At 39.9% G+C, this 230686-nt stretch carries 208 protein-coding genes and 7 tRNA genes (1 of these 215 running past the window's edge); 95 read left to right on the top strand and 120 right to left on the bottom strand.

Annotated elements, in window-relative coordinates; translation table 11 throughout:
• Positions 1 to 56: 56 nt before the first annotated feature.
• The 17 genes from rplJ to rpsU all read right to left on the bottom strand — a co-directional run bounded on the left by rplJ (position 57) and on the right by rpsU (position 8919).
• Positions 57 to 578: a 50S ribosomal protein L10 gene (gene rplJ, locus AC570I_RS01795; protein WP_497403892.1), complete on the bottom strand. Its 522-nt coding sequence runs from the start codon at positions 576 to 578 to the stop codon at positions 57 to 59.
• Between the two features lie 2 nt (positions 579 to 580).
• The gene (rplA, locus tag AC570I_RS01790; RefSeq protein ID WP_025143259.1) at positions 581 to 1279 is read right to left on the bottom strand and encodes a 50S ribosomal protein L1; all 699 of its coding nucleotides are present in this window, start codon (positions 1277 to 1279) and stop codon (positions 581 to 583) included.
• 20 nt (positions 1280 to 1299) lie between these two features.
• Complete coding sequence (gene rplK / locus AC570I_RS01785; RefSeq protein WP_010601094.1) at positions 1300 to 1743, bottom strand: 50S ribosomal protein L11; 444 nt, start codon at positions 1741 to 1743, stop codon at positions 1300 to 1302.
• 324 nt (positions 1744 to 2067) lie between these two features.
• Positions 2068 to 2637, bottom strand: coding sequence for a hypothetical protein (locus AC570I_RS01780; RefSeq protein ID WP_497403888.1), 570 nt, complete (start codon positions 2635 to 2637; stop codon positions 2068 to 2070).
• Between the two features lie 9 nt (positions 2638 to 2646).
• Positions 2647 to 3429, bottom strand: coding sequence for a hypothetical protein (locus AC570I_RS01775; protein ID WP_497403884.1), 783 nt, complete (start codon positions 3427 to 3429; stop codon positions 2647 to 2649).
• Positions 3368 to 3763 (bottom strand): hypothetical protein, encoded by a 396-nt coding sequence (locus AC570I_RS01770; protein WP_497403882.1) that lies wholly within the window; start codon positions 3761 to 3763, stop codon positions 3368 to 3370. The genes AC570I_RS01775 and AC570I_RS01770 overlap by 62 nt, the downstream gene beginning before the upstream one ends.
• 545 nt (positions 3764 to 4308) lie before the next feature.
• The gene (gene nusG / locus AC570I_RS01765; protein WP_010601093.1) at positions 4309 to 4848 is read right to left on the bottom strand and encodes a transcription termination/antitermination protein NusG; all 540 of its coding nucleotides are present in this window, start codon (positions 4846 to 4848) and stop codon (positions 4309 to 4311) included.
• A gap of 9 nt (positions 4849 to 4857) precedes the next feature.
• The gene (gene secE / locus AC570I_RS01760) at positions 4858 to 5055 is read right to left on the bottom strand and encodes a preprotein translocase subunit SecE (RefSeq protein WP_029279332.1); all 198 of its coding nucleotides are present in this window, start codon (positions 5053 to 5055) and stop codon (positions 4858 to 4860) included.
• Positions 5056 to 5146: 91 nt separating this feature from the next.
• Positions 5147 to 5220, bottom strand: a tRNA-Trp gene (locus tag AC570I_RS01755).
• 56 nt (positions 5221 to 5276) lie between these two features.
• Positions 5277 to 6464 (bottom strand): elongation factor Tu, encoded by a 1188-nt coding sequence (tuf, locus tag AC570I_RS01750; RefSeq protein ID WP_047798116.1) that lies wholly within the window; start codon positions 6462 to 6464, stop codon positions 5277 to 5279.
• 118 nt (positions 6465 to 6582) lie between these two features.
• Positions 6583 to 6654, bottom strand: a tRNA-Thr gene (locus tag AC570I_RS01745).
• An 85-nt stretch (positions 6655 to 6739) separates the two neighbouring features.
• Positions 6740 to 6812, bottom strand: a tRNA-Gly gene (locus AC570I_RS01740).
• Positions 6813 to 6900: 88 nt separating this feature from the next.
• A tRNA-Tyr gene (locus AC570I_RS01735) sits at positions 6901 to 6983 on the bottom strand.
• 38 nt (positions 6984 to 7021) lie between these two features.
• Positions 7022 to 7094: transfer RNA gene (locus tag AC570I_RS01730), tRNA-Thr, on the bottom strand.
• Positions 7095 to 7324: 230 nt separating this feature from the next.
• Positions 7325 to 7672: a ribosome hibernation-promoting factor, HPF/YfiA family gene (hpf, locus tag AC570I_RS01725; protein WP_047798117.1), complete on the bottom strand. Its 348-nt coding sequence runs from the start codon at positions 7670 to 7672 to the stop codon at positions 7325 to 7327.
• A gap of 14 nt (positions 7673 to 7686) precedes the next feature.
• Positions 7687 to 8571, bottom strand: coding sequence for a phage lytic cycle repressor MrpR family protein (locus AC570I_RS01720; RefSeq protein WP_497403878.1), 885 nt, complete (start codon positions 8569 to 8571; stop codon positions 7687 to 7689).
• Between the two features lie 153 nt (positions 8572 to 8724).
• Positions 8725 to 8919 carry a 30S ribosomal protein S21 gene (rpsU, locus tag AC570I_RS01715; RefSeq protein ID WP_039481995.1) on the bottom strand — a complete coding sequence of 65 codons (195 nt, stop codon included), beginning with the start codon at positions 8917 to 8919 and terminating at the stop codon, positions 8725 to 8727.
• A 169-nt stretch (positions 8920 to 9088) separates the two neighbouring features.
• Here rpsU and AC570I_RS01710 point away from each other — a divergent pair, with 169 nt between their 5' ends.
• On the top strand, positions 9089 to 9466 hold the full coding sequence (locus AC570I_RS01710) for a hypothetical protein (protein ID WP_497403869.1): 378 nt from the start codon (positions 9089 to 9091) through the stop codon (positions 9464 to 9466).
• A 127-nt stretch (positions 9467 to 9593) separates the two neighbouring features.
• On the opposite strand, the gene AC570I_RS01705 is transcribed toward AC570I_RS01710, so the two are convergent.
• Complete coding sequence (locus AC570I_RS01705; protein ID WP_497403864.1) at positions 9594 to 10745, bottom strand: acyl-CoA dehydrogenase family protein; 1152 nt, start codon at positions 10743 to 10745, stop codon at positions 9594 to 9596.
• A 359-nt stretch (positions 10746 to 11104) separates the two neighbouring features.
• Positions 11105 to 12001: a ComEA family DNA-binding protein gene (locus tag AC570I_RS01700; RefSeq protein WP_497403858.1), complete on the bottom strand. Its 897-nt coding sequence runs from the start codon at positions 11999 to 12001 to the stop codon at positions 11105 to 11107.
• 93 nt (positions 12002 to 12094) lie between these two features.
• On the opposite strand from AC570I_RS01700, the gene AC570I_RS01695 reads away from it, so the two are divergent.
• From AC570I_RS01695 to AC570I_RS01685, 3 genes are all read left to right on the top strand, one after another.
• Positions 12095 to 13846, top strand: coding sequence for a bifunctional lysophospholipid acyltransferase family protein/GNAT family N-acetyltransferase (locus AC570I_RS01695; RefSeq protein ID WP_497403853.1), 1752 nt, complete (start codon positions 12095 to 12097; stop codon positions 13844 to 13846).
• 491 nt (positions 13847 to 14337) lie between these two features.
• Positions 14338 to 15522: a hypothetical protein gene (locus AC570I_RS01690; protein WP_497403850.1), complete on the top strand. Its 1185-nt coding sequence runs from the start codon at positions 14338 to 14340 to the stop codon at positions 15520 to 15522.
• A gap of 106 nt (positions 15523 to 15628) precedes the next feature.
• Positions 15629 to 15904 (top strand): hypothetical protein, encoded by a 276-nt coding sequence (locus AC570I_RS01685; protein WP_497403847.1) that lies wholly within the window; start codon positions 15629 to 15631, stop codon positions 15902 to 15904.
• Here the strand turns inward: AC570I_RS01685 and AC570I_RS01680 are convergent.
• Positions 15901 to 16053, bottom strand: coding sequence for a hypothetical protein (locus AC570I_RS01680; RefSeq protein WP_497403844.1), 153 nt, complete (start codon positions 16051 to 16053; stop codon positions 15901 to 15903). The two genes, AC570I_RS01685 and AC570I_RS01680, sit on opposite strands and share 4 nt — an antisense overlap.
• A 142-nt stretch (positions 16054 to 16195) precedes the next feature.
• Here AC570I_RS01680 and AC570I_RS01675 point away from each other — a divergent pair, with 142 nt between their 5' ends.
• Complete coding sequence (locus AC570I_RS01675; protein WP_497403842.1) at positions 16196 to 16510, top strand: hypothetical protein; 315 nt, start codon at positions 16196 to 16198, stop codon at positions 16508 to 16510.
• 98 nt (positions 16511 to 16608) lie between these two features.
• On the opposite strand, the gene AC570I_RS01670 is transcribed toward AC570I_RS01675, so the two are convergent.
• The 9 genes from AC570I_RS01670 to pheT form a co-directional block, all read right to left on the bottom strand.
• Positions 16609 to 17574 (bottom strand): DUF5977 domain-containing protein, encoded by a 966-nt coding sequence (locus tag AC570I_RS01670; protein ID WP_497403839.1) that lies wholly within the window; start codon positions 17572 to 17574, stop codon positions 16609 to 16611.
• A 3-nt stretch (positions 17575 to 17577) separates the two neighbouring features.
• Positions 17578 to 17859 carry a hypothetical protein gene (locus AC570I_RS01665; RefSeq protein ID WP_497403836.1) on the bottom strand — a complete coding sequence of 94 codons (282 nt, stop codon included), beginning with the start codon at positions 17857 to 17859 and terminating at the stop codon, positions 17578 to 17580.
• 142 nt (positions 17860 to 18001) lie between these two features.
• Positions 18002 to 19426 carry a beta-helix domain-containing protein gene (locus AC570I_RS01660; protein WP_497403833.1) on the bottom strand — a complete coding sequence of 475 codons (1425 nt, stop codon included), beginning with the start codon at positions 19424 to 19426 and terminating at the stop codon, positions 18002 to 18004.
• Positions 19427 to 19534: 108 nt separating this feature from the next.
• Entirely contained in the window at positions 19535 to 22336 is a 2802-nt protein-coding gene (locus AC570I_RS01655) for a TonB-dependent receptor (RefSeq protein WP_497403830.1), read from the bottom strand.
• 111 nt (positions 22337 to 22447) lie between these two features.
• Positions 22448 to 22963, bottom strand: a complete 516-nt coding sequence (locus tag AC570I_RS01650) for an Mpo1 family 2-hydroxy fatty acid dioxygenase (protein WP_497403828.1) — start codon at positions 22961 to 22963, stop codon at positions 22448 to 22450.
• Positions 22964 to 23078: 115 nt separating this feature from the next.
• Positions 23079 to 24650, bottom strand: a complete 1572-nt coding sequence (gene rny, locus AC570I_RS01645) for a ribonuclease Y (RefSeq protein ID WP_497403826.1) — start codon at positions 24648 to 24650, stop codon at positions 23079 to 23081.
• 267 nt (positions 24651 to 24917) lie between these two features.
• Positions 24918 to 25208 (bottom strand): cell division protein ZapA, encoded by a 291-nt coding sequence (locus AC570I_RS01640; RefSeq protein WP_047798145.1) that lies wholly within the window; start codon positions 25206 to 25208, stop codon positions 24918 to 24920.
• Positions 25209 to 25242: 34 nt separating this feature from the next.
• Positions 25243 to 25533: a hypothetical protein gene (locus AC570I_RS01635; protein WP_497403823.1), complete on the bottom strand. Its 291-nt coding sequence runs from the start codon at positions 25531 to 25533 to the stop codon at positions 25243 to 25245.
• Between the two features lie 32 nt (positions 25534 to 25565).
• Positions 25566 to 27965 carry a phenylalanine--tRNA ligase subunit beta gene (gene pheT / locus AC570I_RS01630; RefSeq protein WP_497403821.1) on the bottom strand — a complete coding sequence of 800 codons (2400 nt, stop codon included), beginning with the start codon at positions 27963 to 27965 and terminating at the stop codon, positions 25566 to 25568.
• A 268-nt stretch (positions 27966 to 28233) separates the two neighbouring features.
• On the opposite strand from pheT, the gene AC570I_RS01625 reads away from it, so the two are divergent.
• Positions 28234 to 29070 (top strand): endonuclease/exonuclease/phosphatase family protein, encoded by an 837-nt coding sequence (locus AC570I_RS01625; RefSeq protein WP_497403819.1) that lies wholly within the window; start codon positions 28234 to 28236, stop codon positions 29068 to 29070.
• Positions 29071 to 29111: 41 nt separating this feature from the next.
• Here the strand turns inward: AC570I_RS01625 and radC are convergent, their stop codons facing one another.
• Both radC and rpsT read right to left on the bottom strand, forming a co-directional pair.
• Positions 29112 to 29810: a RadC family protein gene (gene radC, locus AC570I_RS01620; RefSeq protein ID WP_047798149.1), complete on the bottom strand. Its 699-nt coding sequence runs from the start codon at positions 29808 to 29810 to the stop codon at positions 29112 to 29114.
• 135 nt (positions 29811 to 29945) lie between these two features.
• Positions 29946 to 30200: a 30S ribosomal protein S20 gene (gene rpsT, locus AC570I_RS01615; protein WP_047798150.1), complete on the bottom strand. Its 255-nt coding sequence runs from the start codon at positions 30198 to 30200 to the stop codon at positions 29946 to 29948.
• Positions 30201 to 30523: 323 nt separating this feature from the next.
• Between rpsT and purN the strand changes: the two genes are divergently transcribed.
• The 7 genes from purN (at position 30524) to rodA (ending at position 38634) form a co-directional block, all read left to right on the top strand.
• Positions 30524 to 31102 (top strand): phosphoribosylglycinamide formyltransferase, encoded by a 579-nt coding sequence (gene purN, locus AC570I_RS01610; protein ID WP_497403816.1) that lies wholly within the window; start codon positions 30524 to 30526, stop codon positions 31100 to 31102.
• A 122-nt stretch (positions 31103 to 31224) separates the two neighbouring features.
• A complete protein-coding gene (gene purH / locus AC570I_RS01605; RefSeq protein ID WP_497403814.1) occupies positions 31225 to 32751 on the top strand; it encodes a bifunctional phosphoribosylaminoimidazolecarboxamide formyltransferase/IMP cyclohydrolase in 1527 nt (508 codons plus the stop codon).
• Between the two features lie 175 nt (positions 32752 to 32926).
• Entirely contained in the window at positions 32927 to 33949 is a 1023-nt protein-coding gene (locus tag AC570I_RS01600) for a rod shape-determining protein (RefSeq protein ID WP_010601761.1), read from the top strand.
• Positions 33950 to 34033: 84 nt separating this feature from the next.
• A complete protein-coding gene (mreC, locus tag AC570I_RS01595) occupies positions 34034 to 34873 on the top strand; it encodes a rod shape-determining protein MreC (protein ID WP_047798152.1) in 840 nt (279 codons plus the stop codon).
• The gene (locus tag AC570I_RS01590) at positions 34866 to 35381 is read left to right on the top strand and encodes a hypothetical protein (protein ID WP_047798153.1); all 516 of its coding nucleotides are present in this window, start codon (positions 34866 to 34868) and stop codon (positions 35379 to 35381) included. Before mreC ends, AC570I_RS01590 begins: the two co-directional genes overlap by 8 nt.
• On the top strand, positions 35381 to 37369 hold the full coding sequence (mrdA, locus tag AC570I_RS01585) for a penicillin-binding protein 2 (protein ID WP_497403811.1): 1989 nt from the start codon (positions 35381 to 35383) through the stop codon (positions 37367 to 37369). The genes AC570I_RS01590 and mrdA overlap by 1 nt, the downstream gene beginning before the upstream one ends.
• Positions 37369 to 38634: a rod shape-determining protein RodA gene (gene rodA, locus AC570I_RS01580; RefSeq protein WP_497403809.1), complete on the top strand. Its 1266-nt coding sequence runs from the start codon at positions 37369 to 37371 to the stop codon at positions 38632 to 38634. Before mrdA ends, rodA begins: the two co-directional genes overlap by 1 nt.
• 9 nt (positions 38635 to 38643) lie before the next feature.
• Here rodA and AC570I_RS01575 read toward each other — a convergent pair whose 3' ends face one another.
• Positions 38644 to 39873, bottom strand: coding sequence for a DUF8457 domain-containing protein (locus tag AC570I_RS01575; RefSeq protein ID WP_497403807.1), 1230 nt, complete (start codon positions 39871 to 39873; stop codon positions 38644 to 38646).
• 113 nt (positions 39874 to 39986) lie between these two features.
• Here AC570I_RS01575 and AC570I_RS01570 point away from each other — a divergent pair, with 113 nt between their 5' ends.
• Both AC570I_RS01570 and AC570I_RS01565 read left to right on the top strand, forming a co-directional pair.
• Positions 39987 to 40568 (top strand): thymidine kinase, encoded by a 582-nt coding sequence (locus AC570I_RS01570; protein WP_497403805.1) that lies wholly within the window; start codon positions 39987 to 39989, stop codon positions 40566 to 40568.
• 19 nt (positions 40569 to 40587) lie between these two features.
• Positions 40588 to 41391 carry an SDR family oxidoreductase gene (locus AC570I_RS01565; protein WP_497403803.1) on the top strand — a complete coding sequence of 268 codons (804 nt, stop codon included), beginning with the start codon at positions 40588 to 40590 and terminating at the stop codon, positions 41389 to 41391.
• Here the strand turns inward: AC570I_RS01565 and AC570I_RS01560 are convergent.
• The 9 genes from AC570I_RS01560 to AC570I_RS01520 form a co-directional block, all read right to left on the bottom strand.
• Positions 41388 to 44765 (bottom strand): DEAD/DEAH box helicase, encoded by a 3378-nt coding sequence (locus AC570I_RS01560; RefSeq protein WP_497403801.1) that lies wholly within the window; start codon positions 44763 to 44765, stop codon positions 41388 to 41390. The genes AC570I_RS01565 and AC570I_RS01560 overlap by 4 nt on opposite strands.
• A gap of 198 nt (positions 44766 to 44963) precedes the next feature.
• Positions 44964 to 45995 carry a GntR family transcriptional regulator gene (locus AC570I_RS01555; RefSeq protein WP_316797945.1) on the bottom strand — a complete coding sequence of 344 codons (1032 nt, stop codon included), beginning with the start codon at positions 45993 to 45995 and terminating at the stop codon, positions 44964 to 44966.
• Between the two features lie 45 nt (positions 45996 to 46040).
• A complete protein-coding gene (locus AC570I_RS01550; protein WP_497403799.1) occupies positions 46041 to 47426 on the bottom strand; it encodes an FGGY-family carbohydrate kinase in 1386 nt (461 codons plus the stop codon).
• 17 nt (positions 47427 to 47443) lie between these two features.
• Entirely contained in the window at positions 47444 to 48724 is a 1281-nt protein-coding gene (locus AC570I_RS01545) for a sugar isomerase (RefSeq protein WP_497403797.1), read from the bottom strand.
• 152 nt (positions 48725 to 48876) lie between these two features.
• Positions 48877 to 50997 (bottom strand): bifunctional aldolase/short-chain dehydrogenase, encoded by a 2121-nt coding sequence (locus AC570I_RS01540; RefSeq protein WP_497403795.1) that lies wholly within the window; start codon positions 50995 to 50997, stop codon positions 48877 to 48879.
• A gap of 25 nt (positions 50998 to 51022) precedes the next feature.
• Positions 51023 to 52117: an L-rhamnose/proton symporter RhaT gene (gene rhaT, locus AC570I_RS01535; protein ID WP_497403793.1), complete on the bottom strand. Its 1095-nt coding sequence runs from the start codon at positions 52115 to 52117 to the stop codon at positions 51023 to 51025.
• 283 nt (positions 52118 to 52400) lie between these two features.
• On the bottom strand, positions 52401 to 52868 hold the full coding sequence (locus AC570I_RS01530; protein ID WP_497403791.1) for a pyrophosphohydrolase domain-containing protein: 468 nt from the start codon (positions 52866 to 52868) through the stop codon (positions 52401 to 52403).
• Between the two features lie 100 nt (positions 52869 to 52968).
• Positions 52969 to 53688: a LytR/AlgR family response regulator transcription factor gene (locus AC570I_RS01525; RefSeq protein ID WP_497403789.1), complete on the bottom strand. Its 720-nt coding sequence runs from the start codon at positions 53686 to 53688 to the stop codon at positions 52969 to 52971.
• A gap of 24 nt (positions 53689 to 53712) precedes the next feature.
• Complete coding sequence (locus AC570I_RS01520) at positions 53713 to 54720, bottom strand: sensor histidine kinase (protein ID WP_497403786.1); 1008 nt, start codon at positions 54718 to 54720, stop codon at positions 53713 to 53715.
• A gap of 204 nt (positions 54721 to 54924) precedes the next feature.
• On the opposite strand from AC570I_RS01520, the gene AC570I_RS01515 reads away from it, so the two are divergent.
• Positions 54925 to 57336 carry an outer membrane beta-barrel family protein gene (locus tag AC570I_RS01515; protein WP_497403784.1) on the top strand — a complete coding sequence of 804 codons (2412 nt, stop codon included), beginning with the start codon at positions 54925 to 54927 and terminating at the stop codon, positions 57334 to 57336.
• 23 nt (positions 57337 to 57359) lie between these two features.
• On the opposite strand, the gene AC570I_RS01510 is transcribed toward AC570I_RS01515, so the two are convergent.
• Complete coding sequence (locus AC570I_RS01510; protein WP_497403782.1) at positions 57360 to 57842, bottom strand: GNAT family N-acetyltransferase; 483 nt, start codon at positions 57840 to 57842, stop codon at positions 57360 to 57362.
• Positions 57843 to 58275: 433 nt separating this feature from the next.
• On the opposite strand from AC570I_RS01510, the gene AC570I_RS01505 reads away from it, so the two are divergent.
• Together AC570I_RS01505 and AC570I_RS01500 are read left to right on the top strand one after the other, a co-directional pair.
• Positions 58276 to 58572 (top strand): type II toxin-antitoxin system HigB family toxin, encoded by a 297-nt coding sequence (locus tag AC570I_RS01505; RefSeq protein ID WP_497403780.1) that lies wholly within the window; start codon positions 58276 to 58278, stop codon positions 58570 to 58572.
• Between the two features lie 29 nt (positions 58573 to 58601).
• Positions 58602 to 58976, top strand: a complete 375-nt coding sequence (locus AC570I_RS01500) for a helix-turn-helix domain-containing protein (protein WP_497403778.1) — start codon at positions 58602 to 58604, stop codon at positions 58974 to 58976.
• Here AC570I_RS01500 and AC570I_RS01495 read toward each other — a convergent pair.
• The 3 genes from AC570I_RS01495 to AC570I_RS01485 are packed head-to-tail and all read right to left on the bottom strand — an operon-like array spanning position 58939 to position 61625.
• On the bottom strand, positions 58939 to 59814 hold the full coding sequence (locus AC570I_RS01495) for a HEPN domain-containing protein (RefSeq protein WP_497403776.1): 876 nt from the start codon (positions 59812 to 59814) through the stop codon (positions 58939 to 58941). The two genes, AC570I_RS01500 and AC570I_RS01495, sit on opposite strands and share 38 nt — an antisense overlap.
• Positions 59807 to 60451, bottom strand: a complete 645-nt coding sequence (locus tag AC570I_RS01490) for a hypothetical protein (RefSeq protein ID WP_497403774.1) — start codon at positions 60449 to 60451, stop codon at positions 59807 to 59809. Before AC570I_RS01490 ends, AC570I_RS01495 begins: the two co-directional genes overlap by 8 nt.
• Positions 60441 to 61625 (bottom strand): hypothetical protein, encoded by a 1185-nt coding sequence (locus tag AC570I_RS01485; RefSeq protein WP_497403771.1) that lies wholly within the window; start codon positions 61623 to 61625, stop codon positions 60441 to 60443. Before AC570I_RS01485 ends, AC570I_RS01490 begins: the two co-directional genes overlap by 11 nt.
• A 141-nt stretch (positions 61626 to 61766) precedes the next feature.
• Between AC570I_RS01485 and AC570I_RS01480 the strand changes: the two genes are divergently transcribed.
• From AC570I_RS01480 to AC570I_RS01470, 3 genes are all read left to right on the top strand, one after another.
• Positions 61767 to 62384, top strand: a complete 618-nt coding sequence (locus tag AC570I_RS01480; RefSeq protein ID WP_497403768.1) for a LexA family transcriptional regulator — start codon at positions 61767 to 61769, stop codon at positions 62382 to 62384.
• A 218-nt stretch (positions 62385 to 62602) separates the two neighbouring features.
• Positions 62603 to 62944, top strand: a complete 342-nt coding sequence (locus AC570I_RS01475; RefSeq protein ID WP_497403766.1) for a hypothetical protein — start codon at positions 62603 to 62605, stop codon at positions 62942 to 62944.
• Positions 62945 to 63009: 65 nt separating this feature from the next.
• Positions 63010 to 63612 (top strand): Rossmann-fold NAD(P)-binding domain-containing protein, encoded by a 603-nt coding sequence (locus AC570I_RS01470; protein WP_047798173.1) that lies wholly within the window; start codon positions 63010 to 63012, stop codon positions 63610 to 63612.
• 39 nt (positions 63613 to 63651) lie between these two features.
• On the opposite strand, the gene AC570I_RS01465 is transcribed toward AC570I_RS01470, so the two are convergent.
• The 3 genes from AC570I_RS01465 to AC570I_RS01455 all read right to left on the bottom strand — a co-directional run bounded on the left by AC570I_RS01465 (position 63652) and on the right by AC570I_RS01455 (position 65770).
• Complete coding sequence (locus AC570I_RS01465; protein WP_497403764.1) at positions 63652 to 65259, bottom strand: S41 family peptidase; 1608 nt, start codon at positions 65257 to 65259, stop codon at positions 63652 to 63654.
• Between the two features lie 238 nt (positions 65260 to 65497).
• Positions 65498 to 65570: transfer RNA gene (locus tag AC570I_RS01460), tRNA-Phe, on the bottom strand.
• Positions 65571 to 65697: 127 nt separating this feature from the next.
• Positions 65698 to 65770: transfer RNA gene (locus AC570I_RS01455), tRNA-Phe, on the bottom strand.
• A 219-nt stretch (positions 65771 to 65989) separates the two neighbouring features.
• Between AC570I_RS01455 and AC570I_RS01450 the strand changes: the two genes are divergently transcribed.
• Together AC570I_RS01450 and AC570I_RS01445 are read left to right on the top strand one after the other, a co-directional pair.
• Positions 65990 to 67285, top strand: coding sequence for a 4Fe-4S dicluster domain-containing protein (locus AC570I_RS01450; protein ID WP_497403762.1), 1296 nt, complete (start codon positions 65990 to 65992; stop codon positions 67283 to 67285).
• Between the two features lie 36 nt (positions 67286 to 67321).
• Positions 67322 to 68110 (top strand): (Fe-S)-binding protein, encoded by a 789-nt coding sequence (locus AC570I_RS01445; protein ID WP_047798175.1) that lies wholly within the window; start codon positions 67322 to 67324, stop codon positions 68108 to 68110.
• A 61-nt stretch (positions 68111 to 68171) separates the two neighbouring features.
• Here the strand turns inward: AC570I_RS01445 and AC570I_RS01440 are convergent, their stop codons facing one another.
• Entirely contained in the window at positions 68172 to 68648 is a 477-nt protein-coding gene (locus AC570I_RS01440) for a hypothetical protein (protein WP_497403760.1), read from the bottom strand.
• Positions 68649 to 68698: 50 nt separating this feature from the next.
• Between AC570I_RS01440 and AC570I_RS01435 the strand changes: the two genes are divergently transcribed.
• Entirely contained in the window at positions 68699 to 69178 is a 480-nt protein-coding gene (locus AC570I_RS01435) for an ABC transporter ATPase (protein ID WP_497403758.1), read from the top strand.
• A gap of 103 nt (positions 69179 to 69281) precedes the next feature.
• Complete coding sequence (locus tag AC570I_RS01430) at positions 69282 to 71708, top strand: AsmA family protein (protein ID WP_497403756.1); 2427 nt, start codon at positions 69282 to 69284, stop codon at positions 71706 to 71708.
• Positions 71709 to 71714: 6 nt separating this feature from the next.
• Here the strand turns inward: AC570I_RS01430 and mtgA are convergent, their stop codons facing one another.
• Positions 71715 to 72437 carry a monofunctional biosynthetic peptidoglycan transglycosylase gene (gene mtgA / locus AC570I_RS01425; protein WP_497403754.1) on the bottom strand — a complete coding sequence of 241 codons (723 nt, stop codon included), beginning with the start codon at positions 72435 to 72437 and terminating at the stop codon, positions 71715 to 71717.
• A gap of 126 nt (positions 72438 to 72563) precedes the next feature.
• Between mtgA and AC570I_RS01420 the strand changes: the two genes are divergently transcribed.
• Complete coding sequence (locus tag AC570I_RS01420; RefSeq protein WP_047798180.1) at positions 72564 to 73268, top strand: SDR family oxidoreductase; 705 nt, start codon at positions 72564 to 72566, stop codon at positions 73266 to 73268.
• A gap of 89 nt (positions 73269 to 73357) precedes the next feature.
• Here AC570I_RS01420 and rplI read toward each other — a convergent pair whose 3' ends face one another.
• The 4 genes from rplI to AC570I_RS01400 all read right to left on the bottom strand — a co-directional run bounded on the left by rplI (position 73358) and on the right by AC570I_RS01400 (position 75259).
• Entirely contained in the window at positions 73358 to 73801 is a 444-nt protein-coding gene (gene rplI, locus AC570I_RS01415; protein ID WP_047798181.1) for a 50S ribosomal protein L9, read from the bottom strand.
• 13 nt (positions 73802 to 73814) lie between these two features.
• Positions 73815 to 74078, bottom strand: coding sequence for a 30S ribosomal protein S18 (gene rpsR, locus AC570I_RS01410; protein WP_010599582.1), 264 nt, complete (start codon positions 74076 to 74078; stop codon positions 73815 to 73817).
• Positions 74078 to 74434, bottom strand: coding sequence for a 30S ribosomal protein S6 (gene rpsF / locus AC570I_RS01405; RefSeq protein ID WP_316797922.1), 357 nt, complete (start codon positions 74432 to 74434; stop codon positions 74078 to 74080). The genes rpsR and rpsF overlap by 1 nt, the downstream gene beginning before the upstream one ends.
• 228 nt (positions 74435 to 74662) lie before the next feature.
• On the bottom strand, positions 74663 to 75259 hold the full coding sequence (locus AC570I_RS01400; RefSeq protein ID WP_497403745.1) for a T9SS type A sorting domain-containing protein: 597 nt from the start codon (positions 75257 to 75259) through the stop codon (positions 74663 to 74665).
• Positions 75260 to 75431: 172 nt separating this feature from the next.
• Here AC570I_RS01400 and AC570I_RS01395 point away from each other — a divergent pair, with 172 nt between their 5' ends.
• Together AC570I_RS01395 and AC570I_RS01390 are read left to right on the top strand one after the other, a co-directional pair.
• Positions 75432 to 76304 carry an AraC family transcriptional regulator gene (locus AC570I_RS01395; RefSeq protein ID WP_497403740.1) on the top strand — a complete coding sequence of 291 codons (873 nt, stop codon included), beginning with the start codon at positions 75432 to 75434 and terminating at the stop codon, positions 76302 to 76304.
• 92 nt (positions 76305 to 76396) lie between these two features.
• Positions 76397 to 78205: a DNA polymerase III subunit gamma/tau gene (locus AC570I_RS01390; protein WP_497403737.1), complete on the top strand. Its 1809-nt coding sequence runs from the start codon at positions 76397 to 76399 to the stop codon at positions 78203 to 78205.
• Between the two features lie 133 nt (positions 78206 to 78338).
• Here AC570I_RS01390 and AC570I_RS01385 read toward each other — a convergent pair whose 3' ends face one another.
• Together AC570I_RS01385 and AC570I_RS01380 are read right to left on the bottom strand one after the other, a co-directional pair.
• Positions 78339 to 78746, bottom strand: a complete 408-nt coding sequence (locus AC570I_RS01385) for a hypothetical protein (protein ID WP_497403735.1) — start codon at positions 78744 to 78746, stop codon at positions 78339 to 78341.
• Between the two features lie 84 nt (positions 78747 to 78830).
• Positions 78831 to 79823 (bottom strand): helix-turn-helix domain-containing protein, encoded by a 993-nt coding sequence (locus AC570I_RS01380; protein WP_497403733.1) that lies wholly within the window; start codon positions 79821 to 79823, stop codon positions 78831 to 78833.
• An 80-nt stretch (positions 79824 to 79903) separates the two neighbouring features.
• On the opposite strand from AC570I_RS01380, the gene AC570I_RS01375 reads away from it, so the two are divergent.
• Positions 79904 to 82348 carry a TonB-dependent receptor gene (locus tag AC570I_RS01375; protein ID WP_497403728.1) on the top strand — a complete coding sequence of 815 codons (2445 nt, stop codon included), beginning with the start codon at positions 79904 to 79906 and terminating at the stop codon, positions 82346 to 82348.
• A gap of 6 nt (positions 82349 to 82354) precedes the next feature.
• Entirely contained in the window at positions 82355 to 83773 is a 1419-nt protein-coding gene (locus AC570I_RS01370; RefSeq protein ID WP_497403726.1) for a DUF4374 domain-containing protein, read from the top strand.
• A gap of 137 nt (positions 83774 to 83910) precedes the next feature.
• Here AC570I_RS01370 and AC570I_RS01365 read toward each other — a convergent pair whose 3' ends face one another.
• A complete protein-coding gene (locus AC570I_RS01365; protein WP_497403724.1) occupies positions 83911 to 86130 on the bottom strand; it encodes an NADP-dependent isocitrate dehydrogenase in 2220 nt (739 codons plus the stop codon).
• A gap of 312 nt (positions 86131 to 86442) precedes the next feature.
• Between AC570I_RS01365 and AC570I_RS01360 the strand changes: the two genes are divergently transcribed.
• The 5 genes from AC570I_RS01360 (at position 86443) to AC570I_RS01340 (ending at position 93237) form a co-directional block, all read left to right on the top strand.
• Positions 86443 to 87645 carry an ankyrin repeat domain-containing protein gene (locus AC570I_RS01360; protein ID WP_497403722.1) on the top strand — a complete coding sequence of 401 codons (1203 nt, stop codon included), beginning with the start codon at positions 86443 to 86445 and terminating at the stop codon, positions 87643 to 87645.
• Positions 87646 to 87653: 8 nt separating this feature from the next.
• Positions 87654 to 88991, top strand: coding sequence for an ankyrin repeat domain-containing protein (locus AC570I_RS01355; RefSeq protein ID WP_497403720.1), 1338 nt, complete (start codon positions 87654 to 87656; stop codon positions 88989 to 88991).
• Positions 88992 to 89100: 109 nt separating this feature from the next.
• On the top strand, positions 89101 to 89670 hold the full coding sequence (locus AC570I_RS01350; protein ID WP_497403718.1) for a hypothetical protein: 570 nt from the start codon (positions 89101 to 89103) through the stop codon (positions 89668 to 89670).
• Between the two features lie 119 nt (positions 89671 to 89789).
• Entirely contained in the window at positions 89790 to 91109 is a 1320-nt protein-coding gene (locus tag AC570I_RS01345) for a PQQ-dependent sugar dehydrogenase (protein WP_497403716.1), read from the top strand.
• A 73-nt stretch (positions 91110 to 91182) separates the two neighbouring features.
• Positions 91183 to 93237, top strand: coding sequence for a TonB-dependent receptor (locus tag AC570I_RS01340; protein WP_497403714.1), 2055 nt, complete (start codon positions 91183 to 91185; stop codon positions 93235 to 93237).
• 148 nt (positions 93238 to 93385) lie between these two features.
• Here the strand turns inward: AC570I_RS01340 and AC570I_RS01335 are convergent, their stop codons facing one another.
• Together AC570I_RS01335 and AC570I_RS01330 are read right to left on the bottom strand one after the other, a co-directional pair.
• Positions 93386 to 93730, bottom strand: a complete 345-nt coding sequence (locus AC570I_RS01335) for a single-stranded DNA-binding protein (RefSeq protein ID WP_497403712.1) — start codon at positions 93728 to 93730, stop codon at positions 93386 to 93388.
• Positions 93731 to 93912: 182 nt separating this feature from the next.
• Positions 93913 to 94554, bottom strand: coding sequence for a DUF6266 family protein (locus AC570I_RS01330; protein WP_497403710.1), 642 nt, complete (start codon positions 94552 to 94554; stop codon positions 93913 to 93915).
• Positions 94555 to 94866: 312 nt separating this feature from the next.
• Here AC570I_RS01330 and AC570I_RS01325 point away from each other — a divergent pair, with 312 nt between their 5' ends.
• The 8 genes from AC570I_RS01325 to AC570I_RS01290 all read left to right on the top strand — a co-directional run bounded on the left by AC570I_RS01325 (position 94867) and on the right by AC570I_RS01290 (position 102261).
• The gene (locus tag AC570I_RS01325) at positions 94867 to 95238 is read left to right on the top strand and encodes a hypothetical protein (RefSeq protein WP_316797905.1); all 372 of its coding nucleotides are present in this window, start codon (positions 94867 to 94869) and stop codon (positions 95236 to 95238) included.
• 204 nt (positions 95239 to 95442) lie between these two features.
• Positions 95443 to 95967: a GNAT family N-acetyltransferase gene (locus AC570I_RS01320; RefSeq protein WP_497403706.1), complete on the top strand. Its 525-nt coding sequence runs from the start codon at positions 95443 to 95445 to the stop codon at positions 95965 to 95967.
• A 79-nt stretch (positions 95968 to 96046) separates the two neighbouring features.
• Complete coding sequence (locus AC570I_RS01315) at positions 96047 to 96802, top strand: helix-turn-helix domain-containing protein (protein WP_497403704.1); 756 nt, start codon at positions 96047 to 96049, stop codon at positions 96800 to 96802.
• Positions 96803 to 96830: 28 nt separating this feature from the next.
• Positions 96831 to 97991, top strand: coding sequence for an FAD-dependent oxidoreductase (locus AC570I_RS01310; protein ID WP_497403702.1), 1161 nt, complete (start codon positions 96831 to 96833; stop codon positions 97989 to 97991).
• Positions 97992 to 98108: 117 nt separating this feature from the next.
• Positions 98109 to 99695: an ABC-F family ATP-binding cassette domain-containing protein gene (locus AC570I_RS01305; RefSeq protein WP_497403700.1), complete on the top strand. Its 1587-nt coding sequence runs from the start codon at positions 98109 to 98111 to the stop codon at positions 99693 to 99695.
• Positions 99696 to 99794: 99 nt separating this feature from the next.
• The gene (locus tag AC570I_RS01300; RefSeq protein WP_497403698.1) at positions 99795 to 100346 is read left to right on the top strand and encodes a DUF4256 domain-containing protein; all 552 of its coding nucleotides are present in this window, start codon (positions 99795 to 99797) and stop codon (positions 100344 to 100346) included.
• Positions 100347 to 100421: 75 nt separating this feature from the next.
• Positions 100422 to 101603: a hypothetical protein gene (locus AC570I_RS01295; RefSeq protein ID WP_497403695.1), complete on the top strand. Its 1182-nt coding sequence runs from the start codon at positions 100422 to 100424 to the stop codon at positions 101601 to 101603.
• Positions 101604 to 101652: 49 nt separating this feature from the next.
• Positions 101653 to 102261: an alpha-ketoglutarate-dependent dioxygenase AlkB family protein gene (locus tag AC570I_RS01290; protein ID WP_497403693.1), complete on the top strand. Its 609-nt coding sequence runs from the start codon at positions 101653 to 101655 to the stop codon at positions 102259 to 102261.
• Positions 102262 to 102322: 61 nt separating this feature from the next.
• On the opposite strand, the gene AC570I_RS01285 is transcribed toward AC570I_RS01290, so the two are convergent.
• Positions 102323 to 103114, bottom strand: a complete 792-nt coding sequence (locus AC570I_RS01285) for a hypothetical protein (protein ID WP_497403691.1) — start codon at positions 103112 to 103114, stop codon at positions 102323 to 102325.
• Between the two features lie 198 nt (positions 103115 to 103312).
• Between AC570I_RS01285 and AC570I_RS01280 the strand changes: the two genes are divergently transcribed.
• Together AC570I_RS01280 and AC570I_RS01275 are read left to right on the top strand one after the other, a co-directional pair.
• Positions 103313 to 103711 carry an META domain-containing protein gene (locus AC570I_RS01280; protein ID WP_497403689.1) on the top strand — a complete coding sequence of 133 codons (399 nt, stop codon included), beginning with the start codon at positions 103313 to 103315 and terminating at the stop codon, positions 103709 to 103711.
• A 77-nt stretch (positions 103712 to 103788) separates the two neighbouring features.
• The gene (locus AC570I_RS01275; RefSeq protein WP_497403687.1) at positions 103789 to 104709 is read left to right on the top strand and encodes a YihY/virulence factor BrkB family protein; all 921 of its coding nucleotides are present in this window, start codon (positions 103789 to 103791) and stop codon (positions 104707 to 104709) included.
• Positions 104710 to 104795: 86 nt separating this feature from the next.
• Here the strand turns inward: AC570I_RS01275 and AC570I_RS01270 are convergent, their stop codons facing one another.
• On the bottom strand, positions 104796 to 105386 hold the full coding sequence (locus AC570I_RS01270) for a porin family protein (RefSeq protein WP_497403684.1): 591 nt from the start codon (positions 105384 to 105386) through the stop codon (positions 104796 to 104798).
• 23 nt (positions 105387 to 105409) lie between these two features.
• The gene (locus AC570I_RS01265) at positions 105410 to 105706 is read right to left on the bottom strand and encodes a hypothetical protein (RefSeq protein ID WP_121282359.1); all 297 of its coding nucleotides are present in this window, start codon (positions 105704 to 105706) and stop codon (positions 105410 to 105412) included.
• Positions 105707 to 105839: 133 nt separating this feature from the next.
• On the opposite strand from AC570I_RS01265, the gene AC570I_RS01260 reads away from it, so the two are divergent.
• The gene (locus AC570I_RS01260; RefSeq protein WP_497403680.1) at positions 105840 to 106994 is read left to right on the top strand and encodes a tetratricopeptide repeat protein; all 1155 of its coding nucleotides are present in this window, start codon (positions 105840 to 105842) and stop codon (positions 106992 to 106994) included.
• Here the strand turns inward: AC570I_RS01260 and AC570I_RS01255 are convergent.
• From AC570I_RS01255 to AC570I_RS01235, 5 genes are all read right to left on the bottom strand, one after another.
• Entirely contained in the window at positions 106991 to 107452 is a 462-nt protein-coding gene (locus AC570I_RS01255; RefSeq protein ID WP_497403678.1) for a DUF4268 domain-containing protein, read from the bottom strand. The two genes, AC570I_RS01260 and AC570I_RS01255, sit on opposite strands and share 4 nt — an antisense overlap.
• Positions 107453 to 107619: 167 nt before the next feature.
• Positions 107620 to 110262 carry a family 78 glycoside hydrolase catalytic domain gene (locus tag AC570I_RS01250; RefSeq protein WP_497403674.1) on the bottom strand — a complete coding sequence of 881 codons (2643 nt, stop codon included), beginning with the start codon at positions 110260 to 110262 and terminating at the stop codon, positions 107620 to 107622.
• 113 nt (positions 110263 to 110375) lie between these two features.
• Complete coding sequence (locus tag AC570I_RS01245) at positions 110376 to 110960, bottom strand: riboflavin synthase (RefSeq protein ID WP_497403672.1); 585 nt, start codon at positions 110958 to 110960, stop codon at positions 110376 to 110378.
• A 13-nt stretch (positions 110961 to 110973) separates the two neighbouring features.
• Positions 110974 to 112473 carry an acetyl-CoA carboxylase biotin carboxylase subunit gene (accC, locus tag AC570I_RS01240; protein ID WP_497403667.1) on the bottom strand — a complete coding sequence of 500 codons (1500 nt, stop codon included), beginning with the start codon at positions 112471 to 112473 and terminating at the stop codon, positions 110974 to 110976.
• A 34-nt stretch (positions 112474 to 112507) separates the two neighbouring features.
• Positions 112508 to 113530 carry a threonine aldolase family protein gene (locus AC570I_RS01235; protein ID WP_497403665.1) on the bottom strand — a complete coding sequence of 341 codons (1023 nt, stop codon included), beginning with the start codon at positions 113528 to 113530 and terminating at the stop codon, positions 112508 to 112510.
• Between the two features lie 217 nt (positions 113531 to 113747).
• Here AC570I_RS01235 and AC570I_RS01230 point away from each other — a divergent pair, with 217 nt between their 5' ends.
• A complete protein-coding gene (locus tag AC570I_RS01230; protein WP_047798220.1) occupies positions 113748 to 114605 on the top strand; it encodes an N-acetylglucosamine kinase in 858 nt (285 codons plus the stop codon).
• Between the two features lie 119 nt (positions 114606 to 114724).
• Here AC570I_RS01230 and AC570I_RS01225 read toward each other — a convergent pair whose 3' ends face one another.
• On the bottom strand, positions 114725 to 115414 hold the full coding sequence (locus AC570I_RS01225; RefSeq protein WP_047798221.1) for an NUDIX hydrolase: 690 nt from the start codon (positions 115412 to 115414) through the stop codon (positions 114725 to 114727).
• A 111-nt stretch (positions 115415 to 115525) separates the two neighbouring features.
• Here AC570I_RS01225 and pfkA point away from each other — a divergent pair, with 111 nt between their 5' ends.
• The 3 genes from pfkA to gap (AC570I_RS01210) are packed head-to-tail and all read left to right on the top strand — an operon-like array spanning position 115526 to position 118362.
• Positions 115526 to 116512 (top strand): 6-phosphofructokinase, encoded by a 987-nt coding sequence (gene pfkA, locus AC570I_RS01220; protein ID WP_047798222.1) that lies wholly within the window; start codon positions 115526 to 115528, stop codon positions 116510 to 116512.
• The gene (locus tag AC570I_RS01215; protein WP_047798223.1) at positions 116512 to 117354 is read left to right on the top strand and encodes a hypothetical protein; all 843 of its coding nucleotides are present in this window, start codon (positions 116512 to 116514) and stop codon (positions 117352 to 117354) included. Before pfkA ends, AC570I_RS01215 begins: the two co-directional genes overlap by 1 nt.
• Before the next feature lie 9 nt (positions 117355 to 117363).
• Positions 117364 to 118362, top strand: a complete 999-nt coding sequence (gene gap, locus AC570I_RS01210; RefSeq protein ID WP_047798224.1) for a type I glyceraldehyde-3-phosphate dehydrogenase — start codon at positions 117364 to 117366, stop codon at positions 118360 to 118362.
• A 711-nt stretch (positions 118363 to 119073) separates the two neighbouring features.
• Here the strand turns inward: gap (AC570I_RS01210) and AC570I_RS01205 are convergent.
• The 7 genes from AC570I_RS01205 to AC570I_RS01175 all read right to left on the bottom strand — a co-directional run bounded on the left by AC570I_RS01205 (position 119074) and on the right by AC570I_RS01175 (position 127587).
• Positions 119074 to 119682: a Crp/Fnr family transcriptional regulator gene (locus tag AC570I_RS01205; RefSeq protein WP_497403660.1), complete on the bottom strand. Its 609-nt coding sequence runs from the start codon at positions 119680 to 119682 to the stop codon at positions 119074 to 119076.
• Positions 119683 to 119876: 194 nt separating this feature from the next.
• Entirely contained in the window at positions 119877 to 120857 is a 981-nt protein-coding gene (locus AC570I_RS01200; protein ID WP_497403657.1) for a PorP/SprF family type IX secretion system membrane protein, read from the bottom strand.
• A gap of 13 nt (positions 120858 to 120870) precedes the next feature.
• A complete protein-coding gene (locus AC570I_RS01195; RefSeq protein WP_497403655.1) occupies positions 120871 to 121815 on the bottom strand; it encodes a T9SS type B sorting domain-containing protein in 945 nt (314 codons plus the stop codon).
• Positions 121816 to 121848: 33 nt separating this feature from the next.
• Entirely contained in the window at positions 121849 to 122541 is a 693-nt protein-coding gene (locus tag AC570I_RS01190; protein ID WP_497403653.1) for a hypothetical protein, read from the bottom strand.
• Between the two features lie 26 nt (positions 122542 to 122567).
• Complete coding sequence (locus AC570I_RS01185) at positions 122568 to 124718, bottom strand: Ig-like domain-containing protein (RefSeq protein ID WP_497403651.1); 2151 nt, start codon at positions 124716 to 124718, stop codon at positions 122568 to 122570.
• 158 nt (positions 124719 to 124876) lie between these two features.
• Positions 124877 to 125491, bottom strand: coding sequence for a PorP/SprF family type IX secretion system membrane protein (locus tag AC570I_RS01180; protein WP_497403649.1), 615 nt, complete (start codon positions 125489 to 125491; stop codon positions 124877 to 124879).
• A 32-nt stretch (positions 125492 to 125523) separates the two neighbouring features.
• Positions 125524 to 127587: an Ig-like domain-containing protein gene (locus tag AC570I_RS01175; protein ID WP_497403647.1), complete on the bottom strand. Its 2064-nt coding sequence runs from the start codon at positions 127585 to 127587 to the stop codon at positions 125524 to 125526.
• A gap of 172 nt (positions 127588 to 127759) precedes the next feature.
• Here AC570I_RS01175 and AC570I_RS01170 point away from each other — a divergent pair, with 172 nt between their 5' ends.
• Together AC570I_RS01170 and AC570I_RS01165 are read left to right on the top strand one after the other, a co-directional pair.
• Positions 127760 to 128119, top strand: coding sequence for a DUF6660 family protein (locus AC570I_RS01170; RefSeq protein ID WP_497403646.1), 360 nt, complete (start codon positions 127760 to 127762; stop codon positions 128117 to 128119).
• Positions 128120 to 128177: 58 nt separating this feature from the next.
• Complete coding sequence (locus AC570I_RS01165) at positions 128178 to 130367, top strand: TonB-dependent receptor (RefSeq protein WP_497403644.1); 2190 nt, start codon at positions 128178 to 128180, stop codon at positions 130365 to 130367.
• 134 nt (positions 130368 to 130501) lie between these two features.
• On the opposite strand, the gene glgB is transcribed toward AC570I_RS01165, so the two are convergent.
• The 3 genes from glgB to AC570I_RS01150 form a co-directional block, all read right to left on the bottom strand.
• Positions 130502 to 132463 carry a 1,4-alpha-glucan branching protein GlgB gene (gene glgB, locus AC570I_RS01160; protein ID WP_497403642.1) on the bottom strand — a complete coding sequence of 654 codons (1962 nt, stop codon included), beginning with the start codon at positions 132461 to 132463 and terminating at the stop codon, positions 130502 to 130504.
• Between the two features lie 60 nt (positions 132464 to 132523).
• On the bottom strand, positions 132524 to 134986 hold the full coding sequence (locus AC570I_RS01155) for a glycoside hydrolase family 31 protein (protein WP_497403640.1): 2463 nt from the start codon (positions 134984 to 134986) through the stop codon (positions 132524 to 132526).
• Between the two features lie 314 nt (positions 134987 to 135300).
• The gene (locus tag AC570I_RS01150; protein WP_497403638.1) at positions 135301 to 138189 is read right to left on the bottom strand and encodes a TonB-dependent receptor domain-containing protein; all 2889 of its coding nucleotides are present in this window, start codon (positions 138187 to 138189) and stop codon (positions 135301 to 135303) included.
• A 199-nt stretch (positions 138190 to 138388) separates the two neighbouring features.
• Here AC570I_RS01150 and AC570I_RS01145 point away from each other — a divergent pair, with 199 nt between their 5' ends.
• Genes AC570I_RS01145 through AC570I_RS01135 form a run of 3 tightly spaced genes read left to right on the top strand, consistent with a single transcriptional unit; the run spans position 138389 to position 142186 of the window.
• Positions 138389 to 140818: a penicillin acylase family protein gene (locus tag AC570I_RS01145; protein WP_497403637.1), complete on the top strand. Its 2430-nt coding sequence runs from the start codon at positions 138389 to 138391 to the stop codon at positions 140816 to 140818.
• A 5-nt stretch (positions 140819 to 140823) separates the two neighbouring features.
• Complete coding sequence (locus tag AC570I_RS01140; RefSeq protein ID WP_497403635.1) at positions 140824 to 141183, top strand: hypothetical protein; 360 nt, start codon at positions 140824 to 140826, stop codon at positions 141181 to 141183.
• A gap of 19 nt (positions 141184 to 141202) precedes the next feature.
• Positions 141203 to 142186, top strand: a complete 984-nt coding sequence (locus AC570I_RS01135) for a LuxE/PaaK family acyltransferase (protein WP_497403633.1) — start codon at positions 141203 to 141205, stop codon at positions 142184 to 142186.
• Positions 142187 to 142192: 6 nt separating this feature from the next.
• Here AC570I_RS01135 and AC570I_RS01130 read toward each other — a convergent pair whose 3' ends face one another.
• The 8 genes from AC570I_RS01130 to tyrS form a co-directional block, all read right to left on the bottom strand.
• Positions 142193 to 142630 (bottom strand): Fur family transcriptional regulator, encoded by a 438-nt coding sequence (locus AC570I_RS01130; RefSeq protein ID WP_497403631.1) that lies wholly within the window; start codon positions 142628 to 142630, stop codon positions 142193 to 142195.
• A gap of 20 nt (positions 142631 to 142650) precedes the next feature.
• On the bottom strand, positions 142651 to 143094 hold the full coding sequence (locus AC570I_RS01125) for a hypothetical protein (protein WP_497403629.1): 444 nt from the start codon (positions 143092 to 143094) through the stop codon (positions 142651 to 142653).
• On the bottom strand, positions 143091 to 143528 hold the full coding sequence (locus AC570I_RS01120; protein ID WP_497403627.1) for a hypothetical protein: 438 nt from the start codon (positions 143526 to 143528) through the stop codon (positions 143091 to 143093). Before AC570I_RS01120 ends, AC570I_RS01125 begins: the two co-directional genes overlap by 4 nt.
• The gene (locus AC570I_RS01115; protein ID WP_497403625.1) at positions 143528 to 144748 is read right to left on the bottom strand and encodes an ABC transporter permease; all 1221 of its coding nucleotides are present in this window, start codon (positions 144746 to 144748) and stop codon (positions 143528 to 143530) included. The genes AC570I_RS01120 and AC570I_RS01115 overlap by 1 nt, the downstream gene beginning before the upstream one ends.
• Positions 144745 to 145371, bottom strand: a complete 627-nt coding sequence (locus AC570I_RS01110; RefSeq protein WP_497403623.1) for an ABC transporter ATP-binding protein — start codon at positions 145369 to 145371, stop codon at positions 144745 to 144747. Before AC570I_RS01110 ends, AC570I_RS01115 begins: the two co-directional genes overlap by 4 nt.
• On the bottom strand, positions 145368 to 145526 hold the full coding sequence (locus AC570I_RS01105) for a hypothetical protein (protein ID WP_497403621.1): 159 nt from the start codon (positions 145524 to 145526) through the stop codon (positions 145368 to 145370). The genes AC570I_RS01110 and AC570I_RS01105 overlap by 4 nt, the downstream gene beginning before the upstream one ends.
• A gap of 8 nt (positions 145527 to 145534) precedes the next feature.
• Positions 145535 to 145933, bottom strand: a complete 399-nt coding sequence (locus AC570I_RS01100; protein ID WP_497403619.1) for a MerC domain-containing protein — start codon at positions 145931 to 145933, stop codon at positions 145535 to 145537.
• A gap of 193 nt (positions 145934 to 146126) precedes the next feature.
• Positions 146127 to 147413, bottom strand: coding sequence for a tyrosine--tRNA ligase (tyrS, locus tag AC570I_RS01095; protein ID WP_497403617.1), 1287 nt, complete (start codon positions 147411 to 147413; stop codon positions 146127 to 146129).
• Between the two features lie 158 nt (positions 147414 to 147571).
• Between tyrS and AC570I_RS01090 the strand changes: the two genes are divergently transcribed.
• The 3 genes from AC570I_RS01090 to dapA all read left to right on the top strand — a co-directional run bounded on the left by AC570I_RS01090 (position 147572) and on the right by dapA (position 151318).
• The gene (locus AC570I_RS01090) at positions 147572 to 148252 is read left to right on the top strand and encodes an ACP phosphodiesterase (protein WP_497403615.1); all 681 of its coding nucleotides are present in this window, start codon (positions 147572 to 147574) and stop codon (positions 148250 to 148252) included.
• A gap of 89 nt (positions 148253 to 148341) precedes the next feature.
• Complete coding sequence (ligA, locus tag AC570I_RS01085) at positions 148342 to 150354, top strand: NAD-dependent DNA ligase LigA (RefSeq protein ID WP_497403612.1); 2013 nt, start codon at positions 148342 to 148344, stop codon at positions 150352 to 150354.
• Between the two features lie 76 nt (positions 150355 to 150430).
• Positions 150431 to 151318, top strand: coding sequence for a 4-hydroxy-tetrahydrodipicolinate synthase (dapA, locus tag AC570I_RS01080; protein WP_497403610.1), 888 nt, complete (start codon positions 150431 to 150433; stop codon positions 151316 to 151318).
• Between the two features lie 111 nt (positions 151319 to 151429).
• Here dapA and AC570I_RS01075 read toward each other — a convergent pair whose 3' ends face one another.
• From AC570I_RS01075 to AC570I_RS00995, 17 genes are all read right to left on the bottom strand, one after another.
• Entirely contained in the window at positions 151430 to 151606 is a 177-nt protein-coding gene (locus AC570I_RS01075) for a BF3379 family histone-like protein (protein ID WP_047798251.1), read from the bottom strand.
• A gap of 260 nt (positions 151607 to 151866) precedes the next feature.
• Positions 151867 to 153108, bottom strand: a complete 1242-nt coding sequence (locus AC570I_RS01070) for an aminotransferase class I/II-fold pyridoxal phosphate-dependent enzyme (RefSeq protein WP_047798252.1) — start codon at positions 153106 to 153108, stop codon at positions 151867 to 151869.
• Positions 153109 to 153275: 167 nt separating this feature from the next.
• Complete coding sequence (ftsZ, locus tag AC570I_RS01065) at positions 153276 to 154910, bottom strand: cell division protein FtsZ (RefSeq protein ID WP_497404635.1); 1635 nt, start codon at positions 154908 to 154910, stop codon at positions 153276 to 153278.
• A 132-nt stretch (positions 154911 to 155042) separates the two neighbouring features.
• A complete protein-coding gene (ftsA, locus tag AC570I_RS01060) occupies positions 155043 to 156401 on the bottom strand; it encodes a cell division protein FtsA (RefSeq protein WP_047798253.1) in 1359 nt (452 codons plus the stop codon).
• A gap of 5 nt (positions 156402 to 156406) precedes the next feature.
• Complete coding sequence (locus tag AC570I_RS01055) at positions 156407 to 157636, bottom strand: cell division protein FtsQ/DivIB (RefSeq protein ID WP_497403607.1); 1230 nt, start codon at positions 157634 to 157636, stop codon at positions 156407 to 156409.
• Complete coding sequence (gene murC, locus AC570I_RS01050; protein ID WP_497403605.1) at positions 157629 to 158984, bottom strand: UDP-N-acetylmuramate--L-alanine ligase; 1356 nt, start codon at positions 158982 to 158984, stop codon at positions 157629 to 157631. The genes AC570I_RS01055 and murC overlap by 8 nt, the downstream gene beginning before the upstream one ends.
• A 91-nt stretch (positions 158985 to 159075) precedes the next feature.
• Entirely contained in the window at positions 159076 to 160179 is a 1104-nt protein-coding gene (gene murG / locus AC570I_RS01045; protein ID WP_497403603.1) for an undecaprenyldiphospho-muramoylpentapeptide beta-N-acetylglucosaminyltransferase, read from the bottom strand.
• Positions 160180 to 160200: 21 nt separating this feature from the next.
• The gene (locus AC570I_RS01040; protein ID WP_047798257.1) at positions 160201 to 161394 is read right to left on the bottom strand and encodes an FtsW/RodA/SpoVE family cell cycle protein; all 1194 of its coding nucleotides are present in this window, start codon (positions 161392 to 161394) and stop codon (positions 160201 to 160203) included.
• Positions 161395 to 161412: 18 nt separating this feature from the next.
• Positions 161413 to 162804 carry a UDP-N-acetylmuramoyl-L-alanine--D-glutamate ligase gene (murD, locus tag AC570I_RS01035; protein ID WP_497403601.1) on the bottom strand — a complete coding sequence of 464 codons (1392 nt, stop codon included), beginning with the start codon at positions 162802 to 162804 and terminating at the stop codon, positions 161413 to 161415.
• A 17-nt stretch (positions 162805 to 162821) separates the two neighbouring features.
• On the bottom strand, positions 162822 to 164069 hold the full coding sequence (mraY, locus tag AC570I_RS01030) for a phospho-N-acetylmuramoyl-pentapeptide-transferase (protein WP_047798259.1): 1248 nt from the start codon (positions 164067 to 164069) through the stop codon (positions 162822 to 162824).
• A complete protein-coding gene (locus AC570I_RS01025; protein ID WP_497403598.1) occupies positions 164069 to 165526 on the bottom strand; it encodes a UDP-N-acetylmuramoyl-L-alanyl-D-glutamate--2,6-diaminopimelate ligase in 1458 nt (485 codons plus the stop codon). The genes mraY and AC570I_RS01025 overlap by 1 nt, the downstream gene beginning before the upstream one ends.
• A 2-nt stretch (positions 165527 to 165528) precedes the next feature.
• Complete coding sequence (locus tag AC570I_RS01020) at positions 165529 to 167625, bottom strand: penicillin-binding protein (protein WP_497403596.1); 2097 nt, start codon at positions 167623 to 167625, stop codon at positions 165529 to 165531.
• Positions 167615 to 168043, bottom strand: coding sequence for an FtsL-like putative cell division protein (locus tag AC570I_RS01015; protein WP_047798262.1), 429 nt, complete (start codon positions 168041 to 168043; stop codon positions 167615 to 167617). The genes AC570I_RS01020 and AC570I_RS01015 overlap by 11 nt, the downstream gene beginning before the upstream one ends.
• Entirely contained in the window at positions 168040 to 168945 is a 906-nt protein-coding gene (gene rsmH, locus AC570I_RS01010) for a 16S rRNA (cytosine(1402)-N(4))-methyltransferase RsmH (RefSeq protein ID WP_047798263.1), read from the bottom strand. The genes AC570I_RS01015 and rsmH overlap by 4 nt, the downstream gene beginning before the upstream one ends.
• Positions 168935 to 169402, bottom strand: a complete 468-nt coding sequence (mraZ, locus tag AC570I_RS01005) for a division/cell wall cluster transcriptional repressor MraZ (RefSeq protein ID WP_047798264.1) — start codon at positions 169400 to 169402, stop codon at positions 168935 to 168937. Before mraZ ends, rsmH begins: the two co-directional genes overlap by 11 nt.
• Before the next feature lie 418 nt (positions 169403 to 169820).
• Positions 169821 to 171014, bottom strand: coding sequence for a phosphoglycerate kinase (locus tag AC570I_RS01000; RefSeq protein WP_497403593.1), 1194 nt, complete (start codon positions 171012 to 171014; stop codon positions 169821 to 169823).
• A gap of 3 nt (positions 171015 to 171017) precedes the next feature.
• Positions 171018 to 171458: a GNAT family N-acetyltransferase gene (locus tag AC570I_RS00995; RefSeq protein ID WP_497403591.1), complete on the bottom strand. Its 441-nt coding sequence runs from the start codon at positions 171456 to 171458 to the stop codon at positions 171018 to 171020.
• 406 nt (positions 171459 to 171864) lie between these two features.
• Here AC570I_RS00995 and AC570I_RS00990 point away from each other — a divergent pair, with 406 nt between their 5' ends.
• Positions 171865 to 172011, top strand: coding sequence for a hypothetical protein (locus AC570I_RS00990; protein WP_497403589.1), 147 nt, complete (start codon positions 171865 to 171867; stop codon positions 172009 to 172011).
• A gap of 281 nt (positions 172012 to 172292) precedes the next feature.
• A complete protein-coding gene (locus tag AC570I_RS00985; RefSeq protein ID WP_497403587.1) occupies positions 172293 to 173354 on the top strand; it encodes a cyclic nucleotide-binding domain-containing protein in 1062 nt (353 codons plus the stop codon).
• Between the two features lie 19 nt (positions 173355 to 173373).
• Here the strand turns inward: AC570I_RS00985 and AC570I_RS00980 are convergent, their stop codons facing one another.
• The 9 genes from AC570I_RS00980 to AC570I_RS00940 form a co-directional block, all read right to left on the bottom strand.
• The gene (locus tag AC570I_RS00980) at positions 173374 to 173949 is read right to left on the bottom strand and encodes a hypothetical protein (RefSeq protein WP_497403585.1); all 576 of its coding nucleotides are present in this window, start codon (positions 173947 to 173949) and stop codon (positions 173374 to 173376) included.
• Positions 173950 to 174112: 163 nt separating this feature from the next.
• Positions 174113 to 175117 (bottom strand): type I glyceraldehyde-3-phosphate dehydrogenase, encoded by a 1005-nt coding sequence (gap, locus tag AC570I_RS00975; protein ID WP_497403583.1) that lies wholly within the window; start codon positions 175115 to 175117, stop codon positions 174113 to 174115.
• 142 nt (positions 175118 to 175259) lie between these two features.
• Positions 175260 to 176336 carry an MraY family glycosyltransferase gene (locus AC570I_RS00970; protein ID WP_497403580.1) on the bottom strand — a complete coding sequence of 359 codons (1077 nt, stop codon included), beginning with the start codon at positions 176334 to 176336 and terminating at the stop codon, positions 175260 to 175262.
• A 386-nt stretch (positions 176337 to 176722) separates the two neighbouring features.
• On the bottom strand, positions 176723 to 177463 hold the full coding sequence (locus AC570I_RS00965; protein ID WP_497403578.1) for a glycosyltransferase family 2 protein: 741 nt from the start codon (positions 177461 to 177463) through the stop codon (positions 176723 to 176725).
• Entirely contained in the window at positions 177460 to 177864 is a 405-nt protein-coding gene (locus AC570I_RS00960; protein WP_497403576.1) for a hypothetical protein, read from the bottom strand. The genes AC570I_RS00965 and AC570I_RS00960 overlap by 4 nt, the downstream gene beginning before the upstream one ends.
• Positions 177865 to 178440: 576 nt before the next feature.
• Positions 178441 to 178866: a hypothetical protein gene (locus AC570I_RS00955; protein ID WP_497403574.1), complete on the bottom strand. Its 426-nt coding sequence runs from the start codon at positions 178864 to 178866 to the stop codon at positions 178441 to 178443.
• Between the two features lie 188 nt (positions 178867 to 179054).
• Positions 179055 to 179606: a hypothetical protein gene (locus AC570I_RS00950; RefSeq protein WP_497403572.1), complete on the bottom strand. Its 552-nt coding sequence runs from the start codon at positions 179604 to 179606 to the stop codon at positions 179055 to 179057.
• Positions 179607 to 179939: 333 nt separating this feature from the next.
• Positions 179940 to 180389 (bottom strand): hypothetical protein, encoded by a 450-nt coding sequence (locus AC570I_RS00945; protein WP_497403570.1) that lies wholly within the window; start codon positions 180387 to 180389, stop codon positions 179940 to 179942.
• 207 nt (positions 180390 to 180596) lie between these two features.
• Entirely contained in the window at positions 180597 to 181031 is a 435-nt protein-coding gene (locus AC570I_RS00940; protein ID WP_497403565.1) for a hypothetical protein, read from the bottom strand.
• Between the two features lie 1448 nt (positions 181032 to 182479).
• Here AC570I_RS00940 and AC570I_RS00935 point away from each other — a divergent pair.
• The 33 genes from AC570I_RS00935 (at position 182480) to AC570I_RS00775 (ending at position 216905) form a co-directional block, all read left to right on the top strand.
• Entirely contained in the window at positions 182480 to 183310 is an 831-nt protein-coding gene (locus tag AC570I_RS00935) for a polysaccharide biosynthesis/export family protein (protein ID WP_497403562.1), read from the top strand.
• Positions 183310 to 185715, top strand: coding sequence for a GumC family protein (locus AC570I_RS00930; RefSeq protein WP_497403560.1), 2406 nt, complete (start codon positions 183310 to 183312; stop codon positions 185713 to 185715). Before AC570I_RS00935 ends, AC570I_RS00930 begins: the two co-directional genes overlap by 1 nt.
• Positions 185716 to 186215: 500 nt before the next feature.
• Positions 186216 to 186719 (top strand): UpxY family transcription antiterminator, encoded by a 504-nt coding sequence (locus tag AC570I_RS00925; protein WP_497403558.1) that lies wholly within the window; start codon positions 186216 to 186218, stop codon positions 186717 to 186719.
• Positions 186720 to 186985: 266 nt separating this feature from the next.
• The gene (gene asnB, locus AC570I_RS00920) at positions 186986 to 188800 is read left to right on the top strand and encodes an asparagine synthase (glutamine-hydrolyzing) (protein WP_497403556.1); all 1815 of its coding nucleotides are present in this window, start codon (positions 186986 to 186988) and stop codon (positions 188798 to 188800) included.
• 18 nt (positions 188801 to 188818) lie between these two features.
• Entirely contained in the window at positions 188819 to 189922 is a 1104-nt protein-coding gene (locus AC570I_RS00915) for a glycosyltransferase family 4 protein (protein ID WP_497403553.1), read from the top strand.
• Positions 189919 to 190776: an ABC transporter permease gene (locus AC570I_RS00910; protein WP_497403550.1), complete on the top strand. Its 858-nt coding sequence runs from the start codon at positions 189919 to 189921 to the stop codon at positions 190774 to 190776. The genes AC570I_RS00915 and AC570I_RS00910 overlap by 4 nt, the downstream gene beginning before the upstream one ends.
• Positions 190777 to 190865: 89 nt before the next feature.
• Positions 190866 to 192134, top strand: a complete 1269-nt coding sequence (locus AC570I_RS00905; RefSeq protein ID WP_497403548.1) for an ABC transporter ATP-binding protein — start codon at positions 190866 to 190868, stop codon at positions 192132 to 192134.
• Complete coding sequence (locus tag AC570I_RS00900) at positions 192124 to 193050, top strand: hypothetical protein (RefSeq protein WP_497403546.1); 927 nt, start codon at positions 192124 to 192126, stop codon at positions 193048 to 193050. Before AC570I_RS00905 ends, AC570I_RS00900 begins: the two co-directional genes overlap by 11 nt.
• A gap of 21 nt (positions 193051 to 193071) precedes the next feature.
• Complete coding sequence (locus AC570I_RS00895; RefSeq protein WP_497403543.1) at positions 193072 to 194082, top strand: glycosyltransferase family 10 domain-containing protein; 1011 nt, start codon at positions 193072 to 193074, stop codon at positions 194080 to 194082.
• Positions 194063 to 194737, top strand: a complete 675-nt coding sequence (locus AC570I_RS00890) for an FkbM family methyltransferase (protein WP_497403541.1) — start codon at positions 194063 to 194065, stop codon at positions 194735 to 194737. Before AC570I_RS00895 ends, AC570I_RS00890 begins: the two co-directional genes overlap by 20 nt.
• On the top strand, positions 194727 to 195773 hold the full coding sequence (locus AC570I_RS00885) for an acyltransferase family protein (protein ID WP_497403539.1): 1047 nt from the start codon (positions 194727 to 194729) through the stop codon (positions 195771 to 195773). Before AC570I_RS00890 ends, AC570I_RS00885 begins: the two co-directional genes overlap by 11 nt.
• The gene (locus AC570I_RS00880) at positions 195760 to 196617 is read left to right on the top strand and encodes an alpha-1,2-fucosyltransferase (RefSeq protein WP_497403537.1); all 858 of its coding nucleotides are present in this window, start codon (positions 195760 to 195762) and stop codon (positions 196615 to 196617) included. Before AC570I_RS00885 ends, AC570I_RS00880 begins: the two co-directional genes overlap by 14 nt.
• Positions 196602 to 197654, top strand: a complete 1053-nt coding sequence (locus AC570I_RS00875; protein WP_497403535.1) for a glycosyltransferase family 2 protein — start codon at positions 196602 to 196604, stop codon at positions 197652 to 197654. The genes AC570I_RS00880 and AC570I_RS00875 overlap by 16 nt, the downstream gene beginning before the upstream one ends.
• Positions 197654 to 198358 (top strand): glycosyltransferase family 25 protein, encoded by a 705-nt coding sequence (locus AC570I_RS00870; protein ID WP_497403533.1) that lies wholly within the window; start codon positions 197654 to 197656, stop codon positions 198356 to 198358. Before AC570I_RS00875 ends, AC570I_RS00870 begins: the two co-directional genes overlap by 1 nt.
• Before the next feature lie 15 nt (positions 198359 to 198373).
• A complete protein-coding gene (locus tag AC570I_RS00865) occupies positions 198374 to 199699 on the top strand; it encodes a glycosyltransferase family 4 protein (RefSeq protein ID WP_497403531.1) in 1326 nt (441 codons plus the stop codon).
• Positions 199696 to 200631, top strand: coding sequence for a glycosyltransferase family 2 protein (locus AC570I_RS00860; protein ID WP_497403529.1), 936 nt, complete (start codon positions 199696 to 199698; stop codon positions 200629 to 200631). The genes AC570I_RS00865 and AC570I_RS00860 overlap by 4 nt, the downstream gene beginning before the upstream one ends.
• Complete coding sequence (locus AC570I_RS00855; protein ID WP_497403524.1) at positions 200631 to 201389, top strand: class I SAM-dependent methyltransferase; 759 nt, start codon at positions 200631 to 200633, stop codon at positions 201387 to 201389. Before AC570I_RS00860 ends, AC570I_RS00855 begins: the two co-directional genes overlap by 1 nt.
• Positions 201382 to 202341, top strand: coding sequence for a glycosyltransferase family 2 protein (locus tag AC570I_RS00850; protein WP_497403521.1), 960 nt, complete (start codon positions 201382 to 201384; stop codon positions 202339 to 202341). The genes AC570I_RS00855 and AC570I_RS00850 overlap by 8 nt, the downstream gene beginning before the upstream one ends.
• Before the next feature lie 48 nt (positions 202342 to 202389).
• Positions 202390 to 203088 (top strand): hypothetical protein, encoded by a 699-nt coding sequence (locus tag AC570I_RS00845; protein WP_497403519.1) that lies wholly within the window; start codon positions 202390 to 202392, stop codon positions 203086 to 203088.
• Positions 203039 to 203989, top strand: coding sequence for an alpha-1,2-fucosyltransferase (locus AC570I_RS00840; protein ID WP_497403516.1), 951 nt, complete (start codon positions 203039 to 203041; stop codon positions 203987 to 203989). Before AC570I_RS00845 ends, AC570I_RS00840 begins: the two co-directional genes overlap by 50 nt.
• The gene (locus AC570I_RS00835; RefSeq protein WP_497403514.1) at positions 203976 to 204971 is read left to right on the top strand and encodes a hypothetical protein; all 996 of its coding nucleotides are present in this window, start codon (positions 203976 to 203978) and stop codon (positions 204969 to 204971) included. Before AC570I_RS00840 ends, AC570I_RS00835 begins: the two co-directional genes overlap by 14 nt.
• A complete protein-coding gene (locus tag AC570I_RS00830) occupies positions 204968 to 205993 on the top strand; it encodes a glycosyltransferase (protein ID WP_497403512.1) in 1026 nt (341 codons plus the stop codon). Before AC570I_RS00835 ends, AC570I_RS00830 begins: the two co-directional genes overlap by 4 nt.
• A complete protein-coding gene (locus tag AC570I_RS00825) occupies positions 205990 to 207213 on the top strand; it encodes a glycosyltransferase family protein (RefSeq protein WP_497403509.1) in 1224 nt (407 codons plus the stop codon). Before AC570I_RS00830 ends, AC570I_RS00825 begins: the two co-directional genes overlap by 4 nt.
• Positions 207203 to 208174: an acyltransferase family protein gene (locus AC570I_RS00820; protein WP_497403507.1), complete on the top strand. Its 972-nt coding sequence runs from the start codon at positions 207203 to 207205 to the stop codon at positions 208172 to 208174. Before AC570I_RS00825 ends, AC570I_RS00820 begins: the two co-directional genes overlap by 11 nt.
• Positions 208175 to 208177: 3 nt before the next feature.
• Positions 208178 to 209482, top strand: coding sequence for a glycosyltransferase (locus AC570I_RS00815; RefSeq protein WP_497403505.1), 1305 nt, complete (start codon positions 208178 to 208180; stop codon positions 209480 to 209482).
• Entirely contained in the window at positions 209460 to 210293 is an 834-nt protein-coding gene (locus tag AC570I_RS00810) for an FkbM family methyltransferase (RefSeq protein WP_497403500.1), read from the top strand. Before AC570I_RS00815 ends, AC570I_RS00810 begins: the two co-directional genes overlap by 23 nt.
• A gap of 53 nt (positions 210294 to 210346) precedes the next feature.
• Entirely contained in the window at positions 210347 to 211456 is a 1110-nt protein-coding gene (locus AC570I_RS00805; RefSeq protein ID WP_497403498.1) for a glycosyltransferase family 4 protein, read from the top strand.
• A 28-nt stretch (positions 211457 to 211484) separates the two neighbouring features.
• Positions 211485 to 212840, top strand: coding sequence for an exosortase Y-associated Wzy-like protein (locus tag AC570I_RS00800; RefSeq protein ID WP_497403496.1), 1356 nt, complete (start codon positions 211485 to 211487; stop codon positions 212838 to 212840).
• Positions 212841 to 212851: 11 nt separating this feature from the next.
• Positions 212852 to 214081 carry an XrtY-associated glycosyltransferase XYAG1 gene (locus AC570I_RS00795; protein ID WP_497403494.1) on the top strand — a complete coding sequence of 410 codons (1230 nt, stop codon included), beginning with the start codon at positions 212852 to 212854 and terminating at the stop codon, positions 214079 to 214081.
• Positions 214081 to 214932 carry a glycosyltransferase family 2 protein gene (locus AC570I_RS00790; RefSeq protein ID WP_497403491.1) on the top strand — a complete coding sequence of 284 codons (852 nt, stop codon included), beginning with the start codon at positions 214081 to 214083 and terminating at the stop codon, positions 214930 to 214932. Before AC570I_RS00795 ends, AC570I_RS00790 begins: the two co-directional genes overlap by 1 nt.
• A 56-nt stretch (positions 214933 to 214988) precedes the next feature.
• On the top strand, positions 214989 to 215606 hold the full coding sequence (xrtY, locus tag AC570I_RS00785) for an exosortase Y (RefSeq protein ID WP_497403489.1): 618 nt from the start codon (positions 214989 to 214991) through the stop codon (positions 215604 to 215606).
• A 10-nt stretch (positions 215607 to 215616) separates the two neighbouring features.
• Positions 215617 to 216168, top strand: a complete 552-nt coding sequence (locus tag AC570I_RS00780) for a WcaF family extracellular polysaccharide biosynthesis acetyltransferase (RefSeq protein WP_497403487.1) — start codon at positions 215617 to 215619, stop codon at positions 216166 to 216168.
• Positions 216165 to 216905: a polysaccharide deacetylase family protein gene (locus AC570I_RS00775; RefSeq protein WP_497403484.1), complete on the top strand. Its 741-nt coding sequence runs from the start codon at positions 216165 to 216167 to the stop codon at positions 216903 to 216905. The genes AC570I_RS00780 and AC570I_RS00775 overlap by 4 nt, the downstream gene beginning before the upstream one ends.
• Positions 216906 to 216908: 3 nt before the next feature.
• Here AC570I_RS00775 and AC570I_RS00770 read toward each other — a convergent pair whose 3' ends face one another.
• The 6 genes from AC570I_RS00770 to AC570I_RS00745 form a co-directional block, all read right to left on the bottom strand.
• Complete coding sequence (locus tag AC570I_RS00770; protein WP_497403482.1) at positions 216909 to 217556, bottom strand: class I SAM-dependent methyltransferase; 648 nt, start codon at positions 217554 to 217556, stop codon at positions 216909 to 216911.
• A gap of 117 nt (positions 217557 to 217673) precedes the next feature.
• Positions 217674 to 219590, bottom strand: a complete 1917-nt coding sequence (locus AC570I_RS00765) for a redoxin family protein (RefSeq protein ID WP_497403480.1) — start codon at positions 219588 to 219590, stop codon at positions 217674 to 217676.
• Between the two features lie 11 nt (positions 219591 to 219601).
• A complete protein-coding gene (locus AC570I_RS00760) occupies positions 219602 to 221050 on the bottom strand; it encodes a RagB/SusD family nutrient uptake outer membrane protein (protein WP_497403478.1) in 1449 nt (482 codons plus the stop codon).
• 17 nt (positions 221051 to 221067) lie between these two features.
• Positions 221068 to 224298, bottom strand: a complete 3231-nt coding sequence (locus AC570I_RS00755) for a TonB-dependent receptor (RefSeq protein ID WP_497403475.1) — start codon at positions 224296 to 224298, stop codon at positions 221068 to 221070.
• 236 nt (positions 224299 to 224534) lie between these two features.
• The gene (locus tag AC570I_RS00750; protein WP_497403473.1) at positions 224535 to 225509 is read right to left on the bottom strand and encodes a FecR family protein; all 975 of its coding nucleotides are present in this window, start codon (positions 225507 to 225509) and stop codon (positions 224535 to 224537) included.
• A 113-nt stretch (positions 225510 to 225622) separates the two neighbouring features.
• Positions 225623 to 226201: an RNA polymerase sigma factor gene (locus AC570I_RS00745; protein WP_497403470.1), complete on the bottom strand. Its 579-nt coding sequence runs from the start codon at positions 226199 to 226201 to the stop codon at positions 225623 to 225625.
• A gap of 179 nt (positions 226202 to 226380) precedes the next feature.
• Here AC570I_RS00745 and pepE point away from each other — a divergent pair, with 179 nt between their 5' ends.
• Together pepE and AC570I_RS00735 are read left to right on the top strand one after the other, a co-directional pair.
• On the top strand, positions 226381 to 227073 hold the full coding sequence (pepE, locus tag AC570I_RS00740) for a dipeptidase PepE (protein WP_497403468.1): 693 nt from the start codon (positions 226381 to 226383) through the stop codon (positions 227071 to 227073).
• 196 nt (positions 227074 to 227269) lie between these two features.
• The gene (locus tag AC570I_RS00735; RefSeq protein ID WP_497403466.1) at positions 227270 to 227974 is read left to right on the top strand and encodes a hypothetical protein; all 705 of its coding nucleotides are present in this window, start codon (positions 227270 to 227272) and stop codon (positions 227972 to 227974) included.
• Between the two features lie 175 nt (positions 227975 to 228149).
• Here AC570I_RS00735 and AC570I_RS00730 read toward each other — a convergent pair whose 3' ends face one another.
• Together AC570I_RS00730 and AC570I_RS00725 are read right to left on the bottom strand one after the other, a co-directional pair.
• Positions 228150 to 229724 carry a SusD/RagB family nutrient-binding outer membrane lipoprotein gene (locus tag AC570I_RS00730; RefSeq protein WP_497403463.1) on the bottom strand — a complete coding sequence of 525 codons (1575 nt, stop codon included), beginning with the start codon at positions 229722 to 229724 and terminating at the stop codon, positions 228150 to 228152.
• Between the two features lie 12 nt (positions 229725 to 229736).
• Positions 229737 to 230686, bottom strand: partial view of a SusC/RagA family TonB-linked outer membrane protein gene (locus AC570I_RS00725; RefSeq protein ID WP_497403461.1) — the end only. It continues 2176 nt past the right edge of the window; only the last 950 of its 3126 coding nucleotides appear in the window; the start codon falls outside the window, past its right edge — the gene reads right to left on this strand; the stop codon is at positions 229737 to 229739.

Raw genomic sequence — 230686 nt, 5'->3', positions numbered from 1 at the left:
ATTTTAAAAATTTACGTAAAAATAATTTTGTTTAATTTGCGAACTTAAGGTGTTCGTTAACCTTCTCTTTCTTGTAGAGTTTTAACAATTCCTGCAATTTTGTTACCGCCTGACTGAAGCGCTGATAGAACATTTTTAGCTGGTGACTGTAATAATCCAACGATATCTCCGATAAGCTCTTCTCTTGATTTCAAGCTTACTAAGGTATTTAATTGGTCGTCGCCAACATAAACTGATGAATCTATAAATGCTGCCTTAAGCACAGGTTTATCAGATGTTTTTCTCAAGGCTTTGATCAACTTTGCCGGAGCGTTAGCTGTTCTTGAGAATAATAATGATGATGAACCTTTTAATGCGTCATATATCTCTGAAGCGTCGCCATCTAAACCTTCAATCGCTTTGCGGATTAAAGAGTTTTTAGCCACTTTCATGATAATATCGCCTTCAAAACATTTGCGACGGATGTTATTAATCTGCTCAACAGAAAGGCTAGAAGTATCAGCGATATAGAAATTGCCATACTCTTGCATTTGTCCTTGTAGTTCTAAAACTACTTCGTTTTTTTCTTCTCTGTTCATGATTAGATCCCCGCTACTGATTTGGTTTCAATTGCAATCCCAGGACTCATTGTAGAAGACACGTGAATGCTTTTAAAATAAGTTCCTTTTGCAGCAGATGGTTTCAATTTAGAAATTACCTGAATGATTTCAAGTGCGTTTTCATAAATTTTATCTGCTGGGAATGATACTTTTCCTATCGAGGCGTGTATGATACCCGTTTTGTCTACTTTAAAATCAATCTTACCTGCTTTAACCTCTGTTACAGCTTTACCAACTTCGTTGGTTACTGTTCCAGATTTAGGGTTAGGCATTAAGTTTCTTGGACCTAAAACACGGCCCAATTTACCTACCTTAGCCATACAAGCTGGTGTTGTGATAATAATGTCTACATCGGTCCAACCACCTTCAATTTTAGCAACATACTCGTCTAAACCAACGAAGTCTGCGCCAGCTGCTTTCGCTTCTTCTTCCTTATCAGGAGTTACTAGAGCTAAAACACGTACAGTTTTACCTGTTCCGTGTGGTAAAGTAGCAATACCACGTACCATTTGATTGGCTTTACGTGGATCTACACCTAAAGATACATCAATATCAACTGAAGCATCGAATTTAGTAGTAGTGATTTCTTTTACCAAAGCAGCAGCATCCTTCAAAGTATAAGCTTTACCAGCTTCTATTTTAGCATGTGCCTTTTTTTGATTTTTAGTTAATTTCGCCACTGTTGTAAACTGTTTTTTAATTAATTGTTCCAGGGTGCGTCACCAGAAACGGTGATTCCCATACTGCGTGCTGTTCCAGCAACCATACTCATTGCAGATTCGATTGTAAATGCATTTAAATCAGGCATTTTATCTTCAGCAATAACTTTAATCTGGTCCCAGGTCACCGACCCAACTTTCTTACGGTTAGGCTCAGCAGAACCACTCTGTAATTTAGTAGCATCTTTTAACTGGATAGCTACCGGAGGGGTTTTGATGATGAAATCGAATGACTTATCAGCATAAACAGTAATTACAACTGGCAATACTTTACCTGCTTTATCTTGGGTACGAGCGTTGTACTGTTTGCAAAACTCCATAATGTTCACCCCTTTAGCACCTAATGCAGGTCCTACTGGTGGCGATGGATTTGCCGCTCCGCCTTTGATCTGTAATTTGATCATTGCACTGACTTCTTTTGCCATTTTGTGTTTTTATTTATTTAAAACTCAATGTTAAATATTGGAAGCATGTAACATTTAATTCCTTTATGTTCCTATAAAACTAAAAGGACTGCAAAGATATGGATAATATTACAGATACACAACATATTGAGAGAAATATATTTTAAAATAAACTAACAAAGAATAATGCTGTTTACTGACTCTTTTATTGTAAATACATTTTAAATAATTTTTCGATTTAATTTGTTCAAGAACATATTCAGCTGATTTACAAGTGATGTGACATCAAAAATTACTTAACTACTCTAGATGTATTGCCACTTCAATTGAGTATAATAAATGAATTTAATAACCACTGGCTCCCATTGTTAGTGGAGAAAGAATTACACATTCTAACATATTTAAGTACTTACCATTAGATTTCAAAATATCCATAACAGCATAATTCGCATTTCGTGCAGTATTATTTATTTTTCTATATTCTTGTGCTCTTTTTTCCTCAGAAATATTAATCTCTAACTCTCCATTCCCAATCTCACACCCCCTTCCGTAGAATAGCACAATAGGCAAGATAAATGTCTTTTTGGAAAAATATTCCAAATCAGTATTTGCATTACTCCAATGACCGTTAGAAGATTCTATAGCTTTTTTCAAACCTTTTTTAATCACATTTGGAGTCTTTTCAGAGAGTGCTAGCTCAACTATTTTGCCGTTCGCCGCAACTTTAAATTTCATAAATACCGTAGTGTACAAGCACAGGGTATCAAGTGTCTTTTCCTCTAGCTTATAATTTGCAGAAATATAATTACTGAGATCAGAAACATTTAAAGATGTTAATGTTGTTAAAGTACCCTGAGCTTTTGATCTAAAAGTAAGTAAACAAATTATACTAATGATAAAGATTATTTTTTTCATAAAATCCGATTATTGTGAACATGCCGTCTTAGTTCCTGAATTATGATTTTTATAATCGTCTCTTATATTTATGATTTGCGCAGTATCCAGTTCATATTTAGAAACTAAGGAATTCCAATAAGTCAAATCATTTTTGAATATATCACCAAAACCATTTAAAATTAATGCGTAGGCTGCTTTGTCATCTAAATTAGAATATATGGCTTGTACAGCGTTTTTCAAATCATCTATATAATTTTCTGCCATGTTTCTATGTTGCTGAAATTGTTGTGTATAATATGTTTTTTGTGAATCAAAATATGCATGCATAATTTCATGCACGATTGTAGTAGCAATAAATTCTTGTGAGGCTGATGGTAAGGTATTTTTATTAAGCGTTACTTTCACATCGAATACATGAATACCATCACTATTCACTCTATCCGTAACAACTTCTGTTTTCGCCGAGTAGCCACCATCAATATTACCATCAACAATTTTGAAATTTATTTTATCGTTGGTCCCAAAAGTATTTGTTAAAATATTTACAATTTTACTATCAAGATTTCCACTAATCTTTAGCCAAACTGAATCTAAACACTTATTTTTAATTTTATCTGTGATATCTGCACAACTTTGAATTCCTGTATTTCCTTGAATACAACCACAATTATCATCTATAATTGCACTACCATCTATATCACCGTTGCAATCAATAAAATATAATGGATAATTACTAGGATCAACTTCCTCATCTTTGTTGCTCGCCTCCACTATGCCCATAACCATAAGTACTTCCATCTCCTCCTTCATCTCCGCTATTTTCAAAACTTCCATAGCAAAAAGTCTCAGATCCTCTAAATGAGGGGGTAGACACCCCCCCAACCGTAATTGTGCTATAATGTGGTATTGTTACACAAGTTACTGAACGACTATAGCTAATTTTTTGTCGAGTCATAGATGAACTTAAAGACATTTTTTCATAATTGCCTAAACCATCAAATGCGAATGCCTTTTTAAAACTACCATTCCATTCCTCAATAACTGCTATCCCTGAAAAATGCTCATTGCGTTCTTTTTTAACATTTATATTTAAAAGAGTAACCCATTCAGCATGCATATTTTCTTTTTTATCTTTATAAATCATTAAGTAGCTTGTTCTGCTTAAAAGGCTTTTATATGTATTGCTTTTGTCTATTGTAAAAATATCCTCATCAAATACTATAGGTCAACAACAGCATCACCCAATGAAATCTTCCGGATAACAGATTTTGACCAAACTGGTTTCTTTATTATACTATGCCTAAAATTTGGATCATTGGGTATACGAAGACTCTTATTTAAGATTTCTTGTTCAAAATAACTTTTAGCATCGGCGATAATTTCTTTTGAATCTTGATTTATTGATGACTTCCTATCCTTCTTACAAGAATAAATACCAATAGTAGCAATAAATAATAGAGTTAAAGCCAGTAGACACTGCTTAAACAAAGCATAAATTTTCCTCATTTTGTTAACTTAGATTATTAGAATGAATGATTCTTTGAGAGATCAGTTAACCAAATATACAAATAATTTTTTTACGATAATTAATTTGTCATTAAATTACAATAACACAAAATATTACCAACGCAAAAAAGCTTTCCCTGTTCAGGAAAGCTTTTAATATCTTGATAAAAATGGTAATTCGGATTACTCTTTTTCTACCTGCATGTAGTTAAGCTCCAGAGGTGTTTTACGACCGAAGATTTTAACCATTACTTTCAGTTTTTTCTTCTCTTCGTTTACCTCTTCGATAATACCTGAGAAACCATTGAAAGGCCCATCCATTACTTTGATGTTCTCACCTACATAGTAAGGCACATTCATGGTTTCGCCTTGCTCACTCATTTCATCAACCACACCTAAAATGCGGTTAACCTCTGCCTGACGCATCGGGATTGGATTACCAGCTTTATCACCAAGGAAACCAATAACACTATTGATACCTTTGATAATGTGTTCTAATTCTCCATCTAATGTTGCTTCGATTAAAACATAACCAGGATAAAAGTTACGTTCTTTGGCAATTTTCTTACCATCTTTCATCTGGTAATATTTTTCCATTGGTATTAAAACCTGAGGAACCAGATGAGAGAAACCTAAACGACTGATTTCAGCATCAATGTACTGTTTTACTTTCTTTTCTTTACCGCTAACAGCTCTTACAACATACCACTTTAGATCGCTCATTAGTATATATTAATTAGAAAGTGATTTATAAAAAGTATCTAATACAAATGTAGAACCTTTATCCATTGCAAAAATAACCAATGCAATAATCAAAGAAGCTACCAACACAAGAATTGCCGAACTTTGTAATTCGCCCCAGGTTGGCCATGTAACCTTCTGGGTCATTTCATCGTACGATTCTTTTATAAACTCAACTACTTTAGCCATATTTATTATAATGATTAAATGATTGAGTTAGTGATAGAGAGAATGAAGATACATTCAATCGTTAAAACTTCACTAATTCAATCATTATACTTGGCACGGGAACAAGGATTCGAACCCTGATCAAAGGTTTTGGAGACCTCTATTCTACCGTTGAACTATTCCCGTGTGTATAAAAAAGAGCTAGCCTCGACTAGCTCTTTTTATATTATTGTTAGCTTAAATTAAGCTAAGATTTCAGTTACCTGACCAGCACCTACAGTTCTACCACCTTCACGGATAGCGAAACGCAGACCTTTTTCCATTGCAATCGCGTTAATTAATTTAACTGTGATTGTAACGTTATCACCTGGCATTACCATTTCAGTTCCTTCAGCTAGTGAGATCTCACCAGTTACGTCTGTGGTACGGAAATAGAATTGAGGACGATATTTGTTGAAGAATGGAGTGTGACGACCACCTTCAGCTTTTGATAATACATAGATCTCAGCTTTGAAATCAGTGTGAGGAGTTACTGAACCTGGTTTACAGATTACCATACCACGACGGATATCAGTTTTCTCAATACCACGTAACAATAAACCTACGTTATCACCAGCTTCACCGTAATCTAGGATTTTACGGAACATCTCAACACCAGTTACTGTAGATTTTAAGTTCTCAGCACCCATACCTAAGATTTCAACCGGATCTCCAGAGTTGATTACACCACGCTCGATACGGCCAGTTGCTACTGTACCACGACCAGTGATTGAGAATACGTCCTCAACTGGCATCAAGAATGGAAGATCAGTTAAACGTGGAGGAATTGGAATGTAGCTATCAACAGCATCCATTAATTCCATAATTTTACCAACCCATTTCGGATCAGCGTTTAATCCACCTAAAGCAGAACCTTGGATTACAGGAATATCATCACCTGGGAATTCATAGAATGATAATAATTCACGAACTTCCATTTCAACTAATTCTAATAATTCTGGATCATCAACCATATCCACTTTGTTCATGAATACAACTAATGAAGGCACACCAACCTGACGAGCCAATAAGATGTGCTCACGAGTTTGTGGCATTGGACCATCAGTAGCAGCAACAACGATAATTGCACCGTCCATTTGAGCAGCACCAGTAACCATGTTTTTCACGTAATCCGCGTGACCTGGACAGTCAACGTGTGCATAGTGACGGTTAGCTGTTGAATACTCAACGTGAGCTGTATTGATAGTAATACCTCTTTCTTTTTCCTCTGGAGCAGAGTCAATTGAATCGAATGAACGTGCTTCAGATAAACCTGCATCAGCTAAAACTTTTGTAATAGCTGCTGTTAAAGTTGTTTTACCGTGATCCACGTGACCGATTGTACCGATGTTTAAGTGCGGTTTACTGCGGTCAAATTTTTCTTTTGCCATTTTATTTATAACTAATTAGTAGGTTAACTTTTTATTATTTTATTTTTTGTTATTTCAACACAAAAAACTTTGTTTCTTCTGTATATGTAACAGATTTAACAAAGCTTTATTATACCTGAGCCAAAGATGGGACTTGAACCCACGACCTCTTCCTTACCAAGGAAGTGCTCTACCGCTGAGCTACTTCGGCTTTTGTTAAAGCTCATTAGTTCAGTTGTAATGCGTTCATCAGTTTACTAAAACCGATGAACAAATTCACTAATGAACCTACAATGAGCGGAAGACGAGGTTCGAACTCGCGACCTATAGCTTGGAAGGCTATCGCTCTACCAACTGAGCTACTTCCGCTTTTACCGATGAAGATTGATTGATTATTGAATGACGAATGCTAACACTCACTCATTTTCCTGCTCACTCATTCATTCATTAGATTTAGTGGGGAGAGAAGGATTCGAACCTTCGAAATCTTGCGATAACAGAGTTACAGTCTGTCCCATTTGGCCGCTCTGGAATCTCCCCAACTTTATCTTAAAATGTTAACACTTTAACATAAAAAGAGCCTCCTATCGGAATCGAACCAATGACCTACTGATTACAAGTCAGTTGCTCTACCAGCTGAGCTAAGGAGGCTTTTAATTTTCTGCAATTATACGAAAAATCTTCATTTCTCCTACAATTAACGTGTTTTTTTAAAAGTTTATCTTTTTAAAGAACTACCCTTTTTCTTCCTGGCTTAACGCCCTTTCCGAAAGGGAATGCAAATATACACACTTATATTTCACTTCAAAATTATTTTGAAAAAAAATAGCGAACTTTTTTAGTCCGCTATCTCTGTTTTTATCGATTATCTGAATATTCACTTAATAATCAGATGCTTCGCTTTCGCTTAAAATTGCTTTATGTTCACTTAATTTTGCGCGTGTTTTATCTTTATGTTTAGTAATCTGCTTTCTTAATGACTCGATTGCAAGATCGGTCGCCTCTTCGAATGACTTACATTGTTCTTTAGCAAACAGTGTTCCGCCCGGCACAATGAGTTTTATCTCACTAATTTTATTGGCCTCATCTTCTACGTTCTCTAATTTTAAATACACTTCCCCGCTAATGATCTGGTCGAAAAACTGATCAAGCTTGTTGGCTTTCTTCTGAATAAAGTCTAACAACTTACTGTCTGCACTGAAGTGGATTGATTGAACTCCGATTTTCATTTTTCCTCCTTTTTTTACGCCTTTGGATGGGCTTGTTTATAAATTGTTTTTAATCTTTCAATTGAGTTATGCGTATAAACCTGAGTAGCCGCCAGGCTTGCATGCCCCAAAAGTTCTTTTATTGCATTTAAATCTGCTCCTGCATTCAATAAGCTGGTAGCATAACTATGTCTTAATACATGCGGGCTTTTCTTATCATGGGTAGATATATGGTTTAGGTATGAGGTAACGATGCGGTATATTAACTTCGGATATGCCGCGGCACCTGTATTGGTAACGATTAAGTTAAGCAAATTGTTATTAAATTTCTGCAACTTTTTTAAATCGATGTAGCTATTTAACTGATTAATAAGCTGTTTACTTACCGGAATAATTCTTTCCTTATTTCTTTTGCCCAGCACTTTAATTGTTGCCGAATAACTATCAATATCCTGATCTTTCAACTGGATGAGTTCTGCCAGCCGCATTCCGGTTCCGAAAAGCAGTTCTAACACCAGGTGATCGCGCTGCGACTCAAAACCGTCATTGAAGTAAACTTCAGAATCCAGGAGCAGATCCATCTTCTGTGCCTCCAGAAAAACAGGCAAACGTTTAGGTATTTTAGGCGCTTTGATTAAAGCTGCAGGATTTTGCTCAAGCTTGCCTTCTCTTAAAAGAAATTTATAAAAACTTCTAAGGGCAGATATTTTTCTGTTAATGGTACTTTCAGAAGCTTCCTTCTCCATTAATTCCACCATATAGCTTCGCAGATGAGTATGTTTAACGTCAAGAAACTCCAATTCAAACTCAGACTCAATATATGCTTCGAACTGGCTCAAATCGGTTTGATAAGAGGCAACGGTATGTGCGGAGTATCGCTTTTCGTGAGTCAAATAGGTAACAAAGCTTTTTAATAACATTCAGTATCTCCTGCTAGGTGTAATATGAAGTTACAAATAGTTTTGACATAAAGAAATCATTAATTTATTGTTTACTGTAATTTAAAAAACAGCTTAAAACAAAAAAGTCCTTCCGGTTACCAGAAGGACTTTAATGTATATATCTTGAACAAACTATGAAGTTGTATCTTGATTCATGTTCTGAATGTAAACAGCATGTTTAATTTCAGTACGACGAGTAACGGATTTCTTCTCGTATGCCTGACGGCTACGTAGTTCTCTTAATACACCTGTTTTTTCAAATTTCTTTTTGAAACGTTTTAGGGCTTTATCCAATGATTCGCCGTCTTTAATGTTGATAATGATCATAACGCTGAAATACCTCCTCTCGTGTTTTTTTAAATTTCTACCGTGTTAACGGGCTGCAAATGTAAGCAAATAATTGAAAATGAGAAAGATTTTTAAAAAGAAAATTTAACCCGGGCTTAACGTATTTCCGATATTGTTTAATTACATTTATCGTTAGATTCAAATCTCTATGACAAAAGGAAAAAAAGCCATCACCATCATTGCTGTTCTGGTGATCATCATACTTGCCGCAGTTGTATATTATCGTTATTTCTTTGTTTTCGGCGAAGGTGTTAAAGCGGGCGAACTGAACTACGTGGTAAAAAAGGGTTACCTGTTTAAAACCTACGAGGGAAAACTGATTCAGAGCGGGGTCAGATCCAGGCAAACCGGAACGTTGCAGAATAACGAATTCGAATTTTCTATCTCCAGTGAAGCAATTGCTGAAAAGATGATGGCAAATAGTGGCAAATTTTATGAGCTACATTACAAAGAATATAAAAATTCTTTGCCATGGCGCGGTTTTAGCGTTTACGTAGTGGACAGTATTTTAACCGCAAAGGAATAAACTTTGGTTTATAGAAAAAAAAATCCGGAGGTAGTTAAACCATCCGGATTACTCATAATATATTTGGTTTGTTGTTTCTTAAATATCAGGCTAAAGGACTTTGCCTAACATAGCTCCGACTTTGAGCTTAACCCAGTATTTCCCGGGCAATTACGATCTTTTGAATTTCGGACGTACCCTCCCCTATTGTGCATAATTTACTGTCGCGGTAAAATTTCTCAACCGGAAAGTCTTTGGTATAGCCATAGCCTCCAAATATCTGAACGGCTTCTGTCGCCACCCTCACAGATACTTCCGAGGCAAAATATTTTGCCATTGCCGATTCTTTAGTCATAGGCAAGTGCCTGTTTTTCAAATCAGCAGCCTGCCTGATGAGCAGCTCAGCAGCTTCAATTTCGGTAGCCATATCAGCGAGTTTAAAGCTGATGGCCTGGAATTCAGATATGGGTTTCCCAAACTGGTGGCGTGCTTTCGAATAATCTACAGCAGCATCGAATGCACCTTTTGCTATTCCGAGTGCCAATGCTGCTATCGAAATTCTTCCACCATCCAGAACTTTCATCGCCTGTTTAAAACCTTCACCGGCGTTCCCCAGCAGATTGGCTTTAGGGACACGGCAATTATCGAAAATCATTTCCGTTGTTTCGGAGGCCCGCATCCCCAATTTATTCTCTTTCTTGCCTGCAGAAAAACCGGCAGTACCTCTTTCTACTACAATAGCCGAAATACCTTTAGAACTGCCCTGCTCTCCGGTCCTCACCATTACCACTGCGATATCACCGCTTTTACCATGGGTAATCCAGTTTTTAGAACCATTTATAATGTAATCATTACCGTCTTCTACGGCAGTGGTCATCATTCTTAAAGCATCCGAGCCGGTATTGGCTTCAGTTAATCCCCATGCCCCAATCCACTCCGCTGTCGCAAGTTTTGGTAACCATCGTTGCTTCTGCTCTTCATTTGCAAAAGCCAGAATGTGACCGGTACAAAGTGAGTTGTGGGCAGCAAGCGATAGGCCAATTGATCCACAAACCCTTGCTACTTCAACAATTACATCGACGTACTCCTGATAACCCAAACCCGAACCACCGTATTCTTCAGGCACCAAAACGCCCATTAAACCCAATTCTCCCAGCTGCTTAAATAATTCTACTGGAAAAAACTGCGCTTCATCCCATTCCATCAAATTCGGACGGATATTTTTCACAGCAAAATCGCGGACCATTGCCCTTACACTTTGCTGAGTTTCTGTAACAGAAAAATTAAAGCTCAGGCTCATCAGATTTATATTTATAAGTTAGTGACAGCAATTATAAACATTTATTTCATAGTTAATTACCATAAAATATTCGTGTTTTGGCAGAATGAAATGGTATTTGGTTCAATATATCGGAACCATCAACCTACAACGCTTAAATAAATAAAAATTTTAAGCGATTTTTTTTCGGTATTGTAAAGTATACTCTGAGATTCAGTAAAAGTGAAGCTGGGTACTATGGTGATCTACCCCCGGTCGTGACCTTAGCATTAGCGGACTATATGTATAGTGACATACAGGCATTGGTGGACAAAAAGTGGCAATAATGCGGGTAAAAGGCGGGGTTAATACGGAGTGTAATGAGATCTAATGGTGATCATTCAGAACGAAATGTAAGGCGATATCTGCTCAATTAGTTCCTGATTCAAAATTACAATTTTTTTCAAGTCTGCTATTGAAGCGTAAGCTCCATGTTGCTTACGATACTGTATAATGGCATTAATTTGCTTATAGCTAAGATACGGAATGCGCTTGATATCCTCAGCCTGTGCGATGTTGAGATTTACCGTTTTATAAACTGCCGGGCCTAATTTAACCTGATCTTTGATTTTATTATAACGGCTGGAATCAAGACCATATACCTCAAGTAGTTGCTCCTTTCTGTAAAAGCCTCCCAGCCGATCTCTATATTTGTAAATACGCCGTGCCAATGAGGAGCCTATTCCCTTTACTTCCTCCAGCTCAGCGGAATCAGCATGATTGATATCAATCACTACGGCTGGTTTCTTAACAAATTCCTTTTTGACGTAGGCAGATTGATAATGTGGTCCACTGCCGGATTGAGGTTCGATTACAACAAAGGGCAAAAGCCTTTGATACATCTCTGGCGAAATGGTATACATCTTCTGTAAATCTTCCGCCTTACGGAATTTTCCACCCTTGGATACGAAATTAACAACGGCTTGTGCCTGCTTTGGCGATAAACCCAGTAATTGCCATCCACCGGCATTCAGTTGGTTTGGATCAAACTTAAAAAGTTTACTTTTCTTTTTAAAGGTGGGCGTAAATCCTTTGACATTATTAACACTAATATCGTTGTCAGTGATTTCAATTTTGGCCAATTGAGATGATAATGCTTTACTATCATTTTCTTCTGTTTTGATAAGGCCGTAAAAAAATGGCGCGGCTTTTAATGCAACGATGATCAAAACAAGCAGTAACAAGCCGTTAAATTCACGCTTACTAAATCCAAAATATTTGTTCAGCCAAAGCCTCATATTTGATATGACATGTTTATTATAAATTTAAATCTTATTTTTGGGATTGCAAAACTGATTCGGTTCTGCAATATCAACTACTAAGAATTTTATATGAAGATCATTACGACGTCTGAGTTTGCCAAGGCAACTAAGATCGATAAGCTAGGTGTACCAGGTTTAGCAGGCTTATTAATGGAGATTATGAAGCTTAATGACATCAACGATGTTTTCGCTCAGAATCAACACTTTAAAGGATTGGAATTTGTAGATAAAATTTTAGAAACCATTGGCGTTTCTATAGAGTTTGATGAAGACGACCTTAACAGTATTCCTAAAACCGGTCCGTTTATCGCCATCGCAAATCACCCTTACGGAGGGGTTGAAGGGCTTGCTCTTGTTAAGCTGTTATGTACAGTGAGACCTGACGCAAAAGTGATGGTTAACTTCATCTTGAAAAAAATCCCCAACCTTGATGAATTTTTTGTGGCTGTTAATCCGTTTGAAAATGTTCAGCATTCCTCAAGCATCAGCGGACTAAAAACAACATTCGATTTACTCAGAAACGGTACGCCCATCGGAATTTTCCCCGCTGGTGAAGTTTCTACTTTTAAACTGGATGCCCAGCAGGTTACCGACAGGATGTGGCATCCTGTTGTAGGAAAATTAATTGCCAAGGCAAAGGTTCCTGTTGTACCTATTTATTTCCACGGAAATAACGGCGTACTGTTTAATATATTAAGTTTTATTCACCCTACTTTACGTACGGCGAAACTTCCTTCAGAATTTTTAAATAAACAAGGTCTCGCTATTAAAGTTAGAGTTGGAAAGCCCATCGCGCCTGCTGAGGTATCGCACATGAACAGCAGCAACAAGTTAATGGACTTTCTTCGTGCGCGTACTTATGCATTAGGTGTAGGCTTAGATCAGGAAAAAAAATTATTCAATCCGCTAAAGCTTTTCAAAATCAAGAAAAAACCAGTTGAAGTAATTGAAGAAACTTCAAGGGTTTTAATTAAACAAGAGGTAACCACACTCGAAGATTTCAGGGTATGGTCTGAAAAAAACTATGAGGTTTATATTGTCCCTACCTTAAAAATACCTAATATTTTAAGGGAAATAGGTCGCTTACGAGAAATTACTTTCCGGGAAGTTGGGGAAGGGACAAATAAAAAAATCGACCTTGATAACTACGACATTTATTATAATCACTTATTTATATGGGATAAAGATCTGGAAAATATTGTTGGCGCTTACCGCATCGGCAAAGGTGATGAGATTTTAGAAAGCATGGGCCGTCGTGGTTTCTATCTTTCCGAGCTCTTTAAAATGAAAGATCAATTTTATCCTATGCTTAAACAAGGGATTGAACTGGGCAGATCGTGGATCAGAAAAGAATATCAGGGAAAACCACTCCCACTTTTCCTTTTATGGAAAGGGATATTGAAATACCTGATTGATAATCCGCAATACCGTTTTATGTTTGGTCCAGTAAGCATTAGCAATAATTTTTCAAAATTCAGTAAGGCACTCATTGTTGATTATATTACTAAAAACCATTTCGATTATGAAATGGCGAAATATGTAAAACCCAGAAATAAGTTCAAAGCCGACCTTCTTCCAATTTCCACAGATACGCTGGTAGACAGCAGTGAATCATTTAAGGACCTGGATAGTATTATTGGAGATATTGAAAACTCGCATATAAAAATCCCCGTGTTGCTCAGACAGTACATGAATTTAAATGCCAAAATCATTTCTTTCAACATTGATCCGAAATTTTCTGATTGCCTTGATGGCTTTCTTGTGGTCGACACCCACAACATTCCACCAGAGATGCTGGAAAAACTTGGAAAAAACCTATAAGTTTAAAACGAAAATACCCGGACATCCATCCGGGTATTTTGTTATCAACTAACCTAAACTTTATAAATACTAACCAAGTAATTTATGGCACAAATATGAATCAATCGTATTAACAGCAAGTTAAGCCAGGATTATAAATATTATCTTTTTTGGATGTTTCTGAGCAATTGATTTCGCGCAAGTGACTAAATAAAAAAGGTTACAACAATCGCTGTTGTAACCTTTATCTAAATTAACGCTCTCAATCTTTATGATTGTGATGCAAGGCTCTCACCCCTTGCAGTGACAAAATTAGCACTTTCTTTTTAATTCACAATACTTTACTCATTAAAATTATTTTTTTTTAGTTGAAAGGATTTTTGATGTTAAATCAATATCAATAATGCCTGTCGTTGTTAACATAAAAAAATTGTTGATTTTAAGTTAAGTATATGTAAATTTAATATAACCAAATATAAAGGAAATTGAAAAATAGGTTAAACATATATTTTGTGAAATGTAGTCTATTCATCTGTCTGGTAATGATGTGTATGAATGTTCGCGCTCAGAAATATTCGTTTGATTTCTATGACGGAACTTTTAATTTTGACGTGCCTGCAGGGATAAACCTTGCTGTTAGTGACAATGCTTCAGAAAGCGGGGTGTTAAACTTTTACCGGAAAATATCAACGGTTGAATATCTGCCACTGGTCGATCAACTCAGAGGCTACCAAAAAGAGCACAAGCTAAATGACTGGATTTATTATCAGCTCATTAGAAAAACAGCAGAGGAAATCAGTCCTAAAGCAGAGAATTATTTTCGATATACGCTATACAAGTGGTTTCTGTTAAGTAAATGCGGCTATGACGCCAGGTTAGCTGTAGGAAATAATCAGGTGATTTTTTATGTCAGAAATAATGAAGATATACGTGATATCCCCTATTTCATCGTAAATGATCATAAGTATACCTGCTTAAACTATCATGATTACGGCAAATTATTCAAACAGGCTGATAGCTATAAGCCTATTGATATTGTGATTCCTGACGCAAAAGCAGCCTTTTCGTATAAGGTAACCCGCATGCCAGACTTTAAACCTGAAAGCTACGGAGAAAAAGAGCTTGCCTTTAACTTTAAACATAATACCTACCATTTCAAACTGAAAGTAAGCGATGACGTGGAGACCATTTTCAAAAACTACCCGGGTGTAGATTTTGAAAGTTATTTTAATATTCCTTTGAGCAGAGAAACCTATAGTTCACTTGTTCCAACACTGAAAAACAATATGAAGGGCATGGACCAAAAAAAGGGGGTGGATTATTTAATGCGATTTACCAGGTATGCCTTTTTATACGAGAACGATGATGAAAATTTTGGAAAAGAAAAGCGTTTATCACCGGAGCAAACTTTAGGAAATACTTACAGCGACTGCGATGATCGCGCCGCACTCTTCTTTTACCTGGTCAAAGAAATCTACAACCTGCCTATGATTGCGCTTCTCTATCCAACACACCTCACAATGGCAGTGCAGTTCGATAAGCCGATAGGTGATTTTGTTTTATACAATGGCAAAAAGTATTCTTATTGCGAACCTACCCCACAGAAGCAGGATTTAAAGATCGGACAGCTTTCATCCAGGCTTAAAAACATCAAGTTTGAGGTGGTGTATGCTTATGAACCCCTGACTAAAAATTAACGGGCGCTATATTAACTTATGGTTATCAATAAGTAACTATATCGTTAGGCAAAAAATCGCCGCCATATTTATGGTACTTTAGATGGCAATTTAAAATGTCAATCCTATGTCGGCGATAATTTATTCTATATTAAAAGAATTTTATGTTGAAATTCATGGCCATTCTGTTAAGGCGAGAATAATGTCACCCATTAATGATGCGGATACCTTTGTATTTCAAACGAGCCTTTTCTACAAAACCAATGCAGAAGCTGATGCATATGAGCCCGCTTCAACATTCAATTCTTATGCTAATGCTGAGCGTCACCTGTTGCAATATCTTGAAACCTTCCAGAATGCATTGGATTTAGGAGGGGAATTAGCGAGTGGAACCGGCTTTTAAAGTTTTTCTTTATCCTCATTCGCTGTTGGCGTTTCAGATTCAAGCACCTCTTCTTCAAAATCCTTTTTATCCTTCTCGTTCCTTTTAATCAGATAAATGATTAAGGTAGCTACCAGGATCAGTACAGCAATAATTACAGGATAGTTCATATTCCAGTATTCTATTAAAACGTGAGTTAGTAATTTACCACAAATATTGTAGATGTTAACACTGCTTCAGGCAGTTAACATAATCATAATATTAATTTAATCTTGCGATCATTTACCTTTGCGTAAATCCTAAAAGAGTTAAATGAAAAAGCACAAAACAAAGTCGAAGAATATTTCGGCGAATAAGAAAGCACGTAAAGAATTAGAATCAAGATTAGCAGTTGCATTTAACAAAGTTCTCGCCCCGTTTGGTAAAGCAAAAAAAACAGATAAAGTGATTGAGAAATTTGCAAAACAACTTTCTAAGAAAATTTCGTTAAAGCCAGTAGATGATTCAATTACTCCATTTGTAAAAGAAGACGAAGTGGAGGAGATTTTAGTAGTAGAGAGCCCGTTGGTGGTGGAAGCGCCTAAAGCTTCAGGAAAGAAAATTAAAACTGCCAAGACAGTTTCATAAATATCTTATTAAACACAAAACGCCAGAATTGCTTCTGGCGTTTTGTGTTTAATCGATAAGATTAACATAATGAATTCTTACTAAATGTAAGCACATGGCTAATCTACTTGCATATTAAATGGACCAAAAAAATCATAAATATTAGGATCAGAATCAGACACCATTTTTATTTTTATGTTATAATATGTATGTCCACTTATGTCAACAAGATTAGTAAAATCTATAGTCGTCGTTCCGCCACTATCATTATTGGAAACATTACTTTTAACAATTCCTTTAAAAATATCATTTTGATAAACGTGAAATGAAACTGTGGATGTATTAACTAATGTATTATTCCATATTATTCCACATGACCAATCAGAACCATATTTCATCGATGTGTCTAAATATGTAATCCAATTATCGTAGCTGATTAAGCAACTTCCATTAGAGTTAGCATAATTTTGTCCATTTGAATTGATTTCATTTTGAGCCTTTGAGTCTGCATCTGCTTGAGAAATAGTTGAAGAATATTTGTTGGCTGGCACTGTATAAGTTACAGAACTTCCGACATAATTTGTTGAACAATTATTGCGCTTAAAAAGCTGTGATTTACTCACACTATAATAGGTTACATTTTCGACTAAATAATTATATCGTTTCGAGCTATTCACAGGCAAAGATCCGTCACGCAACTGGACAAGATCTACTATACCACTACTCGAAAGTTTTGATTTCTCTATGTTTACTGTATAAGTTTTAGTTAAAAATGTATTACTGGCAGAAAATTCAGTCGAAGATGTTTGTTGCTCATTTGATAAGTACACAAGTTGTCCATTACCATTAATTGTTCCTAATACGGTAGTTAAATTGCCTGGTTTAGGATTACCTTGACTATCTCTTGCAGTACTAAACATGACTTCAAATTTGATTTGGGTCGTAGAAGTATTCTTAATTGAAATTTTTCCATCAATTAGATATTGATCTAAAACTTTGAACGATATTACATTGACCTGTGCACTACAAATTTGAATCGATAATATTGAAATAAGTACAAAGAGATATTGACGTATTGATTTCATGTATTAATTATTTTGTTGATAAACGTCTAATAAATCTTTCTTACTAATTTGATTCTTACCTCTCCAAATGAACTGTTCAGTTTCCAAATCATAACCGATAGAATCAACAGGTATATTACCCATTCTTGCCATAAACTCTTTCAATTCCTTAATACTTTTGACATCAACCTTTTGGATTGAAACAAGTTGATCCTCAAATTCATCTTTTTTACACCCATGTAAAGAAGATGACAACAAAATTCCAACCATGGCAATTTTGAGTGTGCTAATTTTTATTTTTTTCATATACAATAATAAAATCACCACTTTACTTGAAAATAAAATAATTATTATCAAATAGTAGTAAATCTTTGAATTGTATAATCTCCAAAAAAAAAGCCTATGTCTTTTGACATAGGCTTTTATATATAAAAAGATTGTAAAAGAACTATCTCACAACACCTGGAGTGGTGTATGCTAATGATTGAGGATCGAAATGAGCCCAGTTAGCAGTCCAGTCTGTTGTACCGAAAGCACCTTTAAATGCTACAGTTTTATCAAAATTAGCAGCTAGTTTGGCATTAGTAAATAAAGCACCTGTCGCAGCACTAGAACCAGTAGCTAAGGTAAAGTTTGGTCTTCCAATTTTCGTAGAAATATCAGATGAATATTTATATGCATCTACAAATGTTGCAGCAGTTATATCTGCTGTATTAAAAGTGTTAGCAGCAGTTAATAATGGAGTGATAATTGCAAGTGTAGCAGAATTTGTTGCTTTAACTTGGTTTGATTTACCATTTGAATTAAAAATCAAGTTATTAGCGAATACTGATGTATTGGCAACTAAATTACTTGAAGAATTAACTGTTGATGGGGCAGCCGGTCTCTCATCATCATAGAAAACACCTTCTGTGTAGTTAGCAAAAACTGAGTTGAAAATGCTAATCGCTGAATTACGACGAATTTGAGCACCATGTTGAAAGTTTGCATTCACTGTTCCTTGACCCACAGGACCTAAAATAGTCATGTTTGAGAAAACTGCTGAAGTCTGGGGAGTTGCATTACTTCCAGATGAGTTATTATCAGATTCGAAACCATTAGAACCAGATACATCGGCTGTCACAGATAAGCGTTGAGCTAATCCAAACTGTACTTTTCCTGAATATCCATTATCTGTATCAAAATCATCATCCCATGTATCAATTGCTAATAAATATGAACAATTAACTGATCCACCGAACCATTCGAAAGCATCATCACCTGAACGATACACTTCGATGTGGTCAATAGTTGTACCAGACCCAACTGATCCAAAAGTCAATCCGTTAATTTCATTATCAGGACTCAATGCAATTCCTGCATATTCAATACGTACGTATTGCATTACGCCTGAATTATCTGCATTATCAGTACCACCATGCTTACCTTTTTCAGTATCATCAGAAATACCTTCAATTGGCACTGATGTACCTACGTTATTTATGGCTTTTCCTAATAGAATTACACCACCCCAATCACCTTGCGCACGAGCTCCCGCTGCAATACTTGAAGTAAATACAATTGGTTTATCAGCAGTACCAGCTGCATTTATTTTAGCACCTCTGGTGATAACTAAGGCACCTTTAGTTGCCTTATCCCCTTTAATAATTGTACCTGGAGCAATATTTAAAGTTGCATTATTGGTTACAAATACATTTCCTTTTAAAAGATAGATTTTATCGGCAGTCCAAGAAGTGCTCGCAGTAATATCACCTTTTACCTCAACAGTATTACCGTCTACTGGTGGCGTGTAATCATCATCTTCAGTACTTTTAGAACAGCTTGCTAAAAAGACCATTACGCTCATTGCGCAAAGTAATAATTGTTTTTTCATTTTGTTTTTTTTACTTTCATCAAAAGTGTTATTATGGTATTACCCATGCATTAACACTGCTTTAATTAATTATTAAGAATTAACGTTTAAATGCGTTTGGATTTAACATTAGAAGTTATAAGAAAACGATAGGGAGTAATTACTTCCTGGTTTATAGCTACTAATTGTTTCATCTGTACCATTAGGGTTATACTTTTTATCTAAATCATTGTCATAATATTGCGTGATGCGGTTGTTTAAAATATCACCTGCATTAAATTTCAACTCGCCTTTGCTTTTTAATACTTTTAATGCCAATTGCAAATCCACTACATTTCGTGGTGCTTCCCACGTACCTGGATAAAGGGCTCCCCCGGCTACAGTTAATTTTCTACCCACCCGGTTATAAAGGGCGTTGAAATTCAACTTATTATCAAGGAAACTATGTTGAAGGCCGGCATTGATAATATACGGCGCTTGTCCAACCATCGGCCTAGATGTTTCGATCAAATTAATACCAGTATTATTCGTTTCTACTCTTGATTTAATAAACGAAAGGTTTGTGTAGAATGTAGTTTGCTTCAAGAATTCAGTATTTGCAATAAAGTCTAAGCTTTTACGCAACTCAAATTCAACTCCGTAAACATTAACATTATCCGAATTTATGAATGTGATAATTCTTGAAGATCCTGCATCACTATTAAATGATTCAATTGCATTATGGAATTTCTTATAAAAACCAGAAACTGAAATGATCTGACCTGCCTGTGGATAAAACTCAAAACGAATATCGGCATTATCAATCTTTGCTTCCTTTAATTTAGTATTACCTTGTTGCAAAGCTAATAACTCATAATCGTAGATAGATGATGCTGCTAATTCTCTGAATTCGGGTCTTGCAAGTGTACGATAGTATGATGCTCTTAAATTTATTTTTGGTGTTAGGCTATAAGTATAGTTTGCTGATGGCAATACATCCACATAGTTATCATCAACTGATGTTTCCGGAGTAGGAACTTTAGCATCTAACACAACATTGAATTGTTCCACCCTTACACCCCATACTAACCTTGATTTTTCACCAAATTTATTATCCAACATCAAGTAACCAGCATTAGTCATTGAATGAGCTGTATAACTATCACCATCCAATGAGATGTCATCTAGCAAATAAGCTCCACTGTTTATGGCGTCCCTTGCATATAATGTTGCTTTTGGTCTCCTGTTAATTTCATCTTTATTTGCAGCATTTTGATTAGCTCTTAGTCCAATAAACCTAGCGTCAAACGTACGATCACGATAAATCGAATTTAAGCCCGCTTTAAATGTCGCAACCTGGCTAAACATTTTTAGAGGACGAGTATAATTAACTCCGCCGCTATAATTATCTTCATTTAACTTTGAAAACAATCTTGAGTTTTCTTTATTTACCTGATCTGTCTGAGCAATGAAAACATAATTGTTTGTACCGATATCTGATGGGTTTCTTTGATAAATAATTTTCTTCTGGTCCGGTTGATCGTTTAATATGTTTGCATAACTCAAAGACCAATCAATTTTAGAATTATTTTCGCCTAGCTGATGAGTTCCTTCAACAGTTGATTTGAATAAAGATTTTTGCATCAAATCAAATGCATAGAATTGAATATCCCTATTTCTATCACTGTTGTAACCATTACGCTCCAGGTATTGGTCGTCATAAGTTCTGTTATATATATTTTTAAACGTGATTTTACTTTTACCGAAGGTATAGGCAAAATTTGCCAGGCCACCAATATTGGTAGAAAACTTATAAATATTGTCGCGATAATTTACGTTTACATAATCACGAATTACATCGCTGTAAATGTTTTGAGCATTTCTATAAGTTAAAGAAAATAATGCACCCAATCTGTTATTGCTTTCTTTAAAATCTTTTACCCTTCCCAAAGTAAATTGATAATTCTGAGTAGGTAAGGCAGTATTATTATATGTTTTCCAATCCTTTGGAAGATTATTCATAGCCCTAGTTCCGTCTTCAGTACTTAGGGTACCACTTAATATTCGGTTGCGAGAAGGAAAATTGGAAGGTAATGCTTTGTCACCGTTATCAAATCCAAGGTAATCCGTTGCAGTTCTTACACCACTCTTAAAGTTTTTAAAAGTTGATGCGGTGTTGTAACCTCCACCAATACCTAAACTGATGAAATTACTATCTGGAATGTCTTTTGTAGATATTTGAATGGCACCACCGGTAAAATCGGCAGGTAAGTCAGGTGTAGCCGTTTTGCTTATGATTAAATTATCTACGAGATTTGATGGAACAATATCAAATGAAAAAGCCTTACGATTAGGTTCTGTACTAGGTAAAGAAGATCCATCCAGGGTTGCTGTATTATATCGATCGCCTAAACCTCTAATGACAACGAATTTATTATCCTGAACGGTAGCACCACTAACTCGTTTTAAGATATCAGAAGTATTTCTATCAGGAGATTTTTTAATCTGATCACTAGCTATACCGTCAGAAATTACAGCACTGTTTTTTTGTTTAGCATATAGTGAATTTACAGATTCTTGTTTGAAGCTTGCTTTAACAACAACCTCACCAAGACTTTGACCACTTGCTTCACTTAGGTTTACGTTTAAAGAAGTGAGTGCGGGAGCTTTAACATCTATATCGGATATTTCCTTTGTTTGGTAACCAACGTATGAAAATTCTAGTACATACTTACCGGAAGCCATACCTTGCAGGTTGTACTTTCCATCAACATCTGTAGAAACGCCTTTCGTTGTTCCTTTAATTTTAACGGTAACACCAATCAGGGTTTCACCTGTTTTTTTATCTGATACTGTACCAGAGATTTTTCCGGTTTGAGCGTAAGCAGTGATGCTTAGAAATAAAACCAGCATTGTAAATGCCGATTTTTTTAAAATTGTGATTAATTCCAATTTGCCTGTGTTTTATTTTAGGCAAAGCTATTACCACAATGTTAGCTGTATGTTAGATGTTAATTAAGCTTTGTTTAGCTAAATGTTAATTTAATGTTAGCTGCTTCTGGTTTAGTATTTAATACCAGTCTTTTTGCAAATAAAGTGCAAAAGCCAGATCGGACCAATTAACAGGAACTTAACATCATCTAAAAACGATGGTTTTTTCCCTTCAATTTTATGACCTATGAACTGGCCAGCCCAGGCGGCAACGAATATTGCAGCATAAATGGCGTAAGCGGTTCCACTTCCCAAACCAACAGCCTGTTCTATTTTTACAATGATATAGCTCATCAAACCAACTACCCAGATCATGAAGAAGAACAGTACAGGTGATAAGGTATAATAGTAATACAGACTAAATGCTAAAAGAAAAGAGGCCCAGTTGAAGTACCCATTGTAGCTACCCAGGAATCCGATATGAGGAAAGGGAATTTGCCAAACCAGACCAAGTAAACTAAAAACTATAAGCGGAACGCAAATCCAGTGAACCAGTTTGTTTGTCGGATTCTGGTGGCTTTCGGCATACTTGTCAAAAAGTACATCTACCTGACGCTTTGGTTCAATCTGTATAGTTGATTTGCTCATGAAGCAAAATTATGAAAAAGCAAGCGAATCTGAGGCAAAAACCGCCTGAATCTTATTTCATAAAAAAGGCGTTGAGCAATGCTCAACGCCTGATATTATTTTGACTAAAATAATCTTATTTCGCAAACGCTACTGAACGGGTTTCCCTGATTACAGTCACTTTAATCTGACCTGGATAAGTCATTTCCGTTTGGATACGTGTTGAAATATCTGCCGCAAGTAGTTCAGCCTGTGCATCTGTAATTCTTTCACTCTCTACAATTACACGTAATTCTCTACCTGCCTGTATGGCAAATGTCTTTTCAACACCAGGGTAAGAAAGTGCCAGTTCTTCCAGATCTTTTAAACGCTTAATATAGCTTTCCACTACCTCTCTACGCGCACCAGGACGGGCGCCTGAGATGGCATCACAAGCTTGTACAATCGGAGAAATCATTGAAGTCATTTCGATTTCATCATGGTGGGCTCCAATGGCGTTGCAAATTTCCGGATGTTCCTTATATTTCTCAGCCAATTGCATTCCTAAAATTGCGTGAGGTAGTTCCGGATTATCATCAGGCACTTTACCTATATCGTGTAATAAACCGGCACGTTTAGCCATTTTAGCATTTAAGCCCAATTCTGCTGCCATTGTAGCACAGAAATTAGCCACCTCGCGCGAGTGGTGTAAAAGGTTCTGTCCGTAAGATGAACGGTAACGCATACGCCCTACCATGCGGATAAGCTCAGGGTGTAAACCATGGATACCTAAATCGATTACAGTACGTTCACCAATTTCAACGATCTCGTCTTCAATTTGCTTTTTGGTTTTTGCAACAATTTCTTCAATACGAGCGGGGTGGATACGGCCGTCTGTTACCAAACGGTGTAATGCCAAACGGGCAATTTCCCTTCTTACCGGATCAAAGCCAGATAATATAATGGCTTCAGGAGTATCATCCACAATGATTTCAATTCCGGTAGCAGCTTCTAAAGCACGAATATTTCTACCTTCTCTGCCAATTACACGACCTTTAATCTCGTCGCTCTCAATGTGGAATATAGAAACCGAATTTTCAATGGCTGCCTCAGTTGCTGTACGCTGAATCGTTTGGATAACCACTTTTTTAGCCTCTTTACTTGCTGTTAGTTTAGCTTCATCAACGATATCCTTCACCTGCATCATGGCCTGTGTACGGGCTTCCTGTTTCAGGTTTTCCACAAGCTGATCCTTAGCTTCTTCAGCCGATAGCCCTGCAATAGTCTCCAGCTGTTTAAGGTGTTGGTTTTTCAATACTTCAACTTCTTCCTGTTTTTTCACAGCCAGTTCAGTCTGCTTTTCCAGGTTGCCTTTTTGCTTATCAAGCTCCTGCTCTTTTTTGTTGAAGTTTTCCATGCGCTGGTTTACCGACTGCTCTTTCTGCTTAATGGTATTCTCACGCTGATTAATGGTATTGTTTTTTGCATTAACTTCCTGCTCATGCTCAGCTTTCAGTTGTAGAAACTTTTCCTTTGCTTCTAAAAGCTTGTTCTTTTTTAAGATTTCTGCATTGTTCTCTGCATCTTTCAAAATCTTTTTCACCTTGTTTTGAGCTGCAACCTCCTGCTGTTTAAGCAAGTTGCGCAATAAGTATCTACCTACTGCTATACCGATACCTAAGCCTGCTATAAGGGCAAATATGTATCCTAGAATTTCCGTTATCTCCATTTTGTTTTTTAAGTAAAAAAAAACCGCACCTAATTTTTTAAGTCCCAATAATTTTAAACCTCAACTAAGCATAATTGGGATTTAAGCCATTTTCAGGTGCCTAAGCAGATGAAATACGCCCTCTTAACCCCATAGATATTGAAGTGTTAAGTTTTATAAATTTTGAAACTCAAAAACTAGCTGCGGCTATATTTTTGTGCTAATATATATTAAAGAAGTCGCTCTGGCTTAAGCCTGAAAAACGATTACTTTAAAAGAACGAACCTTTTATTTTGCAAAGAAACCATTGAGTAAAACATCCAATTCTTCGACTTTATCGGCAACAGCAGTATCCTGGCTTTGTACTTTATTTTCAGTTCTTAATACCGCAGTAGCATAATGCAACACTGCCATAGAAAGAAGATCCTGCTTATCTCTAACCGCATAATTATCCTGATAATCCTTTATGCGCTCATTGATCATTTTGGCTGCCCGCCTCACAATTTCTTCCTCTTCTGTATTTACCTTTAAGGGATAAATACGGTCGGAAATGGTTATTTTAATCGAGATTTCTCCCATTTGTTAGCTTAGTTTCTGATTTCCGCGCATCATTTTATTTCTTTAATAATGCGATACTTTTATCAATCTCCCGCACAAAATCGTTAATTTTTTGTTTAATATCAAGCGATTTCTCACTTGTTCCCTCAATACTTTTGGCCAGTTTGGTAACCCTTAACTTTTCTTCAAGTTCTACGTTCTTAACCTTGGCCGTATCAAGTGCAACTTTTAACGATTGATTTTCAAGCCTTAATAAATCACTTTCTTCCTGCAAAGCACCACATAACTCAATCAACTGAGCTGTTTTTTGTAATACTTTATCTAATTGATCTGCAACAGAAGCCATGGATTTATTTTCTAAAAATACGAATTTATATTTTATTTCCTAATTTCTGCACCAGCTTGCTGCGTTAAATTCGCAATTAGCTTCTGCATGGTATTGTCAATCTGCTTATCTGTAAGGGTTTGCTCCTCATCCTGTAAAATGAAGTTTAAAGCGTAAGATTTTTTACCTTCAGGTAATTTATCGCCCACATACACGTCGAACACACCAACTTCTTTAATCAGTTTTTTATCAGTTTTGAAAGCGATGCCTTTCAACGTATCAAAGGTTACCGCCTGGTCTATCAGCAACGATAAATCCCTGCGCACCTGAGGGTATTTTGAAACCTCTTTATTAACGATTTTATTTTTCTTAACAATATCAAGAATGGCAGCCCAGTCAAAATCAGCATAGAAAACCTCAGCATTTACATCGGCAACTTTACGGTCTGCTTTAGTTGCAGCTCCAAAACTAACAATCGATTTATCTCCGCGGAAATATCTGATCCCATATGCAAAGTTTTCATCATTCAGTGTATCGGTTTGAAAGCTCGATATACCCAAACGTGATACAATGGCATCTACCGCCGACTTTAAATTATAAAAAGTAGCAGATTTTGAATTTTGATTCCATTGCTCACCTTGCTTAGCTCCTGAGATTAACAGAAATAAACGCGGACGCTCCACATACTTTTCATTAATCAGGTGGTAGGTTTTGCCAAACTCATAGAATTTAACATCTGCATTTTTACGGTTCTGGTTATATGCCACACTCTCCAGTACAGGCATCAATAAATTTTGACGCATTACATTCAAATCACTGCTTAGAGGATTTAAAATGAACACTGCCTCATCCAGATTCTTCGAGTAAGCTGACCTGGTTAGAGAGTTACACATAATTTCCGCGTAACCATTGGCAGTAAGCATATCAGCGATTACGTTATGTGTATTTTCCTTTTCTGGCTTTACGCTGTAAGAAAGCGATGCATTTACCTTTGAAGGGATCTCAATATTGTTATATCCATAAATTCGCAGCACTTCCTCAGTAATGTCACACTCACGGGTCACATCAACTTTAAACGAAGGCACCCTTAAAGCCAGGGTATCTTCAGATGTACTTGTTGCTGTAATTCCAAGGGCTGTGATGATATGTTTAATTTCCGTAGCCGGAATGTTCGCACCGATTAATTTATTGATATTGGTGTAACTCACTTCAAACTCAAACGGACGGATATGATTTGGATAAATATCCGATACTGATGATGAAATTTCACCGCCGGCAATTTCTTTAATTAAAAGTGCGGCATATTTCAGTGCCGTAACGGTAATTTCAGGGTCTGTTCCACGCTCAAAACGGAAAGAAGCGTCAGTTTTTAATCCATGTCTTTTTGCTGTTTTACGAACAGAAACCGAATTGAAATAGGCACTCTCCAGGAAAATATTGCTGGTATTCGCCTCCACACCCGAGGTCTTGCCTCCAAAAACACCTGCTATGCACATGGGTTCGTCGGCATTGCAAATCATTAAATCATCTGCACTCAGCTTGCGTTCTACATCATCTAAAGTAATAAAAGGTGTCCCTTCGGATACTTTTTTAACAAGAACCTTGCCGCCGGTGATTTTATCTGCATCGAAGGCATGCAGTGGCTGACCTAAGCCGTGTAGTACATAATTGGTCACATCCACAACATTATTAATCGGACGAAGACCAATTACTTTTAATTTATCTTTAAGCCACTCTGGCGATTCGCATACAGTTACGCCAGAAATGGTTAGGCTACTATAACGTGGACAAGCGGCTGAATCTTCCACTTCCACGGGGATAACCAAATTTTCATTATCTGTTTTAAAAGCTAAAAGATCCGGCATTTCATACTCGCTTCTGAAATAAGCAGCCAAGTCTCTGGCTACCCCCAGGTGTGAGGCTGCATCAGCACGGTTTGGTGTTAAACCAATCTCAAATATAAAATCATCCTCCATTTGAAAGTGATCTTTTGCCCTGATGCCAACTTCGGTATCCTCAGCCAGAATCATAATGCCATCGTGAGATTTACCTAAACCAATTTCATCCTCAGCACATATCATTCCCTGAGAAAGCTCTCCCCTGATTTTGGATTCTTTGATTTTGAACGGCTCGCCTTCCAATGGATAAACTGTAGTACCTACAGTTGCCACCACCACTTTTTGTCCGGCACCGACATTAGGTGCACCACAAACAATCTGGAGATTCTCTTTTCCGCCAACATTTACCGTAGTGATACGCAAACGATCAGCGTTAGGGTGCTGAACGCAGGTTAAAACCTCGCCAATAACCAGGCCTTCCAAACCACCCACTACAGGCTGAACCTGCTCTACGCTTTCTACCTCTAAACCTACGTTGGTTAAAATTAACGAAAGTTCCTGCGGCGTTTTATCTATTTGAACGAATTGCTTTAACCAGTTGTATGATATTTTCATCTATTTAGATTTGAGATTCCAGATGTCAGATTGGAGATCAAAAGCGCTGCTATCTGTTTCCGGAATTATAAAACGCAAAGATATTATTTAAAGGTCAAAGCAGAAAACCAAACGGGGAAACTGATGTAATAAAATGCAAACCACCAGCGAAATGCTCATTTAGCGATTTTTTGAACGTGTGCGATAAACCAGCGATGATTGTAGCAAAACTTAAAACTGTGTTAATATGAAATGGTTAATATTGCAGCACTATAAAACAGAATAACCAATGAAAATTTTAAAAACCATCTTATCGCTGATCCTGATTTCGACAGTTGTGCTGGCACAAAAAAAGGGTGCCCCAATCAATATCATTTCCTATAATATTCGTTTAAATGTACCATCTGATGGTGTAAACGCCTGGCCGAACCGTAAAGATGATGTAAAGGCCCTGGTTAAATTTCACGACGCAGATATCCTTTGTGTTCAGGAAGCCTTACCTGAGCAGTTCGACGCTTTGCTCGAAAAATCCAATTTTGATGTGGTAGGGGTTGGCCGTGAAGACGGTAAACGTAAAGGGGAATTTGCTGCTGTTTATTTCGACAAAGATCGCTTCACGAAAAAAGATGGTGGCACCTTCTGGCTTTCGGAAACCCCTGATGTACCTTCTAAAGGATGGGATGCTGCCCTGAACAGGGTTTGTAGCTGGGTGAGGTTGTTTGATAAAACTAATAAGAAAGAGTTTCTGGTGTTCAATACCCATTACGATCATATTGGCGTAAAAGCCAGAATTGAATCAGCTAAATTGTTAAAACAAAAGATCCAGCAGATTGCACCAACCCTACCTGTGGTATTTACAGGCGACTTAAACGTTACGCCCGACACTGAAGCGATAGCCACAATAAAATCTTTCCTGTCCGACGCGAAAGAGGTGAGTGAAGAACCTGCATACGGACCAACGGGAACATTTAATGCTTTTAATTTCAACAGCGATCTGAAAGATAAAATTGATTACATTTTCGTAAACAAAGGCTTTAAGGTTCAAAAATTCGCTGTGATTAGCGACAGCAAAAATAAACGATACCCATCAGACCATTTACCTGTTTTCGCAAGACTATGGTTTTAAACCGTTCCCTGCAAATATGAACCTGCCTAACTCATTCAACTTTATAGCAAGCCTTCATCCTTATAACTATAATAATGCTGATTGGCAAAGATGACATGATCAATTACATAAAGACCCAGCATCAGGCCGGAGGCAACCAAATCACGTGTGAGTTTGTTGTCTCTGTCGCTGGGTTTTAAATTGCCTGAAGGATGGTTATGGGCCAACACGATATTTGCAGCATTATTTTCAAGCGCAACTTTAAAAATGATTTTCGGATCTGCAACTGTGCCGGCCTGCCCCCCTTTGCTGATGAGGTGCTTACCAATAATATGGTTGGAACGATTGAGCAACAAAATCCAGAACTCTTCATGATTGAGATCTCTGAAGGTCTGGTAAAGAAACTTATGCACATCGCTGGATGCGGTAACCTGCGTGAGCTGTTCATCGTGACTTTCCCTTCTTCTTAAACCAAGCTCCAACCCTGCAACTATTGAAATGGCCTTCGCTTCACCAATTCCTTTAAATTTAGAAAGTTCAGGAACAGATGCCTTCCCCAACTTACTAAGATTGTTTTCATAGAAAGCGAGAATCCGTTTACTAAGATCCACAGCTGTTTCATGTTTATTACCTGATCCAATTAAAATTGCAATCAATTCCGCATCAGTTAAATGTCTCCTTCCGTTAAGCAGCAGTTTTTCACGCGGGCGGTCTTCCTCAGCCCACAGTTTTATCCCGAGTTTCTGATCGTAATATTCCATAAATTTTCAGACAAAAAAAAAGCATCCCAACTGTTGGCTGGGATGCTTTCACTAATATCGTAAAAATAAATTATTTAACATACAAAAAAACGGCACTGATTTTATCAGTGCCGTTCCTTATATCATAAAAGTAGACTATGCTAAACCGTTAACGAATTTCGTTAATTTCGATTTGTTGTTAGCTGCTTTGTTTTTGTGGATAATGTTCTTTTTAGCTAAACGATCTAACATAGAGATTACTTTAGGCAATAAATCTGTTGCAGATTTTTTATCTTCTGCAGCACGTAATCTTTTGATGAAAGTACGTGTAGTTTTTGCCTGATATCTGTTACGTAAACGTTTTGTTGCGTTTGCTCTAATTCTTTTTAATGAAGATTTATGATTTGCCATTTCTATTTAGCCTTTTATTTTTCTTTTTCGTTTCCTTTAATTCGGGTTGCAAATATAGAGTTAATCTTTTTAAAACACAAAACAATTTTGTTTTTTTATTAAATAAAATAACCCCCTCATTGCGAGGCACAAAAATACATTAAATTTCGCATTTATACCACTTTAGCCCGTTAATAAAAAAGAAAGTGCTAACATCAAAACCAAAGCCGAACCTTTTCAAATGATTACCCGCAAAATTCCATACAAACCCAAAGGCAATAAAAATCGGCTTCGATAACAAAAACATACCTAAAAATACTATTTTTGGAGAAAACGATTATCGAGTGAAAAAACGAATAGCCATCTTCGCTTCTGGTTCAGGGTCGAATGCCCAAAAACTGATGGAGCATTTTAAAAGAAGCAATGAAATAGAAATCGCATTGGTACTCACCAATAATCCCGACGCCTATGTGCTTCAGAGAGCCGATAATTTTGAAATCCCCAGTCACATTTTCGACAGGTATGAATTTACAAAAACTGATGAAGTAATCGACCTGCTCAAAAATCTTGATATTGATTTTATTGTATTAGCAGGTTTTCTATGGCTTATTCCGAAAAACCTGATTGCCGCATACCCTGGCAGAATTGTGAATATCCACCCCGCCATTTTACCAAAGTTTGGAGGCAAAGGCATGTATGGGGATTATGTACACAATGCAGTAATTGCAGCGGGCGAAAGTGAAGGTGGCATTACCATTCATTATGTTGATGAAAACTACGATGAAGGGGAATACATTTATCAGGCTAAATATAAAATCGATAAGGGCGACAACCTCGAGATGGTTAAATTTAAAGGCCAGCAGCTGGAACACCTTCACTACCCAAGGGTGATAGAAACGCTGGTAAAAAAAGTTAAAAAATAAATAAGTAACCGCGTAAAAAACATATCAGCGTAATACAATAAAACACACTCTTTTTTTACCGGCAAACATTATAAAAAAACAATACTGTTTTACTACCTTTGCGGCTCAAAATTTACAGTAGAATGAGTCAACCCATTAAAATCAAAAACGCTTTAATTTCAGTATATTATAAAGATGGTTTAGCACCATTGGTAAAATTATTGGCCGCCCAAGGTGTCCGGTTATTCTCTACCGGTGGAACAGAACAATTCATCAAAGATTTAAATTTACCAGTTACGGCTGTTGAAGATTTAACAGGTTATCCATCTATTTTAGGTGGCCGCGTTAAAACATTACACCCAAAAGTTTTTGGTGGCATCTTAAATCGCAGAGGTTTAGCGGGCGATCAGGAGCAAATTGCAGAATATGAAATCCCTGAGATTGATTTAGTAATTGTTGACCTGTACCCTTTCGAAGAAACCGTAAAAGCTGGTGGAACACCTAACGAAATCATCGAAAAAATCGATATTGGTGGTATCTCACTAATCCGTGCAGCTGCAAAAAACTTCAATGATGTTGTAATCCTTGCTTCAAAGAACGACTACCCTACTCTACAGGCTCAACTGGAAGAACAAAACGGCGAAACTACTTTGGCTCAGCGTAAAGCTTATGCAAAAAAAGCATTCCATACCTCGTCTCATTATGATACAGCCATCTTCAATTACTTTAACGAGGAAGAACCACTTGATGTTTTCAAACAAAGTGTGGCTGAAGCCAAAACCTTGCGTTATGGTGAAAACCCTCATCAAGGTGCAGTATTCTATGGTGATTTAGATGCCATGTTTACCAAATTAAACGGAAAAGAACTTTCATATAATAACCTGGTAGACGTAGATGCAGCAGTAGCATTAATTGATGAGTTTGAAGATCCTACCTTTGCCATCTTAAAACATACAAATGCCTGCGGTATCGCTTCACGCCCAACGGTTAAGCAAGCATGGATTGATGCATTAGCCTGCGATCCTGTTTCCGCTTTTGGTGGTGTATTGATTACCAACGTTGAGGTTGATCTGGCAACGGCAGAAGAAATCAACAACTTGTTTTTCGAAGTATTAATTGCTCCTTCCTATCAGCCAGAAGCTGTTGAGTTGTTCAGCAAAAAGAAAAACCGCGTTATTTTGCAACGTAATGATGTTGAGTTGAGCAAAAAACAATTCAAAACCTTACTAAACGGAGTGATTGAGCAGGATAAAGATTTAATTATCGAAGGACCTGAGCAAATGACTGCTGTAACTGAAAAAGCACCTACAGCGCAGGAATTAAAAGACTTACATTTCGCTAATAAAATTGTAAAACATACTAAATCGAACACCATTGTATTGGTTAAAGATGATGTACTGATTGCGAGTGGCGTTGGTCAAACTTCACGTGTTGATGCCTTGAGACAAGCCATCGAAAAAGCAGCTTCATTTGGCTTTAGCGTGAAAGGAAGTGCAATGGCATCCGATGCCTTCTTCCCTTTCCCTGATTGCGTAGAGATTGCTGCCGATGCAGGCATTACTGCAGTACTGCAGCCGGGTGGTTCCATCAAAGATGCTGATTCAGTAGCGAAAGCGGATGAAAAAGGCATTTCAATGGTAACAACCGGAGTAAGACACTTTAAGCACTAGTATCATGCTGATGCAGAAAGATTAAGGCATATAGCACATTGCTGTCACCTTTCGTCTTTCTGATTGTTCTTTTAGCTTATTCGCTAAAGAAAATAATACTTAAAGCAATAAAAAAGCTATTTTTACATTTAAGAATAGGTAGATATTTAACTATTTAAGAAATCATAACTCATACATGGGATTATTCAACTGGTTTACGCAAGAAGTGGCCATCGACTTAGGCACTGCGAATACCCTGATTATACATAACGACAAAGTAGTGGTGGATGAACCATCAATCGTTGCTTTCGATCGTACAACAAATAAAGTTATTGCTATTGGCCGTCAGGCTATGCAAATGGAGGGTAAAACCCACGATAATATTAAAACTGTTCGTCCGCTAAAGGATGGGGTTATTGCTGATTTCAACGCTGCAGAAGCAATGATTAAAGGGATGATCCGTATGCTTAATGGCGGTAAAGGATGGATGTTTCCATCTTTGCGAATGGTCATCTGTATTCCTTCGGGGATTACTGAAGTTGAGAAACGTGCTGTGCGCGACTCTGCTGAAATTGCAGGCGCTAAAGAGGTTTACCTGATTCACGAACCAATGGCTGCCGCTGTAGGTATTGGTATCGACGTAGAAGAGCCAATGGGTAATATGATTATCGATATCGGCGGTGGTACTACTGAAATTGCAGTTATCGCATTATCTGGTATTGTATGCGACCAGTCTATCCGCGTGGCGGGAGACAACTTTGACTCTGATATCGTAAACTATATCCGTCGTCAGCATAACATTATGATTGGTGACCGTACAGCTGAGAAAATCAAAATTGAAGTGGGTGCAGCATTACCTGAATTACAGGATGCGCCTGCAGATTTTGCTGTTCAGGGCCGCGATTTGATGACCGGTGTTCCAAAACAGATTACCGTATCTTATACCGAAATTGCACACTGTCTGGATAAATCAATTTCCAAAATTGAAGAGGCAATTTTGAAAGCATTAGAGATTACTCCTCCGGAACTTTCAGCAGATATTTACCAAACCGGTATTTACTTAACCGGTGGTGGTGCACTATTAAGAGGTTTAGATAAACGTGTTGCTGCTAAAACCAAACTACCCGTTCACGTAGCCGAAGATCCACTTCGTGCGGTTGTTCGTGGTACAGGTATCGCCCTTAAAAACATTGGCGGTTATAAATTCTTAATGCAGTAATCAGATGTGAAAAGTAAGATATGAGATTTGAGAAAAAATTCCGAATCTCATATCTCAAATCTCCTGTCTCAAATCTTAATCGCAATGCGTAACCTTTGGATTTTCATCAGTAGATACAACGCATTTTTCTTGTTTATCATCTTTTTTGTGATCGGGGTTTACCTGACCATCAAAAATAATGCATACCAGCGAAGTGTAACCCTGAATTCATCGAATGAGGTAGTAGGCAACGCTTATGAACGTTTAAATGTTTTTAAAAGATATTTAAACCTTGGGATGGTGAATGATAGTCTGGCGGCAGAAAATGCCCGGTTAAAAACCCAGCTACTGCGCATTACCACTGCTGATACGTCGAAAGACGTTAAAGTGATTGATACGATAACTCATCAGCAGTATACCTACCTGGCGGCTAAAGTGGTAAAGAATTCCATAACACTGCGAAACAACGTCATGACCATCAATAAAGGAAGCATTGATGGGATTAAGAATGGCATGGCGGTAATTGCTCCTCAAAGGGGTGTAGTGGGTTTCATACGCGACGTTTCAGAACATCTTGCCACGATACAATCTTTACTGCATAAAGATACCCGCATCAGTGTAACCTTAAAAAAGAATAATGCATTAGGATCACTGGTTTGGGGAGACGCCAATTTCGACATCAGAAAAGCCTTCATCAAAGAAGTACCTAACCACATCAAAATGAATGTTGGCGACAGCATTGTAACGTCGGGTTTTGGCTCCTTTCCCGCAGGCATTCTGGTAGGTAAAATTTTAAAACCAAATGTTGCAACCAACGATAATTTCCTGTCGGGAGAAGTAAATTTATTTACCGATTTTGCAACTTTACAGTATGTATATGTGGTGAAAGATAAACATGCAGACGAACAGAAAGCTTTAGAAAGTTTAGTTAAACCAAATGAATAGTAGAATTATCATTGTAAATGTAATCAGATGGGTCATCCTTCTTTTTGTGCAGATTTTCCTGCTCAAGAACATGGGTTTCTATGACCTGTCTACACCATTCATTTATGTGTTGTTTATCATGCTGCTGCCTTTCGAAATACCGAATATTTTATTGTATCTACTGGCGTTCGGAACCGGTTTAACCCTTGATGCTTTTTACGACACCATGGGCGTGCATGCTACCGCTTGTGTAGCGCTTGCATTTGTACGCATATCTTTTATTTCCATCAGTTTAAACCGTGATGCAATTGACGACCCTGAGCCATCGTTAAGTTATATGGGTTTTCAATGGTTTTCTCTTTACGCACTCCTTTGTGTAATTACGCATCATTTAGTGCTGTTCTTTTTAGAAACATTTAGGCTAACTGAAATTGGTTACACCTTAATGAGATGCGGCTTAAGTTGTATCTTTACATTGATTATTATTTATTTAGTAGAATCAATTTTCTATAAAAGATCATCCCGCTAATGGATCAACTATTCAACCGAAAATATATCGTTCAAGGATTATTCATCGTAATTGCACTTATCTTATTAGGTAAACTTTTCTACATACAGATTATCAGCGACAAAGCTTTCGTTTCTGCCGAAAGTAATGTGCTTAAAAAGAAATTTAAATATCCTGCCCGGGGTGCCATATTAGATCGTAACGGCAAGGTAATCGTACAAAATGAGCCAGTTTATGATTTAATGGTTATTCCTAACGAAGTCAAAGCTTTCGATACGCTGACCCTGGCCAATGCGCTGGAAATTACCATGGCCGATGCACGTAAGTTTATGCGTCGCGCCAAGGCAAAATCCAATTACCAGGCTACACCTTTTGTTAAACAGATCTCGGTACAAAGTTATGCCCGTTTACAGGAAATCATGTACCGTTTCCCTGGTTTCTCTACTCAGGACCGTACCATCAGGCACTATCCGGATAGTGTTGGCGGACAGCTTTTCGGGTATGTGAAAGAAGTTGACAGTGCAGACATTGCACGGTCGGAAGGGTTCTACAAGCCTGGTGATTATAAAGGGAAAAGTGGCCTGGAAAGATCATATGAGGAAACGTTAAGAGGTGAAAAAGGCGTGGTCAACACCATCTATGATGTACATAATACGCCTCAGGGCAGTTATGCCGACGGGAAATACGACATCAATGCGGTATCGGGTGAACGGTTGATTTCTGGTATCGATATCCGCATCCAGAAACTGGGTGAGCAACTGATGAACAACAAGGTTGGGGCTATCGTTGCCATCGAACCGGCAACAGGTGAAGTACTCGCTTTTGTAAGCAGCCCGGGCTACGATCCGAATTTATTAGTCGGCCGCAGTCAGGGAAATAACTACATGGGCCTGATCAGTAATCCATATAAGCCGTCGATCGTTCGTCCGATACAGGGTAAATACCCACCTGGTTCATCATTTAAGCCAATTGATGCCTTACTGGCCCTGCAAGAGGGCGTGGTAGATGAAAACATGACTTTTAATTGTCCAGGCTACTATATGGCCGGGAACCATAAAGTAAAGTGTGAGCACGTAGATGGCAACATCAGCATGCGCCGGGGTATTGCCCGCTCTTGCAATACCTATTTCTGTCATGTATTCCAGAAATTAATCACCAGAAACGGGATGAAAGCCCAACGCCAGACTTATCAGGACTGGCGCGACAAAATCGCTAAGTTTGGCTTCGGGCAAAAACTGGATATCGACCTGCCTTTCGAAAAAGAGGGTTATTTTTACAATGCCGACCACTACGATAAAATTTACGGTAAAAGATGGGGTTATACTACCGTAATTTCTCAGGCCATCGGGCAGGGTGAAATTACCGCCACGCCACTTCAAATTGCAAATGCCATGGCCATTATTGCCAACAGGGGTTACTATATTAAACCGCATTTGATTAAGGCCATGGGCGATAGGATAAAAAAGGAGTATGTAGAGAAAAACTATGTCGGTGTAGATGCCAAATACTTTAACCCTGTAATTGATGGAATGCAAGACTGCGTGAATAGTGGCTGGGGAACTGCCACGCTATCGCGTATTCCAGATGTCCTGTTATGTGGTAAAACCGGAACAGTACAAAATCCACATGGAAAAAACCACTCCGTATTTATTGGATTTGCGCCTCGTGATAATCCAAAAATTGCCATCGCAGTAATTGTCGAAAATGCAGGTTTTGGAAGTACCTATGCCGCACCCATTGCCAGTTACATGGTAGAAAAATACATTAAAGGCAATGTAACCGGAGCACGTGCAGCCCAGGTAGAATGGATGAAAAACCAGAATCTCCTGCCTGCCCTCATCGATAAGTCTAAAAAACCGAAACTGACAAAAACCGATAGCCTATCTATCAAAAAGGCAGACTCGGCAAAACGGACAAATGATAGCCTGAGAATTAAAGCGGCAACACAGAAACGTCCTTTAACAGTACAACTTACTGATAAACAAACACAAAACAGCGGTAAAAAATAATGCAACAGCAGCAACAGACAAACCGGTTTTTCTTTAACGTAGATTGGATTACGGTATTAATCTATATTGCACTTTGCGCCATTGGTTTTGTAAATATCTATGCGTCTATATACAATCCTGATAAAGTTGGTTTTGATTTTACCAGCAGTTATGGTAAACAGCTTATTTACATCATTAGCGGGCTGGTATTAGGTTTGTCGATCTTGCTGTTTGACGGGAGGTTGTTTAACGTTTTCTCGCCTTTTATATATGGCGGAACCCTGGTATTGTTACTGGCGGTTTTGGTGATCGGAAATAAGGTAGCGGGAAATCAGGCCTGGATTGCCATTGGTTCTTTCAAATTACAACCCGCTGAGTTTGCCAAGTTTGGTACAGCATTGCTACTTGCAAGATATGTAGGTGCTTTTAATCCGAAATTTAGGGATTTTAAATCGATTGCCATTGCTGCTCTAATTGTTGGAGCACCTTTATTATTAATCATGCTTCAGCCCGATACAGGCTCTGCACTGGTGTTCCTGGCCTTTATGTTCCCTCTTTACCGCGAAGGATTATCAGGCTACTTCCTCCTAATATTCCTGGGGATGATTGTGCTGTTTGTTGCCGATTTCCTGGTACCCACTTACATACTAATTGCCATCATTACCATCATTGCCGGACTATTTATCTACAACAACAGGCGGAAGCAGAAAATCATCTTTTCTACCATCATCGTTGCAGCCTTTGCAATCGGATACCTGTTCCTGATCAAGGTTGCCTATGAAAAAGTACTGGCACCCCACCAGAGAAGCCGCATTGAGCTGATGCTGGGCCTGAAAACAGATAATAAGGGGGCAGGATATAATGTGATTCAATCGCAGATTGCTATAGGCTCGGGCCAGGCAACCGGGCGCGGATTTCTTGAAGGCACACAAACCAAATATGGCTACGTTCCCGAACAAAGTACCGACTTCATCTTTTCTACTATTGGTGAAGAGTGGGGCTTTGCAGGTTGTTCAGTCGTGATTGGGTTATATATTTTTCTGCTGCTGAGATTAATCAATCTGGCAGAAAGGCAACGATCTACTTTTTCCCGGGTTTATGGTTACAGTGTGGCCTGTATCCTGTTTTTCCATATTTTCATCAATATCGGAATGACCATCGGAATTATACCGGTAATCGGGATACCACTACCGCTGATCAGTTATGGCGGCTCCTCCCTCTGGAGTTTCACCATTTTGTTATTTATTTTTCTTAAGCTCGATTCGAACCGGATGGGATTCTTTTAGGCCACTGGCTTAATGACTAAACCTTCTGTTTAATAATTCGTAAAACTGATCAACTGTAGTCTGTTTACTGGCCCAGTCATTTTTTACCGCATAATTGCTTTGCAGAAAGCTGTCGGCAGCCTCAAAAGAATTCATTTTATTAACGATATCGATTGCTTCAGAATAAGCCAGGTTATATCCTTTGAAAAGTTCTCTGATAAAAAGTAATTTTTCGTTAATGCTGATACCCTGTTTTAAATCCGCAATTGGAGATTTTACAGGTTCATTCTCTTTGGCATTGGTACGGGCAAGGAGGTCATTCAGGCTCGGTGCGGGTGCAGATGATATCGGTTGTGCTGCAGGTTTTACAGGAATGGCTTCGGGTGTGAAAATCGGCCGTTCTGCAACTGGCGGAGAAATAACAGGTTCGTCCATTTCAACATCACGCAAAGCTGCAATAGGTTCCGTTTTAACGGCAGCCGGTTCTTCCACAGGTAAAACCGGTGTTGGATTTTGTTGTGCTTGCGGCACTTTAATTTCTGGCAGTTCAACTTCCGGCTGAATCTCATCTTCATGCGAAATATCTTCATCATGCGAAATCAGGAAAGGCTCCGGACCAATCTCATCATCCTCGGTAATCTTTCCCTCATTAGCTGTATTTAAAGATGTTTCATATTGCTGATGAATTCTTTTCTTCTGCGCCAGAATTTCCTCTTCAGCTTTACTTAAGGGCCTGTCGAAAATTTCCTCCACAGATTTGGCTTCATAATCAAACTGGTCTTCTTCACTGTGGTTACCGAGAATAAATTCAAAGCTGTGGTCTTCCTGGTCAGGCTTAAAAAAGTCTTTTTCCAGCACCTGCTCTGTTACCTCTTCCTCTATGGCTTCGTCATCAAACAGCTCTTGTGCAGGCTTTACGTCAACACGTTCTTCCTGCTCTTCCGCTGTCGCAATTTCCTCCAGCTTTTCCAGTTCAACCGGAGTCGTTTCTGGCAAGGGCTGTACACTGCTTTGAGGAAGAACAATGGTGTTCTGTTCTTCAAGAAGTGCATGAGCCGGATGTGGTGCAGCGTGCTCAACCGCGGCGTTAAGTTTTTGTACTATGCGTACATGATCTGCCAGGAAATCAGCGTTGGCCAGGAATAATTCAAGTTCCAGATCATTTAACTGAGTTGGATTTTGAGCAAGAAACTGATATTGCTCGTTAAGTTCTCTTAAAATATTGCCGACTTTATTGAAGATATCCTGTTGGTTCATCATATACTTTAAACGAAAAATTTGCTGATTTATGTTGGTAACTATGTGTTCAAAAATAACACATAATTCTCATATTTGTTCGGTTTAAAATTAATAGGACATACATCAGGCAGGGCATGTTATTCAGCGAACAAAATTTTAGGAGAAGGGGTGAGTTTTCAGGAAGTATTGAAGTTGTATGTGGTTCAATGTTTTCCGGAAAAACCGAAGAGCTGATCCGCAGATTAAAACGCGCCCAGATTGCTAAGTTAAATGTCGAAATCTTTAAACCCCGTACCGATACCCGCTACCATGAAACTGCGGTAGTTTCGCACGATCTCAACTCCATTAGCTCAACACCGGTAGAAAGCGCTTCAGCGATTTTGTTACTGGGTGCGAATACGCAGGTGGTAGGTATAGATGAGGCACAGTTCTTCGATAATGAATTGCCTGAGGTGTGTAATAAACTGGCACTTAAAGGCATCCGTGTCATTGTTGCCGGATTGGATATGGACTTCACCGGTAAGCCTTTCGGCCCTATGCCCGCTTTAATGGCCATCGCCGAGCATGTTACCAAAGTAAATGCGGTTTGTGTTTGCTGTGGCAATCCTGCTCTTTATAGCTATCGCACTGTAGCAGATGAAAATACGGTACTTTTAGGTGAGAAAGAGAGTTACGAACCACGGTGCAGGGCCTGCTATAATGTGGATAAAGGGTAAGGATATTCATCCGTTCAACATGAGTATAAAAACTGTTTCTATTTTAGGTTGTGGCTGGTTTGGTTTAGCACTGGCCAAAGAGCTGATCCTGCTGGGCTACCAGGTCAAAGGATCAACCACAACGCCCGAAAAGCTCAGCACATTGCAAGAAGAAAGTATCGAAGCCTTTCTGGTTAACTTTACTGCAGATCAAGTCGATGCTGATCCTGCATTTTTTGATAGTGAGGTGTTGTTCATCTGCATTCCACCGAAACGAAATTCACCAGAACTTAGCGATTATCCGAAAAAGATTGAAGCCATACTAAATGGTGTTAGTAACCCCTCAACTCAAGTACTCCTCATCAGTTCTACGAGTGTTTATGGCGATGAAAACCGGACTGTAAATGAATTTAGTGAAACCATGCCCGACACTGATTCTGGAAAGATGGTATTGGCCGCTGAACAAATTATAAAGGAAAAGCGCCCGGATCATTCTACCGTGCTCCGCTTTTCGGGATTGATTGGCCCTAACCGAAATGCGGGAAGATTTTTTGCCGGCAAAAGCAATATCCCCAATGGTTTGGCTCCCGTGAATCTGATTCACCAGATTGACGCCGTAGGAATTGCAGTAAAGCTTTTACAAACCCAGGCATTCGGCCATATTTATAATGCATGTGCACCTGCACACCCGAGCAGGACTGATTTCTATACCCATTCCGCACAGGAAATGGGGCTAGCCATACCCGAATTCATTCAGGAAAAAAACGAATGGAAACTGGTGGAAAGCTTAAACGTTCCAGAGTATCTGGACTACAGGTTTCAAATAGATATCTCCGTTGCTTAACTCAGTAAACCAAGCAGCTCTGCTTTATTCAGCTTTTTAAACCATTCGCCATCCGTCTGTATCAGGTTGCGAGCCAGGTCTTTTTTGGTGGCCTGCAGTTTCATGATCTTCTCCTCAATTGTATCCGGACAAATCAGCCTTACAGCCATTACGTTTTTATGCTGACCAATGCGATAAGCCCTGTCTATGGCCTGGTTTTCGACCGCCGGATTCCACCATGGATCTACGAGGTAAACATAATCAGCGGCTGTTAAATTTAAACCTGTACCCCCTGCTTTTAAACTGATCAGGAAAACCGAAACCGATTCATCTTCCTGAAATGATTTTACCACCTCCGCCCTGTTTCGGGTTTGCCCGGTGAGGTAAGCATAACGGACTCCGGCAAGTTCCAAACGTTTTTTAATGAGGTCGAGCATACTTACAAACTGTGAGAATACCAGTATCTTATGTCTGCCTGCTTTACTTTCTATCTGCTCCATAAGCACTTCAATCTTGGCGGAAGCCTGGAGATAGCTTTTCCCGTCGGCAAGCAGTGCAGCAGAGTTACAGAGCTGTCTCAATTGCGTAATGCTTTTGAGCACATGCATGGCGCTTTTGGGAAGTTCATCTTCCGTTTTCTTCAAGATGAAATCCTGAATCTCTTTTTTGTTTGCTTCATATACCTCACGCTGCTCCTCTCCCATTTCACAATACAGCACAATCTCCGTTTTATCCGGAAGCTCTTCTGCTACCTGCTCCTTCGTTCTACGTAAAATAAATGGCTTTATCTTTCTTTGCAGTTCTTCTGCGCGTCTTTTATCTTTGAACTGGTCTATTGGGGTAGAATATAAATCGGCGAACTGCTGTTTGCTGCCAAATAAACCGGGGCAGGCGAAAGAAAGCTGTCCATACAAATCAAATGTGCTGTTCTCAATGGGCGTACCGGTCATTACAATCTTATTCCTCGATTTCAACATCCGCACGGCTTTGTAGCGCTGCGAATCAGGATTCTTGATATTTTGTGACTCATCCAGGCAGATGTAGTTGAAACGGTAGTCTTTCAGGAACCGGACATCAGACACTAATGTTCCGTACGAAGTTAAAATCACTTCATAATCATCGAAAGGATCCGTGGTTTTTATCCGGCTGTTGCCGTAAATTACCATTACTTTTAATGAGGGAGCGAACCGGGATATTTCTGTTTGCCAATTGAAAATCAATGACGCCGGAACCACTACCAGATTCGTATTATGCTGAACCTTATTTCGCTGCGACAGAAAGAAGGCGATGACCTGAATGGTTTTCCCCAGGCCCATGTCATCGGCCAGGCAGGCACCAAAATTAAAGTCATCAAGAAAATTCAACCAGTTCAATCCATCCTGTTGATAATGACGCAGTGTAGCGTTCAACCCTTCCGGTATAGCCACCTCGCTGATCTGGCTTGTGCCTTCGAATTTACGTTTATAGTTTTGAAGCTCGTTTTTTACCTCGCCATCCAACAAAGCATCTTCATAAAGATCGTTTAAAGTCGCAAATTTGATTTTAGGCGTTAGAATTGATTCATCTGTTACCTCGCCGGCATTAAAATACTCTGTAAATTTCTGCAGCCAGGTTTCGGGCAGAATGCCCTGCGTGCCATCATCAAGGGTTACAAACCTGCTTTTATTTCTGATCGATTTATGCAGGTGTTTCAATGCCACCTGCTGCTTGCCGAATTTTAGTTTTACTTTAGTTTCAAACCAATCGGTACCACTTAATACTTCAATATTAATTTCCGGCTTATAACCGCTCAGTTTGTTTTGCTTTAAAGTATTGAATCCCAGGATATGGTAACCATAGTTACGCCAGTTCTCAAAGGCCTCCAGAAACCAGGCTTCCTCTAAAAACCTCTTTCGGTGCAGGTAAAAAGAATCGTTGGCATCCTGTTCATAAAAGAAAGGATGCTGTTTAATAATCCGCCCGATGAATTGTAATTCGGCTTCTTCATCACGGTAAACGGTAAATACATTTCCAAGCTTATCCTGTGCCTGGATTTTTCTTTTCGATAAAACCGGTATCTCCTGATCGCCATAGCGCATTACCGGAGTGATGAGTATAAAGTCTTCAGATTCTGAAAGGTAAATGAGCTGTTCGTTCTCCAGATCGAAACCTTTTTCCTGTATCTGGCTTTTGCTTGCAGGCTTCAGGTAGGAATAATCAACCTGAATATTGCCTTCCAGTTGGATCAGTATTAACTTCTGAAATTCTGCATATTTGGAGCGGTGTAAGATTAACCGGTTGCTCTGCTTTTGAAAAAAACCAATCACCTGAAGCATATCCAGTCTGGAAATCAGAAACAACTGATTCTTAAGTTTAATGAAATACCGGTGAATTAAAACAAGCTGATCAAGTTCATAGCTTTTCCCGTCAATAATCAATCTACCGGTAATTTCATAGAAATCGTCTTTCTGGTTCACAGAAAGGCGTAGATCAATGTTGAGGAAACTTACCAATACCGGATTGATGGTGGTGGCTTGTATACCTCCAGATTGCTTTTGATCCTGAATGTAGAAAGTAAGTTTCAATGGGTTTTTAACCACAGCCTTTAAGGCTTCAATTTCCAGCTCAGCCTGGTCATTATTATAATTTTGCTGAAAGGTATTAACCCCCCCGTAAAATTTGATCTCATCAACATCAGTCGTTTTAAAAATCAAATCAGATGCGTTAATTTCCTTCAACGGGTTTTTGACTTTTCCGTTTCTGGTTACAGCTGCATGAAAGAGCGACAAAGTAAGGTGGCTATAATAACGGTGCTGGCCCAAAACCAGAATGAGATTTTCTTTTTGCCCGCCAGTATCAATTTTTGTTTTTGCCTTGGGCAACAAAACATTTCCGAGGTGCTGCCGTGCTTCTTTATTGAAAGGTTGTAACTGACCCATCTTAGGTTTTATCAACAGCTCATTCTCAACAAAGATTAAATTGAAGAATGAATCGAGGTGTGGCTCGTGCTCCAGCCCATAGTCGAATGCTACTTTGAGCAGTTTTTGCCTGCGCAGGTTTTCATCAAAGAAAATTAAAAGGTCGGGCCGCTGCAGAATATTATACAAAACCCTTGCCTGGTGAGCACACAGCTTTGTTTTTGGCGTATTGCAACGGCACATTAAACGCACCTGATGATCATCCTGCTTTACCTGTACAATCGGAAATAATTCGGTATCGTGGTGATAACTGAATATGGCAAAGTCAATTTCAATTTGCTCAGGATATAACTGATAAAATCCTTTTGCGCCCGTATCAATTTGTTGGTTTAAATGTTTAAGAATAACAATAGCACTGAGGTCCTTCAGGTTAAAATCCCTCAAAACATAATCATAAGGATTTATTTCCGGTTGGTTATCTGCTAGCTCTTCCCTCACTTAATTGAATTTTCCGTAAAAATAAGGTTTTAGTAGTGAGTATCAAGTAGTGGGTATCGGTATCAAGTAGAAAGCAAGCGATTAAATAAATCTGCGTCATCTGCGAAATCTGCGGGAAAAACTATCGTTTAAGGATTTGCAGGAAAACCTATCATCTGCGAAATCTGCGGGAGAAACCATCACCGGTCAATCTGCAACCTACAAAGACTTCCTTAAATTCAAATAAAACGGCACTTCTATTTTACCTGTTTTACCACTTAACACAAATTCAGCCGCCTGCGATCCGAGCGCAGTGAAATCTGTAGAAATGGTGGTAATACCATCCAGGATAATTCTCTTGAGCGGGGTTTCATTATAGGAAATCACCCCAACATCCTTACCTATAGTAAGCTTCTGAACAATTAACCGCTCAATCAGGGTAACCAGATCATCCTCCATCAAATTGATGTAAACTTCTCCAACACTTATCTCTTCCTCTTTTATATTGTGAATTACCTTATGATTAAAAGCATATTGCTGGCAAAATCGATAAAAACCTGTCAATATCTCATGAGGAAAGTAACTGTTTTTAGGGAAAATGATTTTAAGGGTATTGTAATTTGATAAACGTTCCAGGGCCTGCTCCAGTGCAGCGTAAATATCCTGTGCAAAGTTTTCATAAGCTGCAGCAAAATCACCGGTTATGCCCGGTAAAATTTTATCCAGCATCACCAGCTTTTCTTTCGGTATGGTATTGATGATTTCGTGTGCATTTTCACCACCCTCCAAAAAGTGTGGTATGATCACAAAGTGGGTATATTCCTCCAGCTTGGTGGTGATCATTTTTTTAAAAAGTACGTAATCGTTGTTATAGATATAAAAATCTATTGCGGCACGCTCACCAATCGATTTCGTGAAAGCATCGTAAATAATTTTTTTATGGGTGCTGAGTTTATTAAAAAGCAGACAAACCTTTAATTTCCTGGAGAAATCGGTATTGACAATGAAGTAACCTTTTCCGGGGACGGAATCTACCACGCCGATTTTTCTGAGATTCCTATAGCCTTTTTCAGCGGTATCTCTCGACATTTCCAAACTAAAGCTCAGCTCATTAATCGAGGGCAACAGACTGCCCTGTTTCAACTTGCCACTCTCAATAGCGCCAAGAATGGCATTGGTAAGCTGCTTATATTTTGGCGTCGATGAATATTCATCGATCTGGATGCAGGAAATTAAATCGTCGGGTTTCAAATCAATATCGCTTTTTCGAATATAGCAATAATCCTTTAAGGCTAATTAGAAATTTACAGTTCGTTCAATAGCAGAATAATATTTCAGGTTAATCATATCCGTTGGTGCGGGGTTTGAATTCCATGCATCGTTAATCGCCAGCGCAGTGCCAATGGCTGTTGCCTGCGAAACCGAAGAAGCATACACCTCAACGTCAGGAATTGAAGTTGCCAGCAGATGCATGTAAATTGCATTTTTACCGAAACCACCATCTACAAATACCCTTCGCACACCCTCGTTCAAAACCAGCTTCAAGGAATAGATCTGTTGTTTTACCAGATCGAATATCAGCTGATGGTAGGCCTCCTCAGCCGTTTGAAAAAGGTTCAGGTCCCGATCACCAAAAGCAGAAGTAGCGGAGAATTCCTGTTGTGGCTGCTGGTTTTCCGGAATCTTGTTGGCGAGCTTTAAAACCAAACCGGGGTTAAATTTCAAGTGTTTAAACAAATAAGCCGCACGGTTGAAATGTTCTGCAATGCGCTTCAGCTGTACCTCATGTTCGTACCCTGCAAAAATACGGGAAGCCTTAATGGGTTTCCCCTGGAAGTGCATATAACACAGGCAATCTTTTTTAAGTTCTTCTCTGGTTAAAGGGTTTTGGTTAAAGGGGTTTAAACTGATACACCAGGTGCCTGTAGAGATTAATACAAAAGGGGTATTAAAGTTTGCCAGGTAAGGGATCAGGGCAGCAGAGCTGTCGTGCAAGCCTACACCAACATTGAAGCTGACACCTTCAAAACTGGTTTTGGCGGTTGAATCGGCCGGTGTAAACACCCCGAATTTCTCTTCAATCTGTTCAGCGTTTACCCACTGGTGATAGGCACTTTTATTAAAATCCCAAAGCTGGGTATGGCAGCCTATACTGGTGATATCGGCTACAGCCTTCCCGGTAATTAAATAACTTAAATACTGCGGGAGGTGCAGCGCCCATTTTACCTTTGCAAAAATATCAGGCTGTTCATGTTTTAAACGGTAAATCTGCATACCCGAGTTCAAGCTGCCTAATATAGGCGAGGCCGTTTCTAAAGAAATCTGCTCCTCGCCACCATATTTTGCATAGAATTCCTTTTTCAGGTTTTCAGGGTATTCTTTCAGATAATTGTAAAGCGGTGTTAAAGGTTCTCCATTTTCATCCAGATAAACGAAACTGGCCCCATAGGTTGAAAAGTTAACCGCTTTGATGTCGAACTCTTTCATCTGTAAAACCTGATTCAGGGAATCGTAAACAGATGACTTAAGACTTTCGAGGTTTTCACAGGGTTCGCCGTCTTCATCGACGGTTTCAACAAACCGGGCCGATCTTTCAAAAACAATCTGATAATTTTCGTCGATGAGAAATAGTTTTTTGTTCGTTTTCCCAACGTCGAATATGGCAATAACAGGCTTTGGCATTTTTATTTCCTCTTCGATTATAAACCTGTAGCAACAGTATTTCCGCGTTGATCAACTAAATTCTTTCTTACAGCCAAATCACGGTATAAAGTAATTGGCGACAATGCTGCTCCGGCCCTTAACCGCGCTTCAGCAACCAATGCCCTTAAATCACTGCGGAAAGTATGTTGTAAAATTTCCTGTGCTTTGGCTACATCGTTATTATCCTGCGCGTCGTTTAGCGCTTTACGGTCTACCAGTAAAGCCTGTGCATAGGCAATCATAATGGCTTCTACAGATTGTAATAAATCTTCAAGAGGATCTTTCACATTGTGTGATGCATCGATCATCCATCCTAAATCTTTCGCATGGTTCATTCCTTTTGCATCCATACCCTCAACCAGCTCGTTAAAAATCAGAAACAACTGGTAAGGCTTAATGCTTCCTGCAGTTAAATCGTCATCACCATATTTTGAATCATTGAAGTGGAAACCGCCAAGTTTACCTTCCATCAGCAATAACGATACGATTTGTTCGATGTTGGCATTTGGTAAATGGTGGCCTAAATCAACCAGTGTATAGGCTTTTTTACCCAGCTTGCTTGCGTATAATAAAGATTGTCCCCAATCACCAACAGTAGTAGAGTAAAAATTAGGTTCGAAGGCTTTGTATTCAACAAAAATCTTCCAATGCTCAGGAAGGGCTGCATAAATTTCGTGTAAACTTTCCAGTGTATTTTCAAAAGCCTTGCGGAAATTCAGCTGACCAGGGAAACAAGATCCATCTGCCAGCCATACCGTTAGGGCATCAGAACCCAGATCGATACCGTGTTTAATGACTTCAATGTTATGTTCAATGGCTTGCTTGCGTACTGCCTTATTCACATTTTGCAGCGAACCGAATTTATAACTGTGTGCTGAACCGGCCTGGTCCTGAAAAGTATTCGAATTCATGGCATCGAATTTCAAACCATAACCCGCAGCCAGACTTTTTAAGCTTGTTGCATTTTGTGGAATATCCCATGGAATGTGAAGCGATATCGCGCCACTTGCACCATTAAGGGCATGCAACAAACCAACATCTTCAATTTTCTCCTCAATGGTGCGTGGTTCACCACCTGTAATGGCAAAGCGTCCGAAGCGTGTACCGCCGGTACCCAAAGCCCAGGAAGGAATAGCAATTTGAAAATCAACCAGTTTTTGGATTACGCTTTCCAGATCAACGTGCGACCAGTCTTCTTTTAAAAAGTTTAATTTGCGCTGATGTGAACTTACTAAAGAGTCGTTATGTTTTTCAATTTGGATCTGCTCGATATTCATGAGGATATTTGGTTTTATTTAGGTTAATATTTGTGGCGACAGGTCACCTTTCTAAACCATCGGCTGTGGATGGTATCTTAGAACAATAAAGCCATTTCCAGTCTGTGGCGAACCACAGACCAGGATAACAACTTACTAAAACTAATTTAAATTTATCGCACAAATGCCATGGCTACTCCGCCATCAACATTCAATACGTTTCCAGTCGACTTCTGCAATAAACCGCCTACGAAAGCGAAACATGCATTGGCAATGTCATCTGGTAAAATAATCTGATTTAACAAAGTACGCTTTGCATAATAAGCAGGCAGTTCAGCAACTGTAATGCCATACGCTTTTGCACGGCCTTCTGCCCATCCACCAGCCCAGATATTGCTATCACTGATTACAGCATCAGGGTTTACTACATTCACACGGATATCATCTGCACCAAGCTCGGCAGCGTTTAATCTGCTTAAATGCAATTGTGCCGCTTTTGCACTGCCATAACCGGCGTTATTTGGTCCGCTTACCAGCGAGTTCTTACTTACAATATTAATGATATCTCCACCAATATCCTGCTTTTGCATCGTTTTTGTTGCAGCCTGAGTGATAAAAAACTGACCTTTAACCAAAACATCATATAGCAGATCCCAGTCTTTCTCGGTATGATCGCCAATCGTTTTTGAAATAGACAAGCCAGCATTGTTAACAATGATATCTACACCGCCAAAGGCTAATGCCGCAGCATCGAAGGCGCCGTCGATATCTTCCTGACTGGTTACATTTAAAATGGCAGTACTATACGAATCTTTACCGAATTGTTTTGCAAACTCAGCGCCGGCTTCTTCTAAACGCTCTGCATTCATGTCGTTTAAAATCACCACCCCACCTTCAGCTACAAACTTCCTGGCAATTGCTTTACCAATACCACCGGCACTTCCGGTGATCAAGGCAATTTTACCCGTAAGGGGTTTTGGCTTTGGCATACGCTGTAATTTCGCTTCCTCCAATAACCAGTATTCAATGTTAAAGGCTTCCTGGTGAGGTAAAGACGTATATTCAGAAACCGCCTCAGCACCTTTCATTACATTGATGGCATTGATATAAAACTCTGCGGCAACCCTTGCAGTTTGTTTATCCTTCGAGAAAGTAAACATTCCGATACCAGGGTATAAAATCACCACCGGGTTAGTATCGCGGATGGCCGGACTATTTGGATGTTTACAGGTTTCATAATAATCGGTATACATGGCACGGTAAGCCTCGAACGCAGGCAATAAAGTTTCTTTAATTGCTTTTGTATCCGAAAGATCAGCATCTGCCTGAAGATCCAGTACCAGCGGGCTGATTTTAGTTCTCAGGAAGTGATCGGGACAACTGGTACCCATTGGTGCCAAACGGCCAAGATCATTTGAATTAATAAATTCGAGCACGCGGGAATCATCGGTAAAATGGCCGATCATATGCTGTTTTGATGAACACAAGCCACGTAAAACGGGAGCCAGTGTAGCCGCTTGTTTTTTACGTTTATCTGCTGCTGCACTTTCAATTTTCTGACCGCCGAAAACAGGTCCTTTTTTACCATAGTTTTGCTCCAGGTAATCTGAACAGATTTCGATAACTTCCAGCGTATTCAGGTAACTTTCGTATGCCGTATCACCCCAGGTAAATAAACCATGAGACCCCAGCATAATTCCACGGATACCCGGGTTTTCATCCAGACACTGTTTTAATTGCAGTCCCAGTTCAAAACCTGGTTTTTTCCATTCTACCCAGCCAATGGTTCCACCGAAAAGTTCCTGTGTAATTTTTTTGCCGTCTTTTGCAGCCGCAATTGCAATGGCTGCATCCGGATGCAGGTGATCGATATGCGCGAAGGGCAAAAAGCCATGTAATGGTGTATCAATTGACGGTGCTTTAGAACTTAAATCGAAGATACAGTGGTTAAACAATTCAACCATTTCATCTTCATGCTCCACGCCCCGGTAAATATTTTTTAAACTACGCAAACGATCTACGTAAAGTGCCGCTAAGCCACTTTTCTTTAAAGTACCTAAATCACCTCCTGAGCCTTTTACCCACATTACTTCGGTTTCTAAACCTGTAAGCGGATCTTTCTCTGTTAATTTACATGATGTATTTCCACCGCCATAATTGGTTAGACGCAAATCTGCACCCAATAAATTAGAGCGATAAATTAACAATGCAACTTCATCTCCAGCCAGTTTTGCGGCTTCTTCTTCGTTCCACAAATAGCTTACGTGCTTATAACTTTTTGTTTCGATTGACATTATATTCTGTTTATTTTTTTATGATTTAACCTTTAATTGAATTACCGTATCCCACAATCAATACCGATATGATGATGGTTATAATTCCTACGAGTACAGTGACTAATGTTTTCTTTGATACACCTTTCCATTCTTTCAAAACGAGCCCCCAAACGTTTGCAATGAGGATTATGAAAGCCATGTGCAATATCCAGCTACTAGCACCATTGCCCATTTTGCTTTCTCCCATTCCGTAGAAAAAGAATTGCAGAAACCAGGTAGTACCTGCCAGTGCAGAGAAAATATAATTTTTTAACAGTGGTGTTGTTTTATTAGTATAATCGCCAAATGTTTTGTTTCTCGCATTCAGGATCATGCACCAGATGAAATTGGTGGTTAACCCGCCCCAGAGTACAATAACATAAGTCACGTTATTGGAGAAAAGAAAATTCCCGGTTTCTGAAGGGTTTGCGGCTTTCCAGATCGCATTTGCGGCATCTGCCATTGGCTTGCCTGCCTCAATACCAAAATTGAAACATGCACTCAATACCCCTGAAACGATCCCAACGAATAAACCCAGACCGAATTTAAATTCCGTTTTAACGGTTAATCCATGCGGATCAGTAACATCTGTTTTAATTTCGCGCTCTTTGAGCATTCCTGCTCTTCCGCAGATAATGATCCCCAATATGCAGACCAGCAGGCCCAGCATCACCATGCGCCCCCAATCGGTATTTAAAAACATGGTAAACGTATCTTTACCTGCCTGAGGAAATACATCGAAATATATCGATGGCAGAATGGAGCCCAGCACCATACACAAACCCAGAATGATACTGCTTCCCAGTGATACACCGAGATAACGGACACCCAGCCCATAGGTTAATCCACCGATACCCCATAACACGCCAAAAAAATAGGCCAGGGCAAGGGTTTTCCCTTCCGCAGAAGCAATAATATCTGTGAAATTCGGAATGGTCAGGTAAGCGGCCAAAGGCGGAACAATGAGCCAGGAGAAAATCCCACCTACAATCCAGTAGCTTTCCCAGGCCCAACCTTTAACTTTTTTATAAGGAATGTAGAAACTACCCGACGCGAAACCGCCGATGAAATGGAAAAATACGCCTAAAATTGCTTGCATGCTCTCGTTTTGATATTTGGTTGGTCTAAAATATAAAATGAAGCAATGAGTACTGTTATGCACTGTTATGAGTGGGGAAAGCCGGGAGATGTGAGAGCTGAGCAATGAGATCTTAGATTCGTCAATCACGCTAAATATTTTCCCGCAAATTTCGCTGATTCCCGCAGATCTCTTAAACTCATGACCAAAAAAATAATCTGCGGCAATTCGCGTAATCTGCGGGAGATCACTCAACAAAAAAGCCGGCAATGTGCCGGCTTCTCCAATATTTTATCCTTATCTGCTACAATAAATGTGATTTCAAATCAGCTGGAGAATAATTGATAGATTTTAAAGTCTTATCATCTGCTTTTCTGAAAACCAAAAACAACCCATCAACTTCTTTGTAGTAAGATTCAGTCTGGTCTTTATCAAAATAATGTTTAATTGTCTGCTCCGCTTCCTCAACAGTTTTGCAGGCTTTACTCATATTGGAGCGGTGAACCTCATCAAATAAGGTTTTGAACTTTGCGCCCAGCCCAAACTCATGAATAGCCCCTGCAAGTACGTACTGCAAATCACATAAAGCATCGGCAACTTCTACCAGGTCATCATTTTCAACCGCTTCCTGCAACTCCTTTAATTCTTCTGCCAACAGGGCAATCCTCAGATTTGCACGCTGTTTAGAAGGAATAACCGGCGATTCCAGAATAGGGTGTTTGAAAGTAGTATGAAATTCAGCAACCTGATTTAAAGAATTTGTTTCCTGCATAATTTGTTCGATTTTTCGTAAAGCACAAAAATAAAAAATTATTCCATCTATCCCCCATCCCCAGTCTCATATCTCCAGTTACACATCTCATGTCTCGAACTTACTTCCGCTCCCTGATCACTTTAAAAAACTCCTCTTTATATGTGTCTCCAACCGGTATCGATTGATCGCCGATATAAAGGGTATTTCCATCAACCATTTTTATTTTATCCAGCGAGATGATGTAGGATTTATGCACACGGTAAAACGGAGGTTTGGGCAAATCAATCTCCAGTTCGCGCAAAGCCTGATAGGTAATAATCCGTTGTGATGGCGTATAAACTGAAACGTAGTTTTTCAAGCCTTCAATGTACATGATATCATCATAATTGACTTTGATAAATTTATTTTTCGTTTCACCTTTGATAAATATAAAATCACTGGCCGCAGCAGCCACAGGCGCATTCATCACTTCATATTGCGGCGGAGAAAGAATCTGTTGGGCTTTCAGTGCAGCCTTATAAAAACGTTCGTAAGAGATGGGTTTGAGCAGGTAATCAACCACATCCAGGTCGAAACCTTCCAGGGCATATTCAGGATAAGCTGTAGTTAAAATGACTTTGCACTTGCCACCACAGATTTTCAGAAACTGAATGCCCGTTAATTCGGGCATCTGTATATCCAGAAAAACGAGATCTACTTTTCCTTCCTGCACCATGTTTAAAGCCTCGAAGGCATTTGTGGTGGTGCCAGCGAGTTCCAGAAATGGTGTTTTACTGATAAAGGCAGCAATGATATCTGACGCGTAAGATTCATCATCAACAGCTAAGCAACGGATCATATATTTCGGATAAGGCGGGTAAAATTAAATATTTAGTATTAAAGTTGTTTTGTAGGTATTCCCATTGTTGGACACCAGTAACTCATGCTGGTCCGGATAAATCAGATTCAGCCTTTTTTGCAGGTTAACCAAACCTACCCCACTGGAATGATCTTTCTCAGCACGGCTAATTTTATTGCTGACTTCAAAACTTAAGCGCTTATTTACCACCCTTAATTTAATCCGGACAGGATATTTTTCATCGTTGACCACCCCATGTTTAAAAGCATTCTCCACAAAAGGAATCAGCATCAAAGCCGCTACTTTCTGGCCGGTTACACCCATGGTATTAAAATCAACAAAAAAATGAGGCTCAAAACGCATTTTGAACAATTCGATATAGCTTTCCAGATATTCAACTTCTTTATCTAACATTACTTTTCCATCAGGGCTCTCATGTAAAGTATAGCGCATCAGGTCTGATAACCTTAACACTGCATTTGCCAGCTTATCTGAAACCGGAATAGCCAGCGAGTAAACATAATTCAACGTATTATATAAAAAATGTGGGTTAATCTGCGATTTTAAAAACATCAGTTCAGCCTTAACCACTTCATCTTTAAGCTTAAGATTCATCCGCTCTGTTATAAAGCTCATTTGTATCCCATATACTGCAGCGGGAACAACCACGAAAGCAATACTCCAGTAAATATTATCTGATATGTAGGCCCATGCCGTGGTATCGTCGCTATAGTTGTGAATGCCGAACCATTTCAAATACAATACTTCCTCAATCGAATAGCGGATGGCAATGAAGGCGGCCATTGCACATAAAATTCCGGCTATCAGCTGCACAATCTTGTCTCTTTTTAAAAACTTTGGATACACCCATAGGTAACAGATATAAAACTGCACCAGCTGGGTAAAGTTCATGGATATATTGAAGGCGGCCCGGTTAAAGGTAATGCCATTCAGCAGGGCTCCACCATACAGGTAACCTAAAACCAGCAACCAGCAAATAATATGGATCAGAATCGTCTTGATTTTTTTCATGTTCTAAAACTATATAAAGCTTTTGAGCGGATAAATCTTCTTATTCCAAACCTAATAAAAATTATCCCAACACCGGGTTTTGAGGGATAAAACCAAAAAGTATTGAAAATGAGGGTTGGGATAATAATCTCAGGCTTTGGGATTATTTTATTTTCCTGAACAGGCAACGTTTGCACTTTTGAACTGTCAATTAAACACAACCATATGAATATGTTCTCTAAAACACTCAGCACGCTTTTAATTATCTTCACGTATTTTCAGGTAAGCGCACAAACTGTAAAAGTAAGCGGCATCATTACCGATCAAAATAAAAAACCCCTGGATTATGCCTCTGTTTCGCTGATCAGGCTACCCGATTCGGTTTCGATGGGCTTGCAGTCGACCAACAAAAACGGACTTTACGAGTTCAGTACTGTAAAACAAGGAAAATATATAATCAAGGCATTGATGATTGGCTATAAGAAAAACCATTCTGCCCCCTTCGAAATTAATAAAGAGCGTTTCACGGTTCCCACAATTGCTTTGCTGGATCAGTCGACGAACCTGGGAGATGTGAACATTGTTTCCAAAATGCCGGTAATTGACCAGAAGGCCGACCGCACCATTGTTAACGTGGAGCAAATGAATACTGCGGGCGACAATGCATTAGAAGTCATCAGCAGGGCGCCGGGCATTAAGCTTGACAAAGATGAAAACATCATCATGAAAGGAAAAAGCGGTGTGAATGTAATGATTGATGGAAAGTTAAGCTATATGAGCGGAGCAGAACTTACCACATACCTTAAATCGCTTCCCGGATCGGTGCTCAGTAAAATCGAACTGATTTCAAACCCACCGGCATCGTTCGATGCTGCAGGCACCGGTGGTTTCATTAATATTAAGCTTAAAAGAAATAGAATGGAAGGCACCAATGGCAACGCCAATCTTGGTGGTGGCTACGGAAAATATGAAAAAATTTATGGCGGAGTAAATCTGAACCACAACGATGGGAAGCTAAGCAGCTACGTGCGTTTAAATGCAGGACACTATAATTCCTTTAACCGGCTAACTTTGAATCGTACCATCGGTGCAGAAACTTTCAATCAGGTTAATTTCTGGCATCCCATTACCAATAGCTTAAACTATTCGGCCGGGGCAGATTATTTTCTGAATGAACGACATACCATCGGATTGATGTTTAAAGGCTACACCTCACCGGTTAAAACCAACGTTGACAGCAATTCGCCGAACTACGATGCACAAGGCGTTAAACAAGGCGTGGTGAACATGATTAATCCACAGGATAATGGATCAGATAACCACGCCTTAAATTTCAACTATCGCTTTAAGATTGATACCGCGGGCCGGGAACTGGGCTTTGATGCAGATTATGTAAATTATGCCACTGACAGGATTTCTTCCTTCACCAACACTTACCTGGATGGAAACGGAAATTTAACAGGCCCGCCTGTTCAGCTCCGCGACAATGGCATGGGCGAAGTTTACATATATGCACTGAAACTAGACTACACCCACCCTTTCAGCAAAAGCCTGAAACTGGAAGCAGGCCTGAAAAGCAGCTGGGTAAAATCGTTGAGCGATGTACAGTTTGATTCACTTAAAAGTGCAGGATGGATTAACGATCCCCGGAGAACCAATTTATTCAGCTACAACGAGAACATCAATGCAGGTTACGTTTCCCTTAACCAGAGCCTTAAAAACTTTGATTTTAAAATCGGCGCCCGTGTAGAGCAAACCCGCGGAAACGGTTTCTCTTCAGGATCAAATACCAGCATCAGGCGAAATTACTGGAAGCTATTCCCTAATGTATCGGCATTGGTTAAAATCAATAAAGACAATCAGCTTGCCGCATCCTACCGTAAGAGCATCAATCGTCCTTCATACAGCAGTTTAAATCCATTTGCCTTTTACTCCGATCCATATACTGCACTCCAGGGCAATCCCCTTTTACAGCCTTCCTATGCAGATAACTTTGAACTGAATTACAATCTTAAAAATTTCAGGGTATTAACTGTAAGCTACGCTACTGTGAACGGATCACAATCTAATGTGATTTATCAGAACGATGCCACCAAAGAGAGTTTAAGTCGCCCGGAAAACCTGAATAAAGAAACGAGTTTGTATTTTGCTACCGGGAGTCCTTTTGATGTGGTAAAATGGTGGAATAACAATACAGAACTGTCTGCATCGTACAACAAAATTACATCGCCGGTTCAGGGATCAGGCTATAATGTATCTAAATGGAGCTGGGGCGTAAGCAGCGACAATACTTTTACCTTACCAAAAAACTATTCCTTAACGCTATATGGTTATTATGAAGCCCCTTCGGTTTCAGGCTTGTACCGTACTTTAGAAAACTATGCCGTGAGTGTTGGGGCAAAGAAAACCTTCTGGAAAAAGAATGCAACAATTTCAGTGAGGATGAATGATGTGTTTGCTACCGGCAAATTCAGGGCAATCCTGGCTTATAACAACATCAATACCTACTGGCAAAACGAATGGGAAAACCGGAAAATCTCAGTAAACCTGAGCTATAAATTCGGTAATATGAAAATTAAAACTGCCCGCAGCAGGAGAACAGGCACTGGTGAAGAAGAGAACAGGGTTGGAGGATAAGGTAGGTAATCCGGCCCCTGTGGCTAAAGTACCAGCAGCATCCATACGTTACAGGCAAAATGCCCGGAATTGCCTAGTGCGGCAGACAACCTTTTAAACCCTGCTTTCTCATACATGGATATCGCTGTAGTAAGCTCCGGAAAAGATTCAAGGTAAACTTCATCATAGCCAAAGTGCTGGGCAGATTCGATGCTTTTTTGCATCAGGGTTTTGCCCACACCTTTACCCCTCGCCTGTGCGGCGGTATAAAGCTTTACCAGCTCCACACAGCCTTCCGGCAAACCTTCAGTAGGATATATGCCACAACCTCCGATGATCTCTCCGTCTTCTTCGGCGATCCAATACGCAGAAGCACTGGTTTCAAAAACACCTGATAAATGATCGGTCGTTGGATCGGTATAAACTGTTCCAGGCTTATCGATCTTAAATTCCCTGAGAATAGTCCTGATCAGTTCTGCGAGCTTGAAATTATCTTCTTCTTGTATTTCCCGGTAAATGATGGCCATGATTTTATTTTCCTCAAAAATAGAATTATCTTGCAGAGATTTAAACGAAACGATCCAAAAACGTTTGAAAAGAAAAAACGATAAATTGGTTTATTCAATTCAATTGACTTTCACCTTCCATTCGACCACAGTAGGAGGTTCGTAGTACCACGGCAGGTAACTCGCTTGCACTTTCCTTGGACATTCCTTGCACATTCCTTGGGTATTGTTTGGGTAAAAGCAAGGAAAACCCAGCCAAAACCCATTTAAACCCGCTTTTTGGCGCAAAAATCCCCGTAAACCCACCAGGAGGGCGGTTTTCTGATGATTAAATCTGCAGCTTGCAGATATTTTTCCCTCTAATTGTATCTGTTTTCTGCCTTGATAGATGATATTGATACGTATTATTTAGATTTTCTAAATTTTTATTAACTTTACTAAACAATTAATTGGTATGGTCGTTATTAGTTATGGGACGTTAAAGGAGTTTTATACTGCTCATTCTATGGCAAAAGACTCATTAAATAATTGGTATAGATTAGTAAATCAATCTGATTGGTCAGATTTTCATGATATGAAACAGTTTTTTGGTAGCGTAGATGCGATTGGCAATGACAGATTTGTTTTTAATATTAAAGGAAATCACTATAGGCTTATAGCCATGATCTTTTTCGACATCAGGACGGTATACATTCGTTTTGTTGGAACCCATGCTCACTATGATAAGCTAAAAGACTGTTCAGTAATTTAATTGAAAGACTTATTTAATAATTAAAGTTTATGGAAGGCAATAATAAAATAAAGAATAAAACAGATTACGAAGCAGTGATGGCTAAGATTGATGTTTTAATGGCAAAGGGAAGTGATACAGCAACTATGGATGAATTGGCAGAAATCCGTAAACTGGCGCTTTCTGCGCAAGCTTACGAGCAACAAATGTACACCATCGAGCAACCAGACAGCTTATCCGGCATGATTGAGATGCGAATGTTTGAAATGAAAATCAAACAGGCGGATATGGCTAAAAAACTTCATGTGAGTCCTGCTAAACTCTCGCTAATACTTAATGGCAAACAAAGGGTAGACGTAGACTTTTTGAAAGCTGTGCATAAAGAACTTAATATTGATGCTGACTTCCTGTTGTCGCATGTTTAGACTTAATTTCGCGTAAATCTAAATGGTTTAATAGCAAATCGTAATTCTCAACCCATTCCACTAATTTATCCCTCATATACACCACATCATTCAGCTCCACACTAAAATCATCTTCATACCGAAAACCCAGATAGGAACTTTGCAGCAGCGCCAGGTATTGGAGCTCCTTTCTTTCTTTCTCATGAAAAATTTGTCGAACCTCAGGAAAATAAAAACTTACCGTTTTACGCAGGTCCGGCAACTGGTGGCTCCGGATTTCTTTGCCCCAGAATACCAAACCAACTAAGCGGTACAGTTGCTCACAACTTTGATGGAGCATAAAAGCAGCCAGCGTCAGCTTATTGGATTTAATGAGCTCCGTCGCTGTTTCCATGAACTCGTTGATTCTGGCAAAAACCATATTCAGATAGGCCTCGGTATTAAGCATTGCTTCTTCAATCAACTCTTCCGGAGTTTCCGGTAGTTGATGCGCTTCGGCTTTCAGGTAAATGCATTGACTACTGCCGCATTCTCTGGAGTAAAATGCATGTCCCCGGGTTAAATGATCATTGAGCAATCCATAGGTCTGATAAAGGATTTCTACCTCAGGTTGGTCAAGAGTGATAAAAGATAAAATCCGTTTGGTTTCATCTATCACCTGATACTTGAACTTATCCAACACCACAATTAAGCGTATGGTCTGTCCCGCTGGCCTGCATCTGAATATACAGGAAACCGGGATAACCGTAACCAAAAGCTTTACAAACTTTTTAACAGCTGCTTCTTTCTGCCTGGCGGTAAGCGCTTTGGCAGGGACTGCTTTGGTTTTCGAAAGACCCTCTTCAACATCTTTAGTCATTTCCAGCCTCCGTTTCTTTTTTCAAATATTGAATCGCTTGCGGCACGACCAGGATAAAACTAAGTTCAAGTATTTTCTCGAGCTCTTTGAGCAGGGGAAACCCATATTTAGCGTCAATCATGGCCAGATTATCGTCTTTAACCAAGCCAAGATATAGCCATTCCGATAATCCATACCTCAGTTTGGTAATATTCTCAAGGGTAACGATTGGTGTGAGTGCTTTTAATGGATTCTTCATCTCTTTCTTTTTAAGCCTCAGGAGTTGGTATTCTTTATATCCCTTATCTTTTTCCTTAATGGCCCGCGCCCACACCCTCATAATCCAATCACCAAAAGTCGGTTCGCTATCGCTGTAACTCGCTTCGGGAACATAATGGAGCTGCTGCGTAGTGATTAAGTAACAGGCCTGTAGCAACTGACTGAGCTGCTGATGAAAGTAAACCAGCGGGCCTGCCTTTTTGATTTTAAGTCCGTTCGCCATACAGGCATTATGCCACTTACGCAGCTCAGTTCTGTATACATGCAAGCTTGCGCCGTGATAAAATTCCATAATCTGACGGTAGGGATTCATCTCCATATGTGGCTCCAGCAGTAAGGGGCAGGTATCTTCAAACCGGCTTTTACTTTTATTTTCCATTTTCCACCTCCTCTCTCTTCATTCCTTTAGTTTGAAGTACGACGAGCACAAAGCACAACTCAACCAGTTTTTCCAGCTTTTCAAAGAGCGGGAAACCAAAGGTATCATCGGCCAGTGCCAGCGGATCGCCGTCGGTTCCTGCATAATAAAGCCATTCCTTTAATCCATACCGCATCTCCTTTATACTTTCCAAATCTACCAAAGGGGCAAGCGCTTCAAGCGGATGCTGGATTTCCGCGGCAGTGAGTACGGTTAGCTCATATTCCTTAATCCCCGTATAATCTTCTTCCAATTGGCGTTCCCTCACCCCTTGAATCCAGTCGCCAAAAGTAAATTTGTTTGTACAATACTCCTTTTGCTGACGATAGGGAAGCTTATGTTCGACAATCAGATGTGCCGCCTGTATCAAAAGCGTTAGCCGCTCGAAACTATAATTCATGTCACCAGGCTTTAGGTGAACTCCATCCGTCATACAAGCCTTCAGCCATTCACGTAAGTCTCTCCGGGCGCCATGCAGGCTTGCGCCCTCGAAAAATTCAATGACCTGTAAGTATGGATTGTGAAGCATATCATCACTTAGCAGATAGGGGCAGGTATCTTTAAAAGTCAGCCGGTGGGGAGTCTGATAAGCAGTTTCTTTCAAACGTTCTTTCAGTAAAAAAGTAGCCTCAATTAGTTTGCGGATATTGGTGAGTAATGGAAAAAGAAGGTCACTAAGCTCATTACATTCAGTAGCCAGTAAGCTATATTTAAACCAGCGGGCCAGTTTCTCTTTAAGCAGTTTCAATTTCCCTTTGTCTTCAATAAAAGCCAGGCAAAGCGAGGGATTCAGTCTTTCTTTTTCATTGAGGTACCTGGTTCGATATGGGATACAATCATTTTCCAAAAAGAGCTCATATTGGCTTAGGGTTGATAATTTCACCAGATGCTGTCCGCCCTTTGCTACTGCTTTATTAAACCTATAAGCAGAATCAAACAGATCAACAAGGTCATCATAAAATAACATTGTTCTCGATAGTTGCTCCCCTTCAGGCAGATACTCAGGATCGATGAGCATTTGTAACCAATCATCCAGGAAGTCGATTTCGCAGGCTACCCCATCCCAACTGCTGAAGTTTGAAAAAGTCCACAAGAATGGATAATCATCCATTTTGATTTCATCATTGCGTTTCATAATCATTTGTTTATTTCACATTTTAATTATCTTGCGGGATGATAGTTTAAACATACAAAGAATAATTAGATTATCTAATAATAATTAGAAAAAGTTATTAACATACTTATGCTTTCTGAAAATCAGCGTCTTAAAATCCTTATGGATAAGCTCGGCTTTAAAACTCAAAAGGATTTTGCTTCCGGTTTAAATCTGGAACCTGGAACAATCTCTCCCATGATTAGCGGAAAAAGGCCTATTACGAACCCATTTAAAGAACGGCTTGATTTTAAGTTCAATGTGAACATTAACTGGCTCGAAACCGGAGAAGGTGAGCCTTTTCTGAAAAAAGGTCCCGTCGTATCCGAATCCAAAGAAGGCGTGCCTTACTTCAACGTAAGCCTCTCTGATAATGACATTCGCTCTTTTGGTGATGAACAAGCTGAATACTTTGTCAACTATAAACCTTTTAACGATTGTACCTGCTACCTGCCGGTGTATGGCGACAGCATGTATCCCAAATATGCCTCAGGCGAAATTATTGCCGTAAGGGAAATTACCAACTTCGAAATATTACAATGGGGCGAAGCTTATGTCATCATGACTGATGAAAAAGCAAATCACCTGAGGAGCATCAAACTGATACACCAACACAGCGATGAAAATAAGCTGATCCTTCGTTCATCGAACCCTAATTTTAAAGGAGACACTATTATCGCTAAGGAAAGTATCATGGCCTTGTATATTATTAAAGGAAAGATTACGCGCAATTTAATTTAGGCGCTCCGAAATAATTATAGCACCCGACATATATTAGGCCACTGGTTTTTTATCACCTCAGACACCTCAGCACATCCAAGACTAATCTCTAATAGTTAGGAACAGAATCTCAATTTCATCAGCCTGAAAAACAGTATGTTCGTTATTTATAATGCACATTCAGGAAAACGAAATCAAACAAAAACCTAGTTGATCGTATTTATATAGAAAAGTAAATTATGGAAAACGAGGAAAAAAATATCGATCAGAAAGATAATCAGCCAAAACCTACTGACGACGCGCAATTGGAAATAGAGACAGTTGTGCCATCCACACATGAGAAAAAAGTGAGTGAGGCTGCGGATCAGGTGCCGGATAGTTCCGGAACCACTCAAGACCAACCAAAGGAAGCGGAGTCAGCTGAAGAGCAGGAAACACCAGCTGAAGATACAGAACCAGCTGATAGTGCAAAACCGGCTGACAGTGCAGAAGCAACTCCCGATGACCATTCTGATGAGGGAGGAAATGACGATGCTGATGATGAACGGGATCAGATTGAAACCATCACGCCAAGTGCTTAAACCTTAAATTTTGTTAACGCACATTACAGCTGAAATAGTTTTACTAATTTGGCGTTATGATTAACATGAAAAACACATTATTAATTGGCTTTATTGCCCTAACCCTTTGGAGCTGTGGCATCAACAGGCAGGCGCAACAAATCAAAGCGCTCGAAGATTGTAAATACCGCATCACTGGTGTGCAACAGGTTAGTATTGCCGGTACAGATGTAAAAAAACTGCTTAACGAGCAAAGCTTTAATCTGACGAGCCTACCGGGAGTTGCATTGGGTTTATTGAGAAAAGACATTCCGCTGCGTGCAAATCTTAATCTTGAAATATCGAATCCTTCAGGCAACCTGGCAGCTATTAACCAGTTTGAATATAAAATACTTGTGAATAATACCGATCTGGCAGAAGGGATAGTGAACCAGAATGTGAGTATTGCACAAGGACAAACCGTTACCGTTCCGGTTCAGCTGACCAGTAATATTTACGGCTTAGTTTCAAATGGCAATGTGTTTAACGACATCATCAAGGCAGCACAAAAAGGCGCTTCATCTAAAGATGAAAAACTCGGACTGCTAACCATTAAAATTAAACCAACCTTTATGCTGGGCAATACACCAGTGAAGTATCCGGGTTACATCACCATTAATAAAGATATCAGCAGTAAAATATTGTTGTAAAACAAAGAATCCCGCCAGTAGCGGGATTCTTTGTTTTATTTAAAATTTCCTTTCAGGCCTGGCGAGCATTCCTTTAAAACCATTTTGATCCAGGCTTTCTGCTACGGCTTTAATCTCAGCACTTGATAATTGTGCCGGCATGGTGGTGGATGAAACCTTCAAACTTGCTGTTTTCGCTGCAGTGGTGACAAAGCTGCCGCTCTTCGCGTATAGTAAGGCATAATATAGCAGCGTTTCGCTCTCATCACCCCAGGCCTTTGTAAGGTCTTCATAAGCTTCCTTATCTGGCGTAAGTCCCGAATAATACCCACCCGTACCGGCCTGATTTTTTGTTTCAAACTCCGGGATGTACATATCAAAATTCTCAATCCTTACGGGAAAAAAGCCAACAGGTTTGCCATAGGTGGTGGTACCAATAATTTTTACGTCGAGCACCGGACGAAGGTTATTAATAGTAAGCTCACTTGCCGAGGCTGTAGATCCGGTAACCAGAAAGTAGATCCTGCTTAAATCAAGTGATCCCGATTTGGCAAACTTCTCAATGTTATCAGAGGCTGTAGGCAAATAATTAAGATCTGCGTAGGTAGCGTACTTACCGTTTACCCCGGTGGTAAAAGTCTGCAGTTTTCCGGCAGCATCAAGCAGTGGCTGATGTACCAGAATAGACGCCTTCCTGGCGGCCGTAGTAGTTAAACCCTGCAGGTAACTGTTATAATAATAAGTGAACATGGTTGTACCGGTTTTTCCTGCGGGTACAGCAAGGTTAGAGATTTGCGTAGCGGTTGAAACATAACCCCCGCCATTATATCTTAAATCAACCACCAGCTCGGTTACACCCTGACTTGCAAAATCAGAGAAAGTGGTACTCAACGCCGAAGTAACGTTATTGGTAAAACTATTAAATACAATATATCCCACTTTTTTGGTACCTACTGTATAAACATGGGTATATAAAATCGGATTAACGGTATAGTTAGCGCTGGTAACAACAACGCTTTTTGACACTTTGTTTAAATCGGTAAAAGTCAAACTTACACTTGCATTGGTACCAAAAATTGCGCTATTCAGAAACGGAATAAGTGCCGTGTCATAAGTCAGGTCGGTTCTACCGTTGATGCTGGTGATCTGACATCCCCTGGTCAACCCCTGGAGTGCAGCAGGAGAATTCGGATAAACATATTTCACACGCAAATCCGTCTTGGTATTATACATCACTGAAAAACCGTAGTCTGTAGAGGTACCATTTAAATCGGCCTTTAACACTCCGGTGCTTCCTGTGGTAGAGGTGTAATCAAAAAACGAATACTTAGGCTCACTGGAAGTGCTTACATATTCGTAAGGCTTTCCGGTAGTTGGGTCAAGCGAATACTGGGTCAAGGCATATAGCTCAGCATCTTTAGAGGCAAAAGCACGTGGCTTGAACACCTCGTAGGTAGGCAAAGAGCTATTCCAGTAGTAAAGCTCCTTCGCATACAAAAAGATAGAATCTTTTGTCAATTCCGCGCGGGTGCCCGAAACAGCGGTTGTAGTAGTGGTAGTCGTTGTGGTAGTAGCTTCGGGTGTAACTGAAGTTTTCTTGCACGACATTATAAAACCAATTCCGATAGTCGCCAGAATCAGTGTGCTCACTAGTTTATTATTCTTCATGTAGGTGGTGTATTTTTTTAAATACGTATTGATATCGAGTTTGGTTGTTTGCAAAAGTAAAAAACTCAAAACAACAACTCAATATACAAGTATTTATGATATGTAACCACCAATGTATCGGTGAATTAACTAAATCTGCCGATTAAATTGCTTTTGGATGTTGATATGCAATGATTATGAGTAAATAACGAGCGAGATAAAAATAAAAAAGCCTCTCATTTCTGAAAGGCTTTTAATGTGGTGCCACCTGGATTCGAACCAGGGACACAAGGATTTTCAGTCCTTTGCTCTACCGACTGAGCTATGGCACCGTTTGTTAAGGTCTGCAAATCTAAGATTCTTTTCTGCAAATGCAATAACTTTAAAAATTTATCTCTCCAATTCCATTGGAGGGCATTCCAAAAACAAAGCCTAACATTACTGAAAGGCTTTTGGAAGTGGTGCCACCTGGATTCGAACCAGGGACACAAGGATTTTCAGTCCTTTGCTCTACCGACTGAGCTATGGCACCTCCCGTTTGGGATTGCAAATGTAGTGTTCTTTTTCCAAAAGCAAAACTTTTTTTCGAATATTTCATTCATCCATTGATAATCAACAAATTAATTTTTGCCTGCATCATTAAATACTCCTTAGAATGAATACAAACAATAAATTTTCACTATTTTTTTATGCATGCATAGTATTTTATTAGGATTAATATCATAATTTAGCGTTAACAATCTAATTTTGCATGGTGGCTCAGATCCTTTTTCTAGTAATTACACTGGCAGCATCAGTGCTGTTTGCAGTGAATCTGCGTAAAATTATCCGCAACATCCGTTTAGGAAAACCGGCCGACCGTAAGGACCAGCCTCAGAAACGTTTAATGACCATGATTCGTGTGGCTTTTGGTCAGTCGAAAATGGTCGTTCGTCCAATCCCGGCATTTCTTCACTTTTTTGTATACATCGGTTTTGTCATCATCAACATCGAAGTACTGGAAATCATGATCGACGGTATATTTGGTACCCATCGCATTTTCCATGGTTTAGGTGGTTTATATAACTTCCTGATCGGATCTTTTGAAATCCTGGCACTTACCGTTTGGGTATCCTGTGCGATTTTCCTGATCCGCAGGAATGTATTAAAGCTCAAACGGTTCAGGGGAGTAGAGATGACCAGATGGCCGAAGTCTGACGCCAACTACATCCTTTTCACTGAAATCCTTTTGATGAGTGCCTTCTTACTGATGAATGCGGCTGACGCCAAATTACAGGTATTGGGTTCAGGGCATTACGTTGTTGCAGGTAATTTCCCGGTGAGTCAGTACCTGATGAACATGTTGCCTTCAACAGAAAATGCATTAGTGATTATTGAACGAGGTTGCTGGTGGTTTCACATCATTGGCATTCTAGCGTTTTTAAACTATCTCCCCTACTCAAAGCATTTCCATATTCTCTTTGCCTTTCCAAATACCTATTTTTCAAACCTGGAGCCTAAAGGTGGTTTCACCAATATGGAATCGGTAACGAATGAAGTAAAGGCAATGCTCGATCCTTCGTTTGTTCCTGCTGAAACCACTCCTGGTAAGTTCGGGGCTAAAGATGCCACTGACCTTTCCTGGGTAAACCTGATGAATGCCTATACCTGTACGGAATGTGGTCGCTGTACCTCCGTTTGTCCCGCGAACATTACAGGCAAGCTGCTTTCACCACGAAAGATTATGATGGATACCCGTGACAGGATTACCGAGATCGGCAAAAATATTGATAAAAATGGCGCGGAGCATCAGGATGGAAAATCATTGCTTGATGATTATATTACCAGAGAAGAAATATGGGCTTGTACCAGTTGCAATGCCTGCGTAGAAGCCTGCCCGGTAAATATCGACCCATTGCAAATCATTACGGAGTTACGCCGCTTTGCAGTGATGGAAGAATCGCAAGCCCCGTCAAGCATTAATGCGATGATGGGAAACATTGAGAACAATCAGGCACCCTGGAAGTACTCACCTGCCGATCGTTTTAACTGGGCAGAGGAGAAGTAGTCGGGCAATACTTAATACTAGATACTAAATAAAAAGATGGAATTTAAAGTACCCACAATGGCCGAACTAATGGCCGCAGGAGAAGAACCAGAAATATTATTTTGGGTGGGCTGTGCCGGAAGTTACGATGAGCGGGCACAAAAAATCACCCGTGATATCTGTAAGATTTTGCATCATGTAGGCATCAAATATGCGGTGCTCGGTACGGAAGAAAGCTGTACGGGTGATCCTGCAAAGCGCGCCGGAAACGAATTCCTTTTTCAAATGCAGGCAATGACCAACATCGAGGTACTCAATGCCTATAACATCAAAAAAATTGTTACCGGTTGTCCGCATTGCTTCAATACTATTAAAAATGAATACCCCGGACTAGGCGGCACCTACGAGGTAATCCACCACACGCAGCTCATCCAGGATCTGATTAATGAAGGCAAATTAAAAGCTGAAGGTGGCGAAAGCTTTAAGGGTAAAAAAATCACCTATCACGACCCTTGTTATCTGGGACGCGGAAACGGAATTTACGAAGCCCCGCGTAAAGCTTTAGAAGTACTGGATGCCCAACTGGTAGAAATGAAACGCTGCAAAAGCAATGGTCTGTGCTGTGGTGCGGGCGGTGCACAAATGTTTAAAGAACCTGAGAAAGGGAAAAAAGACATCAATGTGGAACGCGTAGAAGAAGCATTGGAAACTGCACCTGAATTTATTGCAGCAGGTTGTCCATTCTGCATGACCATGCTGAGCGACGGGGTTAAACTAAAAGATAAGGAGCAGGAAGTAAAAGTACTTGATATTGCAGAAATCACTGCAAGGGCAAACGGACTTTAGCGGTAATGATCGGGTGAGAGAATAGCCTAATAAGAGAATGAGTGATTGAGCGAATGGGTATCTAGGGGTTCAATGGTAACTTAGTAATCCGCTCCAGATTATCGCGGATGAGGTTCAGATCTTCTGCCTCCACATTCTTTAGAGGGATCATCAGTTGAGTTGTCATCGAATCCACATCCCCGCCTTTATCTTTATAGGTCTGCACGATGATATCATCACCTTTGGTTTGGAGGAATAACTTACCTGCACTCGCGTCCCCCAGATAGTTCATGTCTTTGAATTTAGATAATTTAAACGCGAAATATTCTGTTTTGCCGCTTTTGAAATAACGCTTGTACCGGCAGAAACCATTGTTAGTAACATTGAGTTCATAAGATTTAATCTGGCTGTTTTCCTGTGAAGCATCGTAATGATCAAGCAGTGTTTTTTGAAGAAACCCAGCATATTGCTCCATGGTTTCAGGATCAGAAAAAGCAAATAAACCTACGCAGAATACCGAACAAAGCGATATTTTCAAGCCAAGTGTAAACTTTTTCATAGTGACAACGTTTTAATGACAGCAAATTAATTAAAATACTAAATTTGTATATGAGTTTTTCTCCACAATCCAGAGTTTGGGTATACCAAAGTGATCGCAAATTTACTTCTACAGAAGAAAATCAGATTATTGATAAATTAGCTGTTTTTACCAATCAGTGGAAAGCCCACGGCAATGAATTACTGGCAACTGCAGAAATCCGTTATGGTTATTTCATCATTCTCGTGGTAGATGAAACTCAGGCAAATGTCACTGGCTGTTCTATCGACAGCTCAGTTCGACTCATTAAAGAAATTGAACAGGAATATCACGTGGATCTTTTCAATCGCTTCAACATGGCCTATAAGGTGAATGAGGATGTAAAGGTTACCAATAAAGAAGATTTTGAAACCCTTGTCAATATCAAACAGATTACCCCCGATACCATTGTATTCAATAACATGGTACTAACCCTTGAAGATCTTAATCAGAAATGGGAAGTTCCATTCAAAAATAGTTGGCATTCTACTGTTTTTGCGCACCTGCTTTAACAGCTGCATAGAATCATACAACTCTTACGTATGTTAATTTTGAGTATGCGTAAAACAAATGTGTCTCAAAAAGCATTATATTGTTTCAACCAAAATAATGTGTATGAAACGCTGGCTCAAAATTTCACTGAAAATTCTTTCCGCTTTAGTTATCCTGGTGATTTTGACCTGGCTTGCTGGCGCCTTTTACGTCAGCCGGAATAAGAAAGAAATATTAAGTACCATTCTTACCCAGCTGAACAAAAACCTTAATGGGGAAATCACGGCGACAAGTATGGAGCCTACATTATTAAAAAGTTTTCCAGGCGTCTCTGTCTCTTTGAATGGCGTGCTGCTTCGCGACAGTCTCTGGTCTACCCACAAACATGATTTATTAAAAGCTCAGGATATTGATGTATCCCTTAATGTCCTGTCACTAATTGTCGGAAATATAAATATTAACCAGATCGCTATTAACAATGCCAATATATACATCTATACCGATTCTACAGGCTACAGCAACACGAGTATTTTTAAAAGCAACAAAAAGGAACCAGCAACAGATAAATCTCCATCCAAAAATTCTGCTCTTGCCATCAAAAAGATCGATTTCAATAAAGTAAGCCTGATTCTGGACAATCAAAAAAGGTTTAAACTATTTAACTTCAATATCGATCAGATTCAGGGTAGGATGCAATATCCGGATAGCGGGTGGACAGGTAAAATTAAACTTAAAACACAGGTAAACAGCTTTGCATTTAATACAAGAAAGGGCAGCTTTCTTAAAGATAAATCCCTGGAAGGAACGTTATCGGCACACTATAGCCGGGAGCAGGATGCCGTAATCCTGAATCCTGAAATACTGAATATTGGTGACCATCCTTTTAAAATCGGCGCTAAAATAGATTTGGGCAAATCTGCCTTCGAAATCAGTATTGCTGTTGATGACATATTATTTAAAGACGTAGCGATGCTGCTTTCACCCAACATTTCTTCTAAGTTACTAAAATTCGGAATTGAAAAACCCATCAACATTCGTGGGAATATCGTAGATGATGGCTCAGGCAAATACGGAGATCCATTGATCAAAGTAGGTATAAAAGTTAGAGACAATATCATTTCTATTCCTGCAGGTAAACTCACCGCCGCAAACTTTGATGGGTCTTTTACCAATCAGGATACTAGTGGCGGCATTATTGGAGATGAAAATTCGGCCATTAAATTTCACAGACTTACAGCAAAATACTTTAACGCCCCGCTGAAAATTGACAGTTTTACGGTTACCAATCTCGCGCAACCGATAGCAACCGGCCTGGTGACTTCCCAGTTTCCGCTCACTAATCTAAACAATTCTCTAGGTACCCAAGACTTTGAATTTAAACAGGGCACAGCAGATTTAAGGTTATATTGTAAGGCTGATATTGACAACTTCCGTTTTACCAAACCCGTGGTTTCAGGCAGTATTAAAATTGCAGATGCTGATATTTTATATGTACCAAGGAAATTACACCTGGTGAAAAGTGCTTTGAATATGAATTTCAATCAGAATGACCTTTCTATCCAGAACGGACATTTTCAGCTTGGAAAAAGTGAGCTGAATGTAAGTTGCTTTATTGCCAATTTTGCGAACCTTTATTATACCGCCCCTGATAAAATTCAGGTGAATCTGAAGATGCATAGTCCGCAACTTTACCTGAATGAGTTTTTACCTTTTCTTGGTCCGAGAAGTACGGTCAAAAAAACTTCCTCATCCGGGAATTCGATGAAAGCGGCATCAAAAGAACTGAGCAATGTATTGGAGGTATCAAAAATGAATATCAACCTCACGGTGGGCAAGGCCATCTATGATAAATTCCTGGCAAAAAATCTGGTTGCAGACATTTCGCTGCGAGGCAAGGGCATTTATTTTGATAAAATTAGTGTAGCACATGCCAATGGAACGCTGGCATTGACAGGCAGTATTTTACAGGAGCCGGCTTCAAATGCCTTTAAGATCAACTCCAAAATCAGCCATGTAAGTGTTAAAGATTTCTTTTATGCTTTCGACAACTTCGGACAGAATAGCATTACCAATAAAAACCTGAAAGGCTACCTTTCTTCGCTGGTGAATATTTCAGGACGCATATCACATTCAGGCAAAATCCTCCCCCGTTCAATTGGTGGTAAAGTGGTTTTTAACCTTAATAATGCTGCACTGGTAAACTTCGAGCCTATGGTTAAAGTTGGAAAATTTGCGTTCGCCAATAGAAATATGTCGAATGTTGAAATTAAAAATCTGGATGGTACGTTAACCATTAAAGGGGATAAAGTAGAGATCAGTCCGATGCAGGTGAATTCAAGCGTACTGAATTTCAATGTTAAAGGCACCTATGCACTAGGTAATGGCACGGATGTGGCGATGGATATTCCCTTAAGAAATCCTAAAGGAGATGAAAACCTGACAAATCAAGAGCGTAGAGCTGCACGGATGAAAGGGATTGTGCTTCACCTAAAAGCTGTTGATGATGATAAAGGGGGAATCAAAATCAGGTGGAATAAGGACCATGATTAAGAGATTTTAAAAATCCAGCGGGCCAAGTCTGTTCATATTTCTCAAAATCAGATACTGGCGGTGCCTGATATAAGGCGTTGCATTTTTAGGCGTCCATCTCCGGGGATTTGGAAAGCATGAAGCAATTAAGGCCGCTTGCCTTTTCGTTAATTTGGTGCATGATTTACCATAATATTCCTGAGCAGCCGCGTCGGCACCATATATGCCGTCGCCCATTTCAATTACATTCAGGTAAACTTCAAGTATGCGCTCCTTACTCCAGAAAATTTCGATAAGCAAGGTAAAATAAGCCTCAAAACCTTTTCTAATCCACGATCGGCCCGGCCATAGAAACACATTTTTAGCGGTTTGTTGTGAAATGGTACTCCCCCCTTTAACTTTTTTACCCTTCGAATTACTGGCAAAAGCTTTTTCAATGGCTTTCATGTCAAAACCAATATGCTTTAAAAAGAGTTGATCTTCGGCAGAAACCGCAGCCCTTTTCATGTTGTCAGACATATTTTCAAATTCTACCCACTTTTTCTCCGTTTTAAAAGGCTTTCCGTCGGCCTTACGCTCTATATTCCGCAACACCATTAAAAGGGTAATGGGTGGATTTATAAAGCGGTAAGCAATTACCCAGATTACAGAAAGCATTAAAAAATAAAGAAATACTTTAGTTACGATATTGGTAATCTTCTTGAATAATGGATTTTTTGCTCTTGAGCGTGTTGAACGGGATTTAGCCATGAAGCAAAGGTAACAAAATCTTAAAACCTCTGTATAGTGTAAGTAGCAGTTGAAAACAATTACGATTATTACGAATTGAGTTAAACATATTTGCTTTATAATCGTTAATTCAAAAAAAGAAATATCATGAGTATTAAAGTAGCCCTGGTAACAGGAGGAAGTAAAGGAATAGGATATGGTGTCGCGGAAGCCCTTTTAAAAGCAGGTTATAAAGTAGCCATCACCTCAAGAAACATTGACAGCGCAAATGAAGCAGCGAAAATATTGGTCAATAATGGCGATATTTTAGCTATTGAAGCAGATGTTAAAGATTTTCAGTCGCAACAGAGCGCAGTAAACCTGATTATCGAAAAATGGGGACAATTGGATGTACTCATCGCAAATGCAGGTGTAGGTGCCTTTGCCGCGATTGATGAAATGGACATCGAATTATGGCACGACATCATCGACACCAATTTAACGGGGGTGTTTTATAGCATCAAGGCTTCGGTAGAAGAAATCAAAAAAACCAAGGGGAGCATCTTCACCATTTCAAGTTTAGCTGGCGCTAATTTCTTTGCTGGGGGATCAGCTTATAATGCAAGTAAATTCGGCTTAACGGGTTTTACCCAGGCGGTGATGCTGGACTTAAGAAAATATGGCGTAAAGGTGAGTACCATTATGCCGGGTTCTGTAACCAGCCATTTCAATGCACACAACCCGGATGCTGAAAACGATGCCTGGAAAATACAACCGGAAGATATGGGTAAACTTATTGTAGATCTCCTGGCAATGCCGGCGCGTACTTTGCCAAGTAAGGTAGAAATCAGACCCACTACGCCTAAGGGATAGTGGAGAATGGAGATGTGAGAATCGGCTATTCAAAAAAAAAGTCTCCTGATAAACATCAGAAGACTTTTTTTATTCCTTAACGAGATTGCTTATTCAGCGATTACTTCGAAAGGAACCTGAACTTTCACTTCTTTGTGTAAGTTTAAGTTAGCAACATACTCGCCAACAAATTTTGGTTCAGTTTCGAAAGTAATACGACGACGATCTACATCAAAACCTTGCGCTTTTAATGCTTCAGCGATCTGGATAGTGTTAACTGCTCCAAAGATTTTTCCGCTTTCGCCAGCTTTAGCACCGATAGAAAGTTTAACGCTAGTTAAACGCTCTGCGATACCTTCAGCATCTTTCTTAATTTTATCTTGTTTAAATGCAGCTTGCTTTAAGTTTTCAGCTAAAACTTTTTTAGCAGAAGAAGTAGCCAAAGCAGCAAATCCTTGAGGGATTAAATAGTTACGGCCATAACCTGGCTTTACTGTAACTAAATCATCTTTCTCGCCAAGGCCTTTAATATCTTGTTTTAAAATAATTTCCATATCTCTGAGCCTCCTATTTTAATTGATCTGCAACGAATGGTAACAAACCGATGTGACGAGCACGTTTAACAGCCTGAGCCACTTTACGTTGGAATTTCAACGAAGTACCAGTTAAACGGCGTGGTAATAATTTACCTTGATCGTTGATGAATTTCAACAAGAAGTTTGCATCCTTGTAATCGATGTATTTAATACCGTTTTTCTTGAAACGGCAATATTTTTTACGGTTATCCTCTACTTTAGGGGCAGTTACGTATTGAATTTGTTCTCTTGCCATTACGCTGCAACCTCCTTAGTTTTTTTGTTAAAAGCACCACTACGCTTTTTCTCATTGTAAGCAACAGCGTGTTTGTCTAAACGGATAGTTAAGAAACGTAACACACGCTCATCGCGTTTTAATTCAAGCTCTAATTTTGCGATCAAATCTCCTGAAGATTTATATTCAGTTAAGTTGAAGAATCCGTTTGATTTTTTCTCAATCGGATACGCTAATTTTCTCAAACCCCAATTATCTTCCTGGATAATTTCGGCACCGTTATCAGTAAGAACTGCTTTGAATTTAGCTAATGCCTCTTTCGCTGCCTCTTCTGATAACAATGGGGTTAGAACGATAACAGTTTCGTACTGATTCATTGTTGTAAATTATGTTTTTAATTTTTTAATCCCGAGGTATATTACGGGGTTGCAAAAGTAACAATATATTTCTTTAAATCAAAGTGTTGAAGAAAAAAGCTGAAATAAAGTATAAAGCCTTACACTATCTAAATCATTATACCCCTAAGGCCATCTAACTTTAGTAGAAATAAAACAAAAAAGGAGATGCCTTAACGGCATCTCCCTTTGTTTAGTTTATTATTAAAATTAGCGAGTTTCGATTGTTTTCACATAAGTCTGATTGTCATACTTCACAACAAATGTTAAAGCATTACCGTCGGCACGGCTGATGTTGAACTTTTTAGTCAGTTTAGCTTTGTTTTTGAATACCTGAGTATAAAGCTCGTCATTACTTTCGTTGAGTACTTGTACTTCAACCTCGCCAGCTTTAGGCTGCTCGAAGTTTAAAGTGATCACATCATCTTCACCTTTAGTAATTACCGGTTTGTAAAGCTCAGTGATTTTCGGTGCAGAAAACAAAGCCTGGTTGTTTGTGATGGTGATATCGTATTGTGCCAGTCTTGATCCCGACTCCACTTTCATGGTATAATTTCCATCTGGCAAAGCATTCAGGTCATAAGTTTTTGTAGAGCTCGCTTTAGCAAATAATTTTTGCTCAAATAACACTTCATTATTTGCACCGGTAATTGATAAGTTGAAATCATTAGCTTCATTAATTTGAAAACTGATGGTTTTTTCTTTCTCACTTTTAGATTTTAACGAAAAATCTCCATCATTTGCCTGAGCAATTGAAGATGTTAAAGAGATTGCTGCGATTATTACGAATTTGAATACGTTTTTCATGATAAAATAGATTAAAGCGTGTACAATTATTTTATGATGCTAAATTATGACAGTTTTTAAAGCCAAAAAGATTCAATATTGATCAATATATATGCTATTTTAACCCAATAACCACTCATTTGTCATAACCATATCAATTCAGCATATTTACAATTGAATTTTGTTTAAAATTATGAAAACATTAAGACCAGGCTTCGAAGTGGTAGAACCCTCATTTGGAAGTTCTTTCACCTATTCTAAATATGTGCAGAACGAGAATAATAAGGCACACCTCTGGCATTATCACCCCGAGATAGAAATGGTATTCGTAAATGGCGGGTCCGGAAAGCGGCAAATCGGGAGCCACGTATCTTATTATACTGATGGTGATTTAATTCTCATTGGCAGCAATATCCCACATTGTGGATTTACGGATACCAATACCGGCAACAAAACTGAAGTGGTGATCCAGATGAGACCTGATTTTCTGGGAACAGAATTTTTAAAACTTAAAGAGACCCGTGGTATTGCCAGCTTGTTTGAAAAAGCGAAAGATGGCATCGCCTTCGGCAGGGATACCATGAAGCTTGTTGGGCCAACGCTCGAAAAAATGCATAACGCATGGCCTCTTGAAAGGCTTCTGGCATTGTTGGGCGTACTGAGAGAGTTAGAGCAGGCCTCAGACTATAAAATTTTAAATGCACTGAATTATTCTCTCGAAATGCAGGTTCAGGATAACGACCGGATCAATATGATTTTCAATTACGTGAAAGATCATTTCCAGGAGCAAATCAGCCTAGATGAGATCGCAGAAATGTCGAGCATGACGGTGCCCGCATTCTGCAGGTATTTTAAAAAGATTACTAAAAAAACCTTTACCCGTTTTGTAAACGAATACCGTGTGGTACACGCCTCCAAGCTACTTGCCGAAAAACACATCAGCATCACAGCCATTTCGTTCGAAAGCGGATTTAACAATTTCAGCCATTTTAATAAAATCTTTCACGAGTTTACCGGGAAAAGCGCATCAGAATACCGGAATGAGCTGAAGTCCATTATTAAGTAGCGATATAAGTTAGCAAGTAGTAAGAATCCCAACTTTTCAACATTCCAGTTTTTCAATCCCGCGACATCTAAATTTTTCCTATTTTCGTGGCGATGGAAAATTTTATTGTTTCTGCCCGTAAATATCGTCCGGCTACGTTTGAAACCGTAGTGGGGCAACAACATATTACAGGTACGTTAAAAAACGCCATTAAAAACAACCAGCTGGCACAGGCGTTTTTATTCTGCGGTCCACGCGGGGTTGGTAAAACCACCTGCGCACGGATCCTGGCTAAAACCATAAACTGTACTAACCCTACAGCTGATATGGAGGCCTGCGGACAGTGCGACAATTGTCAGTCTTTTCAAAACGGACATTCCTTTAATGTACATGAATTAGATGCGGCATCGAACAATTCTGTTGATGATATCCGGAGCTTAATTGAACAGGTTAGGATTCCGCCACAAGCCGGTAAATACAAAATCTACATCATAGATGAGGTACACATGCTTTCACAAAGTGCATTTAATGCCTTTTTGAAAACCCTGGAAGAACCGCCATCTTATGCCATATTTATTTTAGCTACAACAGAAAAGCATAAAATCCTGCCAACCATCTTATCGCGTTGCCAGATTTTTGATTTCAACCGCATTCAGGTAGACGATATTGCCGGACACCTTTCTAAAATAGCGGAACGCGAAAACATTGCTTTTGAAGCAGACGGACTACACATAATTGCCCAAAAAGCAGACGGTGGTTTACGTGATGCACTTTCAATGTTCGATCAGATTGCCAGCTATGCCAATAAAAACATTACGTACAAAGCGGTAATTGATAACCTGAATATTTTAGATTATGATTATTTCTTTAAGCTTACAGGGCATTTAACTGCAGCTGAAGTGAGCCAGACTTTGCTGTTATTTGATGAAATTCTGAATAATGGTTTCGACGGTAATAATTTTATCAATGGTTTAGCTACGCACTTTCGTAATCTTCTGGTGGGTAAGGATGCTGCAACCATCAAACTGTTGGAAGTTAGTGACAATATCAGGCAAAAATACCTCGATCAATGCAGGCAAACTGAACTTTCGTTTTTGTTAACCGCACTGAATCTGGCAAATAACTGCGACCTGAACTATAAGAATTCCAAGAATCAGCGCTTACAGGTTGAACTCGCTTTAATTAAGATGTGCCATATACGATCAGTCGTACAACTCGCACAACAGCCTTTAACCCCTAACAACATAGCAACTGATCAAGATCAGGATAAAAAAAAAACTGATGTCGTAACCGGAACAGCCCAAACCCCACAAGCAAAAGCTCAAAATGAAAACCCTGCGGTTAGCATTCCCCCCCCCCCGGTTTCCTCAGCCCCGCCTTTACCGGACAGATCGCAACAGCCGGCCTCGGCTCCGGCAGGCTCGTCTACATCCATTAGTATCAATATTCCCAGGAAAAATGTTGGCACATTAATTCCTTCATTGAATGATTTGGAGCGTTTAGCAAGCGGCGAAGATGATGGCACACCTAAAACCGTTACTGGTGAGGCAAGAACCCCTTTTACAAATGAGCGATTACAGGAAGTATGGAGTATTTATGTTCAGCAACTCAAAGCTGCTGATAAGATTAACCTTTTTACCATCCTGAATAATTTTCCACCTACATTGGTTTCTCCGATTTTAATTGAGATATCTGTAGAGAGCAAAACGCAGGAACAGTTTGTGGTGCAGGAATCTGTCGAGCTGATGAACTACCTCCGTAACACGCTGCAGAATTTTGCAGTCGATATTACTTTCAAGCAGGTGGAGCGCAAGATTGAAAACAGACTATATGGCAACAGGGAGAAGTATGAATACCTGGTTACAAAAAACCCTAAGCTGGAAGATCTGCGCAGGCGTTTTAATTTAGATATCAACCCATAGCAGCAAATACGCTGCTCAGGAAATCAATACAATTTTGTGAAATAAAAAAAGCAGGAAATGCTTCGTTGCATCATCCTGCTTTCAATTTATGATTGTTTCGCCAGCTTAACACCTTTCGGTATTGATCAGCCAACTATTTTTGGGGTTCATCGTTAATCGGGTAGCCTTCCTCATCTAAATCATCACGATCATCTTCCGGAGTACGAGCTAAGATTTCATCTTCAGTAGTTAATTTTACACTCTCGCCATTGTCCACGTGCATACCCAGTTCTTCAAGGTTGTCTTCGGCTACTTCTTCATTTCTGGCGTACTCATCACCTACATAAGGGTTAGCCTCGTCATAAGTAGAGTCGTCATCTTTGGCGCCTGCAGCTACCGTTTCATAACCCATCGGGTGATCGTAATCTTCATCTGTACCTTTTACATCAAGCTCATAACTTTGCTTATTTTCATCATAAGCCAGATTCTCTTTATTGATTTCAGGGTTTTCTGTAGTACTATGTATTTTATCTTTCGATCCTTTATCTTCGTTAATTGCCATTGTATTGGTCTCCTATATATTTATAGAGGTATAACAAAAGACGGCCAATATGGTTTTATAGGGCAGCTTGAAAATTCGGTGAGATTAGGCGGCAAGAAAATTAGAATCCTGTAAAAATGCTATAATATCTTCCAGAAAAAGCAATAAAGAAAGCTTCCCTCCTTTGATTTGATTGGGCAAACATCCAAAGTATTTTTTGAAGGCATTTGTAAAGTGGGTGGCATGCTTGTAACCAGTCTTCTTGGAAATTTCTGCTATGGTAATGTCGGTGCCAATAAGCATTTCTTTGGCTTGTTCCAGTTTGTATTGATTCAGATAAGAATAGACAGATTTACCGTAAAGGAGTTTGAAATCGCGTTTCAAATTAAATTCATTTGTACCCACCAGATGTGCAAGTGCACGCAAGGATAGCTGATCACCACTCTGATTGATCAAAATTGCTCTTGCCTGCTGCATGCGTTCAACTTCTGATTTTTTCAGCGATGGGCTGGCATCGATACTTTGTATCTGTTCAAACTGCGTAATCTGTAAAGCAAAAAGTTCAATCACTTTTGACTCCAGTAAAAGCTGATCAGAAAAGCCGGCTTGTAGTGAATTGCAAAGTCTTTTTAAAATGGCATCAATCTCAGGCGTAATCCGCATATTATTTAATGCCAGCGCTAGGGGATTCCCCTGATCTCCCATAAACAACTGCTTAAATGCTAAGTGATCAGCTGGGAGGAACCGGGTCAAAAAAGTGCTGCTGATATTGATGCAAATCACTTCGTCTGCCTGCCCGGCCACAGCTAGCGTATCTTTAAAAGGCAAACGGCAAAAATTGTGCTGGCGACTTTCAATTTCAGCAAAGGTGCCAGCTTCCCCTTTTCTCATGATTTTCACATTTCCTTTGAGCACAAAAATCATCTGAAAAGTTTCATACTCTTTGGCGTCGCTATGCGTCAGGCGAATTTCCACTTTTCTGCGGTCTTCGGAATACGTTCTGTAGCTCGCCTGGATATTCTGGTTGTATAAAAATACGCTTTCCGCAAGAGTTTGAGATTCTCCTTTTAGCGTCACTATTTCTTCCGATGGCGTCATATTCAGATTTTATCTTTGCCCAAAGTTATTCTTATTAAGACCGATTCTAAAGAATAAGTTTAAAAAGTTACAAACTAATCATGAAACAAGCCTTATTATCCACGCTATTGGTATGGTGTTCTATTTCTGTGTTTGCTCAAATGGGTACGCTGTCAGGTAAAATTACCGGTAATGACGGCCAACCTATGGATGGAGCTACGGTGAGCATTAAGGAGCTTAACAGAAGTACCATGACTACCCGGGAAGGAAAATATGAATTGAAGGGCTTGAAATATGACAGTTATACAATCATAGTGAGTTCGGTAATTTCACACCGGAAAACACAGTCGATAAGCATTAATTCGCCAGTATTCACATTTGATGTTAAGGTAAAAGAAATCAGTGATCAGAACCTGCAGGAAGTCAGCGTAGCCGGCAGAACCGAAAAACGAAAAATGGAAACCAGTGGCTTTGCGGTATCGGTTATCGAAACCAAAGAAGCTTCGCTAAGAAATCTGACCACCAATGAACTTTTAGATCGTGCAGTAGGTGTAAGGGTCCGCCAGAATGGTGGCGAGGGTTCGCCAATAGAATACAACCTTAACGGCATGTCCGGTAGCACCATAGGTCTTTTCCTGGATGGCATCGAGATCTCGACCTATGGTTCTTCTTTTAACCTGAATAACATCCCGCCATCAATGATCGAGCGCATTGAAGTATATAAAGGCGTCCTCCCTGCTCACCTGAGTGGTAATTATATCGGCGGAGCAATCAACGTGATTATGAGAAAAGATGCTTCTGCAAATAACATCACTGCTTCGGCATCTTATGGATCGTTTAACACCTACCGGGGAGACGTGAGCGCATTATACCGCAATGAGAAAAATGGTTTTACCGCCAGGGCATCTGGTTTTTACAGCCATTCTGACAACAACTATGAAATGTGGGGGAAGTTTTCCAAGTATACCCTACCTGGCGGCAGAATTGTGAGAAACTACCGCATCAAACGGCCTAACGATGAGTTTGAAACCGTAGGCGGACGTTTTGAAGCTGGTTTTACCAATGTCAAATGGGCCGATCAGTTCTTTATTGGTTATAATATTTCAGACTCCTATAAAGAGATTCCACATGGGGTAACGATGACCAAACCTTACTTTGGAAGATTTAATAAATATCAGGCGCACGTATTTAGCCTTAACTATAATAAGAACAACTTCTTGGTCAATGGACTGGCATTAACCCTAAATGCAGTGCACAGCAGAAGGAGTACCTACCTGGAGGATACGGTAAGTTTAAGATATAACTGGGATGGAACCTTGCTGGTAAAAAATTCTGAGGGTCCGCCGGAGACTTATGGTTACAGCCCTGGCCAGGGACAGCAGGGCGTTGCGGTAATGAGTAATATTGAAAGGCAAATTTCAAATATCAGGTCTAACCTGGCGTACACAATTGTAAGCGGACACCGGGTATCCTTAAACCATAAATTTGAAAAATCAGACCGTAATGATCAGGATTTACTCATTCCCGACCGCAGCAGGTGGATTACACAGAATGGCCTGACCACAAATATCTTCGCCATGAACTATGAGGCAGAACTGTTCAAAGGAAAGTTAAAAACCAACATCTTCGGCAAGTATGCCATTTATCAGACCGACCAGCGCATCCCCACCAATGAACTGAATGGTGTATTGATTTATCAGCGCAATAGTTCTAACCGCGATAACAAAGGTTTTGGGGGTACCGCTTCCTACGAAGCGATCAAAAATGCTTTCATTATCTTTTCCGCAGAGAAATCCTTTATCATGCCTACAGACAGGCACATCTATGGTGAGCCGGAAAACAACCTGCTGGCCAATCCTGAAATCCAGCCTGAGCTTGCCATAAATTACAACCTCGGAGGAAGATATAACTTCATCTCCTCTGGCAAGCATAAATTTTCATTATACGGAAATGCTTTCTGGCGGAACGGGTACGATAAAATCATTCAGCAAACACGTATAGACCCAGTAATAGAAGGGCGTGAAAATCGAGTCGAAGATATCCAGGTGACGCAATTCGTTAATCTCTCCAAAACCCAATCCATCGGGTTTGAGGCCGAAATAAACTACATCTATAATAACAAACTGAACGCTATGCTGAATTTTTCCAAATTCAATTCACTTTACAAGGTAGAACTGGATGAAAGGGGAAATCCGCATAGCCTGTACAACAAACAAATTCCAAATGAGCCGTATTTTACCGTAAACGGCAATATACAGTACCGGTTTAACAACATCTTTCAAAAGAAGTCAGTCACCAATTTCTACTATAATGCAGGCTATGTTGCCTCATTTAGTACTATCTGGATGGAATCAGAATGGTTTACCACGCCCAACCAGCTCACGCATGACCTGGGCGCGAGTTACCGCTTCCCAAATGAAAAACTGGTAGCCAGTCTGGACTGCAAAAACATGCTCAACGCAGAGGTTTATGACAACTTTGGGGTTCAAAAACCAGGGAGAGCAATCTATTTCAAATTAAACTACACCATAAATAACTTTAAATAATACGATATGAAAACAAATTTATTTAAGACCGCATTGTTCGGATCTGTACTGGCGATAAGTGCTATAGCTGGCTGTAAAAAGGATGGTAGCGATGATACTGAAACTTCAGTTTCAGGCGCAGACACCTGGGCGAGAAAATACATCACTTTAACCGCAGCTTTTCCCGACGCAGAAGGTACTGCCGGAAATGGTGGTACCATGGCCTATGCCATTACCCCTGCTCAGGCTATTAATCCAAATTTCGAGGTAAATGTTTTTACCAATGGCTATAGCTTAAGGTCGCAGCGCACAGCACGTGTACAGGGTTCGGTTAACGGAAATTTCTTATACAACATTCAGTACACTGGTACTGACGGTGGTATATTTAACAAATATAAAGTTGAAGGCGAGAAAAATTTTGTTGATACCCGTGAAGAAGTAAATACTGAACCCATATTAGGTACTGCGCCAAGATGGGTTGTGGCTGCTGAGGGAGTTGGTATTGGTGTTTTTGCATCCTCAGTAATTACCGGCGCGCCGGCTACAGGTGCTGGTGCAGATTTTGTTGATGTGAAAAGTACAGCGAAAATAGCGGTATTGAACCTGAATGATCCGCAAATCACCCGTCAGGTGGAATTTACCATTCCTTTCAGCGCTGAACAAACCAAAGCTGGTTACCAGATCGGCCGTATTGATGTTCCCGTATTAAATGCAGCTAAAACAAAGATCTTCATTGGTTGCAATGTGAGCAGAACAGATGTGACAAAAAAATCTGGTGTGAACACTGCAGGAACAGCACAAACCTGGTCTAATGGTACAAGAGAAATCGGTACTGCAACATTGGTGGTGGATTATCCTTCTTTAGCTAACCCCAAGTTAATTTTTGTAGATCCCGCTATCAGTAAAGTAAATAATCATTCATATCGTACCATGACCCAATATGTGGGTACCGATGGAAATGTTTATCAGGCAACAGCAACTTCAGGATCTCAGATTCTGCGAATTAATGCATCAACAAGTGAGTATGATAACAGTTATAACTTCGATTTGAAAACGGCTCTTGGCACAAGTAACAACGTGGCCATCAGTGCATGGAGATATGTTAAAGATGGTATCGGTATTGTACTTTTTACCGAAACAAACGTAAGGGGCGGCTACCTGGCTCTGATTGATTTAAATACCAGGACGGCAACACGATTAACTACAGAGAATCAAACAGACGGAGGTTTTTCGGGATTAACTGCTGCTCAAAACGGGGGAACCGCTTTAACCGGCACATTTGGTCAATTTCAGAACATCGGTCTTGCAGGCGATAACTTCTATGTTCCGTTGAGCCCAAATGGCGCAGACGGAAACCTTTATGTCATCAACTATAAAACCAAAGTGGTTACCAAAGGAGCGAAATTAAAAAATCAATCCGGTAGTTTTTATTTGGGTGCTTATTAAGCGTTATTGTTTATCTTGAATGAATAAAAAGGACAATCAAAATGATTGTCCTTTTTTGTTGCTTGACAGCCAAATACAAAAAAAGCCCAACCGGAGTAAATTCGGTTGGGCTTTGAACTATATTTTTACAGCTTAGTTTATAAAGATGCTAATGCTGCATTTAAGGTTTCACTTGGACGCATCGCTTTTCCAGCTAACTCATCAATTGGATGGTAATAACCACCAATTTGTTGCGCTTTACCTTGAGAGGCAATTAACTCATCAGTAATTTTAGCTTCGTTTTCGGTCAATACTTTTGCTAAAGGAGCAAATCTCGCTTGCAATTCAGCATCTTTAGTCTGTGCAGCTAATGCTTCAGCCCAATATAAAGCCAGATAGAAATGAGAACCGCGGTTATCAATGGTACCCAATTTTCTGCCCGGAGATTTATCTGTAGCTAAGAATTTCGCATTAGCCTCATCCAAAGCATCTGCCAAAACCTGCGCTTTAGTGTTGTTTTGTGTTTGCGATAAATGCTCTAATGAAGCCTGAAGTGCAAGAAATTCACCTAATGAATCCCAACGCAAATAACCTTCTTCAATAAATTGCTCAATATGTTTTGGAGCCGAACCACCTGCACCGGTTTCAAATAAACCGCCACCATTCATTAAAGGAACGATAGAAAGCATTTTTGCAGAAGTACCCAACTCTAAAATCGGGAACAAATCTGTTAAATAATCACGCAATACGTTACCTGTAACAGAAATAGTGTCTTCACCTTTACGGATACGCTCCAAAGTGAATTTAGTCGCATCAATAGGTGCAAGGATACGAAGATCTAAACCTGTGGTATCGTGGTCTTTCAGATAGTGATTTACCTTAGCAATGATTTCTCTATCGTGCGCCCTGTTTTCGTCTAACCAGAAAACAGCAGGTGTTTCAGATAAACGTGCCCTGTTAACGGCCAGTTTAACCCAATCCTGAATTGGAGCGTCTTTAGTCTGGCACATCCGGAAAATATCTCCTGTAGCTACTTTCTGATCGAAGAACACTTTACCTTCAGCATCAGTTACACGGATTACCCCGTTAGCAGCAGCCTGAAAAGTTTTATCATGTGATCCATACTCCTCAGCTTTCTGAGCCATTAAACCAACGTTTGGAACCGTTCCGATTGTTGTCACATCGAAAGCACCATTCGCTTTGCAATCTTCAATGGTTGCAGTATATACTCCAGCATAAGAACGGTCTGGAATTAAAGCAATCGTATCCTCAGGCTTACCTTCTTTATTCCACATTTGTCCTGACGTACGGATCATGGCAGGCATAGAAGCATCCACAATCACATCACTTGGAACATGCAGGTTGGTAATTCCTTTATCAGAATTTACCATGGCTAACGCAGGTCCGTTTGCTATGGCTTCTGCTAATGCAGCCTCAACTTCAGCCTGCTGAGCATTTCCGGCGATCTTGGAATATACATCACCTAAACCATTTCTGGTATCGATATTTAGTGTTTTAAACAGCTCTGCGTATTTTGCAAATACATCTGCAAAGTAAACTTCAACAATGGCGCCGAAAATGATGGGGTCAGAAACCTTCATCATGGTAGCCTTTAAGTGTGCTGATAACAATACGCCGGCAGCTTTAGCTTCCTCAATTTCTTTGGCAACAAAAGTTTTCAATGCCGACAGGCTTAATGCTGAAGAATCAATCACTTCACCCGCTTTAAGTGGAGCAAGGCCTTTCAATTCAGTTACCGTTCCATCTTCCCCGACAAATTCAATTTTAAACTGGGTAGCCGATTCTATAGTTGTTGATTTCTCAGAACCATAAAAATCACCCTCAGTCATGCTGGCTACTTTGGTTTTCGAATCTGCAGACCATTTACCCATTGAGTGTGGATTCTGTTTTGCATAGTTCTTAACCGCCTTTGGTGCCCTGCGGTCAGAGTTACCCTCACGTAAAACCGGGTTTACAGCAGAACCTAAAACTTTTGCATATTTAGCTTTAATGGCTTTTTCCTCTTCAGTTTGTGCATTATCAGGATAATTTGGGAGTGCATATCCCTGAGCCTGTAATTCTGTGATTGCACCAACCAACTGCGGAATAGATGCCGATATATTTGGTAATTTGATAATGTTTGCCTCTGGAGTAGTGGCTAGTGCACCAAGCTCTGCCAAAGCATCACCTATTTTCTGATCATCTTTTAAATACTCAGGAAAGTTTGCCAAAATTCTTCCTGCTAAAGAAATATCTCTCGTTTCTACATCAATACCAGCTGAAGCTGTAAAGGCTTGTACAATAGGTAAAAGGGAGTAGGTCGCCAACATGGGTGCCTCATCTGTTTTGGTGTAGATAATTTTTGATGTATTTGACATGTTTAATTGATTTTTACTGATTATAGTTTAATGAATAGGATTGAATCAACCCTTTTTTAAAATCGCCTAAAGATAAAAGAATCGTGTGAATTAAGGAACATTAACCTGTTATTTATGGAGTTTAAATGTCACATTTTAATCGATTGTATCCACCTTGATGTCTGCGTTTTTAGGATGTAACAGGTTTTATAATTCCTGGCAATTAACAAGCCATAAACGAATAAGTTTTAAATTTTATAAACATCAGCGCTGTATTTCCGTTTAGGTAAATAGAAATTTCATTCCGTGTCCGATCATAAAACCAACAAAACCATGAGTGAACAAAATATAGCGCAACTGATAAACGAAAGTAAATTTAGCGAAGCATTTGACTTGCTTAGATCAGGTACAAAACTGCCTGAAACCCTACAGGAACACCACAAATCACAAATTATTGATCAATTATTCAGGGCAGCACAATACGATATTATTTTTCATCTGCTCCAAGACAAAACCATAGAAACTGATATATATGAACTGGAAAACTTTGACCGAAGTGTTTTTCAAAATGTGATCAGACATCTGAAGTCTGACGGAGACGGAACTGCGTTTTTTAACGATTTTATTTCCCGTTTCGATAATATCAATGATGAGGTGGCCACGCAAACCCTTCTTGGCTATTTTTTTGAAAAACTTGCACCTTTAGCCTGGATTCAAATCCTCGTTGATGCAGGCTGTGACACGAATTTTAAAAATAGTGCCGACGAAAACTTTATCCATCAGGTGGTAAAAAGCAATGAGCGGCGGTTCGACCTCAACGAAACGGAGCTCAACTCCCTCAGAGCATCGTATGTCAACTTCCTCATTAGCCAGGGACTTGACATAAACGAGGGTAATATTGTTGCCGAGACACCTTTGATCGCTGCCGTTAAATCCAATAAAAAAGAGCTGATCGATCACCTGCTTGAATCGGGTGCTGACCCTAATCATACTGATAAACAAGGGAATTCAGCATTCTTTTATGCGGTTGCCCATTTGCAAAGTGACCAACTATATGATACGCTCCGGGCACATGCAACACCAGATTTTAATCAGGTGAATAAAAACGGAGAATCTTTGCTTTTCGAATATGTGCGAATGATGCAGGGCGGCGAAGCGGGCATCAGCTTTTTGAAAAAACTACTCAATGATGGTGCCGACCTTTATCAGGTCAGTAGGTGGTATAATGCTGATAAAACCCCGCTTGATGTGATTGCAGAAAAAAGTGCATGGTTACTGGAAGCTGTTCTGGAAACCGGCCAGATCGATATCAACCGTCAGGATGATCAGGGGAATACCCTATTGCACAAAGTTTCCGCATTCAATGTGAATTACGAAGCAGATAAAGCTAAAGAAACTTACAGGAAAGTAAAACGATTACTGGAGTATGGGGCAGATGCAGGTATTACCAATGATCAGGATCAAACAGCACTGATGCTGGCTTCTGATGACAATTTAAAAATAAAATCTGTTGAACTGCTAATGAAACAATCTTAATTATGTCGATGTCATTTATCATTGCCTGCGAAAGTGGCAAAAGGAAAATTGCTGAATTATTATTGGCCAATGGAGAAGTAGAGGTAGGCTATACCGACGAGAAAGGGCGTACAGCGCTGCACTATGCGGCCCACCGAGGTTACCTGGATCTGGTGAAGTTATTGATTGATGGAGGTGCTGATCTGGATGATGAAGATCATGCCGGAGAAACGCCGCTTTATTTTGCTTGCCTGCAAAAACAGAAGCAAACTGCACTTTATCTACTGGAGAAAGGTGCGAAGGCTGCTATTAAAGACTTGAAAGGCAATAGTCTGCTGCACCTCACCGCTCAAAGTGGTCAAATTGAAGTGCTATCAGTTCTTCTGGAGGAAGGGCTGTCTCCCGATACCGAAAATAACGAGGCGGAAACGCCTTTACTGATTGCCTCAGCCTGGAGAAATAAGGAGATTGTCACCAAACTGCTGGCTGCAGGAGCCAACGTTAATAGCAACAATAAAAATGGCGACTCACCCCTCCTCTTTGCGGTAAAATCGAAATTCATCCCAATGGTTGAGCTGCTCATCTCGCACGGCGCTGACATTAATCATGTGAACCACAATGGTGTTTCAGCCTTATTACTAGCCTGCTACGATGCCAACCGAATGTTGATTAAAAGCCTTATGGAAAAGGGTGCGAATGTATTGCATTCCTCGAAAGAAGGCCTATCTCCGGTTTGGTACGCCTGTTCTCATAACCAGAAAGAAATTGTTGAGCTTTTTATTTCAGCCGGTGTTGACGTAAATTATGTAAAACCCCTTTCAGGTAACGACGATTCTATGTATTCATACCTCGAATGGGTAGAGACTTCCAACAATATTTCAGTAGATGCCGCATTTTCCCTGAACAGCAACTACAGCTATGGCGGGGAAAGTGTGTTGCACGTGGCAGCGAAAAGTGGTCATCTGAGCATGCTCAAATTGTTAATTGAAAAAGGTGCGAATGTAAATATCCAGGATGAGAGCGGAAATACCCCGCTACACTATGCTGCCGCAAACGGAAAAAAAGATGCTGTAAAGTTCCTGCTTGAAAAGTCTGCAGATCCGGGTGTGATTAACGTTAAAGAACAAAAAGCTATCGATTACTCCAATATCAAAGGCTTTAATGAGATAACTGAATTGTTGTTAAAATTCAGTCCGGCCAACCAGCCATCGGAAAATACCGCAGCGCAAAGCCAAAAACCCCAGCCGGTAGGCGGGGATCTTTCTTCCAAAAAACAAGCTTTGCTCGACTTAAAAGAATTGTTAGATGCAGGCATCTTGTCGCAGGATGAGTTTAATTCTGAAAAAACAAAAATCCTGAATCATTAAACTGTCGGTGATAATACTTATTTTCGGGAAAGGGTACATTCAAAGCAGGTTATTTTCATCAGCCTGCTTTGATTGCAAGCCCCCGAAACGACCCCATTAAATTATCGCCATGAGTAAAAGCTTAACCCTCCCCTTTCTAACCATTGCTGTGCTTTTGTACAGTTGCTCTTCTTCAAGACTATATGTAGATGAGGAAAAACGCTACGATGCCGGATCGCTAAGCGGGGCACAATTAGACTCACTTCACAGCTACCTTAGGGAAAATGATAGGGTTAAACTCAAAGACACGGTCTTCATTAAATATGATTTCAACAATGATGCATGCTGGAATGATCTTAACGGACAAAACCCGGAGTTTATCAATAACGTACGCTGGGCTTTTCAGAAAAACATTATCGATAAGGGAGCTAAACGACCAATGGCATCCATTTATCAATATAAAGAACCAGGCAAAAACTTCAGTGATGTAAAGTCGTCGGGATTGGAAATTGAAACCGATGCTGGTTTATTACGCAGGATGTTGTTTAGAGAAATCACCACCTGTGGCTCATCAGTAATTGTACTGCCCGACGGGAAGTATCTACTGGTTAAATCTGATCCTCAATTCTCGGCACTGCTATTGAGTGCAAAGGATGTAGATGCAAAGATTTTACACCACCTTGTAAAGACGCCGGAATAGCATATAAACGAACAACCTATCCGGGATTGCTCGTTTCTTTTGTTTCTTTCGCAGCAAACTTCTCAGCCATTCAGATGTTATGATTCAAATAATCAACCCATGATCAAAAACATCACAACATGAGAAAAATCTTTTATTTTAGCTTAAGTGTAGTAAGCTGTACCTTATTTGCCTGTCAATCATCAAACAAAACGGACAAGCAAGGTGATTCCACTACCGTTGCAACAGAAAACACCACCTTAGAACTCCCCGCTCCGGATACCACCGCATCAAAAAATAAATTCAGCAAAGTAATTGGCTGGCCGGATGGCAAAACACCTGTCGCTCCTGAAGGTTTTGTTGTCACGAGATTTGCGTCCAATATCAAAAGCCCAAGGAATACATATATTGCTCCGAATGGTGATGTACTGGTGGCCTTATCGAACTCTGAACGCAGTACTACCGAATCGATTGCAAATGCAGTAACCGGAAAATCAAAATCAGAAGTTCCGGGTAAAAGTGCCAATACCATTCTTCTTTATCGCGATGCTGATAAAGATGGCAAAGCAGAAACGGTAAGCACGTTTTTAAACGGGTTGAACCAGCCTTTTGGCTTACTCATTATTGGCGATAAGTTTTATGTGGCTAATACCGACGGACTATGGGTATATCCTTATAAAACCGGGGATACTAAAATTACCAGTACCGGTAAAAAAATCCTGAGCCTGCCAGCTGGGGGTTACAACAACCATTGGACCAGAAACCTGATTGCCAATGCAGATAAAAGCAAAATTTATATCACTGTAGGATCAGGAAGTAATGTTGGCGAAAATGGCATGGAGAACGAAAAGAGAAGGGCTAATATTCTGGAGGTCAATCCGGATGGAACAGGTGAGAAAATTTACGCCAGCGGACTTCGTAATCCGGTAGGGGTAGATTGGGCACCTACAACTAATATGCTATGGACAGCAGTAAATGAAAGAGACGAATTAGGCGATGATTTGGTGCCGGATTACATCACCAGTGTAAAACAAGGCGCATTTTATGGCTGGCCATATTCTTACTATGGTCAGAATGAAGATCCAAGACTTAAAGGCAAAAACCCTGAATTAGTTAAAAAAGCCATTGCACCCGACGTTCCGGTTGGCGCACATACCGCATCTTTAGGTTTGGCATTTTACAAAGCCACAAAATTCCCGGCTAAATACCAGGGAGGAGCTTTTATCGGTCAACATGGTTCTTGGAACAGATCGGCAATATCGGGCTATAAAGTTGCATTCGTACCCTTCAAAGATGGTAAACCAAGCGGAAAACTGGAAGATTTCCTGACCGGATTTATTGCAGATACGGATAAAGCAGAAGTTTACGGTCGTCCGGTAGGTATCACCTTGACACCCGAGGGCGCATTGCTTGTTGCTGATGATGTAAGCGGCGTGATCTGGAAAGTAGCAGCAAAATAAGTCACCTTATCTACAGGTTGCTGAAATTAAACCTAATTTCGGCAACCTGTAAATCATAGCTAAAAATACCATCTTGAAAATACTCTTTACTTCTCTCCTGTTATTCATTTCATATTCCGGAATTTCCCAAATAGTCAAAACCGACTCATCAGCTAAGAAACTGGATGAAGTGGTGGTTAAAGGCTATTATAATACCCAACCCTTATTAAGATCAGTCTCTGCAGTGAATTTGATAGACAGCAGTTTGATCAGGTTACAGAACAGCAGTTCACTTGTCAGCACATTCAATACCGTTCCCGGAGTGAGAATGGAAGAAAGGTCGCCGGGGAGTTATCGACTGTCTCTTCGGGGAAGTTTGCTGCGGTCGCCTTTCGGCATCCGAAATATTAAGATCTATATGGATGATTTCCCGTTAACTGATGCGGGGGGAAACACCTATTTAAATGCGCTGGATTTTGCATCCGTCGCCTCTCTTGAGATTTACAAAGGGCCCGAATCGAGCATCTACGGTGCCAATACAGGTGGCGCAGTCCTCATCAGTCCGGTAAACCTGGATCATGATGAAGTTGGTGCATCTATCACTGGTGGTTCATACGGGTTATTGCATCAAACCTTTAATGTACAGCACAAATTCAAAAATTATAGTTTCAGCTTAACACAAGGTTACCAACAAAGTGATGGCTACCGGGAAAACAGTGCCATGAAAAGAGCGTACCTGCAAACAAATCACAACTGGAATTATAGTAGCAAAGGGACATTGAAATTATTCGCCTTATACAGCGACCTCACTTATAAAACTCCGGGAGGTTTAACAGCTGTTCAGCTGGAGCAAAACCCCAGAATGGCCCGGCCGGCTACACTCACCATTCCTGGTGCAGTTATGCAACAGGCAGGTATTTATAATAAAACGACCTTTGCAGGGTTATCTAATACATTTCTGTTTAATGAGCATTTAAAACATGTGATTGCGGTATTCGGAAGCTACACCGACTTTAAAAATCCATTTATTACCAATTACGAAAAAAGATACGAAAGTACGCTTGGGTTGAGAACTTTCCTAGAATACAAGCAAAATTACGGGGCAGTACAATCAAGTTCACAAATCGGATTTGAAAGTTCGTCTACCGGCAGCGACATTCAAAATTTTAACAATGCTGGCGGCATAGCAACTACCATGCAGGGAGCTGATCATTTAAAAGCAAAGCAAAACTTCGCTTACCTGAGGTTTAATTTTGATGTCAGTCAAAAGCTTTTAATTGAGCTGGCCTCAAGTGTAAACTTTTTCAGCTATAAATATGAAAGTTTTTTTCCAACACCTATAGGCGAACAACAACGCAGTTTCGATGCTGAATGGATGCCAAAGATCGCTGCTTCGTATTTGTTAATGCCCCAATTAACGGTCAGAGCTTCTGTAAGTAAAGGCTACTCCCCTCCTACTGTAGCTGAAGTACGTTCCTCAGATAACAACATTAATAACAATCTACAAGCTGAACTGGGCTGGAATTATGAGGCTGGACTTCGATATTCTTCATCCGATAACCGGTTTTATGTTAATGCCAACGTGTTTAGGTTTAACCTTGATGATGCCATTGTAAGGCGTTTGAATCAAAATGATGCGGAGTACTTCATTAATGCAGGTGGAACAAGACAACAGGGAATAGAACTGGAAACCACACTTTGGTTAATTAAAAAAACACAAGGATTTTTAACCGGGTTACAATGGAGAAGCAGCTATACCTTTAGCAACTTTAAATTTAATGATTTTGTTAGCGGTAGCACGTCTTACAGCGGCAATAAACTCACGGGAGTGCCGGATCATATCCTGATCAATAGTCTGGAGTTTGATCTCAAAGAATACGTTTATTTGTTTATACAGCACAATCAAACATCGGCCCTTCCTTTGAATGATGCCAATACGGTAGTTGCAAAAAAATATGATTTAGTAGAAGCCAAAGCGGGAATCAGGAAACTAAATGTTTTTAAGATTCCTTTTGACGTTTTCTTTGGGGTAAACAATCTACTGAATGAGAAGTATAGCCTTGGCAACGATTTAAATGCGGCTAATGGACGCTATTTTAACCAGGCTGCGGAAACTAACTTTTACGGTGGTATTGCTGTAAAACTGTAAAATGCTCATGCCCGATTGGACATGAGACATTTTAACACGCCTCTCAACGCTATTGACATGAACAAAGATTAAAACTTTTCAAGAACATTGTACATGTAGTTTTAAATGCCCCCATGCTGTACTATATGGGGGCAATTTAAAACGTCCATTACTTACTCAGTTCTGCTGCCCTCACAGAAAGTTCGTTTACGATAATTTCCGTAGTAAAACGGCGGGTACCATCTTTGGCTTCGTAACTCCCAGTCTGGATCCTGCCTTCTACAGTTAAAAAAGAACCTTTTTTAATTTGTGCTTCTGCTTCGTCAGCTTTTGAATTCCAAAAGGTCAGTGTAATCCAATTTGTTTTACTTACATCCTCTCCTGAGCCATTTCTATAGTAATCATGTACGGCCAGGTTTACTCTGGCTAGTTTCTGATTTTCCGATAACTGTTTAACTTCAATGTCTGCACCTGCAAATCCACTCAGTGTTACTTTGTTAATTCCACTTTCCATAATAATTCAAATTAAGTTTCTAAATGTTTAACGAACAGTAGCCACCGTGACTACCGACAAAACAAAGTTGCAGGTATATGGAAAACTTACTCGGGTATTAAGTATTTATAGTCGTTTATAAACGTTTACAAACAAATAATATCGGTTTACAGTCAATTAAGGTGGGGTCTGCAAAAAGTTATTTAAGTATTGATCATGCCCATATATGTTGAAGTGGCAATGTTCATTCTATCATCACTAATAAAAGAAACCCAGAGATGATAATTTCTGCCTGCAGTGTAATTTTTATCCAAAATAAGTTGCTGATAGCCAACATCCCTCCTGGCTGCACTCAAACACGGTTGGGCATCGTCGTTCTCAAAATCATAAACCAGGAACAACAGCTGATCTTTTGAAGAGGCACTTCCGGTGCGGCTGTTATCTGTCCAATGAATATGAATTCCTTTGTCATCATGCCTCACAACGCCATCTACTATCCCCGGCAAGCTGCCGTAAGAAATTTCAACCTTCTCGTACATGATTTGTCCTTCACTGTTCAAAGCATTGCGCAAAATATTTGATTTTGCTACATTGTGCGCCGACATTTGGTTTTTGATTCCTTCGAGTCGGTAAGTAATCCTGACAAATGATGTAAGCATCTTCAGGAAGTGCTGAACCGTAGCGAAGCGATCACGGCAGGTTTTTTGCTTTGATGAAGGCTTGCGATTTTTCTTAGGTGCTTTAGATAAGCCCCGTACTACCCATTTACCGTAACGTTTGTATCCTACAACGCTACCAAATTTGCCGCTAACTCCTCCGTTAGGGCCGTCTACCATAATTCCCATAGTCAATCTTGTTTAAATGTTAAAAAATAAACAGGGATGATTGATATTCAAATATAATAAAGATTTAAAAACAAAACAAGACACATACTACTGATGATCAGAATTTTAACACTCATGACTGTCACAATAGTGTCTGGGATCTGAAGAGGATCCGAAGAGATCCTGTGTAGGTAGATATCACTTCACACAATCTTTTTTATCTTCTAACATTTTCGGATTGAGTTGATGAATCATTTTTTATATTTTTTTTTTTGATTTTCAATCATTCTCTTTAAATTAGGTCATCATCCCATAATAAAAAACCGAATTATTATGGAACGCTCCTGTTTAGATTGCGGAGGCCTCGTTAGGGGCCGATCCGACAAAAAATTTTGCGATGATGCTTGTCGCAACAACTACAATAACCGCCTTCATGCGGAACATGACCTGATGGTGAAAAGGATTAACCAGATCCTTCGCCGCAACCGGGCCATTCTGATCAGTATGGTACCTAATGGAAAATCTAAAATTGCCAAAAGCAAGTTAATGAAAGCAGGCTTTGATTTCGATTACCATACCCACTATCTGCATACTCAAAATGGCAAAACTTATTTTTTTTGTTATGAATTTGGCTATCTTGATCTGGCAAATGATGAGCTCCTGCTAATCAAAAGGGAAGAATATAAATGGAAACAGGATAAATGATTGGCAAGATAAAAGAACGGGAAAAGATCAAATTGCATACCTACAGTGTGAACATCAATCGTGGAATTTCATTTATTGCAAAGCAGGCGATTTGATTTATCTTTGTTTGGATTAATAGGCCGCTTGATCCGTTATGAAAAATATTGACAAAAATAGCCTGGAGAATGCATATCGATTATTTGAATCACAAATTATTTCCACGCTATGAAAATATTTACGGAGACCGAACGGCTCATTTTAAGGGAAATACTCCCTACAGACATCGAGGGCATGTTCGAACTTGATTCCGATTGTGAAGTACACCGCTATTTGGGGAATCAGCCTATCAGCACAAGAGAGCAAGCGCTTGCAAATATTAAGTTCATAAGGCAGCAATATCTCGATAACGGAATAGGGCGCTGGGCAATTATCGAAAAAAATACTGGTAATTTTTTGGGGTGGTCGGGTTTAAAGTTTATCACCGAGCAAACCAATCGCCACGTCAATTATTATGATCTTGGCTATCGGTTAATCAGAAAATACTGGGGTCAAGGATTTGCGACTGAAACAGCAATTGCAACCATAGATTGTGCCTTTAATAAACTCAACATTAATGAAATTTATGCCATTGCCGATTGTAAAAACGAAGGATCAGATAGAATCCTGAAAAAGGCAGGGCTAAAATTCATTGAATCGTTCGGTCTAAATGGAGTTGAACATAACTGGTATGAAATAAAAAGACAAATTTGAAATGATTTAAGAACCAGGTAGTAGATCAAGATAATGTCGTTAACTAATAACATATTAAACTGGGATAAGTGAGTATCAAATGAACCAAGACCTGGAATATAAAATAATCAAACCCGATGAATCGCTTGCTGATTTTGTGGAGCAATTCTGGTCTCTGAAAAACCATTCTGATCGAGATATCGAGACAACCGGACTCCCTGACGGCCTTGTGGATATCATTCTCAACAAATCAAGAACTCAGCCTTTTCATATCATAGAGTTAGGTGGCTTGACCGAACATGAAAATGCTAAAATACCAGCCGGGTGCATCATGTTTTGTATCAGTTTTAAACTCCTGGCGGTGGAATACGTGATACACCAACCGATTGCGGATATACTTAATAGTGGCAGATTCCTGCCCGATGATTTCTGGGGATTTGCAGAAAGTGATTTTTTGGATTTCGAGGCCTTTGTTGACAAGGCCAGTAATAAAATCAAATCGTTGCTACCGGCAGAAATCGATGAGCGCAAGCGTAAGCTGTTTAATTTGGTGTATCAAACAAATGGTAATATTACCATTAAAGAACTCTCGGAAAAAGTATTCTGGAATTCCAGGCAAATTAACCGCTATTTCAATCAGCAGTATGGAATTTCACTTAAAGCCTACTGTACCATTCTTCGTTTCCGGGCTTCGCTCAACCATATCGCAAATGGAAAGTTATCACCTGAAGGAAGCTATTTCGACCAGAACCACTTTATTAAAGACGTTAAAAAATTTTCAGGTGTGGTACCTAAAGAACTTTCTAAAAACAAGAACGACCGATTTATACTATTATCGGCCATCAAAGACAAATAATTTTGCATCATCATAATCATGCAAAACAATGTTAATACAAGATAAACAAATCGCAATTATTGGTGGTGGTCCTGCCGGACTAACCCTGGCGCGACTTTTACAGCTCAAAGGAGTAGCTGTAAAGGTATATGAAAGAGACCTTCATAAAGGGGTTAGGGTGCAGGGAGCAACGCTCGATCTTCATGAAGGAACAGGACTCGAAGCCATTAAGAGGGCGGGCCTGCTGAATGAATTTTACAAATATCACCGGCCCACAGCGAGTAAAATGTTGTTGGTTGATAAATCTTTGGATGTAAAATTTAATGACCACAATTTTACAACTGTAACTGCTGAAACCCGTCCGGAAATCGACCGGGCACCATTGAGGGAAATGCTACTGAATGCGCTGGCTCCCGATACAGTGATCTGGGACAGTCAGTTTGTTTCCATGGAAAAAGAAAATACAGGCTGGCGTATTTTTTTTAAGAACGGGAGGAATGCTTACGCAGATATGGTTATCGCCGCTGATGGCGCAAATTCAAAAGTCCGCCCCTATTTAACTGATATCAGACCTGTGTATTCAGGCATTACACTTATCGAAGGCAATATCCACCAGGCAGAAAAATACTCACCCAAACTTTTCTCGCTGGCTAATGGCGGTAAAGTAATGGCCTTCGATGAAGAGAAGTTTGTTGGCTACGGAACAAAAGGCGATGGGTCAATTATGTTTGTGGTTAACTTTAAAACTCCGGAAAACTGGCTCAACAATAGCAATATTGATTTTAAAGATCCCCAGGCGGTATTAAACTGGTTCAAAACTGAATTTGCCAACTGGAGCGAAGGCTGGCACGAGTTTTTTACTAACGAGGAAGTTTATTTCATTCCCCGTCCGCAATATTATTTTCCGCTGGATCAAAACTGGGAAACAAAAGAGAATCTCATTATTATTGGTGATGCTGCTCACTGGATGCCGCCATATGCCGGTGAAGGGGCAAATGTGGCCTTACAGGATGCTTTTGAGCTGGCGGAATCTTTAACAGGCAATAGGTATCCGGATCTTAAAACAGCCATTTCAAACTTTGAAAAAGACATGATTAAACGTGGTGCTGCGGCAACCAGGGAGACACTTGATAATGCCGAAAGAATGTTCTCACCCTCTGCCCTGACACAAATGATTGGTTTCTTTGATCAGGTGAAAGACTTAAAATAATCCATATATTTGCACCTAAACAATTATTGCTAAGCATGTAGGATTTTCTTCTTTCCAGCCTTAAAGATCAAGCTCACAAAGACGCTTGCTATTTTCTAATCTTTAACGAAAGAATTCATGCTTAGTATACAAAATATCTCCTATTTACATCAGGACAAAAACCTGCTATTTAAAAACATTAGCTTAGCAGTTAATCAACACGATAAAACAGCCCTTATCGGCAATAATGGTTCAGGTAAATCTACGCTGCTCAAAATCATAGCAGGCAGTCTGGAAGTTTCTGAAGGGCGGGTGGATATCCACTCCACGCCCTATTACGTACCTCAAATTTTCGGACAATACAATCATCTAACGGTGGCAGAGGCACTGAAGGTTGATCGTAAGCTTGATGCGCTGAACAAAATTTCGACGGGGAATGTAGCCGAAGAACTCTATAGCATCCTGAACGACGACTGGACTATTGAAGATCGCTGTAAACGCGCACTTGGTACCTGGGAGCTACAAGATGTTGATTTGATGCAAAAGCTGGAAACATTAAGTGGCGGTCAGAAAACCAGGGTTTTCCTTGCCGGAATCACCCTTCACAACCCCGACTTCATTTTGCTGGACGAGCCAAGTAATCACCTGGATACTGGTGGCAGACAGTTGCTATATGATTTTATCGCCAATTCAACGGCTACACTATTAGTGGTTAGTCACGATCGTAGCCTGTTAAATCTGGTGGATATGGTTTGCGAGTTAAGCAAAAATGGCATTAGTAGCTACGGCGGAAATTATAGTTTTTATTTGGAGCAAAAGCAAAATGACATTAATGCACTACATCAGGATGTGCTGAACAAAGAAAAGGCTCTCCGAAAAGCCCGGGAAAAAGAGCGGGAAACCTTAGAACGGCAACAAAAGCTTGATAACCGGGGAAAGCGCAAACAGCAAAAAGCCGGTGTTGCCAGGATTATGATGAACACTTTGCAAAATAACGCGGAGAAAAGCAGTTCAAAAATAAGGGATGTTCATACCGGGAAAATAGATGGGATAGCTACCGACCTGCAAACATTACGCGGATCGTTACCTGATCTGGATAAAATAAAGTTCGGATTTAACCACTCTCTGCTACATAGCGGGAAGGTGCTCTTTAATGCTGAACAGATCAATTATCGCTATGCTGATCATTTTCTCTGGAACGAAAACTTAAATTTAAAAATTCACAGTGGAGAGCGTATAGCGCTAAAGGGCATTAACGGATCTGGGAAAACAACGCTCATTCGCATGATCATGAACCTGATTACCCCTGCAACGGGAACGGTAAGCCTGGCTGATAACAAAGTTATTTATATCGATCAGGATTATTCATTAATTGAAGGTAAGTTAAATGTGTATGAGCAGGCACAGAAATTTAACGTTTCTGCTATGCCCGAACATGAAATTAAAATCAGGCTGAGCCGCTTTCTGTTTGCCAGGGATGATTGGGATAAACCGTGCAGCGCCCTGAGTGGTGGCGAAAAAATGCGCCTGGCATTATGCGTTTTAAACATTACCAATCAGGCACCTGACATCATTATTCTAGATGAACCAACTAATAATCTGGATATTGCGAATATCGAAATTTTAACAACTGCCATAAACGGATATCGGGGTACACTCATTGCTGTTTCGCATGATATCTCTTTTTTAAATGCGATTGGTGTTGAACGATTTATTAAGCTGTAAGGATAAATGAGCCGAAATCAAAAGTTCTTCTCTAATCAAAAAATGTTAACTTAGTTTAACCAAAAGCTAATCTTTCTCAAATTTCTATTTCGATAGCAGATGAAATTAACAGTAGAACAAAACGCAGAACTATTAAGCATTTTAAAAAGCAGATTTGAAAAAAACAGCAGTCGCCATGCAGGCTTCGATTGGAACGAGGTTCAATCGAGGCTCGAAGCAGATGAAGGAAAACTATGGTCGCTGAATGAAATGGAAATTACCGGTGGAGAACCGGATGTAATTGGGAAGGATGAAAATACTGGTGCTTTTATTTTCGTAGACTGCGCAGCGGAAAGTCCGAAAGGCCGGCGGAGTATTTGTTATGACCATGAAGCGCTGGAATCTAGAAAAGAGCACAGACCGGCAAATAGCGTAGTAAATATGGCTAATGAGATGGGGATAGCAGTATTAGATGAGTCTGAATACCGAACTTTGCAGCAGCTGGGCAATTTCGATATGAAAACTTCCAGCTGGGTAGCAACACCCGTGGAGATCAGAAAACTTGGGGGAGCAATATTTTGCGACCGGCGCTATAATACCATTTTTGTTTACCATAATGGCGCAGAATCTTACTATGCTGCCCGGGGGTTTCGGGGAAAACTAATCGTTTAAATATTTTTATTCAATTTATGGTTATCCGATTATTTTAATGAATTTAGTGCACATCTAAATCGTTAAAAAATCAACATGTTGAAAGAGTACAAACTTGGTCGTGGATGGAAGGTATTTGCCATCATTTTCTCTCCTTTATTAATTGCGTTATTTGGCATGTTGCTCGTTATGCCATTTATCCCTGCCCTTAATGATAACCTCAGTCCGTCAATTTTATGGTTTTCTGTCCCCCTGTCGCTGGGTATGATGTTTCTGGGGGTTGTAACGCTCCGCGATGCCATCAAGGGTAAGTTTGTAATCGACTTCGATAGGTTGTACAATTTGAGCATGCTGGGCAACCGGGAATTACTTTTTACTGAAATTAAAGGTTATCGAACAGATGATAAGTATATCTTTATCGAGCCTAATGTACAACACCTGAAGAAAGTAAAAGTAACAAAATATATTTCCGGCGCTGTGGAAATTGAAAGGTGGCTTGCCGAGCGGTATCCGGATTTAGATCAGCTGAAAGCTGAAGAGGAAAAGGAAGCAATATTCGCAAACAATGATTTTGGTTTTTCCCTTGAGGAGAGAACCGTAAAATTTAACCAGGCAAGTTCAATAGCTAAGATATTGAATGTTATAGGGGGGCTAACCGGTGCATGGACATTATTTTTCCCTAATCCTTATGAAATTGCGCTATGGTGTGCTATTGCAGTCCCATTAATTTGCATACCGGTAATTAAGTATTATAAGGGTTTAATCAGGATTGACAAACGAAAAGATTCTCCCTACCCCAGCATTTTCATTGCTTTTTTATTGCCATGTGTTGCAGTGTTTCTAAGGGCCTTGCTTGACTACAATATTTTTGATCACTCAAAAATCTGGATTCCGATGTTTGTGATTGCTCTGGTTATGACTGCTATTGTTTGTCTCAAAAATGCAGAGCTTCAATCGGGAGGAAAGAAAGCTATCGGCACCATCGTTGTGTTTACATTATTCAGCCTGGCTTATGGGTTTGGATCGATCATTTTTCTGAATTGTTATTACGACCAATCAACTCCAAAAATGTTCCATTCGAAAATCTTAAGCAAGAGAATCAGTTCCGGAAAAACAACCAGTTACTACCTTGAACTGGAGCCTTGGGGTGAGAGAAAGACAGCAGAAGATGTTGATGTTTCTAAGGATTTTTATTTTGAGGTAAATGAGAGTGATACCGTTAATATTTACTTTATGAAAGGGAAATTTGACATACCATGGTTCGAGCTTTCCAAATAAATAAGCTTGAAATTCAGCTATATAACACATCATTTTTGAAACATCAGATATGGATCTTTTCAATCAGGGTATAAGCGTTTCACCTAATCTGCTGCCTTACGGGGGAACGGTAAACTACTTCGGCAAGCTGTTTCCAACCTCTGTTGCAGATGAATATTTTGACTTGTTGATGAACACCATCGAATGGAAAAATGATGAAGCCTTTATTATGGGTAAACACATTATTACCAAAAGAAAAGTAGCGTGGTACGGTGATAAAGCATTCTCATATACGTATTCAAAGGCATCAAAAACGGCCTTACCATGGACGAAGGAATTACTGAAACTTAAAAGTATAGCCGAGGAGAAAACAGCTACCACATACAATTCCTGCCTGCTAAACTTATATCATAATGGGGATGAAGGCATGGCTTACCACAGCGATGATGAGCGTGCATTGGCTGAACATGCAGCAATTGCTTCTTTAAGCTTTGGTGCTGCGCGTAAGTTTCTGTTAAAGCATAAGCAAAGTAAGGAAATGATATCCGTTTTTCTGGACCATGGCAGCTTACTGGTGATGAAAGATGAAACGCAAGAGAATTGGCTTCACCGACTACCACCTACAAAAAAGGTACTGCGCCCACGTATAAATCTTACTTTCAGAACAATGGTGGTTTAAAAACTCCTTTAAACAAAAATGGCCTGTTTACACACAGGCCATTTTCTTTCCTAGGTATTATCTATTTCTTAAACTCACTGATGTCAACAATCCGGTCTGAATTTCCATTGTATTTCAAAAATGGTGTACCATGGTTATTCGTTGTCCACGAATAGTTTGATGCAATTTCATTTTGAATACCCGCTGTGTTGGCCAGCAAACTAGCCGGAACCGTCAGGCTTTGTGTTTCTCCATTACGATAATTAACCTGATAAAGTTCTTTTTCTGTTAAAAACACTAGCGTAGTTTTATCTCTCGAATACATTAAAAACTTACCTTGAATCCGCTCATCTGGATTTTGTCTTTTAATGGTATTGATTTTCCCACTAACTGAATTTACAATGAAATCGTTATTAATGACGAAGTTTGTTCTGGTTAGTTCAACAAGACCCTGAGTATATAAACCGTCGTTTTTTCCTTTGGAAGCCTTATCAAGACTCATGACCTCAACAGAACCGTCTTTTAAAGCGAACACATAGAATGGTGCTACGTTCCGGGTAGAATCTACAACCTGCGCCACCACAGCCGTATTCTGACTGTTTACAAATCTTGCGTTTCGGAATTCTGCAGCCAGCTTATTTTTACCCTCCTGAACTGATAAGGTTGTATCGCGGTACTGAATTTTGAAATGCTCTTGTCCGTCAGCACGGTTTGAATCGATTTTTACTAATGTGAGTACTGCTTTTTCCGATTTCGGGATTTCATCGAAGGTTTGATTTGCAGCTATTGGTTCCGCGGTGTATGTTTTCTCCATGTTGCCTTTGCAGGCAAATAGTGCTACAGAGGAGATGAGGGCTAATAATTTGATTTTCATAAGTAAACGATGTTTATTTTTTGCACGAAGTTATAACCTTTATGTTTAAGCATTAAACAATTAGCAGAAATACATAAAATTGTTGCATAACCACCTATATGGTTGCGGGATACTTTATAGCGGAAGTAATAAAATACAGAAATGATGAAATAATGGATTAGTTTTTGTTCGTATAAGTGAAAACTTTAAAGCTAAGCTATGAAAAACCTGTTCTTCTTTAGTCTCATTATCTGTTTATTTAGTGCATGTGTTGAAAAAATAGATGCTTCGAAGCTGGAAAATACCAAATGGGAACTCACGTCATTACCGGGAATCACATTACCAGTTAATGCAAAAGCAACCTTAAATTTTGCTGATAGTTTAAAAGTAAGCGGTAAGTCATTCTGCAACAGTTATGGCGGGAAGGCCGAGATTACTGATGATAAAATTGCTTTGAAAAATTTCTTTGGCACTAAAATGTTTTGCCAGGAGACGGATGCTGCTGAACGGTTTTACCTGCATACTATTAATCAGGTAGATGGCGCAAAACTGAGTAATGATAAGCTTTACTTGCTGAGTGGAAAAAAGACATTAATGGAATTTACAAAAGCGAATTAACGATCTTTAACATTTGCCGTTCTGCATTTTTTGATTAAAAATTAATAATTTCGACCTTTTAAGTTACGCCCCAAAAGATGCCAACGTCTATTACAGCAGATTTAAAGTTCTTTTTCACCACTGTAAAAAATGCATTTGGTTTATTCCAAAAGAATGATCCGTTACGTTTGGCCGGAGCCACAGCATTTTTCACAAACTTTGCACTTCCACCTATTTTAATCATCCTGATCAGATTATTTGGTATGTTTACCGACAGGAGATTATTAGTGACCCATATTTTCGAGCGGCTGGCGAATATTCTGGATCAGGACAGTATTCAGCAAATCAGATCAACGCTTAGAAATATCCGGGGAATAGATCAGGCATGGTACGTAACGTTACTCAGTTTTATTTTTTTCCTTTTTGTTGCCACTACCCTATTTAATGTGATTAAAAATTCGCTTGAGCAAATCTGGAATATAGGTTACAAGGATAAAAAAGGAATTATGAATACCTTAAAATCGAGAGCCATTTCAATAACAATAATCCTGCTGGCGGGTATCTTATTTTTCTTTGGGCTTTTAGCTGATAGCGTTCAGGCATTCATAGGTTCTTACCTGAAGTCCAACTCACCATCTTTTGAGCTGGTTTTAACTTCTATACTTAACCAACTGGTATTTATTTTTATCGTCACCACCTGGTTTACCATATTGTTTAGATTTTTGACCAACGGCCGGCCCACTTGGCGGGCGGCGCTTTCCGGTGGCTTGTTAACAGGATGCCTGTTCACCGCAGGCAAATACATCCTTCGGATTTTATTGCCTTTAAGTAACATCAGTAGTATTTACGGGTCTGCGGGATCAATCATTGTGATCATGCTCTTCGTATTTTACTCATCGCTGATATTCTATTTCGGAGCTTCTTTTATCAAGGCACTCAGTATACAAAGCGCTACTCCTATAATCCCTAAAAACGGTTCCTTCGCTTATGAGCTTACCGAAGTGGAACTGGATCAGTAAAGTGATGTAGCCTAATGGGCTGCTCAAATGCTATAAACACAAAAGGCAGGTTTAATAACCTGCCTTTTTCAATTTAATATAATGGATTAAAAAATTCTATATCCTAGTCCGATAGTGAATAAATTAAGTTTCGTACCTGGATAACCGGATTTATTAATTTTGGATAAACCCAACTCATAACGTGCATCAATGCTTAGTTTTTTAATATCAAGCGCTGCACCAAACTGCCACGCAAGGGCTTGGTTTTTAAAGTCTGCTCTGAACACACTGCCAGCTGCATCTTTCAGGCTTTGGTTTTCATCCAGAATCAATGAAAACATAGGTCCTGTATTCAATCTTACTCCTACCCCAAGCGCTCCGATTTTAGTTCCTATTAACAATGGAACATCCAGACTGGTGAAATTAACCCTGTTCACCTGACCTGTCGCGTCGCTTACTAGATTTGCTTTTTTGCCGGATACATAAAGTTCTGGTTGAAAATGCACACCCGCAGCACCTATCCTTGCCCAAACACCGCCATAAAAACCTGCACGGTTCTCACTGCTAAACGTGTTTTCACTGTCGAATTTCGAAAAATTTGCACCTGCTTTTAATCCAAACTGAAATGATGGTAAGACCTGTGCGCTCGCGGCAAATCCAAAAAAAAGAAATGCAGCGGTTAAAGATAAAAGTTTCATAATTTAAGATGATTTAGATTTTGCTAGCTTGTGGCATTATTGATTGCCTCTTGTTCCTTAAGCGCATCAACATTGTTCTTATCACCAAAGTTTTGCGTTTTACCTGCAAAGTAATCTAAAATTCCTGAGATTGTATCTAAGTTATCAGCTAAATTTTGATGGATATCCGGCAAATCTTTCTCCAGTCTGCTATCACCAAGCTCGATGTTATCAACTTCAATTTTACCAATTTTCTGAATAAGTGCCTGCTGTGAATTTTGTAAATCTTCTAACTCACGGACAATCTTTTCCATTAATTCAAACTTTTTTAAAGTATTCATAGGTTCTTATTTTTAATATTAATGTTCTCTAAATAAACCCCCACTTCTCGTTTTTGTTTTATTTTATCTCAATGTTGCTCAAACACTTGGAATTACAAAAAACAACTAATAAATTAGTTTAAAATTAAATTCTATGAAAAAGCAGCTGTTATTCTTATTTCTTTCGGTGATGTTCTGGAATGCCAATGCACAAAATTCCAGTATGGTTGATAAGGAGAAGCTGTTTGATTTCTACCAGTCCCAACGATATGCCGAGGCTGGAGAATACTTAAAGGAAGTTTATGGATCTCAAAATGATGATCCAAAAGTACTTACTCAAATAGGCTATTGCTTTTTAATGGCCAGCAATTTCCCTGAGGCTGAGAAGTTTTATGCAAAGGCTTATACCCTTCAACCAGCGAACTTACCTATTCTTTTTAGTTTAGCAAGCATTAATACCAGAAGAGGGAATAACGAAAAAGCAAGAAATTATTATGGAGAAATTGTAAAGGCTGACAGCAATAATTTTAGTGTATATAAATTACTGGCAAATCTGTATTCTCATAAAGATTCCATGCGATTGGTTTATTTACTTAAAGCAAACCGGCTCAACCCCAGTGATGGCGATGTGGCAGATGATCTTGCAGAAATGCATTCCCTTTATCAAAACTATGATAAAGCCTATTCCGTGCTAAATATTGCACTGCACGCTGACAGTGAAAATCTGGTCCTTCAAAGAGCAAAACTCCCCATAGCCAATCAGCTGAAAAAATACAAAGAGGTTATCATCTCCGGCGAACGACTTTTAAAAGATCTTAAGGATGCAGGAGTAATTAAAGATGTTGCTAAGGCGTACTATTTTACCCGGGACTATCAAAAAGCAATTAACTTATTTGAAGAACTTGAAAAGCTGAATATGCAAAATGAGGCCACACTCTATTTTACGTCGCTAGCCTACCGGGCATTGAAAAATTACCCAAAGGCTACGGCCTATACTAAAAAAACGATAGAGGAAGCCATATCGCCCAATACCTCAAGCTACTACGGTTTGCTGGGGATGGTTTATCAGGAAAATAATAAATACGATTTGGCATTATCAGCTTATAAAAAAGGACTTCAGTTTAAAGCAAATCCAACATTATATTATAGGTTGGGAATTCTTTACGATACAAAACTGGGGAAAAATCAAACTGCATTAAGATATTATAGCCAATACTTACACAACAAGCCCAATTTCACTGATGAAAAAGAGGAGATCGAATATACAAAGGCCAGGATTGCTCAGCTCACAAATCCTGTTGCAAATTAAACCAAATCTTCGAATACGGGCTTAACGTTATCCCAGAATTCATCTAAAGCAATTATTCTGGGCTTGAAAAAAGAAATCAGATCCGGCCAGTGCTGTTGGTTGAACACGCTAACACCTTCGAGGCCGATCCATATTCTGCTTACAGATTTACCATATTCATCGCTGGCATCTTTTTCCCAATCCCATTCTTCACCTAACGTACCGGTAAGCATGCTTTTGAATTCCTCGAATTGCTCGAATATCAAATACCTGATATCTTGATCAGAATGGGTAAGCTGAACCGAAATCATGGCCTTTTTATTGGTAACATCCATTTTAAAAAAGATGTTTTTGACACCAGTTCTGTAATTTACCCAATGTACAGTTGATCCGCTTGCTGAAGGTACAGGCTTCATATACTGACCTAAACTGATCCAAAACTGTTGCTTTAACCTCGCCGCTTCTTCTTTACTGTACATGTTTTATTGGTAGAATATAAATCTGCATTACTGGCAGAATTATGAAAGCGCAAATTTATGGAAAAAGACCATTATAACAATGCCATCAGAGATATCAGTTACCCTATCAATGGTATCGTTGTTTTATAATAAACCATAAAAATTTTTAACGTCTTAGTGGTTTATTTTTAAAGTTTGCACTCATAATGGTAGTTTCCCGATCCAATCTTTTCATTTTGATTTCCTTTAGGCAGGATCACTGTTGCCGAGGCATTTACAGGAACAGAAACGTCTATCTTGAAAGTGCCATCAGTGATAGTCCAGGACGACTTTACTGTACCATAAACGGTTTCGAGCTCAGCCGAGGCGCTGGTTAACTTACCTCCCGGTTTGGGAGCGATCAGAATTTCCTGATAACCCGGTTTAGCTGCCACGGGATTAATGCCGGCGATATTTTTATACATCCAATCGCCAATAGCTCCATAGGCATAGTGATTAAATGAATTCATATCTGCAGTCTGGAAACTGCCATCCTGCTTGATTCCATCCCAGCGTTCCCATATTGTAGTTGCACCCATTTTAACCGGATATAACCAGGATGGATAACTTTCCTGCAAAAGCAGATCATAGGCCACACTATCGTAACCAAACCTGCTTAATACATGGCAAAGGTATGGTGTACCCAGGAAACCTGTTGTAAGGTGATTGCCATAGCTTTTCACATTATCCACTAACCTCTGGGCAGCTTGCTGGCGAAGATCTTCAGGCAGCATGTCAAACTGCAGGGCCAGCACATAAGCGGTTTGGGTATTGGAAACGAGTTTGCCATTCGGCGTCATATATTCCTGTACATAGGCAGCTTTGATCTTTTTAATAAGTGCAGTATACTTCTCTTCATCCTCCTTTTTACCAAGTACTTTTGCCGCATTGATCAATAACTGGGTAGAGTGCGCATAAAAAGTTTGTGCAATCATGTATTTATCCGTTACTGCTGCCCTACCGTCATTATCATCATTGGGGCGGTAAAACAGCCAGTCGCCAAAGTGATTGCCACTATTCCAGAGATCGTTTTTGGAAACGGAGGCGATATAATCTACCCATTTTTTCATCCCGGGATATTGGGTTTCCAGCAAGCCTTTGTCAGCATATGCTACGTACATATCCCAAGGGATGATGGTGGACACATCGGCCCATCCCGAGGAACCTGAATCGCCCTGATTGAGTACATTGGGTATCACATAGGGTACACTCCCGTTCGGCAATTGATCAGCACTTACATCTTTCATCCATTTGGTAAAAAATGCGGCAACATTCATATTGTACGCAGCAGTATTGGCAAATGCTTGTGCATCCCCTGTCCAGCCCAACCGTTCATCCCGCTGTGGGCAATCGGTTGGCACATCAACGAAATTACCTTTTTGTCCCCACTGAATGTTGTGCTGAAGCTGGTTAAGCAGCGGGTTAGATGTTGTAAATTTTCCTGTGGTCGCCATATCTGAATACACTGCTACAGCTTTAAGGTCATCCAGTTTAAGCTCTCCGGGATAACCTGTAATTTTTACATACCTGAATCCCTGAAAGCTAAATGTTGGCTGAAAAGACTGTTCCGCATTCCCTTTTAAAATGTAGGTGTTGGTTTGCTTGGCCGAGCGAAGGTTGGTGATGTAGAAATTACCAGCCTTATCCAGTACCTCTGCATGTTGTACATGGATGGCAGTTCCGGCTGGCCCTTTTGCTTTTAGGACAACCCATCCCACCATATTCTGTCCAAAATCTACTACCGTTTCGCCTGCAGGAGTTTTGAAAATCTTTAAAGCCTTAAATTCCTCATGCGTTCGCACCGGAGGGCCGCTCATCCCAACCAGCTTTTCTGTTCCTGAAGGAATTACTGCAACTGCTTTCCAGTCTGCTGTTTCTTTATATGCTCCACTATTCCATCCCGGAAGTTCTTTTCTGGCATCGTAAGTATCCCCGTCATAAATATTTGACGACCGGGTGGGGCCATAATTAAATTTCCAGCTTTCGTCACTGCCGATTACCTCTTTACTTCCATCGGTATACACTAATTCCAGTTGAAAAAGCAAGGCTCTGGTATCACCATAAAAGTGTTTTTGGTTTGCAAATCCGATTCTCCCCTTATACCAGCCATCCCCCAGGGCAACACCAATGGCATTTGTTCCTTTTTTTATTGATGCGGTTACATCGTAAACCTGATACTGAATATGGTCCTTATAACTTGTCCAACCGGGTGCAAAGTAATGATCACTGATTCGCTCACCGTTCAATGAAGCTTCATATAAACCTTTGGCTGTTATATATGCCGTTGCACTGGCAATTTTTTTAACAGATTGAAAGGTTTTTCTCAGAACCGGGCTGGCATAAGCGCTATCAGCACCTGATACCGTAATCCATTTTGCTGACCAGTCTGCTGTCTTTAAACCGGTTTGAAAGAATTGAACAGCTGACCATGGGGAAGTATTTCCATGGTTATCTTTTATCCTGAGCTGCCAGAAATATTTTGTTTTGGAGGAAAGTGCAGGTCCATCATAATTGACAAGCACCGACTGACTGCTTTGATTTTGTGGGTTCCACAATACTTTTTTCCCCGCATTTGTTAAGCGGATTTCGTATTGGCTCTGGGTAGTATTTTTGATATCGCTGATCAGTTTCCAGCTGAATCTTGGATGCGGGTTATCTATACTAAAAGGATTTACCAAATGTTCAACAGTTAAATCTCTTACAGCAATTTTTTGTGAATAAACATTCCCGGAAATTACAAAGAGACAAATAGCCGTACAAAGGGCAGTAGGAAAAAAACGATATTGATTCATATAAGTGGTTAGGGTTAATTCGTATTTCAACCTTACGATAATGAGCATAATATTTCAGCTGACTATCCTGCACTGTTATGAAAAATAAACGTTGAATAAACGATAAAGAGAGTTTATTTATTCATCAATCGGGCTACATATTTACCTATAATATCAAACTCCAGGTTAACCTGATCTCCAACTTCAACTTCCTGAAGATTGGTATGTTCGAAGGTATAAGGAATAATAAATACAGAAAACTCATCGGCCTCAGAATTTACAACTGTTAAACTGATTCCATTTACACATGCTGAACCTTTTTCTACCGTCACATTTCCTCCGGCTGCATCGTACTTAAAACGATATTCCCAGCTACCATCCAGTTCTTCTCTTTTGATGCAAATCGCAGTCTGGTCGACATGTCCCTGCACAATATGACCGTCTAACCGTGCGTTCATTTGCATACAGCGCTCTAGATTGACTTTACTTCCCACCTTTAACTTTCCGAGACTGGTTTTATTAAGGGTTTCATCAATTGCGGTAACCGTATGGCTATGATCATCAAGTGCCACAACAGTCAGGCAAACGCCATTGTGTGCCACACTCTGATCAATCTTAAGCTCATGGCTGATTGGTGATGAAATGGTGAAGTGAATATTGGTATGATGGTGCTGGATGGACTTAATTTCGCCCAGGGTTTCTATAATTCCGGTAAACATTGTAAAAATAAGTTTAATACTTCAATCTGTTTTTTCTCCAGGTGGATGAAGGCTCGCTTGTTAATGAAGGTGTATCTCCATTTTTTTCCTTCTGGAATAATTTTGTTGCAATTATTGCCGCAATAAAAGCCTCCTCTTCGTTTTGAGATGATAAGTTTTCAGGTTTAAAATATTTACCAACGAAATGCGTATCAAAATTGCCTGATCTGAATGCTTGATGCTGCATGACAAACTTACCAAAAGCCAGCGTAGTTTCTATCCCGGTAATCTCATATTCTGCAATTGCTCTAATCATGCGTTCGATAGCTTCCGCCCTGTCTTTACCAAAAGTGATCAGTTTGGCAATCATCGGATCATAGTAAATTGGAATTTCCATCCCCTGCTCAAATCCGTCGTCTACTCTTACTCCGTTTCCTTTTGGGGTTTTATAGGTTAATAATGTACCAATATCCGGCAGAAAATTATTTGCGGGATCTTCTGCATATACCCTCAGTTCTATTGCGTGGCCGCTAATCTTGAGGTCGTCCTGAGTAAAACTCAATTTTTCTCCGGAAGCGATTCTGATCTGTTCTTTAACCAGGTCTACACCCGTGATGAGTTCAGTAACGGGATGCTCAACCTGCAAGCGGGTGTTCATTTCCAGAAAGAAAAAGTCAAGATTTTCATCCAGTATGAATTCAACGGTACCTGCACCTGAATAATTTACCGACCGGGCTACATCCACCGCACACTTACCCATCGCTTCCCTGATTTCAGGGGTGAGCACTGAAGAGGGGGCTTCTTCTACCACTTTCTGATGGCGGCGTTGCACGGAACATTCACGCTCAAAAAAGTGAATCACATTGCCATAGTTATCCCCCATTACCTGAATCTCGATGTGCCGTGGCGAACTGACATACCTTTCGATGAATACTGAGCCGTCGCCAAACGCTGAAATGGCTTCACTTACGGCAAGTTGCATCTGCTCTTCGAAATCATCTACATTTTCCACTATGCGCATTCCCTTTCCTCCTCCCCCGGCAGCGGCTTTGATTAAAATGGGAAAACCAACTTCAACAGCCCGCTGTCTGGCTTCTTCTACATCTTCTACCGCTTCCTCGGTGCCGGGAACCATTGGAATGTTGTACTTGAGGGCAGCAGCTTTTGCAGAGAGTTTATTACCCATAATTTCCATTGCCTTTGGAGATGGGCCGACTAAAATCAATCCTGCATCTGCCACCATTTGTGCGAAAAAAGCGTTTTCTGAAAGAAAACCGTAACCGGGGTGAATGGCTTGCGCCCCTGTGGTTTTACAGGCAGCTATAATTTTTTCACCGACAAGATAGCTTTGATTAGAGGGGGGCGGACCGATACAGACGGCTTCATCAGCATAGCGTACATGAAGTGCGTTCCGATCAGCTTCTGAAATAACCGCCACCGTTTTAATTCCCATCTCTTTAGCAGAGCGCATGATACGCAAAGCAATTTCGCCGCGGTTGGCAATCAGTAATTTGGAAATTGGTATTGAAGGCATAGAATCCATTTGCATAAATCAGTTAAATTAAATTCTATAAGTGTAATATTATATCGATAGCCCGGTCAATCATTTCAGGTGTAAGGTCTAAATGGGTAACCAATCTGATGGTACTTGCACTTGTTGTGTTACAATGTAAGCCTTTCTCTTTAAATTGATCAACAATTTTTTGTGCGGTACCTGCAGCAACTTCAAAAATCACGATATTGGTTTCAACGGGCATTATGGATTTCACGTAACTGGTTCTGGCCAGCGCAACGGAAAGTTCTTTAGCATGATCGTGATCCTGTTGTAAACGTTCAACGTGATGATCCAAAGCATAAATTCCTGCAGCGGCTAAAAATCCGGCCTGGCGCATTCCACCTCCAAAAGCTTTTCTGATTTTCCTGGCCTTTGCAATGGTTTGCCTGGTACCAAGCAGAACCGAGCCTACGGGTGCGCCGAGCCCTTTAGAGAGGCAAACGGAAATTCCATCAAAGTATTTACCATACTCCGCTGCTTTATCTCCTGTAGCCACTAAAGCATTAAATATCCTCGCCCCGTCCAAATGAAGCTTTAAACCTTTAACGTTACATAAATGATGAATGGGTGCAATCTGGCCAAGGGTATAGCAAGCGCCTCCACCTTTATTCACTGTATTTTCCAATACAACAAGACTTGAGTTTGGGTAATGAATGTTATCCTCATTGATTTCAGGTTCTATAAGCTCGGGTGTAAGAATCCCGCGTTCGCCATATAATAGTCTCACAGATGCTGCTGAATGAAAAGCAATACCGCCGATTTCATATCGGTAAACATGGGCAGTCTGATCACAAATCACCTCATCCATAGGGTTAGTGAAACATTTAATGCCGATCTGATTGGTCATGGTTCCTGATGGACAAAACAGCCCCTCTTCCATATGGAATGTTGCAGCCATTTTGGTTTCAAGATTGTGAACAGTTTCGTCTTCACCAAAAACATCATCACCCACTTTTGCACTCATCATCGCATCAAGCATGCCGGGTGTGGGCTTGGTAACGGTATCACTTCTGAAGTCTAAAAATTCCTTATTCATGCTTATGAATTGTAAAATATTTCTTACGGTTAAAAAAAAGACCAATGCCTTTTCGGGTATAATTTTAAGGTTTTTGGGCGATTAAGCGCTCTATATAGTGTATTTTTTACACACTTAAATTTTCACAACAATAAATTGTTAAAAAATTATTAAAAAAAAGGATACAAAATATAAGAGTTTTTATACTTTTATCGTGCTAAAACCAAAAATAAATAAAATGATAGTAATTGCAGACGGTGGATCAACCAAAACAAATTGGTGTCTGATTAACGAGGCCGGCAGAAAAATTTACTTTAATACCGAGGGTTACAATCCTTATTTCTCCAAAGGAGAGTACATTGTAAAATCACTGAATGAAACTCTGCCAGACCACTTGGAAAGAGAAAAACTGACCGGAGTATATTACTATGGTGCTGGATGTTCTACGCCAGGAAATGTGAAAATTGTGGCAGATGCCATGAAACAGGTTTTCACCAATGCCGATGTGTTCGTTGGCCATGATTTACTTGCCTCTTGCAGAGCACTTCTTGGGGACGAGCCAGGATTTGCAGCTATTTTGGGTACAGGAACAAATTCATGTTTATACGACGGATCAGAAATTACGATGAATATCGATTCACTAGGGTACTTCCTGGGTGATGAAGGAAGTGGTTCATATATTGGCAAACGTATCCTGAGTGATTACATGAAAGGTTACATGCCGAAAGGCCTGCGCGAAGCTTTTTATGACAATTATGCGCTGACTAATGAAGATATCTTCGATAACATTTATAACAAACCACTTCCGAACCGTTTTTGCGCAAGCTTCAGTAAATTTCTTTACGATTTCAAAGATTCTTATGAGGATTATGCTTTCAGCACAATCGACTACGCATTTACCGCTTTCTTCGAAGCTTTGGTTATCCATTATCCAAACTATAAAGATCATAAACTGAACTGTGTGGGTTCTGTTGGATATAGCTTCAGGGATATCCTTAGTATTGTTGCAGACCGTTATGAAATGGGCGTGGGTAAAATCATCCGCTCACCAATAGATGACCTGGTACATTACCACCTGGAAATTGCAAAAAAATAAAATATATCTGGTCAGATCGCTGATGCGCCGATCACTATAATAGAAACGCCCCGGTTTGAATTTCAAACCGGGGCGTTTATTTATATGTTAAATCCGAAATATCAGATATGGAGACTAAGTTAAAATGATATTTCTTTGCCAAATAGTTTGGCATATCGCCGTTTATCAAACCGGTATAACGTGGCAGCACGATATGAAACACCCTTTTGCTTTTCATCGAGTTCCTTAAGCACACCAAAGCTCACTATTTTCTTTCTGAAGTTACGTTTGTCGAGCTTTTTACCTAAAATCAACTCATACACATGCTGCAGCTGAGTTAAGGTAAATTTCTCTGGCAAAAGTTCAAAAGCAATTGGCTGGTGCTTAATTCTACGCTTTATTTTCTCCAGACCTTTATCATAAATTTTCTGGTGGTCAAAGGCTAATTTAGGAAGATCTGTAATCGGTAACCAGTTTGCCCGCTTGGCATAGTTACTGATCGGACGAAGTTCTTTATCACCTCCTAAACGGATAAGGGCATAATAGGCTAAGGTAATTACCCTGCCTTGTGGATGTCGGTTCGGATCGCCAAAAGCATAATACTGTTCCATATATATGCCGCGTAAACCCGTGAGTTCATATAGAATCCGGGAGGCAGACTGATCGAGACTTTCATCAGGACCAACAATATTACCAGGCAATGCCCACCAATCTTTAAATGGTTCTTCATTTCTTTCAATGAGCAGGATTTTGAGTTCCTTACCATCGAATCCAAACAAAACGCAATCTATTGAGAATACTGAATCTAAATGAGGTAAAATTTGTTCCAAGGTAAAAATTAATTATTATTAGCAGATAAAGGTATGACTTTCAGGAATAAGTAAAAAAAATAAAAAAAATTACTTAGTGTAAAAATTACACACTATATTCGTACTATAAAGATGAAGCCAAATATTAAAAATATAGCTGTACTGACTTCTGGAGGCGATGCCCCCGGGATGAATGCTGCGATAAGAGCTGTTGTACGTACCGGCATTTACCATGGCATTAATATGTTTGGGGTAATGCAAGGATACCAGGGTTTAATTACCGACAACATAAAACCAATGGACGCCCGTTCTGTAAGCAACATTTTACACCTGGGCGGAACGATATTAAAAACTGCACGTTGCCTCGAGTTCAAAACTGAAGAGGGACAACAGATTGCTTATAATAACCTAAAGAAAAACGACATTGATGCATTAGTGGTTATCGGTGGAGACGGGACATTTACCGGAGCCAAACGTTTCTCAGAGACTTTTGGGGTTAAAGTAATCGGGATACCAGGAACTATTGATAATGACCTGGTTGGTTCGGATTTTACATTGGGTTATGATACGGCAATTAATACGGTAATTGAAGCGATTGACAAAATCAGAGATACTGCAGATGCACACGACAGGTTATTCTTTATCGAGGTAATGGGGCGTGATTCAGGATGTATAGCACTTAGAAGTTCTATTGCAACAGGAGCGGAAGCGGTATTGTTACCTGAACGTGAAACAAGCGTAACAGAACTGATCGAAAAACTCGCATTAGGTGCAGCCACGAAAAAATCTTCGAGTATCGTAATTGTAGCAGAGGGACATAAACAAGGCGGAGCATACGATATAGCAAAAAAAGTGAAGGAAACTTTTGACCATTATGACACAAAGGTTACCATCCTTGGTCATCTTCAACGCGGTGGAAGTCCTAGTAGTTTCGACAGAATTTTAGGCAGTAGACTTGGTTTTGCGGCCGTAAATGCCTTAATTGCAGGCGAAACGGAACAAATGGTTGGCTTAAAAGGCAACGAGATAAAAATGACGAGCATAACAGAGGCACTTACCTCGCATAGCTTTAAGCTTGAACCAGATTTAATGGAAATGACGGAGGTACTCTCTATATAATGATAGCAGTTGTTTACAGCGGATCGAGAACGGCATTTTGGAAGTTAACTCAAAATGGGAAAGTGATTGCTCACTGCAATACTTCAGGTATAAACCCGTGCTTTGTAGACGCCAAAACAACATTACAGATCCTGAATAAAAAGGTTGCCCTGGTTAACAACGCAGAGAACATTAAAAAAATTTATTTCTTTGCTGCAGGTGCTTCCTCACCAGACAGGCAGGAGGAACTGGCTAAAACCTTATCATCTTTTTTCAGGTATAGTAAAATATTTGTTCAAAACGATTTATTTGGAGCAGCGAAAGCAGCTTGTTACGATAAACCGGGCATAGTAGCCATGCTTGGTAGCGGCGCAAATTGTGCCTACTTCGACGGTAAAAAACCTCTTAACAACAATTTTGGACTAGGATATATCCTTGGCGATGAGGGATCATCAAACTATTTTGGCAAAATGCTCCTTAAAAATTTTTTAAGCAGAGATTTACCTGCTGATCTGGAAAAAAAATTCGTCAAAAACTACAATTTAGACAGGCCGCAAATTCTGGAAAGAATTTACAATAAGCCTCAAGTCAATGTCTTTCTAACCTCTTTCTTCGACTTCTTTACCCAAAACATTAACAATGACTATATCATTAGAATGATTGATACAGGATTTGAGAAACACTTCGATACTTATATCCTGCCTATGGTAGAAAAGTATGGAGATAAAGAGCTGCATTTTGTAGGTAAAGTAGCTGCTGAATTGGAAGAACGTTTACAGCTTACCGCAAAAAAATATAATCTTGAAATAAAAAGCATTATTAAAGAACCTATAGTAAATTTATTAAAACATTACACTAATTAACAAAAAACAATGAGCAAAATTGGAATAAACGGCTTTGGCCGTATCGGCAGACTGGTTTTCAGAGCTGCATTAAAAAGAGGATTAGATATTGTAGCAATCAACGATTTGATCGAGCCTGATTACATGGCTTATATGTTAAAATATGATACAACTCACGGCAGATTCGATGGTACAATTGAAGTTGTAGACGGTAACTTAGTCGTTAATGGTAAAACTATTCGTGTAACTGCAGAGCGTAACCCTGCTGACTTGAAATGGGATGCTGTGGGTGTTGATATCGTTATCGAATCTACAGGTTTATTCTTAACCCGTGCTGATGCTGAGAAACACATCGCTGCAGGTGCTAAAAAAGTAGTTTTCTCTGCTCCTGCCAAAGATAGCGACATCCCAACTTATGTAATGGGTGTTAACCATGATAAATTAACTGCAGATCAAACTATCGTTTCGAATGCGTCTTGTACTACTAACTGTTTAGCCCCAATCGCTAAAGTATTAAACGATAACTTCGGTATCGTTGAAGGCTTAATGAGCACAATCCACGCGGTAACTGCAACTCAGAAAACTGTGGACGGTCCGTCGGCAAAAGACTGGAGAGGTGGACGTGGTGGTTTCTCTAACATCATCCCTTCATCAACTGGTGCTGCTAAAGCAGTAGGTATGGTACTTCCTGAATTAAAAGGTAAATTAACTGGTATGTCATTCCGCGTTCCGGTTGCTGACGTATCAGTAGTTGATTTAACTGCACGTTTAGAAAAACCAGCTACTTATGAGCAAATCAAAGCTGCTATGAAAGCTGCTTCTGAAGGTGAATTAAAAGGCGTATTGGCTTATACTGAAGACGAAGTAGTATCATCTGACTTCATCGGTGATGATCACGCTTCTATTTTCGACGCAAAAGCTGGTATTTCATTAAACGATAACTTTGTGAAAGTTGTTTCATGGTACGATAATGAATGGGGATATTCATCTGCATTGGCTAAATTCGTAGAATACTACGGTACTTTATAAGAAAATAAGCTTTCAAGCTAATTTTCAATCATTTAAGAGGTGATGTTCTAAAAAACATCACCTCTTTATTTTTAAATGCAATATTTATTAATAAATAACGTTAATTTTTAAGCGATAAATTATATCTTGGATAAAGTTTTATGGATCTAAAACACTTATTATTTTAAAAATTAGAGACAATAGTGCGATTTTAACCACTTAGTTTTGATTTTTAACATAAAATTGATTCTACCTGGAGATATAATAACACTTTTTCATAATATTTAACAATTAGTTAACATATTTTCGATGTATATTTGTTCGGTAGTCATTTTTAATCCTTAATCCTTCAGAAAAGATAATCGTAAATAAAAATGACAAAAAAAATACTTAAAAATTTCTTAGTGTATTTTTTACACTATCAATTTTTTTACTATATTTGTAGAGTAATAAACGAACAAGGTTTGTTACCTAAAAAAAGATAAATCATTTTCGAGTAATGCGAAAAGCCTGAAAGAAAATTAAAGACAAAGCCTGGCTCATAACAGGTTTATATTTGGTTAGAAAAAAGAGACACATCTGGATAGAGTGTCTCTTTTCTTTTATAAGGAATTTTGGGCAACCTTCTTATCAAACAATTCAGAAATGACCCGGGTATAGAGTTGAGCGTAAGGGGAAAAAAGATCACACGCAGAATAGTTCAGCTTGCTGCTGGCATAAATTGAAGGAAATTTAGTCTAATTCTTTTATCAACTTACTTCTAATACGACTAAGTGTTTCCAATCGCATTCCTAAAAAGCTGGCTAAACATCTTAATGGCACGTTTGAGGTATCGAACGAATTGAGCTCCAGAAATTTTTCATATCGCCGTTCCGCTGATGGAATCCTCGCCAGAATGGATCTTTCGCAGGCAGCATGATATTGAAGTGCCAGGATTTTCCGTCCAATAATATTGGTTTCAGCATACAAGTCATATAACATTTGAATGGCTGCATTCGGAATAGCTACCAGTTCGGTATCTTCCAAAGCCTGCAGGTACTCTATTGAAGGGCTTATTGATTCACTTGGAGCTTGAATTGCTCCGATGAACTCATTCCCCAAGCTAATCCAGGTGGTAATATCTTTATGATCCTCTTTTATAAATCCCCTCACCAAACCATTTACAACAAAATAAACGGATACGTTGTGATCCAAAGGCGAAAGGATGTACTTATTTTTCCTAACCAGCATAGCATGCGAATTATTTTTTACCTCTTTTACAAAGCCATTGGATATTGGACTTAGGTTGCTGAAATAATCAAGCATAGCATCGACCAGGAAAATCTTACGAGATTCGAGCATATAATTAATAGGGATAAACGAATAGACCCATAATTATAGCAAAACATTAGCAGAAAATAAAATAAAGTCGACGATTAGACCTTCATAACGGATGAACCATTAAAAAAAACACTTTCTACCACATAAATTACTAATAATCTGGAAGATCCGAAACTATTCTGCTCATTTGATTAGCAGAAAATATTAAACCTGAACTAAAAATAACACTTTGGCCTCCGGCTTTTCTTAGTCACGAAATAGTAACCCACAGAAATTTCATGAGAACCATAATCATAATTACTCAATTTATTCAGGCTATAATCATAACCATAGCCTACACGAAGGTTAGTGTTTACGAACAGCTCACCAATGAATCCTATTGCCGCCCGGTCTCTCAAATCATTCTGCAAATTTGTTTTAGGATAAATTTTAATTGAAGTTCTGTACACTGCGCCTAACCAAAATCTTTCTTTAATCAGCATAAACGCATTTAAATCCAGAGAAGTTGGCCCCTTCAGATCATCCTTGATCAAAAAAGCAGGCTTAAATACAAACTGATTATTAAGTGGTAAGGCCAATCCGGATGTTAAATAGAAATGAGGTTCTATTTTGATATTCAGACTGCTGTAATCTGCTCCCACAGACAGCGTCTTACTCAAAAGGTTGTCTGCTGAAAAACCGATAAAAAACTTCTCGTTTGAATAATGCATACCTGCACGGATATCCGGCATAATCTGACTTACGCTACCTGTTGGAATACGGTTATCACCCAACTCAATTGCATCTAGCTGGCTCCCATCTAATCCTGTTTGAATAACTCCTACCCCCAGCCCAAAAGCAAGAATATTGGTTTCAGTACGATCTAATTTAATGCGGTATGCAAAATTTGCAGAGGCACTAAGTGTACTTTGCGCACCGATTTTATCTTTTGTGATGATCCCTCCTATCCCCAGGCTCTCATCATTTATAGCCTCATCGGCGGAAAGGGAAAGCGTTTGCGGCGCCCCCTTAATCCCCGTCCACTGTGCCCGTGCAAAAGCTTGCAGGTAGAGTTCTTCTTTATATCCGGTATAGGCGGGATTAATGTACATGCCATTGAAAACATACTGGCTGAACTGCGCATTTTGCTGAGCATCGATTTGCAGTGAACAAATCATAGTCGCAAAAAACAAGATCAAATGCTTTACCGTTTTCATTGTTTTATTCAATTTATCTGATGAGGGTGATATATCCTTTGTATTCGATCCAGTCACCGTTACCATTTTTTACCTTTACCACATAGAAATACGTACCATCGCTTAAGCTAGGAGCAGTCCAGTCGTTCAGGTAGCCGTTTGACTGGAAAACAGTACTTCCCCACCGGTTAATTACCGTAATGTTGTTAAACTCAAAAGCATTCAGGTTTTCCAGATAAAATGTATCATTTTTCCCGTCCCCGTTGGGAGTAAATACATTTGGAATCCTTAAACCTGAGATTTCTTTCTGATCTGTTGATGTGTTGTTGGACAGCACAGGATCGAATTCTTTTGCGTTAACTGTAGCCGTGTTGGTTACTATTCCAGGCTGCCGTGCACGAACCTTCACAATCAGTTCGGCAAAATTTCCGTTTGCGAGAGAATCAATATTCCAGCCAATGGTTCTCGTAGTGGCGTTATAGTTTACCACACCCATGGTTGGCTCAGATATACTCTCGAAAATGAGATTATCTGGCAGTACATCTTTTATGTTTAACAATGTAGCATCACTCTTTCCATTGTTTCTCACATCAAGATAATATTCAAAGACCTGATTACTCAAAACGTTTCTACGTTCTGACCGTTTTGTAATCGCTACATCCGCGGAAGGAACATCTTCCACAATCAGTTCGATTTCATCTGATAAATCTGAGGTACATCCAAAACTATTAATCGATGCTACCCGGTAAACTCCGGCTGTTGCTGTAATGATACTTTCTTTATTCTGCCCGTTAACCAACACCCCATCCTTATACCAAATGTACGTGTTGGCCCCTCCAGAGTTTGCGCGCAAAGCAATCGCAGACCCATTTTTGATCGTGATTACTTGCCGTCCACCGGGTACGGTCTGGCCAATTACTGCTGTACTTAAAAACAACAGACATGCCATAAACAGGAAGGTATAAAACCTAAGCCTCATTTAATTGATAAACAGAAATAGAAATTATCTTAATTAAAAAGTAACTGGAGTTGCGCCGCCGATAGCTGAACCAGGTGTAATGGTTGGTTTCGTTGGTTTAGGTGCAACCACAACATCATGCGTCGCAGTTTCAGGGCAATATTTGTAGGTACCGATTAAGTAACCTGCTCTTAACAAATATTTTGTAGTTCCAACGCTTGATGCAGCCACTGTTGGTGTATAATCTTTTTGAGTTGCTCCGGAAATAGGTGTTTCAGTTGAACCGGAAACAGTATACCATTGGTAAGCGAAAGTTGTTGTATTGGGATCAGTGCTGCTTACACTTCCTACTTGGATTAATGGCGATTCGATACAGTAGCTAGATGAAGTAAAGTCAACCGTTAATGGTTTTAGCACATAAACCGGAATCTCCTGCATTTCAGATTCGCAGGATCCCGCAGTAGTCGATTTTGAGCTTAGGTAATAATATCCTGTTTGCAACGTACCTGCAGGTATCGTATTTCCAGTTGTTAAAGTAATGACCGTAGATGGTGTAGTGGTAGCCGTAGCGCTATACCTTACGATCCAGTCAGTATTTGATGCAGCTGACGGCAAAGTTAAACCGGAACCAGCACAGAAAAGGCTTACGCCTGTTGTAGTTGGCAACACCTGTGCGGAAGATGTTAATGATGTGCAGGCTAAGATTACTGCAAAGAATAAAATTGCTTTTGTAATTGTACGTTTCATGGGGACTTTTTTTTGTTTTTTTTGATTTAATATTGTGATGAAATAGGAACCAGCACATGTGGGGCTGGTGGTCTTTGATTTACTTTTAAATTGAAATTGATTGATGTGCTGCAGCCACGATCATTCTTAAGGGTTAAAACTCCTGGATAAGTTCCTGGGGCAATATGTGCCGGCACATCAAATGGAATCTTATTAGCAGGCAAAGGCTGATCAGTTACAGTTGTAAAATCTGTTGAATTCCAGGTGATGCTATAGCTAACCGGATTGTATTGTGAATTTGTATAATTTAAAGACGAGCTAATAAAGCCTGCACAGATCTCCGGATCAGCTCCCAAGGTAACCTCAGGTAGATTATTCACGGTAATGGAAAAGTTTGAGCTGTTAGCACAGGCTGAAGGACTATCGGCTATAGTGTATCGAATTGTGGTACTGCCCGCAGAAACACCCGTCACAACTCCCGATGCACTAACTATAGCGACGGCTGGATTTACACTCGACCAGGTTCCTCCCGGGGTAGAGTTGCTTAAGGTTCCAGCCGATCCAATGCAAATGCTTGACGTACCTGCTGTAGCACTTACCGCAGCAAGTGGTTTTACCGTAACTAATACTGGCGACCGGCTACTACCTATACAACCAGTTGTCGTATTATAAGCCTCAACATAATACGTCCGATTAGCAGTGAGTACAGGGGTGCTGTATGTGGTGGCCGTGGTTAATAATGTACCATTTGTTGCTAAATCATACCAACGGTAGGCAATGCCTGTAACAGGATTGTCAACAGATAATGTAGTAGTTGAACCTGAACATGTCGTTGTATTTGCAGCAGAAACAGTTGGTAAGGGATTTACATTGATGGTAACTTTGACTCTTTCGGAGATCGAAGCGGTACAGTTATCCCGTTTCGATTGCACATAATAAGTATGGGGACCAACTGACAAGCCAGTGAGGGTGTAAGTTGGGCCTGTATGTAAACTTGTAGTCGTGGTTTGATCCGCATACCAGTTGTATGTGGTACACGATTGGATATTGTTAACTGATAAAACTGTCGACGGGACGGCAAAACATACATCCTTTGTCACAGCCAGGGCACCATCAATTAGCGTTACTGGTTTAGGGATAACTTTATTGACATTATAAACTCTTACGCTCCCACTAATCCCCAAAGCACCTCCATAAGAAATGCGGACTCGGTCGAATGAAGAGTTTACGGCAAAGCTTATTTCTGTTAAATTTGGATATCCTGGGACTGATTTACTTACGATACCGCTGGCAGTAGTGGCTGAAGTCAAACCGTTCGCACCAAGGTAAGTTTGAATACCTAATCCTCCAAATAAATTTAATCCACCTCCAAGGTTTTCAATGATCACCTTCGCCGAATCACCAGGAACTGAAGCCCTGGCAAACACAGCCGTCAGGTAAGCAGAGTTTAACACATTTAAACCTGCACTTAGCGAAGCATAGGTAGTATATGCACTCGCATCGATGGCATTCGCCTCGCCTGAGACGGAGCCAAAGGCACTACCAATAGGCAAAACAGAATTGTCTGATAAACCACTGATGACATCGATTCCTTTATCGCAATCGGGAATCTGCGTGGTATTTTCCAGTATATAAGCACCATATATATCTGTGGAAATAGGAATAGAAAGAATACCCCCGGTAAGCTTCACATAAATACCATTTGCTTGTTCTCCTGAAGTGAGCTGTACAGGAATCTCAACTGTACCAGGACCACCAACCAGCCCAACTACTGTTGTTCCGTTATATTTTAGGGTTTGTATTTTTGCAGTTCCCGATGTGGTGTACCTGAATGTACCGATTTCAATTGCGCCACCTGCATTCAGAAAAGTTGAGGGAAGTGAAAGCTTGACATATATTGTATTGGGTCCGCTAATTACTCTCCGGTTAGTTTTGTTTGCCTCCCTAAATTCCAGAAACTGCGTAATATCTGCCCCTAAAACTGCTTGTAAATATAAATTACTATTTGTAAAAGGATCTTCATCAACCGCATTTGAAGGATCATTTACAGTACCGGTTGACAGGAAATTTATATTGCGTTCAAAAAATTGTGAATTAGCGTATACGCGCGACTGATTCGCACATGCCTGGGCATACAAATGATAAGGGAGGACTAAAATTAGCCCAAGTACAAGGGATAGACAGAAATACCGTTTCAATTTGTTTGGGAGAGCACAACTTAAACGTTTACCCCTCTCTTTACGTAAAACTGAACAACGCGGTTTTTCTAATTATTCATTTCATTTACTATTTTTTTCAAAAAGAACATATCTATACCCAACCCTTTAATTTTAAACCATTTAATTTTTATAAAAGTTTAGAAATAACATTTTGGACGACGGCTTTTCGCAGTATTTAAATAGTAGCCAATCGATATTTCATGCGAGCCGTAATCGTAATTACCGAGTTTATTCGAGCTATAATCATAGCCATAGCCAATCCTTAAGTTAGACTGTACAAAAAATTCTGCAATTAAGCCTATTGCACTCCTGTTTCTCACGTCAGTCTGAAGTAGGGGTTTGGGATATAATTTAACAGAAGTCCGGTACACTCCACCAAGCCATAATCGTTCCCGGATCATCATAGAAGCATTAAGATCCAGGGAGGTTGGTCCATTAAGGTCATCTTTGATTAAAAAAGATGGCTTGAATAAAAAGTCATTGTTCATCGGAAAAACCATTCCGGCGGTTAAATAAAAATGTGGCTTACTGGTAATGCTTAATAAACTGTTATCCTGAAAAAGCGATAAATATTGCGACAACAGGTTATTCGCGGAAAATCCAACAAAAAATTTCTCATTAGAATAATGAACCCCGGCTCTGATGTCTGGAACCACCCGACTTTCAAATCCTGTTGGAATCCTGTTATCCCCGGATTCTGTAGGATCAAGCAAACTACCGTTTAAACCCATCTGCATCACGCCTACTCCCACGCCAAAGGCCAGAACATTTGTTTCAGTCCGGTCTATGGTAGTAATGGCTGATCCACCACATTGGATATTGGCCCGCTATTCCAGGTAATACTATAAGTGGTTGGGGTATTAACCGGATTATTATAAGTGACCTCGGTTGAAGTTAAACCTTCACAAATTCCAGGATCCGGGCCAAGTGCCAGATTGGGCTGAGGCGTAACATTGATATTGAAATCGACTGCTTTAGCACAATAAGTGGCGTCTCCTGCTACACTGTAAGTAATAACAACAGCACCAGTCGTTAATGCGGTAACCTTTCCTGTGGCATCAACTGTAGCGACAGTCGCATCTGAGCTACTCCAGACTCCTCTTGCATAAGTATTGCCGAGCGTTTGCACCGTACCACCACATATAGTGGTTTGGCCGGTTATGGCAGGAACCGGTGCAAACTGCTTTACCGTAGCAGTAACTGTTTTAAGTCCACCGGCATTTTTACAACCTGTCAATATATTGATGGCTTCAACGTAATAATTTGTTGTAGCTGTTAAAGTTGGTGTGGTATATGTTGAACCAGTAGTGATTGGAGTACCACCGGAAGCAGAGGTATACCAGTTGTATCTATAAGCAGCATCCGGACTATCAACGGATAGCATTGCAGTAGAACCTGCACAAATTATTACCCCATTCAGCACTAACGGAGGTAAGGGGTTAACTTTAAGTTTTACCCTTAAACGCTCAGACACGGCGGCGACACAATAGGTACGGCTAGCCTGTACATAGTAATTATAATCGCCTGCCACGAGATTTAAAGGTGGGGTATAAGTCAGGCTGGTGGCTAATAAATTGCCTCCTGTTTCTGCATCATACCATTTGTATTCTGTACAACTCTGCGGATTCTGCACTGAAAACGTTGCTGTTTCGCCCTGGCACACCACTCGCTCATCAGCTGTTGATGGATCAACCAATGTTCGAGGCTTAGCTAGTTTCCGTTTAATATCTAACACGCTCAATCTACTGAATGCACCAGTTAGCCCACCCATTGTAATTGCAAGACGATCGTAAACATCTGTTACGAGAAAAGTTAAAATATATTTGTCAGCTGAGCCTGGCAAAAGCTTTAAGTTTAAAAAAGTCCCGCTATTATCAAAAGCAGGCCCAGCTTTGGTACCATTGAGATAGGGCTGTATCGTAAAACCTGTTAAAAGGCTCAGATCCAATAATGTACCTCCAGGGTTCTGCAAAATAATAGTAACAGAATCAGCGGGCTGGGAAGGTTTATTGAAAATTGTAGTCAAGTAAACCTGGTTCAAAACAGAAGCTCCAACATCAATCAATGCAAAGCTATTTGGATCGGAATCGATTGCATTGTAGGGATTGGTGACTGTTCCGGTTAAGTTTGCAATCCCCCCCAATGGAGTAGGCTTTACTCCTGAAAGCACATCAATTGCCTCGTCGCAGTTAATATCTCCCGTACTAAGTTCCATGATATAGGCATGAAATATTTTCATCGATAATGCCGTAGAAATTACAGCGGCATTAATTTTGACATAAACTCCATTGAAATTTGTAGTCGGTGTAACGATAATTTCCATCTCTCCACCCCCTCCGATCACACCCGCTAGATTTGCCGAAGTATATATAGGAGTAGTAGTAGCTTTATAACCTGCTTCATTTCCATAACCAACACCTAGGGAGGGCGAGGAAGCAGGAACAGCATACGGATTGATGAAACTTCCAACTTCGAAACTACTTAGCAAGCCTAGCAACTCTTTAGGTAAAGACAATTTCAGTGTAACCGGGGTGCCAGCTGGAAGGGTTCGTCTGCCAGCATCCGTCCCATTTGTGGTAAACTCAAGAAACTGAGTAGCAGAACCTGTTAATCCTAAAACACCGACAGGCACCGATAAGGTTGATGCATCTTTTACCTGACCATTAACTGCATTTTGTGCATCCGCAATTGTCCCATGCAGTTTACCACCTAGTATCTCAAACCCATCCAGATAATAGCCCTGAAAATCAGCATAAGTCCGCTTTGTATTTTCACACTGCGCATAAATCAAGGCAGGTAAAAAACACAGGGCAAACATCGGGAAAGAGAAAATAGAGCGACTTTTCAATTTCGGCTTAGTATAGGAACGGAAAAATGGTTGTTTGTTTGTTCGGTAACGTAGACAAAAGTACAGCCCTGTAATGCCATATTAGTCATTCACTTTATTCATAAAACACGCATAACTCATTGGAAAAGCGGGTTTTATTGATAAATATCAAATAACCTTATTCATCTGACATATGATTTGTACTTTTACCGGTACAATGAAATTTTTTGCTTACCTGTTTAGTGCTTGCTTTATTCTGCTATCTTGCTTAAGTTGCAAAGACAGTGAGGATTTTGCTGAGTATAAAAAAGATAGACCGGTATATTCAGTACTTAAGAATCATGGACATCAGGCACAACAAGATAATTGCTCTCCTTTATGCTCCTGCAACTGCTGTGGCCAGTCGCTGCTTGATCTATTTATTGTGCAACAATTTGATTTTTTCCAACCTGATCCTGTAAGCAAAAAGAAAACACTTCACAGTGATGAGTTCATTTCGAATTATCATCAGCGTATATGGCAGCCGCCAAAATTGAATCCGTTTTACAGTTAAACTGAAAAATGAAGGTGATCATTAAAATCACCCAGTATTCAATACCTAATAAATTCACATGCGAAAAATTATATTTACGCTATGCATAATACTATGCGTAGTGAATGTTTATGCACAAAACAGCTTCCGTGTTTTGGTCAGGGACAACGAAACTAAAAAAGCGATCAGCGGCGCTACCCTATTAATTAAAGGAACCACATTAATTGCAAAAACTGCTGAAGACGGAATTGCCGTATTCCAGCAAATTCCCAGCGGTAAACAAACCATCATCATCAGAAATGTAGGTTACACTGAGCAAACTGCGAGCATCTCCTTTCCTGTAAAACAGGATGGACCTTTAGAAATTCTGCTGTCAATCGCAGAGGATGAACTTGAAGAAGTAATCGTTTCATCTACCCGAACAAGCAGAACAATCCAAAACACACCAACCCGGGTGGAAACAATTGAGCTGGAAGAAATCGATGAAAAAAGCAATATGCGCCCTGCAAATGTTTCCATGATCCTTCATGAAAGTACAGGGATTTCGGTTCAACAAACTTCAGCCACCAGTGGCAATGCCAGTATCCGTATTCAGGGGCTCGACGGAAGATACACCCAACTCTTAAAAGATGGTTACGCCAGCTTCGGTAATTTTGCCAACGGACTAAGTGTACTGGAAATCCCACCTTTGGATTTGGCACAAGTCGAGATTATTAAAGGCCCATCCTCAACGCTTTTTGGTGCAGGAGCAATAGCCGGGGTAGTCAATTTCATCTCCCGGACACCAAAAGAAAAAGCGGAATATAATTTCATCCTCAATCAATCCAATGTTGGTCAAAGCAATATTGGGGGATTTGCCATGCAGCGAAATCGAAGGTTCGGGTATAGCCTGCTCGCGCTTGGGAACTTCCAAAGTGCTTATGATGTGGACAAAGACGACTTTACCGAACTGCCAAAATCCAGGGATTTTACTATCCATCCCAAGCTATTTTTCTATCCCAATGAGAAAACGACCTTCATTATTGGCAATTCCTTTACCAGGAGCAACAGAACCGGTGGAGATATTTTTGTAATTACCGATGGTGTTGATCTGAACCACCGCTATTTTGAAAAAAACAGCAGCATTAGAAATACCACAACAGTAGATTTCAGCTATCAGACCTCTGAAAAAGATCTACTCAGGGTTAAAACCAGCTTCAATTATTTTAATAGAGGAATCGATATTCCAGACTACAGCTTCAAGGGGAAAAATTATAATTCTTATACCGATATCAGCTACCTGAAAAACATTAAGAATAATAGCTTAATTTTTGGTGCCAATGTGGTTTATGATGAATTTAACGAACATAAAGTAATAGGTTCAGTAGCCCGGGATTTTACGACTAAAACCGCCGGGGTTTATGCACAGGACACCTGGGATGTGTCGGATAAGTTTAAATTGGAGAGTGGATTGAGACTGGATGTGGCTCAATATTTAAATACCTACTACGAAAAGAAACAGGCATTTTTATTACCAAGGATATCAGCCTTGTATAAATTCAGCGATAAATGGAGCTCCAGGATTGGTGGTGGCTTAGGGTATAAAACCCCTACGCTTTTCACCGAACAAACTGAAACTTTTCAATATCAGAATCTTTTGCCTTTAAACAGCGTAAAGGCAGAACGAAGTGTAGGTGGAACAGCAGATGTCAACTACAAGACCAGTATTAGTGAAGATTGGCTGGTTAGCATTAACCAGATGTTCTTTTACACCCGAATTAACAATTCTACCATTTTGCTCCAAAACGCTAATGGAAACTTTCATTTTGAAAACACGGCACTTCCTGTTAACAGTTCAGGATTTGAAACCAATGCAAAAATAATTTTCCACGAGTATTTTAAGCTTTTCGCAGGCTATACCTTCACCGCAGCCAAAGCGGAATATCTACCCTTGATCCAGGATATACGGTTGCTTCCAAAAAACAAGGTTAATCTTGCTTTGCTGTATGAAAAAGAAAGAAACTTTAAAATGGGTTTGGAAGGATATTTTACAGACAGCCAGTATTTGTACAATAACAACCAAACCAGTCCGTTCTGGGAGTTTGGCTTTATGGCAGAAAAGGTATTAGGTAAAATTTCAGTTTTTGTTAATGCAGAAAACTTCACCGACACCAGGCAAAGCAAATACAAAAGCGTTGTAAACGGATCACACTTAAACCCTGGCTTCGATGATATCTGGACCCACACCGAAGGCAGAACTTTCAATGCAGGCATCAAATTAAAACTGTAAAATACAGGCAGAAAAATAAAGTCAAATAAAACTTGCAGATGAAGTTACTTATCGTATCTTTGCACCCACTTTGAATGCTTCCACTTCAAAGTGGAGAAAGCCTTTCAGCAATGAAAGGCTTTTCTTTTTTTACACTATTTGCTTTTAAAAATCACCACTGCAAGCGGCGGAAGATGAATGTCTATTGAATATTTCTGCCCATTGAACCCATCTTTACCGGGAACAATATCTCCTTTGTTATTAATACCACTTCCATAATAAATAATGTCGTCGGTATTGAACAGCTCTTTCCATTTCGTTGCAAACGGAACACCAATACGAAAGTTTTCCCTCACCACCGGCGTTAAATTAATGGCAATCACTAAAGTGTCTTTAGCTTTGGGGCCTTTACGCATAAAAGTAAATACCGATTCATTGGAATTATCGGCATCGAGCCACTCAAAACCCTCATAACTAAAATTGAAATGGTAAAGGGCCGGCTCTTTTCTTAAAAGAAAATTCAGGGCTTTCACTGTTTCCTGCAAACCTTTGTGAGGGGCAAACTTCAACAGGTGCCAGTTTAATGACTGTGTGAAATTCCACTCACTGGTATCACCAAACTCATTACCCATAAAAAGGAGTTTGGCTCCGGGATGAGTAAACATGTATCCGTACAATGCCCTTAAATTCGCATATTTCTGCCAATCATCGCCCGGCATTTTATATAACATGGGCGATTTGCCATGCACCACTTCGTCATGTGAAAATGGAAGCATAAAGTTTTCAGTAAAAGCATAGGTCATACTAAAACTTAATTGATGGTGATAATGCTTACGTCCAAGCGTATCCACCTTGAAATATTTCAAAGTGTCATTCATCCAGCCCATCATCCACTTCATACCAAAACCCAGCCCACCTGCAAACACCGGGTGGGTAACGCCAGGATAAGTACTGCTTTCCTCTGCAATGGTTTGGACACCTTCAAAGTTGCCATAAACGGCAACGTTTAAGTCCTGCAAAAACTGTATGGCTCCGAGATTTTCGCTGCCACCATATTCATTGGTTGCAGCATCATCACCTTCCCGTGAAAAGTTAAAATACAACATAGAGGCTACCGCATCCACCCTCAATCCGTCAGCGTGGTATTGGTCGAGCCAAAACAATGCATTACTGATTAAGAACGAGCGCACCTCATTTCTGTCATAATTGAAGATATACGACTTCCAGTCGGGATGAAAGCCCTTACGCATGTCGGCATGTTCGTAAAGATGCGTACCATCAAATTCATAAAGCCCGTGCCTGTCGCCTGGAAAATGCGAAGGGACCCAATCTAAAATAACCGCGATATTGGCTTTATGGAGTTCATCAATTAAAAACATTAAGTCTTGTGGAGAACCATATCTGGAGCTTGCACCAAAATACCCGGTAATCTGATAACCCCAGCTTGGGAAAAATGGAAATTCCATTACCGGCATTAATTCTACATGGGTAAAGCCCATTTCCTTTACATAGGGAATAAGTCTGGAAGCTACCTCCCTGGCATTTAATACCCTGTCCGGGTTCTCCGGATCCCGCTCCCATGAGCCCAGATGAATCTCGTACACTGAAATGGGTCGGTCCAGCGCATTTAACTTAGCACGCTTATTTAACCAGGATTTATCTTTCCAGCTATAATCGGTATCCCAAACAATGGAAGCCGTTTGTGGCGGATGTTCCCATCTTCTGGCGTAAGGATCTCCCTTTAAATGCTCTGAATCATCAAAGCCCTTAATAAAATATTTATATACCGTGCCTTTTCCAAGATTTGGAATGAAACCTTCCCATATCCCTGATTTATCCCAACGTTTATTTAAAGGGTGAGACTGGTTATGCCAGTCATTAAAATCCCCCGTAACATTTACAGCTTTTGCATTAGGTGCCCAAACTGCAAAATAAACACCCTTTTCTTCTTCAACTGTGACAAGGTGTGATCCCATTTTGTTGTAAAGCCTGAAATGCTTGCCTACCAAAAACAGATCGACATCGTATTCTGAAAATAAGCTATATACCCAAACAGGGTCCGATCGATCAATCTTGGTTTTTAAAGTTTTTACAGGCGCATTTTTTGCTTTTGACATAGGTTGGTTTGGCTAGATAGATGAAGCCCCAATGCTAAACAGCATCAGGGCTTAAAAGATTTACAAACTTGAGATTTGTATTTCGTTGAAGTTTTTATTGCATTTGAAGTGCAGTACGTTGTGGTCATCCAGATGAAACTCCTTCACTTCCTGATTATCCACAATTACTTTGGTAACGTGAAATTTAACTCCGATAATGTGGCAGGCATAAAATTCATAGTTTGGCGTATATAAGCCTTCAACACGCTGGTTAACCTTTAGCCACTGCGCATCACTTTTCACGGTAAATTTTTTCTCCAGATAAATATCCTGCTCAAAAGCAAAAGTATCACCGTGGTCTTCATACATATATGAGTTAACCTCATATTCACTATGATAAATATTCAAAGCTACTTCAGTGATGGCTTTTTCGTCTACATATTGCATTACCGGATATTCCGGAATTACCGAACCTGCTCTGACAAACATAGGCATGCTATCGATTTTCGCATCAACAGTATACTCATTTCCACCTTCCAGTACTTCAGTGGTCCAGAAGTTATACCAGGTTCCTTTAGGCAGATAAACTTTTCTTGAGATGGCTCCCTGCTCCAATACCGGGCAAATCAGAAGTTTATCTCCGTAGCAGAATTCATCCTGACGGAAGCTGTTGCTGATATTTTCCTGCTCCAGCATTACCAGTGGCCGAAGGATAGGAAAACCGTAACGGTGATGTTCCCAGAACACTGAATAAAGGTATGGCATCAGGCGATACCGCAATTCAATAAACTTACGGTTAATATTCTCAAAAAACTCGCCGAAACTCCATGGCTCACGTTCTGCAGTATCACCCGCTGAGTGCGCGCGCATAAAAGGAGAAAAAGTACCGAGCTGAATCCAGCGGGTAAATAATTCCCCGTCAGGCTCTCCACTAAAACCACCAATATCAGTACCACAGAATGGAACCCCTGATACAGATAAACGCTGGCATTGAATGTTTCCGATTTTCAAATGTTCCCATGTGGCAATATTATCACCTGTCCAAACACTGGCATAACGTTGCATACCAGAGTATCCGGCCCTTGTGATGGTAAACGGACGCTTATTGCGCATGAGTTTTTTTAGTCCCTCATAAGTAGAGCGTACCATTTGCATACCATAAACATTATGGGCTTTCCGGTGCGAACCTCTATAGCCATCATAGTTATGGCGTACATCATTCGGGAAAGTTCCTGAACCAAAAACAGCAGGCTCATTCATGTCATTCCAGAATCCTGCTACTCCCATATCAACCAGCTCCTTATATAAATTACCCCACCAGGTTCTTACCTTAGGGTTGGTAAAATCAGGGAACTGACAACGTCCGGGCCAAACATGCCCTTCCATATAATAATCATCACTTCTGCGGCAGAAAAATCGTTTTTCTTTGCCTTCTTTAAATACCCAGTAATCGTCATCAACCTTTATTCCCGGGTCAATCATCACTACCGTTTTAAAACCATCGTCAGATAGTTCTTTGATCATTCTACGCGGGTCGGGAAAATATTTTTTGTTCCAGGTAAAGCAGCGGTAGCCATCCATGTAATCGATGTCAAGATAAATCGCATCGCAAGGAATTTTTCTGTCCCTGAACTGTTTGGCTATTTCTTTAACCTTCGTTTCCGGATAGTAACTCCACCTACATTGTTGGTAACCTAATGTCCATTTAGGTGGCATCGGATGGGTTCCTGTAAGGGTTGCATAACGTTTTACCACATCCATAATATGAGGTCCGTGGATGTAATAGTATTGCAACTCCCCTCCATCGGCCCAGAAGCTCGTTTTACTTACGTCTTCACTACCAAAATCAAAATAAGATTTGAAGGTATTATCGAAGAAAATACCATATGCAGCCTGATTATGCAAGCCTATGTAGAATGGAATGGTCCGGTATAAAGGATCCTGATTCCAACCGAAGGAATAAGCATCGGTGTTCCAGTTCTCGAACCGGCGTCCACGAAGGTTAAAGTTCCCCGATTTGTCGCCCAGTCCAAAGAAGTTTTCTTCAGGATGGCATTTCTTAGTGGCATAAATATAATAGCCTCCAAAATCAACGTTCTCTTCCCAGTGCATGGAGTTGGCTTCTTCAACCATCACCAGATTGGTAATGTTATCTGAGAACGAGATGTGGAAGTTTGCTTTCTCTATCTTACAGGTAACTGCACCGGTTGAGATGGTATAGTATTCATCATGTTCCTGCATTTTAAAAACAGAAACCTTCTGATCTACTTCGGGTACGGCATAAGAAAAGTCTTCCAGAAAAACTCCATGCGGAGCTAAACGAACGCGGATAATTTCATCGCTTACAATACGAACCTCCACCCTTGCGTCGCCATCAGAAAAATAAAAACGATTGCCCTCTTTTTTAACTTTTTTTACCTCGCCAAGGTATTGTTTAACAATTGGCTTAACCGATATATCAACTGGGTTATTTAAGTGTTGTATTTCCTGCTCTTTTTCGATCAGATCACTTACTTCGTTCGGTTTATCGTTTTGCGCTTCCATCCTTAATTTATGTCAAAAATTTAAAAATACTTCTTCTAAAACTGAGAACGCTTAAGAAAGTACTATAATACAAATATTTTATAAAAGGGCTGTAGTAAATTTATAAATGGCGAATATAATCACGTGAATGGATTTAAATAGTCAATAAGTTTAAAGCAATCATCATCTATAACCAGACGCACTATTCCCACTGTAATCCCTGATTCATTGAATAGAAAGCCTTTATAAATCTGAATCTTCAGAAAGATCACCCATAAAAAAAGCTTCCCGAAACAGGGAAGCTTTTTCAACAAAAACATTCAAGTTCAGGCAATCTATGGATTGAAGGTAAAAGCAAGATAATAGATCGCACCTGCCTGAGGGTTTCCGTATGAAGTGATGTAATATTTGTTTAAAATATTTGAGCCTCCAAGTTTAACAGTAGACAGTACAGAAGGGATTCTTAAACTCACCTGTGCATCCATCGTACTAAAGGCAGGAACCTGTCCTGCAGCGAATGAAGAATTCCAGTAAAACTGGTCTTGCCAGCGGTAATTCACATTGAATCCAAAGTTTTTAACAATTTCCCGATTACCCAAGCCTAAGTTATAGCGAACTTTAGGGGTATTGAAATCATTGATGTAATTCGCCGGAAGGTCACCAATCTGATTATAGGAAACGTTACCACTCACATTCCATTTTTCAATTACGTAATCCAAACCTAAAGCGGCGCCATAAGAAGTCACTTCACCTTCTGCATTTACAGGAACGCCGTATTTCACGAAACTACCGCTACGGTTTTGATATACATTTACAGCGGTGATGAAATTTTTATATTGGTTGTAATAACCATATGCATCGATCAACAAATGTGTTCCGAGTAAGCCTTTATAACCAATTTCATAAGACTTTACACTTTCAGGCCGAACCCCTCTTGCATCAAATGTATATTTTTGCAACAAGGTTCCTGCGGTAGGGCTGCCTGCAATCGCAGCGGCCAGATATGCCCTGTAGCTGCTTTCAGTATAGCCTTTAGTAGCTTCGGCGCTCAAACCATACTTATCTAAAAACTCAGGCAAGCCACCAATTAATCTTTGTGATCCGCCCCCTACTGATAAATCTATGTATTGGTTTTGGGTTGTCGGATTGCGATAACCTGTTTGAAAAGAAACACGGATATTATTGTTTTTAGCCACTGTAAAAACACCGGTAATCCTTGGAGTAAAACGTCCTTCAAAATTAGTACTCTTATCATATCTTCCAGATACAGTAAGCTTGAAAATTTCACCAAACTTTTTACCTAGTTGTGCAAAGCCACCATATTCATCAATGTTAATTTTGCGGTTCAAATCATCGAAGATTGTACCGCCTGATCTCAACTGGTAAATTCTCGATGAAGCACCAACCTGTAATTCCACTACATTCTTCAGCGCATTACTGAAATTGTACATTCCTTCGTAATGGTACAGGTTTGTTTTGTCATCAAATTTAGCACCGTATATCCCTTTGCTTGCATCGCTTGCACTAATGGTCGTATTCATAATCTGCTCTTTTGCAGTCGCGAAATTTGGCGAGCCGGGAGCGTAACGTGTCGCATCAGCATTTGCCCTGGCTGCTGCCTGGGCAGCAACATCACTGGCTCCCTGAGACCGGGCTGCAGAATAGGCAATGGTATAAGTAGGAAACCAGGTTGAAGCAGTAGGACTTGATTTCTCATTAATATAACTTCCTAAAATAGAAGCAATGTACGAATCACCCGAACGCTCCTGCGTGGTATAGCCCCTTAAAAAGAAATCCTGCCCTTTTAACTCCAGTTTATACTGCCCGATGTTAAAGTTTCTCAGCGAATAACGATCCGAACCTGTATACACAGATGTTCCTGTTCCCCAGTTGGCCTGCGCTATCAGCTGAATGGTGGGGGTAAAATTATAATAGGCCGCCCCTGAAACTTTCATTGATTCTGTTTTATAGTCTACCAGATCTTCCTCGTTGTAACCAGTACGCGATACGGTTTGGCTAGGCGTAGTATTTTTGTTTAAACTATACATCACACCTAAATAGGGCAGTGCCGGCCGCAAAGCAGCATAAGCCGGAATTGTATTCACCATATTAACGATCTGGGCATACGTCGCGCCACTGCTTATTAATCCATTAAAGCCGGCAAAGCCGGCTGGAGAAGCAGCCTGAAAAGCAGCCTGCACTGATCTTGCGGCCCCTAAAAGATTTGAATTCACTTCATCTCCGTAAACATTCACACCATCATAGCCCGGATCTGAAATCCTGTCCCCCGGCTTTACGCTGTTTGAAACCCTGTCGTAGTTAGCGTAGTTATTGCCAAACCAGTCTTTAGCCTGAAGGAATGAAAAAGCACCCTTTATCCCGAACTTATTATTCCAGGATTTAGCCACACGAACATCAAGCTGATTGAACGGTTGAACACTACTGTTGTCGTCATTTACATGGTTAACCCCCGTTTTATACTGAAAACTGGCGCCCTGATATTTAAAAGGATCTTTCGAAGTCATCAGCAATGTACCATTAATCCCCCCGGCACCGTACAATGCAGAAGATGCGCCGGGAAGTAGTTCTACATTATCCACATCAAGCTCTGTAATGCCTACAATGTTTCCCACAGAGAAATTAAGCCCTGGGGCCTGATTATCCATCCCATCAATAAACTGATTGAAACGCGTATTTCCATTGGAATTGAAACCCCTGGTATTAATCGATTTAAAAGTCAAACTCTGGGTACTGCCCTCTACTCCCTTCATATTGGTAATCGCATCATAAAATGAGGGAGCTGCAATTTCCCTTATTGATGCTGCGCTCATTCTTTCAATAGAAACCGGCGACTCCAGGATACGTTCGGGGGTTCTGGATGCAGAAACCACTACATCTCCGCCAAGAACAACAGCCGTTTCCATTTCAAAAGTAATACCAGCTGTAGATCCGGTTATCTGTTGCTCTACTGTTCCAAAACCCACATATGAGGCGACTAATGTAAAAGGAACCTTCGCCGTTGTAGTAAATGAAAAACTTCCGGTTGCCGATGTAGCACCACCCCCGGCTTGCCCTTTTATGGTTAAACTTACTCCGGCAAGACCTTCTTTGGATTGCTTATCTCTTACCGTTCCGCTAACGGTAATATTCTGTGCCTGTGCAACGAAGTTAAGGATGCACATCGAAATCGACACAAAAAAGATTTGTGTAAAAATTCTGCTCATAAATGATCGTAGATTTGGTTGTTTGTCTAATTAGTTATCTAAACTTAAACCCTTTTTTTCACTTAAGCAAATTATGTTTGCATAATATTCCGCATCTTGTTTCGTAATTTTGAATGACAAGCGAATTATTGCATTTTGCAATGAACATAAATCATCATTTTACGCTAACTTAGTATCCTGAGATTTTCAGTTAACCACTATGAACAAAGTTAAAGCGCTGTTTTGCATCATCATACCTATTGCCCTTGCTTTTTTATTTAATACCAAACTGGGCAGCACTCCCCCACTTTTAAAATTTCTGAATCCTTTTATGGGTTTCTGGCAAAATGCCGAGAACAATCATTTTATGTTCAACCATAAGGCGAAAATTAAAGGTGCCATTGATCAGATCGAAATCGTATTCGATGACCGGATGATCCCTCATATTTTTGCAAAGAATGATCATGATCTTTACCTTGCTCAGGGATATGTGACCGCTATGCACCGCTTGTGGCAAATGGATTTCCAGACCAGGTTTGCCGCCGGAAGAATTAGTGAGGTGGTTGGCGAGAAGGCCATCGAGGTAGATCGCTATCAAAGAAGAATGGGCATGGTATATGGCGCTGAAAACTCACTCAAGGGGATGATGGCAGACCCAAAATCTAAAGAAATGATCCTGGCTTATACAGCGGGAATAAATGCTTACATCAAAACCTTATCAAAGGCTAATTATCCATTAGAATATAAAATACTCGATTTTAAACCAGAGGAGTGGACACCAGTAAAATGCGCGTTGCTGCTGAAACAGATGTCGGCCGTGCTGGCCATGGGCTCTGATGAGTTCTACATGACCAATATTCTGAAGAAATTCGGACCTGAAATTACAAAAAATCTTTTTCCGGACTACCCTTTCCGTGAAGACCCGATTATTCCGGTAGGCACCAAATGGGATTTTTCTCCCCTTCCCACTCCTAAAACTCCGGATAGCTTTACACAGGCACTCACCGGTGAAGTAAAAACTAAAGAAAAGGTAGAAGGTATAGGGAGCAATAACTGGGCAATATCCGGATCTAAAACTGCATCAGGTTTCCCCATTTTAGCCAACGATCCGCACCTTGACCTCACCCTGCCTTCCATCTGGTATCAGATTCAGCTCCACGCACCTGGAATTAATACATATGGCGTTTCATTGCCTGGTGCTCCGGGTGTGATCATTGGTTTTAATCAAAAAATTGCCTGGGGTGTAACCAATGTCGCAGCAGATGTACTCGATTTTTATCAGATTACGTTTAAAGATTCCAGCCATAATGAATACTGGTATAACAATAAGTGGAATGCCACCACAAAAAGAATGGAAACCATTAAAATCCGTGGAGGTAAAGATGAGGTTGACACAGTATTTTATACGCATCATGGTCCTGTAGTTTATTTCCAGAAACCCAAGTATGGCAGAGCGGACAATGTGCCGGTTGGAGATGCACTGCGCTGGATTGCACATGATAGTTCCAATGAGCTGATGACTTTTTACAAACTTAACCGCGGTGAAAACTATAATGATTACCGTAAAGCGCTTACTTATTATACCGCCCCGGCTCAAAACTTCGTTTTTGCAAGTGTAGACAATGATATTGCCATCACACCGAACGGGAAATTCCCACTGAAGTGGAAAGATCAGGGTAAGTTTATCTTAGATGGTACTGATCCGGCATACGACTGGCAAGGTTGGATTCCAGCTGTGCAAAACCCTACAGTTAAAAATCCACCAAGGGGATTCGTAAGCTCCGCTAACCAGTCGTCAACTGATCCTTCCTATCCTTATTACATTAACTGGGAGTTTGCACCCTACGAGCGTGGGAAACGAATTAACGATAAACTGGCAGCTATGAAAAAAGCAACGGCAGACAGTATTCGTTTGATGCAAACCGATAGTTACAGCATTCTTGCACAAAACCTGCTCCCTGCCATCACCCCTTTATTAAATACTGAGCAACTTAACGCCACACAAAAAGAAGCTTTAAGTTATATCAATAAGTGGAACAAGCGTTACGATGCCGATCAGATTGCAGCCAGCGTTTTTGAAATCTGGACCAAGCGCCTCTCCAAAAATATCTGGGCAGACGAGTTCGAAGTGAAAGGAATTCCTATGCGTTATCCATCCCGCGACCGTACGGTGGAAATGATTTTAAAAGAGCCAGACGCAACCTGGTACGACAATATCAGTACCACTCAGAAAGAAAGCCTGAGCGATCTGGTGAATGAGGCTTTCAAATACAGTTGCGATAGCCTGGAGCGCAGGTTTGGTCCAATCAATAAAGACTGGAACTGGAGCAACGTGAAACAGACCAATGTGCCCCACCTGGCAAAAATACCAGGCTTCGGATCTAAAGTATTACAAATCGGTGGTGCGAAAAGTACCATTAATGCATTGGGAGAAACCAATGGTCCCTCATGGAGAATGGTCATTGAACTGGGTAAAAAACCAAAAGGGCATGGTGTTTATCCTGGTGGTCAGTCCGGTAACCCCGGAAGTAAATTCTACGATAACATGATCGATACCTGGGCAAGCGGTCAGCTTTATGATCTGTTTTATATGCAAACACCCAACGATAACTCAGGCAAAATAATTTCAAGGTTAAAAATTTCTAAATAGTCACCATGGTTTTCATCGTCATATTAATAGTCTGTTTTCTATTGCAAATGGTTGCCCCATGGTGGATCATTATTGTGATTTCCTTTGCTACATGTGGCATCATCGGTAAAACCGGAAGAATAGCATTCTGGCAATCGTTCCTGGCCATCTTCTTACTCTGGATAGGTTACTCCCTGTTTAAAAGCCTGCCAAATGATAACCTGTTAGCTGGGCGCATCGCGGTAATGACCGGGATAAAACTCTGGTGGGCGCTATTATTGGTTACCGGACTTTTGAGCGGACTTGTTGCCGGTATAGGTGGTTACTGTGGCTATCATTTCCGCATGGCGATGCTTGCCAAAAAAACTGACGATAAAATAGCATAATGCTTTGTACTTTTGTTGCGTGATCCAGAGCCCAAAAGAAATATTTACAATCAATTCTCCTGAAGCATTTGCCGCATTTGCCCTGGATATTTTCAGGTTCCAGGCGCAACACTGCTTGGTTTATCAGGCCTATATCCAGAATCTACGGGTGATAGCCGAGGAGGTAAAAAGCGTAAATCAGATTCCTTTTCTGCCAATTTCTTTTTTCAAATCGCATCAGATCATAAGCAGTTCTTCCCCGGTAGAAGTTACTTTCAGTAGCTCAGGAACTACGGGAATGGTCACCAGCAGCCATCACGTAACAGATGCCAGTTTGTACGAACAAAGTTACCTTCAGGCATTCACTAAATTTTATGGCCCTGTTGATGAATATTGCTTCTTAGCACTTCTGCCTTCCTATCAGCAAAGATCAGGCTCCTCACTGATTTATATGGTAAACGACCTGATAGAGAAAAGCAATCACCCGCAAAGCGGATACTTCCTCTACAACCATGATGATCTTTTTACCTTATTAAGCAACCTGAAGGCGAAAAAACAAAAAACAGTTCTTATCGGGGTCACTTACGCTTTACTTGATTTTATCGAACAGTACCAAATGCATTTCCCGGAACTCATTGTAATGGAAACCGGTGGAATGAAGGGCAAAAGAAAAGAAATGGTTCGCGAGGAATTACATGAGCAACTGACCAAAGGGTTTGGTGTGCCGGCGATCCACAGTGAATACGGCATGACAGAATTACTTTCACAGGCCTACTCTTTGGGCGAGGGCGTATTCAATTGCCCGAACTGGATGAAGGTTTTGATCCGCGACACCAATGACCCTCTATCCCTTATTCCGGATGGAAAAACCGGAGGAATTAATGTGATTGACCTGGCCAATATCAATTCCTGCGCTTTCATTGCTACTCAGGATCTGGGGAGAATTAATCCGGATGGAAGTTTTGAAGTGTTAGGTCGCTTCGATAATGCTGATATCAGGGGTTGTAATTTGCTGGTACAGTAAATAAACTTAATTTACTTTATCTGTACAAGCAGAGCAAATACCTGTCGCGATCAGGTTTAAATGCTGCACCTTAAAACCAGATGGCACCTTAGGGACCGGTATTTTCACGCTTTCCAGGCAATATATTTTGTGGCAATTATCGCAATCAAAATGTACATGTTCATCATGGTGCTGGTGTGCATCACAACCATCCGAGCAAATGGCATAATTAGCGGTGCCATGGCTATCAAGAACTTTGTGAATAATTCCTTTTTCTTCAAAGGCTTGCAGCACGCGGTAAAGTGTTACCCGGTCTACCACTTTTCCCATTACCTGTTCCAGGTAGGGCTGAGATGTTGCAGAATCCCTTCCACTCAAAATTTCCAGCACCTGCAACCTTGCACCAGTACGTTTTAGACCGTTTTTTACCAGAAGTTCTTCAAAGTGTGCAGTATTATTATCCATAGTATTACAAAAATAAGCAATTAAACAATGATTTTTGCATGCCTGATACTGATCGGAGGAGCATAACTGGCATCCTTATGCTCCAGTATCAGTGTGCCGCTTACGTGAATAGGCTTTTCGGTAAAGGGAATAGCATTTTCCATTTCGATCATGATCATCACCGGAACGCCGTTTTGCCCGCAGAAAAAACACTGGTTAACCGGAAGTGTAGCCAGGAGGAATTTTTGCTGCTTTTGCCCGCTTTTAATGGGTATGAGATATCCCCGTAAATCAAAGTTTTTATTTTCGAAACGCCGGATTGTTTCTGTAAAAATCGGGAAGAGCGCGTTCTTCTCTGTAAGTTCAAACTTAACCGAACCGATAATATCCCAGTTCATTGAACGAAGTTGATCATTCGGGTTATGGGTCTGGGCCTTTAGAAAAATATTACTTAAAAGTAATATCAACAACATTAACTTTTTCATATTTGAACAGCGTTAAGTAGAAAAAATTCCGACCGGTCGTCTCCTGAATCATTAATCAGCAATTTACCCATGATCTTAACTGGTTTGTCCGTCCATTCTATAGGGTGTTTCATTTTTACTTCAATCATGGAAGGGATATCCCCCGAACCACAGTAAGGGCAGGATTCCAGGGGAACGATTGAGAACATAAATTCCGAAAAGTCAGTTCCAACTTTTGTTGGAATAATATATCCAGGCAGTTCAATTACTTTGTTATTGATCGCCCGAAGTTCCGGAGGGAACACAGTTTGCCATACCAAAGGCTTTACTTGTTTTTCGTACTTCAAGCCTAATAGATTCCAGTTGGCCGTCCTCAAATTTACATGCCCCGGGGGCTGGGCAAAGCAATAGCCGCATGTAAGGGCTAAAACTATTGAAAGTATTGCGCTTCTCATTATCGTTCGCTGGTTAAAGTTTTAGCAATATCCACTTTAAAAACCTGGAAAGCTGGCAATAAAGCCGCTAATACACCAATCACTATGCCGGCCAGAAGTAAATAGAGTTCATCGGTCATAAAGGAAAACCCACTTAGTTTAGCCTGTGCCGCTTCCTGGAAAAATCCGATGACATAAAGTGACCCATGACCAATCAGTATTCCTACGATCGCTCCGGCAACGGTTAACTGTAAGCTCTCCATCAACACTAAAAAGAATAGTTTAAACTTCGAAGCACCTAAACAGCGCATAATGGCCAAATCATATTTCCTCTCCTTCATTGAATTGTATAAACTGATAAAAATGCTAAGAGCAGAGATCAGCATGATAAAAGCAGCAAACCATTTCAGGGTATTAATCCCTATACCGATAAGGGAAAACAAACGGGCACTTTCCATTGCCGGAGAAGCAGCCTGCATATTTGTGCTTTTATTTACCATGCGGGGAAAAACCACCACAGACATTGGCGAACGGTATTGAATCAGTAAGGCCGTAATTTCCCTGTTGTTAATTTCCGCTTTGCTATCCTCCTGGCTATCCTGGTGTTCATCTTGACGTTCATTACCTTCATGCATTTTATAAACGCTCCCGATATTGGTCAGTATAAGCTGATCGGTAACATTGGCTTGAGGCTTTAAAATCCCCATTACCCTGTAAGCATGTTGATTGTGCACATCATCACTACCGGACAGGCCGTGTGCACCAAAAAAGGTATCTCCAACTTTTAAGCCCGTAGTCCTGGCCACTTCACTTCCAATAGTGGTTTCAAGGTCTTTTTCCCAGAATTTCCCCCACCCAATATCGAGTCCGTAAAGCGCGATAAAGGACTGGTCAGTTCCCACTATGCGGTTTCCCATATAGTTATCGCCCAGTGCAAGTGGTACGGCAAGCCTTACCATTGGGTTCTCTGCCAGTTTCCGGGCATCTGAAACAGGAATATTTCCCGTCGGAAAATCAATATGATAAATGCTGCTTAAGATCAATTGCAAAGGACTTCCTTTGGCGCCTACCACTACATCAATATCCTTAGCATTCTCTTCCAGTTTACTGCTGATTTGCTGAGTGGCCAGCATCAATATGGACAGAATTCCAATGCCGAAAGCCACCAAAGTGATATTTAAAAACGCCGTGAGTTTATTCCTAAGCAGGTTCTTTCTTCCTATGGTAAAAATACTGATCATAACAGGTATGCATTAGAAATAAAAGGCTGAATGCGCTGATCGTGAGTGGCCACCAGTAATGCTGCTCCGTTGGCTTGTGCCTGTTCCCTGAGCATGGTAATGACCTGTACGGCATTCACATCATCGAGACTTGACGTCGGTTCATCGGCGATCAAAAGGTCGGGCTTATTTACAAGCGCCCTCGCTACGCTAACCCTTTGAAGCTGTCCCTGACTTAACTGATCAGGAAATTTATCTTTCTCATCGATGATATTCAAACTTTCCAAAAGCATTAACTGGTGCTCCTGATCGGTTGTGAGGCCAGCCATGGAGGCCGCTATATCCAGGTTTTCGATGACGCTAAGTGAACAGATAAGGTGCGGGCGCTGGAATACAATGCCAATCCGGGCACCTCTGAATTTATCCATTTCCCGTAGGGTTAATCCGTATAATGGCACCCCATCAATGAGCACCTCTCCAGAAGAGGGTTTCAATAGTCCTGAAAGAATATTCATCAAGGTGCTTTTACCACTGCCCGATGCACCGAGCAACAGCCAGTGTTCCATGGCCGCTATGTTTAAATCCGGAAAATTTATGACCCGTCCCCCCGGGTAGCGGTGTGATAAAGATTTTATGCTGATCATTCTTGGAGATACTTTGACTTCACCTTGATTACATTTTTGATGGCATAGCGCTTGTAGGCAGCTTGCGCATCGGCACTTCCATGCCTGCAGGCTGGATTAAGCATTGAAATAAAGCCCAATGCCGATAGCATTACAGTTTTGCGTATCGTATTCATTTGAAAAATTAATCGTGCTGATGATCAATTGGACAACTTTTCAGCATTCTCAGGTTGGTGAAGTGAGCTGCTGCAATGGTGATACCACCGAGGGGAATCAAGATGGCTTCGAAATGAGCCACCGGCAAAAAATGACCAGATGCAATCAGTATGAATCCACAAACCAAAATGAATAGCGGCCAAATGCTATGATGCTGTGAGCGATAGCCCCTTGCTAAACTCCATATGCCAAGTACCAGTGAAAGTGCAATCATGGTAATCTCTACAGCATCGTTTGCCAGAAAATCCAGTCCCCATAACGGTAAAACAGTCATTACAAACGGAAGGGCCGCGCAGTGAACGGCACATAAAGTCGAAGCCGTTATACCGAGTTTATCTAAGTTCATATTCTTTATCAGTGTCTTCATATCTTAAAGTTCAGACTGCAAATATAAAAGCAATACTGTTGCGTTTAAAAAATATGGACACATATTTGCAACATAATTGCAATAACATGATAAAGAGATATACAGGAGAGGCTTTATTTGTTTACAGGCAAAGGAAAATTCGAAGCGCCTGTAAAAGAAAAGTCCCGGTTGAAAAACCGGGACTTTCTAAATTTTATTCTGCAATCAGCAGAAAGTAGTTTTTCTTACCTTTTTGAACCACGATGAATTTATCGTTGATCAGGTTTTCACTATTAAAAATCTGCGAAAATTCTTTGATCTTTTCTTTGTTAACAGCAACCCCTCCCCCTTGCACCAGCTTCTTTGCTTCGCCTTTGGAAGGAGCAACAGTGGATTTCTCCGCCAGAAGTGTCGCGGCATCGATTCCGGCAGCTAATTCTGATTTAGAGATGGTAAACTGTGGAACTCCATCAAAAATATCAATAACGGCTTTGTCAGCTAAACCATTTAAAAATTCAAGCGATCCGTTTCCGAACAAAAACTCCGAAGTTTTGATTGCCGTTTCCAATGCCTCTAAAGAGTGCGTTTTCACAGTGATGTCTTCAGCCAGGGCTTTTTGAAGAATACGTAAGTGTGGGGCAGCATCATGCTCCGTTTCCAGCGATTCGATCTCTTCTTTGGTTTTAAGGGTAAAGATTCTGATCCATTTTTTCACATCGTCATCTGATGCATTCAGCCAGAACTGGTAAAATTTATATGGAGAGGTTTTCTCCGGATCCAGCCAAACTGCGCCGCTTTCGGTTTTACCAAACTTGGTACCATCGGCTTTCTTGATTAATTGAGTGGTAATCGCATAGGCAGTTCCCGAATCTTTCCTTCTGATCAGTTCAGTACCGGTAACAATATTACCCCACTGATCTGACCCGCCCATTTGCACCAGGCAGTTTTCATTTTTCCATAAATGGTAAAAGTCATATCCCTGGATAAGCTGGTAGCAGAATTCGGTAAAAGACAAACCAGAATCACCTTCCAGTCGCCTTTTTACGCTGTCCTTAGCCATCATATAATTCACGGTAATGTGTTTTCCCACATCACGGATAAAGGTAAAAAGATTCATGTCCTTGAACCAATCCGCATTGTTTACCATTACCGCGCCATTACCACCATCTTCAAATTTTAAAAACTTTGATAGTTGCTGTTTCATCCCTTTGAGATTGTGCTCAATCATCTCAGGCGTTTGTAGGTTACGCTCATCGGATTTTCCTGAAGGATCTCCAACCATTCCCGTAGCACCGCCAACTAAAGCAAATGGCTTATGTCCAGCATTCTGGAAATGAATTAAAGTCATAATCTGAGTCAGGTGACCAACGTGCAACGAATCTGCGGTAGGGTCAAAACCAATATAACCAGACGTCATACCTTCATTCAACTTTTCCTCAGTATTCGGCATGATATCATGCAACATGCCGCGCCATCTTAACTCTTCAACAAAATTCTTCATTGTATTACAATTAATTTGCGTGCAAAGATAAAATTTTAGCTTAGAAACTATTAAAATTTAAATATGGCTATGACTACATTTTCAAAACAGTTGCAGCAGCGATTTCTTTAATACTGAAATGACATTAAAGTAAAGTGATAAATCATATATTTATCCCGATGAACTTTCTGTCCCACTACTATTTTGACCGGTTAATCGACGATGCCAATGTGGTAATGGGCACAGTACTTCCCGATTTAATTAAAAATGCGTCGAAAGAGGCCAATTTATATCCTCAAAAAAATGAATTTCTTTTTAAAGGCAATCCTCAAGAGGAAGCATTGCTTGCCGGATGGAAAAGACATCTGGCAGTCGATTTATACTTTCACTCTTCGGGCTTTTTCTTTGAAAAAACAGCAGCACTCAAACAGCTGATCAAACCAATCGTAGAGCATACCCATGTTCGTCCTTCTTTCCTGGCGCATATTGGTTTGGAATTACTGCTGGATCACCTTCTGATTGAACACAACCACATCCAGGTAAATGGCTTTTATGATAACCTTCAGCATGTTGATCGAGAATCTTTGAGCGATTTTCTGGAACATTGCGGATTGAAAAATCAGGATGTCTTTTTTAAATTCTTAGCAGAATTTATCGGCAGTAAATATCTGTTGAGTTATCAAAAGCTTGATAATATCAGTTATGCGCTGAATAGAATCTGCATGCGGGTATGGCCAGAAACGTTGACCGAAATCCAACTGCAGCAGCTCACCCATCAGCTTGAAGCATTCAAGATTGTTTTGGAAAAAGACTTTATGGACATTTTCAGGGAGATAGAGATTAAACTTCAAACCGCTTAACGCTGATTCAGGTTAATTGCTGCACAAACCTTTAAAAATTATTTCACTGCCTCATTACAACCCTCTCATCCTTTTTTTATATTTGCGATATGTCGCTGAATGCAATAAAAGAAGAAATGGAGGCCCTGGTTGAGGAATTGAACCAGCACAATTATAATTACTATGTGCTGGCTATGCCCACCATCGGTGATTATGAGTTTGACAAGAAATTAAAACACCTTGCTACGCTCGAAGCAGCCTATCCTGACTATGCTAATCCCAACTCCCCTACCCAGAGGGTTGGTGGCGATGTGACTAAAAATTTTATCACTGTTCAGCATAAATATCCGATGCTATCATTGGGTAATACTTACAATGAACAGGATTTACGGGATTTTGATGAGCGTATCCGCAAAGCCATTGGCGACAATTTCGAATATGTTTGCGAGTTGAAGTTTGACGGCTTATCGATGAGTCTAACTTATGAGAATGGAAAGCTGATCAGAGCAGTAACCAGAGGTGATGGTTCAAAGGGTGATGATGTGACCAGTAACGTAAAAACGATCCACACCATCCCCCATCAAATTAAAACGGGTAAGGCGCCCGAACATTTTGAGATCAGAGGTGAAATATTTATGCATAAAGCTGCTTTTTTAAGGCTTAATGCTGCACGGGAAGAGCTCGGAGAAATTCCATATGCCAATCCCAGAAACTTTGCCTCAGGAACGATTAAAATGCAGGATAGCAAAGAGGTTGCAAAACGTCCGCTGGATGGCTTTATTTATTTTTTATATACAGATAAAAATGAGTTTAAGACTCATTGGGAGAGCTTACAGTCTGTTAAAGATTGGGGATTTCATGTGTGCGAACATAACCGGCTGGTAAAAAACATTGACGACGTGCTCGCTTTCATTCATCATTGGGAAAATGAACGTTTCAAACTCAGTTATGATATCGACGGAATTGTGATCAAAGTAAACAGTTATGCGCAACAGCAGGAGTTAGGCTTTACGGCTAAATCGCCGCGTTGGGCAATTTCTTATAAATACAAAGCTGCTGAAGTTGAAACGGTACTCAACAAGGTGACCTATCAGGTAGGCAGAACCGGCGCGGTGACTCCTGTGGCTAACTTACAACCCGTATTGCTTGCAGGAACAACAGTAAAACGGGCGACTTTGCATAATGCCAATGAGATTGAGCGGCTGGATTTGCATGAGGGGGACACTGTTTTTGTGGAAAAAGGTGGTGAAATTATTCCTAAGATCATCAAGGTAAATCTGGACAAGCGAATTGCAGGGTCAGAAAAAGTGCACTACCTGCATAATTGCCCGGAATGCGGAACCGAACTGATCAGAAAAGAAGGTGAAGCGGTACATTATTGCCCCAATGATGAAGGATGTCCGCCGCAGATAGTAGGTAAAGTTCAGCATTTTATCTCCCGCAAAGCCATGAACATTGATGGCTTGGGAGACGAAACCATAGAAACTTTCTATCGTCATGGCCTCATTAACCACATCAGCGATTTATACACCTTATATCAAAAATCCGATCAGCTAAAAACCCTCGACCGGTTTGGGGAACGTTCCATTGAGAATATGATAGCAGGTATTGAAAAGTCCAAAGAGATGCCTTTTGAAAAAGTTTTGTTCGGACTGGGAATTCGTTATGTTGGGGAGACTGTAGCAAAAAAACTTGCCGCCGGAGTAAAAAATATCGATAACTTGTCGAAAGCAAGTGTAGATGAACTGATTGCTATTGATGAAATCGGTCAGCGAATTGCTGAGAGCATTGTTGAATACTTTGCAAAAAAAGAGCATCTAGAGCAGGTAGAATTATTAAAATCGGCGGGATTACGCTTTGAAATTGAAGAAAAGCTAATTGAGCTTGCCAGTGATAAACTTATTGGAAAAACATTCGTAATTTCGGGCGTTTTTGAAAACTACAGCCGCGATGAGTTGAAGGACATAATCGAGGCGAATGGAGGAAAGATCCTGAGTGGAATTTCAGGAAAACTAAATTACCTGGTAGCAGGAGAAAATATGGGACCATCGAAGCTGGAAAAGGCTACCAAACTTCATGTACCTATCATTACCGATCAGGAACTTTTAGAAATGTTAAAATAAAATGCTTGAATTGAAAAAGGGTGTGTAAAACTAAGCGTACTTTATAAATTCAAATATCAATAATTATAAATAAGTAATGAACAAATTTCAGGGTACTGGTGTAGCATTGGTTACACCTTTCAACACAGATGGATCTGTTGATTATAATGGGTTAAAAAACCTGATTAATCATTTGATCGACGGAGGGATAGATTATCTCGTTTCTTTAGGTACAACCGGCGAAACCGCTACGATGACTAAGGACGAGAAGAAGAAGGTGTGGGCATATACTGCTGAAATTAATGATAACAGATTACCTTTAGTAGCTGGCATTGGCGGAAATAACACTTTGGCTGTTGCGGAAGAGATTAAAGCTTTTGATACTACAGGCTACAGTGCCATATTATCAGTTAGCCCATATTACAATAAACCTACTCAGGAAGGCATTTATCAGCATTACAAATACCTGGCAGAAGTTTCTCCTTTAGATTTAATATTATATAACGTTCCCGGTCGCACGATGAGTAATATGAGCCCGGAAACGACCTGCAGACTGGCATACGATTTTAAAAACATCATTGCCACAAAAGAAGCTTCCGGCAGTTTTGATCAGTTCAATCAAATCCTGAGAGATAAACCTGAAGATTTTCTGTTGATCTCCGGGGATGATCCCATCACCCTACCGATGATGGCTCTGGGTGCAGCTGGTATTATTTCCGTTGTTGGTAATGCATTGCCTCGTCAGTTTTCTGATATGGTAAGAGCGTGTTTAGCCGGAGATTTCAAGGCCGCTACTCCAGCGCATTTAGCTTTGGTGGAGTTTACGCGTTTGGCATTTGCAGAGGGTAATCCGGCAGGGATCAAAGCCGCCTTAAAGCATTTGGATGTATGTGGCGATACTGTTAGATTGCCATTAATAAAGGCATCTACCGGCTTGAATGAATTGATCATTAAAGAAATAGAGAAATTGAGTCAGTTGGCTTAACATAGTTTCGACAGGTAACTTACAAAATAATTACCTGAACTTCCAGGTAAAACAAAACGCCCACTCAGATGAAATATCCGGGTGGGCGTTTTTCAAATATCTATTAGTCCCTTAATCTTTGTTTTTAGTTTCCTGAACTTCCAAACGAATAGCCTGAGCCAGGTTTTTCAAATCCTGCATACCTTTACGAACACGTGTTCCGGCAGCGCTGTTTCCTTTAGTATAAAACTTGTCTGCATCAGCTTCCAAAGCTGCGATTAAACTTTTTACTTCTTCAAATTTTTTCATTTCTTAGTACTCCTATAATTTTAAAGGTTTGAGTTTTAATTATCTAACTCTAATTTAATGGCTTTGTTGTAATAAAAAAATTTTTGTCTGAATAAAAAGTAATGCCTAAAACGATTTTTTTCCACACGCTGGTAATTTTTAAACACTTTTAAGTATTTTATACACCCAATAACCAATTAAATATCAGCAGGATACACCATTTAACAAAAAAAAGCCCTTTAAACAAAGTTCAAAGGGCCTGCTGTAATATTATTTTGATCTTATGCGATCTGAAACTGGTTTTCTTTATAGTAACCATTTTCAAGTTTTTCAGCTACTTCGCTGAATGCATCTAAGGTACGTTGAACATCTTCAAGCGTATGTACTGCGGTTGGAATTAAACGCAGCTCAATCATTCCTTTTGGAATTACCGGATATACCACGATTGAACAGAAGATGCTGTAGTTCTGGCGAAGATCGAACGTAATCGCTGTGGCATCTGTCAGTTCTCCTTTTAAGAATACAGGCGTTACCACAGAATCCGTTACGCCTAAATCAAAGCCACGCTCACGTAAACCTTTTTGTAAAGTTGTAGCAATCTCCCAAAGTTTATCTTTTAACTGTGGCTGGCTTTTTAACAGCTCTAAGCGCTTCAACAATCCAATAACCATCGGCATTGGTAATGCTTTGGCAAAAGTTTGCGAGCGCATGTTGTATCGTAAGAAGTTAGTGATTTCTTCAGTTGAAGCAACAAAGGCTCCAATGCCTGCCATTGATTTAGCGAATGTACCAAAGTACACATCTATGCCGTCAATGCAATCCTGCGCCTCATGCGTACCGGCACCCGTTTTACCCATGGTACCGAAACCGTGGGCATCGTCAACCAAAATACGGAATTCGAAATCTTTTTTAAGGTCTACAATTTCCTTTAATTTACCCTGTGCGCCGCTCATTCCGAAAACGCCTTCAGTAATTAACAGAATACCACCACCAGACTCTTTAGTCAGTTTGGTAGCACGTTCCAGTTGTTTACGTGCACTGTCGATATCATTGTGTTTATAAACAAAACGTTTACCCATATGAAGGCGAAGGCCATCGATGATACAGGCGTGAGATTCTGCATCATAAACGATTACATCATTTCTATCCACCAAAGTATCGATGATGGATACCATGCCCTGATAACCGTAGTTCAACAAAAATGCATCAGGTTTACCTACAAAAGCAGCAAGTTCCTGCTCCAGTTGCTCATGATATTTGGAGTTACCGCTCATCATACGTGCACCCATTGGGTAAGCCATACCGAACTGAGCAGCAGCTTCTTCATCTGCCTTTCTAACTTCCGGATGATTGGCTAAACCTAAATAATTGTTTAAGCTCCAAACTAAATGCTCTTTCCCTTTGAACTGCATGTGTGGTGCAATTTCTCCCTCCAGTTTCGGAAAAGAGAAATACCCATGAGACCATTTCTGGTGTTGACCAAGGGGCCCCATGTGTTTTGCTATCTTATCAAATATATCCAATGTATTATGTATTTTGTATAATAAAAATTTTGCGAATTTACGTTTTATTCGGCTTAAAATCAACCAGATTAATCGCTGACTTGTCAATTAAGACTTTTTAACACTCTAATTTTATGCCAAAAAAGCCCCGGTTAACCCGGGGCTTTAAAAATTATACTTGGTTTGATCTAGTCAACATTATCGTGTAAGAAAGAATTATTAGGCCTGATTTCAGTACCGCCATCCTGATCATTGCTTAACGTGAAACGGCTTACCTGGGATTCTGATGAATGCTGAACCTGTTGCAACTGCATTTGTTTGCGCTTGTAAGCAGGTTCGTTTTCCAATTCCTGTAAACCATTAGTGGTGCGCAATTTCATGCTCAAATCTTTTAAACGCAGAATACGTTCTTTCGATTTTCTCAATTGCTCTTCCATTGATTCATCGTTTTTATCGTCGTCAAGACCAACTACAGGCATTTCTACTTCCGGCTCTGGTTCAGGAATAGCAAATGTTTCTGCAACCGGGGTTTCGAAAACAAAATTGGTTTCAGCCAGTTTCACTTCAAATTCAAAACCAGTTTCACCTGGCTCTTCAGCCTGTGGCTCTTCTTCCATTAAAGTGTGGCGAACGATTGCAGGCTCAGATTCCTGCGCACCTTGCTTTTCTGATTTATTGAACACACCACCGAATAAATCTGCCTGAGGTGCTTCTTCCTTAGTTTTCAGAACCGGCTCGTAAGACGGTGTAACTGTTTTTGGCTGGATGAAAGAGTTCATCGGCTCCACCGGGCGAACAAGTGGCGCTTCTTCAGGCGTTAATAAAGAAATTTTCTTTTTGTTTTTTTCCTCGTGAACACGCTCTTCTGAAGTCTGGAATCCTGTAGCAATAATCGTTACAGAAAGTTTATCCCCCAGGGATTCATCAGTACAGTTACCCCAGATTAAATCTGCTGATAAACCTGCTTTTTCCTGAATATAATCGGTAATGATTGAAACCTCATCCATTGTTACTTCACGAACACCAGAACTGATGTTCAGCAAAATATAACGGGCGCCTTCAATTTCACTGTCTTTTAACAATGGAGATGCCAAAGCACCTTCCACTGCCTGTAAAGCACGGTCGTCACCTTCAGCTGCATGCGATCCCATGATGGCTACACCGCTCTCTTTCATTACAGTACGCACATCTTTAAAATCCACGTTGATGTATCCCGGAACGGTAATGATTTCCGCAATGCCTTTCGCCGCAGTGGTTAAGATATCATCAGCCTGACCGAAAGCTGAACCTAAGGTAAGGTTTCCGAAGATCTCACGTAAGCGATCGTTTGAGATCACCAGGTAAGAATCCACATATTTCTTAAGCTCTTCCATACCTTCATCGGCCTGAAGTCTGCGTCGTTTACCTTCGAAAGAAAAAGGAGTGGTAATGATGGCTACTGTTAAGATATCAAGCTCTTTCGCCGCTTTGGCAATAATCGGTGATGCTCCAGTTCCGGTTCCACCACCCATTCCTGCTGTAATAAACAACATCTTAGTAGTATTTCCCAGCATAGCTTTGATATCATCGATATTCTCAATAGCTGAGTTTTTACCCACTTCAGGGATAGAGCCCGCACCCATTCCTTCGGTCAAACTAGCACCTAGCTGTACCTTGTTGGGAATTGGGCTGGATTCCAAAGCCTGAGCATCGGTATTACAAATTATAAAGTCCACACCCGTAATACCAGACAGGTACATATGGTTTACTGCGTTGCCGCCACCGCCTCCAACACCAATTACCTTGATGATTGAAGACTTATCTTTTAACATTTCGAACTGCATATCTTTATGAATCAGTTGTTTAAAAAGTTTTAAATTCTGTTCATTACTCAATGTAATATTAACAATTTTTCAACAGAGGTTTTCCACAATTGTTAGAAATGTGGAAAACTCCCTTTATGTTGAAAATTATCGCTAGCTTTTCAGGTAATCTTCATCGCTTACATTCATGTCATCCTGAATAAATGTTCTGGTTTTGGCAAGCAATTTATCGAATAAACCTGGTCCACGCTTCTCTTTTTCTTTAATGGTTTTTGGTTTTTCTACAAAAACGCCCGGCTGTTTCATTTCTTCCATCAGCTCTTCTGCTTTCTGAATACCTTTAATCAAAAGGCCCACACTGGTCGCATACATCGGGCTTTTCAAATCATCGTAAATGGTTTTTGGCATTTCTTCATATTTCGATAAATGCTCATTTGGATAACCAATGCGGCAATCTAAACCGGTAACATATTCAACCGCTTGTGATAAGTGTTTAAGCAATGCGCCGCCACCTGTAATCACAATACCGCCAATCAGCTTTTTCTCATAGCCCGAAGATTTGATCTCGTAATACACATGCTCTATGATCTCTTCCATACGGGCCTGAATCACATAAGCCAGGTTTTTAACAGATATCTCTTTTGGTTCGCGGCCACGAAGACCTGGTACGCATATAATCTCGTTTTCTTTATTCTCTTCAGCCAGAGCAGATCCGAAACGTGTTTTTAATAATTCAGCCTGGTTACGCATTACAGAGCAGCCCTCTCTGATGTCTTCTGTAACACTGTTGCCCCCAAAAGGGATTACTGCGGTATGACGGATAATTCCCTCATGAAAAATGGCAATATCTGTGGTACCACCACCAATATCTACTAATGCAATACCAGCTTCTTTTTCTTCCTCGCTCAACACCGATTCTGAAGACGCCAATGGCTCAAGAATTAAGTCCTGAGTTTGTAATCCTGCATTATTAACACATTTAATGATATTTTTAACCGCCGTAACCTGACCTGAAATGATATGGAAGTTGGCTTCAAGGCGAACCCCTGCCATACCAATCGGATCTTTGATACCTGGTTCATTATCGATGGTAAATTCCTGTGGTAATACATGAATGATTTCCTCACCCGGTGGCATTACCAGTTTGAACATATCATCAATCAACTTATCGATATCCTTTTTACCGATTTCATTGTTCAATTCTCTTCTTGTTAAAATTCCTCTATGCTGTAAGCTTTTAATGTGCTGACCAGCAATACCCACATTTACCACCTGTATTTCTACATTGGATTGTCCGCTTGCTACTTCAACTGCTTGAGCAATGCCCTGTACGGTTTTCTGGATGTTAGAAACTACTCCACGTGTAACACCTGCCGATTCCGCCTTCCCTATTCCTAATATTTCGATCTTACCGTGTTGTGTTCTGCGACCAACGATAACACATATTTTTGTAGTACCGATATCCAATCCTACTACAATGGGCGACTGACTGGTAAATTTTGCCTTGTCCATATTTGTTAATTTTGCTGAGTTTTATATTGTTTTTCTAGGGCTCTGATTTCTTTTTCTCTTGCTTCTTTCTGTTTTTTGAGTTCTGCTGCACTTAAGGATGCTTTTGCAGTACTGGTTCCAGTTTTAGGCTTGTTTTTGTTATCTATTGTTTTCTTCTGTTGTGTCGTCGTTTCTTTCGGTTTTACAGCTGCAATGACCTGAGTTTTTTTCAAATCCGTCTTCGGCGGATCAACCTTTTTCACTTCAGCTTTCTTTGGTTCTGCTTTTTTAGGTTGTTCCTTTTTTGTTTCTTCCTTTTTTGGCATTGGTTTCACGTCCATCTTTTTAGGTGCTGCGGGCGTTGCCGTCACTACAGGCTCATCGCTGATCATGGTTTTAATCAGCGAATCAGAAACTTTTTGTCGTATTCTCAAACTGTCTGCCGAAGAAATTGTTTTTGTCTTTCTTGCAATTTCTGTCGAATCTCTTTTTTCGCATACCACCTGATTGGTATACTTGATATTGATCGTTCTATACGTTTCCCAACCCACCTGCGGCATAGCTTTTTTGTAAAACAACAGCAAGTTGGTCATTTTCTTCTCCAGCGAGTCGGCATTACCCAGAATAATACGCTGATTACCCACTCTGGGTACCAATTCGATGTCATTTTTCTGGTCAACTACAATCTGCTCAATCTGCGCATCCCACAGCGTATCTCTTTTAATGAAGAGGGCGGTTTTGTATAGATCATGGGCCAGTTTAGTATGCAAGGTATCTACCCGGCTGCCAAACACCTCGGTAATATTTCCTGTTGCAACCAGTACGTTTGCAGTAAAGTTTGAAGATATGGGCATCTTCAAGCCATCGTTATCGATGTAAAAATCCTGACCACTATTGTTTAGTATCCGCACAACAGGTTGCCTTTGCTTTACTTCGATGTGCAATACGCCATCCATTTCCACATACACTTTTGCAAAAGCGATGTAAGGATTGGATTGCAATTTCTTCTCAATCTGATGAATATTGATACCTTCAATGTTTCTGCCAAGCAATACACCCTGGTCCTCTTTTAATATGGCATCAATTTCTTCCCGTTCGATAAAATTATCAGCTCCCGGAATCAAAATTTTAATATCTGTGCATTTTACCGTCTGCTTTTTCACATTGATGAAACTGAAAAGCACCACCAATCCCGCCAGGCTAATCAGCCAGGCAAAACCTGTAAATATTGCGCTCCAGTTTATTCTTTTAAGCATTTTGTAATGTATTTTTTAGGGGGTCGATAATGGTATCAATATCACCGGCGCCCACTGTTAAAATCAATTCAGGCCTTGTATCTTTCACATATTGAAGCACAAAGTCTTTTTCACAAACCCTTTTATTCTCCAGGCTTATCTTATCTAATAAATAAGCTGCGTTAATGCCCTCGAGAGGTAATTCTCTCGCCGGATAAATTTCCAATAACAGGAGTTCATCGGCGGTACTTAACACACTTGCAAACTCACCTGCAAAATCCCTTGTACGGGTAAAAAGATGTGGCTGGAAAATCACTGTCAGCTTTTTATCCGGATAGAGTTGTCTCACCGCATCAAAACAAGCCTTCAGCTCCTCAGGATGGTGAGCATAGTCATCGATATAAATCTGACGGCCGTTGTCGAAGATGTATTCAAATCTTCGTTTTACACCTTTAAAGTTTGCAACCGCCTGTTTTACTTTTCCGGCATCAATACCCAGCTGCAATGCAATCGCAATGGCCACCGTTGTATTTTCTACATTATGCTTACCAGGTAGCATCAAGCTGATATCCGGAATCGAATAGCTATCATCATGGTAATCAAATACAAATTTCGACCCTTCTACCCGAAGGTTCTCCGCCCTGGCCTGTGCTGTTGCACTGGCTGCATAGCTGATGCTGTTTTCCAAAGGCAATCCCTCGCGTGCGTACAGGGAACCAGCGGTTTTAATCTGTCCTGCATACAGTCTGAACGATTCTTCCAAATTGCTTTTGTCACCATAAATATCGAGGTGATCAGCATCCATGGAAGTGATGACAGCGATATCAGGATGAAGTGTTAAGAAGGAACGATCATATTCATCGGCCTCCACCACCATGACATTGTTCTCTCCGAATAGCACATTGCTGTTGTAATTACTGGTAATTCCACCCAGAAATGCGGTACAATCATAGCCGGTATCTTTTAAGATATGTGCAATAATCGAAGAGGTAGTGGTTTTTCCATGCGTACCTGCCACACCAATACAGAACATTCCTTTAGAAATGATACCCAAAACTTCCGAGCGTTTCTTAAGCGAAAATCCGTTATTTCTGAAATGGTTTAGTATTTCAGCGTCTTTAGGAATCGCCGGCGTGTAAACAACAAGTGTATCTTCAGCGTTGCGGATAAAAGCTTCAGGCAAAGCTGAAAGTTCATCCACGTAGGTAATGGTTATCCCTTCATCTTCCAGGGCTGCAGTCAGTTTGGTTCTGGTTTTATCGTAACCGGAAACCAGCTGCCCACGTTTCGCAAAATAACGGGCAATAGCGCTCATACCGATACCACCGATACCAACAAAAAAGACCCTGTTTATTTTACTTAGTTCCATATTTTTTTCTCGAGAGGTAAGAGTTGAGACATTAAATTTGAGACCAGCCCCATCGACCAACATCTCAAATCTCACATCTAGTTCCTCACCCCTATTTAATTAGTTTCAACACTTCTCCGGCAATAATTTCATCGGCTGCCGGTAACGCCATTTTTCCTATATTTTCTGAAAGCCTTTGGCTTTGATCTTCATTATTGAGTAATTCCAATGCCGCCTTCACCAGTGTATCTTCGGCAGCGCGGTCGTTAATCAATTGCGCGGCACCATTTTTAACCAGCGCCATTGCATTTTTAGTCTGATGATCTTCAGCAACATTTGGCGAAGGCACCAGGATCACGGGCTTTTTGATCAGACAAAGCTCAGCAATCGTTCCCGCTCCTGCCCTGCTGATGATTACATCCGCTGCCGCATAAGCCAGGTCCATTTTGTTCAAAAACTCCAGGATGCGCACATTAGGATGATACTCCAGACCTAGACGTTCGATGATTCCCTTGTAATAATATTTCCCCGTTTGCCAGATCACCTGCACATCCTGTGCGATGATTTCCGGCAAATGCTTTTCAATTGCTTTATTTAATGTCCCTGCTCCAAGGCTTCCGCCGGTTACCATAATGGTCTTCTTTAGGGGGTCGAGCTTTAAAAGTTCAGCACCTGCATGATGTTTTCCTTTTATTTCGACCACTTCCTTGCGCACCGGGTTTCCTGTCTTCAGGATCTTGTCGGCAGGAAAAAACTGCGACATCTCATCGAAGGCTACACAAACCTTTGAAGCCTTTTTTCCCAACCACTTATTGGTTACCCCTGCATAGGAATTTTGTTCCTGAATCAGGTAAGGAATCCCTTTAAGTGAGGCCGCGTATAATAAGGGACCTGAAGCGTAACCGCCTACCCCCACCACCGCGTCAGGCTTGAAATCATTGATGATCTGCATAGCCCTGCGCACACTGCCAATAATCTTAAACGGCAGGCTCAGGTTTTTTACAATTGAACCCCGCTGCATGCCACTAATGTTCAGGCCAATGATTTTATATCCGGCAGCAGGAACTTTTTCCATTTCCATACGGCCGTTTGCACCCACAAACAGAATTTCACAGGCTGGCACCAAACGCTTAAGCGCGTTGGCTATGGCTACGGCGGGGAAAATATGCCCGCCGGTGCCACCACCTGATATGATAATTTTTGGGGAATTATTCATTTACTTAATTTCTATTGATATTTATCCAAAAGCCGGTATCTCACCAACAATCACTTTATTTTTAACTTTCTCTTTATCTTCTTTCAAACCCGCTGTAGCATTTTCTTCTACGTCGCGGCTAACACTTAATATAATTCCAAAAGCCACACTGGTAAAAATCATGGAAGTTCCTCCCATACTTACCAAGGGCAGGGGCACCCCAGTTACCGGGCCTAATCCAACAGCTACGGCCATATTAGCAAAAGCCTGTATGGTTAAACTAAAACTTAGTCCAGCAGCCAGCAGAGCCCCAAAGGCCTTGGGCGCCCGGGTTACTATTTTAATACACCGGTATAAAAGCACCAGGTAAAGTATCATAATGGCAATTCCTCCCACCGTTCCCCATTCTTCAATAATAATGGCGAAAATAAAATCGGAATAAGGGTGTGGCAGGAAATTGCGTTGGGTACTGTTACCTGGTCCTTTACCAAAAACACCACCAGTGGCCAGGGCAATTTTTGCCTGGTCGGCCTGGAAAGTTTTATCTGAATGCTGCATCTCAGGATGCATGAACGTATTGATACGTGACATGTATGTTTTTCTCCGCGGTCCGAGGAAGAAAACAAACAGCAATAATACAAAGCCACCTGCGCAAACAATGGCAATCTGTTTGATACTGATCCTGCCGATGATCAACAGCAAAATGCTTACGCCAAACAACATCAGCGCCGTAGATAAATTGGCTAATGCAATCAGCACGAACACCACGCAAACAGAACCCATAATGGGAATGAATGACTCTTTCACGTTCTTGATGTTCTCCTGCTTCTTGGTTAGCATGCGGGCTAAAAATGTGATCAGCGCCAGCTTCGCCAAATCGGAGGTTTGAAAAGTCAAACCAATCACCGGGATTTTTACCCACCTCGATGCATCATTCAGATTGGTACCGAACAATAGCGTATATACAAGCAAGGGTATGGTTACAATCATCAGTATCTTTGAAATCCCCGCATAATACCTGTAATCGAGCAAATGGGCGATATAAATCATCCCAATACCCAGGAGTACAAAAATAAGGTGTTTGGTGAGGAGCAGCTTTTCAACGGCTTCCCCTTTTTTATAAGCAAGCGTTCCTGTAGCACTATATACCGCCATTACCGATATAAGCGAAAGCAGGATGATGATCAACCAGATCCATCTATCGCCCTTTGTTTTATTAAGTAGTGCCTGAAACATCTTTTTTAGCCTCCTATACTATAATTCTCTAACTGCCGCTTTAAACTGATTACCGCGGTCTTCATAACTTTTAAATAAATCGAAACTGGCACATGCCGGAGAAAGCAACACCGCATCTCCGCGTTTAGCCAGGTGAAAAGCAATCTGAGCAGCCTCTTCAGCTGAAAAAGTGTTCACTATCACCTCCACATCATCCTCAAAAGCGTCGTGTATGCGTTTGTTATCCTTACCCAAACAAACAATGGCTTTCACCTTGCTTTTTACCAGGTCTTTCAACATGTTGTAATCATTGCCTTTATCTACCCCTCCCATAATCAGCACTACGTCTGAGGTCATGCTTTCCAGGGCATACCAGGTAGAATTTACATTGGTTGCTTTACTGTCATTGATGAAATCGATGCCGGATATCTTAGCCACATGCTCCAACCTATGCTCAATGTTCTTGAAATTTCCCATGCTCTCACGGATGGAATCATTTCTTAACTCTAATACCTTTGCCACTATTCCTGAAGCCATGGAGTTATAAATGTTGTGTTTGCCCTGAAGGGCTAATTCTGAAATTGACATGGTTAGTTCGTTATTTGGTTCAATAAGGATGTGTATATTCTCCTCCTGCAGGCAGGCACCTTTCTCCACTGTATCTACAATTGAAAAGGGATAGCTTGTTGCCAAAGGCTTTGTGTGTGCTAATGCTTTGATACTTTCCGCGTCGTCGAGGCAATAAATGAATACATCATCAGCTGTCTGGTTTTGGATGATACGCATTTTAGATGCTGCGTAATTCTCCAGTTTATAATCGTATCGATCCAGATGATCGGGTGTAATGTTTAACAGAACGGCGATATCGGCTTTAAACTCAAACATATCGTCGAGCATGAAGCTTGATATCTCAAGCACGTAGTATTCAAAATTTTCAGTGGCTACCTGTGCTGCAAAGCTGTGACCGATGTTACCTGCCAGTCCTACATTGAGTCCTGCGTTCTTCAGGATGTGATACGTTAACAGGCTGGTAGTGGATTTGCCATTTGATCCGGTGATGCAAATCATCTTTGCGTCGGTATATCTTCCGGCAAATTCAATCTCTGATATCACAGGGATGTCTTTTTCTTTTAACTTTTTAATGATGGGTGCTGTAGCGGGAATACCCGGACTCTTGATCACTTCTGAAGCGTTTAAGATCAGATCTTCGGTATGCAAACCAGATTCATAAGGAACCCCAAGTTGATCCAGTGCTGCTTTATAACTATCACTGATCTGGCCGAAGTCGGACACAAAAACATCGAAGCCCTTCAGCTGCGCCAGTTTTGCTGCACCTACACCGCTTTCACCCGCACCTAAAATAACCACACGGCCCTGCCCTGCCATCACTGGCTGAGTACTTGTTTGTGCTATGTTGTAATTTGTGCTCATTAATTATAGTAGTGGGTTTACCTTAATTTCAGTGTTACAATGGTGATGATGGCCAGCATAATTCCAATGATCCAGAAACGGGTTACAATTTTTGCTTCGTGGTATCCTTTCTTCTGATAATGGTGATGCAGGGGCGACATTAAAAATATCCTTCTCCCCTCGCCAAACTTCTTCTTCGTGTATTTAAAGTAGGAGACCTGCATAATAACCGATACCAGCTCCACGAGGAATATCCCGCAGAGGATTGGAATGATAAGTTCTTTGCGGATCATCAGAGCGAAAGAAGCAATGATTCCTCCAATGGCCAAACTACCGGTATCGCCCATAAAAATTTGTGCCGGATAAGAGTTATACCACAGAAATCCTACGCATGAACCCACAAAGGCACCGGCAAAAATCATCAGCTCCGCAGAGTTTGGAATGTACATGATGTTCAGGTAATCTGCCATCACCGTATTTCCTGAAACATAAGCCAGAATCCCTAAGGTAATTCCGATTACAGCTGATGTTCCTGTTGCCAACCCATCTATACCATCGGTAATATTTGCGCCATTTGATACTGCTGTGATGATGAATACGGTAAAAATCAAAAAGATGATAAAAGCATATTTCTGATAATCGCCACCCAAAAACTTCAACACCTTTGCATAGTCGAACTCATTGTTCTTGTAAAAAGGCATATTGGTTTTGGTAGACTTCACATCCTGGGTATAATAAAAGGTCTCCCCTTTCTGACGCAATACCATTGGCACATTTGAGGTATTCTTTACATTGTCCTGAACCGTTTCACGCACCACGATATTCGGGTGAAAGTACATCGTAGTACCTACTATTAATCCAAGTCCTACCTGGCCTACCACTTTAAAACGACCGGCCAAGCCTTCTTTATTCTTTTTAAATACTTTGATGTAATCATCCAAAAAGCCCACTGTACCCATCCAGATGGTGGTGATGATCATTAAAATCACATATACATTGGTGATATTTGCAAAAAGCAAAGTCGGAATTAAAATCCCCAGCAGGATGATAATCCCCCCCATGGTTGGTGTTCCCTGTTTTTGCATCTGCCCTTCCAGTCCCAGGTTCCTTACGGTTTCACCTACCTGTTTTTTATGCAGGAAATCAATCAGCCTTCTTCCGTATACTGTAGTGATAATCAAGGACAGGATGATAGAGACCGATGCACGGAATGTGATGTATTGAAACAACCTTAATCCAGGAATGTCATAGTGCTTATGCAGGTATTCGAATAATAAATATAACATTACCTGTTCGGGTTTAATTGTTCCAGTAAAATTTCCTTATCATCAAAATGGTTCCTTACGCCATTGATTTCCTGATATTTTTCGTGCCCTTTTCCGGCTACCAAAATGATATCACCACTTTTCGCCAAATGACAGGCGGTTTTAATTGCTTCCTTTCTATCTAAAATGGATAAAGTTTTACGCTTATTTGTAGGCGATACGCCTTCTTCCATTTCATTGATGATCGTTTGAGGATCTTCAGTCCTTGGGTTATCAGATGTTAAAATCACTTTATCGCTCCAGTCGCATGCTACCTGCGCCATTACCGGGCGTTTGGTTTTATCCCGATCGCCACCACACCCAATTACGGTAATTACCTGCTCATTGCCTTTTCTAATGTTGGCAATGGTGCTCAGTACATTCTGAACAGCATCAGGAGTATGTGCATAATCCACAATTCCAATCACTTTATCCGGAGATACGATATAATCAAACCTGCCTTCGGCTCCGGTTAAACGGCTCAGCAGGGTTAACACTTTTAATTTATCCTGCTCTAAAAGTAAGGCAGTGCCATATACGGCTAACAGATTATAGGCGTTGAATGAACCAACCAACTTGAAGTATACATCTTCATTATCAATATCCAGGTGCAAGCCACTGAACTGATTTTCTATGATCTTTGCTTTGAAATCAGCAAGCTGTTTTAGGGCATAGGTTTTCTTGTAAGCCTTGGTATTCTGCAGCATCACCATACCGTTTTTATCATCGGTGTTGGTTAATGCAAACGCTGATTTCGGCAAACCATCAAAAAATGCTTTCTTCGCTTTGATATAGGCATCGAAGGTTTTGTGGAAGTCGAGGTGATCGTGTGTGATGTTTGAAAAAACACCCCCAGCAAAGGTAAGCCCTTCTATACGGTGTTGCGATACCGCATGAGAACTCACTTCCATGAAGCAGTAATCGCATCCTGCGTCCACCATATCCCTGAGCAATTGGTTTAGTGCAATTGGATTAGGAGTAGTATGAGTAGCTACCACAACCGTATCGTTGATGTAATTCTCTACAGTGGATAGCAAGCCGGTTTTATAACCCAGATCTTTAAATAACTTAAATAAAATGGTTGCAATGGTGGTTTTACCATTTGTACCGGTGATTCCTACCAGCTTCAAATCTTTTGAGGGATTACCAAAGAAGTTACCCGCCATAATACCTAAAGCCACAGCAGTATTTTCTACTTTGATATAAGTAACCGTGAAATCATGCACTTCAGGCAAATTCTCACAGATGATTACAGCGGCACCCTGTGCAACGGTTTGGTCAATGAACTGGTGTCCATCAGAAAGCGTACCGACAATTGCAAAGAACACATCCCCTTCCGCTACCTTACGCGAATCAAAATTCAGGGCATTGATTTCCCTATCGGTTTTTCCAACTAATTCTTTAATCGTTATGCCGTAAAGTAGCTCTTGTAGTTGCATTTTTAATTCAATTCTATTTGTACGCCTAAACCTCTTCCCACTCTGGTTCCGGCGGCAATCGACTGGCTGGTTACTTTGCCTGAGCCTATTACTTTTGCCTTCAGGCCTGCATTTCCAATCAGGTAAAGTGCATCCTTTAATCCCATTCCCGATACGTTAGGCATTACCCCTCGGCGTTCGGTATTTTCCTGAAACACTTCCCCTCCGCTGGTATCCACAATATTATAGTACTCTGATTTTGACGCGAAAAGTGGCTTAAAACCAAATGCCCTGTACACTTTCTGAGTAGCTTTGCTTTGTCCGGCCTTAGTTGGCGGATTACCGGGAGCGCCTACCAAACGTGTTGGTGCATCAGTACCCATCTGCATGTCGCTGGCGTAAATGCGGTCAGCCACCTCCCTGAATACCGGTCCTGATACCAAAGCACCGTAATAGCCACCCTTTGGATCGTTGATTACCACAATCATGGAATACTTCGGTTTATCTGCAGGGAAATAACCTACAAAAGATGCCTGATATTGCTTCTTGGCCCTGTAGCCTTTATTGGCATCAGCTACCTGCGCTGTACCGGTTTTACCAGCTATTCTATATAATGGGTTATGCACATACTGTTTTCCACTTCCCTCAATCACCACCCCTTCGAGCATGTTTTTGATCTTACTCAATGTTACATCAGAGCAAATTTTATCGTTTATCACCCTGGCTTTGAACTGCTCAATCGGGTTACCCAACCTTCTGATCTCTTTCACAAAAATGGGCGCTATGTATTTACCGTTGTTAGCCACCGCATTGTAAAACGACAACATTTTTAATGGTGTAAGCTGCATTTCGTAACCATAAGCCATTTGCGGCAAAGTCATTTTACCCCAACTTTTGTTGGATGGGTTTTTGATCACCGGCTTAGCTTCACCAGGGATCTGCAGTTCCAGTTTCTGGTTCAGGTGCCAATCAAATAAATGATCCGTAAATTTCCGGGGATTCTCTCCGTACTTACTATTGATCAGGTAAGCGATAGCCGCATTAGATGACTGTTCGAAAGCCTTTTTAACCGTAACCACCCCAATACTTCCGTGCGAATCTTTAATCATGTGACCTGGAATTTTATAGTTCCCAGTACCCACCATCAAATTGGTATCAATAAGCTGATCCTCCAGTAGAGCCATATAGGATGCCAGTTTAAAAGTTGATCCGGGATCCTGATTTCCGGCGATGGCATAATTGAATTTCTCTTTATATACACCTTCCTCTACCTTTGAAAAATTGGCGACTGCCCTGATTTCACCGGTAGCGACTTCCATCACAATGACCGCACCATGATCTGCATCATATTTAATCAACTGCTTTTCCAGTGCGCTTTGCGCCAGATCCTGCATGTTCACATCAATGGTGGAAATGATATCTGCCCCATCTTTTGGTGCTACTTCAGCCTCTTCATTTACAGGAATATAAACACCACCTGCAATGCGCTGCATTAATCTTTTTCCGGTTTCACCGTTGATGTATTCTTTATATGCTCCCTCCAAACCTACACCGTTGGCTACGTTCTCATTTTTATATCCGATGGTACGGGCAGCCAGGGCCTGGAAAGGCAAAATCCTTTTGTTCTGCTGCACAGCAATTAAACCACCACTAAACTTGCCAATATTGTATAGCGGAAACGTGCGAATGGTTTTCAAATCAGCATAACCCACTTTGCGGTGGATGAGTAAATACCGTGCACTGTCCTGACGACCTCTGCGCAGGTAGCGGGCATACTCCTTTGCGGTTTTATCCTGAAAGAGCTGAGCAAGCTTAATGCCCAGGGAATCTACTTTTTCGTTAAAAACCTTATCTTCTGCAATCCCACCGGCGAACATATCCATACGCAGCTCATATTCAGGCACCGAAGTGGCCAGTAAACTGCCATCGTTGGAATAGATGTTTCCGCGGGTAGCCTCCACATTTACGTAGCGTGTGGACAAGCTATCTGCCATAGCCTTCCATTTTTTGCCCTGTACAAACTGCACCTGACTCAGGCGTAAGAATACCGCCAAAGCAAAAAGCACAATTAAGCCAAATGCCAGATATACACGAAGCAAGATGTTTGCTCTAATATTCATCGCTTTTAACAATTATTTTTTTGGGTGGTTCGATTAATTCTTTAATTCCAAGGGTATCTACCTTTTTGGCTACTTCTGTCAGTTTGCTTCTGAACATGAGGTCGGCCTTTAAGGATTTATATTCCCATCTTAATTCTTTTACTTCTTTATTTAATTTATCAATGCGGCGAACATTGTTCACTGCAAAGTGGCTATTGGCAATGTATATCATCCCCAAAAAAGCCAGAAAACACAAAAAAGGCAGCGCATCAGTTGCCGCCTCTTTCGTAACCAATCCATCGTTAAATAATTTGCTGATGAATGAGTTACTATCCATTTTCTCTTCGGCTGTCCGCGGTTTTTTAGGCGCTGGCGCAGCTTTCAATTCAGGTTCAGGCCCGATTTCTTCCTCCTCTATATCCTCTCTAAACCTGTTCATATCTTCTCTGCTATTCTAAGTTTAGCACTTCTGGCCCTGTTGTTTTGTGCAATCTCCTCGTCGCTGGCTACTATCGCTTTGCGGGTAATCACATTAAATGGTTTCTGCTGATTTCCGAAAAAGTCTTTCTCTACCTCTCCCTGAAACTTGCCTTTAGCCATGAAATTCTTTACCGGGCGATCTTCCAGCGAATGATAAGACATCACCACCAAATGTCCTCCCGGCTTCAATACTTCTGATGCCTGCTGCAGAAAATCTTCCAACACCTGTATTTCGGCATTCACCTCAATCCGCAGCGCCTGAAAAACCTGCGCCAGGTATTTATTTTCTTTTCCTCTTGGTATATATTCGGCAATGGCCGATTTTAAGCTATCAATATCTGTAAACGGTTTCTCCAAACGGGCAGTTACAATGGCACGGGCCAATGACTTTGCGTTTTTCACTTCACCATAAATCCCGAAAATTTTATGCAGTTTATCTTCTGCATAAGTATTCAATACCTGGGCTGCAGTGAGGTCGCGGTGCTGATCCATGCGCATATCCAGGTCGGCATTGTACCGTATGGAAAAACCACGTTGCGGAATATCGAACTGATGCGAGGACACCCCCAGATCGGCCAGAATACCATCAACCTGTCTGAACCCTTTCAAGCGCAGGTTATTTTTTAAGAAACCAAAATTCTGATCAATAAAGATGAAACGGTCGTCGGCCGGAACATTTGCCTGTGCATCAGGATCCTGATCGAAAGCAATGAGTACGCCCTTTGGACCAAGGTGTTTCAGTATTTCCCTGGAGTGACCGCCACCACCAAAAGTAACATCCACATATACACCATCGGGTTTGATATTTAAACCATCAATACAAGGCTGAAGCATTACGGGAACATGGTAATTATTCTCCATCAACGCCTCCTTTCTTATCTCCCATTACTTTCTGCGCCAGGTTAGCGAAGTTGGCAGGCACATCATCAAAAATATCTTCGTAAGATTTTTTATCCCATACCTCAATTCGGTCGAGCTGGCAAGCCAGTACGATATCGGCACTGATGCCTGCATATTCGGTTAAAGACTTTGGTAAAAGCACCCTTCCGGCAGCATCGAGCGACAGCTCTGTAGCGCCACGGGTGAATGCACGGACGAAAGCCCGGTTTTCCTGATCGTAAATATTCAGCCTGGCAAGGTCGGCCACAACGGCATCCCAAACATTTTTAGGATAGATCACCAGATTTTTTTCAAAACCCCGGTTGATGATAAGCCCCTCACTCTCAGCAGCAGGCAATTGTTTCTTAAGCGCAGCAGGAACCGAAAGGCGGCCCTTTGCGTCAAGTTTACAATCGAATTCTCCTAAAAGTTGGGTCATAGTGGTAGCTACACTTTTTATGTAGTGTAAAAGTAAAGAGTTCTACCACTTTTTACCACAATTTACCACAAAAAAGTTTTCCACATCGTTTTTGTTACACTAGAGTGCCAAAAACAGACCAAAATGAATTTCGGACTACGGATTTAAAACCCATTAAACACTGATAAATAACCACTTATAGACATTATTTTCAAAAGTGGGAGAAAATCCCAAATCCGGATATCCGGTGGGAGACCCGCCCAGTACTTTGACTATTTCAGCAAATATTGACGATTTTCAGCTACAAATGTAAGGAAAGGGAATGGTTTACCTGATTGCGCAGCTATTTACCGGCGGAAATAAAAAACCCCTCAACATCAAGTGATGTTGAGGGGTTTAAATAACAGCGAAAACGCGGAATAGTTGAGATTATCTCAGACTATCCATTGATGGCTTTCACACCCGGAAGTTCTTTACCTTCCATATATTCCAATAATGCACCACCTCCGGTTGATACATAACTTACTTCATCTTCCAGACCGAATTTAGCAATTGCCGCAGCTGAATCACCTCCACCGATCAGCGAGAATGCACCGTTATCTTTTGTAGCAGCAACCACCGCATCAGCAATGGCTTTGGTACCTACCTGGAAGCTTTCCATTTCGAAAACGCCCATCGGACCATTCCACAATAATGTTTTAGAGTTTTTCACTACATCAGCAAATAAAGCAGCTGATTTCGGACCGATATCAAGGCCCATCCAGTCGGCCGGAATCTGACCTGCATCTACATCTTTTTTATCTGCGTCGTTTGCAAACTTATCAGCAATCACCGTATCTACCGGAAGGATCAGGTTTACGCCTTTTGCTTTCGCTTTTTCAATTAATTCTAATGAAAGCTCTTGTTTATCGGCCTCTAAAAGTGAAGTACCGATCTCACCGCCTTGTGCTTTTGCAAAGGTGTAAGCCATACCACCACCGATGATCAGGTTATCTACTTTATCCAATAATTTTTCAATCAGGAGGATTTTATCAGATACTTTCGCACCACCCATAATCGCCGTGAACGGACGCTCTGCATGGTTTAAGATTTTCTCTGCATTTTCTACTTCCGAAGCCATTAAATAACCGAAGTATTTTGCATCCGGGAAAAACTGTGCAATGATTGATGTTGAAGCATGTGCGCGGTGTGCAGTTCCGAAAGCATCGTTTACATATACATCACCTAATTTAGATAACTTCTCTGCAAAAGCTATATCCCCTTTTTCTTCTTCTTTATAGAAACGCAGGTTCTCCAGCAACAACACTTCACCTGGTTTTAAATCTGCCGCCTGGCTTGTAGCGCTTTCGCCGATGCAATCGTCTGCAAACTTCACCTCGGTACCGATCAATGTTGACAGATCAGCTACGATGTGTTTTAATGAATATTTATCCGTCGGACCATCTTTCGGGCGACCCAAATGCGACATTAAAATTACTGCACCACCATCTTTCAGAATTTTGCTGATGGTTGGCAATGCTGCACGGATTCTTTTATCGTCTGTAATGTTGAATTCAGCATCCAATGGAACGTTAAAATCAACTCTGATGAGCGCTTTTTTATCTTTAAAATCGAACTGGTCTATCGTGTTCATGTTTTATATATTATGGTTTACGTTTAATTTCATTTCGTAATGGAAGCCTATTCCGGGAATGTCAAATTCAGGAGACATATTTACAAAGCCGAGTTTCTTATAAAAACCGGCAGCGGATGAGCGTGCATTGCACCATAAATAGGCGGTATTGTATTCTTTGAGGTATTCGATGGCAAAGCTGATCAATGCAGCACCAAAGCCCTTCCCTCCTTCATCGGGATGGGTAGCCATGCCCCGCAGCTGATAGCCTTCTCCTTCACCAGGGAAAAAATCATTACGCATAAAAGTGGCGACGCTTTTGATTTCGCCGTCTGCATGATAACCCAGGTGAAAGGTATCGTAACTGGTATCACCTTCGAAAACGCATTCGGCGAGGGGCTTTCCGTTTCTCAACATGAGGCTCCTTAAGGGAAGTACTTCTTCGGGAAGGATGAATTTTACCATATATTTATTAGCGAGAATTGAATATGAAGTAGCATGTAACGAGTATCGAGCCTCATCGTAAAGCTTCCAGATGCTTCGCAAACGTTTGCAAAGTTAATAAAGCATTTGAAATCACCTAAAAAAGGAAGGTCACAATTTTGAACATCTAATTAAGATTAAGCAGGTGTTGGTTTGAACCGGGAGATAGAAAGCATGGTGAAAGGCTCTGCTTTAGTGTCATCACTGGGGTTGCTGTTTGCAATTAACGAATTGTTGTGAGCAAGACAAAGCTTAAAGGTGCTTTAAACGCCTCCAGAGGCATTCCAAATTTTATTTTGTTGATTATTATCAATAAAACGGTTGACTGTAGTCATGGGAAGTGCGGGGATCTTTCATCAATTTCGGTTTAAATTAACCTAAGAATATCATGAAAACTGCATTTGCTCCGGAAAAGGCCGTCCGGAGGTCCATCCTCTCTGCTGGCTATCTGTATCCTGAAACACCCGAGGCGCTTAGTACAGGGAAGCTGAACTCTACAGATCTATCTACACCTTTTCGGGACAATTCCAACTGAAGCAGTACAATGGGCGATGTATTCACGGTATTCTTTCGCTATTATGAGCTGGCATCGCGTTTAGTGTCATTTATTTGGTGTAAATTGCGCCTTCGTTTCCAGCAGCTTAACCCCGAAGAACTTTCCTGGATTTTAGCGGGACTGGCGCTGCTGGGCCTGGCATTTTACTCCGACCTTCTGAACTCATCCCTCAGGGAGCTTTTTGTGAGGTGAGCAGGAAACAAACAATCATCTTTATCATTTTCGGGGACTATAGTACCCTGGATTCAAAAAGTAAGTAAATGGAAGGATCCAGGATCTTAATTATCGTTAACAACATTGAGTTAAGCTCGAAGATTGCGGATATTTTAACCGTAGGCAAGTACTATGCTGAAGTGACTGCCGATGGGAAAAAAGCGGTAGAGCTGATCCGGAACCATCCTTTCGACCTGATCATCTGTGGCATTCCACTTAATGGCATCGATGGCTTTGCGGTGCTCAGAACAACCAATAAATTTATGGAGACCTCGGGCATCGGTTTCATTATGCTTATAGCGGAAGCGGAAGCTAACCGCACCCGGAAAGCGATGGAGCTTGGGGCAGATGGTTTTATTATGCATCCTTTTGATGATGTAGAGTTGCTGAACCTGGTTGAGGTACGCCTGCGGAAGCGGCGGTTTCAACATGAGCAATTCCTGCGTGAGCGGCTTCAACTCAAACGCATGAGCAATATCAGCGATATTATGGGCTGGCTGGGTTCGCGTTTAGAGAAGTTCCCGGTTAAAACCTATAAAAAGAACCAGCCGCTTTATCATCAGGGTGAGCGACAAACGGGTCTGCATTTTGTGAAGCATGGGCGGGTTAAAACCTTCCGCAGCAATGAAACCGGACAACATATTATTACCGCCATATATGGGGCGGGTGCTTATTTCGGCATTGAGTCGTTAACCCTGGGTTATGAAACGCTGGATAGCGCGGAAGCACTGGAAGCGGTTCAGGTGGTGACTATACCCAATGGGGAGCTGCAGGAGATGATCATGGAATACCCTGACCTCTTGCGGATCTTCGTGAAGGACCTGTCAATTGCGGTAAACCAGCTGAGCGAAAGGGTGGTGGATATTGCCCATCACTCTGTGCGCAAAAGGGTAGCCAACGCGATACTGAGCCTGAGCATTGCAGAGGAAAATAGTGAACGCAGCCGGAAACTATCGCTATCGCGGAATGACCTGGCCAGTTTTGCCGGTGTAGCTGCTGAAACCCTCAGTCGTGTGCTGAGTGAGCTCACAAAAGAGGGCTTTATTAAAAAGGAAGGCAATGATATTCTTATCGGACATGCCGAGGGATTGGCCACCATTAAAAATTAGGAATATTTTCATCAAGCTCTTAATGCTCTACATAGGCTGCATATACTGCGGGCGATAAGCGCTTTGTCAATCCCGGATAAGCGCGCTCGAGATAACCTTTGCGGGCTACGGCATTATCCAGCCTGAATAAATGTGAGATGTGTTCTAACCCGCTCACCGCTTTTGGATAGAGCAAATGGCTGAATAAGCGGTTAATAATGGGATATTGCACAGCACCTGCTTCTAGTGCTTTGGTATCGAGGATCAGCAATCGCGACGACTCCAGGGTTTCGATCTGCATGTTCTGCGCGCTGAAGCGATCGCTGATGAGTATGCTTCCCGACACCCCAATCCAGATGTCCTGGCGATACAATTCATTCATTGTAAACCCGTTGATCAGTCCTTCACTTAAGATAATGAACTGATCAGGGGCTAACTTTGAGAGCGGAATTACAGTGCCTTTTGTTAATTGTTCAAAGCGGGTACAGCTGTAGAGAAATCGCAGGGCTTCCGAGTGCTGGTGGTTATCAATAACAGGTGAAAATAGCTGCAGAAAATCTCTTAAGTTCATGACAGGGGCTGCCTGATGCATAGTTTTTCCTGGGTTGGTTATCATTATAGTCAATATTTGTTTTCAATAGGGTAAACAAATATTAAAAATGTATCATGAACCGCTCATGATTTTAAACAAGCGGGAAATTGATTGTAGTCAAGATTTTACAACCAATGAGAATAAAGGGAAGAAGTGTATTTGAATAGCCGTGTGGAACCAAACGATATTATGAAGCCATATGAGCATCAAGCGCCCCTATCCTCTTCACTACATCGACTAACCTGCTGCTGTATCCAAACTCATTATCGTACCAGCCTACCACTTTAACCATATCACCAACGATAGAGGTTAATAGTGAATCAAATACGCATGAATGTGGGTTATCAATTACATCGATGGATACAATCGGATCTTCGGTATACTGAATAATATTTTTTAAATCACCCTCTGCTGCCGTTTTAAATGCAGCATTGATCTCTTCAATGGTGGTTTTACTTTTCAGCAGGCAGGTAAAATCGGTAAGTGATCCGTTAAGTACCGGTACACGGATACCTGCTCCTCCTAAACGTCCTTCTAATTCAGGGAAGATATGGGTAATGGCTTTCGCTGCTCCTGTTGTAGTGGGAATAATGGATGATGAAGCTGCCCTGGCCCTGCGCAAATCTTTGTGATTGGCATCATGCAGGTTCTGATCGCCCGTCATCGAGTGGATGGTGGTGATATAACCTTCTTCAACCCCCCAGTTATCATTCAGGATCTTGATCATGGGCGCAATGTTATTGGTGGTACAGCTGGCATTGGAAAGCACTGTAGCAGTCAAATCAATCTGATCATCGTTTACTCCAAGCACCACCATAGGGATATCATCTGCCGCTGGCGCTGAAATCAATACCTGTCTGGCACCTGCTTCTATGTGCTTTTCAGCTGCCTCACGGGTAAGGTTTCTGCCTGTACAATCTACCACCAGATCGACCCTTAAAGCCGACCAGGGTAATTCTTCGGCATTCTGAATTGAAAACACAGGTATCGTGGTGCCATTTAACACCAGGGCATCGGGTTTTGCACAGATATTGCCTGAGAATACCCCATGAACAGAATCATACTTAAACAGATGAGCCATGGTTTTAGCGTCAGCCAAGTCGTTGATTGCCACAACTTCAAATCCCTCGGCTACTGCAAGGCGAAGAAAAGTTCTTCCTATCCTACCAAACCCATTTACTGCTATTCTCATTTGCTTCGTAATTATTGTGCGAAATTAGCATTAATTTAAGAAAGAATGTACTTGCAAGATTGAGCATGGTATATGGCGCGTGGAAGATGGAAAATCGATGACGGAAAGGTGGAATGAGTGGATGATAAATCGCGTAAAATTATCAGATCTTTTTCCGTATCAGCCTTAAAGTAATCAATCCATTGAAAACCATGCAAAACACGATAATCAGAATAATGAGGGTGAAGTTCCCCAGATTTTGCAAGAGTACTACCGCAGCAACAATTCCTGTGTTTAGCCCGGCGGTAAGGATAACAATCCGGTTGGGCTTATATCCCAGTTGTTCGAGACGGTGATGAATATGGTTCCGGTCGCCCCTGAACGGAGATTTACGGCTCAGAATTCTGATGGTAAAAACCCTTAGAGAGTCGAAAATAGGCACCACTAAAATGGCTACTGCAATAGCCGGGGCAGAATAGAATTTAGGATGAACGTAGGGCGTAAACTTATTGAGTTCGATGAACCTGATGGCCAATGCCGCAGACACCAAACCAATGATGAGCGCACCTGTATCTCCCATAAAAATCTTCGCAGGGAACCAGTTGTACTTTAAAAATCCAGCAACGGCACCTGCCAGGGCAAAAGCAATTGCCGCATAACAAACCTCGCCCATTATGGTGAACAGCAATCCAAAGGCCAGGTTGGCCAAAATGCCGATTGTACCTGCCAATCCATCTATGCCATCGATCAGGTTGAAAGCATTGTTAAGGAATATGATCAGTACAATGGAAAATAGTGCTCCTGCCAATGCCGGTATGTCGCCAATCCCCAGCACACCATACAAGCTGGTTAGCCGGAATGCACCGAAAAATACAAGAATAAAGGCTACAGAAATCTGGAGGAGAAATTTAGTACGGGTATTGGTTCCATGCACATCGTCTTTCAGTCCGAGGGCGGCAAGGATTAGACAGGAAGCGATGAGGAAGTTGGCATCCTTAAAGCTGATCACAGCAGAGAAAAGCAGAATGGAAAGGGTAAAGCTCCCCACAATTGCTAAACCGCCGAGCCTTGAGATGTTTCGCTTATGGTTTTTACGGTGAAGGTCGTTTTTATCGAATAACCTATATTTTAAAGCGGTGTATATGATGCTGGGTACACTTAAGATCACAATGGAAAATGCCAGTATAAAAATGGCAATGTAAAAGTACTCTGGATGTGATGACAGTATATCTTTAAACAAAACGGGAACGGTTACTTAACAAATATATTGATTACTTTTTTGCCTGATCAAAAAAGTAACAAAAAAATCAAGGCCTGACTTTCTTTACTTTTTTGCTTGATCAAAAAAGTAACAAAAAAATCAAGGCTTGCATCTTTTCTTGTAAAAACCGACGAATCGCTGAAGGCGGCAGGCTTCAGGCTCTCCCCCCTTCACCTCCCCATCTCACCGCTTAACCCTGCCTTGGACAGTAGAAATTTGAATGGAATTGCAAAGCGCTTCGTGGATTTTCCTGCGAAACTCTGCTATGCCGGATAGCAGGGTGCAGATAGCGGGCGCGTAAGCAATACGATCTTAAACTATACGATCTTAAACCATCCGATTTTAAAACTATACGATCTTAAAGATTACCCAAACTGTTTCAGTTTACTCAGCTTTTTCATTATCAGTGCCAACACCGGGTTCGGGATGCCATTGCGTTTCATGGCTTTGTAATCATCTAGCAAAGCATTAAATAGGCTTTTGATGGATCCGTTACTTACCCCGCCTGTACGCATGTTCACCATCAGCTGTGGCAAGTAATGTGCTTTCAGGTTGTTCTTGTATAGAAACCTTAAGATTAATTCGTAATCGGCAGCGGTGCCTAAATCCAGCGCGTAGTTGCCATGCTTTTCGAACAATGTTCTTTTCATGTACAGTGTTGGGTGTGCGGGCATCCAGCCTTTTTTGATATCCCTGCTCGTAGCTTGTTTAGATTTCCATTTACGGATGATCTTTCCTGATGAAGGATGTACGTAATGAAGATCGCCGTAAATGGCATCCGCTTCTTTTTCTGCAAATGCCTCTGCTACCTGCGCTAAAATCTCCGGACCGGCCAGCGTATCGTCGGCATTCAGTATTCCTATCACATCCCCTGTTGCTCTTGCAATTCCTTTATTAATCGCATCATACAATCCGCGGTCGCTTTCAGAAATAAAATAACTAATCTGGTTTTTATGCTGGTCTATAATCTTTAGCGTTCCATCGGTTGACCCGCCATCTATCACGATATATTCGACATCAGGATGCGTTTGCGCAAAGACCGATTGAAAGCAGTCTTCGAGATAGGCTTCTCCGTTATATACTACCGTGATGAGGGATATCTTCATGTTATCAGGCGCAGCTGTTTGCGTTTCGCAGTAAAAACCGCAGCGAGGGTAAATATAGCTAATAGTGGGATATTATCATCCAGAGAACAGTTGTCTACACTGAAATAGGATAATTCTCCTATATCTCCAGCGGATTGCGTTCTATAAACTGTTCCGTCAAGTTCGTTGATAATCGTACAGGTTCCGTAACTACCGGCACTGCACCTTCCTGTGTTATTGGTATAGCCATCGGCATTTCCATCATGGTCGAAGTCGTTCAGAAAGTAAGGCACACCACCATGATATTTAAAATCAGGTGTCGTCCAGATGCGTAAGCCTAATCTGCAGCCATAGACGGGCGTATCAGGTAAGGCATATAGTGGGATGAATAAGAGCGGGATGATTAAGTTTAACTTTTTCATAAGCTAAAGGATTAATCATGAAGTGAAGATATTTTTTTTTGCTCAAAATTGCAAGAGTGTTAGAAGGCATCTTCGGAAAACCGCCTCCTTGCCAGGTCTAAGGGGATTTTTGTGTGAAAAAGCGGGTTTAAATGGGTATTGACTGCGTTTTCTTTGGTTTTACCCAAACAATGTGCAAGGAATGTGCAAGGAATGTGCAAGCAAAGCGCAGGGAAGTTATCCGCCGTGATACTACCAACCTACTACCTACCTCAGCCTGAGGATTAGCGTCGGCGGAATTGCTTCATTGTGAATAAGCAAAGATAATAAAACCTCGTTTGCAGCGAGTGGCTAGGATAAAAGTGGTCAAAAAAGGCTTTAAAGGGGTAATGAAGAGACTTTTCTAGGGGTTTTATCCTAGCATGTTCCTTTCTGGTTCCTACCTTGTTCCTAGCTGGTTCCTTTCTGTTAAGTGCGAAGGTACAAGGAAACATAAGCCTGACTACTGTCTTAACTATGACATTCGAGGATGCGAAATAGATATAAGATCAAATACTATCTTTTGTCATTGAACTAGTGCTAAATATTGGTTTTGCTTTAACTTTTCCGTCTAATCATCACCAAACCGACCATAGCAACAGAGGCACCGACAAGCCAGGAGTAGTCATCGAGATTGCATTCCAGGATATAACTTGAATAGTAAATGCCATTGTCAACCGGCCGCAAAAGATCTAAACCAAGTGTACACAGGAGAATTTTTACTCCACCTAAACTAATTCCAACGGTGGGATTTCCATGGCATACCTGACAAGTACCCATTATTGTTCCTGAAATACAATTATTTGTACCGATTGGAGAATCTGCTTTAAACACATTCATACCGTTCGAAAGAAGATCCACTTGAACAGAACTGCTTGTCCTTGTTGAATAAATGGTGTTCCCAACCAGACATCCCTCAGCAGAAAATGTTTTTGATGTAACCAATAAAAAGATTGCAAATATGGACAACCTTACTCCTCGCATAATACCCAACACTTGATGTAGGTATAAATTTACAACTATACCACTTTAGGGGCTTCGTTCTTTTTGTTCAACTAACTGCAAGATACTTTCGAATTAAGTGTCAATAACTTAAATTCGAAAGTATTTTAGTTGTCCTTAATAATAATTTTTATATATTAAAGGAAGAAAAGTTCTCGGTATGAGGAAAATTATTGGGATAAGTAATTGTTTTTTTCCCTCATATAAATAAAAATTAACAGCCCTATTGGGATCAGAAGAAAAGGGACATAGTCATCAATTGGGAGAGTTGCTACACATGAGGCGCGTTCATCAACTTCAACCCATGAACCATAGGCAGCTCCATCCTGGTTATCTGTTGTATTTACATAAGTATTTACCCAACATCCAGCATATCCTGCTTCACTATGAGATCTTATTTCGGAAGGTGAATATTCATTACAGTTTGCTACAGGGTTATAAACCTTATATTTAACCGCTCCGTTTCTATTATAAACTTTATATGTTCCGTTTCCATAGAACGTAGTTTGCCCGATTAGAGATGTATATATCACGCCTGGCCCTCCATCCAGCAGGCAACCAACTATTGTAGCAGCTTTAGTACTATTGGTTAAACCTAAAGTAAGTAAAATTAATGCAATTTTTGCTATATATCCAACACTATTATAGTTAGATATATTGTGCAAGCGAGAAATTTTGAGCAACAAACGAACTAAACCATTTGCTCGTACATATGAGAACATTATCCGGGAATACAAAACGACTACAAAAAGTATTATTTAAAAGACAAAATTAAACAAAAAATTCTCTGAATAAAATGAACAAGCGCTGAATACAGATTAGGATGACAATCCTTTTTTAGCTTCAAACAATTTTAAAAATGAAAAATGACGTTTAAAGCAGTCTAGAGGGAGTAAATGATACTTTTTGTGGTAATAATATAGATTACAAAATTTTGTATTCGTTGATATTCATCAACAAAAAAATATTAAATGTTAGTTTGCTCAACAATAGTTCCTTTAAATCTATTCGAAACCGAGGCTTCAGCAAGTCCAGCAGTTTCATAGATTAAATGATTAAGATAATACCTTAACATTCATTTTGGTTCGAATTGCAAAAAAACCTAAAAATGAAATTGGAAATAGTATTATAAAAAGACTGTTGTCAATCGGGCATCGATATATGGTATAACTATTAACCAAAACACCCCCTCCTATATAAATTTCATTTCCTGAAGAGTTCGTTCCATAGACATCACAAGGCGTTGAAGAATTTACGACGCTTCTAGCAAACACTCCGTTGGGGAAGTTTGTACAATTGAAATTTCCTGTGCCAAATACTGCATAATTATTATTTGCCGGTGTGGATGTAAAAGTATTTCCCGTACGAGTCGGGTGTTTAATGATATACACTCTTGCGCCTGCTGATGTATTCCCAACATAGCAAGCTGGATAGGTCTGGCTAAAACTATTATAAGAAACAGTTACAGAAAATAGGAAAAGGCTTATTATAGCGATGTTCTTCATAGAGCTGATATAGTTTTGGAATACTACACAAAAGACGTTCCAAAAACACATCAATAACTAATTAATTATACAAACGCAATTTTAGTATTGCATTGGGATATCTATATTACATACACTCACTCGCCTGATCCAACAGATGAGTTTAATAAATTTTATTACAATTAAAATCTCTTTGAATTATTTGAAAACTAGATTCATGAAAGCTTATCAAAAGTTAAGAGGCGAATATCTTCGTCTGATGCCAAATAATCCTAAGAAACCAGCAAAAATAATTAATAGGGGAATATAATCATCCAACGGACAGTTGGCTACATTAAAGGTAACCCTGTTACCAGATTGTTGATAATTGGCACCATCGTTTGTGGCACCGCTTCCATTATAGCCAGCATAGCAAGTAGGACCAGCAGTGGAGGTAAGTATATAATATGAGTTTGAGGGAGAATTTCCCGCTTGACAGCTAGCTTGATTACCATATCTAACAGTACCACTACCTTGATAAAAGGTTGTTGTTCCCGAAAACTGAGGAACATAGTAAACTTTAGGTCCAGCAGAGGTATTTATTAAACAACCTGTATCAGCTAATACCGGGAATGCCAAAAATAGCAGTACCGCGTGTATAATTGTTATAATTATACTTTTCATGAAAATCAAAATTTGGGACGACGACTAATACTAAACTAGTAGAAAGCAAACAATTTATCAGCTACCTAAATAGTTCACTAATGCCACAAATATATTATATTGAAAAGCTTAAATGTAATATCGCCATTATATTCTTTTATTTTGACTATTATTTAACATTCTGGAAAAAGATCAATATATATATGCCGATGACCAATATTTCTAGACAGTATTTGTCAACTGAAAATGATAATTTAAATGTGACTAAAATATTAATTTATGGCTCCTATTATTTAGAATATTAAATACAGCATAAGCTCCTATGAGAAATAATAGAAATAATGTATAGTTGTCGATTGAACACCCTACCACACCAGTAAAGTGACCATTTGTTCCTGGCGTGTAAGTAGTAGGGCAAGAAAACCAGCCAAACAATCCGCACCCCGAAGAACTGCCACTTTATTTGACATAACAAGTTCCTGCACCGACTATCCAAGCGTAACATGAATAACGAGAATCTTTAGAATCATAATTCTCCCATTCAGAATTTTGATCACCAGAATCATTCCTGAATAATGGGTTATACCCGGGTTCCGCTGGAGTCGAAACCTGATAGCGTCGGGTCCCCACTTTACATCCAGGACTTATTACGGGCTGAGCACTAAGCTCATAGCAGATTGAAAAAAATAATAAAAAGAAGATAAGCGATTTCATATCAAAAAAGAAAGCTCAAAACTAGAGCATTAATATTCCTAAATTGACTAAAAACCGCTTTTGCTATTGACAATTCTCAAACCAAAAATCGCCATATCGTCTATCTTGTTAGACAATATGGCCGTAAAGAAATCGCATCGGATATAATGATATTAATAGATCAAATATTCTGTACAGTTATAAAATATTCTCCACCCACCCGCCTTCTTAAGGAAATATAGAATGGAGATAAAATCATGAATGAAAGAAGTGCTATCAGATAAGGATCATCTATAGGACAGTTTAGAAGATTATAATCTACGACTTTACCACTGCTGCCAACTCCAAAACAAGTTGTACAGTTGGTGGAATAAGTATGAGTTATACTTGCATATTGATCAAATGTTGTTGAACCTGTTGGACAATTATCCAAACTATAGAAGTTGCAGGAATATCCGAAACCAGCAAATGCGTAAACACGGCCATTGGACAATCTACATCTTTGTTGAACCTGAGCATACAGATTGTTAAAAAAAATATAACGAAAAAGAATACGAGAGTAAATTTAATTTTCATACTATGGATTTTTAAATCCTAGCTTATCCGGGGAAGACGATACATAGACGTAATTGACTTGGAGGTTAGATTTTACTTTTACAAAAAATTTGCTATCCATATAAGATGATTTCAAGCATCATTATCAGCCACTCTTACAAGATTTGTCATATAAAACGTATTTTCGCATTTATATTCACTTTAAGAGGTTCAAAGGTCTTATGTTATCAAAACTAGAAACACGCAAATTCAGCTTCTTCATACTTTTAGTCAGCCTATTATTTAGCTGCTCTGTACGTAAAGAAAGAGCACTATTCAATGCTCCCAGCGACATAGTTACTGACACCATCAAGCAAGTTTATGTAGTGAATGACCAAGGTATAAGCGATGCGTATTATAAAATAAAAGTAGAGGATAAACTTGCTGTACGTAATGTACAAAATCCAGAGTTTGGCGCATCAAGTGGAACAGGAAGTCAAATATCGGGTGCTGCAAATGGTACAGGAGGCGCGGCTGGAGGAACATCCTCCAATGTTTTATCTTATCCTGTAGAGCCCGATGGTATGGTGAACTTACCTGCAATCGGAAAGGTCGCAGTTGTTGGCCTAACCAGAAGAGAAGCTGCGATTAAAATTCAAGACGCTTATAAGAGCAAATTACTAAAAGACCCTATCATCGAACTCACTGTAGTGAATTTAAAAGTCACACTTTTAGGTGAATTTGGTAAACAGGGGAATTTTTACCTGGAAAGAGACAACATTAATTTAATCGAAATGATTGGCGAAGCCGGAGGGATCACGAAAAATGCAGATCCTAAAACCCTAAAGATAATTAGAGGTGACCGTTCACATCCTGAGCTTATTTATGTTAATCTTACCGATATAAATAGTTTAGCCAGTAAAAAATTAACGCTTCAAAATAACGACATTATCATATTGTTGCCGACTAAAAGTTCAGCTTTCAATGATAAATGGACAAGCATCAATAACTTTATTCAGCCAGTTTTGGTAGTGGTAAATCTTGGTATCTTAATTCTTAGCTTAACTCGTTAATGGAAGCAGCAGATCAGTTTAATCAAAAGAAATCGGTTAGCCAGCAAATTGATTTTTACAAAATATTCAGGGTATTTTTAAGCCGCTGGTACTGGATTGCAGGCTGCGTATTGATCGCTTTGGTTTTGGCCAAAGTAAATTTGATGTTTACGCCACCTGTTTATCAAACAGGTGCTTCGTTAAAATTAGAGGATAGCAATCCTGCGGTAAGCACAGGAGGAAGCATGCCGATGCAAAACTATAATTACACGGATAAAATCCAGGCAGAAAGTTTTACCATCCGAAGCAACGAAGTAATTCTAAATGCCATCAACACGCTCAATTATAAGATAAGCTACTACGTTAAAGGTCGCATCAGAACGACTGAACTATACCCTACTGTCCCTTTCGTAATCGAGATTATCAAACAAGACAGTGTGAATTTTGGACGCTCACTTTACGAAATCGCCGCAGTAGATGAAAAACACTTCGCTTTATCGATCGCTGATCAAAAGGGTTCCAAAACTACTTATGCTTATGGTCAGGAAATCAAACAAGGTAATATGGTTTTCAAAATCAAAGACCATATCTCTCCAAGTAGCATATATCAGTTTAAATTTAACACGAAAGAGGATTTTGTTGGCCGGGCTATGGGCGGATTGTTTATCGGAGAAGCGGCGCGGTTTACTAACGTAATGAGTTTAAGCCAAACTGATGCTAACCCTGTATTTGCGGCAGATGTACTCAATGCCATCATGAAGGAATATGTATCATACGATGTTATTCAAAGGCGGAGATCTGCCAGGCAAACCGTTGAATTTATTGATAACCAACTCGGATTTATCGATCAGGAAGCGAGCAAAGCAGGAAGCACGTTAGCAAATTACAAGTCTGCAAATAAGATAATGGACATGGGCTCAGCTTCATCTATGACGGTAGGAAAACTCACAGACCTTGAAAAACAAAAATCAGAGTTACAACTCAAACAATTAGGCATTAAACAATTACAGGAACAAGTAGATAATAACCGATCCAAAATTGAAATTGGTGTAGACCTGGATGGAGAGATTGCAGCCGGATTGAGCACATTCGTTGGTCAGCTGAACACCCTATTAGCGAATAGAGAACTTAAGCTTAATCAATTCAATGCAGATTCTCAACCAGTTAAGTTAGTTGAACAACAAATCTTAAATGTAAAAAATAGCATCCGGTCGGCAATCAAAGGCATGTTGGAACGCAACCTTCAAACTATTAAATACATTGATAACCAACTAAGTGGAGTAAACCAAAGCATTAGTGGCATTCCTGTTAAAGAGCAGAAATTCGTCAAGCTGCAAACCAATTTCGAAGTAAATAATAAAGTACGTTCATACTTATCGGAGAAAAAACTAGAAGCTGAAATGAATGCAGCGGCTATTGTTCCAGGGGCGTCAATCGTTAATCCAGCATATCCATCATTTTATCCCATCTCTCCAAACGATAACAAAGTTTACACCACCTATATCATGTTTGGCTTGGCAGCGGGATTCGGTTTGATTCTGCTCGTTAGATTTTTGAATCCATTCATTTATGATAAGGAGATGGTAGAGGGCTTAACCAATACACCTATTATCGGAGTTATTCGTCAATTTCCTGATTATATCGATCAGGACAATCGCCAGGCTTTGTCCATTGCTAAACCGAAGTCGGTATTTGCTGAATCTGTCCGATCGGTAAGGACCAATCTGAGCTTTTTAGCGAGCCATAAGCAGAGTAAAGTCATTTGTATTACTTCAGAAATTTCTGGTGAGGGAAAATCTTTTGTGACGGTGAACTTAGCTGGTACCATGGCATTGATTGAAAAGAAAGTAATATTAATTGCTGCGGATTTACGTAGATCAAGGCTTCACAAAGCGTTTGGAGTTGACAATAAAAAAGGATTAAGTTCCCTGTTATCTGGACAGCATCAGCTCTCGGATGTAATGATTCATGATGAAATACATCACATCGACTTTATCCCTTCTGGTCCGGTTCCTCCAAATCCATCTGAATTACTGCATACAGCAGCAATGAAGAATTTGCTTAAAGAACTTGAAAAAGATTACGATTATGTGCTGGTAGATACTGCTCCAGTAGGTTTGGTATCAGATGCTATTCCATTAATCAGAAACTCTGACGTAAATCTCTTTGTAATCAGATCTGGTGTATCAAAGCAAAGGGCAGCAAATATTCCTGAACGTTTATCGCGCGAATACGGCCTGAACAATATGGCGATTGTTTTAAATGCATTCGGCGATGATGCTTTGTACGCTAATTACTATACAACCGATTATTCACGTGGTGGGGGTAACAGCACCTATTACTATTCTGATTATTCAGGATATGCAGGTTCCGGTTATTATGATGATGAAAACAGAAAATGGTGGATGTTCTGGAAAAAGAAATAAGCAGCTTGTTAACCCTTTGGTCGTACCATGTTAACCCTTCGTTAACCTTTTCCTTACCCATTGTTAACCTTTTCTGTACCCATTGTTAACCCATTGGTAACCCCTGGGGTTAATAAAGGGTTAATAAACAGTAGAGAATGGGTTAATAACGACAACAGCGGAACCATACTATCCTTAAGTCTGGTATAAACCTAAGAAAAGCTTTTTGACAAAAAGCAAGATTAATAAGTTATAGAAATCCTCACTAATTCATTACTTTTGATTTCGTTCCTGCGAATCCAAACAGATTTAATTGTAAAGCTTAGTCGACATGATGATTGTTCCCCGTATTTATTTCTACTATTTGAGGTTTAAATCCAAATATGCCTTTCTAAATTCTATTCAGGCAGAATCTTCTTTATCTTTCGAATAAATTCACGAATTTAGCTTCATCCAGCTTTTTCAATAACTGAAGAAATTCTCAATGGTAGGTTATTTTCGCAAAGATCCTGAACTGAAATATGATTGATCCACAGTACAAATGGTATCCGGTTTACACCCGTTCAAGGGCGGAAAAGAAAGCTTATGATGAGCTGTTGAGGAAAGGTATTTCTGCTTATCTCCCATTAAAAAAAACGGTAAAACAATGGAGCGATCGGAAGAGGATTATTGAAGAGCCTTTAATTAAATCTTATCTATTTGTGTATATTTCGGGCAGAGAACATGCGGAGGTTTTGATGACCAATGGCATTGCAAGATTCCTTTATTTCTCCGGCAACATCGCCAGCATCCCCGAGCAACAAATCAACGATCTCAAACTGCTTCTCGCTACAGATGCAGATCTGGAGGTTTTCGATTATGATATCCGGCCGGGGCAAAAGGTATTAATTAAAGCGGGGCCCTTTAAGGATATGGTTGCTGAAATGGTGTCATTACATAATAAACAACGTATCATTTTACGTTTACAGAATATGGGTTATGCGATTGAAATTAATACCTCGATGGCTTTTGTGGAACCGCTTTGAGAGATTTAGAAAAGTGCTTTAAGATTTGAGAGGGGTTGATTGGGCGATAAATAAAAAATACTGAACTTTGTTCAGAGGGATATGTGAAGGAGATTTACATTATTAGTTGCCAGTTATTTTTTTTAAAAAAGAATGTAACTGAGAGGGCGAAGCTGCGCACGGCCGATAATAAAAAAGGTTTATTTAATGATTGAGTTTCGAAATACGACAGTAACCTAAAGTGTTTGAGGTGGTGAAAGTATTATGAGTGAGATAAGAGTGACACCATGTGCAGGATAGCAGGAATTATTCATCATTGCGGCAACACAGCTCAGCTTCGGAAAGAGGTGCAAGCCATGTGCGATATCATGGCGCATGGTGGTCCAGATGGCGAAGGCTTTTATAGCGATGACGCAAATGGCCTGGCGTTTGGGCACAGGCGCCTGGCATTGATCGACCTCTCTCCTACGGGAAATCAACCAATGTCATACAATAGCGGCCATTTGTCCATCACTTTCAATGGCGAGATTTACAATTTCCCAGAACTTAAAAATGACCTGATTAAAGCGGGATTTGATTTCACTACCCATAGCGATACAGAAGTTATCCTGGCAGCTTATCAACATTGGGGAGTTGCCTCATTTAACCTGTTAAAAGGCATGTTTGCTTTTGGACTGTATGATCGATTGAAGAACATAACTTATCTGGTACGTGATCCATCAGGGATTAAACCATTATATTATTACAATGTATCAGAAAAGCTGGTGTTTGCTTCAGAAGTGAAGGCATTTAAAGAGGCTAGACTAGTACTAAATGAGCTACCGGAGTGGAAAGTTTACTTTCTGGCTTTTGGACATATCCCAGAGCCCTACACCACTTTAACTGAAGTGAAAATGCTTCAAAAAGGTTCTTATCTTTCCTGGGATCATGAATTGCATCAGGCGGAAATACAGCAATATCACAGACAGGATCAGAAACCTTATGGCAAGGATAAAGATATTGCAAAACGATCCCTGCAAAACACACTCAAACTTGCCGTAAAACGACACCTCATTTCGGATGCACCAATAGGTGTATTTTTAAGCGGAGGCATTGATTCGAGCTTGATTACTTTGTTAGCGAATGACTACATAGGTGAGATTTCAGACCGGCAAAACCTGAAAACACTTTCCATCAATTTCCCTGAACAAGAATTTTCGGAGCAGCCTTATCAAAAGTTAATTGCGGATCAGACGTACAGTGATCATTCGGAATATCTGATTGATCAAGCTGTTTTTGATAAACATTTACCTGCGGCATTGAACGGGATGGATCAACCTACTATGGACGGCATTAATTCCTGGTTTGTGAATTATTTCGCCAAAGCGAAAGGCTTAAAAGCAGTTTTATCAGGGATTGGCGGAGATGAATTATTTGGTGGCTATCCATCCTTCAAGAGGATGAAAATGGTTAGGCGCCTTTCGAAGCTTCCAGGGTTTCTGTTCAAAAGTGGAGTTCTTTTTAACAAAGCTGCTTGGAAACGATCATACTACCTGAGTTATAGAAACACAACAGGTAAATATCTTTTTCTACGGGGCATTTATACACCTGATGAAATTGCTGAAATATTAAATCTCTCTATTAACAAAATTGATCAGGTGCTCACCACCATGACTATACCTGACTTACCTGCTCATCTTAGTACTGCTGAGGAAGCCGGATGGTTGGAGTCAAATTTATACATGCAAAATCAGTTGTTGAAAGATACCGACGCGATGAGTATGCAACATGGTATAGAAGTACGAGTACCATTTTTGGATCAGGATTTAATACAGCTCCTTAACTATACGTCATCTGACATCAGATATCAATTGCAAAAACCAAAGGGATATCTAGTTGATGCCTTTAAGAATATTCTACCTGAAGCGATATGGAACAGAAAGAAAATGGGATTTACGTTTCCCTTTCAGAGCTGGCTCAGAACAAATGAGTTTTTTTTAAAGGGAATGCGTGATAATACTCCAAAAAAGGCGAAATTAAAATCTGATTTTACAAATGGAGACCTGCATTGGTCGAAAGCAATTGCGCTCTTTTTGATGGAGGATTTGAAGTGGAAGGCTTGAAAGATTTGAAATTTGACAATGCATAAAGAACAACATGTTTTGTTTTTATCATTATATACTTTCGGACTGACTGGAGGCATTGAAAAAGTTTGCAGAGCAGTTACGAAAGCATTATCGGAATTTAATGGAAATGGAGTTATCAGTGATTACAAATGTTTGAGCATGTATGATACCCAAAGTGATCAACGTTATACGTCTGCCAAAAATTTTAAAGGATTTAATGGCAACCGATTTGGCTTTGGATTAGCATTCATCAAACAAAGTTTACAATCGAATATTATTGTTCTTAGCCATATTAACCTGCTCATTTTTGGGTGGTTAATCAAAAAAATAAAGCCTGAAACACGGATTATTCTTTTTGGACACGGGATTGAAGTCTGGAAATCCTTGAATAACTGGAAAAAAACTTTCTTAAAAAACAAGGTTGAAATCTGGGCGGTTAGTCACTATACTGCCGGTAGGATACAGCAAGAGCATGGCATTCCTGCTAACAAGGTTACCGTAATAAATAATTGCCTCGATCCCTTTTTTGAAGTTCCAAAAGATTTTAACAAGCCAATTGAACTGCTAAAGCGATATGGTTTAACCAGAGATAAAAGAATACTTTTAACGTTAACACGATTATCTTCCGAAGAGCAATATAAGGGCTACGATCAGGTATTAGCAGCAATGAATAGCTTGCCTGAAGACATTCACTATATCCTGGCGGGTAAAGCGGATGCGGAAGAGCACAAACGTATTACCAGATTGATTGAAAAATATAAACTACAGCGTCGGGTAGTCATGACAGGCTTTATTGCCGACGAAGAAATTACACAGCACTTTCTGCTGGCAGATATTTTTGTAATGCCGAGTAATGGAGAAGGTTTTGGAATCAGTTTCATTGAAGCTTCAGCATGCGGGTGCAAAGTGATTGCAGGATATCTTGATGGAAGTACAGATGCCGTAATGAACGGCGAACTAGGTACATTGATTGATCCCAATAGCTTGAGCGAAATACAAGGGGCAATTAATGAGGCATTAAGATCTCCCTCTAAACCATTAAGCCAACAAAGTAAAACGCTGGAAGGATTTGCTTTCTCCAAATACACACAAAAACTACAACAACTTCTAATCCATTGACAAACGAACACGAACATTCCTGGACCATTGAAGCAAAAAGTTCTCTGTTAGATCTTAAACTAAATGAAGTTTGGGCTTATCGCGATTTGCTGTGGCTATTGGTGAGAAGGGACTTTGTTTCGTTCTACAAGCAGACCATTTTAGGTCCATTGTGGTTTTTCATACAGCCTTTGTTTACCACTATCATATTTACTTTCATATTCGGTAATCTGGCTGGCATTTCAACAGATGGCTTACCAAAGCCGCTGTTTTACATGGCAGGGATTACAGCATGGAATTACTTTGCAGACTGTTTAACCAAAACGTCAACTGTATTTAAAGATAATTCGGCCATTTTTGGTAAGGTTTACTTTCCAAGGTTAATTATGCCGCTAAGCATTGTGGTCAGTAACCTGGTCAGGTTTGCCGTACAAATGCTGCTGTTTTTAATGCTCATGGCTTACTACTATTTAAATGGTGCTCCGTTTTCTATAAGCTGGGCCATTTTTCTCTTTCCGGTGGTAATTATTTTAATGGCATTGCTGGGCTTAGGTGCAGGGATGATTATTTCTGCCATGACCACCAAATACCGCGATCTTGCTTTTCTCGTGAGTTTTGGCGTGCAACTTTTAATGTATGCAACCACGGTTATTTATCCATTATCGGAAGCGATAAAAAAATACCCGGCCTACGCCTGGATAATTGAATACAACCCCATGACACCAATTATCGAAACTTTTAGATTTGGGTTTTTAGGAGAAGGGAGTTTTAGCTGGGCTGCCTTTGGTTATGCTACCGCTGTTACATTTTTGCTGCTACTTTTTGGTATCGCAATTTTTAATAAGGTGGAACGGAATTTTGTAGATACGGTGTAGCTTAAATATCCAACTTACATCAATGATCAATAAGGCACTATTGAAGTAATTTGTTCCAGGTAGATTAATAATATTTAACGAATAAAACGTTGTCACAAAACATTGCTATCAAAGTAGAAAACCTAAGTAAGGCCTATCAGCTTGGTCAGATTGGTACCGGGACAATCAGTCGTGATCTCGAACGCTGGTACGCCCGAATCCGTGGAAAAGAAGATCCCTTTTTACGGATTGGTGAAAGTAACGACCAACTTGTTAAAAGTGAAAGTAACGTTGTTTGGAGTTTAAAGGATATTAATTTCGAAATAGCGCAGGGCGATGCCGTTGGTATTATTGGAAGAAATGGGGCCGGAAAAAGTACCCTTCTAAAAATACTGAGTAAAGTTACCGCACCAACCACGGGTAAAGTATCAGGTAAAGGCAGAATAGCCAGTTTGCTGGAAGTAGGCACAGGTTTTCATCCCGAACTTTCGGGCCGTGAAAATATTTTCTTAAATGGTGCAATTTTAGGGATGCGCAATAAAGAAATTCATCGAAAACTTGACGAGATTGTCGATTTTGCCGGCATTGAACGCTATCTGGATACACCTGTTAAGCGCTATTCATCGGGCATGTATGTTCGTTTGGCCTTCGCTGTAGCCGCTCACCTTGAATCTGAAATCTTAATTGTAGACGAGGTACTGGCAGTTGGCGATGCAGAATTCCAGAAAAAATGCTTAGGCAAAATGGGCGATGTGAGTAAAGGTGAAGGGAGAACGGTTTTGTTTGTTAGCCATAATATGGCAAGTATTAAAACATTATGTAAATCTGGTATATACCTCCACAATGGAGAAGTTCTTAACCGTGGAAAAATTGATGAGGTAATTAATTCTTATAAAAATGCCGCAAACAAAGAATCTAAGACTATCAATGATTTAATTACACATCAGGATGCTAATCTGAAAATTGATTACATTTCATTAAACAATAAGAACGAAAGTATTATTGACTTAAATACGGATAATAGCTTGAATATCTCAATTATTGGCGTTGCGCTCACCAACTTTAAACTCAACATAGAGATTAGGATTTCTAGTATGGATGGGAAAATGGTGTTTTTTTATAGTCCTGCTCATATTCACAATGAAATTTTTACATATGAAAAAGGATTATTCGAATTTACTGATAAGATAGCTTTACCCACACAAATGGTGAATGGCACATATTTGGTAGCCATTACGCTAAGCTATCCTAATGTAAATACTTATTTGAGCATTGAAAATTTACAAATAATGAAAGACACTATGAAAACTTTTTCGGGCCGGAATTTAAATCATGACGATGTTGGGTTTTTAATACTGGAAAGGTATAATGGCAAATAATCTTTCTTCAAAATACGAAAGGTTAAATCAATCTTTTAAATCTAAATTTATTTTCCGCATTGGAACCGGCAGTGGTTTTTTTTCGGAATATAACAATATGATTTTTGCTATATTATACTGTCTCGCAAATCAATTGGAATTCGTATTATCATCACGAAACACCAATATTTTTCGAAATGGCTGGGACGGTTATTTCAATTCTTTTTGCAAACAAAATAATTCCCCATTCCATCAAAGATTTAACGGCAGATTTAATAAACACATCAGCGCAAAGAGAAAATTGATTGAAAGTGTTTACAAAAAATTAACTCGCCATAAAATAACACAGGATTTATGGTTGAATTTTCACTCCAGTGATTTCGAAAAACAAATATTTAACATCAAAGAGCTTGATCTTAATGGAAATTTATTAGCCGTTAGCAAAAAAATTATTGAATTAACCTGGAACTTTAACCAAACTACAAAATCGATTATACAACCAATTATCGATTCCTTAAACCTTCCGGAAATATATGCATCAGCGCACATTCGAAGGGGAGATAAAATAACCGAAGTTGATCATACCGATATCGACTTATACATCGAAAAACTGGCCGAACTACAAAGCTCAAAGAATATTTTTATAGCAACAGATGATTACAGTGTGATCAAATACCTAAAATGCAATTATGATGATTATAATTTTTATCATTTAACAGCAACAGCAGATGCCGGTTATAATCAACATGTTTATAACAATCTCGATGCCGGTGAGCAAAAAAGAGCGCTATATCAATTGTTAGCCACGATAGAAGTGTTGAGCAATTCGCAAAAATTTGTTGGAACCTTTAGTTCAAATATCGGCATGTTCTTGGCGATGAGAATGGGAACTGAAAAAGCGTTTGATGTAAATGACAATGAATGGAAAGTATGGTAATTGTTCTTAATTTTAATTTACATGCTCAAAATTAAGCTGACCTTTCCTTACCTAAACTGGGATTTGAAAAGACAAAGCCCGAAATCTTCATCTGTTTGGGGAGACTATATTTTTCACATCAATGAAGAAATTGAGGAGTGCGATTTTTGGTTCGTATTTAATGGTTTATTAAAACCTCATGAAAGTACTAGATGTAATCAAAGAAACGTTGTTTTGCTTACTGCTGAACCCTCCGGCGTGGAGAATTATGATAGCAAATTTACAAAGCAATTCCTGCATTTAATTACATGTCAAAGAGAAATAAAACATGCCGGTAAAACCTATTACCATCAGGGACAGCCCTATTTTGTAGGTGCAAATTATTTAAATTCCGAATACGTTTCTTTTACCAAGGGTTACGATGAATTAATACAGAAAACAGCTATTGAAAAGAAAAAGTCGATTTCATTAATAACTTCTAATAAAAGTTTTACTGATGGACATGCCCAAAGATTAAATTTCTGCATGAAATTGAAGGAATACTTTGGGAATCAAATTGATTTATTTGGCCGGGGGATTAATGACTTTCAAGATAAATGGGATGTTTTAGCAGATTATAAATATTCCATAACCATAGAAAATTCATCACAGGAAGATTATTTCACAGAAAAAATAAATGACTGCTTTTTAGCTCATACCTTCCCCGTTTATTATGGTTGTAAGAATCTTGAAAAATATTATAACCCAAAATCTTATCAAACAATAAACATTCATGATTTTGATGAATCCAGGCGAACAATTGAACGGCTTTTAAACGATGAAGATCATTATTCTGCGGCGCTCCCTTACATATTGGATTCGAAAAGCAGGTATCTAAATCGATATAATATTTTCCCGCTTATTGTAAATTTTATTGAAAATAACCTTAATCCGAACTTATTAAAAAAGCAGGTTTCATTATGTCAAAAACCGGGAATAACGCTTTCAAACATCAAAAACCGCATAAATTTTCTTAAACCCTTGATTTCAAAAAATGCTAAGAAGAATAATTAAAAAGATTTTAAGAATAGGAAAATTCGAAACAGCAAAAGATAAGCTGTACAGCGCATGGTTTTCAAATAATGGCGACCAAACGTTGCGGCTCAATTACAACTTAAATGAGCAATCTGTTGTATTCGACTTAGGCGGGTATCAGGGGCAATGGACCAGCGATATCTTCTCCAAATATTTGTGTGACGTATATATCTTTGAGCCCTATGAAAAATATTATCAGCAAATAAAACAAAGATTTATCAAAAACGATAAAATAAAGTCATTTAACTTCGGATTATCGAACAAGGAAGAACTTTTGGATTTATATATATCCGACGATGCTTCGTCAGTTTATAAAACCGGCAGCGAAAAAATACAAATTCAGCTTAAAGATGTTATCCAATTTTTAAAAGACCATAACATCGAAAAAATAGACCTACTGAAGATTAATATTGAGGGTGGGGAATATGACTTAATGGAAAGGCTGATAGCCGATCCTATTATTCAAAATATCACCAATATTCAAATACAATTTCATGAATTTGTTCAGAATTCAAAATATAGGATGAACGAAATACATGGGAAAATTAGTGAAACGCATTTTCTAACTTACTCCTATGAATTCATCTGGGAAAACTGGCAATTAAAGGCTACATCAAATTCCGATGTATCATAAAACTAACTTTATAACAGGTTTGAGAGGCTATGCCGCTTTGGGTGTTCTTTTGATACACTATCAAGGCTTTAACATTTTAAAGCAATCTAACATCTACAATAAGTTTGTTGATTTTGGAAAATACGGGGTTTTAGTCTTCTTCATCATTTCAGCATTTACATTAACAATCAGTATAGATAGAGATAAAAATTTCTCCTACAAACAATACATTAAAAAAAGATTTTTAAGAATTTCACCTTTATATTATTTACTTTTATTACTGGCTTTTTTTATTGGCGGCAATGCCTTTTATCAAAATGAGTTTCATATTAATAATAGTTTGTTTACCTTAATATTTCATTATAGTTACCTCAATTGGATTGACTTTAGGCACCAAAACAATCTAATTGGCGTAGAATGGAGCATACCGGTTGAATTTTTTTATTATTTCATCTTTCCCTATTTTTTACAATTTATTAGGTTTAGCAAATCCTTCTTTATACTATTACTCATTACCTCATTTATTCTATCGATTAAAGGAGCATCTATTTATAGGCACTTAAATATTCCCACATTGGCATTCAATTGGTCCATCATTAAATATCTATTTAGCTTCTTATCTGGTATTAGTGCGTATTTTATTTTAAAAAATTATCAATTTCTTGCGAGGATAAAATATTCAAATTCAGCATTCTTAAAAATTTTGATCATTTTTTTATTTCTTATTTTAAGTAACCTGATTAACAATTACACTGAAACATTGGTCATAATTTTTACGCTATTAATTATCATAATTGGTCATAATGAGTTTTATTTAAAGAAGCTTTTATTTGAAAACAGAATTATTCTTTTTTTGGGAAAAATAAGCTTTTCTATCTATCTGACACATATGCTTATCATGACGATATTAATGAAACAAACGTTATTATGTTCAAGATCATTAACAGCTTTTGCCATCACAATAATCATAAGTTCTCTAACATATTATTTAATTGAAAAACCGTTTATTGATTTAGGAAATAAACAATCATTAAAAATAAATCTTGGTAATCGTTAAGCTTTCCGGTGGTTTGGGTAATCAGATGTTTCAATATGCAGCTGCAAGAGCGATATGTAAATCTCCGGTTGTTTTTGATTTCACTCATTTAAAAAAAAATAATAGTTCTAATGAGTTTTTCACAGCCCGTAATTACGAATTATCTGTTTTTGAAAATCTTATAACAAAAAAAATAACCGATTTTTTTATCCGATTGGCTTTAAGTGACCGTAAGGAAATTAAAATCTTGAAATTGCTCTGGCCCAAGCAGCTCAAAAATTTAGTCTATTTAAATGATGAAAACTATCCAGGACATTCAAAACACAACAGGAATGTTTACCTCGACGGCTACTTTCAAAACCCAAGTTATTTTGAAAAAATGAGAGCTGAGCTATTAAACGAATTTAGCTTTCCAACATTACCCAATTCTCTACACACATATTTGAATTTAATTGAATCCTGCAATAGCGTGGCTATTCATGTCAGGAGGGGAGATTATTTAAAACCGACATTTAATGCATATCATGGAATACTACCTTTATCCTATTATCAAAATGCGATAAAAAAAATCCAACAAGAGACGGAGAATCCTACTTTCTTCGTTTTCTCAGATGATATAAGTTGGTGTAAAGAAAATCTTTTAATTTTAGACCACCAGTTGATCCTCGTTACCAATCGGGATGAACTTTCGTGGACCGAAATGTATTTGATGACTAGGTGTAAACATAATATCATTGCAAATAGTACATTCAGTTGGTGGGCAGCATGGCTAAATCAAAACACAAACAATTTAACGCTTGCCCCTAGAGATTGGTTTAAAACAGTAGAAACTAAGATTATACCTGAAGAATGGATAATAATTTGATTTCAGTAGTTATGCCTGTGTACAACACAGAAAAGTACATCTCACAGGCTATTCACAGCATACTGAATCAAACCTATATAAATTTCGAATTTATTATTATTGACGACGGCTCAACAGATAATTCTAAAAAAAAAATAAAGGAATTTAATGATCCGAGAATTTTACTTATTGAAAACAGAACTAATGAAGGCTTGGTTTCGAGTTTAAACAAAGGCTTGAAATTGGCAAAGGGGAAATATATTGCTAGAATGGATAGCGATGATATCAGCTATACCCACCGGTTCGAACGCCAGGTGGAATTTTTAGAAAAAGAAACTGATATTGCTTTATGTGGTTCCTGGTTTAAAAGAATTTATAATTCCAATAGTTCCAATATTTCCAAATATCCCTCCTCCCCTCAAGCAATCAAATTAAATCTGCTTGTACATTGTCCAATAGGGCATCCCACAGTTATGATGAGAAATGATTTTTTGAAAGCTAATCATTTAAGTTATAATAAAGATTTCGAACCTGCAGAGGATTATGCGCTTTGGTCGCAAATATGCATAAATGGTAAATTAGCCAATATCCCTGAAGTTTTATTAGAATATAGAGTTCATGATGAACAAACATCAGTTACTAGCAACAAAATTCAGGAAGAAAATTCGAATAGAATAAGGGTGGCACTTTTGCAAAAAATGATGCCAGGGCTCCCTATTAATTACAATTTAATACTACCAGAAAAAGACTGCAATAGTGAGCACACCTTATTTTCTGAAACGTTAAAACGAATAGCTTCATTAGATATTCTGGCAAAAGAAAATAAAAAACTAGGCCTTTTCGAACATAAAATGTTTTCTGATTTTCTGGACAGGATTCTGGATCACTTAGTTAACAGTTTTTTCCACAACCCGTTAGCATACAATATTAATAACTTACAGCAATTAATGCTCAAGGGGAAATTTTTCTTTAAACATGCCACATTTAAAATAATATTCAAGTACATAATTAAAAGTATTATTTCCTATAAGCGTGAAGTTAAAACGATGAAGAATTAATGTATTTAAATAAGCAAAAATCGATTCAAAGACAGGGAGAAATAAACAATTATTTTGATGCCGTTTATTGTATCAATTTAAAAGAAAGTAAGAATAGGTATTATAAATTTCTAAAAGAATATAAAAACTTAGCCCATCCGAATTTATTAAGATACGATGCGGTGAAAGGTGAAGAGCTCAGTATTGAAGGTTGGCCGGGTAACCTTGGTTCTTTAGGTTGCAGGCAGAGTCACATCAATGTTCTTAAAGATGGACAATCTAAAAATTATAGAAGATTTATTGTGTTTGAAGATGATGTAATCATCCCTAAAAGCTTTAAAAAGAAGCTAACCGCTCTGTTAGCCAAAGTTGGCGATGACTGGGACATGCTGTATTTTTATGTGGAGAATCATTTTACTAAACCGGAAAAAATCACTAACGGATTATATAGGCTGAACAATACTTTAGGTATGGTAGGTATAGCCTATAATGCAAGGTGCATCAGCACAGTTATTAATAAATTAGAAAATGATTTAAGATGGGTAGACAGTGCCATTGCAGATACGCATACAAGCTTGTTTGTGTATGCACCGGAAAAATCTATCGTCAATCATTTCAAAGGCTACAGCACAATTGAGAAAAAGCATGTTGCCTACCAACATAGTTTTCTCAAAAAAATATACGCTAAATTACTAAAACTTAGAAATTGGCTTTTCAAGGCATAACTTAAAAATGAAACTTTGAAAATACTCTTTATTTTACCAGAATATTACCCTCATTCGGGTGGTGGCATCTCTACTTATTATTTACATTATATCAAGGCACTTTACCCATTCTGTTCTGAAATACATGTGATTGTAGGAAGTGGCTATACCTATAGCGATGAAACCTACATACAGGATGATGTACATATAGAATACCTGAACCCGGATATTTTTAAAGCTAACTTAAAGAAATTCGGTGCTTTTAGTCTTTTTCCTGAATATCAGCACAATATTTCTGCCGCATGGGCAATGTGGGAGCAGATGAATGAAGGAAAAGATTACGATCTTATTGAATGTACTGATTTTGGTTTAGGATATGTTCCCTGGTTAATAAACCACAATAAACCGGTTGTTACACGACTTCATGGGAGTTACGGCCAAATAGAACTGGAACAACAGGAATTAAAAGATAAGCTTAGCGGAGATATTAATCGATTAACCGAACTAAATCTCCTAACAAAATCTGACGTTCTGATCACCTACAGCAAATCCAACCAGCAATATTGGGAATCAATTGTAGATAAAGATATTGAATTGATTTACCCGGTATACGAATTAAACAAGGAAAGCATCGATCACACTTCGAAGAAAGAAAATTTTGCCATAGTTTGCGGTCGGGTGCAGGAATGGAAAGGCCCTGATGTTCTTTGCAAAGCGGTTGAAGAACTCAAGGATAATTCTCCGGAAATAAGATGGTACGGAAACGATACGGCATACAGTGAAGGCCTGTCAAAATCTGAACAACTGCAGAACGACTTCCCTAAAATCTGGAAAAATAAGATTATTCCGTATGCCGCTGTAAACAATAACAAAATCCTGGAGGTACAGCAAAGTGCAAAATTCGCCATTGTTCCATCAACATGGGACATGTTTAATTTTACCTGCTTGGAATATATGGGCGCCGGAATTCCAGTAATCTGCTCTGATGGAGCGGGGGCTTCGGAACTAATTGAGAATCTTGTAAATGGTTATAAATATTCCAGATATGATTCGTTAGCACTTGCTGATTGTATAAAAGACCTCACTCAATGCAATGATAAAAAATATAGAGAATTAACTAATGCAGCTTTTGAAACCATTAAAATTTCACTTTGCTCAAAAAATATTATTCCAGAAAATTTGTTGCTATATGAAGCACTTTTAAGTTCATTTGAACCAAAAAAGCATAACAAATATTTTGCTGCCATCTATTCACCTATCCAAACGGAGTACAAGGTCGAACATCTTCTAAATAAACAACCATTGAAACCATTGTTGAAATATGTTTTAAAGCGGATGGTTAATAAATTAAAAGCCCGATGAGTTCCATTTCATTGTGTATACCAGCCTATAATGCTCAAAATTGCTTAGGCGATTTGTTAGAATCTGCACTAAAACAAGAAGTATTATTTGATGAAATTTTAGTTTATGATGATTGTAGTACAGATAATACCAGAGAAATTGCACTAAAATTTGGTGTAACCATATTTCAAGGTAAAACAAACCAAGGTTGTTCCTTTGGGAAGAACGAATTGGCAAAGGCAGCTAAATCGGAGTGGTTGCACTTCCATGATGCCGATGATTTGTTGTTATCCAATTTTACGAGCGAAATGCACCGCTGGATAGACAATGAATCCGCTAATTTCGATGTTTTAATACTTAATTTCGAATACAGGGAATTTATTACCAAAAAAATGTTAGGTACCGCAAATCACAATAAGACTTTACTGTCGGATAATCCCCTCAAATACGCTATTTCAAACAAAATAGTGAATTTTGGCCTTTACAAGCGAAGTAGCTTTTTAGCAGCTGGAGGTTTTGATCTAGATCCCAACGTGCTTTATAATGAAGACAATGCATTTCACATCAACCTTGCAAAAAACGGATTGAGATTTGATTATTTAAATACCATTACCTGCATTAATTATTGGCATGAACAGAGCATGTCTAATTCGAATGGACTTAAATGTGCCATGGCTAATTTTCATGTTTTGGAAAAAATTGCAAAAAGCCATGGAAGCCTTTATCCTAGTGAAATTTCCGAGCAACTTTGGGCCTGCATCTCATCATTATCGGTATTTCAAAATTGGGTATATATTAAAAAAGCCATAGCATTAAGTAAATCCTTGGGATTTCCAAACGCAACAAACGGGAATCGCTTATTCAATTTTTTAACAAAAATAGATCCTTTCTTTTCAGTATGGCTAAGGGAAAAAATGATCAGGATTTTTAAACCAAATTTAAGATTGATTTAATGAAAATATTCATTGATGTTGGCGGACACTACGGGCAGACTTTAGAAGCAGTAATTGATCCCATCTATAATTTTGATATTATATATTGTTTTGAACCCACAAAAGTATGTTTTACAAAAATCGAATTAATAAAAGATAAAAGGATTAGGGCTTATAATTGTGGTTTGCTAGACGAAAATAAAGAGCTGTATATCAACTACCCGGGATCGGAAGCCGCAAGTATATTTAATGATCACGCAGCTTATGATAATGCCCTATACACAGAAAACTTTGAAAAAAAAGAGCTTTGCAGCTTTATATCAGCCACCGACTTTTTTAAAAAACATATTAATTCTGAAGATCATGTAGTGATGAAACTAAATTGTGAAGGAAGTGAATACGCAATTTTAGATTCATTGATAAGAAACAATGAATATCAGAAACTCAATAATTTACTGATTGATTTCGACATCGATAAAATTCCATCCATGTCTCATTTGAAAGGCAAAATCCTTTCCCTTATTGAAAAAGAGAAAAGCATACATCATTTCCCACAAGATACCCAATATGGAGGAGGAAGCCATTTCGGCGGAATAAAAAGATGGCTAAATAAAACCAATGAACGAGACATCACCCTAGGTAATTACTGTAAAAGCATACTATGGGACATCAAAAATATTCTCAATAAAAGGTACCATAATTTCTACAAATTACAAATATTAAAGCGCTTACCCTCGTCTGTTGTAAACCTGTATTACAAAAAAATTAAACGTGGCTAATCAAGTACTAATTTCAATCATCATACCGGTTTATAATGCGGCGCAATATTTAGCGCAAAGCATTGAGTCTGCAATTAACCAAACCTGGAAAAATAAAGAAATTATTATTGTTGATGATTGCTCTACTGATATCAGTTATAGTATTGCAAAGAAATACGAATCTGAAGGGATACGTATTTATCGGTCGGATGAAAACAAAGGTCAATCCTATGCAAGCAATTACGGATTGTCGAAATCGAGCGGGCAATTAATTAAGTTTCTTGATGCAGATGACTTGATCGATTCAGATTATTTATCGAATATGATGAAATTATATGTGGATGAGCAAAGTTTGTATTTTTCACATTGTGTAAACTTCCACAACAGTATAGCAGATGGCACTGCGAAGAGCTATAATTTGGAGAAGTGGAAACATCTTTTACCCATTGATTTTTTACTAAGTGGTTCGAGTAACATGATGCAGGGAGGGCGTTGGCTTATTTCGAGGCATTTAATTGCAACCGCAGGCCCTTGGAACGAAGAACTATCCTACATTAATGATTACGAATTTTTTACCCGGTTATGCTTAAAAGCTAAACAAATTTATTACTGCGAAAATGCAGTATTGTATTACAGACAGGTACCAAATAGTTTGTCGAGCCAAACTACTGAAAGCGCTTATAAATCTGGTTACAAAGCCATCACAATTGCCGCTACTTTATTAAGCGAATATGAAGACAGTGAGCGCGTAAATAAGTTTATTGCAAATGCCTATCAGGGATTGCTATATTTAATTTTCCCTAAATATCATGAGTTGACCAAAAACATATCGGAAAAAATAAACCAATTTGGAGGTGCCGATCTTGAGCCTAAATTTGGTGGGAAAATCATCGATTTCATAGCAAAAAGAATGAGTTGGAAGCTTGCCAAATATGCGCAATATTATAAGAATTACATTTCGCTTTATTTCTGACATTCAACACTGTTGCAAACCCATTTTTATGTTTAAATACGATAAAAAATGATTGCTATTATAACTTCAACAATTAGTCCGTCAGCACATTCCTATTTTTCCGTAGAAGAAAGATATTTACAAACCATTAATACAATTAACAAACTTTTTGAAGCCGGCTTCAATCATGTTTTTCTGATCGATAATTCTATCGATGTGATCGATTCCAAAAGATTAATTACTGAAACTCAAGCGGGTTTGAAAATCCGTCAAATCCCACAATATACATTTGAAAATAAAGGATTGAACGAAGCTTTATTGATTTTAAATAACTTATATTGTTTCCCTGATAATGAATTAATTTTTAAAATCAGCGGCAGATATTATCCTAATGAAAACTTTGAATTAGAAAAACTCATCGAGAAATTGAAAGACAAAGAAATACTTGGTGTTTGTTATGATCCCAAAAGTAATTTTCCATTTTTTAGCACGAGAGCCTATCTTATTCGAAATAAAAAAACGCTCGAATTAGTATTAACGAATGGGATCTATGAAATGATTGCTTATGCAAGAGATAGTAGCGGCATTAAAGGGATTTTTAAGAAAATTTTCTTTAACAGGAATATTATTGGAACACCCTTTACCTTATCTCTGGAACAATCTTTTTTTAGGGTGATAAAATCCCGGGATGCTTACATTTTTGTTGATCAAATAAATATTGAAGGCTTTATTGCCGGATCTTCTAAAATCGATTTCATTAGCGAATAGAAGAATGATTTTTCTTAATGATAAACCTGGGCAGTTATGCAACCAACTTTGGTATCAAGCTCCATTGATCGCCAGGGCCTTAAAGTATAACACAACGCTTATTTCGTTATATTTCGAAGACAATATTCACCTCTTTGAAAATGTAAATCGTTATCCAAGTATTAGATTCGGACTCACTAGGATTGATTTCCTAGACATTTACATTAGAAAATTCACATTAAATTTAGTTCAGCGCCTGCCAAATAAACTGCTGGAAATAATCAATATTAAAGTAGATAGAGAACGCTGGCGAAATGAAGTATGGAGTGAAGAAGAGTTTGAGCATAAGAAATTAGTGTTCTTTACGGGTAATGGAACAAGAAGAAATGATGTTAAGCTCCTTGCCGAATTTCATCAGGAAATCAGCAATATTTTTTCGCCAAATAAAAAAAGTATCAGTAAAGTTTTGCTTGCGTTCTCTCAACAGCCTAAAGAATCTATAATAGTTGGGGTCCACATTAGAAGGGGGGATTATGACAATTTTTTTAATGGTCTTTATTACTTCGACAATAACATTTATTACGCATATATGAGGCAAATCCAGGCGATGTTTGATAAGCAAAACCGAAGGGTAACTTTTCTTATTTGCAGCAATGAAAAAATTGATTTAGCAAATTTTCATCCATTTAAAACCTTTAAAATAGAAAACGCTAAGTCCATTGAAGATTTATATGGTTTAAGCATTTGTAATTACATTATTGGCCCACCGAGCACTTTTTCTATGTGGGCATCGTTTATCGGAAAAATTCCATTAAAATTTTTGAAATACAAAGATGAGCTAATAAATCTTCAGGAATTTAGTGAAATTATTGCCCAGGATACCTTTGCAAACGGAGATATTTTTGAACATGTTGAAGTCTGAAGTATTAAATTTATTTTACGAAGAGCCCGAATCCGATAGATGGGTAAAATATGATCGTTATCCACGAAAACTGATCAGAAGAATTATTAGAGGTAAGCAGGCGCCTGGAGGTGTGATGATGATAGCATTTCAGTTAATGAAAGGGTTAGACAGGTTGAATATTCCTTATCGGTTTAACGATTATGCCTACGCAAAAAAAAAACCTGATACACTCATAGGCGTAATTGGAAAGCCACATTTAATTTTTGAAAAAAAGTTCAAAAATCCAATTTTATTCGGAGCTGGTGTTTTCTCCCATCCGATTGAGGAACCACTTCTTTTTGAAAAATATCCAAATGTAAAACACATGCTGGTTCCCGGCGAATGGATGGTTGAGATGTGCAGGCCTTATTACGGCAATCTGGTTTCAGCTTGGCCTGCAGGTATTGATACCGATAAATGGGCACCACAGGTAAATATTGAAAAGCCTCTTGTTGATTTTTTAATTTACGATAAAATTAGATGGGATCGGGATATTTTTATTCCGAACTTATATACCCCCATCACTAACACATTAAATTCTCAGGGTTTAACTTTTGAAACCATCAGATATGGTTCATATAAAACTGAAGAACTGGCGGCAAAACTTAGCACCTGCAAAGCTGTAATTTTCCTTTGTGAACACGAAACCCAGGGCTTCGCCTACCAACAGATCCTTTCATCCGATATCCCTATCCTAGCTTGGGATAGAGGTAGCTTTTGGCAAGACCCTTATTATTTCCCTAATAAAGTTAAATTCCAATCCGTTTCATCAGTACCTTACTGGGATGATCGGTGTGGTATTAAGTTTAAAGCCATTGAAGATTTTGAGTCATCTCTTAAGTTATTCAACACCATTAACAGTGAACATAAATTTGCACCTAGAAATTATATTTTAGATAATTTAACTTTAGAAAAATGTGCCCGGCAATATTATGAAATTTATAATTCCGTTTTAAAATGAAAATATTACTTGTAATGGACCCTGGCATACCTATTCCTCCTCCACTTTATGGCGGGCACGAAAGATTAGTGGCAATGTTTGCAGAAGAATATGCAAAAAGAGGCCATCAGGTAGATTTGTTGGCCGGTCCAGGATCTTACATTCAGGGTGGGGTTTTTGCATTCGGAAAAAATGATTTAAAAAGGTCCAAAATCCAGCGATTTTTGGAGACCTTATCGGCCTGGAAATTTTTATATCTAAACAGAAAAAAATATGATCTGGTGCATAATTTCGGAAGGCTAATGTACCTGATTCCTATTTTAAATACTAAAGTAAAAAAAATAATGACATATGGCAGAGAGGTTCATGTCAAAAACATCGAGCATATTATTAAATTACCTCACCAGAATTTGATCTTTACAGGCCCGAGTACAGATTGTATTAAAGATGTTCAAGAATATGGAAATTGGAAAAGGATTTTCAATGCAATAGATTTTCGAAAATATAAACTTGAAACTAAAATTGCACCTGATGCGCCTTTAATGTTTTTAGGCCGGCTCGATAAAGTTAAAGGTTGTCACATCGCTATTGAGGTTGCAAAGAAAACCAAAAATAGTTTAATAATTGCCGGAAATATTTCTGACATTGAAAGCGAACAACAATATTTTAAAGAAGAAATTGAACCGTTTATTGATCAAAAACAAATCAAATATGTTGGCCCGGTGAACGATGAACAAAAAAATTATTATCTGGGTAAATCAAAAGCGTTGTTATTTCCTATTGATATACGGGAAGCCTTTGGAATGGTTATGGCAGAATCTATGGCATGTGGAACACCTGTAATAGGTTTTGCAAAAGGTGCCGTGGATGAAGTTATTGTGGAAAACATTAACGGCTTTGCGGTATCAGGTATTAACGAGGTGATATTGGCAATTCCGAAACTTGATCAAATAGACAGGACCAAATGCAGGCTGAATGCAGAAAGCAGATTCGATGTACGAGTTGTGGCTAGTGAATATTTAACCTTATTTGAACGCTCTTGAAATTTAAAATTGTAATTATCACCTCGACTCAGCCGTCCTTAAACCCAAGAATGGTGAAAGAGGCCGATGCTTTATCTCAAAAAGGGTATGATATTACCGTGCTATATCAATACTGGAACAAATGGGGAACTGAAATGGATCTTCAGCTTTTAAAAAACAAAACATGGACTAGCCTCAGGGTTGGAGGAGCTCCTGATACCAACCCGTTCATCTATTGGTATAGTAGAATTGTGCATAAACTTTTCCGCTCTCTTGCCTCGCTGTTCCCCAATAGTAAAAAAATCGGGTTCCATTCAATTGGAAGATGTACAGCAGGGTTAACAAGAGAAGCCAAAAAAATAAAGGCAGACCTTTATATTGCTCATAATTTAGCCGCCCTCCCGGCAGCTGTAAAGGCAGCTGATTTTCATAAAACATTTTCGGGATTTGACGCCGAAGATTTTCACCGGTTTGAGGTAAATGATAATCCTAATAGTTATGAAGCAAAACTTCATATATTAATTGAAGATGATTATATACCAAAGGTAAATTACATGAGTGCCTCCAGCCCGTTAATTGCTTCAGCATATAATGAGATTTTTAATAAAAATGCGGTAACCATTTTAAACGTATTTGAGAAAAAGCATTTAAAAGTCAAAAATAATTTAAGCAGTAGTTTGAAATTATTTTGGTTTTCGCAAACAATAGGGCTGAATCGTGGCCTGGAAAACGTCATTGATGCCTTAAATATCTCTACCAATAGCTTTGAGCTTCATCTTCTTGGTGAAGTGGCTTCTGCTTACCAAGGGGCGCTAAGCCAATTACTCCTAACAAAAAGAAGTTCAATCCATTTTCATCAACAAATTGCATCAGATGAAATATTTGATTTTGCGAGTCAATTTGACATCGGATTGGCAACAGAGCCTGGATTTTCGCAAAACAACAATTTTGCATTAAGCAATAAAATATTTACATACATCCAAATCGGGCTGGCAACTATCGCTAGTAATACCCTGGCACAATTTCAACTGTTAAATAAATTCCCCGCAATAGGTAAATTATTTACAAATAACAATCCTGAAGATTTAGCACAAACATTAGATAGTTACTATGATGATAGGTTACTGCTATTAAAGCACAAGACAGATGCCTATCACTTAGGTCAAACCGAATTTAATTGGGAAATAGAAGGCCAGAAAATAACAAAAATTATAGGTCGCTTGCTTCGAAATGAGGATTAAGATAATCGATATATTAAGAGGCATTGCAGCAATGTCTGTTACCTATTTTCATTTAAGTGGAAGTAGTGGTTTAAATTTAAATATTAGAAATTCTGGCAGTTTCGGTTATCTTGGAGTACAAATTTTCTTTGTTATAAGTGGTTTTGTGCTGCCCTATAGCATGTATAAGAATAATTATTCGATTCATAATTTTTTCAATCAATTAATGAAAAGGGTGATCAGAATAGATCCACCTTATCTTGTAGCAATAGGCATATCGCTATTGTTAATACTGCTAACTAAAAAAGAATTGCCAGAATTCAGCAACTTAATATTTCACATAGGTTATCTCAACGGAATTTTAAGATTAAACTGGATTTCCCCTGTATTTTGGACCTTAGGTTTAGAATTTCAATTTTACCTCTTTTTTGGCCTGTTTTATATATTCTTTATTTTAAAGAAATCAATTACTTGCCTGATAGCCATTGCTGTAACACTTCTAGTATCTTTCATTATTCCACATACTTTTTTACCACATTCATTTGGGATGTTTGCTTTGGGAATTCTTCTATTCAGATATAAGTACTTGCGGATGCCCCACACTCTTTTTGTAATGGGCTGTTTGGTAGTCCTTATTTTTATTTGTTTTGCAAATGGAATTCCAGAGAGCATCATCTCCTGCATCACAATTTTAGTGATTCTTTATTTCCCTGATCCAAAATCAAATTTATTAAATAGGATTCTACTTTGGCTAGGAACCATAAGCTATAGCTTATATTTAATCCATTGGGAAATTGGGCGAGGTATGATTATCACCTTGAGACATGTAAATTTTTTGCATGATTCTGAAATGTTAAGATTGGTTATTGGATTAGTTTTTTCAATCCTTGTGGCATACGTTTTTTATCTATTAGTTGAACTACCATCAATAAAATGGAGTAAAAACTTAACTTTAAAGAAAATGAAGATTAATTCTAATTAACAATTGAAAAAAGCGCTCATCATATCCCCTTATTTTGCTCCATCTAATGCCGCAGATATGCAGCGCATACGCATGAGTTTACCATTTTTCAAAGATTTCGACTGGGAAGTTGAGGTGGTAGCGGTAAAAGAAGAATTTACTGATGCTGTTTTCGATTATTTATTAAGTGAATCGGTACCTGAAGATATTAAAATACACCATGTGAATGCCTTGCCTAAGGGCTTGACTAAAAAATTTGGTTTGGGAAGCATTGCATTGAGATCAATGTGGTTTTATAAGCTTTATGTAAACCGTTTATTAAAAAGGGGAAAATTCGATCTGATATACTTTTCGACTACACAGTTTCCTGTTTGCATATTAGGCGCATACTGGAAAAAAAAGTTTGGGGTTCCATACATTATCGACATGCAGGATCCGTGGTTTACCAATTACTATGAAGATAAACCGAAACACAAAAGGCCTGAAAAATACTGGTTTTCTTATCACCTGGACAAATACCTCGAACCGATTGCAATGAAAAAGGTTGATGGGTTGATTTCAGTATCAGATGCTTATACAGATGATTTGATTTTACGATATCCGCATTTGGCGGATATACCTGCATCAACCATAACATTTGGTGGTTTTAAAAAAGATTTGGAAATTGCTAAAGCACATCATGCAGAATTAAAACTGGCTTTTGATGCGAATCCTGCATACAAACACATTGTTTATGTTGGAAGGGGCGGATTTGATATGCAAAAAGCAGTAATGATACTATTCAAAGCCTTTAAAAGAGGTTTGAAAGCTAATCCTAATACTTATCAAAGGATCAGGTTCCATTTTATAGGTACAAGTTATGCTCCACTAGGAAATGGTGAAAAGACATTATTAAGTGTAGCAGAAAAACTTGGTGTTGGCGACTACGTGACGGAACAAACCGACAGGATTTCTTTTTATGAGAGCATTTACAACTTACAATACGCAGATGCTCTATTCATACCGGGACATGAAAAGCCTGCTTATACTGCCTCTAAAATTTATCCCTACATTATGACCGAAAAACCAATTTTGTCGGTCTTTAATATGGAAAGTAGTGCTGCTCAAACACTCATTGAATGTAAAGCCGGATATGTTGCCGATATTTTAAACTTCAAGGAAGCAATGGTGACCATTTCATGTTTTCTGGATGCTGTTGTTAATAATAGCTTGAACAAACCAGAAACAGACTGGGAAGCTTTTGAAGAGTTTAGGGCAAGGGCGACTACAAAAAAACAATGCGAGATTTTTAACTTGGTAATTGCGAATGATATTAAAAAATCTATATAGATATATTTTAAGGCGGCAAGGGTTTAAAGGACAATTCAGAATTTTTGCCTGGTTATTTGACCGTGGAAAATTAGGCGGGGTGAAGCAAACCGTCCTGACGCTAAACAAGGATTTTAGAGTCAATGTAGACACCTATAATTTCATTGAAGCAAGCATTTATTACATTGGCGATTATGAGCCTTGGGTGAAAAAACACTTTAAACGCTTAATTCGCCCTGGCGATGTTGTTTTAGACGTAGGAGCAAATATTGGCTTCCACAGCCTTTATTTCTCTACATTAACAGGCCCAACAGGTAAAGTAATTGCTATTGAGCCGGTAAAGCTAAATTTTTTGGCCTTGCAAAATAATGTTGTTTTAAATGGTTTTGGTAATGTCACCACTATACAAAAAGCACTGGCTAATGAAAAAAAAGAGATTCAAATCCATATTGATCCGGAAGCTAAAAACCCAGGAGCCTTTAGCTTATTAGAAGGAGGAATAAAAAACACAACCATAAGCTGCATTAAGGGAGATGACTTAGTTAATGAGTTGGGCTTTGAGAGAATTGATTTTATTAAAATTGATGTTGAGGGCTATGAACTGGAAGCGCTTAAAGGTTTAACATTAACTATAGAAAGCAACAGGCCGACAATCATTTTTGAATACGACCGGACCTACCAGCTTAAGGCATTGAATGCACCTGATGCAATCTTTTTATTTTTAAGTTCATTCAATTATCGCTTTGAATGCATTGATGGCTATGGACACACCAAAGCCTTTGAATTTGATAGCACTGTTTTAAGTGCAGAAATAATAGCCTATCCTTTGTGAAAAATTTCCGACTAGTCATAGTTATCAGCCATCCTATACAGTATTATACTCCTTTGTTTAAGGAATTGGCTCAGACAATCTCAGTCAAAGTTTTTTACACTTTAGGAGAGCATAATCTACTAGATGAAGGATTTGGAAAAAAGATCCGCTGGGACATTCCCTTGCTGGATGGGTATGACTATGAATTTATGGATAATATTGCTCCGGTAAAAGGTAGCCATCATTTTAACGGAATTAAAAACCCCGGTTTAATTAATAAAATAGAGGACTTTTTACCTGATGCGATAATGGTTTATGGCTGGGCATACAGCAGCCATTTGAAAGTCATGCGTTACTTTAATAAAAAAGTTCCGGTTTGGTTTAGGGGCGATAGCACGCTACTTGATGAGAAAAGCGTTATTAAAAATTTATTGAGAAAGTTTTTACTAACATGGGTTTATTCTTTTATAGACAAAGCGCTATATGTAGGGCAAAATAACAGGGCCTATTTTGAGCATTTCGGCATCAAAACTAATCAGCTAGTTTTTGCACCACATGCAGTAGATAATGACCGTTTCGCTATCTCCAGGAAAGAGGAAGCATTTAATTTAAGACAGAACCTAGGAATAGAGAGGGACAGTATTCTGATTCTTTTTGCAGGCAAATTCGAGTCAAAAAAAGATCCGGAGCTATTATTGAAGGTATTTGTAAGTCTGAAAATCCCTAATGTACATCTGCTTTTTGTTGGCGCAGGAGAACTTGAAAGAATCCTGAAGTCTAAAGCCCAGATTCTTAAACCGGGTAATATACACTTTATGGGTTTTCAGAACCAAACTCAAATGCCTTTCGTTTATCAGGCCTGTGATTTGTTTTGTCTACCTTCGCAAGGTCCAAATGAAACTTGGGGTTTGGCAGTAAATGAAGCAATGGCGGCGGGCAAGGCTATTTTAGTATCAGATAAAGTTGGGTGTGCTGCAGACCTTGTTAAAAATGGCGTAAATGGTTATATATTTGAAGCGTCTCAATTCAATAGTTTGACTAAAGTTTTAAATACGTTAGTAAAAGATAAAAACGTACTGACTGCAATGGGAAATCATTCTCTTGACATCATAGAAGATTGGTCTATTCAAAATCAGGCAGATATTATTATTAAAGAAACAGAAATTGCAAAACAACAGAGGTAAATACCTGATCTTATATTTCCCATTTCTAATGGCATTACTTTTAGCAGATTTGCCGAAGGTATCTTATCTATTGGCATGGTTGGGTTCTTTCTATCTGTTTTATATTTGCTATGCAGGAAAGATAAAACCTTTGCCTAACGACCGGCCTGTAATTGAGCAGCTATTCAGACCAGTATTTATTTTGCATATAATATTTGCAGGCTACATGGCTTGTACTTCTATTTTTTATTTTTTGAATGCCTTGGGTTATGAATACAGCACCTATCTGGGAAATTCTTTAGCAACGGAATCACTTTTTAATGAAATTGCAAAATGCCAGCGCTTGTACGTTTTGGGGCACGCGGCTTTTTTGCATGGCTTGTTAGGCGCTATGCGGTACCCTGTAGAAAAGAAATATACTCCCAACACTAAATCGATTAGTATTCTACTATTTATCATTTCATTAGTCACCCTGCCTTTAAATCGTTTTCTGGTCAATATCGATGCTGTAATTCAGCTGGGGGTACAAATGGGTAACTTAAGTATTTTAACGGGTACCGTAGCTTTTGCTTTTGCTATTAATGAAAAAAGAAGAAACATGATCATTGCCACGGGTATTTTGTTTGGAATGACCTTCGCTAATACGCTAATATCCGGATTTAAGGAGCCTGTAATTTTAAGTGTGGTATTATTTGGGCTTATTTTACTTCCGGTATATGGCAAAAAACTGATACCCGTTTTTGGTTTGGCTATTTTAGCATTGTTTTTACTTCTACCTACTTTTATCGGTAAATACAGAGGAGCTGCCTCATCAGGTACAAGTGCAATTGAGGCAAGAGATCAGGCAATCAATTCTATTGTTGACAATGAAAACCTACAAGATGAATTACGGAATAATAACTGGGCATTTTTAACTGACCGTATATCAGAGATCGGGATGTTTGTGAGTTACACATCAACTACTCCATCTAAAGTACCTTATTATAATTTACATATTGTTCAGCAGGCTATATTCTCCATAATTCCCAGGGCGTTTTGGTCTGGCAAACCTGATACGGAGCAGATGGTCATGAATAGGCCCTATAATGCCGGTATTATCAGCAGGAGTGCCATAGTATCTGCAAAGCCAGCTTATATCGTAGACTGCTACTTATCATTTGGGTACCTAGGCGTCCTAGCTGGTTTATTTTTTTATGGTTTCATCGCTCAGTATATCGCGCTCAAATCGGAAGAATTATTTGGTGGATATTTCTTGGGAACAGTAGTAATTTTTACTGGCTTATTCCAAATTCTTTTAAGGGGTAATTGCTTTGAATTTATGTTTAATACGGTATTTTGGTCTTTTGTGAGTGTATTCCTGATTTTCAATTTTTTCAAGGCCCGAAATATAATCATTCCGATATAGATTGTAAAAAATTGAATATCCTCCACATCACCGCTTCATACAAACCTGCTTACATCTACGGTGGTCCTATTCAAAGCGTTGCCAAGCTATGTGAAGCGCTAAATAGGTTCGCCATCATCAATTCAGAAAAACCTGGCGATGACTTGAGAAAGCAGGCGAAAGAGGATAAACTAAATATTGAAGTACTCACCACTACGGCCAATGGTGAGGAAGAACTAGATGTACAAACGGACCAACCAATCTTGGTTGATAGTGTTCAGGTAACTTACTTCAAAAGATGGACAAAAGATCACAGTCATTTCTCACCAGGCTTATTATCACACTTAAGAAATGAGATCGTTCGCCAAAAACAGAATGATAAGCCAATTATACATATCCATGCCTGGTGGAATCTGGTTTCTGTGCTAAGTTGCTTTATTGCTAAATGGTACAAAGTGCCTGTTGTACTTTCGCCAAGAGGCATGCTCACGGCTTACAGCCAGAACAACCGAAACTCCTTTCCAAAAAGATTGCTACATACGCTTTTCGGAAAAAGGCTGTTAAAGTATTGCCACATCCACGCCACTAGTGAGCAGGAAAAAGAAGATATACAGAGGATTGTATCTCCGAAAAGTATCACTGTTATTCCGAATTTAGTAAGTTTTGACTATCAGGAATCAGGTACCAAGTATCAACAAGGAGTGCCAGATTATCAAGACGTAGAGGCGGCTATTAAGCTAATTTTCCTGTCGCGGATCGAAGAGAAAAAGGGTTTGGAACTATTATTTGATGCATTAGCACTACTTGACATAAACTGGCAGCTCACCATCGCTGGCTCCGGTAATGATGAATATGTAAAGCACCTTAAGGATAAAGCAGAAAACCTAAAACTTAATACAAGGATTAACTGGATCGGTCAAATAAACAACGATGAAAAATACAGGCTAATAGCGCAATATGACCTGTTGGTACTGACTTCATACAATGAGAACTTTGCCAACGTAGTGGTAGAAAGCCTGAGCGTAGGTACACCTGTTTTGATTTCAGATCAGGTTGGTTTATCGGATTATGTGAAGAAGAACGAGCTGGGATGGATTTGCCAATTGAAAGCAGACCGGATTAAAGATGAACTTATAAAAGCCTTTGCTCAGCAGGAAAAAAGGCACCAAATCAGACAGACTGCACCTGGATTGATCAGGCATGATTTCGATGACAATGTCTTGGCGAATAGGTATCTCACTCTTTATAAACAACTACTGTGATGAGCAAGCCGTTTAGCTTTATTATTTTAACTTATAACGAAGAGATTCATTTACCCCGCCTGCTTGAATCGATAAAGGATTTGAAAGCACCCTTATTTATCCTGGATAGTGGGAGTACAGATCGGACCCTCGAAATAGCTGCAAGTTATGTGGTAGAAATAAAGACAAACCCCTTTGAGAACCATCCGAAACAATGGGATTTTGCACTGAAGCACTTTGATATTCAAACACCCTGGACCATTGGGCTTGATGCCGATCAGGTTGTAACGCCGGAACTATTTGAGATGCTGGAAACTTTTAATGATGAGAAACATCGGGAGGTGAACGGTATCTATTTCAACCGTAAGAATTTCTTTCAGGGCTCCTGGATCAGATATGGCGGCTACTACCCCATCTATCTATTAAAAATGTTCCGTACGGGTATTGGCTATTCTGACCTTAATGAAAATATGGATCATCGCTTTATCGTCCCAGGTAAAACAGTGGTATGGAAAAAGGGGCATATTGTGGAAGAGAACCTTAAAGAAAATGACATTGATTTCTGGTATCAAAAGCATGAACGTTATAGCGACCTGATTGCACAGGAGGAAATAGAACGCATGCAAAAGCTCAGGAAGCAATCCCTCAACCCTACCCTTTTTGGAAACCCTGATGAGCGGAAAGCCTGGTTGAAACGTTTATGGTGGAAGTTACCCTTGGGCATCAGGCCTTATCTTTACTATGGTTTCAGGATGTTTTTCCAACTGGGTGTATTCGACAATAAAACCGCCAGACGTTTCCATCATCTCCAAGGCTTGTGGTTTAGGAAATTGGTGGATCAGAAAATCAAAACGCTCCAAAACCGACAATAAATTAAATCTCAGGATATAATTTTTATCTTTAACTTAATTTTAGCCGAACAAACAAGATGGACGAAATACAACTGAAAGCCGCGAAAAGAGAAGCTGATAAAAAAGCAATTAAATTTGTGATTGCGTTGTTTATACTTTATATAGTTTTTAGTCAGGGCAACATATTTATGAATAGTGTGATGAGTCCGGGTGGAAGGTTTTATAATGCCAGCATCGCAGAACATTTCAACTATATCCAGGGACTAAAATCTGGCCTGATTATTCCAGCGGTTTGGATTATTAAAGCATTTGGCTTCTATGCCATTTATAATGATTCGGATGTGATGGTAGTTGCAGGGCCTTACCTGCGCGTAAACTATTCCTGCCTGGGTTTGGGAGTGATGAGCTTTTTAGCGGCCTTTGTACTGGCTTTTCCTGCTTCATGGAAATCAACCTGGAAAATGATGGTGATCGGGTTGGTGAGTATTTATATTTTAAATGTTTGTCGCATAGCGGGACTGGGTGTGCTACTTGGTTTCTTTCAATCTCAACGCCAAAACTTCACCTATCACCATGAGATATTTAATGTAATTGTATACATCTGTATTTTCACAATGCTGTATTTCTGGATTAGGAAAAATACCAGAAAAGCCATTCCAAAAGCGGAGCACGATAGCGATCCAACAATTGGCTAACATCATCATTTTGCAAAAAACACAACTCCATAAGAACTTTAATACCGGCGGATATCAGATCGGTGCATCCAGACTGAAGCAGTTTTTATGGTATTTTACCGATGTGTTTTTCTTCAGGAGCAGCATCATTCCGGTGAGTACAGTACTGGTATTTTTATTACGTTTATTTGGTGCCCGCATTGGCCAAGATGTTCGGATTAAACCCGGTATACACATTAAATACCCTTGGAAACTGAGCGTGGGCGATTACTGCTGGCTGGCAGATTGTTACATTGAGAATTTAGATTGGGTAAGCATAGGTGCAAATTGCTGTGTATCGCAACAGGCCATTTTGATGACGGGAAACCACAACTACAGTAAAACTTCTTTCGAGCTCATCACTAAACCTATTGTACTCGAAGACGGTGTTTGGGTTGGGGCAGCTGCAAAGGTTTGTCCGGGGTTAACCTTATCCAGTCATGCAGTATTAACCATGGGCAGTACTGCGACAACCAATCTGGATGCTTATGGCATTTACCAGGGTCATCCTGCTGTTAAAGTAAAAGACAGGAATATCAGTTGATCAAGGTTCCCATCATTATGCTGCATCATGTGGATGATGCTCCGGCAATAGGAACCGAAGGCTGGACAATTAGTACAAAACAGTTTAATGTATTGCTGGATTGCATACAGCAACTCGGACTGGAAACCACCACCTTCGAAGAAATCTTGCAGCAGGGCTGGAAACTGCACCAGCCAAATAAAAAAGTGATCCTGACCTTTGATGACTGCTCTGCGAAATTATTTGATTATGCGGTCCCGTTATTGATACAGAATGGAATGAAGGCAGTTTTCTTTATTCCGACTGCTCAAATTGGCGGCTACAACGAATGGGATGTTACGAGTGCCAATGCCCCTAAAATCGATCTGATGGATGCTGCCCAACTGCGCTACCTATCTGAAAATGGAATGGAAGTAGGTAGTCACGGTCATGAGCATTTATATGGACACAAGATTACCGAAAACCAGTTCATCAACGAACTCCACACCTCTAAAAATATCCTTGAAAATATTATAGCTAAACCAGTTGTTTCCTTTTGCTATCCTTATGGAGAGGTTCCTGAGAATTATAGACAATTGCTTCAGGATGCTGGTTACCACTACGGCACTTCTATTTACCAGGCTTTCTCCAACCGCTATGCCTTACGCCGGATCGGCATCCACGCCGCAGATTCCCAAAAGTCAATTATTTTCAAATTATCGAACCGCTATGCCCTTTATCGCTGGCTAATTGATAAAGTGTTGAAGGTGGTTAAATAATTTTTACCGTGGAAGGGTTGCTACATTTGGTGTTGTGCTAATGACCCCTACTTTCCATACCTGCCCCTTCTCATTAACAATCTCGCTAAAAGAACTAAACCGGTACTTACCCCTTAGCTTTTGCCAGATAACATCGTGTCCTTTAAAATCGCACATCGAAATAATTAACCTTCCGTTTTTCGAGAGGTTGTGTTCAATACACTTCTGTATCGTTTTTAGAGGCTGGTTAAAATAATATAGGGTCTCATTGAAAATAATAACATCGAACTGCCCTTCTAATCTGGAATAGTCAAAATCGAGTTGACGGAAAGTGGCGCCAGGAAAGGTTTTCTTCGCCATTTCGATTGCCTTACCAGAGATGTCAATTCCGAGATAATCAGCGCCCTGCTGGTTGCTGTTTAAATAACTGTACAATACCCCCTGGCCGCAGCCTACATCCAGAATACTTCCGTTTTTCTCCTTTACACACTCAACGATGTGCTGATAATGCGCTTCCTCGTCTTTTCCATACAGATAATTCCATGATCCATCAGCAAACTGGTGCTCCCAGATGCTTCGTGACACCCGGTTTCCAAAGCCAAACCGGGATAAGAACAGATTATAAGATTGACGACGGACTTTATTTTTAATTCTATCTAAAAGCAACTTCATAAAAACGCAAAAAGGGCTACTAATAACGACGAGAGAAAGATAGCCTTTTGAAATAAGAGTTCACAAAAAAAGGTGCAGAAAAACTTCCTGCACCTGGTTAAGCGAGCGTAATCTAACCTATTTCTTATCCAGCAGGATAGCGATTTCTACATCCAGTTTCTTCTGCAGGAATTCGCCTTCGAAGCCAATGGTACGGAATTGCATTTTGCCCTCCTGATCGATGACGGCGATGGTGGGGATGAGTGTGAAACCTACTTTTTCGCCGATGTTTTTATCGTTATTGAAGTACACCGGGAATTTGTATTGCGGATTCTGCTTTACCCAGTTGCGGGCATCGTTAATGGTATTGTTGGAACCACTATTGACCACCATAAACATGACGTTAGGGTTATTCTGGTATTTTTCGAATACTTTATGAAAGTAAGGCATTTCATGCATGCAGGGCACGCACCAGGTGGCCCAGAAATCGAGAATGACCACTTTTCCCTTCATCATAGCGGTAGTAACCGGATTGCCCTGCAAATCGGTAAGGCCGGATAACTCTGGACCCGGCTTATTCATCATCAGGTTTTTGGTTTTCGCAGTAAGCTGCTGAATTTCGAGCACTTCGAGTTCTTTTACTTTTGCGCGGAAACTTTCTTCAGATTTATTGTAGCTGAGGAAGCTGATTTTTGCCTTTGCGAGGATGAGTGAATCTGTCGGATTTTTGATGAGCAGTTTCCACAGGGCATTAAAAGCCTGCTCATGTTCCCCTAACTGACTGAGTACCTGCGCGGCATTGATGGTGGCTTCGCGATTGGCCGGTTGCTGAAGTGCGCGAGCGGTAAGCACTTTGGCTGAATCGGTATTTTTTAAGCGGAGGTAGTTAAGCGCTTTGATGGAAAGCAGTGCGGCTGTCGCATCTGCCACGGCCTGCCTGCGCGTGCTATCTGAGACGTAAGATGGAATGTAGCCGAACTCTGGAAAATACCGGATAATGCCCACTGGCCACTGGTTAGCGATGGCCAGTGCTTTATTAGCATAAGAAATGGCCGCTACCGGTGCAATTTTGCTTTCGGTTAACTTAACGGCTATACTTTTATACGTTTCAGGCGTGTAGGGATTGGGTTTTGAATATAGCTTTGATGCATGTGCCAGGGCTTTCACTGAATCGCCGATACCCGCATATAGATCGAAGAGCATTTTATGGATACTTTCGGAACCCTCTTCGCCGGGCTGATCGCCTTTTTTAAGCATGGCTTCGAGTTTGGCGATCTTGACCGTTGTATTTTTCTCCTCCCGGGAGATGATGGAGGCCCTTAAATCTTTAGACAGATCGGCATTGGGATAACGTTCCATCACCACCTTGCGGACAGAATCCAGGCGGGTTTTTTCGCCAATCATGAGGTAGCCCATGGTTACCTGATTCATGTTTCCGGGAAGGGTTGGATTTTCTTCGAGACGGGCGGCGATGATTTTCCGGGCCTGCTCCCGGTATTGCGACTTTTCTGCCGGGCTTTTAGCCAGGGCCATTTTCACCACCATCTGCGCCACCTTTGCTTCATAATTATCGGGATTGTTAGTCAGCTCCTGGTTAATCAGATCGAGCTTTTGCTGTTGTAAATCAGGAGCTTTGGGCATTTGGGTAGTTAGGCTATAGGACTCGTGCAAAAGGCTGCTTTTAACCCGCTTGTTGCCCTGATATACTGGCAGTGTATAGTGCTTATCGACAGCTGGTTTTTGCAGCGTTTCACCACTTTGCAGGTAGAAGGTGGCGAAGGTTGCAAAACGACCAGCTTTGAAACTTGCTGTCCACAGCTTACCCGTTTTGATCATCGGCATTTGCCAAGGCAGATCGTAAAAGGTAGAATAGGTAAATACAATGGTTACTGATGGCGCATCGGCTGGGATGCTGGCACCGGCAGCCGCAGGATTATAGGTTATGGTAACTGAATCGCCCCGTTGTATTTTCTCGGGTGTGGTGATGACTGCCTGCGCCTGTGCCTGCAGTATTGCAGACACAAACAGGAGCAGCACTATGGTGATGTTTTTCATAGGTAAAATTTTTAATAGCCTGGGTTTTGGACCATATTTGGATTGGTGCGCATGGCTTCGACAGGGATAGGAAACCAGATTGCAGTGGATTTCCAGCCGGTTTTCGTCAGGCTGAGAACATCATCGGCACGGGTTTTAGTGGCATCGCCTGATGTGCTTTTCCACCTTTTCAGGTCGAACCACCGGTGGCCCCATTCAGAAAAAAGCTCTACCCTTCGCTCCTGCTCTACCTGTGCCATGGCAATGGCCTGGCTTGCGGCGGTGGCTAAAGGTGCGAGACCGGCACGGTTGCGGATGATGTTTAAATCATCTTTGGCATCACCCAGCTTATTTAATTGTGCACGGGCTTCGGCGCGGATGAGGTAAGCCTCTGCAAAGCGGAGCACCATTGAGTATTCGGTTGCCGCAGCGCCCGCAGTACCTACCCGCACTTTATATTTAAACGGAAAGGTGTGTTGCACTGGTGGAACGGCAGCACTTGAATATTGCCCCACCCAGTTGGTATAGCGCCTATCGCCTGCTTCGAAACCATTCTCTAAACCAAGGGCGCCTTTGGTTAAGCGGTACAAAGGAACACCGGTGGATACGATGGTATTGCCTTCCCAGGTATTTCTTCCGTTAAGGGTATTCACCACCTGTAACTGCCAGATGGCTTCGTTACTGTTTTTTAGAAACACTTTACTGATGTGAGCAGCATTGTTGGGATCGGGATTATTTAACAGCGAGTATTGTGCTGTGGTGGCAATGACTTCAGTGGCCTCCGTTTCGGCTAAAGCGTTGTTAGCGGTATAGAGATAAGCACGTGAAAGCAAAAGCGTGGCCGCTGTTTTATTGGGCCTAATGCGTTCGGCATTGCCCGGATAAGCAAGTACCAATAGTTGCTTCGCGTCTTTTAAATCCTGAATCACTGATGCATATACTTCGGCCTTTGGTGTGCGGGCTTTGCTGGTATTGGTGAGCACATCGGTATTTAAAATCAGGGGCGCATCGCCAAAAAAGTTAACGAGATAAAAGTGGCAAAAGGCGCGTACAAATTTAGCCTCTCCTAAAAGCTGGTTTTTAACAGCAGGCGTTAAGGTAGTAGAGGCAATTACCCCTTCAATTACGGCATTGGCGCGGTAGATGAAGTTATAAGGCGTAGACCACATTAAGCCCACATAGGTATTGCCAGGTGTAAGCGCGTTGTTTTTGAATTCATCGAAGTTAGCTAAGGTGGAGCTGTAAACAAACTCATCAGCCGCCATGGCGCAGGTAAAACTGGTAAGCACGTTGGCAAACTGATAGTTGAAGGCATTCATATCGCTATAAATACCCACCATGGCCGCGGTGGCTGTGGCATCGGTTGTGAAAACGCTGGAGGTGACCAGCTGATCTTTAGGATCTTCGATATCTACATATTTTTTGCAGGATACTGCTGAGCTTAATACTGCTACGGTTAATATATAATAAATAATTTTCATTGGAATAGAGTTAGGGATTAAAATGAAACCTGTAAACCAGCGGTATAGACACTTAAAGGCGGCAAAGCGTATCCTTTTGTTTCAGGATCGAAACCCTTGTAACCAGTGATGGTAAACAGATTCTGTGCCTGCAGATATAGTGAGATGTTGCTGAATTTCCAGCTTTTTAGCAGCTCGGCAAAGTTGTATTTAAGGGATACATTTTTAAGCCTGATGAATGAAGCATCGCCCCAGTTTGCACTGGATAAACGATAATTGTTTTGGTAAGCCGTATAAATGGGCTTACCTGCTGTGGTACTTGCACCCGGAATGTTTGCCGGTACGCCTGGTGTGGTCCACCTTTCAAGCGCGCTGAGATCTTTATTGCGGAACGGGTAGCCATTTGAATAGCTCAGGTAACCATAGTTCAACCCTGGCCCTTCTTGTTTTACAAACTGGACAAAGAAATCGAGACTGAAATTTTTGTAAGTAAAGCTGTTTTGTAAACCACCATAAAACTGAGGCATGGTATTGCCCAAAATAACCAGATCGGCCGGATCGGTGATGGCTTTGTCGCCATTGACATCCCTGAACTCAGGCACACCGGTTTGCGTGTTTACGCCCAGGTAATCGAAGCCCATGACGATAGATAATGGCTGGCCGATAAAATATTTATAGGCATCGCCAGAAGTTTTAAGGTTGGGATATTCGAGGAGCTTATTTTTAGCGAAAGTGATGTTTAAAGAGGTATTCCACGTAAAGTTTTTGTTTCTGATGTTGACTGAGCTAAGCTCGAGCTCGAGGCCTTTGTTCTCTACCAGCGCAGGCAGGTTGGCTACGTACTGGGTGAAGCCCGATTGCGAGGACAGGGTACTTCCGATAAGCTGGTTATCTGAACGGTTACGGTAGAGGTTTGCAGTAAGAAGCAATCGTTCGTTAAAGAAACCCAGATCAATACCGGCTTCGATTTTTTTATTTTTCTCCCAGCTGTAGTTGGGGTTAGGGAAACGGCTGGGCGATATTCCTGGAAGGCCACCATAAGGATAACTTACAGGGCTCCAGCTATCAAGAAACTGGTAATCGCCAATCTGATCGTTACCGGTGGTACCGAAACTTCCCCTTAACTTACCAAAGCTCAGGAACTTCAGGTTATCTTTAATGAAGCTTTCGTTGCTGAACAACCAGGCTGCACCCACGGCGCCAAAGTTACCGAAGCGGTTATTGGGTCCGAATTTTGAGGAGCCATCGCGGCGGAATGTTCCGTTTACAATGTACTTTTCATCCCAGTTATAGGTTAACCGGCCAAAAACCGAAGTATAACGGTATTTGGTATAGGCGTAGGTACGTGGGGTAAGTACGGTGGCGGCCTTCATGTTTTCGAGTTGCAAGTCGCTTACATAACCACTCCCTTGCAGGGATTCGGTTTCGCGCACACTGTGCTGCCAGGTACCCCCTACCAATGCCGAGAGGTTTCCTTTGGCCAGCTTTATATTGTAGTTTAATTGTGGTTCAACGATGTATGAGTTCAACTTTCCATCGCCATAGTTGGCCGAGCTGCCGCTGTAGGTTAAGGGATTGAAGCCCAGCTTGGGAAAGGTTTGGGTTTGATCCATATTCATGCGGTTGAAGCCGGCAGTAACCTTGGCATTTAAGCCTTTAAGGATATCGTAACTAAGGGAAGTATTACCAAATATATTGGTGGTGTTGCTGGTACTGGTGCGTTCGAAGTAAGCCATTGGGTTTTGCTCGTTACTAAACCAGTAGTAGTTGCCCTGCGCATCGTATATGGGATAATTGGGGGCCAGATTGAAAAAACTGGTGACATCGCTGGGTAGCGTATTGTTCTGATCGACGGTGTATTTAACGGAGCTGGTAAACCTGAATTTTTTATCTAAAGAAGTGTGGTTGAGTGAAAAGTTGAGTGCACCTCTTTTGTAGCCGAGGTCTTTAGGCAGGATTATTTTTTCATTTCTGAAGGTTCCGCTGAGCAGGTAATTGGTTTGTTCGGTTCCCCCGCGAAAGCCGAGTTGGACTTCGCTGAGGTTGGCGGACTCGCCAATGAGTTTTTCCTGCCAGTTTTGATCAAGGGCTTGATCCCACAGCAATAAATCTGGTGCCTGTGTCTCGGTTGGGGTTACGGCATCTTTCGCATAGGCTTCGCGGCGCATGGCGAGGTAGTCGGCGGTGCTGAGCATATCTACGCGTTTATTGAGTGAAGATAATCCGGTAAATACATTGGCATTGAATTCGCCTTTGCCGGATTTCCCTTTTTTAGTGGTGATGAGGATGACACCATTGGCACCTCGCGAGCCATAAATCGCGGTTGCATCAGCATCTTTCAGGATATCGATCTGCTCGATATCGGCGGGGTTGATGCTGCTTAAAGGACTTTGATTGCCATTTGCACCGGTAAACTGGCTAAGGCTTTCGGAAATGAAAGGTACGCCATCTACAATATACAACGGATTGTTGCCTGCGGTAATGGAATTTTGTCCGCGCAGGCGTACGTTATATCCTGAACCCGGGTATCCGGTTACGGAAGAGATATCTAAACCGGCTACACGGCCCTGAAGTGCTGCCAGCGGATCGCCAACTGGCTGGTTGCCGATTTGTGCGGCACCGATGGTGGTTACCGAACCGGTGTTATTTCTTTTGGTAGTGGTACCGTAACCGATTACGACCACAGCATCAAGCGTACCAACAGCAGGCTTAAGGCTGATGCTGATGTTTTGGGTCGAGCTGATGCTGACTTCTGTATTTTCATACCCAATGTAAGTGAATACCAATACATCGTTAAGGGATGCCTGGATATTAAAATTTCCTTTGCTGTCGGTAATGGCCTGGATACTTTTGCCTTTGACTTTGATGGATACGCCCGGCATGGAAATGCCTTTTTCATCTTTCACGGTACCGCTGATGGGTTCGGCCGCAAGCTGAACGGGTTTAGTGTTGTTGCGGGTGATGATGATGCTGTTGTTGATGGCTTTGTACGACAAGCCGGTGTTCTCCAGCAATGCATCGAGCAGTTCTTTTACCGTACGGTCTTTTGCGGATAGTACGGGCGCACTGATGCCAGCCAGGATCTCATTTCTATAGGCAAAGCGGAACTCGGTTTGCTGTTCGATGCGGTTAAAGGCCTGCTTTAAGCTTCCGCCCTGGAAGCCGGCAGAGAGGTGAATTTCCTGCAGGTTTTGGGCAGCAGTATGGGTTGCAAATAAGCTGTTGATGGTAAAAAGCGAAATCACTAACAAGATTGCATTTACTTTCATAAAAAATCCCAGTTTTTGGATAATGGTATAGCGACAAGCCCACGGACATAGACTTGCAAAAGGTGTATATTTATAATACATTGCAATGGTTTTAGATTGTTCGATAAGATGATTGAAAACTGTTGTAAGCCCTGGTGGCAGCCGGGGTTTACTTTTTTTCGAAGGTTGTGGTTTTTAGGTTGGGGAGATTTTGTGATTCATTAGTGGTTTGGTTTATAGGGTTGAGTTGATTTTATTTAATTGGTACAGCCTGGGCCATCGATGAACAATTGATTGCCTTTAAGCTCGAAGCTTGCACCTGTGATGGAAGACAATACCTCAGTTACCTGACTGAGATCGTTCCGGTTTAAAAAGGCAGCTGTAAAGCGGCAATCTTTTACCTGATCGGTTTTAAATACGACTTTTACTTTAAAGCGCCCGGCAATCATATCGGCGGCCTTCGCAAGTGAGATATCATCCATGATGAGATCCTGTGCTTTCCAGGCAATGGCTTCCTCCGCATTGACAACAATTTTCGGTGTTTTTTCGTTTGCATGCCAGCTGATCTGCTGATCGGGAGTAAGTATGGCCAGCGTTTGCTGGGCACGCTGAACCATTACTTTTCCACGCGTTACTGTTACCGTAACCGACTTTTCGTTATCATAGGCAGATATATTGAAAGCGGTACCCAATACAGTAGTTTTTATTTTTCCGGTGTGAATGATAAAGGGGTGTTTGCTATCGTGAGCGACATCGAAAAAAGCTTCTCCTACCAGTGTTACCTCGCGGTTTTGCTTCCCTTCAAAAGTATCCGGATAATTGAGGTGACTATTTACATTAAGCTGTACGGAGGTGCCATCGGACAGCTTTACCCATTTGCGGCCGCTGGGTTTTTCGGGACTTGACTGTCCTATTGCTTTTTTAACCGTTTGATTGGATACTTCATGTGGTTGAACTGCCCACCAGGCGGTGGCGCAAACAACAAGCAGGGCTGCAGCGTAACCGATCCATTGCCTCTTCAAAGAGCGGCGGGGTTTATTTAGTGTACGCTGTTTGATTTTTTTATAAAGATGATCCTGATTGGGTGGTCCTACCTCTTCTTCGCTAGTTTCGAAGCCCGACTGAAACTCAAGTATGGCAGCCTCCCATTCGTCGGCGTATTTATCGCTTTGCATCAACGACAGTACCTGCTCAATTTCGCTTTTTGAAGCCTCGTTTTGTATGTACTTCAAGAATATTTGCCTGATTGACTGTTCCAATTTGTCTGGTATTTATTAGCATAACACATAAAGGCGGCGGTACATGTACTCCGGATGAAAAAATAGTTGTATTTTTTTTCAGAAAGTTATTTTAGGGTGAAAAGCAGGAGCAGCGCACCGTTTTTAATGAGGTATGCTTTGATAGACCGGATTGCTTTGACCATCTGGCTATTGATGGTGCTGTCTTTAATGCCAAGTTTTTGTGCTGCCTGTTTATAGGTGTATCCATCACCATGGCACAATTCATAAATCTCCCTTCGTTTTGGCGGAAGTTGTGCAATGGCATGGTCTAAAAACTGGCGGGTTTGCCTGTGCTGGGTGAAGGCAAGTCCATCTTCGGCAGAATCGAACGCATGTGCGGCAATTTCATCACTGATCCATTGTTCTTTGCCAGCATTGCGGATAATGTTAAGCGAAAGGTTGCGGGCAATGGTAAACAGGTAAGGTTTGATAGAAGTGCCGGAATCGATTTTCGCGGCATTTTCCCAAAGTTTGATGAACACCTCCTGTACTACATCTTCACTGATTGATGGGGATTTGAGGATTTTTAATACGAAAGCATAGATGCTTTTAACATGCAGTGCATAGATTTTAGCGAATGCAGTTTCCTCTCCGAGTTTCAAACCGGATAGTAAAGCCTCCTCTGAAATATTCACCACACGCATACTCTACAAAATTAGTAGGTTTAATTAAAAAACAGAATGTTTCTGTCAAGGCCTTAAAAATAATACAATTTATTTAAGAAATGGTGGAGTGTTTGCTGCCGGGTTGGGGATATTGGACTGGATTAATACCTTTGTGCTGCTGCCGGGGGTTATTTTGCCGGTGCATATAACTTTTATTTATGAATGTAATACTGGCTTCTACCTCGACTCTGTATGGCGGAGAATATTTAGCTTATCTGAAAGCTGAAATCATTGAACTTTTTACCGGGATTGATGAGATTATTTTTATTCCTTATGCAAGGCCTGGTGGGATGAGCCATGATGATTATACGCAAAAGGCCAGAAGCTTTTTTGAGGGCATTAACATCAAAGTGAAAGGGCTTCATGAGTTTAATGATCCGGCTTTGGCTGTTCATGAAGCAAAGGGCTTTTTTACTGGTGGCGGGAATACCTTTCTGCTGGTTAAGACCTTGCACGAACTGGGGTTGATGGCTGAAATCAAACAGAACGTAGTACAGGGCAAGCCTTACCTGGGCTGTAGTGCGGGCAGCAATATCGGCGGACTGAATATGAAAACCACCAACGATATGCCGATTGTTTACCCGGCCTCGTTCGAGTGTATGGGACTGGTTCCTTTTAATTTAAATCCGCATTACCTGGATCCTGACCCGACCTTACAGCACAATGGGGAAACCCGGGAAACGAGAATTGCTGAGTTTTTAACGCAAAATGAAGTGAAGGTTGTCGGATTACGTGAAGGCAACTGGATTAGAAGAATTGGCGACCGCATTACCACAGAGGGTAGTGAAAATACGAGGATATTTGAACGGGGCAAGGTACCTTATGAACTGGCAGCGGGGGAAAAGATATAACACAATACCAGGTCTTTGATATCTGCTTATCTATTTCTTTGAAAAAGGACAGTTGTTTATTTAAGGACTAAAACAAATACCTGATTACAGGTAGATTTGTATAGTCAGTTATCATTATTTTTATCTATTTAAGACAAATTATCGACCATTGGCATTAGCGTTGCAGTTGGGCTTTTCAAAACTTAAAAAGAAATCAATGATGAAAAAAACAACAAAGCTAACTATGGCAGCCAAAGGATGTGCATTTGCATTAATATTGGGCGCAGTTCTGCAACTTACATCCTGCTCTAAAAGCAAAGATATTAATCCAAGCGATGAGGAAATTTTAAGCAAGAAAATAGAAGAGATTATTCCCCAAAAGTATGTGGATAGCCTGACCAAACTTGGTTTTGTTATCAATACAGGCACAACACCTCCAAATATCAATGGCACTTACTTATTCAAGCCTTTCACCATAAAAAGCAGTAATATCCCTTATGATACTTATCAACCAGGTTATGTACTTATTGATGGAGTTATCAAGCTTTATGAGCAAAGTACCAGTGATTTCAGCATAAAAATGTTGGGTAAGAATTTCATTGGTGCAGCAGATACCAGTGTGGTAACGGCCATTAGTGGAAGTGGAAATAAATTTACTGTTTACGGAAAGGTTAAAGCTTACAGAAATGGTGGTTATAACTTTTTCGCATTTTTAATGTCTGGAGAAAAAGATGGTAATAACATTAAAAATGGAATAGCAGGAATTCTGAATATAGACGATTCTCACACTGGCGCTAATACGATTGCCCAAGGTCAAGGCAGGGTTGCTTTTGATGGGGATTATACCTCAGGATCTACAGATTTTAATAGCAAAACTGCTTTGGCTAGCCAAAGCGTTACCATGGTAGCTAAAGGATTCTAGCGCCAATAACACGGTAAACGGCTTAGTAAAAAAGCTAGGCGAATTATTAAATGATAATCAAAGCATTGCACGGTAGCTTAGATAAAAAAGCAGGAGAATTCATTTATATTCTCCCATTAAATAAACAACAATGGCCACCTCAAAGGTGGCCATTATATTGAATGTATGCGGATAATTAAAAGTTACTTACTGTTGAAGTATCCCACCACAGGCGCGATGCAATATCATCTTTGCCTGAAGTTAAGAAAGTAGCGGCTTCTGCAACTGCCGGAGCATTTCCGGTTCTTTCAGCGGGCACAAATACCAAACGTTTGATCCATTGATCGGCAGTAATGACGCCCCAATCCGGACTGCTATCATTTTTCGCTACATGAGGAATTTTAGGATAACCGGTTCTACGGAAATCTACCCATGACTCAAGAGTATTGGTGAAATTATTCAAATACTTCTGCGTCATGATTTTTTCGAGCTTCAATTCGTTTGAATCTCCTGCATTCCAGGCCACAGTAATGGTTGAAAGTGGTGTAAAGTTATTTTTACTGTCTTTTGGGTCGATGTAATTAATGGGTTTACTGGTCGCATCGGCCAGATAAGCATCAACACCTGCTGCACCCCAATCGGCAAATGATAAACGAACACCGTCTTCATAGTTGGTTTTGGCATCGCCAGCACCGGCCCAGCCCCTTAACGCAGCTTCAGCTTTTAGGAACATTACTTCGGATGCGGTGAAACCTCTTCTTTTTGTTACGCTTTTAAAATCGGCGCTCACCGTTGAAAATGAAATCCGATCGTCTTTTGCGGTTACATAACCGCCATTGCGGATGCCTTTAAATTTGTAAGTAGGGTGATCGGTAACTAAGGCTGCATCACTTACTTCGGAAAAGTATTTTGAGATACGACCATCTTTTAAACCCACCATGAACGATTCAATCGGCCCGCCCATGCGGGTGTCCTGCCAGTCGAACGAAATCATAGATACAGGCATCACATTGCCATTTAAGGGGATAAGAAAATTATCGGCATTGGTGGTAATTAATCCGGCCGGATCGGCTAAAGCTTTCTCGCCCTGTGTTTTGGCTACTGTAGGACTTACTTTAACTAAACGCATGGCCAGGCGCAGGCGGATAGAGTTGATCAATTTTAACCATGACGCAATTGATCCTTTGTAACTTTGATCGAATTTAGTAAAGCCTGTATAGGTAGTGTTCGCTTTAAAGCTCGTTTCAATCTGGTCGAGTTGAGTGAACATATTGGTATACAAATCAGATTCTTTATCGTATTTGATTGTTCCGAGACCGCCGACACCATAGTTTGAATAAATTACCGGACCATGAATGGCAGTTAGCTTGGAAATAGCCAGGATACGAACAAACTTTGCCCAGTCTCCGAATAGGGGTAGGTTTGCATCTATCGCATTTTCCATCACTTGTTTTGAGGGAGCCATTACGCTAGCATATACCCGATCCCAATAGGTATTCCAACGAATATAATACGTAGTGTTGTTTACATTTGAAACGAATGGGGTTGGTGTTCCCATGTAGCCCATCCAGTTATCATAACATAAATCTTCCTCAATTTGATGGCCCATCAGGTTGAAGATCATTCCAGAAAAAGGAGATCCTACTAAATTGTTATCTTCCTCGAGTAATTTTTTTGATATCTGGTTAGGGTTGGTATTGATATCTTCGAAATTTTTGGTGCAGGAATTGAAAACTATCAAAACGAGCACCATTAAACATATTTTTTTCATTATTGTAGAATATTAAAAGTTCAACTTAAGATTTACACCATAAGATCGCGTAGCCGGTACAGCAAATACATCATTAGCCTGCATGCTGTTACTGGTACTCATTGCCTGCTCTGGATCGAAAGGTGCTTTTTTGTAGAAGAAGAATAAGTTACGGCCAATCAGCGATACGGATGCTGATTTAATTGCGGAGCCTTTCAACGGTATAGTATAAGCTAAAGATACCTGTGCTAAACGAACATTAGTACGGGAGAATACATAGGGTTCCATAATACCGTTTCTATCTCCAATTACTGAATAGTAGAGCGCAGGATCGATTGAAGAAACTGCAGTGGTACCTTGAACTGCATTGATTGGAATGGTTCCGGCATCGCGAGCCTCACCTGTTCTTTTACTTACACCATAGGCATCTAGGAAAGCTTCGGTTTTAGAAAAAGCTACACCACCGAATTTAGCCGACACTAAAGCACTTAGCGTAAAATCTTTATAAGTAAAGGTGTTGTTCCAGCCGGTGATAAAGTCAGGATTCAGGCTTCCTACGTACTCTTGTGTTGCAGCTTTGGTTGGTTTCCCTGCTGCATCTAAAATAATCTGACCAGCAGCATTGCGGGCAAACTTATAGATGTATAAATCGTTGAACGAGCCACCAGATTTAATGATGGAATTGAATCCTTCACTATCGCTACCCACCTGATAACCTGGATTTTCAGCAATTAGTTCTACAATTTTATTTTTGTTCTGTGATAAGTTAACGGTAGTATTCCATTTGAAGTTTTCAGTTTTTACCGGATCGCCGCCTAGTGTTAGCTCGAAACCCTGATTGGTTACTTTACCCGCATTTAAATAATAAAAGGTATAACCAGAGCCTGATGGAGCCGGTAGAGATAAAAACTGATTGGTACTAGAGTTTTTATAGTAAGTGAAATCAAAGCTTAACCGATCATTGAAAAAACGACTCTCCAAAC

This window comes from Pedobacter sp. A2324, from assembly GCF_059693705.1.
The sequence above is the reverse complement of the archived record's forward strand: the minus strand, read 5'-3'. Positions and strand labels throughout refer to the sequence as shown.

Bases quoted from the DNA above. Each gene is read 5' to 3' on its own strand.
- AC570I_RS00930 (WP_497403560.1), top strand. From the start codon at position 183,310: ATGGAAGCAGCAGATCAGTTTAATCAAAAGAAATCGGTTAGCCAGCAA.
- AC570I_RS00895 (WP_497403543.1), top strand. From the start codon at position 193,072: ATGCTCAAAATTAAGCTGACCTTTCCTTACCTAAACTGGGATTTGAAA.
- AC570I_RS00820 (WP_497403507.1), top strand. From the start codon at position 207,203: ATGAGGATTAAGATAATCGATATATTAAGAGGCATTGCAGCAATGTCT.
- AC570I_RS01600 (WP_010601761.1), top strand. From the start codon at position 32,927: ATGGGATTATTCAACTGGTTTACGCAAGAAGTGGCCATCGACTTAGGC.
- AC570I_RS01480 (WP_497403768.1), top strand. From the start codon at position 61,767: ATGGATAAGCTCGGCTTTAAAACTCAAAAGGATTTTGCTTCCGGTTTA.
- AC570I_RS01780 (WP_497403888.1), bottom strand. From the start codon at position 2,637: ATGAAAAAAATAATCTTTATCATTAGTATAATTTGTTTACTTACTTTT.
- AC570I_RS01200 (WP_497403657.1), bottom strand. From the start codon at position 120,857: ATGAAAACGGTAAAGCATTTGATCTTGTTTTTTGCGACTATGATTTGT.
- rhaT (WP_497403793.1), bottom strand. From the start codon at position 52,117: ATGCAAGCAATTTTAGGCGTATTTTTCCATTTCATCGGCGGTTTCGCG.
- AC570I_RS01275 (WP_497403687.1), top strand. From the start codon at position 103,789: ATGCCAACGTCTATTACAGCAGATTTAAAGTTCTTTTTCACCACTGTA.
- rpsU (WP_039481995.1), bottom strand. From the start codon at position 8,919: ATGATCATTATCAACATTAAAGACGGCGAATCATTGGATAAAGCCCTA.
- AC570I_RS01675 (WP_497403842.1), top strand. From the start codon at position 16,196: ATGAAAAAGCACAAAACAAAGTCGAAGAATATTTCGGCGAATAAGAAA.
- hpf (WP_047798117.1), bottom strand. From the start codon at position 7,672: ATGAAAATCGGAGTTCAATCAATCCACTTCAGTGCAGACAGTAAGTTG.
- AC570I_RS01140 (WP_497403635.1), top strand. From the start codon at position 140,824: ATGGTTTTCATCGTCATATTAATAGTCTGTTTTCTATTGCAAATGGTT.
- AC570I_RS01155 (WP_497403640.1), bottom strand. From the start codon at position 134,986: ATGGAAGCGCAAAACGATAAACCGAACGAAGTAAGTGATCTGATCGAA.
- ftsA (WP_047798253.1), bottom strand. From the start codon at position 156,401: ATGGACAAGGCAAAATTTACCAGTCAGTCGCCCATTGTAGTAGGATTG.
- AC570I_RS01700 (WP_497403858.1), bottom strand. From the start codon at position 12,001: ATGAGGCTTTGGCTGAACAAATATTTTGGATTTAGTAAGCGTGAATTT.
- AC570I_RS00890 (WP_497403541.1), top strand. From the start codon at position 194,063: ATGCTAAGAAGAATAATTAAAAAGATTTTAAGAATAGGAAAATTCGAA.
- AC570I_RS01365 (WP_497403724.1), bottom strand. From the start codon at position 86,130: ATGTCAAATACATCAAAAATTATCTACACCAAAACAGATGAGGCACCC.
- gap (WP_497403583.1), bottom strand. From the start codon at position 175,117: ATGAGAATAGCAGTAAATGGGTTTGGTAGGATAGGAAGAACTTTTCTT.
- AC570I_RS01090 (WP_497403615.1), top strand. From the start codon at position 147,572: ATGAACTTTCTGTCCCACTACTATTTTGACCGGTTAATCGACGATGCC.
- AC570I_RS01710 (WP_497403869.1), top strand. From the start codon at position 9,089: ATGACAAAAGGAAAAAAAGCCATCACCATCATTGCTGTTCTGGTGATC.
- AC570I_RS00735 (WP_497403466.1), top strand. From the start codon at position 227,270: ATGATGAAAAAAACAACAAAGCTAACTATGGCAGCCAAAGGATGTGCA.
- AC570I_RS01130 (WP_497403631.1), bottom strand. From the start codon at position 142,630: ATGGATAATAATACTGCACACTTTGAAGAACTTCTGGTAAAAAACGGT.
- AC570I_RS01495 (WP_497403776.1), bottom strand. From the start codon at position 59,814: ATGACTAAAGATGTTGAAGAGGGTCTTTCGAAAACCAAAGCAGTCCCT.
- AC570I_RS00925 (WP_497403558.1), top strand. From the start codon at position 186,216: ATGATTGATCCACAGTACAAATGGTATCCGGTTTACACCCGTTCAAGG.
- AC570I_RS01670 (WP_497403839.1), bottom strand. From the start codon at position 17,574: ATGAAATCAATACGTCAATATCTCTTTGTACTTATTTCAATATTATCG.
- purH (WP_497403814.1), top strand. From the start codon at position 31,225: ATGAGTCAACCCATTAAAATCAAAAACGCTTTAATTTCAGTATATTAT.
- AC570I_RS01525 (WP_497403789.1), bottom strand. From the start codon at position 53,688: ATGATCCGTTGCTTAGCTGTTGATGATGAATCTTACGCGTCAGATATC.
- AC570I_RS01510 (WP_497403782.1), bottom strand. From the start codon at position 57,842: ATGGCCATCATTTACCGGGAAATACAAGAAGAAGATAATTTCAAGCTC.
- AC570I_RS01195 (WP_497403655.1), bottom strand. From the start codon at position 121,815: ATGAGGCTTAGGTTTTATACCTTCCTGTTTATGGCATGTCTGTTGTTT.
- AC570I_RS01375 (WP_497403728.1), top strand. From the start codon at position 79,904: ATGAAACAAGCCTTATTATCCACGCTATTGGTATGGTGTTCTATTTCT.
- AC570I_RS01295 (WP_497403695.1), top strand. From the start codon at position 100,422: ATGTTGAAAGAGTACAAACTTGGTCGTGGATGGAAGGTATTTGCCATC.
- AC570I_RS01505 (WP_497403780.1), top strand. From the start codon at position 58,276: ATGGTCGTTATTAGTTATGGGACGTTAAAGGAGTTTTATACTGCTCAT.
- secE (WP_029279332.1), bottom strand. From the start codon at position 5,055: ATGGCTAAAGTAGTTGAGTTTATAAAAGAATCGTACGATGAAATGACC.
- AC570I_RS00755 (WP_497403475.1), bottom strand. From the start codon at position 224,298: ATGAAAGTAAATGCAATCTTGTTAGTGATTTCGCTTTTTACCATCAAC.
- mraZ (WP_047798264.1), bottom strand. From the start codon at position 169,402: ATGACCCAACTTTTAGGAGAATTCGATTGTAAACTTGACGCAAAGGGC.
- AC570I_RS01545 (WP_497403797.1), bottom strand. From the start codon at position 48,724: ATGAATATCGAGCAGATCCAAATTGAAAAACATAACGACTCTTTAGTA.
- rny (WP_497403826.1), bottom strand. From the start codon at position 24,650: ATGGAGATAACGGAAATTCTAGGATACATATTTGCCCTTATAGCAGGC.
- AC570I_RS01055 (WP_497403607.1), bottom strand. From the start codon at position 157,636: ATGCTTAAAAGAATAAACTGGAGCGCAATATTTACAGGTTTTGCCTGG.
- AC570I_RS01310 (WP_497403702.1), top strand. From the start codon at position 96,831: ATGTTAATACAAGATAAACAAATCGCAATTATTGGTGGTGGTCCTGCC.
- AC570I_RS00730 (WP_497403463.1), bottom strand. From the start codon at position 229,724: ATGAAAAAAATATGTTTAATGGTGCTCGTTTTGATAGTTTTCAATTCC.
- AC570I_RS01540 (WP_497403795.1), bottom strand. From the start codon at position 50,997: ATGTCAATCGAAACAAAAAGTTATAAGCACGTAAGCTATTTGTGGAAC.
- AC570I_RS00855 (WP_497403524.1), top strand. From the start codon at position 200,631: ATGAAAATATTCATTGATGTTGGCGGACACTACGGGCAGACTTTAGAA.
- pepE (WP_497403468.1), top strand. From the start codon at position 226,381: ATGAATGTAATACTGGCTTCTACCTCGACTCTGTATGGCGGAGAATAT.
- AC570I_RS00845 (WP_497403519.1), top strand. From the start codon at position 202,390: ATGATTGCTATTATAACTTCAACAATTAGTCCGTCAGCACATTCCTAT.
- AC570I_RS00945 (WP_497403570.1), bottom strand. From the start codon at position 180,389: ATGAAGAACATCGCTATAATAAGCCTTTTCCTATTTTCTGTAACTGTT.
- AC570I_RS01640 (WP_047798145.1), bottom strand. From the start codon at position 25,208: ATGGGAGAAATCTCGATTAAAATAACCATTTCCGACCGTATTTATCCC.
- AC570I_RS01770 (WP_497403882.1), bottom strand. From the start codon at position 3,763: ATGATTTATAAAGATAAAAAAGAAAATATGCATGCTGAATGGGTTACT.
- rpsT (WP_047798150.1), bottom strand. From the start codon at position 30,200: ATGGCAAATCATAAATCTTCATTAAAAAGAATTAGAGCAAACGCAACA.
- dapA (WP_497403610.1), top strand. From the start codon at position 150,431: ATGAACAAATTTCAGGGTACTGGTGTAGCATTGGTTACACCTTTCAAC.
- AC570I_RS01565 (WP_497403803.1), top strand. From the start codon at position 40,588: ATGAGTATAAAAACTGTTTCTATTTTAGGTTGTGGCTGGTTTGGTTTA.
- AC570I_RS01305 (WP_497403700.1), top strand. From the start codon at position 98,109: ATGCTTAGTATACAAAATATCTCCTATTTACATCAGGACAAAAACCTG.
- AC570I_RS01530 (WP_497403791.1), bottom strand. From the start codon at position 52,868: ATGCAGGAAACAAATTCTTTAAATCAGGTTGCTGAATTTCATACTACT.
- AC570I_RS01125 (WP_497403629.1), bottom strand. From the start codon at position 143,094: ATGAAAAAGTTAATGTTGTTGATATTACTTTTAAGTAATATTTTTCTA.
- AC570I_RS01430 (WP_497403756.1), top strand. From the start codon at position 69,282: ATGAAACGCTGGCTCAAAATTTCACTGAAAATTCTTTCCGCTTTAGTT.
- AC570I_RS00770 (WP_497403482.1), bottom strand. From the start codon at position 217,556: ATGAAGTTGCTTTTAGATAGAATTAAAAATAAAGTCCGTCGTCAATCT.
- xrtY (WP_497403489.1), top strand. From the start codon at position 214,989: ATGGACGAAATACAACTGAAAGCCGCGAAAAGAGAAGCTGATAAAAAA.
- radC (WP_047798149.1), bottom strand. From the start codon at position 29,810: ATGGAATATTACGATCAGAAACTCGGGATAAAACTGTGGGCTGAGGAA.
- AC570I_RS01265 (WP_121282359.1), bottom strand. From the start codon at position 105,706: ATGAATACTTTAAAAAAGTTTGAATTAATGGAAAAGATTGTCCGTGAG.
- AC570I_RS01360 (WP_497403722.1), top strand. From the start codon at position 86,443: ATGAGTGAACAAAATATAGCGCAACTGATAAACGAAAGTAAATTTAGC.
- AC570I_RS01475 (WP_497403766.1), top strand. From the start codon at position 62,603: ATGGAAAACGAGGAAAAAAATATCGATCAGAAAGATAATCAGCCAAAA.
- AC570I_RS01170 (WP_497403646.1), top strand. From the start codon at position 127,760: ATGATTTGTACTTTTACCGGTACAATGAAATTTTTTGCTTACCTGTTT.
- AC570I_RS01290 (WP_497403693.1), top strand. From the start codon at position 101,653: ATGGATCTTTTCAATCAGGGTATAAGCGTTTCACCTAATCTGCTGCCT.
- AC570I_RS01040 (WP_047798257.1), bottom strand. From the start codon at position 161,394: ATGTTTCAGGCACTACTTAATAAAACAAAGGGCGATAGATGGATCTGG.
- AC570I_RS01245 (WP_497403672.1), bottom strand. From the start codon at position 110,960: ATGTTTACCGGAATTATAGAAACCCTGGGCGAAATTAAGTCCATCCAG.
- AC570I_RS01385 (WP_497403735.1), bottom strand. From the start codon at position 78,746: ATGGCAATTAACGAAGATAAAGGATCGAAAGATAAAATACATAGTACT.
- AC570I_RS01320 (WP_497403706.1), top strand. From the start codon at position 95,443: ATGAAAATATTTACGGAGACCGAACGGCTCATTTTAAGGGAAATACTC.
- pfkA (WP_047798222.1), top strand. From the start codon at position 115,526: ATGAAGCCAAATATTAAAAATATAGCTGTACTGACTTCTGGAGGCGAT.
- AC570I_RS00790 (WP_497403491.1), top strand. From the start codon at position 214,081: ATGAGCAAGCCGTTTAGCTTTATTATTTTAACTTATAACGAAGAGATT.
- AC570I_RS01440 (WP_497403760.1), bottom strand. From the start codon at position 68,648: ATGAAAAAGTTTACACTTGGCTTGAAAATATCGCTTTGTTCGGTATTC.
- AC570I_RS01120 (WP_497403627.1), bottom strand. From the start codon at position 143,528: ATGAGAAGCGCAATACTTTCAATAGTTTTAGCCCTTACATGCGGCTAT.
- rplI (WP_047798181.1), bottom strand. From the start codon at position 73,801: ATGGAAATTATTTTAAAACAAGATATTAAAGGCCTTGGCGAGAAAGAT.
- AC570I_RS01395 (WP_497403740.1), top strand. From the start codon at position 75,432: ATGAAAACATTAAGACCAGGCTTCGAAGTGGTAGAACCCTCATTTGGA.
- ligA (WP_497403612.1), top strand. From the start codon at position 148,342: ATGTCGCTGAATGCAATAAAAGAAGAAATGGAGGCCCTGGTTGAGGAA.
- AC570I_RS00965 (WP_497403578.1), bottom strand. From the start codon at position 177,463: ATGAAGATATCCCTCATCACGGTAGTATATAACGGAGAAGCCTATCTC.
- AC570I_RS00940 (WP_497403565.1), bottom strand. From the start codon at position 181,031: ATGAAAAGTATAATTATAACAATTATACACGCGGTACTGCTATTTTTG.
- AC570I_RS01350 (WP_497403718.1), top strand. From the start codon at position 89,101: ATGAGTAAAAGCTTAACCCTCCCCTTTCTAACCATTGCTGTGCTTTTG.
- AC570I_RS00760 (WP_497403478.1), bottom strand. From the start codon at position 221,050: ATGAAAATTATTTATTATATATTAACCGTAGCAGTATTAAGCTCAGCA.
- rplK (WP_010601094.1), bottom strand. From the start codon at position 1,743: ATGGCAAAAGAAGTCAGTGCAATGATCAAATTACAGATCAAAGGCGGA.
- AC570I_RS01250 (WP_497403674.1), bottom strand. From the start codon at position 110,262: ATGAATCAATATCGTTTTTTTCCTACTGCCCTTTGTACGGCTATTTGT.
- asnB (WP_497403556.1), top strand. From the start codon at position 186,986: ATGTGCAGGATAGCAGGAATTATTCATCATTGCGGCAACACAGCTCAG.
- AC570I_RS00800 (WP_497403496.1), top strand. From the start codon at position 211,485: ATGGCATTACTTTTAGCAGATTTGCCGAAGGTATCTTATCTATTGGCA.
- AC570I_RS01685 (WP_497403847.1), top strand. From the start codon at position 15,629: ATGTCGGCGATAATTTATTCTATATTAAAAGAATTTTATGTTGAAATT.
- AC570I_RS01255 (WP_497403678.1), bottom strand. From the start codon at position 107,452: ATGTACAGTAAAGAAGAAGCGGCGAGGTTAAAGCAACAGTTTTGGATC.
- AC570I_RS01590 (WP_047798153.1), top strand. From the start codon at position 34,866: ATGAATAGTAGAATTATCATTGTAAATGTAATCAGATGGGTCATCCTT.
- AC570I_RS00915 (WP_497403553.1), top strand. From the start codon at position 188,819: ATGCATAAAGAACAACATGTTTTGTTTTTATCATTATATACTTTCGGA.
- AC570I_RS01145 (WP_497403637.1), top strand. From the start codon at position 138,389: ATGAACAAAGTTAAAGCGCTGTTTTGCATCATCATACCTATTGCCCTT.
- AC570I_RS01515 (WP_497403784.1), top strand. From the start codon at position 54,925: ATGAATATGTTCTCTAAAACACTCAGCACGCTTTTAATTATCTTCACG.
- AC570I_RS01325 (WP_316797905.1), top strand. From the start codon at position 94,867: ATGGAACGCTCCTGTTTAGATTGCGGAGGCCTCGTTAGGGGCCGATCC.
- AC570I_RS01400 (WP_497403745.1), bottom strand. From the start codon at position 75,259: ATGAAAAACGTATTCAAATTCGTAATAATCGCAGCAATCTCTTTAACA.
- mtgA (WP_497403754.1), bottom strand. From the start codon at position 72,437: ATGGCTAAATCCCGTTCAACACGCTCAAGAGCAAAAAATCCATTATTC.
- rpsR (WP_010599582.1), bottom strand. From the start codon at position 74,078: ATGGCAAGAGAACAAATTCAATACGTAACTGCCCCTAAAGTAGAGGAT.
- AC570I_RS01705 (WP_497403864.1), bottom strand. From the start codon at position 10,745: ATGAGCCTGAGCTTTAATTTTTCTGTTACAGAAACTCAGCAAAGTGTA.
- AC570I_RS01025 (WP_497403598.1), bottom strand. From the start codon at position 165,526: ATGCAACTACAAGAGCTACTTTACGGCATAACGATTAAAGAATTAGTT.
- rsmH (WP_047798263.1), bottom strand. From the start codon at position 168,945: ATGGAGAATAATTACCATGTTCCCGTAATGCTTCAGCCTTGTATTGAT.
- AC570I_RS00810 (WP_497403500.1), top strand. From the start codon at position 209,460: ATGATATTAAAAAATCTATATAGATATATTTTAAGGCGGCAAGGGTTT.
- rpsF (WP_316797922.1), bottom strand. From the start codon at position 74,434: ATGAATCAGTACGAAACTGTTATCGTTCTAACCCCATTGTTATCAGAA.
- murG (WP_497403603.1), bottom strand. From the start codon at position 160,179: ATGAATAATTCCCCAAAAATTATCATATCAGGTGGTGGCACCGGCGGG.
- AC570I_RS01485 (WP_497403771.1), bottom strand. From the start codon at position 61,625: ATGAAACGCAATGATGAAATCAAAATGGATGATTATCCATTCTTGTGG.
- AC570I_RS00960 (WP_497403576.1), bottom strand. From the start codon at position 177,864: ATGAAAAAGTTAAACTTAATCATCCCGCTCTTATTCATCCCACTATAT.
- AC570I_RS01330 (WP_497403710.1), bottom strand. From the start codon at position 94,554: ATGGGAATTATGGTAGACGGCCCTAACGGAGGAGTTAGCGGCAAATTT.
- AC570I_RS01720 (WP_497403878.1), bottom strand. From the start codon at position 8,571: ATGTTATTAAAAAGCTTTGTTACCTATTTGACTCACGAAAAGCGATAC.
- murD (WP_497403601.1), bottom strand. From the start codon at position 162,804: ATGAGCACAAATTACAACATAGCACAAACAAGTACTCAGCCAGTGATG.
- AC570I_RS00935 (WP_497403562.1), top strand. From the start codon at position 182,480: ATGTTATCAAAACTAGAAACACGCAAATTCAGCTTCTTCATACTTTTA.
- AC570I_RS01695 (WP_497403853.1), top strand. From the start codon at position 12,095: ATGAAGATCATTACGACGTCTGAGTTTGCCAAGGCAACTAAGATCGAT.
- AC570I_RS01345 (WP_497403716.1), top strand. From the start codon at position 89,790: ATGAGAAAAATCTTTTATTTTAGCTTAAGTGTAGTAAGCTGTACCTTA.
- nusG (WP_010601093.1), bottom strand. From the start codon at position 4,848: ATGAGCGATCTAAAGTGGTATGTTGTAAGAGCTGTTAGCGGTAAAGAA.
- AC570I_RS00765 (WP_497403480.1), bottom strand. From the start codon at position 219,590: ATGAAAAACATCACCATAGTGCTGCTCCTGTTTGTGTCTGCAATACTG.
- AC570I_RS01260 (WP_497403680.1), top strand. From the start codon at position 105,840: ATGAAAAAGCAGCTGTTATTCTTATTTCTTTCGGTGATGTTCTGGAAT.
- gap (WP_047798224.1), top strand. From the start codon at position 117,364: ATGAGCAAAATTGGAATAAACGGCTTTGGCCGTATCGGCAGACTGGTT.
- AC570I_RS01490 (WP_497403774.1), bottom strand. From the start codon at position 60,451: ATGGAAAATAAAAGTAAAAGCCGGTTTGAAGATACCTGCCCCTTACTG.
- AC570I_RS01470 (WP_047798173.1), top strand. From the start codon at position 63,010: ATGAAAAACACATTATTAATTGGCTTTATTGCCCTAACCCTTTGGAGC.
- AC570I_RS00995 (WP_497403591.1), bottom strand. From the start codon at position 171,458: ATGGTAAAATTCATCCTTCCCGAAGAAGTACTTCCCTTAAGGAGCCTC.
- AC570I_RS01165 (WP_497403644.1), top strand. From the start codon at position 128,178: ATGCGAAAAATTATATTTACGCTATGCATAATACTATGCGTAGTGAAT.
- AC570I_RS01215 (WP_047798223.1), top strand. From the start codon at position 116,512: ATGATAGCAGTTGTTTACAGCGGATCGAGAACGGCATTTTGGAAGTTA.
- AC570I_RS01635 (WP_497403823.1), bottom strand. From the start codon at position 25,533: ATGGCTTCTGTTGCAGATCAATTAGATAAAGTATTACAAAAAACAGCT.
- accC (WP_497403667.1), bottom strand. From the start codon at position 112,473: ATGCCTTCAATACCAATTTCCAAATTACTGATTGCCAACCGCGGCGAA.
- AC570I_RS01380 (WP_497403733.1), bottom strand. From the start codon at position 79,823: ATGACGCCATCGGAAGAAATAGTGACGCTAAAAGGAGAATCTCAAACT.
- AC570I_RS01390 (WP_497403737.1), top strand. From the start codon at position 76,397: ATGGAAAATTTTATTGTTTCTGCCCGTAAATATCGTCCGGCTACGTTT.
- AC570I_RS01665 (WP_497403836.1), bottom strand. From the start codon at position 17,859: ATGAAAAAAATAAAAATTAGCACACTCAAAATTGCCATGGTTGGAATT.
- AC570I_RS01370 (WP_497403726.1), top strand. From the start codon at position 82,355: ATGAAAACAAATTTATTTAAGACCGCATTGTTCGGATCTGTACTGGCG.
- AC570I_RS00870 (WP_497403533.1), top strand. From the start codon at position 197,654: ATGTATTTAAATAAGCAAAAATCGATTCAAAGACAGGGAGAAATAAAC.
- AC570I_RS01110 (WP_497403623.1), bottom strand. From the start codon at position 145,371: ATGATCAGCATAAAATCTTTATCACACCGCTACCCGGGGGGACGGGTC.
- AC570I_RS00860 (WP_497403529.1), top strand. From the start codon at position 199,696: ATGAGTTCCATTTCATTGTGTATACCAGCCTATAATGCTCAAAATTGC.
- AC570I_RS00875 (WP_497403535.1), top strand. From the start codon at position 196,602: ATGGATAATAATTTGATTTCAGTAGTTATGCCTGTGTACAACACAGAA.
- AC570I_RS01150 (WP_497403638.1), bottom strand. From the start codon at position 138,189: ATGAGCAGAATTTTTACACAAATCTTTTTTGTGTCGATTTCGATGTGC.
- AC570I_RS01465 (WP_497403764.1), bottom strand. From the start codon at position 65,259: ATGAAGAATAATAAACTAGTGAGCACACTGATTCTGGCGACTATCGGA.
- AC570I_RS01435 (WP_497403758.1), top strand. From the start codon at position 68,699: ATGAGTTTTTCTCCACAATCCAGAGTTTGGGTATACCAAAGTGATCGC.
- AC570I_RS01650 (WP_497403828.1), bottom strand. From the start codon at position 22,963: ATGAGCAAATCAACTATACAGATTGAACCAAAGCGTCAGGTAGATGTA.
- AC570I_RS01500 (WP_497403778.1), top strand. From the start codon at position 58,602: ATGGAAGGCAATAATAAAATAAAGAATAAAACAGATTACGAAGCAGTG.
- ftsZ (WP_497404635.1), bottom strand. From the start codon at position 154,910: ATGCAGTTCGAAATGTTAAAAGATAAGTCTTCAATCATCAAGGTAATT.
- tuf (WP_047798116.1), bottom strand. From the start codon at position 6,464: ATGGCAAAAGAAAAATTTGACCGCAGTAAACCGCACTTAAACATCGGT.
- AC570I_RS01230 (WP_047798220.1), top strand. From the start codon at position 113,748: ATGATAGTAATTGCAGACGGTGGATCAACCAAAACAAATTGGTGTCTG.
- tyrS (WP_497403617.1), bottom strand. From the start codon at position 147,413: ATGAAGAATTTTGTTGAAGAGTTAAGATGGCGCGGCATGTTGCATGAT.
- AC570I_RS01100 (WP_497403619.1), bottom strand. From the start codon at position 145,933: ATGAAGACACTGATAAAGAATATGAACTTAGATAAACTCGGTATAACG.
- AC570I_RS01355 (WP_497403720.1), top strand. From the start codon at position 87,654: ATGTCATTTATCATTGCCTGCGAAAGTGGCAAAAGGAAAATTGCTGAA.
- AC570I_RS01550 (WP_497403799.1), bottom strand. From the start codon at position 47,426: ATGCCAAAGCCTGTTATTGCCATATTCGACGTTGGGAAAACGAACAAA.
- AC570I_RS01190 (WP_497403653.1), bottom strand. From the start codon at position 122,541: ATGAAACGTACAATTACAAAAGCAATTTTATTCTTTGCAGTAATCTTA.
- AC570I_RS01075 (WP_047798251.1), bottom strand. From the start codon at position 151,606: ATGAAAAAATTTGAAGAAGTAAAAAGTTTAATCGCAGCTTTGGAAGCT.
- AC570I_RS00955 (WP_497403574.1), bottom strand. From the start codon at position 178,866: ATGCGAGGAGTAAGGTTGTCCATATTTGCAATCTTTTTATTGGTTACA.
- AC570I_RS01445 (WP_047798175.1), top strand. From the start codon at position 67,322: ATGGAATTTAAAGTACCCACAATGGCCGAACTAATGGCCGCAGGAGAA.
- AC570I_RS01020 (WP_497403596.1), bottom strand. From the start codon at position 167,625: ATGAATATTAGAGCAAACATCTTGCTTCGTGTATATCTGGCATTTGGC.
- mrdA (WP_497403811.1), top strand. From the start codon at position 35,381: ATGGATCAACTATTCAACCGAAAATATATCGTTCAAGGATTATTCATC.
- AC570I_RS01285 (WP_497403691.1), bottom strand. From the start codon at position 103,114: ATGAAAATCAAATTATTAGCCCTCATCTCCTCTGTAGCACTATTTGCC.
- murC (WP_497403605.1), bottom strand. From the start codon at position 158,984: ATGGAACTAAGTAAAATAAACAGGGTCTTTTTTGTTGGTATCGGTGGT.
- AC570I_RS01300 (WP_497403698.1), top strand. From the start codon at position 99,795: ATGAAATTAACAGTAGAACAAAACGCAGAACTATTAAGCATTTTAAAA.
- AC570I_RS01015 (WP_047798262.1), bottom strand. From the start codon at position 168,043: ATGAACAGGTTTAGAGAGGATATAGAGGAGGAAGAAATCGGGCCTGAA.
- AC570I_RS01235 (WP_497403665.1), bottom strand. From the start codon at position 113,530: ATGAATAAGGAATTTTTAGACTTCAGAAGTGATACCGTTACCAAGCCC.
- AC570I_RS01575 (WP_497403807.1), bottom strand. From the start codon at position 39,873: ATGATGAACCAACAGGATATCTTCAATAAAGTCGGCAATATTTTAAGA.
- mreC (WP_047798152.1), top strand. From the start codon at position 34,034: ATGCGTAACCTTTGGATTTTCATCAGTAGATACAACGCATTTTTCTTG.
- AC570I_RS00985 (WP_497403587.1), top strand. From the start codon at position 172,293: ATGGAAGGATCCAGGATCTTAATTATCGTTAACAACATTGAGTTAAGC.
- AC570I_RS00950 (WP_497403572.1), bottom strand. From the start codon at position 179,606: ATGTTCTCATATGTACGAGCAAATGGTTTAGTTCGTTTGTTGCTCAAA.
- AC570I_RS00885 (WP_497403539.1), top strand. From the start codon at position 194,727: ATGTATCATAAAACTAACTTTATAACAGGTTTGAGAGGCTATGCCGCT.
- AC570I_RS01115 (WP_497403625.1), bottom strand. From the start codon at position 144,748: ATGATCAGTATTTTTACCATAGGAAGAAAGAACCTGCTTAGGAATAAA.
- glgB (WP_497403642.1), bottom strand. From the start codon at position 132,463: ATGTCAAAAGCAAAAAATGCGCCTGTAAAAACTTTAAAAACCAAGATT.
- AC570I_RS01570 (WP_497403805.1), top strand. From the start codon at position 39,987: ATGTTATTCAGCGAACAAAATTTTAGGAGAAGGGGTGAGTTTTCAGGA.
- rplJ (WP_497403892.1), bottom strand. From the start codon at position 578: ATGAACAGAGAAGAAAAAAACGAAGTAGTTTTAGAACTACAAGGACAA.
- AC570I_RS01625 (WP_497403819.1), top strand. From the start codon at position 28,234: ATGAAAATTTTAAAAACCATCTTATCGCTGATCCTGATTTCGACAGTT.
- AC570I_RS01420 (WP_047798180.1), top strand. From the start codon at position 72,564: ATGAGTATTAAAGTAGCCCTGGTAACAGGAGGAAGTAAAGGAATAGGA.
- AC570I_RS01205 (WP_497403660.1), bottom strand. From the start codon at position 119,682: ATGCTCGAATCTCGTAAGATTTTCCTGGTCGATGCTATGCTTGATTAT.
- AC570I_RS00745 (WP_497403470.1), bottom strand. From the start codon at position 226,201: ATGCGTGTGGTGAATATTTCAGAGGAGGCTTTACTATCCGGTTTGAAA.
- AC570I_RS01315 (WP_497403704.1), top strand. From the start codon at position 96,047: ATGAACCAAGACCTGGAATATAAAATAATCAAACCCGATGAATCGCTT.
- AC570I_RS01000 (WP_497403593.1), bottom strand. From the start codon at position 171,014: ATGAACACGATAGACCAGTTCGATTTTAAAGATAAAAAAGCGCTCATC.
- AC570I_RS01660 (WP_497403833.1), bottom strand. From the start codon at position 19,426: ATGAAAAAACAATTATTACTTTGCGCAATGAGCGTAATGGTCTTTTTA.
- AC570I_RS00830 (WP_497403512.1), top strand. From the start codon at position 204,968: ATGAAAATATTACTTGTAATGGACCCTGGCATACCTATTCCTCCTCCA.
- AC570I_RS01105 (WP_497403621.1), bottom strand. From the start codon at position 145,526: ATGAATACGATACGCAAAACTGTAATGCTATCGGCATTGGGCTTTATT.
- AC570I_RS00835 (WP_497403514.1), top strand. From the start codon at position 203,976: ATGTTGAAGTCTGAAGTATTAAATTTATTTTACGAAGAGCCCGAATCC.
- AC570I_RS01450 (WP_497403762.1), top strand. From the start codon at position 65,990: ATGGTGGCTCAGATCCTTTTTCTAGTAATTACACTGGCAGCATCAGTG.
- AC570I_RS01280 (WP_497403689.1), top strand. From the start codon at position 103,313: ATGAAAAACCTGTTCTTCTTTAGTCTCATTATCTGTTTATTTAGTGCA.
- AC570I_RS00990 (WP_497403589.1), top strand. From the start codon at position 171,865: ATGAAAACTGCATTTGCTCCGGAAAAGGCCGTCCGGAGGTCCATCCTC.
- rodA (WP_497403809.1), top strand. From the start codon at position 37,369: ATGCAACAGCAGCAACAGACAAACCGGTTTTTCTTTAACGTAGATTGG.
- mraY (WP_047798259.1), bottom strand. From the start codon at position 164,069: ATGTTATATTTATTATTCGAATACCTGCATAAGCACTATGACATTCCT.
- AC570I_RS00980 (WP_497403585.1), bottom strand. From the start codon at position 173,949: ATGATAACCAACCCAGGAAAAACTATGCATCAGGCAGCCCCTGTCATG.
- AC570I_RS01335 (WP_497403712.1), bottom strand. From the start codon at position 93,730: ATGGAAAGTGGAATTAACAAAGTAACACTGAGTGGATTTGCAGGTGCA.
- AC570I_RS01520 (WP_497403786.1), bottom strand. From the start codon at position 54,720: ATGAAAAAAATCAAGACGATTCTGATCCATATTATTTGCTGGTTGCTG.
- AC570I_RS01775 (WP_497403884.1), bottom strand. From the start codon at position 3,429: ATGAAGGAGGAGATGGAAGTACTTATGGTTATGGGCATAGTGGAGGCG.
- AC570I_RS01270 (WP_497403684.1), bottom strand. From the start codon at position 105,386: ATGAAACTTTTATCTTTAACCGCTGCATTTCTTTTTTTTGGATTTGCC.
- AC570I_RS01680 (WP_497403844.1), bottom strand. From the start codon at position 16,053: ATGAACTATCCTGTAATTATTGCTGTACTGATCCTGGTAGCTACCTTA.
- pheT (WP_497403821.1), bottom strand. From the start codon at position 27,965: ATGAAAATATCATACAACTGGTTAAAGCAATTCGTTCAAATAGATAAA.
- AC570I_RS00900 (WP_497403546.1), top strand. From the start codon at position 192,124: ATGGCAAATAATCTTTCTTCAAAATACGAAAGGTTAAATCAATCTTTT.